Origin of the sequence: Natronosalvus halobius, from assembly GCF_024138145.1 — an archaeon.
Lineage (GTDB): Archaea > Halobacteriota > Halobacteria > Halobacteriales > Natrialbaceae > Natronosalvus > Natronosalvus halobius.
Genome location: NZ_CP099998.1, coordinates 1 through 230,686 on the forward strand (window position 1 = coordinate 1; position 230,686 = coordinate 230,686).

190 protein-coding genes and 16 pseudogenes are annotated in these 230,686 nt (G+C 56.1%); 92 read left to right on the forward strand and 114 right to left on the reverse strand.

Translation table 11 applies throughout. The features are described 5' to 3' along the window. Positions 1-408: 408 nt before the first annotated feature. From NGM15_RS16985 to NGM15_RS17000, 3 genes are all read left to right on the forward strand, one after another. The gene (locus NGM15_RS16985; RefSeq protein ID WP_253438668.1) at positions 409-1,320 is read left to right on the forward strand and encodes a ParA family protein; all 912 of its coding nucleotides are present in this window, start codon (positions 409-411) and stop codon (positions 1,318-1,320) included. Between the two features lie 14 nt (positions 1,321-1,334). Beyond that, on the forward strand, positions 1,335-1,766 hold the full coding sequence (locus NGM15_RS16990) for a DUF8160 family protein (protein WP_253438671.1): 432 nt from the start codon (positions 1,335-1,337) through the stop codon (positions 1,764-1,766). Between the two features lie 1,350 nt (positions 1,767-3,116). After that, complete coding sequence (locus NGM15_RS17000) at positions 3,117-5,066, forward strand: archaea-specific SMC-related protein (RefSeq protein ID WP_253438674.1); 1,950 nt, start codon at positions 3,117-3,119, stop codon at positions 5,064-5,066. Positions 5,067-5,104: 38 nt separating this feature from the next. On the opposite strand, the gene rdfA is transcribed toward NGM15_RS17000, so the two are convergent. After that, positions 5,105-5,776 carry a rod-determining factor RdfA gene (gene rdfA, locus NGM15_RS17005; RefSeq protein WP_253438677.1) on the reverse strand — a complete coding sequence of 224 codons (672 nt, stop codon included), beginning with the start codon at positions 5,774-5,776 and terminating at the stop codon, positions 5,105-5,107. Positions 5,777-6,259: 483 nt separating this feature from the next. Next, entirely contained in the window at positions 6,260-7,033 is a 774-nt protein-coding gene (locus NGM15_RS17010) for an enoyl-CoA hydratase/isomerase family protein (RefSeq protein WP_253438680.1), read from the reverse strand. Between the two features lie 156 nt (positions 7,034-7,189). On the opposite strand from NGM15_RS17010, the pseudogene NGM15_RS17015 reads away from it, so the two are divergent. The 4 genes and pseudogenes from NGM15_RS17015 to NGM15_RS17030 all read left to right on the forward strand — a co-directional run. Further along, positions 7,190-7,467: pseudogene (locus tag NGM15_RS17015) on the forward strand (7,8-didemethyl-8-hydroxy-5-deazariboflavin synthase subunit CofG); the annotation flags it as partial. 268 nt (positions 7,468-7,735) lie between these two features. Then, entirely contained in the window at positions 7,736-8,488 is a 753-nt protein-coding gene (locus NGM15_RS17020) for an IclR family transcriptional regulator (RefSeq protein ID WP_253438683.1), read from the forward strand. A 304-nt stretch (positions 8,489-8,792) separates the two neighbouring features. Then, positions 8,793-9,572 carry an SDR family NAD(P)-dependent oxidoreductase gene (locus tag NGM15_RS17025; protein ID WP_425494495.1) on the forward strand — a complete coding sequence of 260 codons (780 nt, stop codon included), beginning with the start codon at positions 8,793-8,795 and terminating at the stop codon, positions 9,570-9,572. Between the two features lie 81 nt (positions 9,573-9,653). Further along, on the forward strand, positions 9,654-10,061 hold the full coding sequence (locus NGM15_RS17030; RefSeq protein ID WP_253438688.1) for a RidA family protein: 408 nt from the start codon (positions 9,654-9,656) through the stop codon (positions 10,059-10,061). A 16-nt stretch (positions 10,062-10,077) separates the two neighbouring features. Here the strand turns inward: NGM15_RS17030 and cofH are convergent, their stop codons facing one another. Next, entirely contained in the window at positions 10,078-11,442 is a 1,365-nt protein-coding gene (gene cofH, locus NGM15_RS17035; RefSeq protein ID WP_253438691.1) for a 7,8-didemethyl-8-hydroxy-5-deazariboflavin synthase subunit CofH, read from the reverse strand. Positions 11,443-11,587: 145 nt separating this feature from the next. Then, positions 11,588-12,751 carry an acyl-CoA dehydrogenase family protein gene (locus NGM15_RS17040; RefSeq protein WP_253438694.1) on the reverse strand — a complete coding sequence of 388 codons (1,164 nt, stop codon included), beginning with the start codon at positions 12,749-12,751 and terminating at the stop codon, positions 11,588-11,590. A gap of 196 nt (positions 12,752-12,947) precedes the next feature. On the opposite strand from NGM15_RS17040, the gene NGM15_RS17045 reads away from it, so the two are divergent. Beyond that, positions 12,948-13,808, forward strand: coding sequence for an LLM class flavin-dependent oxidoreductase (locus tag NGM15_RS17045; RefSeq protein ID WP_253438697.1), 861 nt, complete (start codon positions 12,948-12,950; stop codon positions 13,806-13,808). Positions 13,809-13,830: 22 nt separating this feature from the next. Next, complete coding sequence (locus NGM15_RS17050) at positions 13,831-15,993, forward strand: oxidoreductase (RefSeq protein ID WP_253438699.1); 2,163 nt, start codon at positions 13,831-13,833, stop codon at positions 15,991-15,993. Positions 15,994-16,310: 317 nt separating this feature from the next. Here NGM15_RS17050 and NGM15_RS17055 read toward each other — a convergent pair whose 3' ends face one another. Further along, entirely contained in the window at positions 16,311-17,438 is a 1,128-nt protein-coding gene (locus tag NGM15_RS17055; protein ID WP_253438702.1) for a thiolase family protein, read from the reverse strand. 122 nt (positions 17,439-17,560) lie between these two features. Between NGM15_RS17055 and NGM15_RS17060 the strand changes: the two genes are divergently transcribed. Beyond that, on the forward strand, positions 17,561-18,697 hold the full coding sequence (locus NGM15_RS17060; RefSeq protein ID WP_253438705.1) for an acyl-CoA dehydrogenase family protein: 1,137 nt from the start codon (positions 17,561-17,563) through the stop codon (positions 18,695-18,697). Between the two features lie 309 nt (positions 18,698-19,006). Here NGM15_RS17060 and npdG read toward each other — a convergent pair whose 3' ends face one another. After that, the gene (npdG, locus tag NGM15_RS17065; protein ID WP_253438708.1) at positions 19,007-19,675 is read right to left on the reverse strand and encodes an NADPH-dependent F420 reductase; all 669 of its coding nucleotides are present in this window, start codon (positions 19,673-19,675) and stop codon (positions 19,007-19,009) included. Positions 19,676-19,798: 123 nt separating this feature from the next. On the opposite strand from npdG, the gene NGM15_RS17070 reads away from it, so the two are divergent. The 3 genes from NGM15_RS17070 to NGM15_RS17080 are packed head-to-tail and all read left to right on the forward strand — an operon-like array spanning position 19,799 to position 24,115. Beyond that, positions 19,799-21,883: a hydantoinase/oxoprolinase family protein gene (locus NGM15_RS17070; RefSeq protein ID WP_253438710.1), complete on the forward strand. Its 2,085-nt coding sequence runs from the start codon at positions 19,799-19,801 to the stop codon at positions 21,881-21,883. Position 21,884: 1 nt separating this feature from the next. Beyond that, positions 21,885-23,837, forward strand: coding sequence for a hydantoinase B/oxoprolinase family protein (locus tag NGM15_RS17075; RefSeq protein WP_253438713.1), 1,953 nt, complete (start codon positions 21,885-21,887; stop codon positions 23,835-23,837). After that, entirely contained in the window at positions 23,834-24,115 is a 282-nt protein-coding gene (locus NGM15_RS17080) for an acetone carboxylase subunit gamma (RefSeq protein ID WP_253438714.1), read from the forward strand. The genes NGM15_RS17075 and NGM15_RS17080 overlap by 4 nt, the downstream gene beginning before the upstream one ends. 27 nt (positions 24,116-24,142) lie before the next feature. On the opposite strand, the gene NGM15_RS17085 is transcribed toward NGM15_RS17080, so the two are convergent. From NGM15_RS17085 to NGM15_RS17105, 5 genes are all read right to left on the reverse strand, one after another. Beyond that, positions 24,143-25,570, reverse strand: coding sequence for an NAD(P)(+) transhydrogenase (Re/Si-specific) subunit beta (locus tag NGM15_RS17085; protein WP_253439030.1), 1,428 nt, complete (start codon positions 25,568-25,570; stop codon positions 24,143-24,145). Between the two features lie 17 nt (positions 25,571-25,587). Beyond that, complete coding sequence (locus tag NGM15_RS17090) at positions 25,588-25,875, reverse strand: NAD(P) transhydrogenase subunit alpha part 2 (RefSeq protein ID WP_253438717.1); 288 nt, start codon at positions 25,873-25,875, stop codon at positions 25,588-25,590. Between the two features lie 48 nt (positions 25,876-25,923). Beyond that, the gene (locus NGM15_RS17095) at positions 25,924-27,156 is read right to left on the reverse strand and encodes an NAD(P) transhydrogenase subunit alpha (protein WP_253438719.1); all 1,233 of its coding nucleotides are present in this window, start codon (positions 27,154-27,156) and stop codon (positions 25,924-25,926) included. Positions 27,157-27,438: 282 nt separating this feature from the next. Then, positions 27,439-28,428 (reverse strand): alpha-ketoacid dehydrogenase subunit beta, encoded by a 990-nt coding sequence (locus tag NGM15_RS17100; protein ID WP_253438722.1) that lies wholly within the window; start codon positions 28,426-28,428, stop codon positions 27,439-27,441. A gap of 6 nt (positions 28,429-28,434) precedes the next feature. Further along, a complete protein-coding gene (locus NGM15_RS17105) occupies positions 28,435-29,601 on the reverse strand; it encodes a thiamine pyrophosphate-dependent enzyme (protein ID WP_253438725.1) in 1,167 nt (388 codons plus the stop codon). 210 nt (positions 29,602-29,811) lie between these two features. Here NGM15_RS17105 and NGM15_RS17110 point away from each other — a divergent pair, with 210 nt between their 5' ends. After that, positions 29,812-30,276, forward strand: a complete 465-nt coding sequence (locus NGM15_RS17110; protein WP_253438728.1) for a MaoC/PaaZ C-terminal domain-containing protein — start codon at positions 29,812-29,814, stop codon at positions 30,274-30,276. A 45-nt stretch (positions 30,277-30,321) separates the two neighbouring features. Here the strand turns inward: NGM15_RS17110 and lpdA are convergent, their stop codons facing one another. Continuing rightward, on the reverse strand, positions 30,322-31,743 hold the full coding sequence (lpdA, locus tag NGM15_RS17115; RefSeq protein ID WP_305882012.1) for a dihydrolipoyl dehydrogenase: 1,422 nt from the start codon (positions 31,741-31,743) through the stop codon (positions 30,322-30,324). Beyond that, complete coding sequence (locus NGM15_RS17120) at positions 31,737-33,494, reverse strand: dihydrolipoamide acetyltransferase family protein (RefSeq protein WP_311136469.1); 1,758 nt, start codon at positions 33,492-33,494, stop codon at positions 31,737-31,739. The genes lpdA and NGM15_RS17120 overlap by 7 nt, the downstream gene beginning before the upstream one ends. 223 nt (positions 33,495-33,717) lie before the next feature. Here NGM15_RS17120 and NGM15_RS17125 point away from each other — a divergent pair, with 223 nt between their 5' ends. From NGM15_RS17125 to NGM15_RS17145, 5 genes are all read left to right on the forward strand, one after another. After that, complete coding sequence (locus NGM15_RS17125) at positions 33,718-34,554, forward strand: ABC transporter permease (protein WP_253438734.1); 837 nt, start codon at positions 33,718-33,720, stop codon at positions 34,552-34,554. Next, positions 34,551-35,351, forward strand: a complete 801-nt coding sequence (locus tag NGM15_RS17130) for an ABC transporter permease (RefSeq protein WP_253438737.1) — start codon at positions 34,551-34,553, stop codon at positions 35,349-35,351. The genes NGM15_RS17125 and NGM15_RS17130 overlap by 4 nt, the downstream gene beginning before the upstream one ends. A gap of 59 nt (positions 35,352-35,410) precedes the next feature. After that, positions 35,411-36,199, forward strand: a complete 789-nt coding sequence (locus NGM15_RS17135; protein WP_253438740.1) for an ABC transporter ATP-binding protein — start codon at positions 35,411-35,413, stop codon at positions 36,197-36,199. A 330-nt stretch (positions 36,200-36,529) separates the two neighbouring features. Next, entirely contained in the window at positions 36,530-37,402 is an 873-nt protein-coding gene (locus NGM15_RS17140; protein WP_253438742.1) for an ABC transporter substrate-binding protein, read from the forward strand. A gap of 180 nt (positions 37,403-37,582) precedes the next feature. Next, positions 37,583-38,905 carry an SLC13 family permease gene (locus tag NGM15_RS17145; protein ID WP_253438745.1) on the forward strand — a complete coding sequence of 441 codons (1,323 nt, stop codon included), beginning with the start codon at positions 37,583-37,585 and terminating at the stop codon, positions 38,903-38,905. 17 nt (positions 38,906-38,922) lie between these two features. On the opposite strand, the gene NGM15_RS17150 is transcribed toward NGM15_RS17145, so the two are convergent. From NGM15_RS17150 to NGM15_RS17160, 3 genes are all read right to left on the reverse strand, one after another. After that, complete coding sequence (locus tag NGM15_RS17150; RefSeq protein ID WP_253438748.1) at positions 38,923-39,315, reverse strand: universal stress protein; 393 nt, start codon at positions 39,313-39,315, stop codon at positions 38,923-38,925. A gap of 1,003 nt (positions 39,316-40,318) precedes the next feature. After that, a complete protein-coding gene (locus NGM15_RS17155; protein ID WP_311136470.1) occupies positions 40,319-41,917 on the reverse strand; it encodes an amidase in 1,599 nt (532 codons plus the stop codon). Between the two features lie 360 nt (positions 41,918-42,277). After that, positions 42,278-43,915 (reverse strand): acetate--CoA ligase, encoded by a 1,638-nt coding sequence (locus NGM15_RS17160; RefSeq protein WP_253438751.1) that lies wholly within the window; start codon positions 43,913-43,915, stop codon positions 42,278-42,280. Between the two features lie 20 nt (positions 43,916-43,935). On the opposite strand from NGM15_RS17160, the pseudogene NGM15_RS18970 reads away from it, so the two are divergent. The 6 genes and pseudogenes from NGM15_RS18970 (at position 43,936) to NGM15_RS17185 (ending at position 49,641) form a co-directional block, all read left to right on the forward strand. Further along, positions 43,936-44,513 (forward strand): annotated as a pseudogene (locus NGM15_RS18970) (NAD(P)(+) transhydrogenase (Re/Si-specific) subunit beta). Positions 44,514-44,675: 162 nt separating this feature from the next. Continuing rightward, complete coding sequence (locus NGM15_RS17165; RefSeq protein ID WP_253438754.1) at positions 44,676-45,533, forward strand: branched-chain amino acid ABC transporter permease; 858 nt, start codon at positions 44,676-44,678, stop codon at positions 45,531-45,533. After that, positions 45,530-46,570, forward strand: coding sequence for a branched-chain amino acid ABC transporter permease (locus NGM15_RS17170; RefSeq protein WP_253438757.1), 1,041 nt, complete (start codon positions 45,530-45,532; stop codon positions 46,568-46,570). Before NGM15_RS17165 ends, NGM15_RS17170 begins: the two co-directional genes overlap by 4 nt. Before the next feature lie 232 nt (positions 46,571-46,802). Continuing rightward, on the forward strand, positions 46,803-48,047 hold the full coding sequence (locus tag NGM15_RS17175) for an ABC transporter substrate-binding protein (RefSeq protein WP_253438760.1): 1,245 nt from the start codon (positions 46,803-46,805) through the stop codon (positions 48,045-48,047). A gap of 176 nt (positions 48,048-48,223) precedes the next feature. Continuing rightward, the gene (locus NGM15_RS17180) at positions 48,224-48,946 is read left to right on the forward strand and encodes an ABC transporter ATP-binding protein (protein ID WP_253438762.1); all 723 of its coding nucleotides are present in this window, start codon (positions 48,224-48,226) and stop codon (positions 48,944-48,946) included. Further along, positions 48,943-49,641 carry an ABC transporter ATP-binding protein gene (locus tag NGM15_RS17185; RefSeq protein WP_253438765.1) on the forward strand — a complete coding sequence of 233 codons (699 nt, stop codon included), beginning with the start codon at positions 48,943-48,945 and terminating at the stop codon, positions 49,639-49,641. The genes NGM15_RS17180 and NGM15_RS17185 overlap by 4 nt, the downstream gene beginning before the upstream one ends. A gap of 233 nt (positions 49,642-49,874) precedes the next feature. On the opposite strand, the gene NGM15_RS17190 is transcribed toward NGM15_RS17185, so the two are convergent. Further along, on the reverse strand, positions 49,875-50,735 hold the full coding sequence (locus tag NGM15_RS17190; RefSeq protein WP_253438768.1) for an alpha/beta hydrolase: 861 nt from the start codon (positions 50,733-50,735) through the stop codon (positions 49,875-49,877). Between the two features lie 138 nt (positions 50,736-50,873). Between NGM15_RS17190 and NGM15_RS17195 the strand changes: the two genes are divergently transcribed. Then, complete coding sequence (locus tag NGM15_RS17195) at positions 50,874-52,442, forward strand: class I adenylate-forming enzyme family protein (protein ID WP_253438771.1); 1,569 nt, start codon at positions 50,874-50,876, stop codon at positions 52,440-52,442. Between the two features lie 225 nt (positions 52,443-52,667). Continuing rightward, positions 52,668-53,822, forward strand: a complete 1,155-nt coding sequence (gene trpB, locus NGM15_RS17200; RefSeq protein WP_253438774.1) for a tryptophan synthase subunit beta — start codon at positions 52,668-52,670, stop codon at positions 53,820-53,822. A 53-nt stretch (positions 53,823-53,875) separates the two neighbouring features. Here trpB and NGM15_RS17205 read toward each other — a convergent pair whose 3' ends face one another. Next, complete coding sequence (locus NGM15_RS17205; RefSeq protein ID WP_253438777.1) at positions 53,876-54,820, reverse strand: alpha/beta hydrolase; 945 nt, start codon at positions 54,818-54,820, stop codon at positions 53,876-53,878. Between the two features lie 163 nt (positions 54,821-54,983). Between NGM15_RS17205 and kynU the strand changes: the two genes are divergently transcribed. After that, a complete protein-coding gene (kynU, locus tag NGM15_RS17210) occupies positions 54,984-56,309 on the forward strand; it encodes a kynureninase (protein ID WP_253438780.1) in 1,326 nt (441 codons plus the stop codon). 9 nt (positions 56,310-56,318) lie between these two features. Here kynU and NGM15_RS17215 read toward each other — a convergent pair whose 3' ends face one another. Beyond that, entirely contained in the window at positions 56,319-57,482 is a 1,164-nt protein-coding gene (locus tag NGM15_RS17215) for an indoleamine 2,3-dioxygenase (RefSeq protein WP_253438782.1), read from the reverse strand. A 140-nt stretch (positions 57,483-57,622) separates the two neighbouring features. Here NGM15_RS17215 and NGM15_RS17220 point away from each other — a divergent pair. After that, positions 57,623-58,229: pseudogene (locus NGM15_RS17220) on the forward strand (IS630 family transposase); the annotation flags it as partial. Between the two features lie 54 nt (positions 58,230-58,283). Here the strand turns inward: NGM15_RS17220 and NGM15_RS17225 are convergent. Further along, positions 58,284-59,486 (reverse strand): Cdc6/Cdc18 family protein, encoded by a 1,203-nt coding sequence (locus NGM15_RS17225; protein WP_253438784.1) that lies wholly within the window; start codon positions 59,484-59,486, stop codon positions 58,284-58,286. Positions 59,487-60,489: 1,003 nt separating this feature from the next. Next, positions 60,490-60,813, reverse strand: coding sequence for a DUF6788 family protein (locus tag NGM15_RS17230; protein ID WP_253438787.1), 324 nt, complete (start codon positions 60,811-60,813; stop codon positions 60,490-60,492). A 632-nt stretch (positions 60,814-61,445) separates the two neighbouring features. Here NGM15_RS17230 and NGM15_RS17235 point away from each other — a divergent pair. The 3 genes from NGM15_RS17235 to gcvPB all read left to right on the forward strand — a co-directional run bounded on the left by NGM15_RS17235 (position 61,446) and on the right by gcvPB (position 65,939). Further along, entirely contained in the window at positions 61,446-62,519 is a 1,074-nt protein-coding gene (locus NGM15_RS17235; RefSeq protein ID WP_253438789.1) for a M42 family metallopeptidase, read from the forward strand. Between the two features lie 367 nt (positions 62,520-62,886). Continuing rightward, the gene (gene gcvPA, locus NGM15_RS17240) at positions 62,887-64,293 is read left to right on the forward strand and encodes an aminomethyl-transferring glycine dehydrogenase subunit GcvPA (RefSeq protein ID WP_253438792.1); all 1,407 of its coding nucleotides are present in this window, start codon (positions 62,887-62,889) and stop codon (positions 64,291-64,293) included. Beyond that, positions 64,290-65,939 (forward strand): aminomethyl-transferring glycine dehydrogenase subunit GcvPB, encoded by a 1,650-nt coding sequence (gene gcvPB, locus NGM15_RS17245; protein WP_253438795.1) that lies wholly within the window; start codon positions 64,290-64,292, stop codon positions 65,937-65,939. Before gcvPA ends, gcvPB begins: the two co-directional genes overlap by 4 nt. 140 nt (positions 65,940-66,079) lie before the next feature. On the opposite strand, the gene NGM15_RS17250 is transcribed toward gcvPB, so the two are convergent. Both NGM15_RS17250 and NGM15_RS17255 read right to left on the reverse strand, forming a co-directional pair. Next, on the reverse strand, positions 66,080-67,114 hold the full coding sequence (locus NGM15_RS17250) for an aldo/keto reductase (protein ID WP_253438798.1): 1,035 nt from the start codon (positions 67,112-67,114) through the stop codon (positions 66,080-66,082). A 69-nt stretch (positions 67,115-67,183) separates the two neighbouring features. Beyond that, on the reverse strand, positions 67,184-67,522 hold the full coding sequence (locus NGM15_RS17255; protein WP_253438801.1) for a TIGR04076 family protein: 339 nt from the start codon (positions 67,520-67,522) through the stop codon (positions 67,184-67,186). A 315-nt stretch (positions 67,523-67,837) separates the two neighbouring features. On the opposite strand from NGM15_RS17255, the gene NGM15_RS17260 reads away from it, so the two are divergent. Further along, positions 67,838-69,463 carry a gamma-glutamyltransferase family protein gene (locus tag NGM15_RS17260; protein WP_253438804.1) on the forward strand — a complete coding sequence of 542 codons (1,626 nt, stop codon included), beginning with the start codon at positions 67,838-67,840 and terminating at the stop codon, positions 69,461-69,463. A gap of 38 nt (positions 69,464-69,501) precedes the next feature. Here NGM15_RS17260 and NGM15_RS17265 read toward each other — a convergent pair whose 3' ends face one another. The 5 genes from NGM15_RS17265 to NGM15_RS17285 all read right to left on the reverse strand — a co-directional run bounded on the left by NGM15_RS17265 (position 69,502) and on the right by NGM15_RS17285 (position 75,377). Further along, a complete protein-coding gene (locus NGM15_RS17265) occupies positions 69,502-70,545 on the reverse strand; it encodes an ABC transporter ATP-binding protein (protein WP_305882013.1) in 1,044 nt (347 codons plus the stop codon). 40 nt (positions 70,546-70,585) lie between these two features. Beyond that, on the reverse strand, positions 70,586-71,638 hold the full coding sequence (locus NGM15_RS17270; protein WP_253438806.1) for an ABC transporter ATP-binding protein: 1,053 nt from the start codon (positions 71,636-71,638) through the stop codon (positions 70,586-70,588). Next, entirely contained in the window at positions 71,638-72,531 is an 894-nt protein-coding gene (locus NGM15_RS17275; RefSeq protein WP_253438863.1) for an ABC transporter permease, read from the reverse strand. The genes NGM15_RS17270 and NGM15_RS17275 overlap by 1 nt, the downstream gene beginning before the upstream one ends. A 60-nt stretch (positions 72,532-72,591) precedes the next feature. Further along, positions 72,592-73,533, reverse strand: coding sequence for an ABC transporter permease (locus NGM15_RS17280; RefSeq protein WP_253438866.1), 942 nt, complete (start codon positions 73,531-73,533; stop codon positions 72,592-72,594). Between the two features lie 164 nt (positions 73,534-73,697). Continuing rightward, positions 73,698-75,377 (reverse strand): ABC transporter substrate-binding protein, encoded by a 1,680-nt coding sequence (locus tag NGM15_RS17285; RefSeq protein WP_253438869.1) that lies wholly within the window; start codon positions 75,375-75,377, stop codon positions 73,698-73,700. 348 nt (positions 75,378-75,725) lie between these two features. Between NGM15_RS17285 and NGM15_RS17290 the strand changes: the two genes are divergently transcribed. Further along, a complete protein-coding gene (locus tag NGM15_RS17290; protein WP_253438871.1) occupies positions 75,726-76,142 on the forward strand; it encodes a nuclear transport factor 2 family protein in 417 nt (138 codons plus the stop codon). 244 nt (positions 76,143-76,386) lie between these two features. After that, a complete protein-coding gene (locus NGM15_RS17295; RefSeq protein ID WP_253438873.1) occupies positions 76,387-77,577 on the forward strand; it encodes a M24 family metallopeptidase in 1,191 nt (396 codons plus the stop codon). 135 nt (positions 77,578-77,712) lie between these two features. Here the strand turns inward: NGM15_RS17295 and NGM15_RS17300 are convergent, their stop codons facing one another. The 3 genes from NGM15_RS17300 to NGM15_RS17310 all read right to left on the reverse strand — a co-directional run bounded on the left by NGM15_RS17300 (position 77,713) and on the right by NGM15_RS17310 (position 81,906). Beyond that, entirely contained in the window at positions 77,713-78,495 is a 783-nt protein-coding gene (locus NGM15_RS17300; protein ID WP_253438876.1) for an SDR family oxidoreductase, read from the reverse strand. Between the two features lie 629 nt (positions 78,496-79,124). Further along, positions 79,125-80,072: an aminopeptidase gene (locus tag NGM15_RS17305; RefSeq protein WP_253438879.1), complete on the reverse strand. Its 948-nt coding sequence runs from the start codon at positions 80,070-80,072 to the stop codon at positions 79,125-79,127. A gap of 1,042 nt (positions 80,073-81,114) precedes the next feature. Beyond that, positions 81,115-81,906 (reverse strand): IclR family transcriptional regulator, encoded by a 792-nt coding sequence (locus NGM15_RS17310; protein ID WP_253438883.1) that lies wholly within the window; start codon positions 81,904-81,906, stop codon positions 81,115-81,117. Between the two features lie 218 nt (positions 81,907-82,124). Between NGM15_RS17310 and NGM15_RS17315 the strand changes: the two genes are divergently transcribed. Both NGM15_RS17315 and NGM15_RS17320 read left to right on the forward strand, forming a co-directional pair. Next, complete coding sequence (locus NGM15_RS17315; RefSeq protein WP_253438886.1) at positions 82,125-83,147, forward strand: ornithine cyclodeaminase family protein; 1,023 nt, start codon at positions 82,125-82,127, stop codon at positions 83,145-83,147. Continuing rightward, on the forward strand, positions 83,140-84,087 hold the full coding sequence (locus NGM15_RS17320; RefSeq protein WP_253438889.1) for a dihydrodipicolinate synthase family protein: 948 nt from the start codon (positions 83,140-83,142) through the stop codon (positions 84,085-84,087). The genes NGM15_RS17315 and NGM15_RS17320 overlap by 8 nt, the downstream gene beginning before the upstream one ends. An 835-nt stretch (positions 84,088-84,922) precedes the next feature. Here NGM15_RS17320 and NGM15_RS17325 read toward each other — a convergent pair. Beyond that, positions 84,923-86,035: a M24 family metallopeptidase gene (locus NGM15_RS17325; protein WP_253438892.1), complete on the reverse strand. Its 1,113-nt coding sequence runs from the start codon at positions 86,033-86,035 to the stop codon at positions 84,923-84,925. A gap of 532 nt (positions 86,036-86,567) precedes the next feature. Here NGM15_RS17325 and NGM15_RS17330 point away from each other — a divergent pair. Then, the gene (locus NGM15_RS17330; protein ID WP_253438895.1) at positions 86,568-87,335 is read left to right on the forward strand and encodes an SDR family NAD(P)-dependent oxidoreductase; all 768 of its coding nucleotides are present in this window, start codon (positions 86,568-86,570) and stop codon (positions 87,333-87,335) included. A 205-nt stretch (positions 87,336-87,540) separates the two neighbouring features. Here the strand turns inward: NGM15_RS17330 and NGM15_RS17335 are convergent, their stop codons facing one another. Beyond that, positions 87,541-88,638, reverse strand: a complete 1,098-nt coding sequence (locus NGM15_RS17335) for an NADH:flavin oxidoreductase/NADH oxidase (protein WP_253438898.1) — start codon at positions 88,636-88,638, stop codon at positions 87,541-87,543. A 130-nt stretch (positions 88,639-88,768) separates the two neighbouring features. On the opposite strand from NGM15_RS17335, the gene NGM15_RS17340 reads away from it, so the two are divergent. Next, on the forward strand, positions 88,769-89,239 hold the full coding sequence (locus NGM15_RS17340; protein WP_425494496.1) for a RidA family protein: 471 nt from the start codon (positions 88,769-88,771) through the stop codon (positions 89,237-89,239). Between the two features lie 122 nt (positions 89,240-89,361). Here NGM15_RS17340 and NGM15_RS17345 read toward each other — a convergent pair whose 3' ends face one another. Then, positions 89,362-90,507: an NAD(P)/FAD-dependent oxidoreductase gene (locus NGM15_RS17345; RefSeq protein ID WP_253438901.1), complete on the reverse strand. Its 1,146-nt coding sequence runs from the start codon at positions 90,505-90,507 to the stop codon at positions 89,362-89,364. A 111-nt stretch (positions 90,508-90,618) separates the two neighbouring features. Here NGM15_RS17345 and NGM15_RS17350 point away from each other — a divergent pair, with 111 nt between their 5' ends. After that, positions 90,619-91,761, forward strand: a complete 1,143-nt coding sequence (locus tag NGM15_RS17350) for an aminotransferase class V-fold PLP-dependent enzyme (RefSeq protein ID WP_253438904.1) — start codon at positions 90,619-90,621, stop codon at positions 91,759-91,761. A gap of 88 nt (positions 91,762-91,849) precedes the next feature. Here NGM15_RS17350 and NGM15_RS17355 read toward each other — a convergent pair whose 3' ends face one another. The 3 genes from NGM15_RS17355 to NGM15_RS17365 all read right to left on the reverse strand — a co-directional run bounded on the left by NGM15_RS17355 (position 91,850) and on the right by NGM15_RS17365 (position 95,898). Beyond that, a complete protein-coding gene (locus NGM15_RS17355; RefSeq protein WP_253438907.1) occupies positions 91,850-93,352 on the reverse strand; it encodes a carboxypeptidase M32 in 1,503 nt (500 codons plus the stop codon). Positions 93,353-93,427: 75 nt separating this feature from the next. Continuing rightward, positions 93,428-94,600 (reverse strand): M24 family metallopeptidase, encoded by a 1,173-nt coding sequence (locus NGM15_RS17360; protein WP_253438910.1) that lies wholly within the window; start codon positions 94,598-94,600, stop codon positions 93,428-93,430. 110 nt (positions 94,601-94,710) lie between these two features. Beyond that, positions 94,711-95,898 (reverse strand): M24 family metallopeptidase, encoded by a 1,188-nt coding sequence (locus NGM15_RS17365; RefSeq protein WP_253438913.1) that lies wholly within the window; start codon positions 95,896-95,898, stop codon positions 94,711-94,713. Positions 95,899-95,997: 99 nt separating this feature from the next. Between NGM15_RS17365 and NGM15_RS17370 the strand changes: the two genes are divergently transcribed. From NGM15_RS17370 to NGM15_RS17395, 6 genes are all read left to right on the forward strand, one after another. After that, on the forward strand, positions 95,998-98,121 hold the full coding sequence (locus NGM15_RS17370; RefSeq protein WP_253438916.1) for a S9 family peptidase: 2,124 nt from the start codon (positions 95,998-96,000) through the stop codon (positions 98,119-98,121). A gap of 395 nt (positions 98,122-98,516) precedes the next feature. Beyond that, on the forward strand, positions 98,517-100,190 hold the full coding sequence (locus NGM15_RS17375; protein ID WP_253438919.1) for an ABC transporter substrate-binding protein: 1,674 nt from the start codon (positions 98,517-98,519) through the stop codon (positions 100,188-100,190). Positions 100,191-100,349: 159 nt separating this feature from the next. After that, positions 100,350-101,387, forward strand: a complete 1,038-nt coding sequence (locus tag NGM15_RS17380) for an ABC transporter permease (protein WP_253438922.1) — start codon at positions 100,350-100,352, stop codon at positions 101,385-101,387. 2 nt (positions 101,388-101,389) lie between these two features. Continuing rightward, the gene (locus NGM15_RS17385; RefSeq protein ID WP_253438925.1) at positions 101,390-102,358 is read left to right on the forward strand and encodes an ABC transporter permease; all 969 of its coding nucleotides are present in this window, start codon (positions 101,390-101,392) and stop codon (positions 102,356-102,358) included. Between the two features lie 5 nt (positions 102,359-102,363). Further along, positions 102,364-103,455: an ABC transporter ATP-binding protein gene (locus NGM15_RS17390; RefSeq protein ID WP_253438928.1), complete on the forward strand. Its 1,092-nt coding sequence runs from the start codon at positions 102,364-102,366 to the stop codon at positions 103,453-103,455. Then, complete coding sequence (locus NGM15_RS17395; RefSeq protein WP_253438931.1) at positions 103,452-104,735, forward strand: ABC transporter ATP-binding protein; 1,284 nt, start codon at positions 103,452-103,454, stop codon at positions 104,733-104,735. The genes NGM15_RS17390 and NGM15_RS17395 overlap by 4 nt, the downstream gene beginning before the upstream one ends. A 92-nt stretch (positions 104,736-104,827) precedes the next feature. Here the strand turns inward: NGM15_RS17395 and NGM15_RS19010 are convergent, their stop codons facing one another. Next, a complete protein-coding gene (locus tag NGM15_RS19010; RefSeq protein WP_484549595.1) occupies positions 104,828-105,346 on the reverse strand; it encodes a DUF7974 family protein in 519 nt (172 codons plus the stop codon). A gap of 107 nt (positions 105,347-105,453) precedes the next feature. Here NGM15_RS19010 and NGM15_RS17400 point away from each other — a divergent pair, with 107 nt between their 5' ends. After that, entirely contained in the window at positions 105,454-105,837 is a 384-nt protein-coding gene (locus NGM15_RS17400; RefSeq protein ID WP_253438934.1) for a cupin domain-containing protein, read from the forward strand. Positions 105,838-105,924: 87 nt separating this feature from the next. Here the strand turns inward: NGM15_RS17400 and NGM15_RS17405 are convergent, their stop codons facing one another. After that, positions 105,925-106,449 carry a cupin domain-containing protein gene (locus tag NGM15_RS17405; RefSeq protein WP_253438937.1) on the reverse strand — a complete coding sequence of 175 codons (525 nt, stop codon included), beginning with the start codon at positions 106,447-106,449 and terminating at the stop codon, positions 105,925-105,927. Between the two features lie 558 nt (positions 106,450-107,007). On the opposite strand from NGM15_RS17405, the gene NGM15_RS17410 reads away from it, so the two are divergent. The 4 genes from NGM15_RS17410 to NGM15_RS17425 all read left to right on the forward strand — a co-directional run bounded on the left by NGM15_RS17410 (position 107,008) and on the right by NGM15_RS17425 (position 111,056). Continuing rightward, a complete protein-coding gene (locus NGM15_RS17410; protein ID WP_253438940.1) occupies positions 107,008-108,165 on the forward strand; it encodes an ABC transporter substrate-binding protein in 1,158 nt (385 codons plus the stop codon). Between the two features lie 91 nt (positions 108,166-108,256). After that, entirely contained in the window at positions 108,257-109,300 is a 1,044-nt protein-coding gene (locus NGM15_RS17415; protein WP_253438943.1) for an ABC transporter ATP-binding protein, read from the forward strand. 2 nt (positions 109,301-109,302) lie between these two features. Beyond that, positions 109,303-110,223, forward strand: a complete 921-nt coding sequence (locus tag NGM15_RS17420) for an ABC transporter permease (RefSeq protein ID WP_253438946.1) — start codon at positions 109,303-109,305, stop codon at positions 110,221-110,223. Then, positions 110,220-111,056 carry an ABC transporter permease gene (locus NGM15_RS17425; protein WP_253438949.1) on the forward strand — a complete coding sequence of 279 codons (837 nt, stop codon included), beginning with the start codon at positions 110,220-110,222 and terminating at the stop codon, positions 111,054-111,056. Before NGM15_RS17420 ends, NGM15_RS17425 begins: the two co-directional genes overlap by 4 nt. Before the next feature lie 215 nt (positions 111,057-111,271). Here NGM15_RS17425 and NGM15_RS17430 read toward each other — a convergent pair whose 3' ends face one another. Next, positions 111,272-111,760: a VOC family protein gene (locus NGM15_RS17430; protein WP_253438951.1), complete on the reverse strand. Its 489-nt coding sequence runs from the start codon at positions 111,758-111,760 to the stop codon at positions 111,272-111,274. A gap of 169 nt (positions 111,761-111,929) precedes the next feature. On the opposite strand from NGM15_RS17430, the gene NGM15_RS17435 reads away from it, so the two are divergent. Next, positions 111,930-113,171, forward strand: coding sequence for an amidohydrolase family protein (locus NGM15_RS17435; protein ID WP_253438954.1), 1,242 nt, complete (start codon positions 111,930-111,932; stop codon positions 113,169-113,171). A 114-nt stretch (positions 113,172-113,285) separates the two neighbouring features. Here NGM15_RS17435 and NGM15_RS17440 read toward each other — a convergent pair whose 3' ends face one another. Further along, entirely contained in the window at positions 113,286-114,902 is a 1,617-nt protein-coding gene (locus tag NGM15_RS17440) for a DUF885 domain-containing protein (RefSeq protein ID WP_253438957.1), read from the reverse strand. A gap of 150 nt (positions 114,903-115,052) precedes the next feature. Here NGM15_RS17440 and NGM15_RS17445 point away from each other — a divergent pair, with 150 nt between their 5' ends. Further along, complete coding sequence (locus NGM15_RS17445; RefSeq protein WP_253438960.1) at positions 115,053-115,778, forward strand: SDR family NAD(P)-dependent oxidoreductase; 726 nt, start codon at positions 115,053-115,055, stop codon at positions 115,776-115,778. A 386-nt stretch (positions 115,779-116,164) separates the two neighbouring features. Here NGM15_RS17445 and NGM15_RS17450 read toward each other — a convergent pair whose 3' ends face one another. Continuing rightward, on the reverse strand, positions 116,165-117,097 hold the full coding sequence (locus NGM15_RS17450) for a TIGR03619 family F420-dependent LLM class oxidoreductase (protein ID WP_253438963.1): 933 nt from the start codon (positions 117,095-117,097) through the stop codon (positions 116,165-116,167). A gap of 419 nt (positions 117,098-117,516) precedes the next feature. Between NGM15_RS17450 and NGM15_RS17455 the strand changes: the two genes are divergently transcribed. Further along, on the forward strand, positions 117,517-118,770 hold the full coding sequence (locus NGM15_RS17455; protein ID WP_253438965.1) for an aspartate aminotransferase family protein: 1,254 nt from the start codon (positions 117,517-117,519) through the stop codon (positions 118,768-118,770). Positions 118,771-118,794: 24 nt separating this feature from the next. On the opposite strand, the gene NGM15_RS17460 is transcribed toward NGM15_RS17455, so the two are convergent. Then, complete coding sequence (locus tag NGM15_RS17460) at positions 118,795-118,953, reverse strand: hypothetical protein (protein WP_253438968.1); 159 nt, start codon at positions 118,951-118,953, stop codon at positions 118,795-118,797. 104 nt (positions 118,954-119,057) lie between these two features. Beyond that, positions 119,058-120,083, reverse strand: a complete 1,026-nt coding sequence (locus NGM15_RS17465) for an ornithine cyclodeaminase family protein (protein WP_253438970.1) — start codon at positions 120,081-120,083, stop codon at positions 119,058-119,060. 7 nt (positions 120,084-120,090) lie between these two features. On the opposite strand from NGM15_RS17465, the gene NGM15_RS17470 reads away from it, so the two are divergent. Continuing rightward, positions 120,091-121,308, forward strand: coding sequence for an ATP-NAD kinase family protein (locus NGM15_RS17470; RefSeq protein WP_253438973.1), 1,218 nt, complete (start codon positions 120,091-120,093; stop codon positions 121,306-121,308). 105 nt (positions 121,309-121,413) lie between these two features. Beyond that, positions 121,414-122,061 (forward strand): EthD domain-containing protein, encoded by a 648-nt coding sequence (locus NGM15_RS17475; RefSeq protein WP_253438977.1) that lies wholly within the window; start codon positions 121,414-121,416, stop codon positions 122,059-122,061. 222 nt (positions 122,062-122,283) lie between these two features. Here NGM15_RS17475 and NGM15_RS17480 read toward each other — a convergent pair whose 3' ends face one another. From NGM15_RS17480 to NGM15_RS17525, 10 genes and pseudogenes are all read right to left on the reverse strand, one after another. Then, a complete protein-coding gene (locus NGM15_RS17480) occupies positions 122,284-123,225 on the reverse strand; it encodes a dihydrodipicolinate synthase family protein (RefSeq protein WP_253438980.1) in 942 nt (313 codons plus the stop codon). A gap of 196 nt (positions 123,226-123,421) precedes the next feature. Beyond that, positions 123,422-124,201 (reverse strand): SDR family NAD(P)-dependent oxidoreductase, encoded by a 780-nt coding sequence (locus NGM15_RS17485; RefSeq protein ID WP_253438983.1) that lies wholly within the window; start codon positions 124,199-124,201, stop codon positions 123,422-123,424. Positions 124,202-125,760: 1,559 nt separating this feature from the next. After that, the gene (locus NGM15_RS17490; protein WP_253438986.1) at positions 125,761-126,534 is read right to left on the reverse strand and encodes an SDR family oxidoreductase; all 774 of its coding nucleotides are present in this window, start codon (positions 126,532-126,534) and stop codon (positions 125,761-125,763) included. Between the two features lie 250 nt (positions 126,535-126,784). Further along, positions 126,785-127,555: a CoA-transferase subunit beta gene (locus NGM15_RS17495; protein WP_253438988.1), complete on the reverse strand. Its 771-nt coding sequence runs from the start codon at positions 127,553-127,555 to the stop codon at positions 126,785-126,787. 2 nt (positions 127,556-127,557) lie between these two features. Next, complete coding sequence (locus tag NGM15_RS17500; RefSeq protein WP_253438991.1) at positions 127,558-128,475, reverse strand: CoA transferase subunit A; 918 nt, start codon at positions 128,473-128,475, stop codon at positions 127,558-127,560. 245 nt (positions 128,476-128,720) lie between these two features. Beyond that, positions 128,721-129,276: pseudogene (locus NGM15_RS17505) on the reverse strand (transposase domain-containing protein). 226 nt (positions 129,277-129,502) lie between these two features. Further along, positions 129,503-129,748 (reverse strand): annotated as a pseudogene (locus NGM15_RS17510) (DUF8013 domain-containing protein); the annotation flags it as partial. 88 nt (positions 129,749-129,836) lie between these two features. Next, a complete protein-coding gene (locus NGM15_RS17515; RefSeq protein WP_253438995.1) occupies positions 129,837-130,601 on the reverse strand; it encodes a pirin family protein in 765 nt (254 codons plus the stop codon). A gap of 370 nt (positions 130,602-130,971) precedes the next feature. Continuing rightward, a complete protein-coding gene (locus NGM15_RS17520; protein WP_253438998.1) occupies positions 130,972-132,090 on the reverse strand; it encodes an ABC transporter ATP-binding protein in 1,119 nt (372 codons plus the stop codon). Between the two features lie 39 nt (positions 132,091-132,129). Further along, positions 132,130-133,290 carry an ABC transporter substrate-binding protein gene (locus tag NGM15_RS17525; RefSeq protein ID WP_253439000.1) on the reverse strand — a complete coding sequence of 387 codons (1,161 nt, stop codon included), beginning with the start codon at positions 133,288-133,290 and terminating at the stop codon, positions 132,130-132,132. A 273-nt stretch (positions 133,291-133,563) separates the two neighbouring features. Here NGM15_RS17525 and NGM15_RS17530 point away from each other — a divergent pair, with 273 nt between their 5' ends. The 3 genes from NGM15_RS17530 to NGM15_RS17540 all read left to right on the forward strand — a co-directional run bounded on the left by NGM15_RS17530 (position 133,564) and on the right by NGM15_RS17540 (position 136,759). Continuing rightward, positions 133,564-134,460, forward strand: coding sequence for an ABC transporter permease (locus NGM15_RS17530; protein WP_253439003.1), 897 nt, complete (start codon positions 133,564-133,566; stop codon positions 134,458-134,460). Then, the gene (locus NGM15_RS17535) at positions 134,460-135,299 is read left to right on the forward strand and encodes an ABC transporter permease (RefSeq protein WP_253439006.1); all 840 of its coding nucleotides are present in this window, start codon (positions 134,460-134,462) and stop codon (positions 135,297-135,299) included. Before NGM15_RS17530 ends, NGM15_RS17535 begins: the two co-directional genes overlap by 1 nt. Positions 135,300-135,415: 116 nt before the next feature. Further along, the gene (locus tag NGM15_RS17540; protein WP_253439008.1) at positions 135,416-136,759 is read left to right on the forward strand and encodes an aspartate aminotransferase family protein; all 1,344 of its coding nucleotides are present in this window, start codon (positions 135,416-135,418) and stop codon (positions 136,757-136,759) included. Positions 136,760-136,910: 151 nt separating this feature from the next. On the opposite strand, the gene NGM15_RS17545 is transcribed toward NGM15_RS17540, so the two are convergent. Both NGM15_RS17545 and NGM15_RS17550 read right to left on the reverse strand, forming a co-directional pair. After that, positions 136,911-139,232, reverse strand: a complete 2,322-nt coding sequence (locus NGM15_RS17545; RefSeq protein WP_253439010.1) for an aminotransferase class III-fold pyridoxal phosphate-dependent enzyme — start codon at positions 139,230-139,232, stop codon at positions 136,911-136,913. A 394-nt stretch (positions 139,233-139,626) separates the two neighbouring features. Further along, positions 139,627-140,934, reverse strand: coding sequence for a glutamine synthetase family protein (locus NGM15_RS17550; protein WP_253439013.1), 1,308 nt, complete (start codon positions 140,932-140,934; stop codon positions 139,627-139,629). 170 nt (positions 140,935-141,104) lie between these two features. Here NGM15_RS17550 and NGM15_RS17555 point away from each other — a divergent pair, with 170 nt between their 5' ends. Then, entirely contained in the window at positions 141,105-141,734 is a 630-nt protein-coding gene (locus NGM15_RS17555) for a type 1 glutamine amidotransferase (RefSeq protein ID WP_253439016.1), read from the forward strand. 35 nt (positions 141,735-141,769) lie between these two features. Here the strand turns inward: NGM15_RS17555 and NGM15_RS17560 are convergent, their stop codons facing one another. Next, positions 141,770-143,095 (reverse strand): aminotransferase family protein, encoded by a 1,326-nt coding sequence (locus NGM15_RS17560; RefSeq protein WP_253439019.1) that lies wholly within the window; start codon positions 143,093-143,095, stop codon positions 141,770-141,772. A gap of 152 nt (positions 143,096-143,247) precedes the next feature. On the opposite strand from NGM15_RS17560, the gene NGM15_RS17565 reads away from it, so the two are divergent. Continuing rightward, positions 143,248-144,255: an ornithine cyclodeaminase family protein gene (locus NGM15_RS17565; protein ID WP_253439021.1), complete on the forward strand. Its 1,008-nt coding sequence runs from the start codon at positions 143,248-143,250 to the stop codon at positions 144,253-144,255. 487 nt (positions 144,256-144,742) lie between these two features. After that, complete coding sequence (locus NGM15_RS17570; RefSeq protein WP_253439024.1) at positions 144,743-145,246, forward strand: Lrp/AsnC family transcriptional regulator; 504 nt, start codon at positions 144,743-144,745, stop codon at positions 145,244-145,246. A 198-nt stretch (positions 145,247-145,444) separates the two neighbouring features. Here NGM15_RS17570 and NGM15_RS17575 read toward each other — a convergent pair. Next, a pseudogene (locus NGM15_RS17575) lies at positions 145,445-145,830 on the reverse strand (aminotransferase class III-fold pyridoxal phosphate-dependent enzyme); the annotation flags it as partial. A 182-nt stretch (positions 145,831-146,012) separates the two neighbouring features. Between NGM15_RS17575 and NGM15_RS17580 the strand changes: the two are divergent. The 4 genes and pseudogenes from NGM15_RS17580 to NGM15_RS17595 all read left to right on the forward strand — a co-directional run. Next, positions 146,013-147,692, forward strand: a complete 1,680-nt coding sequence (locus NGM15_RS17580; RefSeq protein WP_253439027.1) for an aldehyde ferredoxin oxidoreductase family protein — start codon at positions 146,013-146,015, stop codon at positions 147,690-147,692. Positions 147,693-147,812: 120 nt separating this feature from the next. Continuing rightward, the gene (speB, locus tag NGM15_RS17585) at positions 147,813-148,820 is read left to right on the forward strand and encodes an agmatinase (RefSeq protein ID WP_253438350.1); all 1,008 of its coding nucleotides are present in this window, start codon (positions 147,813-147,815) and stop codon (positions 148,818-148,820) included. 895 nt (positions 148,821-149,715) lie between these two features. Beyond that, on the forward strand, positions 149,716-150,225 hold the full coding sequence (locus NGM15_RS17590; protein ID WP_253438353.1) for an Lrp/AsnC family transcriptional regulator: 510 nt from the start codon (positions 149,716-149,718) through the stop codon (positions 150,223-150,225). A gap of 28 nt (positions 150,226-150,253) precedes the next feature. Then, positions 150,254-150,354, forward strand: a pseudogene (locus NGM15_RS17595) (IS5/IS1182 family transposase); the annotation flags it as partial. Between the two features lie 68 nt (positions 150,355-150,422). Here NGM15_RS17595 and NGM15_RS17600 read toward each other — a convergent pair. The 7 genes and pseudogenes from NGM15_RS17600 to NGM15_RS17630 form a co-directional block, all read right to left on the reverse strand. Then, positions 150,423-151,670, reverse strand: a complete 1,248-nt coding sequence (locus tag NGM15_RS17600) for a CaiB/BaiF CoA transferase family protein (RefSeq protein ID WP_253438356.1) — start codon at positions 151,668-151,670, stop codon at positions 150,423-150,425. 4 nt (positions 151,671-151,674) lie between these two features. After that, positions 151,675-152,181 (reverse strand): acyl-CoA dehydrogenase family protein, encoded by a 507-nt coding sequence (locus NGM15_RS17605; RefSeq protein WP_253438359.1) that lies wholly within the window; start codon positions 152,179-152,181, stop codon positions 151,675-151,677. Between the two features lie 106 nt (positions 152,182-152,287). Further along, positions 152,288-152,748: pseudogene (locus NGM15_RS17610) on the reverse strand (DDE-type integrase/transposase/recombinase); the annotation flags it as partial. A 70-nt stretch (positions 152,749-152,818) separates the two neighbouring features. Further along, complete coding sequence (locus NGM15_RS17615; RefSeq protein ID WP_253438362.1) at positions 152,819-157,315, reverse strand: PKD domain-containing protein; 4,497 nt, start codon at positions 157,313-157,315, stop codon at positions 152,819-152,821. Between the two features lie 180 nt (positions 157,316-157,495). After that, positions 157,496-158,470, reverse strand: coding sequence for a WD40/YVTN/BNR-like repeat-containing protein (locus NGM15_RS17620; protein ID WP_253438365.1), 975 nt, complete (start codon positions 158,468-158,470; stop codon positions 157,496-157,498). 8 nt (positions 158,471-158,478) lie between these two features. Then, positions 158,479-159,081, reverse strand: a complete 603-nt coding sequence (locus NGM15_RS17625) for an NADPH-dependent FMN reductase (protein WP_253438368.1) — start codon at positions 159,079-159,081, stop codon at positions 158,479-158,481. Beyond that, positions 159,078-159,536 carry a DUF6069 family protein gene (locus NGM15_RS17630; RefSeq protein ID WP_253438369.1) on the reverse strand — a complete coding sequence of 153 codons (459 nt, stop codon included), beginning with the start codon at positions 159,534-159,536 and terminating at the stop codon, positions 159,078-159,080. Before NGM15_RS17630 ends, NGM15_RS17625 begins: the two co-directional genes overlap by 4 nt. 128 nt (positions 159,537-159,664) lie before the next feature. Here NGM15_RS17630 and NGM15_RS17635 point away from each other — a divergent pair, with 128 nt between their 5' ends. Next, entirely contained in the window at positions 159,665-160,054 is a 390-nt protein-coding gene (locus tag NGM15_RS17635) for a winged helix-turn-helix transcriptional regulator (RefSeq protein ID WP_253438371.1), read from the forward strand. A gap of 85 nt (positions 160,055-160,139) precedes the next feature. Here the strand turns inward: NGM15_RS17635 and NGM15_RS17640 are convergent, their stop codons facing one another. From NGM15_RS17640 to NGM15_RS17655, 4 genes and pseudogenes are all read right to left on the reverse strand, one after another. Continuing rightward, complete coding sequence (locus tag NGM15_RS17640) at positions 160,140-160,739, reverse strand: hypothetical protein (RefSeq protein WP_253438373.1); 600 nt, start codon at positions 160,737-160,739, stop codon at positions 160,140-160,142. Between the two features lie 335 nt (positions 160,740-161,074). Beyond that, positions 161,075-161,283, reverse strand: a pseudogene (locus tag NGM15_RS17645) (sulfite exporter TauE/SafE family protein); the annotation flags it as partial. Between the two features lie 10 nt (positions 161,284-161,293). Beyond that, the gene (locus NGM15_RS17650) at positions 161,294-161,434 is read right to left on the reverse strand and encodes a DUF7512 family protein (protein WP_425494497.1); all 141 of its coding nucleotides are present in this window, start codon (positions 161,432-161,434) and stop codon (positions 161,294-161,296) included. A 92-nt stretch (positions 161,435-161,526) separates the two neighbouring features. Further along, positions 161,527-162,957, reverse strand: coding sequence for an FAD-binding oxidoreductase (locus NGM15_RS17655; protein ID WP_253438376.1), 1,431 nt, complete (start codon positions 162,955-162,957; stop codon positions 161,527-161,529). 149 nt (positions 162,958-163,106) lie between these two features. Between NGM15_RS17655 and NGM15_RS17660 the strand changes: the two genes are divergently transcribed. From NGM15_RS17660 to NGM15_RS17670, 3 genes are all read left to right on the forward strand, one after another. Then, positions 163,107-164,018, forward strand: a complete 912-nt coding sequence (locus NGM15_RS17660; protein ID WP_253438377.1) for a helix-turn-helix transcriptional regulator — start codon at positions 163,107-163,109, stop codon at positions 164,016-164,018. Between the two features lie 727 nt (positions 164,019-164,745). Beyond that, positions 164,746-166,242, forward strand: a complete 1,497-nt coding sequence (locus tag NGM15_RS17665; protein WP_253438379.1) for an AAA family ATPase — start codon at positions 164,746-164,748, stop codon at positions 166,240-166,242. 2 nt (positions 166,243-166,244) lie between these two features. After that, positions 166,245-167,588 carry a hypothetical protein gene (locus NGM15_RS17670; RefSeq protein WP_253438381.1) on the forward strand — a complete coding sequence of 448 codons (1,344 nt, stop codon included), beginning with the start codon at positions 166,245-166,247 and terminating at the stop codon, positions 167,586-167,588. A gap of 112 nt (positions 167,589-167,700) precedes the next feature. Here NGM15_RS17670 and NGM15_RS17675 read toward each other — a convergent pair whose 3' ends face one another. Next, positions 167,701-168,597: an endonuclease/exonuclease/phosphatase family protein gene (locus tag NGM15_RS17675; protein ID WP_253438382.1), complete on the reverse strand. Its 897-nt coding sequence runs from the start codon at positions 168,595-168,597 to the stop codon at positions 167,701-167,703. A 432-nt stretch (positions 168,598-169,029) separates the two neighbouring features. On the opposite strand from NGM15_RS17675, the gene NGM15_RS17680 reads away from it, so the two are divergent. Further along, complete coding sequence (locus NGM15_RS17680; RefSeq protein ID WP_253438384.1) at positions 169,030-169,353, forward strand: hypothetical protein; 324 nt, start codon at positions 169,030-169,032, stop codon at positions 169,351-169,353. 428 nt (positions 169,354-169,781) lie between these two features. Here NGM15_RS17680 and NGM15_RS18975 read toward each other — a convergent pair whose 3' ends face one another. After that, positions 169,782-169,853 (reverse strand): hypothetical protein, encoded by a 72-nt coding sequence (locus NGM15_RS18975; RefSeq protein WP_425494498.1) that lies wholly within the window; start codon positions 169,851-169,853, stop codon positions 169,782-169,784. A 315-nt stretch (positions 169,854-170,168) separates the two neighbouring features. Here NGM15_RS18975 and NGM15_RS17685 point away from each other — a divergent pair, with 315 nt between their 5' ends. Next, the gene (locus tag NGM15_RS17685) at positions 170,169-170,606 is read left to right on the forward strand and encodes a DUF6653 family protein (protein ID WP_253438386.1); all 438 of its coding nucleotides are present in this window, start codon (positions 170,169-170,171) and stop codon (positions 170,604-170,606) included. Positions 170,607-170,788: 182 nt separating this feature from the next. Here NGM15_RS17685 and NGM15_RS17690 read toward each other — a convergent pair whose 3' ends face one another. Beyond that, complete coding sequence (locus NGM15_RS17690; RefSeq protein ID WP_253438388.1) at positions 170,789-171,571, reverse strand: DUF8170 family protein; 783 nt, start codon at positions 171,569-171,571, stop codon at positions 170,789-170,791. Positions 171,572-171,686: 115 nt separating this feature from the next. Here NGM15_RS17690 and NGM15_RS17695 point away from each other — a divergent pair, with 115 nt between their 5' ends. Together NGM15_RS17695 and NGM15_RS17705 are read left to right on the forward strand one after the other, a co-directional pair. Next, complete coding sequence (locus tag NGM15_RS17695; protein WP_253438390.1) at positions 171,687-172,160, forward strand: ArsR family transcriptional regulator; 474 nt, start codon at positions 171,687-171,689, stop codon at positions 172,158-172,160. A gap of 398 nt (positions 172,161-172,558) precedes the next feature. Then, positions 172,559-172,939 (forward strand): annotated as a pseudogene (locus tag NGM15_RS17705) (helix-turn-helix domain-containing protein). Positions 172,940-173,013: 74 nt separating this feature from the next. Here NGM15_RS17705 and NGM15_RS17710 read toward each other — a convergent pair. The 4 genes from NGM15_RS17710 to NGM15_RS17725 form a co-directional block, all read right to left on the reverse strand. After that, positions 173,014-173,337 (reverse strand): DUF6788 family protein, encoded by a 324-nt coding sequence (locus tag NGM15_RS17710; RefSeq protein ID WP_253438391.1) that lies wholly within the window; start codon positions 173,335-173,337, stop codon positions 173,014-173,016. Between the two features lie 72 nt (positions 173,338-173,409). Further along, positions 173,410-174,339 carry an ImmA/IrrE family metallo-endopeptidase gene (locus NGM15_RS17715; RefSeq protein ID WP_253438393.1) on the reverse strand — a complete coding sequence of 310 codons (930 nt, stop codon included), beginning with the start codon at positions 174,337-174,339 and terminating at the stop codon, positions 173,410-173,412. Between the two features lie 123 nt (positions 174,340-174,462). Next, complete coding sequence (locus NGM15_RS17720) at positions 174,463-175,551, reverse strand: putative sulfate/molybdate transporter (protein ID WP_253438395.1); 1,089 nt, start codon at positions 175,549-175,551, stop codon at positions 174,463-174,465. A 121-nt stretch (positions 175,552-175,672) separates the two neighbouring features. Next, positions 175,673-176,071 carry an arsenate-mycothiol transferase ArsC gene (locus tag NGM15_RS17725; protein ID WP_253438396.1) on the reverse strand — a complete coding sequence of 133 codons (399 nt, stop codon included), beginning with the start codon at positions 176,069-176,071 and terminating at the stop codon, positions 175,673-175,675. 40 nt (positions 176,072-176,111) lie between these two features. Here NGM15_RS17725 and NGM15_RS18845 point away from each other — a divergent pair. Then, positions 176,112-176,321: pseudogene (locus NGM15_RS18845) on the forward strand (arsenic resistance protein); the annotation flags it as partial. Between the two features lie 38 nt (positions 176,322-176,359). Here the strand turns inward: NGM15_RS18845 and NGM15_RS17735 are convergent. The 7 genes and pseudogenes from NGM15_RS17735 to NGM15_RS17765 form a co-directional block, all read right to left on the reverse strand. Beyond that, on the reverse strand, positions 176,360-176,707 hold the full coding sequence (locus NGM15_RS17735) for a DUF8013 domain-containing protein (RefSeq protein WP_253438398.1): 348 nt from the start codon (positions 176,705-176,707) through the stop codon (positions 176,360-176,362). Between the two features lie 466 nt (positions 176,708-177,173). Then, entirely contained in the window at positions 177,174-178,163 is a 990-nt protein-coding gene (locus tag NGM15_RS17740) for a metallophosphoesterase family protein (RefSeq protein ID WP_253438400.1), read from the reverse strand. 797 nt (positions 178,164-178,960) lie between these two features. Continuing rightward, positions 178,961-179,887, reverse strand: a complete 927-nt coding sequence (locus tag NGM15_RS17745) for a transcription initiation factor IIB (protein ID WP_253438401.1) — start codon at positions 179,885-179,887, stop codon at positions 178,961-178,963. Positions 179,888-180,113: 226 nt separating this feature from the next. Beyond that, a pseudogene (locus NGM15_RS17750) lies at positions 180,114-180,221 on the reverse strand (DNA-binding protein); the annotation flags it as partial. 34 nt (positions 180,222-180,255) lie between these two features. Beyond that, complete coding sequence (locus NGM15_RS17755; RefSeq protein ID WP_253438403.1) at positions 180,256-180,783, reverse strand: RidA family protein; 528 nt, start codon at positions 180,781-180,783, stop codon at positions 180,256-180,258. Positions 180,784-181,150: 367 nt separating this feature from the next. Further along, positions 181,151-181,432, reverse strand: a complete 282-nt coding sequence (locus NGM15_RS17760; RefSeq protein WP_253438405.1) for a helix-turn-helix transcriptional regulator — start codon at positions 181,430-181,432, stop codon at positions 181,151-181,153. A 239-nt stretch (positions 181,433-181,671) separates the two neighbouring features. Continuing rightward, positions 181,672-182,568: a DNA-binding protein gene (locus NGM15_RS17765; RefSeq protein ID WP_253438406.1), complete on the reverse strand. Its 897-nt coding sequence runs from the start codon at positions 182,566-182,568 to the stop codon at positions 181,672-181,674. Between NGM15_RS17765 and NGM15_RS17770 the strand changes: the two genes are divergently transcribed. The 3 genes from NGM15_RS17770 to NGM15_RS17780 all read left to right on the forward strand — a co-directional run bounded on the left by NGM15_RS17770 (position 182,568) and on the right by NGM15_RS17780 (position 185,040). Beyond that, positions 182,568-182,780 (forward strand): hypothetical protein, encoded by a 213-nt coding sequence (locus tag NGM15_RS17770; protein ID WP_253438408.1) that lies wholly within the window; start codon positions 182,568-182,570, stop codon positions 182,778-182,780. The genes NGM15_RS17765 and NGM15_RS17770 overlap by 1 nt on opposite strands. 527 nt (positions 182,781-183,307) lie before the next feature. After that, complete coding sequence (locus NGM15_RS17775) at positions 183,308-184,231, forward strand: ArsR family transcriptional regulator (RefSeq protein ID WP_253438409.1); 924 nt, start codon at positions 183,308-183,310, stop codon at positions 184,229-184,231. Next, positions 184,228-185,040, forward strand: a complete 813-nt coding sequence (locus NGM15_RS17780) for a DUF6036 family nucleotidyltransferase (RefSeq protein WP_253438411.1) — start codon at positions 184,228-184,230, stop codon at positions 185,038-185,040. Before NGM15_RS17775 ends, NGM15_RS17780 begins: the two co-directional genes overlap by 4 nt. A 144-nt stretch (positions 185,041-185,184) precedes the next feature. Here NGM15_RS17780 and NGM15_RS17785 read toward each other — a convergent pair whose 3' ends face one another. The 10 genes from NGM15_RS17785 to NGM15_RS17830 form a co-directional block, all read right to left on the reverse strand. Next, the gene (locus tag NGM15_RS17785) at positions 185,185-185,352 is read right to left on the reverse strand and encodes a hypothetical protein (protein ID WP_253438413.1); all 168 of its coding nucleotides are present in this window, start codon (positions 185,350-185,352) and stop codon (positions 185,185-185,187) included. After that, positions 185,352-185,582 carry a DUF8150 family protein gene (locus NGM15_RS17790; protein ID WP_253438414.1) on the reverse strand — a complete coding sequence of 77 codons (231 nt, stop codon included), beginning with the start codon at positions 185,580-185,582 and terminating at the stop codon, positions 185,352-185,354. The genes NGM15_RS17785 and NGM15_RS17790 overlap by 1 nt, the downstream gene beginning before the upstream one ends. A 57-nt stretch (positions 185,583-185,639) precedes the next feature. Next, positions 185,640-186,941 (reverse strand): RNA-guided endonuclease InsQ/TnpB family protein, encoded by a 1,302-nt coding sequence (locus tag NGM15_RS17795; RefSeq protein ID WP_253438416.1) that lies wholly within the window; start codon positions 186,939-186,941, stop codon positions 185,640-185,642. Then, entirely contained in the window at positions 186,907-187,380 is a 474-nt protein-coding gene (locus tag NGM15_RS17800; protein WP_253438418.1) for a hypothetical protein, read from the reverse strand. The genes NGM15_RS17795 and NGM15_RS17800 overlap by 35 nt, the downstream gene beginning before the upstream one ends. Positions 187,381-187,672: 292 nt before the next feature. After that, positions 187,673-188,449 carry an endonuclease/exonuclease/phosphatase family protein gene (locus tag NGM15_RS17805; RefSeq protein ID WP_253438420.1) on the reverse strand — a complete coding sequence of 259 codons (777 nt, stop codon included), beginning with the start codon at positions 188,447-188,449 and terminating at the stop codon, positions 187,673-187,675. Positions 188,450-188,709: 260 nt separating this feature from the next. Beyond that, entirely contained in the window at positions 188,710-189,054 is a 345-nt protein-coding gene (locus NGM15_RS17810; protein ID WP_253438422.1) for a type II toxin-antitoxin system PemK/MazF family toxin, read from the reverse strand. Then, positions 189,051-189,416 (reverse strand): MarR family transcriptional regulator, encoded by a 366-nt coding sequence (locus NGM15_RS17815; protein ID WP_253438424.1) that lies wholly within the window; start codon positions 189,414-189,416, stop codon positions 189,051-189,053. The genes NGM15_RS17810 and NGM15_RS17815 overlap by 4 nt, the downstream gene beginning before the upstream one ends. 91 nt (positions 189,417-189,507) lie before the next feature. Then, on the reverse strand, positions 189,508-189,834 hold the full coding sequence (locus NGM15_RS17820; RefSeq protein ID WP_253438427.1) for a DUF7558 family protein: 327 nt from the start codon (positions 189,832-189,834) through the stop codon (positions 189,508-189,510). After that, positions 189,834-190,124, reverse strand: a complete 291-nt coding sequence (locus tag NGM15_RS17825; protein WP_253438430.1) for a DUF8069 family protein — start codon at positions 190,122-190,124, stop codon at positions 189,834-189,836. Before NGM15_RS17825 ends, NGM15_RS17820 begins: the two co-directional genes overlap by 1 nt. A gap of 825 nt (positions 190,125-190,949) precedes the next feature. Continuing rightward, positions 190,950-191,225 (reverse strand): PadR family transcriptional regulator, encoded by a 276-nt coding sequence (locus NGM15_RS17830; RefSeq protein WP_253438432.1) that lies wholly within the window; start codon positions 191,223-191,225, stop codon positions 190,950-190,952. A gap of 380 nt (positions 191,226-191,605) precedes the next feature. Here NGM15_RS17830 and NGM15_RS17835 point away from each other — a divergent pair, with 380 nt between their 5' ends. Together NGM15_RS17835 and NGM15_RS17840 are read left to right on the forward strand one after the other, a co-directional pair. Next, complete coding sequence (locus NGM15_RS17835) at positions 191,606-191,908, forward strand: HalOD1 output domain-containing protein (protein WP_253438435.1); 303 nt, start codon at positions 191,606-191,608, stop codon at positions 191,906-191,908. 350 nt (positions 191,909-192,258) lie between these two features. Then, positions 192,259-192,480, forward strand: a complete 222-nt coding sequence (locus NGM15_RS17840; protein WP_253438437.1) for a DUF7344 domain-containing protein — start codon at positions 192,259-192,261, stop codon at positions 192,478-192,480. A 711-nt stretch (positions 192,481-193,191) separates the two neighbouring features. On the opposite strand, the gene NGM15_RS17845 is transcribed toward NGM15_RS17840, so the two are convergent. After that, positions 193,192-193,599, reverse strand: coding sequence for a nuclear transport factor 2 family protein (locus NGM15_RS17845; RefSeq protein ID WP_253438440.1), 408 nt, complete (start codon positions 193,597-193,599; stop codon positions 193,192-193,194). A gap of 278 nt (positions 193,600-193,877) precedes the next feature. Next, positions 193,878-194,138 carry a hypothetical protein gene (locus NGM15_RS17850; RefSeq protein WP_253438442.1) on the reverse strand — a complete coding sequence of 87 codons (261 nt, stop codon included), beginning with the start codon at positions 194,136-194,138 and terminating at the stop codon, positions 193,878-193,880. A gap of 415 nt (positions 194,139-194,553) precedes the next feature. Between NGM15_RS17850 and NGM15_RS17855 the strand changes: the two genes are divergently transcribed. Beyond that, complete coding sequence (locus tag NGM15_RS17855; protein ID WP_253438445.1) at positions 194,554-195,438, forward strand: hypothetical protein; 885 nt, start codon at positions 194,554-194,556, stop codon at positions 195,436-195,438. After that, complete coding sequence (locus tag NGM15_RS17860) at positions 195,435-197,504, forward strand: MBL fold metallo-hydrolase (protein WP_253438447.1); 2,070 nt, start codon at positions 195,435-195,437, stop codon at positions 197,502-197,504. Before NGM15_RS17855 ends, NGM15_RS17860 begins: the two co-directional genes overlap by 4 nt. Positions 197,505-197,973: 469 nt before the next feature. Here the strand turns inward: NGM15_RS17860 and NGM15_RS17865 are convergent, their stop codons facing one another. Together NGM15_RS17865 and NGM15_RS17870 are read right to left on the reverse strand one after the other, a co-directional pair. Next, complete coding sequence (locus NGM15_RS17865; protein ID WP_253438450.1) at positions 197,974-198,501, reverse strand: DUF7342 family protein; 528 nt, start codon at positions 198,499-198,501, stop codon at positions 197,974-197,976. 72 nt (positions 198,502-198,573) lie between these two features. Continuing rightward, the gene (locus tag NGM15_RS17870; protein WP_253438453.1) at positions 198,574-199,134 is read right to left on the reverse strand and encodes a hypothetical protein; all 561 of its coding nucleotides are present in this window, start codon (positions 199,132-199,134) and stop codon (positions 198,574-198,576) included. A gap of 264 nt (positions 199,135-199,398) precedes the next feature. Here NGM15_RS17870 and NGM15_RS17875 point away from each other — a divergent pair, with 264 nt between their 5' ends. The 7 genes and pseudogenes from NGM15_RS17875 (at position 199,399) to NGM15_RS17910 (ending at position 204,767) form a co-directional block, all read left to right on the forward strand. Then, on the forward strand, positions 199,399-199,947 hold the full coding sequence (locus NGM15_RS17875) for a helix-turn-helix domain-containing protein (protein ID WP_253438456.1): 549 nt from the start codon (positions 199,399-199,401) through the stop codon (positions 199,945-199,947). Further along, positions 199,944-200,402 (forward strand): type II toxin-antitoxin system VapC family toxin, encoded by a 459-nt coding sequence (locus NGM15_RS17880; protein WP_253438459.1) that lies wholly within the window; start codon positions 199,944-199,946, stop codon positions 200,400-200,402. Before NGM15_RS17875 ends, NGM15_RS17880 begins: the two co-directional genes overlap by 4 nt. Before the next feature lie 362 nt (positions 200,403-200,764). Continuing rightward, a pseudogene (locus NGM15_RS17885) lies at positions 200,765-201,367 on the forward strand (DUF234 domain-containing protein); the annotation flags it as partial. Positions 201,368-202,006: 639 nt separating this feature from the next. Beyond that, entirely contained in the window at positions 202,007-203,209 is a 1,203-nt protein-coding gene (locus NGM15_RS17890) for a Cdc6/Cdc18 family protein (protein ID WP_253438462.1), read from the forward strand. Between the two features lie 310 nt (positions 203,210-203,519). Next, a pseudogene (locus NGM15_RS17895) lies at positions 203,520-203,778 on the forward strand (ParA family protein); the annotation flags it as partial. A 67-nt stretch (positions 203,779-203,845) separates the two neighbouring features. Next, positions 203,846-204,116, forward strand: a pseudogene (locus tag NGM15_RS17900) (DUF8160 family protein); the annotation flags it as partial. A 387-nt stretch (positions 204,117-204,503) separates the two neighbouring features. After that, positions 204,504-204,767: a hypothetical protein gene (locus NGM15_RS17910; RefSeq protein ID WP_253438464.1), complete on the forward strand. Its 264-nt coding sequence runs from the start codon at positions 204,504-204,506 to the stop codon at positions 204,765-204,767. Positions 204,768-204,826: 59 nt separating this feature from the next. Here the strand turns inward: NGM15_RS17910 and NGM15_RS17915 are convergent, their stop codons facing one another. Further along, complete coding sequence (locus NGM15_RS17915; protein WP_253438466.1) at positions 204,827-205,087, reverse strand: hypothetical protein; 261 nt, start codon at positions 205,085-205,087, stop codon at positions 204,827-204,829. 677 nt (positions 205,088-205,764) lie between these two features. Here NGM15_RS17915 and NGM15_RS17920 point away from each other — a divergent pair. After that, entirely contained in the window at positions 205,765-207,000 is a 1,236-nt protein-coding gene (locus NGM15_RS17920; protein ID WP_253438469.1) for an MFS transporter, read from the forward strand. A 182-nt stretch (positions 207,001-207,182) separates the two neighbouring features. Here the strand turns inward: NGM15_RS17920 and NGM15_RS17925 are convergent. Next, positions 207,183-207,700 (reverse strand): annotated as a pseudogene (locus NGM15_RS17925) (IS5 family transposase); the annotation flags it as partial. A gap of 228 nt (positions 207,701-207,928) precedes the next feature. Here NGM15_RS17925 and NGM15_RS17930 point away from each other — a divergent pair. Together NGM15_RS17930 and NGM15_RS17935 are read left to right on the forward strand one after the other, a co-directional pair. Beyond that, positions 207,929-208,522, forward strand: a complete 594-nt coding sequence (locus NGM15_RS17930; RefSeq protein ID WP_253438471.1) for a PH domain-containing protein — start codon at positions 207,929-207,931, stop codon at positions 208,520-208,522. Then, on the forward strand, positions 208,519-209,079 hold the full coding sequence (locus NGM15_RS17935; protein ID WP_253438474.1) for a PH domain-containing protein: 561 nt from the start codon (positions 208,519-208,521) through the stop codon (positions 209,077-209,079). Before NGM15_RS17930 ends, NGM15_RS17935 begins: the two co-directional genes overlap by 4 nt. A 774-nt stretch (positions 209,080-209,853) precedes the next feature. Here NGM15_RS17935 and NGM15_RS17940 read toward each other — a convergent pair. The 15 genes from NGM15_RS17940 to NGM15_RS18010 form a co-directional block, all read right to left on the reverse strand. Then, positions 209,854-210,576, reverse strand: a complete 723-nt coding sequence (locus NGM15_RS17940; protein WP_253438476.1) for a CPBP family intramembrane glutamic endopeptidase — start codon at positions 210,574-210,576, stop codon at positions 209,854-209,856. Positions 210,577-210,951: 375 nt separating this feature from the next. Further along, positions 210,952-211,386, reverse strand: coding sequence for a toxin-antitoxin system TumE family protein (locus NGM15_RS17945; protein ID WP_253438479.1), 435 nt, complete (start codon positions 211,384-211,386; stop codon positions 210,952-210,954). 8 nt (positions 211,387-211,394) lie between these two features. Beyond that, positions 211,395-211,928 carry a DUF7342 family protein gene (locus NGM15_RS17950; RefSeq protein WP_253438482.1) on the reverse strand — a complete coding sequence of 178 codons (534 nt, stop codon included), beginning with the start codon at positions 211,926-211,928 and terminating at the stop codon, positions 211,395-211,397. Positions 211,929-212,878: 950 nt separating this feature from the next. Further along, positions 212,879-214,384: a primase-associated protein gene (locus NGM15_RS17955; protein WP_253438484.1), complete on the reverse strand. Its 1,506-nt coding sequence runs from the start codon at positions 214,382-214,384 to the stop codon at positions 212,879-212,881. Next, a complete protein-coding gene (locus NGM15_RS17960; RefSeq protein WP_253438487.1) occupies positions 214,381-215,277 on the reverse strand; it encodes a bifunctional DNA primase/polymerase in 897 nt (298 codons plus the stop codon). The genes NGM15_RS17955 and NGM15_RS17960 overlap by 4 nt, the downstream gene beginning before the upstream one ends. Positions 215,278-215,279: 2 nt before the next feature. Beyond that, positions 215,280-219,473 (reverse strand): ATP-binding protein, encoded by a 4,194-nt coding sequence (locus tag NGM15_RS17965; protein ID WP_253438490.1) that lies wholly within the window; start codon positions 219,471-219,473, stop codon positions 215,280-215,282. Then, on the reverse strand, positions 219,466-221,703 hold the full coding sequence (locus tag NGM15_RS17970) for a VirB4 family type IV secretion system protein (protein ID WP_253438493.1): 2,238 nt from the start codon (positions 221,701-221,703) through the stop codon (positions 219,466-219,468). Before NGM15_RS17970 ends, NGM15_RS17965 begins: the two co-directional genes overlap by 8 nt. Continuing rightward, complete coding sequence (locus tag NGM15_RS17975) at positions 221,703-222,764, reverse strand: TraC-like domain-containing protein (protein ID WP_253438496.1); 1,062 nt, start codon at positions 222,762-222,764, stop codon at positions 221,703-221,705. The genes NGM15_RS17970 and NGM15_RS17975 overlap by 1 nt, the downstream gene beginning before the upstream one ends. A gap of 6 nt (positions 222,765-222,770) precedes the next feature. Next, entirely contained in the window at positions 222,771-223,157 is a 387-nt protein-coding gene (locus tag NGM15_RS17980) for a hypothetical protein (protein ID WP_253438499.1), read from the reverse strand. 76 nt (positions 223,158-223,233) lie between these two features. After that, positions 223,234-224,661, reverse strand: coding sequence for an ATP-binding protein (locus tag NGM15_RS17985; RefSeq protein WP_253438501.1), 1,428 nt, complete (start codon positions 224,659-224,661; stop codon positions 223,234-223,236). Positions 224,662-224,709: 48 nt separating this feature from the next. Then, positions 224,710-226,191, reverse strand: coding sequence for a hypothetical protein (locus NGM15_RS17990; RefSeq protein WP_253438504.1), 1,482 nt, complete (start codon positions 226,189-226,191; stop codon positions 224,710-224,712). A gap of 70 nt (positions 226,192-226,261) precedes the next feature. Then, positions 226,262-228,097, reverse strand: coding sequence for a DUF8186 domain-containing protein (locus NGM15_RS17995; RefSeq protein WP_253438507.1), 1,836 nt, complete (start codon positions 228,095-228,097; stop codon positions 226,262-226,264). Between the two features lie 58 nt (positions 228,098-228,155). Continuing rightward, positions 228,156-228,491, reverse strand: coding sequence for a hypothetical protein (locus tag NGM15_RS18000; RefSeq protein ID WP_253438509.1), 336 nt, complete (start codon positions 228,489-228,491; stop codon positions 228,156-228,158). A gap of 369 nt (positions 228,492-228,860) precedes the next feature. Continuing rightward, positions 228,861-229,412 carry a cupin domain-containing protein gene (locus NGM15_RS18005; RefSeq protein WP_253438512.1) on the reverse strand — a complete coding sequence of 184 codons (552 nt, stop codon included), beginning with the start codon at positions 229,410-229,412 and terminating at the stop codon, positions 228,861-228,863. A 160-nt stretch (positions 229,413-229,572) separates the two neighbouring features. Then, positions 229,573-230,403, reverse strand: coding sequence for an IS5 family transposase (locus NGM15_RS18010; protein ID WP_425494499.1), 831 nt, complete (start codon positions 230,401-230,403; stop codon positions 229,573-229,575). Positions 230,404-230,686 lie beyond the last annotated feature (283 nt).

A 230,686-nucleotide genomic window follows, 5' to 3' on the forward strand; every position in this document is an offset into this window, starting at 1 on the left:
CATGAGTCAGTGAATCAATGAAACAATGAGCCAATGAACCAATGAATCAAGCATTCCCAAATATATTGAATAACTGAATCACAGAGTATCTGACTCTAAGAGTCTAATAACTTTGTGTTGAACTTATTGATTCCATGAATCAGTGAAATTGTGAATCGAGAGAGGGGAGAGCAATAGACCGAAAGCTCAGCAACTCCCAGGAATGCAGATCAGGAACTGAATGAATACGTGATCCAATGAGTTCAGGAAGCCAGTATTCACTGAATCCATGAATCAGTGAGATTTGTTCAACCGTCGAATTTACGGCATACAGCGTACGTAGCCGCGATATTCGCCAGAAGAGGTAAAAGAGAAACGCAGCAAATTGTCTGACGAGGATTTATGAGTCATTGATTCAATGATCGAATCATGTCCGAATTACCTCGCGGATGGGGCGTTACGCCATCGACTGAAATCCCGTCGATTGCCTTCGGGAATCAGAAAGGTGGAACCGGAAAAACAACGGCGACAATTAACAGCGCAGCGGCGCTGGGCACTCGTGGCCACGATGTTCTAGCAATCGATATGGACCCACAGGCCGACATGACGAAGGGTCTTGGACTGGGACCAGGCGACGAAAACGACCCATCGAGCCCAAAGAACGACCTTCCAAACACACTTGTTACCGATGACGCGAACCTCCTGGACGTTCTCGTCGACAATCCGCGTACTCACGATACTCGGCTTTCGGAGATCGTGATTGAAGCCAACGAGTTCGACCACCTGAACTTTGATCTCGTTCCGAGCCACAAAGACATGGGCCTTGCTCGAGATTGGATGGACGATTCGAACGCCCGCCTCTCGTTGAAAATCGCCCTTGAGGGACTGGTTGAGGACGGATACGACTACGATTTCATCCTCATCGATTGCCCTCCTGATCTCTCGGTCTTGACAGATGCAGCGTTTATCGCAGCACAAAACGTCTTCCTGGCTGCACAAACCCAGGCAACATCACGCGATGCCCTGGACGACCTGTGGGATCAGCTGGAATCGATAGAGGACAACCAGCAAATAGAGATCGCAATCGTCGGGCTCCTGGCGAATATGTACCGAGACGACGGCCAGTCACAGAAATTCCTGGATGAATTCGACGAGTCGTTCGCATCGATGGCACCAATTTTCAAACTCCCGATGCGAGTGGCAATCCAGCGCGCTTGGGACAATGGACAAGATATTTTCGAATGGGAGGACGCGAACGACCAACAGGTGGAGCGCGACCTCTTCATAGAGGTTGCAGAGACCATGGAACAGGCATTCGACAAAACGCAGGTGGAGGTGTAAATATGCCTCGAGGAATGGACGAGCGATTCGAAGATCCGTCAGACGAAGATAGTGACGCTGTTACTGAGGAAGAGACCACGAGGACGCCGGAATCAGAAGGACAAGGTCGTGAGACAACTGCGGTACCCGAACAAGAATCAAAACCGCAGAGGGCCGCTACCACGGCCGATACAGATTCCTCAAGCAGGGAGGTAGAAGAAGCAGGCGACGAACCGCTGAACATCCGCAAGGATTGGGATTCAGCTACGATCTATGTTGAACCTGAGCAAAGTGAGGACGTCGAGATCACGTTTACCCGCCTGAAAAAGCAACTCAAGCGGGAAGACGTCACGTTGGAGAAGAACAAACACTTCTACCGCGGCGTCTTCGAGGTGGCATTCGGCGAGCACCGAGACGAAACGAAGGAAAAAATACGCGAACTCGCCAAGCAAGACACCGATCAGTGAATCAATGAATCAATGAGTTACTGAATTTTGACTGCTGCGATGCCGAAGCTTTGGTACAAGTTTCTCAGTGTTGTTATTTCTCGTTCCTTTGAACCCTATAAACCACCAGTCGCTATACCATTGAGTTATTCACAGGGGAAGGAAGACCAGCCCTCATAGTTGTTAGCAGTCTCATTGCTTCAATAATTGGACGGCTAGCCACGTATCGCTCAGAAGCTACGCCATACGTGGCTCACCGGAGAATCTCGGTTGATCGGTACAGACTACACTGACGCCCTTCACCCACTGTTTACCGAGCGATCTTGAAATCCATCTCGGTCGATTAGGTTAACTTCGGTGACGCTTCGTCGGAGCTTCGGAACTCGGTTTCGCTTTTTTATCGGCAGTCGACAGTTCGTGATTGAGTACTCGACAACGCAAGTGTTTCAAGAGATGTACGCACGGCCGTCAGGCGCCCCCTCACGTGCGATATTTCCGATCTCGGTGGTCGGCTTGTGGACTATTTGTTCAATTCTTGTTGTAACCCCCGGAGCTTGTATTCGCGGAATATTGCGTCGAGTTACGGTGAGGGGGCAACCAGACCGTGGTTCGATAATGTCACACGCACGGCGGTGTTCTAACCAGAGATTGACGGAGCGAGGCGCTGGAATTCGTGGGAGATATCCAAACTCGACCGCCTTAACGAATCTTGCACAGAAATTCAGTTAGGGTTCGTAAAGCAAGAAGCGACACCGCGTGAGCTAATGTACCTCAGTATCTAGCCCCATTTTCGTATATCGTCACTTTTGCATACTGTTTGTGTATTCGATTATTTTGGTGTCAAACGGGTTCGACCCACCGTTCACAACTGGGTGCCGAAGGTGGACGTACATCTTACATCCGGCATGTTACCGGACCACGTCACCGTCGACGAGATAGGGATCCAAGGCACGACCAGTGTTACTGGCTGTACGCCCCCGTCAATCCTGAATCAACAAATTCATTCATCCCAGATCTTCCCGGCGCAAATTACCGCTGTCAACTCGAGGGTCCTTGCCGAACTTTCCAAGAAATACGAATCTCCGATGCCGTATCTCTCGTCGATTCCCCACCGTGGCTACAGGCTACACTGCACAACCACGGCTTCCAATTTCGATACGAACGCCACAGAAATCGGCACGCCACCGAACGTGTCTTTTAGCAAGTATGACCACAAACATACTCGTTCAGAAACTATTTCAGAACTGCTGATTCAATAACCGCAGAAACATGGCTCCAGAGTTTTGCACATTGCTGGAATCAGCTTATCTGAACAACACCACACGAATCAACGATCAATTATTTATTCATCCCTCCAATACGTAGGGATATATGGCGAAGGCAGAGACGACAGATAAGACAGCAACTGTACACGCACGTAATATCGGAGGTATCGACGAAACAGCGGTCGATCTCACCTCGGGAATTTCGATTCTGACCGGCCGCAATGCGACGAACCGCACCTCGTTCTTGCAGACGATAATGGCTGCACTGGGGAGCGACAACGTCTCACTCAAGGGCGATGCCGACGAAGGAATGGTCGAGTTGACAATCGACGGAAACACCTATCAACGTACACTACGCCGGAAAAACGGGACAGTCGTCTTCAGTGGGGACCCCTATCTCGAGGACTCGACGACGGCTGACCTGTTCTCGTTTTTGTTGGAATCCAACGAGGCGCGCCAGGCCGTCGTCCGAAGTGATGACCTCCGTGACATCATCATGCGGCCTGTCGATATCGACGAAATCGAAGCTGAGATCGACCGACTCGAGAGTAAACGTACCGAGATAGACGATCAGCTCGAGGAACTCGACTCGTTAAAAAAGGATCTCCCAATGCTCGAGCAGCGGAAACAAGAGATTGAGTCCGAGATAGAGGAAAAGCGAGCCGAGTTGGCCGAAAATGAAGCGGAACTCGAGTCGATGGACGCTGACGTCAGCGAGACGCGAGCGGAAAAAGACGAACTCGAGTCCAGGTTAGCGGATCTGCGCGATCTTCGGTCCGATCTGGAATCCGTCCGATCAGATATCGGCATGCAAGAGGAGAGTATCGCATCGCTCCAACGCGAGCGAGCGGAAATCGAAGAGGAGCAGGACGAAATTCCTGAGACGCCGATGGAGGACCGCGCACATATCGATCAGCAGATCGAGACGCTGCGCGGGAACAAACGAGCCCTTGAAACCCAACTCAGCACCCTCCAGGACGTTATTCAGTTCAACGAGCAGATACTCGGGGGCGAAGAGTCGGCCGTTACGGAGGCTCTCGGAGGAGAGAACTCGGACCAGGGTGCTCTCACGGATCAGTTGGTTGAAGACGATTCGGTCGCCTGCTGGACATGCGGCAGTGAAGTCGACCCCGAACGAATCGATGAGACGGTCGATACGATCCGGTCCATCTGTCAGGACCAACTCGAAGAGATCCGCAAGATTGAGAACGAACTCGACGACCTTCGCGCGGAGAAACGCGAGCGGGAAAAGCAACAAAGGCGTCGCGAGTCTCTCGACAGAAAGCTGGCTGAAATCGAAGACGAAATCGATCACAGAGAATCACGGGTCGAGGAGTTGCGCGACCAGCGAGAGGAACACAGCCAGGCGGTCGAGACCGTCGAGGCGGAAGTTGAGGAGCTCGAATCGGAGGATTTCTCGAACGTCCTCGACCTGCACAAGGAGGCGAACCAGCTCGAATTCGAGTTGGGTCGGCTGGAATCGAAACGCGACGACGTCACCGACCGAATCTCATCCATTGAGAGCCGACTGGACGAAGAATCGATGCTTCAGGATCGTTGTGCGGAAATCCAGGACGAACTGGAACGCCAGCGAACGCGTATCGACCGGATCGAACAGACTGCTGTCGAGGAGTTCAATAAGCACATGGATGAAATCCTCGATATCCTGGGTTACGAAAATCTGGCGCGGATTTGGATCGAGCGCGTCCAGAAAACGGTTCGAGAGGGACGTCGAAAGGTTGAAAGATCGGTGTTCGAACTCCACGTCGTCCGTACCACGGACTCGGGAACGACCTATGAAGACACCATCGACCACCTATCGGAGAGCGAACGAGAAATTACCGGTCTCACGTTCGCGCTGGCAGGGTATCTGGTACACGACGTCCACGAGACAGTCCCGTTTATGCTCTTGGACTCCCTCGAGGCAATCGACGCCGACCGGCTCGCCGAACTCGTTCCGTATTTCGCTGACTATGTGCAGTACCTTGTCGTCGCGTTGCTGCCCGAAGACGCACAGGCGCTTCCAGACCGGCACGATAGAGTGACAGAGATTTAACTGCCAATTCGGGTGCCAGTTGTCAAACGCCTCGCTATTCATCCTTGATTGGAACCGTCGTCGGGACAGTTACAGCCCCCATTTCGGAGCAATTCGATGACGCCGTACTGGGTCTGACAATCCTCGCAAAGTACGTTGATTGTGATGAACAGACGAAACTCACCAAGCGTGATCTGGTTCGTATTGCGGAGCTGTTCGAGGCTGCTCTCGGTGACCGAGGTGGTCCGCGTTTTTAAGCGCTGCAGTGTTTCGGTGACGGTCTCGACGCGGGTGGTATCAGTATCGCGCGCGTACTCTACTTCGCGGTACTCTTTGAGATACGACCGTATCGCCTGGTAGGACACGAAATCGCGCTCTAACTCGTCGACGTCGACGCCTGCCTGTTCGAGCCGTTGTCGAGCCTCAGTTTGGTTCCCGCTGCTTACGTTGTCAGCTGTCAACAGACGATAGAAGTTGGTAATTTCACCGTCAACCGTCGACATACCGGCGGCGGTCATTGCTGCTTCGAGTAGGCGCTTGTTGAATCTGTCGGCGAGTGTGCGTAAACTCTCCCGTCGATCACCGTCTGCCGTCCAGAGGTCTGCTAACTTCTCTCCGTACGTCGGCCCTAACTGGTAGGTCTCGATGAGCCTCGCGACCTTGTTGTCGCGCGGTGTCGTAGATCTCTCGTCCGGAGTCGTCCGGTCCGTGTCCCCGTTCTCGCCTGACATTCTACTCAAAGGTAGACCCAGGCGGTTGATATAATTCCTGATTCTCTGGGTTCGATATGGAAGTCGAGAGTTGCTGTGCAGTCATGGACACTCGGAAAAATAACAACCATAGTCCTGTTATCGGTGGCTATCGAAACTATCACGACTGGACTGGTGACCCCTTGTGGCCAAGCTCCGAGATAGTCGGCGTGTTTTTACAAACACCCTGTTCTGAGCCTCGTTATCCGGTGATTCTCTCGTTCAAACCTCGACAGTGATTTCACCGATAATGAACAGCGGTTCAGGTTACAGGCATGTCCAGATCTGCGTATAGCTCCGCTTAGTTCCAACTATCGGGTGCCGCACCTCTATATCCACATATTGTCGCTCTGTCAAGTGTTTTGATCCTAGTAACGTGCCTGGGCAAGCAGCATGTCGCTACGGAGATACGGAGCTAAAAACAGGAGAGTGAGAAGAAGGCTGGAAAACGGCGGACATCGACGGTTACTCGACGACCCACTCCGGGTCGCGGTCATTGAGGTGGGCGTCGACGCCTTCACGATAGTCGGGGTCATTGCGTGCACTTTCGAGCGATATTCGCTCGAGGTGTCGCTCAGCGGCGTCCGGCGTCATGTTCGTGCTGGCGTAAATGCCGTCCTTGAGTTTCTTGATGATGCGTGGACTCTTGTTGACCAGCGTTTCGACGAGGCCGTCCACTTCTTCGTCCAATTGGTCGCGTGGCACACTACGGGTTACGAGGCCAATGTCGGCCGCCTCTGCACCTGAAATCGTCTCGCCCGTCATCAGTAGTTCGAACGTCTTTCGAAGTCCGACCTGCTGGAGCAACATCGGTGGCGAGAAGTGATTGACGATACCGAGGTCGACTTCTGGCTGACCAATGTGGGCGTTGTCCGCGGCGATAACGAAATCCGACCGTAATAGCAGATCGAACCCGCCGCCGAGTGTGATCCCGTCGACTTTGGCTATCGTCGGCATGCCGAGGTTTCGCATCGTCGTGAACAGCTCGTCCCAGCTCTCTGTGAAGTACTGCAAGGAGTAGTCGACTTCTGGAATTTCCTTTACGTCGCCACCGGCAGAGAACGCCTTGTCCCCGGCACTCTGCAGGACGACAGCCCTGACGGCGTCGTCCGTTTTGTACGCGTCCAGCTCGTCGATGATGGCGCGCTTGGTTTCTGAATCTACTGCGTTCAGTTTGTCTTCGCGTTCGATCGTGACGTAGGCTGCGTGGTTCTCAACCGTGAACGTCGCGTTCACCATACCCAGTATCACCCAACTTGAGCCTATAAAAGTACCCCTCCTTGCCCACGGTGGTTATTAGTAGGAGTCACTGCAAACAGCTGTGATCGCTCATGTGCACACCAGATACAGCTATGGGGGCTCCATGATGCCGACCAGAGAGCCGTCGAGTGACTACTGACGGTCGATCCAGGCAACGTCGACCCAGCGCCTGCACTCACCTATTTTCGAAACGTATTCGTGCCACTGAAGTCGGCCTGTCGGTAGACCTGTACGTACTGCACCTACTACGGCCCGCTCGGAGGCCGACCTTTTACAACCCGATGAGATTCGCAATATCGTCCGCCGTGGTGCCGACGCTGGTTGGCCTGAGGCGCTATTCACGTTCGGCGATGGCTCCTCGCCGATATACGGCGATTCACGAGTCACCAGCCGAAGGGCAGCAATGCTCTATAGCAAGTACTTCTGTGAATCAACCCGTCGTCGCTAACGAATAGCCGCCAATATTTTTCGGGCACCATCACTCCGGCACAGTAACGCGTTCGAGCGGGACGTTCTGTCGAATATTTCACCAGGATTCGCCAGTCGGAACCTAGAACACGAGTTGCAATGATTCATCAATGCTGAACGGATGTTCAGGCCACAGTATCGTGATGATCAGTCACAATCCTTAATATAGGGGGCATCTATAAACGATACAGAACCAATGGAGAATTGTGATGCATGAAGTACGAAGTGAAGGCGGGAACAAAACTGTTCACAATTATTGAAACGGTCCAGCGCCTCGACGAGCCCACCCTCTCTAAAATCGCGGCCGATCTGGATTTTCCGAAGAGTACGACGCATAACTACCTTAAAACGCTCGAGGAAAACGGATACCTGATCGACCACGACGGCGTGTACCAGCTCAGTCTCAAGTTTCTCGACCACGGCGTCCACGCCAAGCGGAAACTGAGGATCGCGCGTAAGGTGCCACCGGTTCTCGATCAGCTCTCGGCGGACACGAACGAGGCAGCATGGCTAATGGTCGAGGAACGGGGGTACTGCGTCGGAGTCGAGAAGGCGCTCGGTGAACGGGCGGTCCAGACCTCCGGCCGGATCGGTCGCCACACGCGGCTGCATTACCATGCCCCGGGGAAGGCTATACTTTCGAAATTTCCACAGGACCGCGTCGACGACATCCTGAACCAACAGGGTCTGCCACAGAAGACGGAGAACACGATTACGGATTACGACGAACTGATGTCAGAACTGGAGACCATCCGAGAACACGGTGTCGCGTTCGACGTCGGTGAGGCCATCTCGGGGATCCGCAGTGTTGCCGCGCCCGTCGTGTGTGAGGGGGTTGTCGAAGGAGCGGTTGCAGTCGTCGGGCCGAAGAACCGTCTCAAAGGCGAGCGATTCAGACAGGAGATCGCTGACCTGGTCTCCGGCGCCGCCAACGAACTCGAGCTACGACTGCTGTACGACGATTAGTAATCTCGCTGGTCGCGCCTGTCAGTGTGAATTGACCGGCGAATCCGCCCTTCATTCATTGGTATCGCTATCGTTGGTCGCTACTGTCCTCTCGTCTTCACGCAACTTCGCGTTCTCGGTATGTGTCTTGACTACCGACCGTCGGCAATAGATGTGGTTTCGTAGCGAGTCAAGACGTTAGAATTGAAAAACCGGACTGTTGCCCGTTGACCACGCTCCAGCTCGGACGCCGAACAGATACTTACCCAGATTGTTGTAAGCAGTATTATAAAAACGAATTAGATGGGGGGCGACGGTTACTGAGATGATGACCAAACCGAATACCACGATCGATCTCTCCGACAGTGTTGCTGTCGTCACGGGTGGGACGAGAGGTATCGGGCGCGCTATCGCCGAAACGCTGGCTGGGGCAGGGGCTGCAGTCGTCCCGACGTCGCGTACCCAAAGCGACGTCGACGACGCTGCGGCGCGAATACGTGAGCTGGGGAGCGAGTCGTTGGCCATCTCCACTGACATTACCGATGGGGCAGCGGTCGCTGCCCTGTTCGAGGAGACGGCCGACGAACTCGGCAGCGTCGACGTCGTCGTCAACAACGCGGGTATCAACCCGGTCTCGGCCATGGGCAGGCCAAATACGGTCGACCCCAAGGACTTTCGGTCGGCCATCGATGTGAACCTCCAGGGAGCGTTTACCTGCACCCACGAAGCAGGTGAGTACCTGCTGGAATCGGAGGGCGGGAGTGTCATTAACGTCGCATCAATTTCCGGCCTCGTCGGGACGAAACGCCAGCACGCCTACGTTGCCTCCAAGCACGGCCTCGTCGGCCTGACGAAGAGTGCGGCGCTGGACTGGGCGCCGGACGTGCGGGTCAACGCTATCGCACCGGGGTACGTTTCGACCGAACTCACCGAGGCTATCGAAGAAAACGAGGACCTCCACGAATCCATTCTGGCGGACATTCCGAACGGCCGCTTTGCTGACCCGCAGGAAATCGCGAACGCGACAGTGTTCCTCGCGAGTGACATGGCCTCGTATATAACTGGTGAGTGTCTTGCCGTCGACGGCGGGTGGACGGCGAAGTGACTGCGCCGATGCTGTTCGGGGCGCCACGTTTATTATCACTTCCTCGGTAGTCCGTACTGTCACACCGCACGAGTAACTCACATGGACAAAGAAATCATCAATCCCGATTCGCTCGCACCGCCACGTGGATTTAACCACGGCATCAAGGTCTCCGACGGCGACCTCCTCTTTCTCGCCGGGCAAGACGGTGCCGACGAGACCGAAACCATCGTCGCTCCGGACGACCTGGTTGGCCAGTTCGAACAGGCCCTCGAGAACCTCCAGACGGTCGTGCAGGAAGCCGGCGGCACGACAAACGACATCGTCAAACTCAACGTGTTCGTCGCGGATCGCGATGATTACGTGGACAAACTCGACCCGCTCGGGGAGGTGTTTGCTGCGTATTTCGACGAGTACCCCACCATGGCGCTGTTCGAGGTAAACAAGTTCTTCAAAGAAGACGCGCTGATCGAACTAGAAGGGTTCGCGGTCGTCGATTCCGAAGCCTGAAACGGCGATTCCCTGTTCATTCGATCATCGCAGACCGCTTTTCGGGCTCGACGAGCGGCGTGCCGTCGGCTTTCGGCCCGAGTATCGGTCCATGCGTCTTCGCAGACAGGTCGAGCCGTCGGCGCTGTCGGTAATCGGTCGATCGCTCGACCGGCACTCTGCCGATGGCCGTTATCATGTCCACGTACTCCGCGAAAGACCGAAACTCGCCGTGCGAGCCGCCGGCCCGCTTCGTTATCTCCTCCGACAGGATGGTTCCCATGAAATCATCGGCTCCGCAGTTCAGCATCTTCAGCCCCTGTGTGTCGCCGTATTTCACCCACGAAGACTGAATGTGATCGACGTTGTCCAGGTAGAGCCGCGAGACGGCAATCATCAGTTCGTCCTCGTCAGTACTGGCCCCGCCATCGACCATCCCCTTCTCGTACAGCGGCGTATCTGGGTAGACGAAAGAGAGCGGGACAAACTCGGTGATGGCACCGGTACGGTCCTGTAATTCGCGGACGACGTCTAAGTGCTCGACACGATGGGCGGCGTTCTCAACGTGACCGTACATGATGGTGGCCGTCATGTCGAGCCCCACCGACGCGGCGGCTTCCATTGCATTCACCCAACCACCCGTGTCGATCTTCCCGGGACAAATGACATCCCGGACTTCGTCGACGAGTATTTCCGCGGCAGTCCCCGGGACGCTGTCGAGACCGGCGTCTCGAAGCTGGCGGTACACATCCTCGTAGGACCAGTCGGTGCCACGTCGCGCGTGAGCGACCTCTTCGGGCGTCATCGAGTGGACGTGGACACCATCGACGCTCATCGCTTCGACGTGACGGACGTAGGTCTGTGGATCCGTCTCGTAGTGATCGGATGGCCTGTAGTTGATTTCTGCCCAATCGCTGGCTTCCAGAATATCGCGATGGTCCTCATTGAGAGCGAACGCGGGATGGAGGCCAGAAACGGACGTCACTTCGTAGATGCCGCGCTCGACGGCGTCGCGAACGATCTCGCGTGACTCCGTAGGTGTCTTCGTGAACCCGTTGTGGTCGATTTGGGTATTCGATTCGAACTCTCCGGCAGGGTCTTTGAAATTGCAGAATAGACACCCAGTGTTACAGGCGGTCGTGAGATTGTTGTTGAGATTGGCGACAAACGTCACCTCGCCGCCCACCACCTCGGCGCGGCGATGGTCAGCGGCTTGCAACACCTGCTCTTTCCGAGCCGGGTCAATACCCTCCGTGTCGGTCCCGGTCGTGATGAGTTCGATTCCGTCGGCGACCATCAACCGCTCGCCCGCCCGCGCTTTCTCCAGGGCGTTCTCAAAAGATTGGTCGGTCTCGGGGCGGGTCTCGAAGTGGTCGTCGTCGAGCCAATCGGTATCAGTCAAATGCCGTCGCTGTGTCATCCTATCACAACCCATCGAACCAGGCTATTTAAATTGTACTGTCACTGATCCGTCGTGTCTGGGCGCCACCAGCTCGTGGCCAAGATGTTGTGGACACGAAAACGGCTCGAAAACGGCTCGAAAACGGCTATTCGAAGGCGGGGATATCAGTCAAGTCGTGGCCCAGAATCAGGGTGTGGATATCGTGGGTGCCCTCGTAGGTGTAAACGGTCTCTATGTTGGCCATGTGGCGCATCGGCGGGTAGTCAGCGGTTATGCCGTTGCCGCCCAGCATCTCCCGGGCGATTCGTGACTGGTTGCGAGCCATCCGAACGTTGTTACGCTTGGCCATCGAGACGTGCTGCGGGCGGAGGTCGCCCCGTTCTTTGAGTTCGGCCAGCCGATAGGCTAACAGTTCGCTCGTGGTGATCTGGGTGGCCATCTCAGCGAGTTTTTCCTGCTGGAGCTGGAAGCCACCGATGGGTTTGCCGAACTGTTCGCGGTCGGTCGCGTACTGCTGCGCCGTCTCGAAGCAATCTTTCGCGGCGCCGACGACGCCCCAGGCGATCCCGTAGCGTGCCTGGGTGAGACAGGACAGTGGACCCTTCATGCCCTCGACATCCGGCAGAACGTTGTCTTCTGGAATGTGGACGTTGGTCAGGCCAATCTCACCCGTGATCGACGCTCGCAGTGAGAGTTTCTCGTCAATCTTGTTTGTGGTAACACCGTCGCGATCAGTCTCGACGAGAAAACCACGCACCGGATTGTCGTCGGCGGACCGATCTTTCGCCCAGACGATGGCGATGTCGCTAATCGGTGAGTTGGTAATCCAGGTCTTCGAGCCGTTGAGGACGTACTCGTCGCCGTCCTTTTCGGCATACGTTTCCATGGCCGACGGATCCGACCCATGCTCGGGTTCGGTCAGGCCGAAACACCCAACCTTCTCGCCGGCTCCGAGCGCGGGGAGCCACTCGTCTTTCTGCGCCTCGCTCCCGAACGCGTGAATCGGGTACATGACCAGCGCACCCTGGACTGATGCCATAGAACGCAGTCCGGAATCACCGGCTTCGAGTTCCATCATCAACAGCCCGTAAGCCGTCTCGCTCAGGTTCGGCAAGCCGTAGCCGTCGAGATTTGGGGCATAAAAGCCCATCTCTCCCATCTCAGGGATGAGATCTTTCGGGAACGTACCGTTGATCCAGTGCTCGCCGATATCAGGTTTCACCTCGTTTTCGACGAAATCGCGGGCCGTTTCCTGTACCAACTGTTCTTCGCTCGTCAAGTCTGTCTGGAGATCGACGTAGTCTATCATGGCCGGGCCGAGTATCCCACTCTGGGAGACAGAAAATAATAATTCTATGGGTTACCGCCTCGTCAGGCGGCCACGGTCGTTATCTCTGATAGCTTTCTATTACGAAAATAAACCGGTAGCAGTGCTGGCGAGTGTCGACACTCGAAAATCGTGGGGAAACGATTATATATAAACAACCGAAATGATCGGACCATAGATGCAGGTAGGCATTGGACTCCCCAACACACTGACTGGTGCCGACGCAGATTTGACGCTGTCGTGGGCAAAACGAGCCGAAGCCGGACCGTTCTCGAGCATCGGCGTCTTCGACCGCATCGTCTACGACAGTCTCGATCCGCTGTCGACGCTGGCCGTCTGTGCGGGTGCCACCGAAGACATCCGTCTGGCGACTTCCATCGTCGCGGGACCGGTTCGCAGCACAGGACTGCTCGCAAAGAAAGCGGCCACAGTGGACGTACTCTCGGATGGCCGACTAACTCTCGGCGTGGCACTCGGTGCCCGAAGGGAGGACTACGAGGCTGCCAACGCAGAATTCCGGGGTCGAGGTAGCCGCTTTACGAAACAACTCGACGAACTTCGGGATATCTGGCAGAGCGACGAGATCGGCCCGGACCCTGTCCAGGAGGGCGGCCCCGAACTGTTGATCGGCGGTTCGAGCGACCCAACGTACAAGCGAGTCGGCCGCTACGGCGACGGATACATTCATGGCGGCGGACCGCCGCGAGCGTTCGCGAAAGAGGCCGAGAAAGCACGGGGTGCCTGGAACGAGGAAGGCCGGCCGGGTGACCCGACGCTATGGGGCCACGGCTACTTCGCGCTCGGCGACGACGAGGCCGCCGAGAAGGGCCGCGAGTACCTGCTCGATTACTATGAGTTCACCGGCCCGTTCGCCGAACGCATTGCCGATGGCTTGCTGACGACGCCCCAGGAAGTCATCCAGTTCGTCCGTGGCTACGAGGAAGAAGGCTGTGACGAACTCCTGCTGTTCCCAACGGTGCCGGACATAGAACAGTACGAGCGACTCGAGACGGTCATCGAGAACGAATGGGACGCGTGAACGACTGGACATACGATCAACTATGGACATCAACGTAATCGGTGGCGGACCTGGCGGACTGTACGCAAGCCTGCTGTTACAAAAAGAACATCCCGACTGGGACATCACCGTCTACGAGCGCGACCCGAAGGACAACACCTACGGTTGGGGCATTGTGTTCTCCGATAGCACGCTGAGCGCACTTCGGGAGGCAGATTACAAGTCCCACGACCGCATTACGGAGAAATTCGCACTCTGGGACCCGATCGACATCCACTACGAGGGTGAACGCATTCGTTGTGGCGGGCATACCTTCTCCGGCATCATGCGCTCAGATCTCAAGGATATCCTCCGTGAGCGCTGTGCAGAGGTGGGCGTCGAGATGTACTGGGATCACAACGTCGATAACCCCGAGGAGTACCGCGACGACGCGGACCTGCTCATTGGAGCCGACGGGCTCAATAGCACCACGCGCGAGACCTGGGAGGACCAGTTCAAACCGCGGATGAAGATGGGCGATGCGAAGTTCGCCTGGTTTGGGACGGAGAAACCCTTCGACGTTTTCACGTTCATCTTTCGCGAGAACGAACACGGCCTCTGGCGCGTTCACGCCTATCCTGGACGCAAGAGCACGTTCATCGTCGAGTGTACCGAAGAGACCTGGGAGGCCGCGGGCCTCGACGAGAAAGACGAGGAAGAAGGGCTGGCGTACTTCGAAGACCTGTTTTCTGATCACCTCCAGGGGTACGAACTCGAATCCAAGCTCTACAGTTGGCGGCACTTCCCCATCGTCAAGAACCGGACCTGGTCACACGACAACGTCGTACTTCTGGGCGACGCGGCCCACACGGCCCACTTCTCGGTCGGTGCCGGGACGAAGATGGCGCTGGAAGACGCGATCGCCCTCTATGAGGGCTTCGAAGAGTACGGGACAGACAATATGCAGGGCGCGCTCAACTGGTACGAGAAAGAGCGCCGCCCGCGGGTCGAGGGGATCCAGGAGGCCGCCACCCAGAGCCGGAAATACTTCGAGCAGACAGAGCGTTACACGGACCTGCCTCCGGAACAGTTCGCGTTCAATCTCCTCACACGGAGTGGGAAGATTTCCTACGACGAACTGAAAATCCGCGACGGCGACTATACGGACAACTTCGACCGCTGGTACGCCCAGTACGCCGACGGCGGGAACGAATCTCAGGCGGTCGCCACGCCGCCCATGTTCCAGCCGTTCACGCTTGCGGACGTGACTCTGTCGAACCGCGCCGTGTTCGCGCCAGGACCGAGTTCCGTCGGTACGAGCGGACATCCGGCCAGCGAACAGATACAGCGACTCGCCGACATCGGGACCGACGGGGCTGGGCTGGCCATGACCGAGCCGGTGGCGGTCTCGGCACGCGGTCGCATTAGTCCCGGCACGCCTGGTATTTACGAGGAAGGTCACCTCGATGCGTGGGCGGATGCCGTTTCCGCCGTTCACGACGCTGGTGACACGAAGGTCGGCATCGAACTGTTCCATGCGGGCCAGCGAGCCGCGACCAAGCCTCGCGAATACGGTCTCGACCGGCCGCTTTCGGACGGCGATTCCTGGGACATCATCTCAGCGTCGGCGACACCGTACACCGGCCGGAGCCAGACGCCGACTCCGATGGACGACGACGACCTGGAGCGGGTTCGTGCACAGTTCGCCGACGCTGCCCAGCGGGCAGCGGACGCCGGCTTCGACGTCCTGCAACTGAACATGGCCCATGGATACCTGTTGTCGAGTTTCCTCTCGCCGCTCACCAACGAGCGCGACGACGAGTACGGCGGCTCCCTGGAGAATCGACTCCGCTACCCACTGGAAGTGTTCGAAGAGGTCAGAGCGGTCTGGCCGGACGACAAGCCGATCACGGTAAAAATTCCCGCAACTGACTGGCGGCCCAACGGGAACAACCTCGGTGACGCGTTCCAGATTGGCCGTCAACTCGACGAGTATGGCGTCGATCTGATGACCGTTGTCGCCGGACAGACGACCTCCAACGACCGACCCAGGTTCGACACGGACGTACTCGCGCGCCACAGCGAGCAGATTCGCAACGAACTGAACGTTCCGACCATGACGACCAACTACATCACCTCAACCGACGAGATCAACACCCAGGTCGGCAGCGGTACGGGCGACCTCTGTCACTGGTATCCTCCGAACACCGACATCAACTCGCTGTAACGTCGACTCACGAACCCGGGCAAACGGAACGTATGTCGGCTCTCCGACAGCGAATTACACTGCGATGAGCCATTCCGTACTCACCGTGGAAGGGCCAGCCACGCGGCGACGTGTCCATCCGCTGCCAGGGAAGCTCGTTCTCCTCGTTCTCGACCACTGTGGGTCGTTCATAGCGCTGGCGCTCGTGAAACAATGACCACACAAAACACGGTTTAGGACGCTTTCGCTCGTCCGTGCCGTGACAAGTCGACAGTTCCTCCGATCGAAAACGAACCGGCCACGAAAGGCAGTATGCGCTTGCCGCGGACGCGCCACCGTCAGTCGCGCACGAACTCGACTGCGGCACCCTGGCCGTAGCCGACGCACATCGTCGAGATACCACGGTCGACGTTCCGGCGGTTCATCTCGTGAATGAGCGTCACTGGGAGACGCGCCCCCGACGCACCCAGGGGGTGACCGATAGCAATCGCACCGCCGTTGACATTGAACACGTCGTCGTCGATGCCCAGTTCCCGCTGGCAGTACAGCGTTTGGCTAGCGAATGCCTCGTTGAGTTCGACCAGTCCGTAGTCGTCGATGCTCGTTCCGGCCCTGTCTATGAGATTCCGCACGGCAGGAACCGGCCCAATTCCCATGATTTCGGGGTCTACACCGGCGACCGAATGGTCCCCGACCGACGCCAGCACGTCGAGACCGTGGTCCTCGGCAAACACCCGGCTCGTGACCATGACTGCCGCCGCACCGTCGCTGATCTGGGAGGCGTTCCCCGGCGTAACCGTGCCATCCTCTTTGAAGACTGTCGGTAGTTTCGCCAGTTTCTCGGCGGTCGTTCCGGGTCTAAGGCCCTCGTCGTCGGTGATGACCTCCTCTCCAGTGTCGATAGGGACAATCTCGTCGTCGAACCGCCCTGCTTTGGTTGCCTCACAGGCCCGTTGTTGGCTGCGGGCGGCGTATTCGTCCTGGTCGTTCCGGGAGACATCGAACCGCTCGGCGACGGCTTCGGCGGTGTTTCCCATCCGGAACGCCTCGACGTCGTATTGCGCGGCCAACCCGGGCACTTCGCTGATATCGTTGGCGCGCTCGACACGGCTCATGCTCTCGACACCCCCGGCGATCAGACAGTTGCGCTGGCCCGCCCGAATCGCATCGGCCGCGGTCATGATCGCCTGCGCCGAGGAGGCACACTGGCGGTCGATGGTCGTTGCCGGGACTGATTCGCCCAGCTCGGAGAGAAGCGCGATAACCCGTGCCAGGTTGTTACCCTGCTCACCTTCCTGTTTGACACAGCCCCACAGCAGGTCCTCGACGTGGTCGCCGGTCAGTCCAGTCGTCTCGAGGAGTTCGTCGATAACTGGTATCGAAAGGTCTTCACTGCGGACGTCGGCGAACACGCCGTCTTCTTTCCCCTGCGGTGTCCGGTAGGCTGCGACGATTACTGGCTCCATGCTACTTGTTACCTCGTAGGCAGCCGAATTAAATTCCCTGGTCGTGCTGCCGAGAACCGGACCTATTGACCCTGGTCTGGACGTGAGTAATCGTTAAGTCGGTCCTGTCCGAGGGAGCGAACGTGATTACCGAGTTTGAACTGACGGCGGAGCATCGTTCTTACCGTGAAACCGTCAGGGAGTTCGTCGAGTCCGAAGTCGACCCCGTCATCGACGAGTACGAGGATGCTGGCGAGTTCCCCGAAGACCTGGTACGCCAGCTCGGGCAAGAGGGATTGAGCGGCGTCCCCTACCCCACAGAGTACGGCGGTGCGGGACTGGACTACCGGTCGTTCGCCATCACGAACGAGGAACTCTCTCGAAAGTGGAAGCTTCTGGCCGGGGCTGTCAACGTTATCGCGTCGCTCGTGGGCTACCCCATCTACACCGAAGGCGAGGAGTGGCAGCGTGAGGAGTGGCTGCAGCGTGCCTGCACGGGCGAGTGGATCGTTTCGCTCGGAATGACCGAACCCGGCGCAGGCAGCGACGCCGCCTCGATGGAAACGACTGCCGACCGCGACGACGACGAATTGGTCATCAACGGCCACAAGGTGTGGATGACAAACGGCCACGTCGCCGACTTCATGCTGCTCGTAACCAAGACAGAAGAGGGGCTCACGCTGGTCGGCCTCCCAGAACCCAGGAGGCACGACGGCGTCGAGTTCGTCCGCAACATTCCCTGTATGGAGGGTGACACAGCCATCGAGAGCGAGGTGCGGTTCCACGACGTGCGTGTGCCAGCGGAGAACATCGTCGGCGAGCCGGGCAGGGGACTCCGGTACGCCCTGGAGGGGCTGGACATCGGCCGCATCGGCACCGCGGCGCAGGCCGTCGGCGTCGCCCAGGGTGCAATGGAGGACAGCCGCGAGTTCGCCGACGAGCGCGAGCAGTTCGGCAAGCCCATCCGCGAGTTCCAGGGTGTCGGCTTCAAACTCGCCGACATGGCGATGGAAGTCGAGGCTGCTCGGCTCTTGACGCTGTCAGCGGCCGACCAGCGTGATCGAGGCGAGCGCGTCACTCAAGAGGCGGCGATGGCTAAAGCCTACGCAACCGACGCGGCGATGGACGTGACCACCGAGGCCGTTCAGGTCCATGGCTCGCGTGGCTACTCCAAGGATTACGACGTCGAGCGGCGCATGCGCGTTGCCAAAGGTATGCAGATCTACGAGGGTACCAACGAGATCAACCGCCACGTCATCAGCACGCGAATGTACGAGTAGTCCATCGGGCACCATTCAAGATTTTTTGAGGCGACAAATCCGAGCAAGTCCAGACCGTCGTGGACCTGTCGCTGGTCACGTATGGGCGCAGCATGATCCAGGTGACGGCCTTACTCACTAGACAATGGCCATGTTGGCGTTTGCACCTATAATGTAGTCAATGGGTTAAAAGTGAATAGCCGATCGAGCATCGTCGGTAATAGCGTGGTTGAGTGTACGCAACTCGCGCCCACCCTTCGGCCTCAGGACACGGGATTTTCCCGTTATTGAGGATAGACGTCCATGTGGGGAACGAGGCGCCAACGTGTTCTATTTGAACTCAACGCCCACATCGTGCATTCCGTCGTTGTACTTTGCGACATTGATAAGCAGTGGCGTGAGCGCTTCGATTTCCGAACTGTTGGCCAGCGGCCCGCCGTCGAGTGCACGAATCCCGTCGATAGATTCTGCCAGCGCCATCACCGTCGATTTGGCATCGGCATCTTCCCCGGTAACGAGCGTGTCGACGTCGAGTGACGCATCCAGGTTCGAGAGCCGTCCCGCAGCCAGGTTGTGGAATGCACCGACAACCGGTACGTCGGCGGGAGCGTGTTCGGCTGCCAGTTCAGTCACGCTCCCAACGCCCGGCGGATCGTAGTGGAAGCCTTCGTCGTCGACATCGATGCCGACTGCGGGACTCACCAGGATGGCCTCGTCGTCAAGTTCGGCCTCAACCGCGTCGATGGTGTCTGTCACGTAGTACGGCGGGACCGCCAGGATGACGGCGTGTGAGCCGGACACAGCGTCGGGATTGGCCTCGCCGTCGACTGAGGCATCGATCCTCGCGTCGGCCAGCGTGTCCTCGTATTCGTCCGCTTTGTCGGCTGCTTTGTCAGCATCTCGTGACCCGATGACGACCTCGTGGTCGCTGTCGGCTGCCAGTCGCAGTGCCAGTCCTGCACCGATGTCTCCGGTACCGCCGAGTAACGCAACTCGCATACGACAAAATCGCAAACGGCCTATAAAAAGATGCTGTTGATGGCACCTGCTGTGTCGACCAATGGAATGTCTTCTTTCTAACATGCAAAAAACAAATATGGGCCGTATGCGATATGCAAATGTATGCCACATGTCATCGGTGTTGATACAGGCGGAACATTCACAGACACCGTGATCGTCAACGAGGCTGGGGAGCGTGTGACAGGAAAATCGGGGACGACGCCCGCCGATCCGGCTACTGGAATCATGAACTCCTTGTCGGATGCCGCCCGTGCGCTTGATTCCAACCTGGAGACCGTCCTCGAGGAGACGGAGGTCCTGTTTCACGGGACGACGCTGACGACGAACACAGTACTGGAGCGGACCGGCGGCGATGTTGGACTCATCACCACGAAGGGCCATCGGGACGCCCTCCACATTGGGCGAACGAAGTCCCGAACCACGGGTCTCTCCGAGTACGAGATGCAACACTACGCTTCACAGAGCAAGCCCGAGCCGATCGTCCCGAAACAGCGCATTCAGGAACTCGACGAGCGGATCGACTACAAAGGTTCAGCGGTCGTCGGACTCGACGACGAGCAGGTCCGTGAAGCGGTTCGGGACATCGTAGACGAGGTCGACAGCCTGGCGGTAAACCTGCTCTGGAGTTTCGAGAACCCAGACCACGAGCAGCGCGTCGCCGAGATCGCCGCCGAGGAGGCACCCGACCTCCCAACGTACCTCTCACACGAGGTCACGGCACGGCTCGGCGAGTACGAACGGGGGGCGACGACGGCGGTCAACGCCTACACGGCACCGATCCTCGAAGCGTACGTCGAGGACCTAGTCGACGAACTGCGCGACGCCGGCCTCGACGCGCCGGTGTACATCATGAAGAGTACGGGCGGGGCGATGCCGGTTAGTGACGCATCGACGGAGGCGGTCGCAACGATCATGTCCGGGCCGACCGGGGGCGTCATCGGCTCGCAGTACGTTGGGACTGAAATCGGCACTGAGAACCTCATCTGTACGGACGTGGGTGGAACCAGTTTCGATGTGGGGCTGATCATCGACGGCGAGATCCAGACCCGGCCCACGACGTCGGTCCACCAGTACACCCTGTACCAACTGACCGTCGACATTGACTCCATCGGAAGTGGCGGCGGGTCGATCGCCTGGATCGACGAGGGCGGTGCGCTCCGCGTCGGTCCGGACTCGGCGGGTGCGGACCCCGGCCCGGCCTGCTACGGCCAAGGCGGGACGCGCCCGACCGTCACCGACGCCGACCTCCTGCTGGGCTACATCAGCCCCGATTACTTCCTCGGCGGCCGCCGGGACCTCGACGCGGACGCAGCCGAGACGGCCATGCGCGAACACGTCGCCGAGCCCCTCGACATGACCGTCGAGGAGGCCGCGGCGGGTGTCTTCGAGATCGTCAACGGGGCGATGGCCGACCTGCTCCGTCAGATGACCATCGAGCGCGGACACGACCCCCGCGAGTTCTCGGTACTGGCCTACGGCGGGGCCGGTCCGCTGCACGCATCGTTTTACGCCGACGACCTAGATGCCGAGTCGGTCGTCATCCCGCTCGGGGACACTGCCTCGGTGTTCTCGGCGTTCGGCATCGCCTCCTCAGACCTGAACTGGGTCGAGGAGGTCTCGAACCCGAGCCTCGCACCGTTCGACCCAGCCGACGTTACTGAAGCCTTTGAGGCCCTCGAATCGGCGGTGCGGAGTGATTTCGACGAACAGGGCGTCGACCACGAGAACGTTACCTTCTCCCGGGAGGTCGACCTCCGCTACAAGGGACAGGTCCACCAGGTTTCGGTCGACGCGCCGACAGGCGGCCTGACCGAGACGGACCTCGACGACGTGCTCGACCGCTGGGAAGCCAAATACGAGGGGCTGTACGGCAGCGGCTCGACGTACGCAGACGCGCAGGTCGAATTAGTCAACCAGCGCGTGCTGGCCAGCGCCGAGACGATGGATCCGACGCTGTCGGCCGACGACTCGATGTCCGAGGAACCACAGATCGGCACTCGAGATGTGTACTGGCCCGGCCCATCGGGGTTCGTTGAGACAGACATCTACGACGGGGAGCGCATCGTCCCAGACATGTCGATTGTGGGGCCGGCCATCGTACAGTTACCCGACACCACGGTCACGATCCGACCACACCAGGAAGCGACCGTCGACGACTACCGCAACATCGTTATCACGGAGGCCTAAGATGTCACAGATTCCAGGCGCAGACAAGTACACGGCAGCAGAATCGATCCAGGAAGACCGGATCGCGGACGACCTGACGTTCCACAAGCTCCCCGAAGACTTCGAACTCGACAAGGTCACCTTCGAGATCCTCCGGCACCGACTCGGGCAGATCAACGACGAACAGGGGACGACGCTGAAGAAAGTCAGCGGGTCACCCATCGTCACCGATGCGTACGACTTCAACGTCACCATCGGCGACGAGCGCGGCGAGACGGTGAGTTTCGGACCGTACGTGATGTATCACGCGAGCGTCACCGACCTCATCGTCAAGTGGATCATCAACCATCGCTCAGAAAACCCGGGCATCGAACCCGGAGACATGTACATCTGCAACGATCCCTGGATCGGCGCGGTCCACCAGAACGACACCGTCGTACTCGCACCGGTGTTCCACGACGGCAAGATCTTCTCCTGGGTGAGTTCGACGCTCCACCAAGTCGACGTGGGCGGAAACGAGATAGGCAGCTTCGCCATCGAGGACGACGACGCGTGGGCAGAGGCCGAACCGGTCCCGCCGACGAAACTCGTCAAAGGCGGCGAACTGCAGTCTGACATCGAGGACCTCTTTTTGCGGAAGAGCCGTGCCGCCCCGAACGTGGGCATGGACCTGCGATCACAAATTGCTGGGAACAACGTTGCCATCGACCGAATTCAGGCACTCATCGATGAGTACAGCCCGAACACGGTCAAGGCCGTCATGAAGGAGACGATGGACTACGCCGAGGAAAGTCTCCGCAGTCGACTGCGGGACATGCCTGACGGCATCTGGCGTCACGTCGGCTATCAGGACGTAGCCAAGGCCGGCGACCGCAGCGTCTACGAGACCAGCCTCGCGGTCGAGAAGCGCGACGACCACCTGGTATTCAAGGTGGACGGCGATGCACCGGCCGGCGTCATCAACACCACGTACGCCGGGATGCGCGGTGGCCTAGTCGCGCCGGTCCTTCCAATGCTCTGTCACGACATGCCGTGGGCGCTCGGCGGCATCTACCGTGCCATCGACATCGAGACCACGGACAACATCATGGTCAACGCCGCGTATCCGGCGGGGACCGGGATGGCAGCCGTCGCGGGCACCTGGCACACCGTCAACGTCTCGACGCAGTGCATCTCGAAGATGCTCTCGGCTAGTGAAGAGGAATCGGAACACCTCGTCGCCGGGTCGTCGGGGTCGTGGGTCACGATGAACGTCCTCGGGATGGATCAACGGGATGAATTCTTCGTAACGCAGTTTATGGACCCGATGGCAGGCGGTTGGGGCGCACGCAGCCATTCAGATGGCATCAACACTGCGGGCATCTTCGCCGCCCCCGGAGGAGCAGCCACAAACGTCGAATCGACGGAACTCTCTTTCCCAGTGTTGTACCTCTACCGGAAAGAGGAGACCGACTCGGCCGGAGCCGGGAAGTTCCGCGGCGGTGCGACCGCTAGTATGTGTTACGTCCCCCACGACACTGAAGGGATGGAACACCTTGGATCAACCTTCGGCATGGCAGTGCCCACTAGCCAGGGCATCAACGGCGGCCACCCCGCTAACACGGCCCGTTACGAGATGATTCGCGACTCGAATATCGAAGACTTGTTTGAAGCAGGAACCATCCCCGAAGATCGCTCAGACGTCGATGGCGACCTGGAGGTGTTGCCCCCCAAGTACAAAACCATGCAGGGACCGACCGACGTCTACTTCAGTATCTGGCAGGGTGGTGGCGGGTACGGCGACCCCATCGAGCGCAACCCCGAACGCGTCGCCGAAGACGTGCGCCAGGACTACGTTTCCCGCGAGGAGGCCCGCCGGACCTACGGCGTCATCCTTACCGAGGACGGTGGAGTCGACACTGAAGCCACCGAGGAGCGTCGCAAGGCGATCAGGAACGAGCGACTCGCTGCGACCAAGTGGGGTGATGACGAATGAAACAACTGGACCTGCACTTGGCGATCGACGACGGCCGGATCGTCTGTCGCAGCTGCGAGGCGGACATCTGTGCGGCCGACGAGAATTACAAACTGCACGCACTGTGTGACCGTAAACCGCTAACGGAGGCTGGGCCACTCATCAACGACCCGGCACAGTACGTCGACGACGACCTGGAGTTCCGGCAGTTCTACTGTCCGGGCTGTGGTACGTTGCTGGAAAACGAAGTAATCGACACCGACCACGAACCGGTTCACGACAAGCAGTTACTCGAGTAATCCCGAGAACAGGTTTCGTCGGGAACGTTAATTCGTCGCCTCCTTGTACTCGGTCACCAGTTCCTGCATGGTCCCTTTAGCGTCGCCGAACAACATGCTCGTGTTGTCTTCTGCGAACAACGGGTTCGGGACGCCCGAGAACCCGGTCGAAAGGCTCCGTTTGTTGACGATGACCATCTGTGCGTCCGAGACGTTCAGTATGGGCATGCCGGCGATGGGGCTCGAATCGTCTTCGTTCGCCAACGGGTTGACGACGTCGTTCGCTCCAGTGACGATCACTACGTCAGTCTGGGAGAAGGTGGGATTGACCTCCTCGAGTTCGCGCATCTTGTCGTACGGGACGTCGGCCTCGGCTAGGAGCGCGTTCATGTGGCCCGGCATCCGGCCGGCGACCGGATGGATGCCGAACTCGGCGTCGATGCCGTTCTCGTCGAGTAGTTCGACCAGTTCGGCAACGGCGTGCTGGGCCTGTGCGACGGCCATCCCGTAGCCGGGTACGACGACCACGCGACCGGCCGTCTCCAACAACATCGTCACCTCTTCGGGTGAGGTCTCGGTGATGTTCCCTTCGTACATGTCGTCGACGTCCTCGCTGTCACTGTCCGCGCCGAGGCCACCGAAGAAGACGTTCGTGAGCGAGCGGTTCATCGACTCGCACATGATGACCGTCAGAATTAGCCCCGACGCGCCGACGAGCGTCCCGGCAATGATCAGGACGGTGTTGTTCAGCACGAAGCCCGTCGTCGCAGCCGCTAGCCCCGAGTAGGAGTTCAGCAGCGCGATGACCACGGGCATGTCCGCCCCGCCGATCGGAACGACGAGGAAGATGCCCAGGAGTGACGCGGAGACTACCAGCACCCAGAACGAGGGGATCCACTCGGCCAGCGGCACCGACCCCAGCAGGGACGGCTGGACGACCAGGAACAGTCCGGCCGCGACGGCGACGAGAAAGAACAGTCCCTTGAGCGCGTGACCGACGTTCGTGCTGACCGGCGAGTCGCCGACTACGCCGTGGAGCTTGCCGGCTGCGACGAGGCTCCCCCAGAAAGTCACAGCGCCGATAAGACCCGCGAGTGCAGCCGACGCTGTCAGCCCCACGGGAAGCGTTGCAGATGTGCCTGTGGTGAACTGGTCGATCAGCTCCGCTCCGGCGACGAGTGCCGAGGCCCCACCGCCGAACCCGTTGAACAGACCGACGAGCTGGGGCATCTCCGTCGTCTCGACGGTCACGGCCAACCAGGTACCGATTGCACCGCCAACGACCAGTGCGGCGAGCAGGACGAGCGGCGAGAGGATCTCGAACCAGAGTGCCGTCACGAGGACGGCGATGAACATCCCCAGTGCCGAGATCTGGTTCCCGCGGGTCGCGGTCCTCGGGTGGGTCATGTCTCTGAGTCCCTGGATGAACAGCACCCCGGAGACGAGGTAGATGAATTGCAGGACCGACGCGGGCAGCCCACCGAGGACGCCCGTCATCGGTTCGACCCTCCCCTGCTGAACTGTTCGAGCATAAAGTGGCTCACCAGGTAGCCGCCGACGACGTTGATGGTTGCCATGACCACGGCCAGGAAGCCCAGCGCGGTCGCCAGCGTCGTCGATCCGGAGCCTGCGACAACGACCGACCCGAGGAGGGTGATCCCCGAGATGGCGTTCGCGCCGGACATCAGCGGCGTGTGCAGGTTCGTCGGGATCTTTGTGATGATTTCGTAGCCGACAAACGCCGCCAGTACGAACAGCGTCAGGTTCTCGACGAACGTCACGCCCATCCCTCCTCGGGTTCGCTGGCAGCGTGAGATTGGATCGTGGCGCTAATCATCGTCGTCCTCCGCGTCGACAGTTCGTTCGTCCGCTGCGCCGTCCGGTATTTCATCGTCTCCTGTGTCGTCGTCCGATTCGTCGTCTGCCGTCTTGTCTTCGATGTGTGGGTTGCGAATCGTGCCGTCATGGATGAGTAGCGTCGAGTCAATGATTTCGTCCTCCAGGTCGATGGCGAGCTCCCCGTCCTCAGTCAGGTTCTCGATGAAGTTCGCCAGGTTATTCGCGTACTGCTGGCTCGATGTATGGGTAATCTCCGCTGGAAGGTTCGTCGGACCGTGTACGGTCACGCCATCGACCTTTACCGTCTCGCCGGCGACCGTGGGCTCACAATTGCCGCCGGTCTCGGCAGCCAGGTCGACGACGACTGACCCCGGATCCATCTCCTCGATCATCTCCGTCGTGACAATCTCCGGTGCCGGCCGACCGGGGATGGCCGCCGTCGTGATGAGGACATCGGATTCGGGGACGACCCGTTGCATCTGCCGACGCTGTTCCTCGTAGAACGCTTCATCCATCTCCACGGCGTAGCCCTCCTCGTCGCCGGAGTCCTCGGTCGGCAAATTTAGTTCGACGAATTCGGCGCCGAGGCTCTCGACCTCCTGCTTGACCTCCAGGCGCACGTCGTGGCCCTTCGTGTTCGCGCCGAGGCGCTCGGCCGTGGCGATGGCCTTCAGCCCCGCGACGCCGGCCCCGATGACGAGTACCTCGGCCGGCTTGATCGTGCCTGCAGCGGTCATCTCCATCGGGAACATCTTCGGCAGTTCCTCGGCCGCCAGCAGACAGGCCTGATAGCCGCCCAGACTTGCCTGTGAGGACAGGACGTCCATGCTCTGGGCCCGACTGATCCGCGGCATGAGTTCGAGTGCGAACGCGCTCACGTCTCTGTCGGCCAGAGCCGCCAGGGTCGCGTCGTCACTTTCGTACGGGCCGAGCTGGCCGATGACAATCTGCCCGTCACTATAGGGGTCGGTTCTTGCATCCGGGTTGGCACCGAGCCCGCAAACCTGCAAGATTACGTCCGCGCGCTCGAAGATTGCATCGCGGTCGCCGAGAATTTCACACCCGACGGCTTCGTACTCCTCGTCAGCCCAATCTGCGCCCGCGCCGGCACCAGCAGCCACGAATATCTCGTGGCCCGCCTCGAGTAACTCCTCGGCAACTGGTGGAATCAGCGCCACGCGCGTCTCATCGGCTGCGGTTTCGGTGGGAACACCGATGATCACGGTGAACACCACCTCGCGGACCGGGTTGTGGCTGGTCGGTCGATGCTGTTGCTCGAGTCGTCGGTGTGCGTGTGTCGTTGCATTGTACGTTCCTCTTGCGTGCTAGTTACACAGATTAGTAGGATCGACAATAAAGGAACGGGATGTGATAACAAATGCCAGAAAATTTCGGCGATGGACGGGTGGGAACTGCCGATGTGTCCACGCCCCCGTGATGGAAATCAGCCGCCCAGTGGTGATCGAGCCGACGATGAAGGATCAGGGAACGGTCGCTACGAATGCTTAGACGCCACCCTCGAGGTCGAGCGCGCGTTTAATTCCCTCTTCGATGCGCGGTGGGTTCGGAAGGTAGTAGTCCTCCATGCCAAGCATCGGGATGGGGACGTCGAAGCCCGTCACGCGGTGGACCGGAGCTTCCAGGTGCATGAGCGCGTCCTCGTTAATGGTTGCGATGAGTTCAGCGGCGAACCCGCCGGATTTCGGTCCTTCGTGGACCACCACTGCTTTGCCTGTCTTCTTGACGGACTCAATGATCGTCTCCTTGTCGAGCGGTGAGATCGACCGCAGGTCGATAACTTCGGTAGAGACGCCGCGTTCTTCTTCGATGGTTTCAGCCGCCGCGAGCGTGTCGGGCATCGTCGATCCCCACGAGATGACGGTAATGTCCTCGCCTTCTTTTCGGACGGCCGCCTCTCCGAGCGGGACGGTGTACTCCTCGTCAGGAATCTCTTCACGGAACGATCGATAGAGCCGCTTGGGCTCGAGGAACAGCACGGGATCAGGTTCCTCGATTGCTGACAGGAGCATTCCCTTCGTGTCGTGGGGGGTGCTTGGGATGACGACCTGGAGACCTGGGACGTGTGCATAGGCCGCTTCAAGGCTCTCGGAGTGGTGTTCTAGCGCACGGACGCCACCGCCATAGGGCGCACGGATGACCATTGGCGCAGTCATCTCGCCGCGGGTCCGCCAACGAATGCGGCTGGCCATCGACACGAGCTGGTTGAACGTCGGCGGGATGAACCCAGAGAACTGGATTTCCGCGACCGGACGATAGCCGTACATAGCGAGCCCGACGGCAGACCCGGCGATGGCGATTTCAGTAATGGGCGTGTCAAGTACGCGGTCGTCCCCAAATTCGTCTTTAAGTCCCTGCGTAGCGCGGAAAACGCCACCGGTCTCGGCGACGTCCTCCCCGTAGACAACGACACGGTCGTTGCCGGCCATCGCAGTTTGTAGTGCATCGTTGACGGCTTCGACGAGTGTGGCATTCATGGCTGGTCACCCCTTGGGTCGGTGTTCGATGTGGTCATAGGCGTCCGGCCGCTCCTCTAAGAATTGTTCGAACGCCTCGAGTTGTCGTTCCAGCTCGGCGGGCATCTCGTCGTAGAGGTACTTGAACATCTCCTCGACGCCGCCCGAGTCGTACGCGTCGGCTGCTTCCTTCGCCTGGTCGAACTGCTCGTTGGCCTCTTCACGGACGGCTTCCTCGTCGATGTCGTCCCAGAGGCCGAACTCTTTGAGGAACGACTCGAATCGGCTGACGGGCTCTTTTTCTTCCCACTGGGCAACTTCTTCGTCGTCGCGATAGAGCGATGGATCGTCGTTCGTGGTGTGGGCATCAAGACGATAAGACACCGATTCAACGATAGTCGGATTGCCCTTGCTGACGTGTTCACGGGCGGTCCGCACCGCATCGTAAACGGCCAGGATGTCGTTGCCGTCGACGCGGATCCCGTCGAGACCGTAGGCGATGCCCTTCTGGGCGACCGTCTTCGCCCCGGTCTGTTGCTCGAAGGAAGCCGAGATGGAGTAGCCGTTGTTCTGGCAGTAAAACAGGGCTGGCGCGTCGATGACGCTGGCGAAGTTCATACCTGCCTGATACTCGCCGGTACTTGGATGGCCGTCACCGTGGTAGAGTGTCGTAATCGCGTCGCTGTTGTCGAGCGACATGCCCCACGAGAAACCGACGCCGACGGGAATGTGGGTCCCGATGGCGATGGCCGGCGGGAATACCTTGTTCTTCCGCTGTTTGTTGGCGTCCTCTACGCCACGCCAATACAACAACAAATCACGGAGCGGCATTCCCTGAATAAGCAGGGCCGTCGCTTCGCGTCCGTACGGGAACAACCAATCTTGATCCTCGAGCGCGTAGGCACAGCCAGCCATACTGGCTTCCTGGCCACGACCGGAGGCGTAGGTTCCCATCTCGCCACGGCGCTGGAGTTTCACCATCCGGACGTCAATCACTTGCTGAAGGACCATCCAGCGGTACAGTTCTTTCAGTTCTTCGTTGGAGAGCGGTGGGAGTGCATCCGGATCGTAATTGCCTTCATCGTCGACGATCCGGTATCGCTGTGGCGTTTTTTCCGGTTCGCTCAGCGTGCATTCCGCGATGGAGCCGCTTGGTGCCCCGAGTTCCAGGGACTGATCATCTAATTGACTCACATGTGTCACCTAATGTCACCTATACCATCTCTAAGCGCCCTATTGAGAGTTGGGATTATCACCGCCCTCAAATCCGCATGGTTCACTCACTACTCGGTCGGATCGAGGGGAGGTCCACCACCCGAATGGAGAATAGTGACTCGTTCGGACACAGATTTATTGATGTCCGAGCAGTTGGGTCGTCTGTCACACTGAACAGAGTATTACATAATGGAGGAGCACAAGAACCCACACATGGCGAAGATGTACTTCGAGGACTTCGAGGTCGGCCAATCGTATTCGATCGGACCACGAACAGTAACGCAGACCGAAATCGTCGAATTCGCGTCGCAGTACGATCCACAGTCGTTTCACGTTGACGAGGATGCTGCCGAAGACAGTATCTTCGGCGACCTTATCGCAAGCGGATGGCACACCGCGTCCGTGACGATGCGACTCCTCGTCGACGGGTTGTTCAAGGACGTCGTCGTGGTCGGCGCTGTCGGCGTCGACGAACTGCGCTGGCGCAAGCCGGTGTACGGCGGTGACGAACTCAGCATCACGACAACCGTCACCGAGACCGACGACTGGGACGACGACAAGGGCCTCGTTACATTCGACCTGAAAGCGACGAACCAAGACGACGAAACGGTGATGACGCGGACGGACCACGTCCTCATCGACCGCGCATCCTGATCGTCGACATCGAAAAACAACGCTCTTCTTCGTTCTGTGCGTGTCTCAATTCGTCGTGTGGATCGCGCACCCAAGCGCGTTCTCGACGGCTTCCTGGACTGCTTCCGAGAGCGTGGGGTGAGCATGGATCGTCCCGGCCACGTCAGTGAGCGTCGCTCCGAGTTCGACAGCGAGTCCGAGTTCGGCCACGAGTTCCGACGCCTCTGGTGCGACGAGTTGCGCACCCAGGATAGTTTCGTGATCGGCGTCGGCAACGATCCGGACGAACCCATCCGTGTCGTCTAGCGTGAGTGCGCGCCCGCTCGAACGCAGGGGCATTCGGCCGGTGACCGTCTCGAAGCCAGCGTTGGTGGCTTCCTCCTCGGTCATCCCTACAGTCGCGATTTCTGGGTCCGTAAACACGACTGCCGGGATCGCTCGAGCGTCACAGCCCGCGGGTTCGCCGGCGACCACCTCTGCGGCGACGCGGCCCTCGTACATCGCCTGGTGAGCTAGCATGGGTTCGCCCGCAACGTCGCCGATGGCGAAGATGTTGTCGACCGACGTTCGGCACTGCTCGTCAGTCACGATGAAACCGTCTACGTCAGTTTCGACGCCGGCGGCCTCGAGTTCGACGGTGTCGGTCACCGGCTCACGCCCGACTGCTACGAGTACCTCGGTAGCCGGGAGCTCAGCAGCACCCTCAGAATCGGTTTCGGTCTGAACGACAACACCATCCTCGTCGGGTTCGTAGCCCTGGGCGGTACAGTCAAAGTGGAACTCGATGCCCAGACTCTCGGCGCGCTGCTGAACGATACGGCTGACGTCCTGTCCGTATCCTGGAAGCACGTGATCTAGCATCTCGACGACTGTTACGTCGGCGCCCAGTTTCGCGAACGCCGTCGACAACTCCATTCCAATGTAGCCGGCTCCGATGACGACGAGTTCGTCGGGGACGGAGTCCAGTGCCAGCATCTGTTTTGAATCACGAACGTGCGTGTCGCCGAAGGAGAAACCTGGGATCTCGATAGGTCGGCTTCCAGTCGCGACTATAGCGTGGTCGAAGTCGATTGACTCTGAACCCTCGCCTTCGCCCTCGTGAATGAGCCTGGCCGTGGTCTCATCAGCGAAGATGGCTAGTCCCTCCATGAGATGGATGCCGTTCTGTTCACAGAGGGTTTCGACGCCGCCGGTCAGTTGGTCGACGATTCCGTCTTTCCAGTCGACCATCGTGTCAAGGTCAACGTCGATGTCCGCCGAAACGCCGATGTTCTTGGCGGTTCGGGCGTCCTCCGCCACGTTAGCACCTGTGATAAGCGCCTTTGAGGGAATGCAGCCGTGATTCAAACAGGTGCCCCCGACGGCGGTTCGCTCGACGAGCGTCACGTCGAGCCCCTTTTGTGCGGCGCGAATGGCGGCAACGTAGCCGCCAGGACCGGCACCGATGACCAGTACGTCCGTCTTCGTTGAGACGTCTCCCATTACCATAGTAACATCCTCTCTGGATTGCTCAGCGAGCGTTTTACGTCGTTCGTGAACGATGCGGCGATAGCTCCGTCGATAAGTCGGTGATCCACCGACAGAGAAAGAGGGAGCGTCGCCCGGGGCAAGACCTCGTCGTCGACCACGACTGGTCGGTCCTTGATTGTCCCTAACCCGAGGATAGCCGCCTCGGGGTAGTTGATAATCGGTGTCGCGTAATCGCCGCCGATGGCCCCAAAGTTCGTGATAGTGAAAGTCCCGCCTTGCAACTCTTTGGGGCTGATCTCACGGCTCCGTGCACGATGGACGACGTCGTCGATTTCACGAGCAAGTTGGGCCACGCCCTTCTGGTCGACGTCGCGAATAACCGGCACCATCAGTCCGGCCTCGGTCGCAGTCGCCACGCCGATGTTGTAGTAGTGTTTCTGGACGATTTCCTCGTTGTCTTCGTCCAACACAGCGTTCATTTCGGGATGATTCTGCAGCGCCGAAACCACTGACTTCATGACGAACGGGAGGTAAGTGAGCGAAACGTCGTCGTCAACCTCGTCGGCGAGGTCCCGCCGAATCGACGCCAGATTGGACACGTCCACTGAATCGTGATGAGCGACGTGCGGTGCGGTGTACTTCGCTTGCTCCATCCGGTTGCCGATAGTTCGACGAATGCCGCGATATGGGATACGTTCCTCACGCGCTGCGTCGGTGCCTGTATGGGTGGCGCTGGTGCCAGCTGGTGACGAGGGTTGTGACGTTCCGTCGCCGTCGTTGAACGTTTCGACGTCCGCCGGCGTGACGAACGCCTGGCCCTTCCGCTTTTCCGATGCCGGAACCGCATGGATGTCGACGCCGAGTTCCCGAGCCAATTGTCGCGTCGCCGGCGCCGCAAGGGTCTTCTCGCGATTAGCTGTCTCAGTCGGTGTCGTGACGCTTTCGGCCGTGGTGGCTTTTTCACCTGCGCCAGCACCGGCTGTGGACGGTTGTTGCGGTGCCGGTGATCGACTGTCCAATTGAGGAGTCGGGGCCAGTTCGGTCGCTGGGTCCCGTGCAGATACCGCCATCGACTGGGATTCCTGCCCGCCAGCTGCCCGAACATCAGCCTCCGCAACAGGTTTCCCGTCGGCTGCTCCTGGGAGCGCACCGATGGAAACGCCCAGCTCTCTGGCCAGGCGCTTGACCCGTGGTGGTGCAACGACCTGACTCGCCGGGGCAGCTGCTTCTTGATTGTCGATTGTCTGGTCGGCCGCTGTCGACGCATTATCGCTGTCGGTCTCAGCGGACGATGAGTCAGCTTCTGTGTTTGGCTGATCGCTACGTATCGTCTCGTCGGTGCTTGTCAACTTATCGTCCTCTGTGCTGGCATCAGCCTCGTCGACTGCGAAAGTGACGATAGCGCTCCCGACTTCGACGACTTCGCCTTCCTCGGCGTGGAGTGCTTCCACTGTCCCGTCAATGGGTGACGGTACCTCGACGATTGCTTTGTCGGTCTCTACCTCTGCTAGTGGCTGATCTTCGGTAACTTGGTCACCTGGGCCGACCAGCCACCTGACGATTTCACCTTCCGCGATCCCTTCTCCGACGTCAGGGAGTTCGAGTTGTCGTTGCATATCTCTGTATTCGTGTGTTTGGGCTGTCGCTCGATGGACCGCAGTGCTATCTGTCGGCGGACAGTTATTGCTCGCACCTTGTAGCGAGCCCTCGCTTTTACTCCTCAAAGCCCACGAATAAAGCACTTTCGTACCCTTGACATCCGCCGCCACGAACTAATTCAGGGGAATTGAATCCAACCTGGCAAATGCTTTCAGAAAATTTTTATACGCCAGATAGACCATGATTTCCTGTACCATGATATTGGCCGGCCATTCGAACGAGCTCCAATACGTTGCCATGTCGACGTTCTGGTTCATAGTGTTCGGCACGAGCCAGGACGGGAGTGTGGCCTCCAGCGGTTCATCGATCCTCAATGGAGGGGATCGATAAGCCATGCACTCAGCACGAGACCAGGCAACGAGCCCGCAGAACCTGCGGGCCAAACTCCGACGGTTCTACTACCACCACAGGGTTATTCGCTCGTTCACGAAGTTCGTCCCGATCCTCGTCCTCCTCGGGCTCTGGGAAGTCGGGTCCGGTACAGTCGTTACCTCGGACGTGCTTCCCCCGTTCTCTGCGACCGTTCCCGAAATCATCGCACTTACCCAATCACCGGAGTTTTTCACCCATCTGCTGGATACAATATTCCGAGGGCTCGCCGGGCTCTTTATTGCCATCGCCATTGCTGTTCCGACCGGGATGGCGATGGGACGTAGCGAACGCGTTTCCCGAACGCTAAACCCAGTGGTGAGTCTGACTTATCCCCTCCCAAAATCACCGTTGATTCCGCTACTGGTGTTCTGGCTAGGTATGGGGCATCTCTCCCGGATTATGCTTGCAGTTGTGGGCTCACTGTTGCCAATCCTCATCAGCGCGTACAATGGCGCCGAGAACATCCAAAAGGAATTGCTCTGGGTCTCGAAGTCGCTCGGCTTGTCGCCACTCGAGGAGACCTACAAGGTAATGATTCCAGCGGCGTTGCCGACCATTCTCACCGGGGTACGCATTGGGATGATCTTCTCATTCATCATCGTCATCTCTTCTGAGATGATCATGTCGAATACCGGTCTGGGCGTGTTGGTCGTCCAATTCGGACAGTACGGTCAATACGCGAGCGTGTTCGCGACCGTCTTCTGGATTACGGTCCTCGTAGCCGGTCTCGACCGTGTATATCTAGCCGTATCTAACTACCTGCTCCGCTGGAGTGACCAGGAGGTAGGCGGCATATGAGCGGCGGATTGCTGACCAGAAATGCGCCCCACGACGGCTGGCTCCGGGAACGACTCACGGAGTTCCGGCTATACGTGCAACCATTGGTGTTCTTGCTCGTCGTCTGGTGGGCCGTCTCCGGACTGGAACTGGTTCCACGACAGGCACTTCCCACACCGGTCAACGTCGGCGAGGCACTCGTAACGCTCATCACCGAACAGGAACTGCTTGGCGCGATTGGTACGACTATCACCCGGGTCGGCATGGCGTTCTCTATCGCCGTCGTCGTCGGTTTCTGCATCGGGATGGCGATGTCGCAGTTCCGGGTTGTCGAGTGGTTCTTCGACCCGATTATCTCGATTAGCTTTCCAATCCCGAAGGTAACGCTGGTGCCGATCTACGTCCTCTGGTTCGATTTCGGCACGGTATCGACAGTCGCGCTAGCCGCCACGTCCGCGCTGTTCCCCGTCGCCATCGCCACATACAACGGAACGAAGGCGGTCAACCGGGAACTCATCTGGTCCGCTCAGTCGATGGGATTGTCGCGCGTGAAAACGGCCATGAAGGTCGTGCTACCCGCTGCGCTGCCGGACATCCTCAACGGGGTGCAGATCTCCCTGTTCCTCTCGTTCGTAGTCGTGATCGTTGCGGAAATGGTGATGGCCGGCAGCGGTCTCGGCCGTGTCCTGATCGAATCAGTCCGGTTCTTCCAGACGCCGAACGCCATCGCGGTTGTCGTCGCTATCGCGGTATTCGGCCTCCTATTCGACAAGCTTCTCCGGATGGTACGGGCAAGGCTTCTCTGGTGGACAGAGTAACTTAGTCGAACGAAAATTTATTACCGTACGGTTTGCTATCGGGTAACAGAACACACCACATGTCTACAGTCACGCTTGGCGACATCACCCACATCTACAACAACGATGGCCCCGGTGATTCAGTCGTCGCAGTCGAGGACTTTTCGCTGACGGTTGAGCCTGGTGAATTCGTCTCAGTTGTCGGACCGAGTGGCTGTGGCAAGAGTACGCTACTCTATATCGCCGGTGGATTCATCGACCCGACCCATGGAGTTATCGAGGTCGACGGTCAACCGGTGAACGGTCCTGGTACGGATCGGGGCATTATTTTTCAAGAGTACGCACTCTTCCCGTGGATGTCGGTCCTCGAAAACGTCACATTCGGTCTCAAGCACGTCAGCGACGACTCCAGCGAAGAAATCGAAGCGACCGCACGCCGGTTCATCAATCGCGTCGGTCTCGATGGCCACGAGGACAAGTATCCGAAAGAACTCTCGGGCGGGATGAAACAACGCGTCGCCATCGCCCGCACACTCGCGTACGATCCGGACGTTCTCCTCATGGACGAACCGTTCGGTGCACTCGACGATCAGACCCGTGAGATCCTCCAGGACGACCTCCTCGATATCTGTGAGGGGACGAATAAGTCAATCATGTTCATCACACACGACATCGAGGAGGCCGCGTATCTCTCCGACCGTATCGTCGTTATGAGCGCCCATCCAGGCACCAACAAAGAAATCATTGACGTGGACATCGACCGCTCGATCGAACACGACGCCGTGTTCAAGACCGATGCGTTCCTCGAGGCCACCAGCAAAGTACGGTCGTCAGTTCACGAAGAGATGGTCATCGGCGGCCACAACTGACCCACTTTTTGTGCCTCTCCGGCACCGCCTCGGTGTACGAGCCACGCGTTGCGAGGCCAATAAGGCCAATATATAAATTCCAACCCGAGTATATCAGGTATTGATATAAAATGTTATATTTACTGGGGGAGAGGTCAGGTGTGTATGACAGTCCCACATGTGAATGTGGCGGGTAGACGCTCGTTTTTGAAAACAGTCGGTGTAGCGTCAACAGTCGGGTTGGCCGGGTGTATCGGTGGCGACGACGGTGATCTCCCGGTAATTCGGTACGCGGGTATTTCTGGTGCCGAGCTGAATGACTTCGTGTCAATGTTCCATCAGTCATCGCACATGCCGGACAACGTCCTCGAGAACGTCGGGGAGGAATACGAGTTCGAGTTCGTCGATGTCCAGAGCACGCCAGTGGTGATCAATTCACTCGGCAGTGACTCGGCCGACGTGGGCCTCCTGGCGTACTCGTCGCTGGCCAACGCGATCCAGAACGAAATGATTCCCGGCGGACAGAGCGTCATCGCGCCGTTGACGTACGACGGCCCCCGATACGCCGATACGTACAACAGTACCTCAGGTTCGAGTATCACTGATATCAACGGCCTCGATGGTAACACACTGGGCGTCAACGGCGTCGGGTCAGCTATCGACATCGCGGCACGGGTCGTACTGACGCGCAACGATATCGACCTGGACAATGTCGAATTCCGGGAAGTCTCGTTCGGTGCGATGCCGAGTACGCTCTCGGAGGGCCGCGTCGATGTGGGAACCTTCATCCAACCGTTCTTCGAGATGAACAGTGACGACCTGCAAACTGTCTTCGACACGACAGACGCATTCGGTTCGTTCTTGAAGATTTTCGTGACCGCTCGGGACGACTTTATTGACGAGAACGACGACGCAATCCGCGCATTCCTCGGAGACCTCTGGACCGGAATCGAGTGGTGGAAAGACGACGACAACAGCGAGACCCGCCTCGACATCGCTGAAGAAGTCGTCGAACTGCCGCGCGACCTACTCGAAGCGCTCGTCCAGACAGACCGCGGCTACTATCACGGCGAAGATGGGCTAGCGATCGATCCCGAGTGGTTGCAAAAACCCATCGACGGGATGGCTGAAGTAGGGTTCCTGGACGAAGAGATCGACATGTCCGAGTACGTTGACAACTCCTACCTGCCTGAGGAAGCCAACACAGAACCGACGATCGAGTAATCGCAGGCAAGGTCGACTTCGAACGACAGTCGCGCATCACGGTGCGCTGTCTTCAGTTCGGACGCCGGTATCCGATTACAATGAGGGAACCCGCAGTAACCGACGAGACAGATGGTTCAGTGTAACTGGCGAGACGTGTCGCTGTCGTGGCTCGCGGTCCCTGTAGGACTCGGTGGGGCAATGGCGATCCTCTACGGTGCGCCTGTGGACACGTCAACTGCGCAGTTACTCGCCATCACGGTGTTCTGTATCGCATTGTGGATTACAACGCCGATCCCGCCCGCGATGACTGGGTTAGTCTGTATCGGACTCATCGGCGTCGTCTTCTCCCCGGACCTCGCCCTAACAGGGTTTAGTTCTCCGACAGTCTGGCTCGTGATCTTCGGGCTGTTGCTCGGCGAGGCGACGCGCACGAGCGGCCTCGCTCACTGGGGCGGCCAGCAGGTAAAGGCCCTCGCATGGCCTACGGGGACAGCGACGCTTCCAGCACGGCGCGCTTACGGACGGTTACTGGCGGTATCCAGCGGGGCAGCGGTTGTATTCGCCTTTCTCGTTCCGTCGGCGCTCGTTCGAATCCTGACGATGGCTCCCATCCTGGTCACACTCGGGGCGACGTTCGAATCCGAACGCGCTCGTATCGGCATTTTTCTGGCACCGATCATGGCTACCTTTCACGTCGCGCCTGGCATCTACACCGCCGGTCTCCCGAACATCATTACGACGGGCATCGCGGAATCGCTCGGCGTGCCAACGGTCTCCTGGACCGCCTGGACGCTCCAGATGTTCCCTATCATGGGAGCGGGACGCGCTGCCCTTGCGGCGGCGGTTGTCTACATCTTGTTCCGCCCGACGGACTCGCAGTCGGTCGCTGCACCAACCGAGACCGACGACTTGTTGGGCACCGAAAAGCGGATGTTGGCGTTTCTGCTGATCGGTGTCCTCGTTTGGAGTACTGACGTGTTCCACGGCCTCCATCCCTTGTTTGGTGCCCTTGTCGTTGTCCTCCTTGCTTTATTGCCGGGAATCGGCGTCGTGTCGTTCGACGATCTAGCCGATGTGGACTTTTCCATCGTCTTCTTTCTCGGAGCTGTCTTTGCGATCGCGGCGGGACTGACGCAAACGGGGTTCACCGAGACCGCGGCTCGAACGCTGTTAGCGTACGTCCCGACTGATGGGGCACTGTGGCTGGTGCTCGCGTTAATTTTCGCCATCAGCATGGGGCTGACCTTCCTACTCGAAGGACTCGCTGTGACCTCCGTATTGACACCCATCGTCGTATCATACGCCCAGCGTACGGGATTGCCGATCGAGCCGATTCTGATGATCGAATCGGTCGGCGTGAGTACATACTTATTCCCGTATCAGTCGGTCGTTCTCGTCGCGATACTGGGCGAAGACGTCGTCGATGCAGTCACACTCATTCGGACCATGGCCTGGATCTCGGTGTTGTCAATCATCTTGCTCGTCCCGTTGCAGATCGCCCTTTTCACATTGTTATACTGACTGCCGGCCATCAATCTTCACTCTGTCACAACCAGTACCGGATAATCGCTATTGAGAATAACGCGTTGAGTCACGCTTCCGAACAGCGCTTTGCCCGTTGGCGTGCGTTTGCGACCGGCTACGACGATCAAATCGGCCGCTCGCTCAGCTGTCTCTTCGAGGAGAGCCGTCACGGGATTCCCGTCAGCTTCTACAATCGTCGTTTCGATACCCGCGTCTTCCAAAATTTGGGCTGCACGATGTACCGAGGCTACGTTCCTGGCAGACACCGCTGGATCCGCTTTGTCCTCGAAGACGTGCACTAACGTCACGTGAACGGTATCCGGATCCATTGGTATCGCAGCAATCTTCTTTGCTTGAGCTACTCCACGGTTCTCGTTGCTATCGATTCCAGCGATGATTTCGTACACGGTCTCGTCTCTGAGTATAGCCGCTCTCCGAATAAACATTGCTCCGAACAGTCTGCACCCCGAAGGGACGAGCCGGCTCAATTTGTTCACCATGAATGAAAATCACACATTCGTTTTTTATCAGCACTATTCGACCAATAACAGAGATTGTGACCCCAGATACACTATGAAAAACGATGTATCCAATCCGCCTGTGAAGAAAGGTAGTGAAAAGGAGTGGTTCATGTCATTGAATGATTGCTCGTGTTCACTATCGTCAAACTTTATGGCGACTCGATCTCCCAAAATCTGGGTGTCCGGTGACAACCTATTCGTTTGTAAATAACAAGAGTATGTCTGTTATTGTCGGTCCTGTCCTTCGCTGGGCTGGTCCTCTCCTGAGAGAGTAAAATATGGACCCGAGGAGAACGAAGTTACTGCAAGCCGTAACAGAAGAATATTAGAATGCTCGGGCGTTTTCGAGCAAGGTTCGGTTCTCGAAATGCTTCAGGTGATTTTCGCCTTCTCGCCCACCTAGTTCAACGATGGTGAACTCTTGTTCACACACAATTCTTCAAGCAGGGGTGTGATTGGGCAACTGGGGGTAGCGTCACTCCAGCTCAATTGTTTCGTCACTCGAATTTTACCGGACGTGATTCACTCTACTATGGGAGGTTATCAAGGCCAACGTTCGTCAAGATGCATTTGAAGAAATCCTTTGTGATCAGAGGACGCTGCCTGAAAGCGTCGTTTCGGTTATCAAACACACGATCTGCGATACTGTGCGCTCCTGTAGTGAACCGCCTCGGAATCAAGCCCCGAGGCACTCGGCCTGCTTTTCCTGTAGAGTCGAAACACGTACCACCGACGTTTGCACCTATCCGAACATCATACCAATACAGGTTTCGTGCAGCCTTAATAATGTGAGTAGTGTTACCAATCACAAAGGGGAATAATATTATTCTACATGAATGGTCGTCACGGTTCGACCAATATTGTTGAAGTCGAGGACTGACTGACCTCGTCAGCCGTCGAGGTCCACGTCGACCGACTGTTCGAAGGCCTGTGCTGCTCTGAGGACAGTCGCGTCGTCAAAGTGCTCACCGACGAACATGAGCCCGACCGGAAGCCCGTCGTCCGTTCCACAGGGGACTGACACTGCGGGATGGCCGGTCACATCGAACGGAGAACTGTTTTTGGTTCTGACGCCGGTCTGGGCCCGCTCGATTATCTCGTCGGATCTGTGAAGCGGTTCGCCAAGCTCGTACGCGGTTGTCGGCGACGTCGGGAGCGCGAGCACGTCCACGTCCGCGAGCGCCGAGTCGTAGGCGTCGGTGAGTTCGTCGAGGAGGTTTTGTGCCTTCGCATAGAACCGGCTGTGGTGTTCTTCGGCGAGATACTGTCCGAGCAACACGAGGAACTTGTACGTCGGCGGGAAGTCGTTCGCGCGTGCCCGCTTGGCGTTCGCGAACTGCTCAAGGAACTGGGTGTCGTAGAAGCCGTCCACGTAGTGCCCGACACCCTCGTCGCGGTGCAGAGCCGCGATCGATTCCGGTACGATTCCCCGCCAGATGAGCGTGCCCTCCTCGTGCCAGGGGATCGATACGGTCTCCACTGTCGCCCCTTGAGCGGCGAAGGCATCGCAGGCGTCTCGGACTGTCTCGTCGAGCGACGGCTGCTCGCCTACGAACCCTTCTTCGATGACGCCGACGGTGATGTCGTCGGGCTCGCTAGTGAGCGAGTTGGCGTAGTCATGGGTTTGTACGTACTTCTGGCGCGGGTCATCCGAATCATAACCCGCTAGCACGTCTAACGCGAGGGCTGCATCCGCGACGGAGTTGGTGATTGGGCCGATGTGGTCGAAGGTGTACCCCATCCCAAGCGCGCCCGTATACGGGACAAGTCCGTGAGTCGGTTTGTGTCCGACACAACCGCTCCAAGCAGCGGGAACACGGATCGAGCCCGCCTGGTCCGTGCTTAGAGCGATGTCTACACTCCCCTCGACGACGGCGGCCGCCGACCCGCTCGATGATCCTCCTGCGAGGTATTCGGAGTTGCGGGGGTTCAATACCGGGCCGGTCGCGGAGAGTTCGCCGGTACCCGAAACTGCCATGTCGCTCATGTTGGTCTTGCCGACGATGTCCCCGCCGGCGTCAAGCAGGCGTCGAACGGCCGTCGCATCGCGCGCGGGTAGGTAGCCGTCGAACACGTTCGAGCCGCAGGTCATCTCCACGCCACGAACAGCGATATTATCTTTCACCCCGATGTCATAGCCAGACAGGGGACCGTCGTCGGCCCCCTTAACGTAACACCTGGTCACGAAGGCATTGTTCGGGTCCTCGTCGGTATCCGGTCGGTATCCCGGCTCGCGAGTGGTGTGACGCTGTTCCCGTCGGGGTTCCGGAATCGAACCGATTCGCTCGTAGGTGTCGAGCGTGCCGTCGATTAAATTGATGAACGCCTCGACTTCCTGGTCGCTGAGTTCCATCTCATGTGTCGCCGCTAGGTCCCTGAGTTCGCCGGGAGTCGGCGCTCGCAGGGACTGGTGATGTGGCCTGACCATACTCCCAAATTCCGAAGGTATTATAATAAATTTCGGGTCGCAGTGAATATCACCTACCACACACGGGCAGTGCGCTCGAAGCCCTACAACCGTTCGCCTGTCAGGCGTGCAGCCTGGACCGTTCTGCCGTCGACGACCTACCCGTCCCGAGCGTGTCCGTTACCAAAACGCGTTACGAAGCAAACCTGTTCGGCGGCGCACTCGCCAGTGCGGGCGGTGCAGCGCTCTCGGAGTGTTCGCTCAGTGGCTCCCTCTTCGGTGGTCGCTGACGCTATCTGCTCGAATATCTGGACGGCTATCGAATGACTACGGAAGCAGGCGACAGCGGATGACAAACGACTACCGCCGCTCAGAACTGTTCATTGACCCAGAGCACCCCTCCCGTCAAAATTCGTTGCGAGGAGGACCCCCTGGGATCTGTTATTGACGCCCGCGTTCGCGAAGCTTAGCTCGCCGGATCTTGCCGGTTTCCGTCTTGGGAAGTTCGGAGACGTATTCGATTTGTCGCGGGTATTTGTACGGTGCGATGCGGTCTTTTACGAAGTCCTGGAGCGTGTCGGTGAGTTCGTCGCTCGCCTCGACTCCCTCCGAGAGAACGACGAACGCCCTTACAATCTGGCCGCGCTCTTCGTCGGGACTACCGACGACCGCCGACTCGTAGACGGTCTCGTGGTCTTCGAGGACGTTCTCCACTTCGGGACCAGGAACGTTGTAACCGCTCGTAATGATAAGGTCATCCCGGCGGGATTTGTACTCGAAGCGTCCATCCTCCCGGTGGATGAAGATATCTCCCGGTACAGACCAACCATCCCGGACTGTCTCGTTTTGCTTTTCCGGGCGGTCCCAATAGGTGATACCGGTCGGTCCGCGGACTTCCAGCAAGCCAGGTTCGCCGCGGTCAAGCTCCTCACCCGTCTCCGGATCGGCGACGCGACACTCGTATCCTGGGACTGGGAACCCTGTCGCTGTCGGGGAAATCTCGTCGTCGTGTTGGTGGCTGATGAAAATGTGGAGCATCTCGGTGGTTCCAATCCCATCGAGGAGGTCAATCTCGAATAACTCCTTGGCTTGTTCGTACGTGCTCGGTGGAAGCGGTTCGCCGGCGCTGACGCCAATTCGAAGCGACGAGAGGTCATACTCCGAGGTGATCTTCTCTGCCTGTGAGAACAGCTGATTGTACGCCGTCGGAATCGATCCCAGAACCGTAACGCCGTACTCGTCGACCGCTCTTACGAGGTCTTCGGGCTCTGCATCCTCTATCAGGACCGTGCTTGCACCGAACCGCAGCGGGAACGCAACCTCCATCCCGTACCCAAATGTGAACGCGATGGGCGCATTGCTGCAAAAGACATCATCCTGTCTCGGGTCCAGACAGTAGTTAGCGTATCCGTCGGCGATCGCGAGCATCTGCCGGTGAGTGTGTAGCGTCCCCTTCGGTTGCCCTGTCGTTCCGCTCGTGTACGCGAGCATCACGGCATCGTCGCGGGACGTCTCGGCCGTTGACAGCGAGTCAGATTCGTCGGCGATGATTTCCTCGTACCTGTGGTAACCGTGATCACCATCGGTCCGTTCGCTGACGACGATTTCGTCGAGGACTCCCCCCTCTATCTCGTCGGCCTCAAGGACTTCCTCGAGGAGGGTTTCGTCAACGATGGCCAGCCTCGGCTCGGCGTCACTGAGCACATAGGAGATCTCGTTGGCACGGAGAAGTTTCATCGACGGGACCGGTACGGCGCCAATTTTCTGCGCCGCGAGACAAGAGACAACGTATTCTGGCCGGTTCGGGAAGCGGACGAACACTCTCTCGCCTGGTTCGATACCGAGGTTGAGCAGGGCATTGCCGAGCTTATTGACCCGCCGTTTGAGGACTTCGTAAGTGATTTCGTCTCCCTCGAAGTAGATGGCGACGTCATTGCCGCGTCCCGCTTCGACGTGGACATCGGTCATCTCGACCGCTGCATTGATCTGTTTTGGGTAGTGGAGTTCCGGTAGGCCGTTAGATAAGTCCGGCAAGGAATCTACCGATGGGAGCTTCTCGTTCGGGATGTTCTCTTGCATACATCACGACTGTAACGTTAATGGGTGAAAATAGTATCGCCGCACCGACTACGCTTTGCAGTCGAATCACGAGTTCCTCACAGCGAGTTGACGTCGACGTTCGAGAAATACTACTAACAGAGGTCGCCGGTCTCGCTGCCAACCTGGATGTTCACTTCGTGAGGGGGTTGCCCGGTCACATAAACGCGCTACTGGCGGAGGCTGACGTGCCTTACGACAAGATATGCGAACTCGAGGAAGTCAATCCGACGTTATCCCAGACTAACATTGTCATCGTCACGGGCGCACCGGCGTCGTCGACCGGCGCGTCAACGAAGACGGCTCCAGACCCATCGCGGGCATACCAGTCCTGGACGTTACGGACGGCGATACCGTCATCGTCGACAGGCACAGCCTCAATCCAGGCTTCTCAGGTATTCCTAACCCGCTGTTCACAGACGACAAGACGAGACAAGACCGGCGTGTTCTCCGACAATGTGACGAAAACTATGCAGGAATTGGTGAATCAGTACAAAGAGTCTCAGTCTTAGAGGATGTGGGGATAGGCATACATAACTCACATGTAGGGAGTTATGATCGCCTACAATGCCGTTTCTAACACGTGAAATGAGAAGACTTCGGCAATAATATTACAAAAGTTTTGATTTCAAGACCATATCATCGCCAGATTTGAATCTTCATTGTCGTGAGAACCCCAATATTTAATACATCCCACCTAAAAAAGGTCAAAGACGAATCCCAGACAGCATGGGGGTAATTGATGGACATATCAACAATTATAGAGATTACGATAGACGGATTCGCACGCGGAATGCTATATGCATTACTCGGAGCAGGTATTACTCTGGTATTTGGTCTCGGAAGCGTACTCAATCTCTCACTGGGAATGTTCGCTGTCATCGCAGTCGTCGCAGGGGTGGTCGCGCTACCGATCGTTTCACACCCATTACTCGCAGCCCTCGTCGGGGTGGGCGTCGTCGGCGCGATGAGTCTCGTCGTTGACCAAACCCTTCTTACGAGCGTCTACAAGTCCGAAGGCGAGGAACGAATCACACTCGGTATTTTCACGACGCTGGGTCTCGAGATCGCGCTCGCTGGCCTCCTCTATGTCTACTACCCCCAGACGTATGCGATTCCGTATGAGAGTTTTCTAATTCCTATCGAGGGAGTCGCCATCCGGAGTTCGACGCTTCTCGTAATCGCAATTGCAGGCTGTTTACTCGTGTTGCTCTTTCTATTCCTTCGTCGGACCTATCTCGGCAAAGCAACGCGAACCGTGTTTCAGGACGAGACAGGTGCGTTGCTTTGTGGGATCAATCCGAGAGCGATTCGTACGATAATCTTCGTGCTTAGCGCTATCATCGCAGCGATTGCAGGCATTCTCTGGAGTTTGCAATCAACAGTGAACGTCGAGTCGGCCTTCCAGCTCACGATATTCGGCATTCTCGTCTCTATTGTCGGTGGTGTGCGGAATATCAAGGGCACTATCGCCGCTGGAATCTTTCTGGGACTCATCGTCACGTACGCTAACTATCTGATCGGATCGTACTTTTCGATGGTAATACTGTTCTCGGTAGCGGTTGGTGTCCTCGTCGCACGACCGGAGGAGATAGCATGAGTGACCAAACCACGAGAAGCGGAATACTTCCCGACGCAGTCGTAGAGTTCAAAGATATCGCAGTGGTTATCGGTGTTCTCGCCGTATTACCGATTATATTTGACACCACTGGAACGTACCAGTTACGGCTGTTGAATCAGTTCCTGGTCTTTGCAGCCTTCGCTGTCGCACTAAACATTGCATTCGGCCACACGGACCAACTATTCCTGTTCGTCGGCGCTGTCGCCGGGGTCGGTGCGTACACCACAGCGATACTTGCAGACATTCTCGGCTTGACACCGTGGATAACCTTTCCACTCGCGGGTGTCGCAGCCGGCATAATCGGGTTGATTGTGAGCTACGTCGCTGCACGCCGTAAGATGACGGTGATCGTCATTGCCATCCTCACTTTGAGCATCCAGATGGCCATCAGCGAAATTTTCGTCGGAGCAGGTGATATCACTGGCGGGACGACTGGAATGCCCTTCAACGGACTGGAAATTCCAATTCTCGTAGATGCGATTGGAATTAGCCCACAGATGGCGACATATTACTTATTGGCAGCGTTCCTCACAATCGTCTTTCTACTGTACAAGTGGATGATGAACTCAAAGTATGGGTTAGCGTTCAAGGCTATCCGACAAGACGAGATAGCTTCTGAGGCCGTCGGAATTAACGTCATCAAATACAAGGTTGTCGCTGGAGTCACAGCTGCGGTGATTATCGGACTGGTCGGTCCCCTCTACGCACAAACAGAGCGATACATATTCCCAGCAATGTTTTCGTTCCAGGCCGTCGACGTTCTCGTCCTAATCATGTTAGTACTCGGCGGAATCCGAACCTTCTATGGTCCGTTATTCGGCGCTGCGCTTATCATATATATTAATCATTTACTCGAAGATGCCGGCCAGTGGCGAACAGCGGTTCTCGGTGCGCTATTGATCGTGCTGTTCATCTACTTCCGCGAAGGCATGGTTCCAAAGGTAGAGTCATTCTGGGAAACCAAATCGGTACAACGAATTGTGTCAAGTATCAGCAAGCGTTTCCCGAATCAGTAACGCTCTATTTTCCTGGCATTGAAGCGCATCAATACCGGCCAGAAGAGTTGAAACATTTCCCCCGGTGAGATTTTAGCTCGAATATCCCACGAAGCAAAACGGTAGTTTGGCGTTTGAAGCGAAGTAGTAGATAGGTCACCAGAATCACAACCTGCAACGAAAACCCTCGAAATTTTTTTATACCGGATACACAATATGGGAAGTGATGACTCATAGCAAACGGGGTGGTCAGGTGGTTGATAGTGAGACAAAACCGTCGAAGAGAAGGTTCGGTCGACGGCGAATGCTCAATACTCTCGGTGGTTCAAGTGTCGCGATGCTCGCTGGTTGTATCGGTGGTGGGGACGGAGGAGACGATGATACGATCACGATAGGTTCGCTCCAGCCGCTCTCGGGGAACTTCGCGCCATGGGGGAGCGCCCATTCGGCTGGTCTCGAGTTCGCAATCGACGCGGTCAACGAGAACGGTGGGGTTCTCGATCGTGAAGTAGAAATCGTCGAGGCAGATACCGAAAGCAATCCCGGAGAAGGCGATTCGATCTTCAGGCGGTTCGCCGAACAGGAAGGGGCTGTCGCGATGACGGGCCCCGTTTCGAGTGATCTTGGTATCCGGACTGCGCAGACAGCCGAAGAAATGGAAATCCCCATCGTTTTCCACATGGCGGGCACCCACGAGGCTCTCAAAAAGAGTTCTCGATACACGTTCCGCGTTGGAAGCCTGACGGCCATGATGGACATACAAAATCAGGTCGAACTCATCGAAGAGCGTGGGTTTGAGAACGTAGGGGCGATCATGGGCGACTACGCGTGGGGCCAATCAGTCGACGAGCAATTCGAAGAGCGGATACCCGACAGTCTCAATTTCCACAAAACGTTCGCTCCACTGGGTGAGAGTAGTTTCGAGACGTTCATCCGGGACATGCCTGAGGATCTCGAGATGATGATTGCGTCAGGACATCCGCCCGGACAGATTTCGATCCACAACCAATTGCTCGATCTCGGATACGATCCCGAGATAACAACCGGCGCCGGCTATCCCCCGTCGGTTATTCACGGAGGGCTGGGTTCGGGGAAAGCTGAAACCTTCGGCCACATCCATATTGTAGATGTTTATGGGGATGAGTTCCAGGACGTGGCAACGCAGTTCGCCGAACAGCGGGACGAACGGATGGATACTCACGTCGGGCTAGGCTACGTGGCCGGTGAGCTAATAACAACTGCAATCGAGCAGGCCGACTCTACCGATCCGGTCGATATCGCGACAGAGATACGGAATATCGAACTCGAGACCATTCTCGCAGCCCCACTCAAGTACACGGAATGGGGAGAAATCGACGACGTCGTTACGATGTTCAGCACTTTCGAGAGTGAAGCACCCGACTATTATCCAGATGGGGAGTACAAGTTAAATGAGTACCATCGAAGCGAACCCCTGAGTGCTGACATCGTAGAGCCGTACATCGAAGAAGATTGGTGATGAATTTGTCAATAGAACGCAAAGGATTTGCCCTGTGTGGTTCAGTTTAGAAATTTCACAATTGGGGGTCACATATTAGCGTATTTCAATTAATATCACCTAGTACATAAAATTCGAGAACGATACTGGTCTGCGGAGTCGAAAATTATAAACCAAATAAGTTCGATATATGTCGTATGCTTGAAGTCGATGGTTTAAGTAAGTCATTTGGAGGGTTGACTGCGGTTAACGACGTGAGCTTCGATATCGACTCTGGAGAAATAGTCGGATTGATTGGACCGAACGGTGCTGGAAAGACTACTATGTTCAATATGATATCAGGTGTGTACAAACCAAATAGCGGAGAGGTGTATCTCGATTCTGATTCGATTACTGGAAAGCGGCCGAACGAAATTTGTAATCGGGGTGTCGTGCGCACATTCCAAATCGTTCGGACGTTCGACGAATCGACTGTTTTGGAAAACGTATTGACAGGTGCGGTCTTCGGTTCCAATAAATCCCGATCAATGGAGGAAGCCCGTGAAATCGCCCATAAGTACATCTCCTTCGTGGGAATCGATGGAAGAGAGGACACGGAAACCAGTGAACTGACAATTGCCGACCGAAAGCACGTGGAGCTGGCACGGGGATTAGCGTGTGAGCCCAAGTTAATGATGCTTGACGAGATCGGATCCGGATTGACACCCGCAGAACTTAATGAACTCACAGAGACAATCGAACGGATCCGAGATGAACTCGGTGTATCCGTGTTCTGGATAGAACACATCATGGATGCTATATTAGGTAGTACAGACCGTGTCCTCGTTCTCAATGAGGGGCAGTTGATTGCAGAAGGAAAACCAGAAGAGATTAAAAACGACGAGAAAGTCGCGAAAGCGTACCTGGGAGGCACTGCATGATACACATCGACGAAGTCAACGTCTCCTATGGAGACCTTCAAGTACTGTGGGACGTTTCGATGAGGATAACCTCTGAGGATCAGATCGTCGCACTCGTCGGACCAAATGGAGCCGGGAAGACGACCCTGTTGAAAACAATGTCCGGACTTCTGGAGATTGGCAGCGGTTCTATCGAGATGTTTGGTCAAAATATATCAACGCTTAATCCCGACGACATCGTCGATTTAGGCTTCGTTCACGTCTCCGAAGACCGGAATCTGTTTCACGAAATGTCGGTCATTGAAAACCTAGAGATGGGGGCGTATCTTCACCGGGACCAATTCGAGGAAACACTCGACGACGTATTCGAACTTTTCCCGGTTCTCGAAGAGCGCAGTCAACAACAGGCAGGTACTCTGAGTGGTGGCGAACAGCAAATGCTCGCGATAGGTCGCGGTCTGATGGCCCAACCCAAGGTCCTCGCATTAGACGAACTGTCCGTCGGTCTGGCCCCGCAAATTGCCCGTCGGGTGTTCGACAAGGTCGAAGGGATAAGCGAGGACATCACAGTGCTGCTAACCGAGCAACACGTTCACGAAGCGTTGGGTCTCGCCGACCGCGCGTATGTGCTTGAGAACGGTCGCATCGCCGTCGAAGATTCAGCGGAAGAACTACTCAACAGCGACCGCGTGAAGCAATCGTATCTTCGTGAATGAGATGTTACGTCAATCCAAAGAATCCTCTATTCTTATATCAGTGATACAGCACAGTGATGGCATCACACGGATTGGGGACGAAGAGAGTCTAATTCAGAGCAAATAATGGATAAACTGGAAAGCAATCGATGTGAGTTCTTAGCATCGACCGGTATGGATCCTGGACCATAGATATCGTCGACACAATCAGTTAGTGAGTACTGTATTGATATGGGAAACGCAAATGTAGTCACTTATTTCACTTCCATCATTTCCAGAATAGCATTGCAGAGCGGACTATTCGGCTCGAGAAAATCCTCGATAGCGGTATAATGATTCTTGTTTGGTTGGCAAAATATATCTCCATCCAGTCCATTCTGCTTCCATTCTTCGAAGTATTCCTCAGACTGGCGATGGATTTCTGACGTTTCGCTTTCCCCATAGGTGATAATCAATGGCGGGGCACTGTCAGGAACGTGTCGGATCGGACTGTTTCGGCGAACTTGCCCCCACGTTAGTTGCAACTTTGGCTGGAGATACGTGTACGGAAACGGTTCCAAATCGAACAATCCACTGATAGCACACCCTCCAAGTATCTCCTCTGAGGATATTCCATACTTTTCTTCCCACTCTGTACTCAACACCATGGCCGTCAGATGCCCGCCTGCTGAATGGCCGGCAACAAAAACACTGGAACTGTCACCACCATACTCGTCTGCATTTTCGAGTAACCAGGCGACGGCGGCTCGAGATTGCCGTACGATCTCGTCGATAGTCACGTCTGGGCAGAGCGCGTAATTCAAGACGGCAGTCGTGACGCCCGCTTTGACCAACCCCTTCGCTACGAAGCTGAACTCTTTGCTACTGAGGCTGTGCCAGTACCCGCCGTGGATGAAGAGGACAACAGGAGCGTCTGATCGCTTGGCAGGAAAAATATCGAGGTGTTCAGCATGTGTCTGTCCATACGAGACGTCAAGATGGCACTCTAATCGTTCACGGGCATCTTCGCTCTCTTCGACATAAAAATCTGCATAAGACTGGAAATCATCGACAGTCTCTCGAAGGTTATATTGCGCGTCTAGTTCCTCTTGCGAGGAGAATTCACGGTACATCATGGTACTATATTATCAGAAGGCGCCTTAAAAGGTGTGACAATTCAACATCCCCTAGTTATTTGTCAATATTTAATAAATATATCATATGTTTTCAACTTTAGCTATAGGAATTAATACCGTGGCACATGAATCGCTCGTATGGCTTTCCCTATTATTAGCGATATTCTCACTCAAGCAGCGGAGAGACATCCCGAACGGACCGCAGTTCGTGATCCTCAGCGAGGAGAAAAACGCTCGTTCGCGGAGCTAGATGAACGCGCCCGGGAACTTGCAGCAGGGCTGAATGAGGCTGGCCTCAACCCCGGAGACCATCTGACAGTTATGCTCGTCGACTCGATTGAGTTCCTCGAATGCATGTTTGCGAGCGCACATGCAGGTCTCGTCTTTAATCCCATCTCCTACCGAATGGCGCCCGAGCGACTCGCATATGTTCTTGAGCACGCCGAGTCAACGGCGTTGGTGTTTGACACTCACTGTATCGATACCGTTACCAAACTGAACGCCACCGATCGGCCAGCGGTCGAGATTGGCGTCCGAATTGATGAACCCCTCGCTAACCGCTCGTACGAGTTGCTACTTGAGGAGAGTCCTGGACGGTTTGTAGATGATTCACCAGTCGCCATTAACGAATCTGATCCCGCATTGTTACTGTATACATCTGGAACAACAGGTCGTCCCAAGGGGGTTCTCCACTCCCACCGGAGCGCTATCGAGGCTGCCCTCGCTCCTATGCCGTTCAGTCGGTTCCGACCGACAGACGTCACCCTCGCACTGGGACCAATGTACCACGTTGGCCCGCTGCTCTGTAATATCCTCCCGGGACTCGTGGTGGGTGCGTCGGTGATTATCCAGCGAGAGTTCGATCCGCGTCGCACTCTCGAATGGGTCGAGTCCGAAGCGATCACCGCAATTTGGGGCGTCCCAACTCACTATCGGGCGCTCATTGATGAAGAATCAATCGATGATCGTGACGTAACGCATCTTCGGATGCTCCAGTACTCGGGTTCGGCAATGCCCGAGCCAGTAGCACGGCGCTGTCGGGAGTACATTCCGGAGTGTGATTTTGTCAACGCGTATGGTACGACGGAGATCGTTTTTGGGACCGTATTGTTCCCGGAGTACCACGATAAGAAGCTCGGCAGCATCGGTCAGGCGGTACCAAAGGCGACAGTCCGCGTCGTCGATCCTGAGAATCCAGCCCCGGATACGACTGTTCCCACGGGCGAGGTTGGTGAACTCCTCGTACAGACACCGACTTGCATGCTTGAGTACTGGAACGATCCTGAGAAGACTGACGAAGCAATCATCGAGGGCTGGTACAGGACTGGTGATCTTGGGCGGCAAGATGAGGACGGGTTCCTCTACTTTGTCGATCGAAAAGACGATATGATTGTCAGCGGCGGCGAGAACATCTATCCTGCAGAGGTTGAGAATGTCCTGCATGACCACCCTGACGTGACCGCCGGGATAGTCGTTGGGATCCCTGACGAGCAGTGGGGTGAGATCGTAACAGCGTTCGTAGTTCCCACAGACAACTCGTTAACTGAAGACGACCTCGAGGATTACTTCACTAATTCGGGCGTGCTAGAAGATTACAAACGCCCGCGTCAGTACGAATTCCGTGACGAATTGCCAATGACTCAAAGCGACAAGATTGATCGACAGACCCTGCTCGAGTCTATCGTTGACGATAAATCCTCTATGTGACATCCTCCGCGCCCTTCGGGGCGCGGCTTCCCGTACCGAAGGTGTGATATTTGCCGGTCTACGACACGACCTGTCCTCTGATTCACCAACAAGTCCTTCTCAAGAACAAAGTTTAAAATGTTACACTCCGCACCGAATTCGCCCCTCGATGTACGGTACTATGCATCATGTCATGTGCTCACGGGATACACATTTATTTGGTGGGACGAAAATGTTTACGTGAGTATGGGTACAGATAACTTCGGCGAATACGGCGGTCGCCACGTCCCCGAACCGCTCCACGAACCGCTCGAGCAGCTCGCGAACGCGTACGACGAAATCGGCACGAGCAAGGAGTTCCAGGCGGAGTTCCGGCGCCATCTCGAGGAGTACGCCGGTCGACCGACGCCGCTGTACTACGCCGGCAATCTAAGCGATCGATACGACGCCGACATCTACCTCAAACGAGAGGATCTGCTCCACGGCGGCGCACACAAGATTAACAACTGTCTAGGCCAGGCGCTGCTCGCGAAGAAGGCCGGAAAAGACCGGCTGATCGCGGAGACGGGCGCCGGCCAGCACGGCACCGCGACGGCGATGGTCGGCGCGCTGTTCGACCTCAAGACGGAGATCTACATGGGGAAGAAAGACGTTGAGCGCCAGAAGATGAACGTCTTCCGGATGCGCCTGATGGGAGCCGAGGTCAACGAGGTCACGCAAGGTGGAGAAGGGCTCGCGGACGCCGTCGACGCCGCGCTCGAGGACCTCGTCGAGAACGTCGAGCACACTCACTACCTCGTTGGCAGCGTCGTCGGGCCGGACCCGTTCCCGCGGATGGTTCGGGACTTCCAGAGCACCATCGGCGACGAGGCCCGCGAACAGTTCCTCGAGCGAACGGGCGACCTGCCGGACGCCGCGGTCGCGTGCGTTGGCGGCGGCTCCAACGCCATGGGGCTGTTCCACGCGTTCCGTGACGACGACGTCGAATTCTACGGTGCCGAAGGCGGCGGAGAGGGTGCCGACTCGACGAGACACGCCGCTCCGCTCGCGAAGGGGAAAGACGAGGTCATCCACGGCATGAAGACGAGAGTCATCGACGACGATGTCGAGGTCCACTCCGTTTCGGCTGGTCTGGACTACCCCGGCGTCGGCCCGGAACACGCCATGTTCCGCGAGGTCGGCCGCTGCGAGTACACCGCCATCACCGACGACGAGGCTCTCGCCGCCTTCCGCGAACTCAGCGAAACCGAGGGGATCATCCCGGCGCTCGAGTCGAGCCACGGCGTCGCTCGAGCGATCCAGTTGGCTGAAGAGGGCGACCACGAGACGATCCTCGTGAACCTCTCCGGGCGCGGCGACAAGGACATGGAGACCGCGGCGGAGAAGTTCGACTTCGACTGATTACGCGGGCCTGTTTCGGTCGATTCGCACCCGAGCGCATCCTCTCGAACCCTTCACGCGAGCCTCGACCGAACGTTCTCGGCGAGCGCGCCCATCGCCTCGTCGGCCCGTTCGACGTCGTCGGTCATGCTGAAGAAACCGTGCGTAAGCGTCGGGTAGTGGTCGTGTTCGGTCGGGACGCCGTGGTCGGACAGTTTCTCGGCGTAGGCGGCACCCTCGTCCCGAAGCACGTCGTGTCCCGCCGTCACGACCGTCGTAGGGGCCACACCCGAGAGATCCGGCGCGCGCAACACCGTTGCGAACGGGTTGCGTTCGTCGACCGGACTCCGGAGGTACTGGTCCCAGAACCAGCGCACGCCGTTTTCCGTGAGCAATGGTCCGTCGCCGTGCTCGCGATAGGAGTCGCGATCGAACGAGCGATCGGTCATCGGGTACAGCAGAAACTGGCCGTCGAGGTCCGGTCCGTTGGCTCCGCTATCGCGCGCCCGCAGCGCCGTCGCCGCGGCGAGGTTTCCGCCGGCGCTCGTCCCCGCCACGCCCAGCCGATCCGGATCGCCGCTGAGCGAGTCGGCGTAGTTGGCCGCCCACTCGAGGGCGGCGTAGGCGTCGTCGACCGCCGCTGGGAAAGGGTGTTCAGGTGCGAGGCGGTAGTCGACCGAGAGAACGAGACACTCCGCACGGGCAGCCAGTTCTCGGCAGATGTCGTCCGCAGAGTCGAGCGTCCCCAGCGTCCAGCCGCCGCCGTGGTAGAACACCAGCGTCGACGGACGCTCGGCGGGTGGACGATAGACTCTGATCGGCAGATCGCCGCCGGGACCGTCGATCCGCAGATCCCGGACCGACCGCATCTCGGGACCGCTGCCGGCCGAGAACACCTCGTCCTCGAGCCGGCGGGCGCTCTCGACCGACAGCGAGTACCAGGGCGGGATGCCGGCCGTCTGAATCTCGTCGATGACGCCCTCGAGTTCGGGGTCCAGTTCGTCGCTCGCGTCATTCATGTCCCGAATGAGGACCGAGTGAACGTTTAATCTTTTTCGTATCGTGGATCAACGTCGGACGGGAGCAGCGATAAACGAACGACGACCGTTCGTCCGCCGACGGGATCCCGAATCGTCACAAAACGTCGAAACGTTCCTGTAGGTTCCTCTCGAGAGTGAACACATGGACTCGAACGCGGACGACGACGCGCCCGCCGAACGCCACACCAGTGACCATCGAACCGGCCACGAGTACGCTCACAAGCGCGACGACACCGCCCCGCTCGCAACGCTCCGGGATCGCTTCGACATCCCCGACGAGCTCTACATGGACGGCAACTCGCTTGGCCCGATCTCAGAAGATGCCAAGCGAACCCTGGACCGGGCGATCGACCAGTGGCGCGAACTGGGCATCCAGGGCTGGACCGAGGCCGAGCCGCCGTGGTTCTGGTACGGCGAACGCCTGGGCGATGAGCTCGCACCGCTGCTGGGCGCCCGCGAGGAGGAAGTGGTCGTCGGAAACTCGACGACCGTCAACATCCACACGCTGATCGGCACGTTCCTCGATCACTTGGGGCCGGACGTCCCCCGCGGCGTGCTGGTCAACGAACTCGACTTCCCCACCGACCACTACGCGATCCGCGCCCAGCTCCGCCAGCGGGGGCTCGACCCGGACGAGCATCTCCACGTGGTCGAGAGTCGCGACGGACGGACGGTCGAGACCGAAGACGTCGTCGCCGCGATGGACGAACACGACGTCGGCATCGCCTTCATGCCCTCCGTCCTCTACCGCAGTGGACAGCTGTTCGACCTCGAGCGGATCACCGAAGCGGCCCACGAGCGTGGAATCCTCGCGGGGTTCGATCTCGCACACTCGATCGGCGTCGTTCCCCACAAACTCTCTGATATCGACGTCGACTTCGCGGTCTGGTGTAGCTACAAGTACCTCAACGCGGGGCCGGGAGCGATCGCCGGACTCTACGTCGACGAGCGCCACTTCGACGTGACGCCCGCGCTCTCGGGCTGGTGGGGGCACGACAAGGAGACGCAGTTCGAGCTGAATCTCGAGTTCACGCCGGCTGACGGCGCCGGCGCCTGGCAGATCGGTACGGTCCCCGTCTTCAGCGCGGCGCCGTTGTTCGGCTCGATCGAACTGGTCAGGGAGGCCGGCATCGAGGCGATTCGCGAGAAGTCGCTCGCGCTTACGTCGTACCTCCTCTTCCTCGCCGATGAGCGCCTCGCCGAACGCGGCTTCGCGGTCGGAACGCCACGAGATCCCGACCGACGTGGCGGCCACGTCGCGCTCGAGCACTCCGAGGCCGAGCGGATCAGCCAGGCCCTACGGAATCGCGGCATCATCGTGGACTTCCGGCCTCCCAACGTCATCCGCGTCTGTCCGGCGCCGCTGTACGTCGGATTCGAGGACGTCCTCGATGTCGTCGACGAACTGTGCGAGATCGTCGACGAGAAAGCGTACGAACAGTACGAGACGAAGAGCGAAGTGACGTAACGAACCCGTTCAGATCTTCTGGGATTCAGTCTCTTTTTTCAACTTCGGGAGGAAGTCCATGTAATCGGTCCCGCCGGTTCCGGTGGTATCGCCAGTTACTTCGTTGATGTACTGAGCGACCTGGCTGAAGTGGACCCGTCGGAAGTCGCCGAGTTCGTCCATACAGCGGTTGTACTCGGCACGGAGGTCCTCGCGATCGCTATCGGCCACGAAGGGGCCCACGTCGGGTCCCTCGTCGAACGCCGCGATGACGGATCGGTGAGTCTCCGGCATGTAGCTTCGCATGTCAATCAGTTTCTCGATCAGGTCCGTGGCGGCGTGGTCGACCCCGAGCACAGCGTCGATCGACGGCAGGACCGAACTCTGGGCGCCCGAACCACCCCGCATCGTCTGGGGCGTTCCCTCGAGTTCGTCGACCCCTTCGTAGACGACCTCGTCGAACCCGTTGTAGTAGGGTCGATAGTTTCGGGCGAACGCCTCGGGATCGTTGTTCTCGGTCATTCGAGCCATGATCGTGGTTTGCTCCTCGAGCGCGTCACCAATCGTCTCGAGGGCCGGGAGTAGTGCGTCGGGATCGTTGTCGCGGACAGCTTGCTGAGCGCGCGCACAGGCGGTCAGCGCGGGCCCAGCCCTAGCTTCGATCGCGACGTGGATCACGACGAACCACCGCTCGTCGGACAGCGACGTGAACTGCTGAACGGTGTCCAGGTTTTCAACGTCGAAGCCGGTGTCTCGGTCGCATTGCTGCCAGTTGTGCAGACAGAGCATGTCGTACGAAAGGATCGGCTTTCGACCGAACCGCTGCGAGGTTCGATACAGCGGCACGGCCGCGCCGGCTGGAAGCCGATCGACGGGATCGGCACCGATATCGTTGACATACGCGCTCGCGAAGAAACCGCTGAGCAGACACAGCCGGACCGTTTCGCGCTCGGAGAGCGCCTCGAACAGTCCGTCCGGTGGCGGTTCGAGATCGCGGACGGCCGGCCGAAGGGATCCGTCCTCGAGTCGGCCGGGAAGTTCGGCCCCGACCCGGTCGAACTCGCGAAGGTAGCTCGCGATTGGCCGGTCGTGTACGTCGATCTCGAATGAGCGCAGGGGGTCCGATTCGGGAAGGAACCCGCGTCCGGCGGTGATATCGTATTCCTCGAGAACCTCCGTCGCAGGTTGAACCATCTTATAACTGCTACACTCTCGAGTACTATGAAAATTTGTCCGCATACAGACACATTGATGTGCAGATATGGTGGCTGGCTCGAGTTCCCGGTGAAAAATGTGCTGGTCCGGGGGTCGGTTCTCATTCCCCTTCGCACTGGATCGACACTGACGGATCGCTCGAACAGGCCGAGACTAATAATCATTGAACTGGAAGAAAACGAAAGCTCTCAGAAACACAGCATCAGGAATTCGAAGCAACTGTTCACGAATCACCGGAAGAAGTTGGGGTCGACGCGCCGGCGTGGACGCCGGCGCTCGTCCAGCAGTATCTCGACGAAACGTACGACATCGAGTACTCCCTCTCGAGTTGTCGGCGGTTGCTGAAAGAGGCGGAATTGACCTACCAGAAACCACACCGTACAGCCGCCGAGGCTGACGAAGACGAGCAAGAGGCGTTCCACGACAAACTCAACAAAAGCGGCGGGTGCTGGACGCTACCGATGTCTGGATCGATCAACTCAAGCAATCCATTCAGGTCGAACCGCGTGCCGCGTGATTTCCGCGCTGCACGCGGCCAGCTGTCGAAGTCTCTGCCCAACGCGACTGGACGTGTCTGTTGGGCGCGATCACCGACTACGGTGATCATTTTTCTTTCGGGTCGAAGCGTACGGTACCGACCACAACGTAAAACATATCGTTCTCATATTATGTAAAGTATTCAAAGATGATTTACTCGTCATGCTGGATGGAGCGCCGTATTTTCAGAATTGAGGGATTGTGAAAACGTGAAAGGACTGAGTCTGCTCGCTCAGCGTTTATCTAACGGCTCGACTCTTCACAGGCTGCGATAATCACATCTGGATCGTCAACGAGACGGTTTTCCATGTAGTTCCCCTTGCCTTTCCCGGCCCACTTGCGCTCTTGCTCGATAATTGAGAGAAACTCGAGTTCCGAGAGGATGTCGCGGACACGTCGGAGTTTCAAATGCGAGGAGTCATCGCGTTCACACAAACGTTTGTAGAGGTCGTAGACTTCCGTCGTCTGCACTGCGTCGTCGGTTCGGTCGGGTTGTTTGACAAGCAAAGCCATCGCCTCGAGGACGAGCTTCGCATGGCTGGGCGATTTTGAAATTAACTCTGCTAGTCGACTCGTCTCCTCACGCTCGTGTGCGAGGTTGACACAGGTTTCAGTAACGGTCTCAAGATGCTGTTCCTCAGCTATTTCGCCGGCAAATCGAAGGATGTCAATCGCTTTACGTGCGTCACCGTGTTCTCGTGCAGCTAACGCAGCAACTCGAGGAACAACACCGTCTTCCAGGACGCCGTCATGGAACGCATCGGATCGCGAATGAAGGATCTCCTGGATCTGAGTTGCATCGTACGGAGGAAAGACGTACTCGCGTTCACAGAGACTCGATTTGATGCGTTCGTCAAGCGATTCTTTGTATCGAATCTTGTTCGAGATGCCAATCGTTCCGATAGTGCTGGAGGAGAGCTTTCCGGATTCGACCGCTCGAGAGAGTTGCATGAGAATGTCGTCTGATTCCATTTTGTCGACTTCGTCGAGGATAACGAGTGCGGCATCGAACTGTTGGTCGATTATCTGCCACAGGCGGCGGTAGTATTCCGATGTGCTCAAACCAGAGTGGGGAATCGAGATACCAGTTGTATCTTTGTCGTTGAGCTGATGACCGAGTGACTGGACAGCCTGTGTCTCGGTCGATTCCTGGAGACAGTCGACGTAGGCTACACCGATTGTAACACCATTATCCGCTGCTCGGGAAATTGCCTGGTTCGTGATGAACTTCGAGCAAAGGGACTTTCCAGTACCTGTTTTTCCGTACACGAGTACGTTGTTCGGTGTATTTCCGGTAAGCGCAGGCTGAATTGCGCCGGCAAGATTCGTGAGTTCCTGTTCGCGGCCAATGATTCGGTCTCCATCGGGAAGGTGAGACACCTGTAAGAGATCTTTGTTCCGGAAGATCTCGTTTTCTCGAGTGAAGTAGTCGCGGGATTCAGGCATTCTCTTGCGGATGCATTCTCAGAGAGGGGCTTAACTCTTTCCACCAGATTGCCGCTGTATGGGAAGGATATCGACCACACAGGGGCTCAGAAAGAAGATACTCACACCAGAATGCCGCTGTAAGCAACGATACTCACCCCTCGTTTCCGCTGTATAGCCTAGTGAATTGAATGAGAATATAATGAACGGTAGAAGGTGACTCACACGCATAGTGCAGGTCCACCCCTCATTGCCGCTGTATGCCAGATGTCAGACGGACCCGCTCCATGCACCCAGGACACCACATTGCTGCTGTATAGAGGAGAAAACCCCGAAAGAAACGGGGAGAAGTGGATGAAAGACCCCGGAGTGCCGCTGTAACAGAACACACACACCCCACGTTGCCGCTGTATAGATTTCGAGAGAGCCTCCAGGAGAAACGAGACGAGAAGGATATTTACACGAGACGATTTTCGCCGCTAGACGTCGAAACCCTCTGGAAGGAGTGGAGTTGTTCTAAGCTGAATTGATAGCGATCTCTGGTGGAAAGAAAAATCGTTCGATAGAAATCGAACTTCTTGTTCGATATACCTAGTGGACTATTCTCACCCGCCCCACTTATAGTTACCGGGAGTAGGATTTGGGACAACGAGTTGGTTTGGGAACATCATCGGACTCCCACTCTGAAACTTACCGATTCATTCTTTCTCACCCCACCTTTGGATCTATACAGCGGCAATGAGGGGTGTGTCTCTTCCCAACTCCGCTTTAGAACGTTCCACTCCAGAACAACTGGCCTATGGCTCCGTCTCGGGCAGCGAATCTCTAACGTTCGATATCGACCGACGTTTCCAGTATACTCGTTAAGAACATGAATCAGCAGACTGCAGAATTTCCAGTATACTCGTTGAGAACATAGATCAGCAGACTGCAGAAGGGATACGTAAACGAGGATGTCGGAACACCCCCTCCCCACCATTTCCAGTGAAGCAGTATCTTCCAGTCCCACTGATACAAACGAAGACTAGTTCCCTGAGTTGACTGGACCTTTATACTTCGACTTTATTTTTTCGCCCGCTCTCCACTGCCAGTAGTAGTAGCTATTGTCGTTGATCTCCTTCACTGTGATCGTCGCCTTCGAGGGAACGTCATCCGGAAGGTCCTCCGGTCTCTCTTTGACGTCGTTGTTCTCCTCATCTTCCGCTAGTCGTACCTCTCGCTCACGGTATTCGGCGAGCTCCTCAGTGTACCTGGCGATGTCTCGAAGAAGATCGGGCGAGTAATCGTCGAATGTGTTGACTATGTCGGTAGGGAGTTTCTGTGGGGGTGTCGGTGGTTCGTAGGACATGGTGATTCAACCCGTGTTAACCAACATGAATGTCAAAGACATAGTTCTGTTGGTTAAGACTGTTCTCCACTGCTTTCCGTCAACTCTACCTCTCCCCTGCTGTCACGGACCTCGTTGAGAAAGCCCTTTGACGTACTCTATCGTCTTGACCAGCCACGATCCGTCACTGTCGTAGCCAAACGAAACGACTCTCATGTGTTGTGATCGTGGAGTGTGCGACCTGGACATGGTGTTCTGTCTCTTACTCTGCTTGCTAGAACGGTAATGAGTGACCGATCAGCAATGGGTAGGTGGAGATTGGAATGCGCCTCCGCCCTTCAGCGGGCGATGAAAGACTTAACCAACGTGCCGATCCTCTTTGCCGGACTGTTGGTTAATACGGTTTCGGTTTAGCCTCGATCGAACCTAATACTCCATTATCACTCCTTACCTATGGAAAACCCTGCTCCGAATCATCTGTATCTCGATATCGACGACCTTTGTATCCGCAATCAGGACAATCAAACCACAATCAAGACAATCAAACCAACTTTACAACTCGCTCGCTTGCTGACCATCTCGTCGATCTCCGAACCCGGTGATTTTCTCACACAATACGTACCTTTACTATGTGTGTGATGAGCGTATAGGGCATGCTGGACGAATTCGATTTTGAACTATTCCAAGAATTGACGGCAGCTACCGGCCCCGTGGGATACGAAGATGCAGTCCGAGACATCGTCGAACGAGAACTACGAGAATCGACCGACGAAGTCCGCAGGGATGCGATGGGGAACGTCGTTGGAACGATCAACGGCGAGTCCGATTATCGTGTGACCGTCGCCGCCCACACGGATGAGTGGGGATGGATAGTCGAACGAGTAACCGACGATGGGTTCCTTAAACTGAAGATTCTCGGCGGTACGAATCCCAGCACCGCCCGATCCCAGCGAGTTACCGTCAAAACACAAACGGAGGAGCTGATGGGGATTATCGGAGCGGTGCCGCCGCACATGCTCGAAGAAGAGGATCTCGATATGACCCCGGACAAACGACGCCAGGACGTCTGGGACGTTGAAGACGTCTACGTAGATCTCGGCCGATCGGTCCAGGAAGTTCGCGATCGCGTTTCGCCTGGTGACGTAGTCACGCTCAAGCAGGAAACGGTTAAAATGGGGGACTACGTCACTGGTAAAGCGTTCGACAACCGTGCACTGGTCTTCGCGATGCTCGAAGCGGCTCGCCGAATCGAAGATCCTGCGGTGACGATCGACTTTGCGGCGACCGTCCAGGAGGAAGTCGGACTTCGGGGGGCGGAGGCTCTTGCATCTGATCTTGATCCGGACCTGGCGATTGCACTTGATATCACCCTCGCAACCGATCAACCTGAGTACGATGAAGACGATCACATTAGCGAAACCGGGGCTGGAACGGCAATCAAAGTGATGGACCGACGGACACTGACGAATCCGAAGGTCTATCGCCGCATGCAACGCGTTGCCGAAGCAGCGTCTATCCCCTACCAACTAGAACTCCACTCGTCTGGCGGAACGGATGCAGGCGCGTTCCAGAACGGACAGGGAGCGACACCAGTTGGGGCAATCTTACTCCCAACTCGAAATATACACTCGGACACAGCTAGTGCCCATATAGACGACGTCTCGGCGACGATCGATTTGCTGACGGAGTTTTTGGCTACCGAGGAGGGTGACGAATACATTCTGTAATTGAAATCCGCGAACGGTTTGTCAGAGTCGCGATCCAACGGGGGTCCACAGGGTGTTCTGCCCCGTACCGTCGAAACCTCGAAGGCTCGTTTACGCTCATCCGAGGATCTTGCTACCAGATGATAATTCGGATCAGAGTTGGTAACCTCCTTTTGGTTCCTGATTCCCTCACAGGTTTCGACGGCTGCTGGGGCAACCAAATGTTGCAGGTAGATCATGGGTTGGTCGTTATTCCGTCGACCCATCTCCCATACGCACAGTATTCTTTGGCGTTACTCACCGGGAATACGTTTTTGAGTTGATTATGGCCACCTCTACCTGGATGGTTGAGTAAAAACTATGTGGTGAGAGAACTCTTTCCAAATGTATGTCAAAGGGTAGCCATCCATATATGCCAAATTCCTCTGAGGAAATAAAAGAGGAGATGCTGAACACGATTGGGGCTGAGACTATTGAAGAATTGTATGAGCAAATCCCAACTGAACTCCAGTTCCATGGCGATTTCGACCTCCCGTCCGCAAAAGGCGAACTCGAACTAAAAAGACAGGTCGAAGAAATCCTCTCGGAGAACAAATCGTGCGACGAAAACCTCAATTTCAGGGGCGCAGGCTGCTGGCAACATCACGTTCCGGCCGTCTGCGATGAAATCTCCGAGCGACGAGAGTTCCTGACCTCCGAGTGGGGATCGCCCGAATCCGATCAAGGGAGGAACCAAGCCTGGTTCGAGTTTTGCAGTCAGCTCGGCGAACTTCTGGAACTCGACGCGGTTGGGATGCCAGTCTACAGTTGGGGGAATGCGGCCGGCTTCGCGATTCGTATGGCCCACCGATTGAACGGCCGAACTCAAGTCCTCGTTCCGGAGACGATCGGTCCAGAGCGACTCGAGGTCATCGAAAATTACCGACGGCTCGCAGGGAGCGACGATGATCTTACGATCGAAACGGTCGCATATGATCGTGAAACGGGCCGGATGAATGTTGACGAGTTATCAGAGAAGTGCTCGACGGAAACGACGGCTGTCTACTATGAGACACCGACGTATCTTGGGACGATCGAGTCACAGGCGAGCGAAATAGCGGCGATTGCTCACGAAAACGGCGCGGAGTGTATTGCCGGCGTTGATCCGATCACTCTCGGAATTCTCGATACACCGGCAAACCACGGCGCCGACATCGTGGTCGGGACCACGCAGCCACTGGGTGTGCACATGAACGCCGGAGGGGGCTGCAGCGGGTTCCTCGCGACCCGAGACGAAGAAGCGTACGTCGTCGAGTATCCGACGCTCTTGTTGAGCGCCACTGAGACGTCCCGCGAGGGTGAACTCGGGTTCGCATTTATGCCGGAGCAGATCGGCCGATCGTCATACGGTGAACGAGAAGAAGGAAACGATTACACCGGCACTTCAGTCTTCCTTTGGACCATCCGGAACGCGGTCTATCTATCGCTGATGGGTCCGAAAGGGTTCAAGGAGGTAGGCGGTCTCATGATCGAACGCGCTCACTATGCTGCAGACAAGTTGTCCGCTATCGATGGAGTGACTATCGAGCTATCTTCTGAATTTTTCAAGGAGTTTCTGGTCAACTTTGATGATACCCAGCAGACTGCCGAGGAAGTAAATGCGGCACTCCGTGATCGCGGTATCTTCGGCGGACACGTGGTCTCTGACGAGTTCCCGGAATTGGGCGATAGCGCACTCTACTGTGTCACTGAAGTGCATACCAAGGAGGATATCGATCAACTGACGACTGCGATGCGTGAGGTGATCTCGACATGAGTCAACAAAAAGACGAACCTGAAATGGGCGACGAAGAGACCCCCGAGTGGGCGCAACTTAGCGAACTCAAGGGAGCACGAGAAGGCCAACGCGGTGGTCTCGTTCGAGAGTATCAAGCGCAGACGTGGGACGAGCCGCTTATCTTCAACATGGGTCGAGAGGGTCGTCGAGGGATCGTTTTTCCCGAGTCGGAACCCGAAGTAACGGATACGGTTGGTGAATCAACTTCGTACGTTCCTGACGCCGTCCGCCGAGAGTCAGAACCAGAGCTGCCGGAAGTTTCGAAGCCGTGGGTACTTCGCCACTATCTTCATCTTTCACAGGAGACGCTCGGGTTCACGAACCTCAGCCCCTGGGGCACCTGTACGATGAAATATGCGTCGAAGTTGGGCGAACAGATAGAAAGTCAGCAACTCGCGGATTTACATCCGTTGCAGGACGAAGAGACGCTACAAGGTGTGCTGGAGATCGTCTACGAACTCGAACAGTACCTGAAGGAACTCACTGGAATGGACCGGTTCTCCTTCCAGGCGGCGAGTGGAACACAGTCCGCGTTCGTGTTTACGTCCCTCCTTCGAGCGTACCTCGAAGACAGGGGCGAATTTGAACAACGAAACGAGGTGATAACGACGCTGTATACACACGCCTGCAGCCCTGCGACAGCCAACGTGTCAGGGTTTGACGTCATTACGCTCCAGCCAGGCGATAACGGATACCCACCGACCGAAGCCCTCAAAGAGGCGGTATCCGATCGAACGGCCGCACTGATGGTCGTAAACCCCAACGACCTCGGAATCTACAACCCAAACATGAAAGAGTGGGTTGACATTGTTCACGATGCCGGTGGACTATGCTTCTACGACCAGGCGAACTTCAATAGTACGATGGGAATTTCGAGAGCCGCGGACATCGGGTTCGACGCATCACAGTACATGCTCCACAAGACCTTTGGAAACCCGAAAGGCGGTCTCGGCCCTGCAGCTGGCGCGTTCGGCTGTACGGAAGAACTGAGTGAGTTCCTTCCGAGCCCCGTCGTCACCTACGACGGCGAGACGTACCTGCTCGACGAGGATCGTCCGAAGAGCATAGGAAAGGTGCGTGAATTTTGGGGGAACATTCCTCTCCTGGTGAAGGCTTATATGTGGATTCACGCGATGGGTGGCGACGGGATCATCGAGGGTAGCCACCTGTCGGTTCTTGGGAACAATTATCTCGACACGCTCCTTGAGGACGTTCCGGGTCTCTCGAAATCCGTCGAAGACCTGTCACAGCACCGCATGGAAATGACTCGGCATTCGTGGGGGAAGCTTCACGAGGACACGGGCGTCAGCACCATTGACATCCGACGGCGATTGACCGACTTCGGAATCGACGCCTATTGGATGAGTCACGAGCCGTGGACCTATCCCGAGCCGTTTACGCCCGAGATGGGAGAGATGCACTCAAAGGAGAACATCAAAACGTACGCGGAGGCAATCAGGCGAATTGCCCTGGAGGCCTATTCGGAGCCCGAGAAGGTCAAAAACGCCCCACACAACCAGTCGAAACGACGAGTGGACGAAGCACGGATCAACGATCCCGATCAGTGGGCCCTCACGTGGCGAGCTTTCAAGAAAAAGTTCCCAGAATGGGGTGAATCGAACTAATCTCCGACTGAGAGCTTGGTCCACGATGACGTCGATTAGGGCACGACCATCGATTGCGGATGGACATTGACGGCACCATCCCAGTCCTGGCTGGTCATATGATCGTCGAACGCGAATCGTTATACACGGCCGGTCGAAGCTCAATCATTTTCGTTGAGGTTGTATTTCATAATCCGGGCGTGACGCTCCGAATTCCGTTCGAGTCCGTATACCGGTCCAGACAGAACATCGGCCCCCGAAATCGCCTGCTCGATCGCTCGATAGTCCGCATCGGTCAACGAGAAATCGAGCGTTCGACGAATATCAGCGAGGTGTGTGGTGTCGCGCGCACCGACGATTATCGAACACACCCGTTCTCGTTCGAGGACGAACCGATTCGCCACGTTCGCGATCGAAACCCCGCGGCGCTCTGCGATTTCGGAAAGCGTCTCCAGCAACGCCTGAAACCCTTCCCATTCGACCGAATCGTCGATGATGAGTTTGTATTTCGTAAGCGACCGATTCTCGAGGGGGACGTTGGGCACCTCCATCCCGAGATAACGGTCAGTTAAAAAACCACCAGCCAGCGTGCCATAACACAGTAGTTCGATATCGTATTTGTGGCAGAAATCGACCATCGAATCGGCCGGCCGGCGATCGAGAAGCGAGTACTGAACCTGGTTACTGACGATGGGTATCCCAGCTGCCATGAGTTCCTCCAGATGTGGCGTATCGAAGTTCGTGACGCCTATATGTCGAATTTTCCCCTCCTCACGGAGGTCATCGAGAATCGATGCGGTTTCGACGTAATTATCGACGCTATAATCCCACCAATGAAACTGTACGAGATCGAGTGTATCGACGCCAAGACGGGCTCTCGATCGGTCGATAATCTGCTCGACATCGTCCCGAGAAACAGTATCCAGCGCGTTTCGATCGGGAACGTACTTTGTATGGACTTGAACGGGCGGAGCTTCGTTTCGTCTTCGCCGGTACTCATCACGAAACTCGCCGATTAGTTCTTCGACGCCGGTATAAATGTCCGCACAATCGAACGTCGTGATTCCGGCGTCGACAAATTCGAACATATCTTCGACCGGCGTTGAACTAGTATTGTCGCTGTGGCTCTCCGCGAGCTGCCATCCGCCCTTGAGAACTGGTGAAATTGAATACCCTTTGGTCAACTCATGTTTCATGAAGTGGAGTTCATTCCGAACGCACTTACCTATATTGTCCGTGTAGCGGCTTCATTGCACGACGGGTGACTACGTACGGTTCGTTCCGGAAACGTCACTGTGGCTAAACGTTCGCTCTCGGGTTCGCGTAATTTCGAACCGGCCACCGACGTTGGGATCGGGGCCTGAAACGATCGTATCCGTCGTCATCCAATCGTTGTCGTGCGTTTTACGTTGTTTGGCGGGTAGCAGTGGGAGCAACGATGAGAGCGCATACAGCGAGAAGGATTGTCCCTCCGGGAAAACGAGTTCTTCCCCGTGGACTTCGAAATAATCACCAACCTCGTAGCTCGCTACGTCCTGACCACGAATTTCAACGCACTCAACGCGAAGATCGTACAGCGTGAATTCATCATCTCGTTCCGTCATTATTTGCTCTGTGGCGTGTATGACCACCGAGGATAAAGAGTATGGGTTTGATCGTCCGCTGGTGATTCTGAACCAGAGTTCGGCGATGCCATGCAATCCTCGTCAGAAGACCGTGAGACAGGATGCCTCTATTTGCCATCATCCTAAGCGCTACACTCACCCGATCCCCTTCGTTCTTTCTTGATAGCACGGAACGACGAAGCAAATATGTCTTCGTGCATCACCTGACCTGTAGTTCAGATCGTACCCTCGTTATATGGTATCCGTTGAACTGCGTTCCGCGTCACTTATCCATCATCGTTTAGAGTGAATTGTATGGATATCGGCCACGACCTCGATACGTTCGAATCCCGTCGTTCGACAGTTTACGCACCAAATGGTGTCGTCGCGACGAGCCAGCCCCTCGCCGCAAGCGCTGGCCTAGCGGCACTCCGAAACGGCGGCAACGCATTCGACGCCGCGATTTCGGCAGCAGCCGCTCTCAATGTCGTTGAACCGACGAGTACGGGCATCGGCGGGGATGCCTTCGCGTTGTATCGGACGGCCGATGGTACTGTCGGCGGGATTCGTAGTTGTGGTCACGCCCCAGCCGACGCGACAATCGAGACCGTCCGAACTCGTTTGGCTGTCGAAACGAACACGGAGACCGACTCGGTGACGATGCCTGAACGAGGGCCTCACACTGTTACTGTCCCAGGAACGGCACGCGGATGGGAGCTCATGGTCGAGCGGTTCGGTCGTTTGTCGCTCTCAACAGTGCTCGAACCTGCCATCGAGTACGCTTTCGGAGGCTATCCCGTCTCGGAGACGATCGCCAGCTACTGGACTGGCGCTGAAGAACTGTTCGAGGACGCGAACGCTCGCAAGGCATACTTATTCGACGGACAGGCTCCGAAACCGGGTGAAGTCGTCCGTCTCGAAGCGCTTGGACGAACGCTTCAAACGATTGCCGAGGAGGGGGCGGATGCCGTTTACGAAGGAGAAATCGCCGATGCTATCGTAGATGCAATTCAGTCACGGGGCGGACTGCTATCGAAGTCGGACCTGGCTTCCTTCAGCCCGGAACTGATCGATCCAATCAGCACGTCCTATGGCGGTGTCGACGTGTTCCAACTCCCGCCAAGCAACCAGGGAACAATCGCACTCGAGGCGTTGAACATCGCCTCAGCGATCGACGCCGGCGATGCCGCCTACGAAACGCCCGATCGAATCCACCTGTTCGCCGAGGCGACGAAACGAGCTTTCGAGGACGGCCATCAATACATCGCCGATCCTGAGTACGAGGAGATCCCACCGCTAAATTCGCCATCGTACGCTCGACAGCGGGCCCGATCTATTCGTCCCAAGGAGGCGACAGATGTCTCATTCGGCATTCCGGACTCGAACGCAGAAGATGCCGATACGGTACTCGTCTGTGCTGCGGACGTGGCTGGAAACGTCGTTTCGTTCATCAATTCGCGCTTCATGGGATTCGGTAGCGGGATCGTTGCCGGTGACACCGGGATTGCGTTGCAAAACCGCGGCGCATCGTTCTCGCTTGATCCTGCGGATCCAAACCGACTCGAACCAGGAAAGCGACCCTTCCACACGCTCATGCCGAGTGTCGTGAAGTTCGCCCGCGACGATTGGGCTGCTTTTGGGGTAGTCGGTGGATACATGCAACCTCAGGGGCAAGTGCAGATTCTTTCGAATCTAATCGACTACGGGATGGACCTTCAGCCGGCCCTCGATGCGCCGCGATGGCGCTATCGCGTGGACGGATCACTCGGGCTCGAAGCCCGAACGTCTGCTCCCCTACAGTCCAAGCTAGTTCGGTGGGGCCACGACGTCCGCGTCGAGATTCCGGCGATGTTTGGAGGCGCACAAATTGCCCGGGTCTCCGACGACGTGCTATCGGGCGCCAGCGAACCCCGAACTGACGGGATGGCCATCGGCTACTGAGGCACGTTGATCGAGAATCGATACGCCGACTACCCGTCTCAGTCGATGTAGTGATGGCAGGCGCAGGTGTGCTTGTCTTCGGTCGCGACGAGTTCCGGTTCGGTTTCCTCGCAGACAGGACCGATGTATTCCTGACATCGGGTGTGGTACCGACACCCGCTCGGCGGATCTTGTGGACTCGGAATATCTCCCTCGAGTATGATCCGATCGTCCAGTACCTCCGCATTGGCCCGCGGAATTGATGACAGTAGTGCGCGAGTATACGGGTGTTGAGGATTCTCGAATAACCGTTCCGTCGGGGCGAGTTCTGCAAACTTTCCCAGGTACATCACGGCAATTCGCTCTGAGATGTGACGCACGACGCTGAGATCGTGACTGATGAACAGATAGGTCAGGTCGTACCTGTCCTGGAGCCGCTGTAGTAGATTGAGGATATCAGCCTGCACGCTCACGTCAAGGGCACTCGTCGGTTCGTCACAGACGACAAACGTTGGATTGACGCTGAGGGCGCGAGCGATCGCAATGCGCTGTTGTTGACCGCCTGAAAATTCGTGCGGTGCACGCGACAGGTGTTCTTCACTCAGTCCAACTTCTTCGATCAACTCCATCACACGCGATTTTCGTTTTTCCTTCGACCAATCTGTGAGGAACCGCATCGGCTCGGTAATCGTCTTTTCGATAGTCATCCGTGGGTTTAGACTCGATGCCGGGTCTTGAAAGATAATCTGAATGTCTTTTCTTCGCTTTCGCAGCTCCGCTTTCGACAGGTTTGCAAGATCTGTTCCCTGGTAATAGACAGATCCGCCCGTGGGCTCCTGGAGGTTCACGAGCGTTCGACCGAGCGTACTTTTCCCACACCCGGATTCTCCGACCAGCCCGAGCGTCTCTCCTTCGCCGATCTCAAAGGAAACACCGTCAACCGCTTTCACGTGCCCGACGGTCCGGTTGAGGATTCCCCCCTTGACCGGATAGTGCGTCTTCAGATCCTGGACGGAAATGAGTGTGTTCGAACCAGTTGATCGGCCCGTTTCGTCGATTTGCTCGTTGGCTGTCGCGGTATTAGGCGAATTATCCATACTCATCAGTCCATCCCATGTTTCGTGCGTTGACTGCTCGTGTTTCTCATGATTGTGCCTCTGTCTCGTCGTTATGATACGTTTCGACGTCGTCTTCCCACGGTGGATCCTCACTGCCGATTTCAGTGTATAGGTGGCAGGCGACATCGTGATCCAACTCACTCGTTGGAGCCCGTAACTCTGGGTCGTAGGTATCGCATTCTGAACCAAGGTACTGTGGGCAGCGGGGAGCAAATCGGCACCCGGACGGTGGATTGATCAAGCTCGGGACCGATCCCTCGATGGCCGGAAGGACGCCGGCCGTTTCGTCGACATCGGGGATACTCTCCGTCAGGCGCCGTGTATACGGATGAAGCGCGTTTTCGAATAGGTCTTTGAGCGGACAGGTCTCGACGACATTGCCGGCGTACATGACCGCGATTCGATCGGCGAGTTCACTGACGACCGGCAGGTCGTGCGTGATGAACAACATGCTCATACCCTTTTGTTCTTGCAAATCGCGGAGGACGTCAAGAATTTTGGCCTGGACCGTCACGTCGAGCGCCGTCGTTGGCTCGTCGGCGATCAGTAACTTTGGCTCGTTAATCAGCGCCATTGCGATGACGACCCGTTGGCGCATGCCCCCAGACAGCGAGTGCGGATACGAATCCATCACCCGTTCGGGGTCTGCAATTTCACATGCTTTGAGCATCGCGACCGCACGGGTACGTGCTTCGGCCTTGTCGACGTCGTAATGAGCGTGGATCGGTTCGCGGATTTGATAGCCGATCTTCAATACCGGATTTAGCGATGTCATCGGATCTTGATACACCATCGCAATCTCATCGCCACGAATATCGTCGATTTCAGCACGGCCCATCGATAGCAAGTCGCGCCCTTCGAACGAGATTGTGCCTGAAACTACCTCTGCCGGTGGCGATTGAAGGAGCCGCATGATCGATAGCACGGTCACTGTCTTCCCGCATCCACTTTCACCGATTATTCCGAGGACCTCGTCACGATCGAGTGTGAGGTTTACCCCATCAATCGCTTTGACGACACCGTCCTCGGTGTTGAAGTTGATGCGAAGGTCGTCGATTTCGAGTAGTGGGTCAGTCATTATTGTTCTTGTTTTGGGTCGAGTGCGTCTCGCAAGGCGTCGCCAACGACGTTGAATCCGATCACCGTTAGCATGATGGCGAATCCCGGGAACGTCGCGATCCACCACGCCGTGTCAATACGGTTGCGGCCGTCTGCGATCAGGGCTCCCCACTCCGGGGTCGGCGGTTGCACTCCCATGCCGAGGAATGAGAGACCTGCGCTCCAGAGGACGACAGTCGGTAGCGTCAGCGTTGCGTAGACGATGATACTGGATGACGCGTTTGGAAACACATATCGAGTTATAATGTGGAAATCGGAGGCGCCCGATGCTCGCGCAGCATCGATATATTCTTCTTCCATCACACTTTTCACGTCCCCACGCACGAGCCTCGCAAATCCGCGCCACCCGACGAGCGTAAGCGCGATAATCAATGGCCAGAGTCCGCCGCCGAGCATGCCTGCGATCGCGAGGGCGAGTACAACGCCAGGCATAGATAACGCGATGTCGACGATTCGCATAATAACCGACTCCGTTACACCGCCGTAATACCCTGCAATCAGTCCGAGTGAGACGCCGATCACCATCTGAAGGCCGACAACGACCACACCGAGGAACAGCGCATATTGGGAACCATAGAGGGTCCGGGAGAATACGTCACGTCCGAGGTTGTCCGTCCCAAATGGATGTTCTATACTTGGCGGTTCTTCGATACTGTCGTACTGTTGTTTCGTTGGATCGTGGGGGGCGATAATCGGTGCGAACACGGCTACGAAGACCAGACCAAAGACAATAATTAGCCCGACGATCGCGAGTTTGTTTTTCAGTATCCGTCGGAGGATCTTCGTGCGACGGTTGGCCGTAATCGCTGGGCTCGAACTCTCTGGCGTGTCCGGCGTATTATCGATCGACATGAGTCATCCTCCTGCGATAGATCGAGTCATCGGCGATTATTGTGTCGTTCTTGAACATCTTCAATCGTACTGAATCCGCGGGTCGAAGTAGCTGTACAACAGGTCGACAATGAGGTTGGCGATCATCACCAGGATGGCATACATGAGAACGACACCCTGGACAACTGGATAATCTCGCTGGAAGACGGCGTCGACGAGAAGTCGACCCATCCCCGGCCAGGCGAACACAATTTCGATAATTACTGAGGCCGAGACGAGCGTCGGAACCTGAAGGCCGATGATCGTGATCACTGGAATCATCGCGTTCTTCATCGCGTGTGTATAGATTACCCCCTTCTCTCCAATTCCCTTACCCCGCGCAGTCCTGATGTAATCTTCGTTGAGTACTTCGAGCATCGCCCCGCGAGTCATGCGGGTGAGGATGCCGGCCCGTCTCGCACCGTTTGCGATGGCTGGCAGGGCGAGGAATGACAGCGCGGTTAACGAGAGCACCCCCCCACTTCGTCCCGATATCGGGAATATTCCCCACCTAACCGAGAATAGCATGATTAGTATCAAACCCAGCCAGAACGAGGGCATAGAGATCCAAAACAACGCAAATAACATTGATGCGTTATCGACCCATGAGTACTGTTTGACCGCGCTGAGCACGCCCAATGGCAGCGCAACGACGAGCATGATGGCCATCGAAGAGAGCACCAACTCAAGCGTTGCCGGGGCGCGACTCAGCATGAGGTCTGTAACCGATCGTCCGTTTTGCAATGACTCGCCGAAATCTCCGTGAACAGCGCTCTCAAGCCAGTAGAAGTAGCGAATGTACACCGGTTGATGCAATCCCATCTCGCGTTCCAACTGCTGGACGGCCTGTGCGTCCGCTCCCTGGCCGAGCGCAAGCTGCGCGGGATTACCCGGTGAAAAGTAAATCAGACTCGAAATGACGATCGTCACCCCGAACAACACGGGGATCATGATCAATAGCCGTCGGATCGTGTACTTTAGCATAGCTGCCCTAACTCACCACACGTCGATAGTTGTTGGACGTCGTCGTTATTGCACATCAGTTCAGTCATCGGTATATCTGTCTCGCGTTGTCCGTGCGGTTTGTTCGAGTTATTCTGCCCTCTATTGCGAAATCGACAACTCGCTCGGTCACCACTCTGTATCCATTACAGATCGACGTGGAGGTGGTGGCTCCAGTATTGGGTTGGCCACCACTGGTGCTCTGTAAAGGTATCGGTACCGCTGACATACTCTTTATGAGCGTATGTTCTATTGACAGTCATTACGGGCGCCCATATGGCATCTTCCATCGCAATTTCTCCCGCGTTACGGAGCGCGGCGTGGCGCTCTTCGGCGTCTGGGTGGTTGTTACCACGTTCGATGAGTTCGTCCACTTCAGGATTCGAATATCTGGCGAGGTTGAATCCACCTTCCTCCGCGAAATTCCGCGAGTGGAGACACCGCATTAGGAAGTCGGCTGCGTATTCGGCGCCGGTGCCAGCGGTGGCCGTGTGATACTCCTGATTTTCGAGCCGGTCGTAGAAGGTGCCGCCCTCGACGGCGGAGAGTTCCACATTCACCCCAATTTCACCCCACTGGGCCTGGGCCACTTCTCCCTGTGGTTGCCACTGTGGCAAGTCAAATGCGAGCATTTCGATTTCGAGCGGTTGCCCATCCTTCTCGCGAGTTTCGCCCTGACTCGAGTTCGTCCAGCCGGCTTCATCGAGAAGTTCGCGAGCACGCTCTTGGTCGAACTCATATCCTACCTCGGTCGCTTGATCTTCCGGAATCCCACCGACTGACGTTGGGGGCGACAGCGCATGGATATTCTCTCCATGCCCATCGAGCGCAGCGGTGATAGTGTCTTCGCTGTTAAGTCCGTGAATGAGCGCCTGTCGGACCCGGATATCATCAGTTGGCTCGCGATCTAAGTTGAACGGGTGCCATGCGGGATACGGATACGGGTTTTCGTGCAGTTTCACGCTTGAGGCGTCGTCAAATCGACTCGCGTCTGTGAGCTCCACATAGCTTGTCCCATCCAAATATCCATCCTGAAGTTCCGAATTCAGTGTTGCTTGCTCGGGAATAATGTTGAATTCGATCGCTTCGACGTTAGCTGGCCCCTGATTTTTGATGAATTCCGGCCCCCATTCATAATCCTCAAACCGCGTTAATCGAATGTACTCCGCGTCAGCCCATTCCTCAAACCTGAACGGGCCCGTCCCAACGGCGACGTCCGTGCCGTAGTCATCGCCGGCATCCTCGAAGGCGTCTCGAGAGATCATTCCCAGCGGGAACTCACAAAGATTGTATAATAGACGAGGATTTGGTTCATTATACTCAATTGTGACTTCATGATCGCCCGTCGCTTCGAGCGTATCAATCATTTCCATGTCTATCATGAAGGAGAGACGACCGTTTGCGTCGGCAAACCGCTCGAGATTCCACGCGACACTCTCGCCGTTTAGGTTCGTACCGTCGTGGAACGTAATTCCCTCCTCAATTTGAAAGACGTATTGTGTCGCGTCGTCATTGACCTCGTAGTCTGTAACGAGATGCGGCACTGGTTCCAGATCGTAGTTCAAACGGAAGAGTTGATCGTGTATCGCGTTACCCACGATTTGTTCAGGAACCCGGCCCGTCGCATGTATGTCTAGTGTATCAATTTCGGTCGCCAACGCGAAATTAAATTGACTATCGTCAGTCTCTCCCCCATCCGACTCGCCTTCATCTCCGGCGATACAGCCTGCAAGTCCAATCGTACCAGCACCACCGATGAGTGACAGAAATTGGCGTCGACGCTGTTCAATAGGCGCTGCTTTCGTAGTCCCTTCCTTTCGAATCATGTGTGTGCTACTCTCACAAACATGTTCTCCTCTCCATATATGAAAATATCTTAAAATATTTGCCACAATTCCCCTTGGTAATTCGAGCAATCAATCGATCCATCTCTATAGGAACGTACTTTATATATAGATATGCTCATTCACTGATTTCTATAATTTATATACGATACGTTGAACCACATGGTTGTGCTATTCTAACGACTCAGTGTCTGTATCGGTAACAAGAAATATGCGAATTACTGATCATTGGCGTTGGGTCACGGTACTCAATACTGTCGTCGTTGCTACCTTCACTATTGGTTTCGTCGCAACGGATAGTATAAGGGACTGGCGGAGACATACGAACGTATGGAATCGAGTACTGCATGGGATGAGTTACAGAACTGGCACCGTATCTGCCAGCTAAAATTCAGATACTGTTACAGTATCGACGACAAACGCTGTAATGATTTTGTCGACCTCTTCACAGACGACGCGATAATTGATTACGCCACTCGCGAAACCTACCGTGGAAGAACGGAAATCCAGGGATTTATTGAAACGCATGTGACTGAATTTGAGCAGACGACACATACGGTACTCAATCCGGTGATCGAAATTGACGGCGATTCGGCAACTGGGAAATGGTATGGTATCGTTTTCCTCCAATCTGATGGCACAACCCGATTCGGTCAGGTTAGGTACGACGAAACGTACCGGCGAGGAGATGATGGGTGGAAATTCGCCTCGTTAAAGACGGAATCTCGGCTATACACAGAGATATAATCCTCTCAGAAACTATAGTCGATCAATGCTCAGGTGTACGGCGACGGCAGCACGAAAATATTAGGAGAAAAGTCAGAATAGCGCCTGCCGAGAGGTGCTGATCCGGAAACCCGTATCTCACCTCGGAAATCATTTTTCTCTTTTTCGTGCTTCCGACATCATCAGTTGGGAATACGGATGCATTAGCGAGCCGGACGAACCGGATCCAAACGTTTACGTCTTCACCGCGAATCGACGGTATCATATGACGGATGTAACGATCGTTAGCGAGAAACTCGAACAGGCTGGCGCCGTGTTAGCAGATTACGATGTCGACGCGTGGATAACCTTTGGCCGCGAAACCAGTGACATAGCTGAACCAGTTCTTCCACTCCTCCTCGGGGAGGATTTTGTCTGGCCAGGGATGGTACTCATTACACAGGACGACGAGCGAATCGTCCTCTGTGAGACACACGATGCCGACACGATCCGAAGTGTTGGTCTCCACGAGGTATTCTCCTACGAGAACTCGCTGGAGCGAGTATTTCGGGAGGTGATTGAATCGATTGATCCCGATACCATTGCGATTAACTATTCGAAAAGTAACAACACCGCCGATGGACTAAGTCTCGGTCTGTATCGACTCTTAGAAGAGTACGTCGACGGTGCGTCGGTTGAGGCTACGTTTGAAAGCAGCGAGCCGATCATAAACCGAGTTCGAGGGACAAAATCCGACACGGAACTGAAACGAATACAATGTTCGGTTGACATCTCTCTCGAGATACTGGAGACAATGCGAAATGCCTGGCGACCCGACTGGAGTGAGGCCGACGTAGCGGAGTTCGTGCATGAAGAGGTCGAATCACGCGGTCTTTCCACGGCATGGCACGCTGACGTTTGTCCCGCGGTCGACGCCGGTAGCCAAGCGGAATGGGGTCACGCTAAACCGAGTGCGTTGCGGCTTCCGGAGGGGGAAGTTCTACACCTCGATTTCGGAGTCGTTTACGAAGGCTACGCATCGGACATGCAACGGCTTTACTATCGACCGGTCGATGGTAATTCAACAATCCCGACCGGGCTTCAGTCGGCGTTCGAGGACGTTAGGGCCGCAATCCAGGCTGGATTCGAAACACTTCGTCCTGGTATTCAAGGCCACGAGGTGGACACTGCGGCGCGTGAGACGCTGACCGACCGCGGCTGGCCAGAGTTTCAGCACGGATTCGGCCATCAAGTCGGCCGTAATGTCCACGACGGCGGAACGTATCTCGGTCCGCGCTGGGAGCGATACGGTGATACGCCCACGAAGGACGTATTAGAGGGGCAGGTATTCACGCTCGAGTTGGGGATCGAAACCGAATGGGGGTACCTTGGTCAGGAGGAAATGGTGGTCGTGCGTGCTGACGGAGCCGAGTATCTCACGGCTCCGCAAACGTCGATCGAGCTACTCGAAGAGTGAGATACCGGTTCTGACACTGCAACGCCCGCATCGAACTCAAACCTATTGTCTCACCTATAGCGACAATTCGACGCCAAGTCGGCTTCCACCACGATCTCATCTGGCTCGAAGTGGTCGTGTTCGATGGAAATCTACCTAGCTAATGTTCACTTCGCCGCCGTCGACAGGAATCGAGACGCCGGTCACATAGTCGGATAATTCGCTTGCGAGAAATACAGCGACGTTTCCAATATCTGTTGGATGGCCAAGTCGGCGAAGGGCGACCGAACGTTTGACTTGGTTTTCTGATTCGGTACCAAGGAGCTCTATGTCCTCACGATTCATCTGCGTTTCAATAGTCCCTGGATGAATGGCGTTCACTCTGATCCCATCCGGACCAAGTTCGTCGGCGAGGGCGTATGTCATCGAACGAACGGCACCTTTCGAGGCGACATAAGCGACGTACTTTCCCGACCCTCGAATTCCAAGTACACTTGAGAGATTAATTATTGCTCCGCCACGTTCGTTTTCTCGCATACGTTTGGCTGCAATCTGTGATCCAAAGAACACACCTTTCACATTGATATCCATGAGTCGGTCATATTCGGATTCGGTCATCTCTTCGAACGAGGTATTTGAGAGGATTCCCGCGTTGTTTACGAGGATATCGATGCCCCCGAACTGCTCGGCTGCGTCGATAGCGTCACGTAACTGGTCGGTCGATGTAACATCGCACGTGACGTGCGCCGCTTCGCCGTCAGTTTCGTCGGTAACTACGGTAACGGTCGATGGGCCGCCTTCTCGAGGGCGGCGTTGGACATCGGCCACGACTACATTCGCTCCCTCTTCGGCGAATCGGATCGCAATCCCTCGGCCGACACCACTGGCTGCACCCGTTATCACTGCCGTTCTGTTTTCGAGCAAACTCATAATACTCATACAGGGTTCACCAACAAATGGATTCGGATACTGGAGTGAATCTGGATCGGTCTACCACTGACAGTTCACCGTGTAATTTCGAGTTTCATAGGGTGAATGTGTCATGCTTTATCATCACTATTAGCACAATTCAGTTTGGTCTGCTTGTAATCCATGCTCGTCAAAAACCTGCGGAATATCCTCTTGTTCATCAGTTTCTCCCTGATTGGGCCCGCTCCAGCTGTCGCAGCTGATGATGCGGCTATCAAATAATGTAAATTCCCATCGCTTTATCGCAGGCCTCCCGTTACTCCGGTCCCAATATGACGTCTATCTCTATCATGAATGGGTGATAAATTGGGTAATATATCCACATATAGTGGACGACCTGCTATAGAATAATTCATATGTGGATATTCTCTCTATTCAGGGTATTTCATACCATGAAACGCCCTCTCAGGATTTGGGTTCATAGAACGCATTTTTGCGCCAGGAATTACAAAACTATGGCTGTAATACCATCGCTTCTTGGTATGGAGCCCAGTTGCTATTCAGAAATTTGATCGAGGACCGATAAACAATGTCCTGTGAGCGTTCGTTATTTACATACCTAATCCTGTACCAGGATCCGTATTACCCACTCAAAGTCTTTATTGTGGTGTGGGTAGCGTAACCTTCTCTCCATCCGCATATACCGTTGGATCACGGATTACCCCATCGAGGTGAATTGGTGCTTCGGTATCACCCCCCATCCCAACGTCATCGCCAATAGCAATGTGGACCGTACCGGCAGCCTTCTCATCGAGTAAGACAGATCCAGTTAATTCATTGACAGCAACGTTTGCTCCGATACCTAATTCTGCAATGTTGTATGCCGCTTTTCCGACTGATTCAGCGGCCGTATCGATCGTTTTTTGAAGGCGATCATCAGACATACCCTCAACGAATCCATCTACCACCTCAAAAGTGAGCGTTTCATTTTTCAGCAAGCCGTGAGGCATCATCGTTCCGTCGACGACGAACGTTCCGTCCGCACTGGTGGGTCCCACGGCTACTTCTCCCGCCGGCAAGTTCGACATTTGGCCAGATTCGTGAACGATACCTGTATCCGACATAAATTCCCTATCACCGATGGTAAATGTGATGTCGGTCCCGAGATCAGTTTTGACACGAACCGTTTCTGCTTCGTCAACCTGGTCTCGAAGATTCTGACAATGCTCCGCAATCGTATTGTAATTTACGTCAAGCCCCTCAGTGAATATCTGTTCCGTGATGCCTGGTAAGGTCGCTACTCTCGCTCCCTTCTCCGTTGCCTTCGTTCGTGCACGTGTGTGCGTTAAACTCTTCGTTGTCGGTGCCAATACGACGTCGCTCTTGGCCATCGCTGCTGCAACGCTCGCTGGCGGTTCGGCTCCGTTTGTCTGTCCTGGAGGATAACTGACGATGGTGGTCTCCGCCGTTATCTCATTCGCCACATCGAACAACGCCTTGCCGATCGGATAGCGTTCCGCATCGGTAACGATTACGCATGATTCGTCAGGCTTGAGATTCATACATTGCTTGATCGCCGTTTCAGCTGCCGTTTTCATATTGAGCATGCAGTTGAAGGCCTTTGGACCGAAATATATCTTCCTATATTCGCACATTTTTCCCACACGACGCTGAATCTCGGCAAACGGACAACCTCCCATAATGTTTCATAATAGTGAAAATGGCCATGATTCGCAACTGAACCCTCCCCCAGTATGTCGTCTGTTCAAGCATCCCCGTTATTTAAACGACTTGCTTATTCCACAAATTCCGGCCGTATATAATCTATGCTGCCCTGTAATCAACAGTGCAACAACAACCATTACGAGCATATGCATGTAACATTGTCTCAACTCACATTATGAAACGAGTATATCTTCACCGAAACTTGGCTTATACAATAGCCAACTCGAACGAACTGCTCGTGAACAATGCGTTTACTGACGGACGAACTGACGCTCGACGTTGTACTCTCTATCCCAAGCAAATCATGAGAGATCCGGTGGCGGATCGACAGAGGGTTCTCGCTCCGTAGTGTTGAACACCACTCGTTTCACATCATGAAACGAGTGGGTGGGGTGCAACAGAGTGTCCGACCCATACGGTATGCGATGAACACGTTTCATCTGTCTCTGAATAGGACTTCTTCATACGCTACCATCTCAAAGTTGATGAGCGCACCACTACGTTTGCCTGGCCGTCGGTTTTCGTGCAACATCTCACCTAAGACATCTAGAAAATCCACAACATTGTGGGATGCGATGCTACTATTTGGCTACACAATATCTCTCCTTGTGCTCCGTCCTATCTGTGATGGCCTTCGCTCTGGTCATAGGACAGAAGGCTCCTTGTTGTCCGTCGCTACCGCTTCATCGACAGACTTGCAGCCTAAGCCGATCGATTCAGTTACCATTAACGGGACCCCTCAAACTCGAGCAATCAAACTGTAGTTTGGAACCCCGCCGCATTATAGACCACGTACAGTTGGTATTCAGCGTGTTTGCCGCCCAGTGTACAACAGACGGGGCGAGAAGGCCGTTTCACTCTACCGCAGTAGGGAGTCGAGTTTGCTAATATGATATACAAGCAGCATGGTAATTGTGGGCGAATTTACGAGTATGTGAGGTTGAGCTCAATTTCATTCACGAAACTCAGGAGTATTTCGGCGGTTTGGTCAATATTATCACCCCCTCGCATGCGATGTGATGGTCCTGAAATGGAACAGGCGCCGATTAGTCTATTGTTGGACGTCCGGATCGGCGCGGCGAGAGCGTACAATCCTTTCGTGCTCTCTGCGTCATTAATTGCGTAGTTTCGTTGTCGAATCTCTTCCAGTTCCTCAAGTAGCGTTTCCCGGTCGGTGATCGTATTTTCAGTCGCGGGCTCCAGGCCATGCGTCTCGATGATCTCATCCACTCGCTCCTGTGGCATATGTGCTAACATAGCCTTTCCGGAGGCCACCTGGTAGAGGGGTAAGTGTCTCCCGACTCGCGTTCGGGTTGAAACCCCTTGCTGACCGGACTCACGGTAAATGATGACCGCTTTTCCATTGTTCTCTACCGAAAACTGGGCTACCTCTCCAGTTTCGATAGCTAGCTCGAGTACCTTCGGCTTAATTACACGTGATTCAGGAAGGTTCTCCCGAACGAACCCACCAAGGTCGAGATATCGGAGACCAAGTTCGTAGCCGTTTTCGGTTTTTGTGACGAAGTTGTGCTTTGCTAATGTGTTGAGATGTTTACTAACGTTTCCTTTTGAACTCCCAGTTGCCTCTGCGATCTCGCCTACTCGCGCTGTATTTCTCTGTTTGAGTGATTCGATAATAGAAATCGATGTCTCAACGGATTTGATGACGTTATCTGAACTTTTCCCGCCGCCGTGGGCTGATTTCTTCTTGGACATTGTTATCTATTGGTATGGGTCCAATACACTTAGTGTTTTCCATTAGTGTGGATATGGCCTATCCATTTCATAATGGAGTACAAGATTTCGTGAAGTGAAATAATTCGTGATACGTATTTCTGGTGCGTAGGTGGGCATTCATATATGCCTACGAAAGTCACGGAGCAGACTGAGAGAGTGCGAAATTATAAGTACTGACTACAGTGAGTACACAGTGTATGCCAGAGGACTATCCTACACCGGGCGAGATGTTATTTCTCTCTCGAGGGGACATTGATTCCGTGATTAATGCAGAAGACTGCATCGACAGGGTCGAAGACACGTTCCGATGGGTCGGCGAGGGTAAGGTTGAACAGGTTAACCCTGTGGAGCTGTGGCTTTCGCGCCCCGAAGACGAATACGGCTATGGAAACGTCTCGAGTTATCCGGCACATATCAAACCGCTTGAGGTTGCGGGCAACAAGTGGCTCGGCGTGTTCCACCGGAACGCACAACGTAACCTTCCAACGCTAAGCGCAGTGAATATCCTCAACGATGCCAATACTGCGATGCCGTTTGCGATGCTTGACGGTCAGATCGTGACCGCGCTACGAACGGCAGGCCACGCGGCCGTCGGGGCTCGATATCTAGCCCGTGAAGATTCATCGGTTGTGACGATCGTTGGATGCGGTGATGAGGGGCGGACACACCTTCGAGTGATGGACGCACTCTTCGATATAGAGGCGGTGAATGCCTGTGATATCGACGATACTGCGCGTGAGTCCTTTATCGCTGATATGGAATCACAGGTTGATGCCGAACTAACCGGGTATACGGATGCCCGTGAAGCGGTGAAAGGGGCTGACATCATCTGTACGGTAACGACGGCTGATTCACCCATCGTCATGGAAGAGTGGATCGAACCCGGTACACACGTCGCTGCCACGAACGGGTTCTTGGACCTCGATCCGAACTTCACCCGAACGGCGGATAAGTGGGTACTTGGATTGAAAAAACGTGATCTCCTGTGGATCGACGGCGACCAGGTCGGCATTACCGGTCCCGAAGGGCTATCCAGAGATAACGTTCACGGTGATTTGACGGAGCTACTCTCTGGCGACTGTACCGGACGAGAGTCAGCCGACGAACGGACTGTCATGTCACACATGGGGATGCCAGCCCTCGACGTCGCCACGTCTCATCTAGTATATGAAAAAGCTCAAGAGGCTGGAATTGGAAGTACCTTTAGATTACATGAGTGATAATATGCTAGAATTTGATAGAAAACCGCTCGAAGGCGTCCTCGCGCTTTCCCCGCTCTGTTTGAACGACGATTACAGCATCGATTACGATGGCATCCGGTCGAACATCGAATGGTTGGAACGGCAAGGGGCCCACGGGTTCATTCAATTCGCAACGATGGGTCAATCGATGGCCCCGTCGGAAGCGGAGTTCAACGAAGTAACCGATCTGTGCGTCGACGCTGCTGGCGACATAACGTGTGTGATTGGCAGCTCGGCATCGAATCAACAGGAGGCTATTCGCCGGGCAGTATACGCAGAAGAAGCTGGCGCAGACGGCACCTTGCTAGAACTTCCCTACATGATCCCGTTGCAGGAGGATTGGGTTGGTGATTTCTATAGCGACGTCGATGCTGAATTGGACGAATTGGGGATCATCGCGTACAATTACCCGCCGGCAACTGGCGTCAACATCTCACCAGAGACGTGGCACGACGAACTCCTCGATATCGACTCGGTGAAGGCAGTAAAGGACTCGAACTATGCCACCGATCACTATGATCGAATGCTCAATCTCACTGAAGAACTCAACGTGATCTCACCCTACGATTGTCACTTCTGGCACGACTCTCAGCTCGGCGGTGCCGGTTTCATCGGCATTCTAACCTGGGTCGCGCCAAAAACCATGCTACGGTTTTACGAGGAGTGTAAGGCGGGCAATCACCATGATGAGTGGGTTCGTAACGTGAACAGCACGTTAGCCGAAGTCTGGGGCGGCGTCTCGTCCTTGCCGGACCGTCCCATAGTATCGAACTCTCCGGCGATTCTCAATGAACTCGCAGAAATGAGTGGCTGTGAGGGCGGACCGGTGCGAAAGCCATATCGTCGACTCCATGACGAAGCCCGAATCGCACTTGAAGAAGCGGTTGCACCGTTGATCGAGATCGAGCAAGCGCTGTAAAACTCCGGCGTTTTTTGTGTCGAACTGGTGACCCTCGGCAGTGTTGGGTCGAAACTGACGGGGAGTATTATAGCGTGGACCAGGACGTACGCGCTCTATTCCATGACGTGAGGGTCGCAATCCACCGAATCGCAATAACTTATTGAGGGTCTTCGCCACAGCCCACCGAACGTATCGAACGGGACCCCCTTTCACGTTTTGCGCAACGGCCGGTCGCCGACTGAGACGACTGTCCCTTTATCAGAATACTCGCAGGTCTTGAGCGCCCGATTCTCGATAGCTCGTGCGATGTTCTTGCCGGCCTCTTCGGCTCCTTGCCAGGCGGCCTGTGCTGTCGGAGGGGCGGGCTGTCCACCCTGATCGACAATCGCTGACTCTCTGATTGCAAACACGCGTTCGTTCGAGGTCTGGAAATTGGCTTTCGTATTCACGCGGTTGTGCTGGGCATCGAGACTGGCTCCACAGAGGGGTTTCCGTAGGGCCCGCTGGACCCCTGGGTCATTGCCCGGAAAAATCTCTTCGAGTGCCCCAACAAGGTGGCTCTCGATGTGCACCTAATTGTCATACGGAATCCTACGACTTCTCCCGCGGTCTGAATACCAAACAACCCGGTGTCACCGATAACGAACTTCGCAGGATTCTCCCGAGTGGCACTAGTAGCCGCTTCCTCGATAGCGTCGTGAAGTTCGAGGGAATCAGCGAGACATTTCAACGTCAACGAGTACGTGATGGATCACCCTCCCACGAATACCGTCAGAAACGAAGTCGACTATTCACGTATACATTGTAGCCGCTCACTCAAAAGCGGTTTCGGCGAAAGAGTGTGTAGCTGCGGTTAGACCGTGACGATATCGTGAGTGTAATCCAACAGATTCTCACACCCATCTTCGGTGACCAGAACCGGGTCCTCGATATGTATCGGGACGTCTAGGTCGTGACCACTAACGAAGATACCGGGGTCGATTACAATCACCATCCCTTCCTCGAGCTCTTGGTGATTGTTCTCCTGGACCTGTGGTGCCTCGTGTCCGCTCATCAATCCGATTCCGTGCCCGATCTTCCATGGCTGATCGTAGCCTGCATCGGCCATGTATTCTTCCGCAAATGTGTGCACCTCATGGGCCGTTATACCGGGTTCCACGATATCCATCGTCGCGTAGATACACTCTGAACAGACCTCGTATGCTCGTCTGTCTTCTTCGGCGGGATCACCGACGAAGACATTTCGTGCACAATCAGTGGCGTAGTGATTGAACTGTGGCCCCATGTCGACGTCGACGATGTCTCCTTGCTGGAACGGACGATCGGTGAGTTCGCGGAAGACGCCACCCAGGCCCATCGTTTGAGAGCCTGCTTCGAGCATCGCACTGTTGACATCTTGGGCGACCTCGTATTGCGGACGTCCTTCCTCGATTGCCTCGACGGAAGCTGCGTGAGCCTCCGCTGCAATTTCGTTCGCTTTGCGGATGTTTTCGATTTCCGTCTCGTCTTTTCTCATCCGGAGATAGTCGAGTATCTCCTGGGCGCTCACAAGTTCGGCGTCCGGAACGACGTCGTTCAGCAGTTGACTATCGCCGAACCAGGCATCATCTTCGAGTCCGATGGTTGCATGCTCGAGATCTCTCTCTTCGAGAATTGACTTGAGAAGCTGTGGCGAATCCTCACCATCGCGGTAGGTAGTAACAGCGTCGACCGGGATCGACGTTTCGGCATGTTTCATGATGTCTCGGTGCATCTCCGAGAGGATGAATGCGGGTTCACCCTCAAGAGGCAGGACGTATGCAGAGAGCCAGATAGGCCATCCACCCTCATAGGCGCTGAAGCCAGTGAAATAAAATTGATTTGCACCGGCACCAACGTATAGTGCGTCGATTTCGTTCTCTTTCATTAACTCTTTTGCTCGGTCGATTCGAGACCCCCAGTCATATCTCACAGTGGCTTTTGACATTCGTCTAGTTCACCGTGTGAATGAGAATGACGAGCACTATTAAATCTACGTATTCTGGAAATCGTCGTGGGTCTCATTTCACTATCCCACTGACCTCACTCTTGGCAGCGACACCATCGCTCATAGTTGATTGCTCCCTCGTAATTGCGAGCCATGCTGGTACGAACAGCGGGCGGGCAACCGCTGACCGCAGTTGCTAATTTGCAGTGTGCTGACCTCTTGGATTGTCTGCTCTAAAAAAACGCATCCACATCTATCTCAATGAAGTTCAATGAACAGGTCACTCGTTGTACTGATCTTGCTGCATCGCCGACTGTTGGCATCCTCCATGTACTATTCGTCTACGGGTTGGCATAGATGGCCGTTGGTCATCTCACCGTTCCGTTGATCCCCAGAAGTAGGTATTGCAGCAATGTCGATCGACTCCGGACTGGTCTTGATCATCTACTCCTACGTGGTTTTCCATTCCGCTTAGACTGACCTCATCTTCTGGTACATAACGTTTATATTCTCCGTTCGCAGTGTTGCACTTGTGCCAGTACTTGAACAATTCGACCTCGAGGGTAAGCGTGCAATCGTTACGGGCGGTAGTAGCGGAATTGGAAACGCCATCGCGACCGCGCTTGCCGAGGCGGGTGCAACAGTTATCATCGCAAATCGGTCGGCCGACGCTGGGAAACAGGCCGCAAGAGAGATCACTGAGCAGACTGCGGGGGAGGCATTGGCAATCTCAGCCGACGTTTGCGACGAGCAGTCGGTTACAAACCTGATGGATCAGACTGTCGAAGCGTGTGGAGGGATCGACATTCTTGTCAATAACGCTGGTATTGCTATCTCAGAGCCCGCCGAGGAGAAGGAACTCGAAAATTGGGAACAAACGCTCAAAACGAACCTAACCGGTGTGTTCCTCTGTGCGAAACACGCAGGTAAGGTGATGATCGACGGAGACGGGGGCTCGATACTCAACATCTCCTCGATAAACGCGTTTGTCGCCGAAGAGCATGTCCCCCACGTCGACTATCACGCAACAAAAGGCGGTGTTGAGGCATTCACCCGCCAACTCGCTTCAGAATGGGGACAGTACGATATTCGAGTTAATACGCTCGCACCGGGGTTCGTTCGCACAGAATTATCGTCCGACGATTCACAGGTCAACGAGGAACGACGATCTCGGATTCCGCTCGGAAAAATAGCTCGGCCCGAGGACCTTGTCGGTGCAGCAGTGTTTCTTTCGTCAGATGCAGCAAGCTACGTCAGCGGCACCACGCTCCTGGTCGACGGCGGCTACGTCGCTCGCTGACGTCCAAAAATGTCGGCGAATTACCTTCATACGATTTCCAACGGCGGAGTGTTGACGTCAAACCCCGGCGAGACTGCGCCCCGGCCCTGAGACAAATCTGTGATCACGTTCTGGCGAATCCAACTGACGCGATCTATCGCGTTGTCGAATACGCAAGGTTCCTATTAGTTTCCGGCTGACATCTGGCTTTGCAGGCCGATTCATCTCATTCTCGAATACTCCGCTCGTATTGTGGTGGCCAGTATACAGAATCGCGTTGATTCAGTTTCCGGGCCGCATTCAATCCGAGGTACGGCTCTCGGAGGAACTGTCGAGCGACGGCAACGAAATCTGCGCGGTTGTTTCGAATCAGTGCATCGGCCTGTTCTGGGGTTTTGACACCACCGACAGCACAGACGCCAACGTCTGCTTCGTCTCTAATAGCTTCGGCGAGCGGCACCTGATTGTTCGGACCCGTATGGGGTTGGTCCTGGTCGAGGTGAATCCCGCCGGAACTCACGTCGATGACGTCGACGCCAAGAGGACCGAGTTTCTGTGCGAGCCTAATCGAATCATCGACCGTCCACGAATCGCGGTCATCGAGCCAGTCACTCGCCGAAATTCGAAGCCACAACGGCTTTTCCCAGACATCACGTACTGCAGACACGATCTCGCAAACGATTCGAGTTCGGTTATCGAAGCTCCCGCCGTATTCGTCATCTCGGGTGTTCGAAACGGGTGAGAGGAACTCGTGGAGCAGATAGCCGTGAGCTGCGTGAATTTCAGCGATCTCGAAGCCGCCGTCGGCTGCGAGCGAGGCGGCGGTTGCGAAGTGATCGATGATATCTTCGATTTCGTCGGTCTCCAGAACGTGCAGCGGCGGTGAGTCGCCGTATGGCGTCCAGGGGATGTCGCTTGGGGCGACTACTTCCCAACCGCCGTCTTCGGGTTGCACTGGCCGTGCACCGTCAGCTTCCCATGGAACACTGGTACTCGCCTTACGACCCGCATGACTCAACTGGATCCCCGGGACGCTGTTCTGTGATTTGATAAAGTCGGTTATTCGCTTCCACGCGGTGGCATGGGCGTCGCTCCAGATGCCGGTATCTGCCGGTGAGATACGCCCGTCCGGCTCTACGGCTGTGGCTTCTGCCATCACGACCCCTGCTCCACCAACCGCACGACTTCCCAGATGAACGAGGTGCCAGTCTCGTGGAATCCCATCGTGTTCCGAGACGGAGTACTGACACATCGGCGAGACAACCAACCGATTCGGTATGGAGATGTCTCCGAGGTCGATCGAACTGAAGAGATGCGAGTCCATACAGTGGGCTGGTTACGCAACCCTAATAAACGTCTCCTTCGTCCCAGAGTGATACGAACTCGATGTACTCGACCGATCCAGGATGCGGTGTCATCGGCGTTCGGCTGGAACTCCGTCGCAACGGCTGGTGATGATTCGACCCGATCCGAACGAACACCAGCCTGCCGCACCGAAAGCCGAAGGAATCAAGATGCTATCCGCTCAGGTCTTTTCCATGGAACGTCGTGAAGTCTCGACAGGCACGGACTGGGAAGCGGAATTTGGCTATTCGCGAGCGGTTCGGGTTGGTGACGTGATACGTGTATCGGGCACGGCGGCGGTCGAGGATGGCGAGGTCGTTGGTGTTGGCGATGCATACGCGCAGACGGCCCACATCCTCGAAACGATCGAAGCGTCGTTGGCCGAACTCGACGTCGGCCGAGAAGCAGTGGTGTCGACGACGATATACGTAACTGATTTCGATGATTGGCAAGAGATCGGCGATGCATACAAAGCGTTCTTTGACGGTGTCCGACCCGCTACCACGCTCCTTGAAGTTTCGAATCTTCCAAATTCGGATCTCAAGTTGGAGATAGAAGCGACGGCAGCAGCCGTCGATTGAATCTGATGCGAGCGGGGTTTGTGCGTGGCTCAGACCCTTTGGACGTGAACGAACCGTATCGCTCCCTCCCGAAAACGAGTCTCTATCAGCCCCTTCCGGAACTCGGATTCACCCTGGAACGGCTAAATGACGCTCTGTTCGTCTATTGCACTCGTATCATCGAACCGATCGCTCGTGAGTGATGAAATATCGACGCTCGATGCTTCACCGTCCATAATAAGTTCGGTGACGACTTGGCCAACCGCTGGTGCGTGCATAAACCCGTGGCCGGAAAACCCGATTACATTGACGAAGCCGGGGCACGTTTCTTCGATAATCGGGTTTGAATCAGGTGTAGTCGCGTAGAGGCCAGTCATCGTATTCACCAACTCGGTTTCCGGGCCAAAGCGATCCGAAATAGCGGCCACTCCTTCGAGCGCCGCCTCGATCCAGTCCAGCGAGGCTTCTTGGGGGAACGAATCGGGATCACACCGTGGATGCGAGCCCGTGTGACCGCCGACCGATACACCCTCTTCACCTTCCGGTCTGAAGACGGCGCCGCCGTCAAGGTCGATCGTCAACGGGACAGTCTCCGGAAGCGCCGTCTCGGGGAGCACGTACGCGAGCCGATGGAGCTCCGGTTTGATCGGGAGGCTCAAATCGGCCATCGCTGTGACGCGTCCAGCCCACGGTCCTGCCGTGTTTACGACCGTATCGAACGACGAAGTTCCGTTTTCGGTTTGTACACCGATCCCCGTCGAACAACCGATGTGTACATCCGTCACTTCAGTGTGTCGCTCAATCGTCACTCCACTGGATTCAACCTGATCGACGAGCGCCATCGTGACGAGATGCGGATCGACGAATTCGTCCTGCGGCGAATAGGACGCACCGGTGAACGCCGAGACATACAACCCGGGGCAGTGAGCCGCTGCTTCGTTTGGTTCGAGATATTCGCTCGGGACGCCGTATTCGTTTTGCATCTTCACGTCCTTTTCGAGCTGTCTCGCAGTCGGCTCGTCACGTGCAAGGAATAGATACCCGACGCGGCGTCGCCGAATATCAGTCTCGAATTCGTCTTCGAACGCGTCCCAGTGGGGGCGACTGGTCGTGGATAGTTCAACATTAACAGGGGTCGAAAACTGACTTCGAATCCCACCGCCGGACCGACCAGTACTCCCGGATCCGGGTGTTGACTTTTCAAAGATTGTCACATCTACTTCCCGCTGTAAGAGGAAGTGGGCGGTATACAGGCCGATGATCCCACCGCCGATGATTCCAACTCGCATTCACATGACCAATCGTACTTCTCGGTAAAGGCGTTCCCGGTTCATGTCGCACACGCCGTACCAGTTCCTCGGATCGAGCAAATTTATAACCGGCCTTCGAAAATACATGGTATGTCTGTGAATGAGTGGCGTGAACAGTTTCCAGCCATCACCGATGCGGGACGAATTCCACTGAACAACTGTTCTGCATCGCCGATTCCACAACGTGCACTCGAGGCACGGGCGGAATGCGAGCAAGTGTGGATCGAAGCGGGTAACCCATGGCCTACTTGGCTTGCTGCCGTTGAAGCGGCGAAAGAGCAGTTTGCCGCCCTCATCAACGCGTCTCCCGCTGAGATCGCGATCGTTTCTTCGGCGACCGATGGGCTTGCACGGTTCGCGAGCGCACTCTCGTATGACGATCGAGCCGACATCGTCGTCGGTGATCTCGAGTTTCCGACGGTCCCGCAATTTTGGTACGCACAGCAAAAGCGGGGCGCGCGTCTTCGAGTTGCTTCGTCACCCGATGGAATTCGCGTTCCGGAAACCGCGTACCGGAAAGAGATTTCTACGGATACGCTACTGGTCTGTACATCGCACGTTTGTTCGTTTACCGGCGGAATGGTAGACGTTAGCCGCCTCGCCAATTTGGTCCACGACGTTGGTGGCTATTTCTTCCTTGACGCCTATCAGTCGATAGGAACGATTCCGATCGACGTGAAGCAACAGAATATCGACGCCCTGGTCTCCGGGACACTCAAGTTCCTCCTGGGTGGGCCGGGAATCGCTTTTCTATACGTAGCGAAAGACCTTGCACGGACGCTCGAACCGACAAATATGGGCTGGTTCGGTGTGGATGATATTTTTGGATTTGAGACCGAGTCCCCAACGTTCGCGCCTAACACTCGACGGTTTGAATTAGGAACCCCTCCGGCGACTGTCGCCTATCAGGCGAGCGCCGGTATGGAACTGATTGCCGAAATTGGTGTGGAACGAATTCGTGAGCGGACACGCGAACATACGAATACACTGATCGAGGGCGCGCTGGACCGTGGTTTCGAGGTTCGAACACCGATTGAATCGTCGTACAGGGGATCGATCGTAAATGTACAAGTCGAAAACGCTGAAGAAGCCGTCGAGACGATGATCGATCGCGGGATCAACGTGAGCGCACGTGGGGGTGGAATCCGATTATCACCGCATTATTTCAACACGACCGAAGATTTGCTCGAGAGCTTAGCGGTGATCGACGACGTCGCCGTACCGACCAGATGACCTCGGACCGATAACCGATGCGATCGATCCGACAATAATCGGGTCAATGGCTCGCTTGGGAATTATTCAGCTTCGGTTTCGATGTCATTCACAGATCGTAGATACTGCTGTATTTCTTGGTGACGTGCTCGATGAAGTATTCCGCAGTGAGTTCTTCGCCGGTTGCTTCGACGATCAGCTCGTCCGTCGTGTGCAACCGACCGCACTGGTGGACGTTGGTAGTGAGCCAATCACGGATGTCACTGAATTCACCCCGAGCGATTTTATTTTCAACGTCATCAATTTCTTCGCACATCGTTGCATCCAATTGCGCGGCGAGCACACTACCCAGCGTATAATTTTGGAAGTTCACAATAGCACCCATACTCCAGTGAATATCTTGCAGCGGCCCCTGGCCCGTAGATTCGGGAACAACACCGAGGTACTCTTCGAGTTTTTCGCTCCAGACAGACGGCACCTCGCTCACCGATAGCTCCTCGGTTAGCAATGCGCGTTCAATCTCGAACCGAAGGATAATATGCATATGATACGTCAATTCATCTGCTTCGGTGCGGAGGGGGTTATCTTCGTACACCGTGTTCGCACTTTTGTAGGCGTCTTCGGGCGTCACATCGTCGAACCCATCGAAGTGGTCACGGATCAACGGCAAGACGAGTTCCCAGAACGGTCGCGATCGACTCACGTGGTTCTCCCAGAAGCGTGACTGTGACTCGTGGACGGCATGATGCTGTGCGAGTCCAACCGGCGAATCATACCGATCCCGTGGCAACCCAAGCGAGTACAGCGCGTGGCCGAATTCGTGTAACGTCGTCGGGATTGCGGAGAGGAGATTCGATTCATCAAATTTAGTCGTTATGCGCGAATCGTATGGCGTCCCGCCGGCAAACGGGTGTGGGGCAGTGTCGAGTCGGCCATGCTCCCAGTCGTAGCCCACCGTATCGAGAATGTCGTGAGCGAGCGCATACTGCTTCTCTTCGGGAAACGAGCCGGTAAACAATTCCTGGTCGACCTCAACGTCACTCGCCTGAATGTCTTCGATCAGAGGGACGAGTTCCGTACGTAGTTCGGCCAGGATCTCCTCCATCCGTTCAAAGCTGAAATGTGGCTCGGTCTCCCGGAACAGCGCTTCAACCCGATCTGCATTCGGCTCGACGTGATCGGCGTACCGCTTTGAGACGTCGAAGATTTGTTCGAGTGAGTCCTCGAACTGTGAAAAATCATCCTCTGCTTTGGCTTTTCGCCATACAGGTTGTGCTTCTGATGTAACGGTGGCGCGTTCAGTTACGATTTCGTCTGGAACTCGACTCGCTCGGTCGTGTTCCCATTGAAGCTCGCGGACAAGTGCAGCGTCGACTGGATCCAGTTCGTTCTCGGAGGCTGTCTCCAGTAATTCGGCGGTTCGTTCGTCGGCCAACCGTTCGTGTTTCAACGACGAGATAGTCGATTTCTGCTTCGATCGCGCCGGTGTGCCTCCTTCCGGCATCATCACCTGTTCGTCCCAGTATAATCGTTCATTGACGTGTTCGAGTGTCACTACTGTCTCTCCGATGGATTTGAGTTCCTCGAGCGCTGCTGTGGTTTCGATCGACATTCAACACAGTCATTCCGCCACCAGATAATAAATTCCCACCCATCTACCGCTATAGACCGTCTCTGATCTACGGCCTCAATCGATTACAAACTGTTTGTGGTAATCGGTCATCGGCCGATACCCATTCTCGGTAATTTCTATTACGTCCTCAATCCTTACGCCGCCGATATCTGGGTAATACAGGCCTGGCTCCAGAGTGATTACGTTCCCTGCTTCGAGTTCCTTTCCTCCGGGAAGACACACGGGTAATTCGTGGACGTCAAGGCCAACGCCATGGCCGATGTAGTGCAGTGCACCGGCTTCGATATCCGTGTCCTTTCGCCGAGACTGGTGGCCGTTTTCTTCGAAGAAGGTGAAAACACGGTCGTTGACCTCGTCGCCGGTCACTCCCGCCTGCACCGTTTCTAGTGCAATCTCTAGCGCCTCGTACACTTCATCGTAGAGGGTCTGGAGCTGGTCACTTGGCGCACCTTTGACGAACGTTCTAGTCATATCCGAATGGTACCCGGTTTCGAGATCTTTCGGAAAAATATCGATCACAATGCTTTCGTTCGGTCGGAGGGGGCCGCTCGTTTTCCCATGTGGATTCGCAGCGTCTTCACCACATGAAACGAGTGTATCGTGGAGCGCCGCCCCGTGTTCCAGCAAAGTTACTTCTATCTCGCTTTTTACGGACTTTCCCGTCAACGGCTGCTCATCTCGCATGAGAACACCGTCAGCAACGTCTGCTTCGGCAAGAAGCGTTTCTGCTCGCTTCATTGCTGCCTCAGTCGCCTGCTGCGCCGATTCGATAGCCGCAACCTCTTCGCGGGTTTTTACTGCTCGCACTGTCTCGAGCGTATCGTCGTCGTCGATTATAACGTCGATCTCGTTGCTGCGGAGCCCACGTGCGGTTCCATGTGGAAATCGGTCCGGAACGAGAACAGATTCGATGTTTCGTTCGCCGAGGAACGCCGAAAGGGCGTCGGATTTGGCCATTTTCGGATCTTCTTTTTGTTTCGTTTCGTAATCGTACGCTGCTAACCGTGCGACATCAGTTGCGTTACTCTCAGCTTTTGCTCGAGTGTAATCCGTTCCACCGATTAGCAGGTGAACCGTACCCGGCGTATACAGCGTAATGAAGGGATCGTGTCCGTTCAATCCCGAGAGGTAGCGCTGATCGCCGTTAGACGAATCCGCATCCAGCAGGTATCCATCGGCATTCACGTTCATGAGTGCTGCATCTACTCGCTCAATTGGAAGATTCATACGATACACCTGCGAGTCGATCACGATAAGTGTACAGGACGGCGCGTCCGGCTGGGTGAGAGATGGGGGCCACGACAGGCGTCCGCCGATTGCCGTTAGCTTCGTCGTTCCTACGGTTCGAGGATGCGGAATTCGGTTTGTGGCTCAACGAAATACTCCACACCATCCGACGTGACTTCGACCATCTCCTCCTGGCCGAGGTATCCCCACTCGGTTTCGACACCGAGTTCGAGCGTGTAGATCTCTCCTTCGCGGACAATCCCGTCCGGTGAGGTGCCGTATCGATCCCATTTTGGACCAAGTAGCGTACCGCCGTCGTGGGCGTTCCGACCGACGTTGTGTCCGACCGCGTGTTTGAATTCCGACCACCCACGCTCTGTGATCTCTTTACGTGCGGCATCGTCCACTTCATGTCCCGTAACTCCTGGGGCCATCACATCGAACGCGGCGTCAATAGCGGCCCTTACATCGCTATAGGCCTGGGCCAGTTCTTCCGGCGGTTCGTCGCCGTTCTCAGGGTAGTAGTAAAGGCGCTGAATGTCGGTTGCGTACCCTTTGTATTTGACGCCGAAGTCCGTGTGGAGAACTTCACCCTGAGGGAGCTTGAGGTCGCCGGCCATCGTATGCCCGAGTTCTGACGCTCCACCCGCGTGAACAGTTGGGCAGTAATCCCAACTCCACGCGCTGTCGAGCCCACGCTCGGTCATGTGATCGTGAATGAAGTCGGCGACGTCAGCTTCTGACCAGTCCGGTTCCCACGACTCGGACATCTTCGAAAACAGCTCTTCGGTAATTTCGGCGGCACGTACCATCCGATCCCGCTCGATAGGTGATTTCTCGCTCCGAAGGCGGGAAACGAGATCAGACGAACTCACAAGGTGGTCCTCGTATCCGGTCCCCTCTAATGCATCGGTGAGAAGCAGATAGAGTCCGTGCGTAAGGCCATCTGCGATGTTGTTGTCCCGTGAATAGTTTACCGCAATTTCGTCAGGATCGATGTCCTCCAGGAGTTCTACGAATACTGGCTCGAACGACTCGTCGTACGCGTGAACGTCGTAGATGTCGAGATCTCTAGCGTTAGGCGCGTCGTGTCTTCCGATAATGACGTGTTTTTCCCCTGTCTTCGTCAGAAGAACCATCGTCGGCCAAACGATGTCGAACCCGAGCAGCAACGGCAAACACGGCTCGTCAATCTCAGTCGTTTCGCGCCCGAATGTTATCCAGAGGTCGGTGTCCGTCTCCTGGAGGAGGTCGGTACTCTGTGCTACTTTCTCCTTGACCAGTTCTTGGTCTGACATCAGGCTGACTATCGTACGATGTCATCATAATCTTTCCCTTGTGAGCAGCGACATTTCCTTGGGGGAAGCTATTACTCCTCTCCCGAGTGAGAAGGGAGCGTGTCAGAACCAATCACGTTCGATATAGAAGATGCGCTCGATCTCGAATCTGTGGCGAATCCGCAATGGAACACCACTGGATCATACGTCGGGTATCTACGAACCGCACACGGAGAAACGGACTTTGCCTCGCTGCCGGTCAGTGACATTTCGGAAACGGCAGTATCACTCCACGATGGAGTCGATGAGCCCACTCATAGAACGAATGATGGGGGTGTTTCGACGTTTGAGTGGCGGCCTGAATACCCGTTTGAAGCCGCTCTTGTCGTCGACGGTGACATCGATATATACGACGTCGAAACCGGTGAAACGCGATCGCTCGTTCACAGCGATGAACCCTGTAGCGGGATCACGTGGGGACCCGACGGCGAAACGTTAGCCTATATGAGTGACGGAACGCTCTGGTTACACGAACAGGGGAGCCTTCACGCGTGTGACTTTGCAAACGATGTCTCGGTAGCATCGTTTTTGAGCGGACCGACCCTCCACTGGGACCCGAGTGGTCGGTACCTCGGCGTGGTAACCGAAGGAACCCATGAAGCACTCGGGCTCACAGTATACGATACCCTGGACAAAGCGGTGGTCTGGTCGACTGTTCCGGATGAGGATGAATCGTGTATGCGAGCCTCGTTCGATTGGGTCGACGACGGACATCTCGTGTATGCCGAAGATACGATGGACGGGACAACGAGAGTGTACCGATCGGTACGAATCGGTATCGATGATGACGTTGGACAGCCCATCGCTTCTGAGTCTGTCGATGGGTTACTGCTCCCCCACGAACCCGTCGGTAGCGGTACCGGTTGGCTTGCGGTTATTTCTGCGCGGACGGGCTATCGACACATCTACGCCATCGATGTCCAGACTCGCAGACGAGTTGTCGAAAGCGATCAACCGGGACTTGAGGGTACTGGAATCATACAGGTAACCAACGGGGCGTTCGAGGCTCGTGGCGATGCATCCGACGTTCCTTCCTGGAGTGAAAGTGGAGACCAATTAGCGTACGTCACAAACCGCGTCGACCCCGGTGAACGACACCTACACATCGCTTCGATCGATCAGACCGGATGTACTGAACACACCAAATTTACCGACATCCGTGGCAATGCAATGGCACCAACGTGGTTCGGCGACAATAGGATCGTGTTTCTCAGAGCCGGACGCTTTTCCCCTGCAGATGTGCACGTTGCCGACGTACAGAACGAAACGATGCGACGGCTATCGGCATCACACCCCCATCCCGATCGTCTCGAAACGTTGCCAGAACCGGAACCAATCGAGTTCGAAGCGAGTGATGGTGCGACGGTGTACGGCTATCTCTACACCCCTCCAGAAGCAAGTTCTGGGGACGATATTCCTGCTATCGTGCTCTGTCACGGCGGACCCATTAGCCAGATGCGACGCGGTTTCCATCCTGGGAAGACGTACTGTTACTTCCATGGCTTCGACCAAGCACTCGTTTCGCAGGGGTATGCGGTTCTGGAGTTAAACTTCAGAAGTGGCATTGGATACGGTCGGGACTTCGAGCAGGCTATCCATCGGCGTGTCGGCGTTGACGAGGTGCAGGACTGTGTCGACGCAGCGGCGTTCTTGCGGTCAGACGAACGCATTGGCGACGCCGTCGGGATGTGGGGACGAAGCTACGGCGGGTTCCTCGCGAACATACTCGCCACGAAAACCGACGCCTACGACTGCGCAGTTAACGTGGCGGGTATCTGGGATTGGCGAACGTGGGAAGAATGGGCGATTGAGGAAGGTCGGTCGACATGGGGACCTGGCGAAGCTAGTTGGTTCCACAATCGGTTCGGTGGCCCACCGTTTAGTGACGAGCCAGTGGTGAAGGAACGGTATCGGATTGCCTCCCCGAACACATACGTTGAGGATATGGATACGCCGTTGCTGGCCATCCATGGATCGGCGGATAAGAACGTAACTGTCGAGGAACTCCATCGACTTATCGTCGAGTGCGTCGAAGCCGGTGTCGAGTTTGACTCGGTGTATTATCCCGACGAAGAACACATGTTTGAACGGCCGGAAACGTGGCGCGACGCGTTCCCGCGAATTGTCGACTTCTTCGATGCTCACCTTCGGTCGAGTACCGAACGCTCTGGTACACATCGATAGCCTTCGTCAAATTCCCAGATCGCCCGCGCCGCTCGAAGCACAGATTCAATCGGCAGAGTATTGCTTCTTTTCTGGACGTAACATCTCCGGGAACGTTTCCGTGAGAACCTCAATAATATATATGGTGAAGTTACACGATTTAAATATGCCTTTCGTACCTGTTATCACGCTATTCCAACAGTGAATACTGGTGAGGATATGTGGGTCAAATATATGCCGATAACAACTGTTGGAAGACTAATGAGATATCACATTTGATGTTACTGAATATATTTACTTTGCAGTGTGAGAAAACCAATCCGTAAGTTTATGGTCTATCTCTCTAATTACCATTCATCGTTCGCGAAATGGTAGCGAGTGTATCGATCTACCAATCGCAACGGTGGTGAAACTTCATGGACAAGCCAAACAAATCAGGACTTGACCGCCGAACCTTCGTTAAGGGGTCAGCTGCAACTGCTGGACTTATCGGCGTTGCCGGTTGTCTCGGTGGGGAGGACGATGGTAACGGCGGAAACGGTGGCAACGGCGGAAACGGCGGCAATGGTGACAACGATGGATCGGATGACGCGCCAGACGACGTCTCACGTGACGAAAAATTATATATCGGTCAATCGAAGGCGCCCGTCCATTTCGATACCATCGAAATGATGGACGTTGATTCGCAGTACATCGGCGACCGAATCTATACCGCCTTATATACTTACGACCAGGGAATCGGGCTGCAGCCGAGTGAACTTACGACTGGTCTACCGGAGGAGGAACGCGATGGCCAGCGGTTTATCGTTGAAATCGTGGATTATGCAGAGTACCACAACGGCGATCCCGTCACCGCTGAAGATATCGTCTACATGGTCGAACAACCGGTTGAGGAAGGAACTCGAATGGCTAGTTCCTTCAGTATGGTCGAAGAGTCAACCATCATCGATGAAACGACGGTTCAGTTTGACCTCGAAGCTCCGCACGGGTTATTCCCGATCAATCTCTCGCACTTCGTCGCACCAAAATCGGTTCGCGAAGAAGACCCGGAAGCCTTCCCGCAAAATCCAGTCGGTTCCGGACCGTTCAAATTCGTCGACTGGAGCGAAGGCGAGTACGTACAAATCGAGCGTTGGGACGACTACTGGGGCGACCACGATCCAAATATCGCCGAGGTTGAGTACATTCCGATCGAGGAGGATACCACCCGAGTCACCAATCTCCAGACCGGCGAAGTCGATATGATCGATCATATCCCGCCGAGTCTCTGGGATACGACTCAGGACATACAGGACGGGTTCGTCTCCGAAGCACAGGGGCTGAACTATTATTACTTCTCGTTCAACTGTAACGAAGGTCCGACGGCGGATCAACAAGTTCGGGAGGCGATTGATCACTGTTTCAACGCCGACCAGGCGGTCAGTAACTTCGTCGAACCGGCGGGCGCTAGGCAATACAGCCCTGCGGGTCCCGCGTTTATCGAAGAGTGGGATTTCCCGGAGGACCGCTGGCAGGATTACGCCAACGAACGTGATATCGACCAGGCACAACAACTGTTCGAGGAGGCTGGCGTCCCGGATGGGTACGAATTCCGAATCATCACGCCGCCGGACGACATGCGCGAAGAAATTGCCATCAGCGTTGGCAACGGGATTCAAGAGGCAGGGTATGAAGCGCAAGTAGAGCGGCTCGGTTGGGGAACCTACATTGACGTATTCACCACCGGGAACGAGGATGACTACAACCTGTACGTCCTTGGCCAGGGAGCGGACCCGAACCTGCCAGAACTGCTTCACCAGATGTACCACGACGAAAACGCTGGGGTGAACAATGGCCTCCACTTCGACCCCGATCACGAACTCCACGACATGCTCGAGAATGTCATGTCTGCACCCAACCGTGAAGATCAGCGGCAACTTCAGATCGACATTATCGATACGGTTCTGGAGAATAAACTCCACATCCCTGTATATGGGCTGATCAACACATGGGCTGCGAAGGACTTCGTCAAAGACTTCGAAACCCACCCCATCTCACAGGTCAACCCGCGACTCGTGACGGACTACAACAACGTGTGGATAGACCGCTAACTGACGGTCCCCAGAGGCTGCATCGCCTCGTCCCTTCACCCGACATAGTTAAGTACCAGGAAGATACATAAAACGTATCAAGGTATGGTGAAGCGTATCAAATGGAGAATATGAATTTGCCTTCAAAAATAGACAACGTTCGTCACGCTATTCGATAATATGTCGCTTGGAAGATATATACTCAATCGCTTACTCCAGTCGGTACCTGTTGTGATCGGAATTATCACGATCACGTTTATCCTAATCAACCTGATGCCTGGGGACCCGATTCGGATAATGATCGTCGAAGGTGGGGCGGATCCGGAAGTTATACGGAAACTCGAGTCCCGCTATGGATTAGACCAACCGCTTCACGAACGGTACTTCAACTATCTGTTGGGTGTTTTTCAGGGTGATCTTGGTGAGAGTATCCACTATGGCGTCCCAGTCGTGGAGAAGATTTTCGAACGACTACCAGCGACACTTCTGCTCGTCGTGTCGGCGTTCACCTTCGCTATTTCAATGGCAGTCCCGCTCGGTGTGCTTGCAGCGCATCGAAAGAACAAACCGACGGATCATCTCTCCCGTATCGTCGCACTGATTGGAGTGAGCACACCGTCGTTCTGGATTGGTCTCTTGCTCATCATCCTCTTCGCCTTCCACCTACAGTGGTTGCCATCGTCGGGACTCATCTACCCGTGGGCAGATCCTGATTCGGTTAGATTTCTTGAAGGGGGACTCCTTGGATCGACGCTTGTATCGATCCACCCACGGCTTGCCGTCTTGTATCAGGCTGCTCGCCATTTGCTACTTCCAACAATAGCGTTGGGTACGCTTCAAATGGCGGCAATTATGCGCATCGAACGGGCGGAGATGCTCGAAACCTTGCAGGCAGATTACGTCGAACTCGCTCGTGCATACGGCGTATCAGAGAGGACGATCCTCCGCCGACATGCGTTCCGGGTAGCGCAATTGCCCGTCGTCACCATCGTCGGATTGAATTTAACTTCAGCGCTCGGTGGGGCGGTCCTGATTGAAACCGTTTTCAACATCAACGGCCTCGGAAGATTGATAATTGAGGCGATCCAGAACCTGGATTACCCACTTGTGATGGGTACAACGATCTTCTTTGGATTGGTGTTTGTCATTGGGGTTATCATAACCGACGTGTCCTACGCGTACATCGACCCACGAGTGAGTTACGGGGAGCGTGAATAGTCATGGCTACGAGTAAAACACAACCGAACGAAAAGGTGGGCGTAGAGAGTGAATCGATAGACAGTACCGGAGACGTCGCCGTTGGCTGGCGGTACTCGTTAAAAAAGGTAAAACAGGATACGACGGCGCGATTGGGACTCTATGTGATTGCGGTGATGACCGCAATGGCCGTGGTCGTCTCAATCGATTACTACCTGTTGGACTACTACATAGCCGAAACCTTCTGGTATCACCCTGCGAAAGATCCCGACCAGATTAACCAACTCCAACCACCTGCGTTCACAAGCGAGGGCTCCTGGTCACATCCGTTGGGAACGGACTCTCGAGGCCGTGACGTCCTCGCGCGCCTTATCTACGGATCTCGAATCTCGATGACTGTCGGCCTTGCTGCTACGTTCCTCGGTCTCGTTGGCGGTACCATCGTCGGCTCCGTTGCCGGATACTATGGTGGCTGGGTCGACGATATACTGATGCGTATCGTCGAGACTATCTATTCCATCCCCTTCCTCGTCCTCATCATCGCGTTTATGGCGGCGATCGGGACTCGTGACGTCATGTATGCCACCATCGGCGTTGGGATCGCCATTATACCCGTGTTCGCTCGCCTAATCCGTTCGCGCGTACTGAGCGTCCGGGAGGAAGAGTACGTCGAGGCTGCTCGAGCAGCCGGGGTGAAAGACCGGAAAATAATCGTCCGGCACATCATCCCCAACAGCTTTGCGCCCGTAATGGTGCAAGCGACTCTCCAAATAGGGATCTGCATTCTCATCGTCGCTGGGCTCTCGTTCCTTGGCTACGGGGCCCAGCCACCGACTCCTGATTGGGGCCAAATGCTAGCATCGTCGCGAAACTTCATGATCCCGAACCCATGGCTTAGCATCTGGCCAGGGCTGGCAATCCTCATTACCGTAATGGGGTTCAACCTTCTCGGTGACGGGTTACAAGATGCGCTTGACCCACGCTCTCGGTGATATAAATGACTGATAACACACTACTTTCAGTACGGAATCTCAAAACCCACTTCTTCACCGAAGGGGGCGTCGTACGGGCAGTTGACGAAATTTCGTTCGATGTAACCGAAGGCGAGATCGTTGGACTAGTTGGCGAGTCAGGCGCTGGCAAAAGTGTTGCTTCGAAGAGTCTGATGCGGCTCATCCACTCACCTGGGGAGATCGTCGCCGGCGAAATAATCTACAAGGGAGAAACGATTTTCGCCCTTGAGGAAGGCTCTGATGAAGAACTGCGGCCGAGAGATGATATGCTCTCAAACGAAGAAGTCCGCAAACGGATCCGTGGAAACGAGATTGCGATGATCTTCCAGGATCCGATGGAAAGCCTCAATCCGGTACTCACCGTCGGTAATCAACTACAAGAATTTATCGAATTAAATACGGATCTCGATAAAGGTGCGGCTCGAGAACGCGCGATCGAGATGCTCGCCGAGGTCGGGATCCCCAAGCCAGCTGAGCGATACAGCGACTACCCACACCAATTCTCAGGCGGCATGCGCCAACGAGTTCTGATAGCGATGGCACTCGCGTGTGAACCAAGCCTAATCATCGCCGACGAACCGACGACGGCGCTCGACGTCACCATTGAAGGACAGATTATCGAACTCGTCAAAGATCTCCAAAAGGAGTACGGAACGAGTTTCATTTGGGTTACCCACGACATGGGCGTGGTTGCAGAAATTTGTGATCGAGTGAACGTGATGTATCTCGGCCAGATCGTGGAGCAAGCGGAGGTCAACGATCTGTTTCACGAGACGAAGCACCCGTACACGCAGGCCCTACTCGACTCGATTCCGCGTCCGGACCAATCAATCGAACGAGTCGAGCCAATTAAAGGCGAAATTCCATCGGCGATTAGCCCGCCGAGAGGCTGTCGCTTCCATACGCGGTGTCCGTATGCGAGGGAAGCGTGTATGGAGGTCATCCCGGCGCTAGAAGACTTTAGTGAGCCGCAATCTCACCCCCATCGGGCAGCCTGCATCAAACATGACAACGAACTTTACAGTTCTACTGAACCAATAAGGAATGCTGCACGAAATATAGGTGAGACCCAATGAGCGAATCATCACTTAACACGCAGCACACGAGTACTGAAAGTGAGTCGATACTGCAACTTGAAGGAGTATCGAAACACTTCGACGTCGACTCAGGACTTCTCGAAGGGATACGTCATAGATTAACAAACGCCGATCAAGAAACGGTCAGAGCGGTTGAAGACGTTAGTTTTGACGTTAAAAAAGGGGAGACGTTCGGCCTCGTCGGCGAATCCGGATGCGGAAAGAGTACGCTCGCTCGTGCGATATTGCAACTTATCCGGCCTACTGGCGGCCGCGTCTACTTCCAGGGTGAGGACCTCTGCGAGCTATCTCAGCGAGAGATCCGCTCGAAGCGACGAGATATGCAGATGGTCTTTCAAGATCCACAATCTTCTCTCAACCCCCGACTCAAAGTTGGCCAAATCATCGAAGAACCGATGGAGGCTCACGGAATCCTTGACGAGGCGGGAAGGGAGGAAAAAGCCCGAGAACTTCTTTCGAAAGTTGGCCTTTCACAGGACCACTACGACAGATATCCCCATGCATTCTCCGGCGGGCAGCGACAGCGCATCAATCTTGCTCGTGCATTGAGTGTCGAACCGGATCTAGTCGTTTGTGACGAACCGGTCTCGGCACTGGACGTGTCGGTCCAGGCTCAGGTACTTAACCTAATGGCAGACTTGCAGGACGAGTTCGATCTCACGTATATTATCATCAGCCATGACCTGAGCGTGATTCGATACATCTGTGACCGCGTCGCAGTCATGTATCTTGGTCACATCGTCGAATTGGCGGAGAGCAATTTGATTTTCGACGATCCAAAACATCCCTACACACGGGCGTTGCTGGGGTCAATACCCGTTCCGGATCCGCAAAAGTCTGAAGTCAGAAGCGTTATTCGCGGAGAAGTTCCGAGCCCGATCAATCCCCCCAGTGGCTGCCGGTTTCGAACCCGATGTCAGTCTATCATTCCGGCTGAGCAGTACGACTTCTCCGACGAAGCGTGGCAGACGACCCTGGACTACATTCGATCGGTCAAGTATCGCGAAATATCATCCAGCACGTTCGAAGCAACCTATGAGGAGATCTTCGGTGGCGTTCAACTAGACCCAGATGCCGAACGAATAATCCGTTCTACGCTTGAAGATGTTCACGCCAACAAGTGGGAGCAAGCAACAGAGACGCTGACCGAGACGTTCATAAAGACGAGTATCTGCGCTCAAGAACGGCCTATCTATCGAATCAAGAATAGCGAGGGATCGCGGTACGTGGAGTGTCACCTCTACCGAAACCAGCAATAACGGTCCTTGTTCGTTCTAATGACGAGGAGTATTGCCTCAGGTGGAGCCCACTAGCGAGACACTGCTCTCTCGGCCGACCGCGTGGACACCCGTCACTCGATTGTAATCGTCGTCGAAGCGGACGGACGTGAACGGCCATACCGAGCATCAACGAAGGCCGTAATTTCGTACTCGCCGCTTGGCGCAGGGACCCATCTCGTTGGGGAGTCATTTCGTTTGAACTGGCCGTCCCAGACTCGCCGAATTCGCTTCGTTTCTCCTGCACGAAAAGATAGCTTGTTAGGTTGACGACGTCGATACTCGGGTTCATTACTTGCTGCTAACTCTCCATCGACGGTCCATCCCCACTGTCGGGCGGTCGGCGTTTCAATGCTGATCGGCGCTGGCAACCGATTTTTAAATATAATATCGATCGTGACTGGTTCCGTTACTCGATACGTCGTCTTGTCCGTGCTGATCGAGACGGCGAGCGATAGGACGGCGAGTCGCTGCGGGACCAGTGGCTCTAGAAGCGCCGAGAGATAGTTCTTCGTTTCGTCGAACCCGTACTGATCGCCGCTCTGGCGTTGACGTCGGCCGGACGGTGGATCTGCAGGTGGTGATGGAACCATGCACTGATTTGTTTCTATTCGAGAGCGGACAGCTATATAAACGTGACTAACGGGCGGTTAGTACCTGTTTCGGCACACTCTTGTGCCCGCTGTCGTAAATACGAGTCATGGGCTATCACACGGTCTCGATAGACGACATTCCCTCTCACCCCAAACACGAATGCGATCGACGGACGCTTTCGGCGATACTCGAGCTTGAACACGTCGGATTGAGCGTCTATACGGTAAATCCTGGGGAACAGGTTCCACAGCATTATCATCTTCATGAAACACAAGAAGAACTCTTCTACGTTCTCGATGGAGAAATGAAGGTTGAGACGCCAGCTACGGAATACACCGTCAATAGCGACGAGATATTCGTCGTTGAGCCAGGAAATTACCACCGGGCGTTCAACAGTGAAACGGCCGAGGAGACGCTCCGTGTTATCGCAATCGGGGGACCGAACGTTCGCGACGGAAAAATCCATGACGAAGATGAACAGACCAGCTAATCTGACGATAAATATGGTGTGAGGTGGCTAATCTGATACCCAATTGTGAACGTATCTGTCGAACACAGGTATTGCCTTCGTGCCGACTTACTCCGTTTCTCCAGTCCAGTAATCGACGGCATCCGATTGCTCAAAATACCGGTTGAGTGGTTCACCATCTATGGTTGCCGATGCTGACCCGGCAAAGGCGCCAACCTTGTTTGAATCCGGATAGATCGAAATTTCGGGTTCATTCATCGTCGAGAAGCAGAGGTATCGTAGCGGTGCATCGGAGTCGTTGATAACGCGGCGAGCATATTCTTCACCAACGGGAAATGTAAGATAGTCTCCCGATGTGATGGTTGCAGTACCGCGCCTCGCCCGCAGGGTCCCCCTCCCTTCTAGCACATATATCGCTTCTTCGTTAGCGGTGTGGTAATGGTACGGCCACGATTTTCCCCCAGGCGGTAGTTCGTATAGACTACATCCAAGTTGTTCGCCACCTGCCTCCTCAGCCAATTTCTTACGTTTGATGTCGAATCCCGTTTGGTGGGACTTCTGTATCCACTCAACATCGTTTTCGTTAACGTGTCGTGATCGTGCGTCCTCACCAGACTCGTCGTTTTGTGCCATGTCTCACTTCTCTTAGCCGCAGTCGCATAAACAGATGCGATTTCTGGGGAAATCACGAGGCTATGCTGACCACTCGCGCGGCTAAACCGGTGCCAGCAGATGATCTCTGCTTAGTAGTGCTCGCGCCCAACAAAGACTCCACGCATCGCTTGATGTCGTTTCCCACCTCCCGCTTGATAGGGTTCATTGATCACTCCATTGTGATCCATCATCCGGGATCAATTAACCCGTCTCAGTAACTCGTTTTCTTGACCGATGGGAGGTTGCGTATCTCAGAGTGTCTTACATGGCTTCGCAATGTCGTCCACAGTCTACGCGCGGGCAACCGCACAGGAGGTCGGCCGTGATCGATGTTTTGTGTATGTCTGTTGATTACCATTTGGATCAGTATTGCTACGTCTATGTGTTTGAGCGGTTAAATGTCGATCGGCTCGACTGACTCCCATCAACCTACGGTCCATACGCTGTATCTGTTTTCAACACGTGCCGGTCCGAAAATACCAGCTAATTCTCAATTTATCCGAAACCTTTATAAAAGTGTGCTAGTGTTTCTCTACTATGGTTAGCGACAACCACCCCCGGAGCAAATCAGTTGACAAGCTGACAGATGCCGGCAGTACGATCACCCGCCGTCGATGGATCCAAAGTAGTGTCGCGACAGCGACGGTCGCGGGCTTGGCAGGGTGCCTCGGCGGCGACGATACGGACGATACCTCGATAACCTTTCACGGATTCGGCACGCACGTCGACCCAATCGAGAATATGGCCGAGGACTTCGAGGAAGAAACAGGGATCAGCGTCAACGTCTCGCCTTTTCAGGACGACTGGCAGGTGCTTGCGAGGCAACGGGCTGGTGGCGGCGACCTCGACCTGTTCCAGATGTCGATGCGTGCGGTCCCGAGCGCACGCGAGGAGGAACTCATTCAACCGATCCGTCCCGAAAATGTACCGAATTTAGAGAATATTAATGACAGGTACAGTGCGGAGAATGCACCCTGGGAATCGGACGGAGACACGTGGTCAGCTGTTGCGTGTCACTTCGGCTCCAATTCATTGGCCTGGAATACCGAGGAATGGCCATTGGAGGACGAACCGACAAGCTGGAGGGACCTCCTGGACCCCGAACTTGAGGGAGACGTCGCATACTCGCAGCGACCAAATTATGCCGTATGTACCACGTATCTCCAGTACTGGCCCGATGAGCCACGGGAGTTTGAGGCAAATTACGACGAACGTATTCAACAGGTCTGGGACAGCATGGAGAACGACTGGAAACCGCAGGTTGGCGTCTGGCTCGAGGGCGGGCCACAGGCGAACCAGGCGTTCGCAAATGCGAACGTGATTGCCGGCCACCAGTTCCCGGTGATCGTGAAGACGCTTCAGAACGAAGGCCACCCCATCAAGGACGTAATTCCAGAAGAGGGTGCCTTCATGTACTTCGATGGTATGGCTATCCCGGCTGGGGTCGAAGATCCGAAACGAGAAGCCGCCGAACAATTCATTAATTACTTTATTGACCCCGAGAACCGGCAAGAGTACTTGGAGTCGGTCCCGACGGGCACGACGTTCGACATCCCTGAGGAGTATCAGTCCGAGGGTTACAAGAACAACACGGCTGTGATGTACGAAGATCGGCTCTCGATATTCGATCCCGTATTCGTCGGATCGAAAGCCGACGAGTGGACATCGGAGATTCAGGAGATCCTCCGTTCGTAGAAGAAACCGTACCAGCAGGAATATTAGTTACAGTGAATATATCGCCATACGACCAAACATGACTAATGTAATACTATCGGCGCACAATTTGGTGAAGACGTTCGGAACGGAAGTCGCTGTAGACGACGTCTCTTTCGAGGTCGAACGCGGAGAATTCTTTTCGTTTCTCGGCCCGAGCGGATGCGGGAAAACCACTACGCTTCGTATGATCGCTGGATTCGAAGAGCCCACCTCCGGATCGATTGATATCAACAATGAAAGCCAGATCGGCCGTCTTCCGCACGAACGCGACGTTAGTATGGTATTTCAGAATTTCGCCCTCTTCCCGAACAAGACAGTAGGGGAGAACGTCGCATTTGGATTGAAAATGGAGGGCGTATCGAAGGCCAAGCGCCGAGAACGCGCCACTGAGTACCTGGAATTGGTCGACATGGGCGGATTCGAGGATCGGAAACCGGCAAACCTCTCCGGCGGCCAACAACAGCGCGTCGCTCTCGCTCGGGCGTTGATCACGGAACCATCTATCCTCCTGCTCGACGAGCCACTTTCTAGCCTCGATTTAAAACTTCGGAAGAACATGCGGTTCGAACTGAAACGTATTCAAGAAGAACTCAACACGACCTTCATCTACGTAACCCACGACCAAGAAGAAGCGCTTTCAATGAGCGACCGCATCATGCTACTGAACGACGGTCAACGTGTGCAGGTCGGGTCCCCATCGGAACTGTACGGCGAACCGGTGAACGAGTTCGCTGCTGATTTTATCGGCGATACAAACTTCTTCGACGGACGTGTCGCACGCACCCACAATGGAAGCGTTGACGTCTCGATCGATAAACTCGACGTGACGCTGTCGAATATGTCCAATTCCATCAACGCGGAGGAGGGGGATCGAGTTGTCCTCAGCCTTCGGCCCGAGAATATTGAACTAAAGAATGGCGATGCCCCCGATAGCATTCGGGGCGAAGTGTCTGCCGTTACCTTCTACGGGAAGCTGAGCCGATTTTTGGTTGACGCTGGTGGCCAGGAAGTGTTGGTCGAGGTCGCCGGAAAAGAAAACCGCCTTCGGTTTACCGAAGGCGATACGATCTCGCTTCATTTCAACACGGATGACGCGACCCTGGTCGAGGGGTAAATATGAGTATTAAAGACAAAACCGAAGCCGCTCGTTCGTTTCTAGCCCCGTTTGAGGAAGGGATCAATCGCTTCCTTCCGGATCCGCGGCTGATTCCTGGATTGGCCTGGATCGTCGTTGTACTCGGCGGCTCACTCACCACCGTATTTCTTTATAGCTTCATGAACGACCCGCTTGCTGGTGATTTCGGGATTACCTTCGAGCACTACCGGCGGTTTCTGGGAAGTTCGCTCTACCAGTCGATCATGGTCGACTCGATTTTGATCGCCATCAAGACGACAATTGGGGCGCTTCTCATCGGGTATCCCCTCGCATACTACATCGCTATGCAGAGCAACCGACGAAACCTCTTGCTCTTAGTAGTTATCGCGCCGATCTGGATCAACGAAGTCATTCGATACTTCGCCTGGATCCTCATTCTGGATCGAAACGGCGTTGTCAACTGGCTGCTGGTGGACGCGATTGGGGTCATCAGTGATCCGCTTCGACTGATTTACACGGAAAACGCAGTGGTTATCAGCCTCGTTCATCCGCTTTTACCGTACATGGTAATTCCGATCGTCGCGAGTCTCATACAGATCGATTATTCGGAGATTGAGGCGGCGAAAAATCTCGGTGCGACTCGCCTACAGGCGTTCTGGGAGGTTTCGCTGCCTCAAACGAAGTCCGGAATCGTCGCCGGCTCGACGTTCGTGTTCGTCCTTTCTTCGGGTGCGTACCTCGCGCCGGTTCTTCTGGGCGGGAATCAGAACCAGATGATTGCAAACTTTATCGGTGTGATGTTCGCCGAGGGGCAAAACTGGAACTTCGGCGCCGTGCTGGCCATGGTATACAGTTTCCTGATTATTCTCCTCTTCGTTTTCGTCGGTAAATTCATGGACGTCGAGCTGTCTGGGACGTCTTCCGTGGAGGACGATTCATGACGCTATCGTTCAGTGCGCTCCTCGGAAAAATCGAAGTCAATGATGCGACTGCCGGGCGAGTGCAGAAACTGGCCGCCGCAGTAATCCTGCTGTTTCTGTACGCACCGATCGTGATCGTTATCATGTTGTCGTTCACTCCTACGTCGACGCCGACGTTTCCGATGGAGGGAGTCTCGCTCCAGTGGTACGAGGCGTTGATCCAGGATACTGCGATGATGAACGCGCTACAATTCAGCGCCCAACTCGCATTCGTTAGCGCAATCTGTTCGGGCGTGATTGGCATTTTAGCAGCGTTCGGTATCGTTCGGAGCGATTTCGGCAACTCGATTCTGGATGAGGGGAAGCTTCGTCTTCTGTTCAGCCTCCCGCTCATTATTCCGTGGATCATCACCGGCATCGGAGGGCTCGTATTCTTCAACGTGATCGGACTCTTCGGCTCGTTCTGGTCGTATCTCATCGGTCACATCCTCATCACACTCCCGTTTACCACGCTTGTCGTCGCAGCCGGACTCGACGGATTCGACATCTCCCTTGAGGAGGCCGCGAGAAATCTCGGCGCGACAAGATGGCGTGCGTATTTCGAAGTAACTCTTCCGATGATCATGCCGAGTATCATCGCCGCACTACTGTTTGCGTTTATCCTATCTTTCAACAACTTTATCCACACGTTCTTCTGGTTGAGCTTCTCGGATCAGACGCTCCCGGTGTACATCTTCGGTCTCATCCGCCGGACGTACGATCCAACCCTCAACGCCATTGGGACGATTTTGATCGTGTTCTCGCTTGCGGTAACTATCACGGCTGAGCGGCTCTCGAGACGACTTCTCACCTGAGAGGCTTTGTTACCTGTTTTAGTTACGTACTGGCACGATCCGCTCATCTGATGTTCATTCGGCTCCATAAAATGAGCGTGGCCGCGTACGTAACGGACGCAAGTCGGTATGGATTGTGTGGTCTGTAAAGCGATCCCAGGTTCCTTCTACCGACGGTCGGTGAACAAGATAGCCTTTGTGACCGAACGGTGCTATCTCCTGTTCAGGTGGTGCACCTACTCCCGATTACTGTAGATGCGCTCGTTACTGTGTGAAAACACCTCGATGAGGTTGCCCCACGGATCCTTACAGTAGGCGAGTTTGTAGTCGTCGTCTTCGCTGTTGACGCCCCAGACATCGGAGTAGGCGTCACCGCCGTTTTCGTCGATTACGGTCGCAAGTTCTTCGACTTCCGGATCGATGATCGAGAGGTGAAAGAGGCCGGGTGAAAACGGATCGGGGTCGTTTTTACCAGTTGTGTCGTCAAACTCGAACAATTCGATCCCGACCTGATTCCCGGTGCTCAGGTGAGCAATCTTCATCTCTTCAAAGTCCCCGAGTAAGTCGCTTACTTGCCTCCCGAAGAACCCCTCGTTTTCGATGGTGGCTGGGCCGAGTACGAGGTTGAATCCAAACACGTCTCGGTACCATTCAACCGCTTCGTCGATATTGGACACTGTGAGTCCAACGTGGGCTAGACCACGTGGATACGTACGTTCAGACATACAGTATTCACACGTTATCGACAAAACAAATAAATTCCGATTATTGTTCGTCAACAAACAGGATGCTTGCTCAACCGGCTTGTGACTTGCTTACCACTACGGACCACTGAGGCGTTTCTAGAGGAAAAGGTAATGATCCAGGGCTAGGATGTATTACAGAGAAGCACTAATGAAGGCGATAGACTGCGGTACCCTTATCGATGGGATCAGCGAGGAACCGCTTTCCGACGGGCGAATCGTGATCGAGGACGGCAGGATAACCGCTGTCGGCACTCGATCGGAGGTATCAGTACCGGGCGACGCGGAACGTATCGATCACTCAAACGAGACTGTACTGCCCGGCCTAATTGACGCGCACCTCCACATTAACGGATGGCGGTCGCTGCAGCCCTTCGACATGACGACGCTGGATATTGTGACACAAACCGCTCGCGCGACCGAGGATCTGAAGGTTTTGCTCAGAGGCGGATTCACGAGCGTTCGTGATTGCGGGGGTCCGACTGGACTCGGCCTTCGTGAGGCTGTGGAGGAAGGGTCCATTGCTGGTCCGCGAATATACACGTCCTGGAAATCGTTTTCACAAACAGCGGGACATGCAGATGCTCACTTCCTTCCATACGAATGGGTGACCGGTGGAGGGAGTGGCGATGCGATCCGCGGAAAGTCACAGGGGAACGTACTCGCCGACGGCGTGAGTGAGTGCCGGAAAGAGGTGCGAAAACACCTCCGGGAAGGCGTTGATCTAATCAAGATTATGACGAGCGGTGGTATGCTATCGGAGAAAGACCACCCAGACCAACCCCATTACAGTGAGGAAGAAATCGCTGTCTTCACCGAGGAAGCCCATCGCTGGGGAATTCCCGTTGCGTCCCACGCGGAAGGAACAGAGGGAATCAACCGAGCGTTACGGAACGGCGTCGATACGATCGAACACGGAATTGGTATCGACGACGAGTCGATCGATCTATTTCAGGAGACAGGGGCGATTCTCGTGCCGACGCTACAGGCGATCTACCGCAACGCGATCGCCGGTCCAGACAGTGACGTACCAGAGTGGAGCATCCAGAAGTCGAAATCTGCGCACGAAGAGCACATCGAGTCGGCGAAACGAGCCTACGACAACGGAGTACCAATTGCCCATGCCTCCGATTGCGGTGGAACGGAGAACCATCCGCTGGGGACGCACCTCGAGTTCACACTCCTGGTGGAGGAGGTCGGACTTTCAGAGATGGAGGCAATTAAATCCGCAACGAGCATCGCTGCCAAGGCGTTGGCTGACGACTCCATCGGTGCGATCGAGCCCGGACGATACGCCGACTTGGTCGCCATCAGCGGTGATCCGCTCTCGGAGATCCAACAACTGTCCGAGATCCACACGGTCTACAAGAGCGGCGACACCGTCGACGTGTAGCAGCCGATATACGGACTATCTCCGATTGACTGGGGCACCCCACTACGTTTCAACACCGGAAACCGGTTAGTGGTCCGGATTCTGAAGTATCCAATCGATCGTCGCCGGTTCTCTCTAGAGCAATTCCTCTTCTACCATACTCAACGGGAGTGCACTGTAGTCCATGAGCGCATCGTGAAAATCCCGAAGCGAAAACTCGTTGCCTGTTTCCATCCGATACTTCTCTCGAATATCAATCAGTTGTGACAAACCCACCAGGTACGACGACGGGTACGTCGGTCGCATCGTGTACCGTTGTACTTCACTCTCCGCCCACCGCGGTTCGAGACGGGCACGATCTACGAGTAACTCGATGGCTTCTTCGGGTGTCATTCCTCGCGTGTGTAGGCCAGTGTCGATCACGATACGAACGGCACGCCAGAGGCTGTTCCGAAGTTGCATCAGCCGGAGGGCCGGTTCGTCCAGGAGGCCGGTTTCGTAGAATAATTCCTCCGTGTAGAGCCCCCATCCTTCGAGGTAGACTGGGCTGGTGAACTGGAGTCGAAGTGGCGAGGCGATCTGCTTGTGAATCGCAAGATGCAGATGGTGACCGGGATACATCTCGTGCTGGGCGATTCCACGGATCCAGGCCCAGCTGTTGTCACGCAAATGCTGTTCCTGTTCCTCTGCTGACGCCTCTGTATCGACGGGAGTAATATACCACTTTCCGGAGAGTCCGTCCTCGAACGGCGGCGACACCCAGGGCTTCGCGATCGGATACGCGTCCCTCATGAACTCCGGCATCCACTCAATATCGACCGTTTCGCCGACAGGGAAGCTTATGAGATCGTGTTCGAGGCAGTGATCGCGTGCGAGCATCGTTTCGTCTTCGTAGGCCCTTCGCAGGTTCTCGCTCGTCGGGTGATCGTCTTTCACAGAATCGAGTACGTCCACCCAACTGCTGTTGGGGTCGATTTGCTCGGCCAGTTCATCCATCTTCCGTTCGTAGCGATCGATCCGTTCACGGCCGAACTCATACAGTTCGTTTCCGTCCATGTTGAGCATATGGTACTTCTGCAAGAGACGATCGAATCGCTCTGGTCCGGCAGCGAAGTCCCCATCGGCACGGTCTTCGATGCTCCGAACGAAGCCCTCGAATGCCGCTACGGCGTCATCGGCTGCCTCAGCGGCAGCGATGATATCGTCTTCCAGTGATGGAACCCGCTCGGCCGCGTCCAGGATCCCGCCTCTGAGAAACTGTTCGACGTCACTGGCCACGCGTAGACTGGAATCAATCCAGATCGGCGGTACCGCCTCGGGATCAATGTTTTCCTTCGCTGCTTCGAGAAACCTTGGGACAGCGCGCAGTCTCGTAAGCAAGGCCCTGAAGCGTTTCTCGTCCTGTGTCGGCTCGCTGAGAAGCAGGTCGTGCAGCCCAGTCCCGATCCAATCGAGATAGAGCTTCGGTGCGCGTTCCCAGAACCGGCGCTCATGATCTATACGCAATTTTGTGAGCACGGCTAGCGCCCAGCGTCTGTCGAGTGCTTCCTCATGAGGCAGACTCGCCGCGTCAAACGCCTCAAACCTCGACTTAAAATCACGAAGCGTTTCTCCCCAAGCCAAAGCAACGTCGGGGCCTCGCTCTGGCAATTGATCATCGTAGCGATGGACACCAACGTGCGTTGCCTCCACCGGATTGTATTGCCAGTATTCGTTCAACAAGTCGTCAACCGTCTGCTGGAACTCCGTCATCGGATGAAAAAATAGGCCCAACGATCATAAACATGCGCGCGGCCAATCCGAATTGCGCGTTCTTGTTCGTCAGTTCGGGCACAATATCGATCCGGTGGTGAGACCGGCTATCAATATTGATTTACCATCGAGGGACATATTCCCACAGGTATGCCAGCTGCAATCGTTACCGGGTCGTCTCGGGGGATTGGGAGTGCGATCGCGAAGCGATTCGCCAAGGACGGATATAACGTGGTCGTCAACTACCGTCGTAGCGCCGAGGCTGCCGAACGGACGGCAGCGGAAATACGCGATGGTACGGACGCCGAGGCGCTTGTCGTTCAGGCGGACGTTTCGAACCCTAACGACGTAAAACGCCTCATCGATCGAACCATCGACGCCTTCGGCGGCGTCGATCACGTTGTCAACAACGCTGGCATCGAGGAGTCCTGTCCGACGCTGGAACTCGATGTGGGTGACTTCGATCGGGTAATGGACACGAATGTCAACAGCGCCTTCGCCGTGAGCCAGCGTGCTGCTCCCCACCTTGCCGAGTCTGCGGAACCCGCTCCCTCGATCACGAATCTCTCGACGTTCCTCGCCCTCAGGGGATATCCGAACGAACCACACTACGTCTCGTCGAAGGCGGCGATTCTTGGCCTGACCGGAAGTCTGGCGCTTGATTTCGCACCAGACATTCGTGTGAATGCGATCGCACCGGGGCATGTAGAGACGGATATGACAGACCGCTCGAAGATGGAAGAGAACAGAGCATCGATCCCGCTCGGTCGATACGGTCAGGTCGACGAAATTGCCGATGCAGCTGCCTACCTCCGTGACGCATCGTACGTCACGGGCGAGACGCTCCGCATAGACGGCGGTGCATCGCTCCAGTAGTCACGTAGACGGTTCTCGAAACGCGTATTATGTACCTTCCCGAGCAGATAGCCTGTGTTGGGAACTGTGTCCGACGTATGCATGGTCGAATCGGACGCGGAAACGACGTCCTTCAGCCACCACGTCAACCGTAAGCGGACGTCTGACCATATCTGTTCGACGCCGTGTGCGGAACCGCCGTTGTCGAATCGGGCGGCAAGCGTCTATTCTATCTCCAATCTGGGCGCGTCGACTAATCGATGCTTGTGTCTCCGATGGCCAGAACGAACCTGGGGCATTACAGACCGGCATTCGGAACTGCCCTTGACGGGAGCGATGGTCCAACAATGCTATTTCAACCGGCAGTGTGGAATTTGGACCGGAATTGAAACGGATTTTTATTCCGACTACTCGAAGGCAGGAATGATTTCGTCGCCGATCCGGTGAATCTGTTCGATTTCCGCTTCGAGCGAGTCGGTCATCGTCCCGACGATAAAGTGGGTCGTCCCCGCGTCAGCGTACGCCTCGACGTCGTTAACGATCGATTCCGGATCACCGATGGTGGCGACGTCCGGGGCGTCACCATTCCAGTCACCCACGTGCACGCGACAGCGGGCAGATATCTCCGGAACACCATCCCGATCGTAATCAGTCCATGCATTCATCAATCGATCGCGAGTGTTCGCTACCGCCGCCGCGTCTCGTTCAACGACTGTCCACCCGTCACCGAATTCCGCGGTACGTCGGAGTGCTGCGCCAGACGTCCCTCCCACCCAGATCTTCGGCTTCTTGTCCGGGAGAGGGTGAAACCCGGTCTTCCTGAAGTTTATGTGTTCCCCGTCGAATCCCGTCTCTCCGTCGTTCTCGAATATGCGTTCGAACATCTCTAGGAACTCGTCCGTGTGGGGTCCGCGGGTCTTGAACGGCGCGTCGAGCACCTCAAATTCGGATCGAAGCCAGCCGCTTCCCACGCCAAGCTCGAACCGGCCGTCCGAGAGGGCCGAGACAGTGAGTGCCTGCTTGGCCAACAGGATGGGGTTACGCAGCGGCACGATACAGATATTCGTCGCCATATGGATCTCGTCGGTCACCGCTGAGATGTAGGAGAATTTCCCAAAGACGTCGAGGCTGGGATTCGAAATGTCGGCCCAGTCAGGGACGCCGAACTGGTACTCGTCGTAGTCGAGCTCTGCTGGGATTGTGATGTGGTCTCCGGTCCATAGCGTCTCGAAGCCGGCTGCTTCGGCGGCCTGGACGATGTCCTTCCATGCCTCTGGTCGTTCATACGTTCCGAATCCCGGTAATGCGTACCCAAAACTGATGGGGCTGTCGTCATTCATGTGCGTATGGAAGGTATGAGTGGGAGCCGTGATAATTGTTTGGAGAGTCGAACGATCGATTACCCAGCCCGTTTGCTAGCGACGTGGTCGACGGGGATTTTGATTTAGGATACATATCACAGGGACAAGGGCTCCCAAACCCGTTCGAACTTCGTCTTTCGGACGACTAGCTGTGCGAATCGAGTCGACCATCTTCAGACCCCGTCGGCACTGGTAGCTTTGCTGGATTCAGAGTTTGAGTCTGTGCCATCCCGTGACGACCAAAATAAGTCCTGAGATCGGATATTAACTATGGATCCGCCCACGGATCGATCATCTGATGTGAAAAAGATATAAATAAGTGAGATGGAAACCATTCGGTAGTGGAAATGAAAAATACTGACAGAAACGAGATCAAACGAGCGACCGACGAGCATTTGATGCCCGCAGTGTATGGCCAGCAGGACCTTGTGCTCGACCACGGCGAGGGCGTCCGATTGTGGGACGTCGATGGAAACGAGTTCCTCGATGCCGTGGCGGGGATCGCCGTCGTCAATACGGGCCATTCCCACCCAAAAGTCGTCGACGCGGTACAGGAACAGGTCGCGAATTACGTTCAGTCATCGTACTATTTCTACCACGAACCGATGGCCGACTTGCTCCAGACACTTACAGAGCAATCTCCCGGCGATTTGAAAAACACGTTCTTCGGTAACTCCGGTACAGAGGCGGTCGAGGGAGCGATCAAACTCGCGAAGAAGGCCACCGGCTCGAGCGAGTTCATTAGTCTCAGAGGCTCGTTCCACGGGCGAACGCCTGGTTCGATGGCGCTGACGGGACAGAACAAGTACACCCATACGTTCCACCCGCACATGCCCGGCGCTTACAAAATCCCGTCCCCCAACTACTACCGGTACGGTGATCGGTTCGAAGACGAGAACGAATTTTCGAAGTGGGCCGCTGAACAGGTCCGTGAAGTCATCAAATACGACTCGAATGACGATATCGCAGCCGTCGTCGTTGAACCGATTCAAGGCGAGGGTGGTGTCATAGTCCCGCCGGAGAACTACCTCCCATATCTCAAAGAAATCTGCGAGGAGGAAGATATCCTCTTCGTAGCCGACGAAGTCCAGACTGGTATGGGCCGGACCGGAGAGCTATTTGCCGTCGATCACTGGGACGTCGAACCCGACATCATGACGGTGGCAAAAGGAATCGCTAGCGGCGTCCCATTCGGACTGTTCATGGGGACCGAGGAGGTGAGTTCGACGATGGATCCTGCCGACCACTACACCACCTACGGCGGGAACCCTCTCGCGTGCGCCGCCGCCAACGCAACCTTCGACGTGATCGACGAGGAAGACCTGGTAGAGAATGCCGCCTCAGTCGGACGAGACGCGCTCGACCGCCTGGAAGGTATGGAAGCGGACTACGACATCATCGGTGACGTCCGCGGAAAGGGCCTTCTCATCGGCGTCGAGATCGTCTCCGACAGTGACAGCCATGAACCCGCCGAGGAAATCGCCAAGACGGTCCGTACACAAGCACACGAACAGAATCTCCTCGTCTCGCGGTGCGGAACGCACGGTAACGTGATTCGACTCTCTCCACCGTTAACAGTGTCCGACGAAGAAATGGGCGAGATGCTCGATCGACTCGAAGATGCCCTCTCGATCGCTACGAAGGGGCAGTAGTTGGCGCCGGGGACCCAGGCAGTTTCAGTGAGGTTGCATCTTCTTTCTCAGCCAGCGGACAACGGATTGTGCTGCCCCGGTTGGAGGAACGTCTGCCGTCTCCCCGTTTGATGCCTCCTTCTCGGAACCCCCAACGACGAGTCGGTACGCCTCCTGGAGATGATCTGAAGCGCTCTTTGTCATCGAAATTCTCGATGTACCAGTGCCAGATAGACGTTACGATGGGGACAGGTCGTGGACAGCCCGATTTGCGGGGGGGGGGGAGGCCGACGATCAATGAAGACTTCTCAGAAGAGACTGATCTCCGTCCCCAACCCCTCCTCGACTGCGCGTTCGTGGACGAGCTCCATCGTCGCCGTGTCGAGCGCCGGCATCCCCTTGTGGGTCATGACGGTTCGCTCGTTGGGTGACTCTCGTCCGGGGCGCTCATCGTTCATCACCTCAATGAGGTCGGCGTGGATGTCGTTCTCGTCCACCTTGTACCCCTCGGCCGTCCAATTATCCTCTTGCTCACCCTCGATCCAGTTCAAGTCGCGGTCGTAGTAGCCGACGACCCACTTGTCAGCCTCGCTGCTGAGCGTGGGTTCAAGGTCGTAGAACCCGGCCGTGGCGGCGACGTGTGTCCCGGGCTCGATCCAGGCTTCCTCGACGATCGGTCGGGTTGCCGACGTGACCGTACAGATAATATCGGCACCCGAAACCGCCTCCTCAGCGTCAGGCACTCCGACCACGTCGGCATCGACATGTTCGGACATCTCTTCGATGAACGCGTTCCTGATTTCGTCGTCGATATCACACGCGCGGACCTCCTCGAGATCGAATAGCTCCGCCATCATCAGGAGGTGCGTTCGGCCCTGATCACCACAACCGACGATCGTGACCGTCGACGCGTCCTCGCGGGCAAGATACTTCGCCCCGACAGCGGCGTGACCGGCCGTCCGCATGGCTGTCACAGACTGTCCTTCCATGATTGCGACTGGGAGTGACGTCTCCGCGTCGCTGAGAATGTCGATCGCGTTGATCGTCGGAAGTCCCCGCTCCATGTTCCGCTCGATGTACCCCAGCCACTTATGGCCAGCAGCGTCGATCGGTTCGACGTACGATGGGAACGACTGGACCATCCCGAGGCCGTACTCATCGTCGGCGGTCGAGACGTCGAGGTCGAAGGGGTTCGATTGTTGGACAACGCCGTCACCGACCCATTCGAACGTCTGCTCGACGCGTTCGAGACACGCAGCGGGTTCAAGTGCTTCGTTGACATCATCACGGTTCAGGAATCGTAACTCTCCGGGGTCGGTCGTATGTTTCACCATGTATGTGATGACTGATGGGTCCCATTTATCTCTTTCTTTGAACGCCGCCACCCCAATCCCGACGTTTTTGATACCTCGCGACGGACTACCAGTAATGACGACTGAAATCGGATTTCTTGTCAATCCGATCGCTGGCATGGGAGGACGAGTCGGACTGAAAGGAACGGACTCCGAGGAGGTCCTCAATCAGGTCCGCGAGTTAGGTGCCGAACCGGTCTCGCCGGGACGGGCCGCAACTGCCCTCCGGGAACTCAGGGACTCACTCGAGGATGAATCACTGAATCCGATACTACTCACTGGTCCGAACCGCATCGGTGAAGCCGTCGCCGAGGAATGCGGATTCCGCCCTATCGTGGTGGGTGATATCGACGGCGAATCGACGACTCCAGCGGATACGAAGGCGATCGCTTCGGAATTCCTGGAGCGCGAGGTCGATGTGATCTTGTTCGCCGGCGGTGACGGTACGGCGAGAGACATCCTCGACGCCGTTGGAAATGCCGTTCCCGTGGTTGGTATCCCTGCTGGCGTCAAGATATACTCTGCTGTCTTCAGTCCGACCCCCAAGGCCGCCGGGAAACTCGTTGCGTCCTTCTTGGACGGCGAAACCGCAGGGACCCAACTCCGAGAAGTGATGGATATCGACGAAGATGCGTACCGGGATGACCAACTCTCAGCGACTCTCTACGGATATCTTGCGGTCCCGCAGGCAGATCGACTCGTCCAGAACCCCAAGTCTGCAGGCTCGAGCGACGAGACGGTGAGCAAACGTGCGATCGCTCGAGAAATCGTCGACTCCATGGACGAAGAGACGACATACGTTATCGGGCCTGGGACGACGACCAAGGAGATACTCGATCACTTAGGGTTGGACTTCACGCTCCTCGGCGTCGATGCCGTGCGTAACGGTGAACTCGTCGGCAGCGACCTGAACGAACGCGAATTGTTGGAACTCGCCGATGGAGTTCCTGCTCACATCGTCGTCGGCGTTATCGGCGGGCAGGGATTCATCTTTGGACGAGGTAACCAACAATTGAGCCCACGGGTCATCAAGGCCATCGGCGTTGCCAACATCACAGTCGTTGCGACAGAGACGAAACTCCTCTCACTCGGAGACGGCGTGCTACGCGTCGATACCGGCGATGAATCGCTCAACGAGAGTCTCTCCGGCTATAGACGCGTTGTGACCGGCAATGCTTCGCAGATGGTTATTCGGGTTGCGCAGTGACCGAGGTGAGATATCGCGCAATCAACGCCGTTTGATCATGGCAGGCCTGGCAGACACGGGCCCTGTCGGAGATAGATTTACGTCCGTGTCGCTCAATTACCTGCTATGATTAAACTCCAGTCGTTCATCGTCAGGAGTGACGAGCTAACCCGGAGCGAGTTTTACGACTACTGGTTGAACGAACACGTTCCACTGGCAAAGGACCTCGCTGGACTTCGTCGATATCGAACTGCACTCCCGGTGGAACCATTTATGAGTCGGTATGATGGTGTCGCAGAACTGTACTTCGACACCATCGAGGCATTCGAGTCCGCGCTGGGCCCCGAGAGTAACACGCCAGCAATCAACGATGTGGATAATTTCGAGAACCGGACGGATCGATGTCTGGTCACGGAGACCGTCAGATACGATGAACGCACCGAGGGATCCCCGGTAAAACTCGTCGCGGTCCTCTCGCGACGAGACAATGTTCGCCACAATGCCTTCGTGGACGGTTGCTTCAACGATGAAACTTTCGAGCAAGTTCCCGGCCTCCGTAAGTTCACAACCGCAGTTCCTGTGGCCGCAGACGTGTCGTATGACGGTGTTATTGAATGCTACTTTGATGGAGTCGACGAATTGCACGCCGCGATGATTCCGGACGACGCTGATTCAACCCTGGAAGCAATCGACTTGCCGTTCGACACATCGCTTGTCGGAAGTGTGGACTCGCATGTCGTTCGGGAAACCGTCCAGCTCGACAATATAGCGTGAACGCGGTTATTGCCAACTGTTCTGAGCACCCCGTTCAATCTCAGTGTCACTAACAGGTTTTTCGATCTGCGAGGGCCTCGGTCAGATTCGCCAGACGAGCCTCAAACGAGTCAATCCCACCAGTACACTGGATTTCATCGCAAACGAATGGGATCTATCTCCAGTAAGTCGGGTAGCGTCTCGATGAAAGTTGTAGATGAACGTGACACCGAGGACGCAGTCTTATAGCTCGGCTTCCATTTCGAGGAGTGGTTCAACTGCGCTTTCGAGTGCGGCGCGCGATTCCTCGCTGAGGGGTCGATACGGCTTCCGTGGTGGACCTCCGTTTTGTCCGCCGATTTCGGCTAGTTCGTTGAGTACGGCAAACTCGTGTGACATGATCGGTGCCCCTTCGAGTCGGTTCATGTCGCCGAACGCGCGCACGATACGGTTGTGGGCCTCTCGTACCCACGGGTCGTCGTTATTACCGTCTCGGCACTCTTCGTAGTACCTGAGAAAGAGATTCGGTGCCACCCACGTGAGGATACCGACGAATCCCTTGCCGCCACGCATCGAGTCGTACCAGAACGGCGCGTCGTACGGTGAGATGAAATTGATCTCGTCGGCGACAGTAGCGATTACCTCGTCACGGTGACCAACGGCCATGTTCGACTCCTTGAGGGCTTTGACACTGTCGATGTCGAGAAGCTCGTCTCGCCAGACCTCGGGCGTGATATTGCAGTCAGTGACGGGCGGGAAGTTATACACCATGATCGCTATCTCGCCCGTGATAGCGTCGTCGACGTCGCGGAAGAACGGCCCGATCCACTCTTCCTCGACGGGAAGCATGTATGGAAGTTCGACCATCGTCCCGTCGGCACCGGCCTGTTCCGCATAGGTGACCCGTTGAATGACCTCTTGCTGACTGGTCCCGGATCCGCCGACGACGCAAGTAATGTCGCCCGCTTCGTCAACGCAGACGTCGGTCAGTTGTTCGAACTCGTCTTCAGAAGGCGCGTTGATCTGACCCATGCTCGAGAGTTGAACAAAACCGTGGATGCCCTGTTCCTCGAGATACGAGATGTTTGAGCGGATAGCATCGTAGTCGATCGACTGGTCTTCGTTGAGACACAGCGGCGAGAGTGCGACGATACCTTCGATAGGATTGCGGCTGAATGATGGCATTCTTGTACTCACCAAGTAACGTCACTCACATTCGATGCAACTACCTTTAGCTTTGCTATCCCGTCGAACAGGACCTCCTACACGAGTCGGTGTTTCCCGCTGCTTCTGTCGACTACTGCGTCTGTCGAGTAGAACGTACCCGGCGTCGCGTGTCGCCCTTCGCTAGACACAATTGCGACCGACACAAACCAATCGCTCAGTACATCACTTTCCCGGCAGTAATATTGAGGTCCTGCCCAGTCATCTGGGTAGACTGTGAAGAACAAAGGAAATCGACGACGTCGGCCACGCTATCGGGTTTGACGAGTTCGCCACGAGCACTCTTTTCCATCTCGCTTCGTTTGACCGATTCTTCATCTGTGCCGCGTGCCTTCGCGTATCGCTTGAAGACGCGTTCGATCCGATCCCCCTCGACCGATCCTGGACAGACTGCGTTTACGTTGATGTTATACTCTCCGACCTCACTTGCTATTGATCGGGTGAACCCGACGAGTCCCAATTTCGTAGCGGCGTAGGGTGACCGTTGTGAGACGGGACGTTTCCCAGTGACAGAACTTATATTTATGATACGGCCATACTCCTGTGCTTTCATCGTCGGAATTACTTCACGAGTCATGAGAAAGACACCACGAAGATTCACAGCGATAGTATTGTCCCATTCATCGATAGAAATCTCTTCACATGGGAGATTCGGTCCAGCGATACCGGCATTGTTGATGAGAATGTCGATAGCCCCGAACTCGTCAAGTGCCGCCTCCACGGTATCGCTCACGTCATCCTCTTCCCGCAAATCCATCTGGACGGTCATTGCTGATTGTCCATGATCGTGTACCATCCGCTTCGTCTTGCCCATCTCCTCCGGGTTAAGATCAGCAATGACAATGTCCTTCCCAGAATCCGCCAGTTTGAGCGCGATCTGCCGACCGAGACCTCGGCCTCCACCAGTTACTAGAGCTGTCTGCTGCTTTCCGTCCATGCATTTGGCTTCTGTCGTCATATCATATATCTTTTTCCTACTTTAGCCTCCGATATCCGGTGTCATTTTCATATTTGCCAACCGGCGACAAAATAGTTACGTTGTCGCAGGTGAATGTGGTAGTTTCAGGACCAATCGGCGAGCTCCAGGTGTGTATGATCCCTCCGCAAACAGATCCTTTTGCGAGTCGATTATCTCTATTCCCTATAGGATTCCTTCTCCCAATAGTCGTTTTAGCATTCGCCGATACGAAATGACACAAAAATAAACATGATGGTGTGAGACCAGAGATATTGGCTCAACGGCCTGTTCTGCCACCGCATTCAACGATTCTAAGGGAATCTGCTTATTTTATTAGGGCATGTCACTATTCACCACACGGCTTATCGCAGTAATCGTTCCTCTCGAATCAATTCTCACGTATTCTTCCTGCTTTGTCCGCTTTCTCACCGAGTACTGAAAATAGTACCACTAGCTCTGGATATGGTGTGTGATATCGTGACCCAACTCCGTTTCATATGAGTGAACACAGCTTTTCGCCACTTGAAAAACGAGATTACAGCTGTAATCGCCCGGATGCGGCTCAATTGATCGATTTCACGATCCGCTGATTACCGACATGAGCGCATGAATTACATTTAATACAATTAATAGACTCTATTTATGGCATAAGTATAAGTCAGAGAATAATTGACCTGCGTTACTAATTGATTATTGGTTGTGGATTGATGAAAATGAAAATAACTGAAATACGTCCCTCTTATTTCAAAGCAATTTTCTCTTCACGCGTTTACATCACTTGCTGATCAATAGACTACAAATATAGATTCGATTAGATGCTGCTAATGTTACAGCATTATGTTTGTAAACGTCACTAGTATTATCTATTCTAGTTGTATTGTAGGTGCATTTAGTGGCTAGGACGATGGTAGGGAAGCAATCAAATCGACCGAAGGAGATCGTCGGTTTTTCACCTTAATTACTGTAGGGTATGTGAACATACTTCAGAACCTCCAACGAACACCAATTCACTAATGTGAAATGTACATCGGGTCCCGTATCATGTACATTCTCTGCCGATCACTATTGATCGTGGGATGATTTGGCTGCCCCATCATACGATGATTTTCCGTCGACGGGTGCAGCGGACAGCCCGTAGCCGCTGGCCAATTTTAGATTAGTGTGAGACAATCCTGCCCTACCTTTACCTGGACGAGGCGAGACACCGCACGTTCTGATAGCAGTACGCAAAATACACCGATGTCCCAAGAGATCACGATCGAATCGCCGGGGAGAAGAACGTTATGTCTTTGCACCGATTACGAACGATAAAGCCTGGAGAACGCGCGATACGCTTCGTTCATGACGCGATGGATTCGATGGGTCTACTGGGGAGCCCCGTCCAACCTGTGCTTGCGTGCGGGCACGTACGTTCGCCCGCTTCGACTGGAATCTTCACGGATTTCGCCGAAATATCGATTGGCGGGTAAGTTATTCGGAGCGTTCGCCATTTCTCTTCGAGACAACAAAATAATCCCCATCCGACGTAATCGCGCTAATTAGTGTATTCCCTGCAGAATACCGCCGTCGACGACAAGGGATTCGCCAGTGACGTACGCGGCGAGATCGCTCGCAAGATACACGGCGGCATTTCCGATATCCTCCGGTTTCCCGAACCGTCGGAGTGGGATGGATTGTTGCTGCCGTTCACCGTCTTCAGTGCCGACAATCTCGATATCCTCGGTTACCATCTGTGTTTCTGTCGTTCCGGGATGGATAGCGTTGACCCGAATCTGTGGGCCGAGCTCGGCGGCAAGCGAGTACGTAAGGAGGCGTACAGCACCTTTCGACGCGCAGTAAATACTGTTTTCGGGGATACCGACCATCCCGGCCGTACTGGAGATGTTGATGATATTTCCTCCGTTTGCTTCCAGCATGCGCTCTGTGGCGGCTTTACAGCCGAGGAAGGTACCTTTCGCGTTGACGTCCATAACCGCGTCGTATGTTTTCTCCGTAACTTCGGTTATGCCTCCCGTTTTCAGGATACCGGCGTTGTTCACCATGATATCGATGCCACCGTACGCTTCGGCAGCGTCAACCGCGGCGCGTAGATCCGATAGCTCGGTCACATCACACTGAACGAACGTAGCTTCTTGCCCGGTCTCCGCTTCGATCTTATGGTGCGTCGGAATCCCGGACTCGCGTGGTTCCGATCGAACGTCTGCAACGACGACACTCGCGCCATGTTCAGCGAACCGCATCGCGATCGCTCGCCCGTTTCCGCTTGACGCACCGGTGATCACGGCGGTCTTATTTTTTAAAATCTCGGACATACACTGAATATTTGTTAGAATAACCATCACTGTTTTGGTCGACTCTTGATGGGCACACGTATCTACGCATTTTAGGAACGATCTGCTAACAGTCCTGGTGGCCCAACCATGACGGGATCAGAGACAAAAAACGAGGTCAAAGGACGCTACGAGAACCGTCCCGCAGTAATGAACCTTCACCATCACAGCTATCGCCTCAAAGAAGAGTACGTCATTGAACCATCATTTCAATATCGTAATAATTCCTGTGTTATCCGCTACTGTCTCCGGTATAGATGCCGTTGGGATCGAGTTCAGTTCGGATGAGATTAATCTCATGGTCGGTTGGCGGTGTCGTTTCCGCAACGTCCTCGGCGAACTGGATGTCCCAGCCCGTCGCGTCCAGGACGGCCGCTGTCGTTACGTTGGGGTGGAGCGATTCGACGATCATCTCGCCGTCGTCGTCGAAACCCATGACCGCCTTGTCGGTAATGACGGCTGCGGGCCCGCCGCGCAGTCCGAGTTGCTTGCGACCTTCGCGTCCGCCGACGTAGCCCGGACTGGTCACGAAATCAACCTCCTCAGGGAAGCGTCGCTGGCTGTGGGGCATGATGACGACAGTCCGATGGGTGTTACTTGCGATCTCGCAGGCACCGCCGCTACCGGGGAGTCTGACGGTGGGGTCTTCGTAGTCGCCGATCACGGTCGAGTTGAGACTGCCCCAGCGGTCGATCTGGGCGCCGCCCAGAAATCCGACATCGATACGGCCCGCTTGAAGGTAGTATTCGAAGCTCTCGATCATCGGGACAACGCTGCGTGCGCCCGTTGCGAGGACAGGATCGCCGATGGAGAGAGGCAATTTCGATGGGTTCGATCCAATCGTCCCCGACTCGTAGATCATCTCTAGGTCTGGTGCGTGGGTTCGTTTCGCCAGATTGCAGGCGATGTTCGGCACTCCAACGCCGACGAGCGTTATATCGCCGTCCTCGAGTTCCTTTGCCGCCCTCACGATCATCAGTTCGGTATCGGTGTAGTCGGTCATATTCAGTAGGCACCCATGTCGATAGTGGTCGCGAAACCCGTCCCTGGTTGCAGGTTGAGGAACCGACCGGTATCGAGTTTTTCGAGGTATTCAGTCCGATTGGCAACGCTGTAGACCCACTCGTCCAACCAATCTCGGGTCGACTCATGACTCTGGCTGATCTTGTCCCACTCAAGGTAGGCCTCGTTGTCGCGGTCGTAGTAGCCTTGAGCGTAGGAGGGATGCGAGCCGTAGGGCTCCTCGACGACGTAGTCGACGACGGTGCCCGGGATTCGAGTCCGGTTGGGGTCGCTTCGGATGACGTTCCGATCGACGACCTCCTCTACGACCAGGACGACCGTCTCCGCCGCAAAGGCTGCCTCAACGACCTCGCCGGTGATCCCCCAGAGGTGAGCGTTGCCCTCCGCATCGGCCCGCTGGGCGCGGACGATTGCCACGTCGGGTGAGAGCGCCGGCACGACCGCGAGCTCGTTGGGACCCTCGTCGTAGGGGTTCTCGATTGTACGGATCGACTCGTTGTGTTCGAGGTAACTCGAGCCCCGGTAACTCTGTAGCGGCGCGAAGGGGAGGCCCTTTGCTCCAGCGGCCAGCCGCGAGACGAGCCCGAAATGTGAGTACTCTTCGATCGCGATCTCATGCGGGACACCGTCCTCGACCGCTCGTCGGAATCCACGAAGGCTACCAACGCCTGGATTACCGGCGTAAGAGAACGTTAGCTTGCTCGCACAACCGGCGGCAATCAGTTGATCGAAGATCAGATCGGGCGTGGTTCGCACGACCTCGAGGTCCTTTTGCCCCTGGCGGATGATCTCGTGACCCGCCGCGAATGGGATTAGGTGGGTGAAGCCGCCGAAGTAGACCTGCTCTCCGTCACTAACGGCCTTAGAGATGGCTTCATCCATCTCATATCGCTTCGTCATCGACTCCTCACTGCCGCAATCGCAATGCTATCTGTACCGTTGGCAAACACCATAACCGATGCTTGCCAGCCAATTATAATAAAGATCGGGTATGGCGCCTACTGTCCAGAACTCAGTGTATTTATTTAATTATGGTATCGTAAACAAGATAGATCCTCCGCTTTCGAGGAGTGCGGCTTGCTGGGGTCGTCATCCCATCATTCCACCGGTACCTGGGCCAATATTCAGATTATCCGATTGCAGCATTACGTAGGGTTCTGGAGCCATGTTTTGGCAGTTATGTGATCAGTGTTTCTGAAACTGTTTCTAAACAAGGTAGTTCGTCGTTTTACTTGTTAGAAGATAAGTTCAATGGCGTATCAGTTATCATGTCGTTCCTATCGAAATGTGAGCCCTCGTCGATGGAAGGCAGCAAGTAACCACGGTGCCGGATCGATGAGAAACAAGAAGTCTTCGACGCCGTATTTCTCAGTGAATTCAGAAAAAATATCGATATAACTTCAGTAGTTTGCGTCGTAAAGAGCCGTGCGTGGAGGAATCCATTGGTTTGTGGATCGGCTGTAGCGGACAGCCAGTAGCGATAGTCGGTGAGTTAAATCACCGTCTCGTCGACGGCGACGTGATTCGAGACTCGCCGTCTGTGGGCTGTAGATTTGCCTCTGCACCCAGCTGTGAACGGTGGGTCGAGCCTGTTCAGCACCGAATATCTCTATTCCAATAACAATATTTGAAAGTGATACTTCCCGTAGATGGGGCTGAATACTAAGGCACATGAACTCAACACGGTGTCACCTTTCGCACTACAAACCCTAACTGAACTCATGTGCTAGATCCGTCCAGGCTGGTGGATACGGGCATATCTACCACGAACGCCACCGTCTCACTCCGTCAATCTCTATTCTGAACAGCGCCGTATCGGCCAAATACTCCGATCCATTGGTTAAAGAACAGCTCTCGGAATGCGGCACCTGTTGGTCACCGACGCCGATATCGACCGTTGCCTACGACGACCCCTGTTTGATGCTTGTCGTGCCCACTCGATGGCCCACTGAGAAACGGGATCTACTCCGCCCTTGCCATGGATGTACCACCAGCGAGCCGCCTTCAGGACAACCAGTGGATTCGTCGGTGGCTGCTCATTGGCGAGCTCACGTGTGATCGATTCAATCTCGTCGGGCACATCGACGAGATTGACCACTTCTGATTGGATGTTCGCGATATCGACCGGAATGGCGTCGATTGAGACGTTGTTGGTACTTCGTTGTCGAATCACAGTAAGTCGCCTACTTTTGAGGACCTTCGATAGAGCCCTCTCCAGGATTGCGAAAAAACGGCTACCGAAGAACCGGCTCGCCGCTGTCTCAGCGGCCGATCGTACCCTGTCGAGTGATCGGAGCGTCGGGGTTAATGGCAAACGCGACGATGGTCGAGTTGTCGGTTGCGGTGACGGATACGTCGCTCTCGCCCGTCACGAGTGCGGTCTCGGTGTAGCCGACTGACTCTTCGCCGATGTCGATTGCTCCCTCGAAGACATAGCAGTAGGTGTCCCAGCCTGACCGAGACGGGAGCGTGGTCGTGGCGTCGGCGTCGAGTCGGCAGTCGTAGCAGTGGACGTCGTTGCGGACGGACAGCGGGGCGTCGCTTTCCGTGGGGCCGAACAGGTGGCGCCACTCGTTGGGGACCGGGTCCGGGATCGGCTCGTGTTGAATGCCGGGCTCGAGATCGAGACTGTGCGGGCGGACGAAGATCTGGAGCATCCGCAGCGGTGGGTCGTCCACGAGTGTCTCCTCGGCGTGCCAGAAGCCGCTGCCGGCGTTCATCACCATCAGGTGTTCGGCATCCGTGACGAGATTGTTGCCCTCGCGGTCGTCGTGGCGCATCACACCGTCAGGCACCCAGGAAACGATCTCTTCGTCGCGGTGCTGGTGCATCCGGATCAGCGTCCCCGGGTCCATGAACGACTCAACGACCGTCGCCAGTGGGCCGTAACCGTGGTCGTCGTGGCCCGGCACGGCCTGGCCGGGAAAGTTAAAGTGGATCCTGAATTTTCCCTGATTTTGGGAAATTTCCGTTCGTGGAGCAGTATATATTCGTGACTGTGTCTGTGCTGAAGAGGAGTCTTCCATTGGCTCTCGATAGGCTCTCAAGCACTATATGGGTTCTGCGCGGTGGGTCCTTGAATAGATAGGTAGGTGGTCCTGAACAGCGACCGGTGATTACTATAGTTATCAGCCGTTGTCACCCTGATCTTTCATCCATGCGTGGGGGCCTGGCAGGCTTTGATCCCAGCAGTGTCGTTCGCGGCGGATTCCCGATCGGTGGACTCGTGTTGATCGGTTGGGGCCGGCTCTCACGCAGGTTCGATGATCCGGGTTCCGATGCATCTCAGTGTCCTGCGGTCTGCACGCGCGGGCGAAACCGGAAGAGAACGGTCGAACCGTGGCGAATGAACGTGTCCTGGCCGACCGACGTCACGGCTCGAGAGGTGGAAAGTCCTCAGTCCGCGATTACCTGTCCGACGGTCGAGGGAAACCCGATCGTCACTCGATCGCCGACGTCGAAGTCGTCGGTTTTATTGTTCGACTGACATTCGACTTCGAGCGATCGGGAACCAATATCTACCTGGTAGTTCTTCAGCGATCCCTTGTAGATGGCTTCGGTGACGGTTCCTTCCCACTCGTTTTGATAGCCGAAGTGTCCATCAGAATCGGCCACCGCGATTTCCTCGGGACGGACCGAGAGAACGGCCTGTGCTCCGCCGTGGGCCCCCCGTCCGTCTACGTTGATGGTGTAATCATCGGACTGAAGGGTCGTCCCGTCGGACGAGACCATCCCCTCGAAGAGATTCGTCTCACCGAGGAACGTCGCAACGAACTTCGTCTCGGGTGTCTTGTACAGTTCGTTCGGCGGCCCGACCTGCTCGATCTGTCCCTCGTTGACGACAGCAATTCGGTCGGACATCGTCAGCGCCTCCTCCTGATCGTGTGTGACGTAGATGAACGTAATCCCCAGTTCTTCCTGGATCTTTTTGAGTTCGACCTGCATGTGCTGGCGCAGTTTGCGGTCGAGACTCGCCAGGGGTTCGTCGAGCAACAGGACATCGGGTTCACAGACGATGGCTCGGGCCATCGCTACCCGCTGTTTCTGTCCTCCTGACAATTCGGTCGCCTTTCGGTCGTGGTATCCCGGGAGTTCGACCAGTTCCAACGCCTCGGAGACGCGGTCGGCCCGCTCGTCGGCGGGGACGCCGTCCATCTCGAGTCCGAACGAGATGTTCTCTTCGACGGTCATGTGCGGGAACAGTGCCCACTCCTGGAACACCATGCTCGTGTCGCGCTTGTTCGCGGCCGCGCTCGTGATCCGCTCGCCGCTGATGTACACATCGCCAGCCGTAGGCGTTTCGAGACCGCTTATCATCCGCAGGGTGGTCGATTTGCCACAGCCAGAGGGGCCGAGAAGCGTGAGAAACTCGCCCGACTCGATCCGGAGACTGAGGCCGTCAACGGCGGTAATCTCCCCGAACTCCTTTTGAAGCCCATCGAGTTCCACGGTTCCGGCACTCGACTTGGTGCGTTCGCTTCGTCTACTGACGTCGGCATCTACGATTTCGTTCATGTGTCACGTGTCTATCGAAGTGGTCATAGTGTTACCCATCTAGATTCCGCCGTCGGCTTTGGCCTCTTCCCACATCTCCGTCCACAGCTCGGTGTCTTCCGCGAACTCGTACGGCGTAGTCTGCTGAGAGATGGTTTCCGCGGCGTCGAACCCGTCTTCGTGGAACATCAGAGCTTCTTGTTGGTCCGCGTCGAACAGATCGAAGGATTCGGTGTTCACCGGTGGGCTCTTCGCTGCCGGATCCCACGCGACACTGTGCTGTCCCTCGGGAGAGATGATGCGGTTCATAAATTCGATCGCGAGCTCCCGGTTGGACGGATCTTCGACTAGACACATGCCCTCCGTCCACTGCATTCCACCCTGTTCGGGGAGGACGACATTGACCCAGTCGTGGCCCTCCGCGCGAAGTTCGGACATCGTGAAGTTCCCGACCGGCGAAATGACGATGTCCTCCTGAAGGAACGCCTGCCGAATCGCGCTGGTACCGCTGTAGATCGAACCCATGTTCTCGAACATCCTGATGAGGTGATCCTGGATGTCGTCCAGTTCCTCCTCAGTCTGTTTGAACGGGTCGTAGCCAAGCGACTGTGCAATCTTCGGGATGTTCCACGTTGGCCAGTCCATGATGCCCATCTTGCCCTTGTACTGACCGTCTGGGCCGCCAGTCCAGAGTACCTCGTACGACTCGTAGTGTTCTTCTGGAACCTCGTCCGTGTTCACCGTCAGCGTGTCCCACCCCCATCGCGTCGGCAGCGCGTACATCTCGTCGTCGTAGGCGAACGAGTCGAACGGCCACTGGAACTGCTCGAGGAAGTTATCCATCTCCGGGAAGTCATCCGGATCGAGTGGTTCGATCGTTCCTGCTTCGGCGTGACGGGCTGCCCACGTGTTGTTCAGTGTGAGCAGGTCGTAGTCGGACGTCCCACCGCTCTGGAGCATGTTGAACCCCTCCGAGTCGCTCGAGAGGAGGCTGATATTGACGGTCGCGTCGTGTTCCGATTCGAACTCGTCGATGATCGTATCGGTGCCGTACCCTTCCCAGGTGAGGACGTTGATCGTGGATCCGCCTTCAGATCCGCCGAGACAGCCCGCCAACGCTGCCGTTCCGGCGAGTCCTACTGACTGTACGAATCGACGCCGCGAAGAACCGCTGCGGTCTCCGCGACTGGAAGCGAGTACACCGTCGGTAAACTTACTCATTGTAGTTCATGCTACATTGTCCCACGACTCTATATAATATTTTCCCTATCCAATATCCTGCGGGAGATTTCAACATGGTCCGGGATCATTCAAAATATTGGAATCCTATTTCAACCTCAGAGTTGTTCTCGGGCGAGATCCGACGAATCTCGTCCCTGTGTGGATCAGACGACCGTTGAGTACCGATCGATCCTCCAATCGACGCGAAATCGCTGTGTCCATCGACTTCAAGGAAGCACAAGCTATATTGCGCCGCGTTTGAACATAGCAGGTATGCCGGCAGATCCAAACAAAAACGAGAGTAAATCTCGGACTATAATCAATCGGGTGAGACGATCGGATGGATTCCTGGCGACAGGGGGACCGATTCTGTTGCTTGAGTTGCTCTTCTTCGTCGGTCCGCTTCTCATTATGTTCTTCATCGCGACGATGCGGATGGAGAACCTGGCGCTCGAACCAGCGTACACGCTCGAAAATTATGTAGGAGTGTTTACGGGCTCGGCGAACCGACTTGCGTTCGTCAATACGACGATGATCGCCGTGTTGACGACGGTGACGGCGGTGGTCGTCGCCTACCCGTTCGCCTACTACATCGCCCGGTTTGGGGGGCAGTATCAGAACCTGCTATTGATTCTGGTCATGATCCCGTTCTGGACGAACTACATCGTTCGGATCTACGGGTGGCAGATCATTCTCGGTTCGAGAGGCGTCCTGAACAGCGCGCTCATCTGGATGGGTGTGATAAACGAACCGATCTCGTGGCTCATCAATACGAAATTCTCTATCTGGCTCGGTTTGACTTATCTGTGGCTTCCGTTTATGGTACTCCCGCTATACTCCAGCCTCGAAAAGATCGACGAAGATCTGATTGAGGCTGCCTACGACCTCGGCGCGTCGCGTCTGGCGGTGTTTCGCCGCATCGTCCTTCCGCTGTCGATTCCCGGTCTCGTCGGCGGAATCATTTTCGTCTTCATCTTCAGTATGGGTGCGTACATCGTGCCGGCGATGATCGGCGGGGGCGAGTTGTTCGTCGGGACGCGAATCGAGTACACGTTCGGTATCGGTGGCAACTGGCCGATGGGGGCGGCCCTCGGCAGCGTCCTTATGCTGATTGTCGCCGGCGTCCTGTGGACGCTCATGGGATACACTAACGTGGAGGAGATGTTCTAATGAGTACCGAAACGACGAGCGACACCTCGAACGTTGAGGGCGAGACGGGGATTCGTCTCGATTCGGTTCTGACCGTCGCGGAACGCTACTGGCTACCAGTCTGGACGGGTCTCGTATTCCTGTTCCTCTATGCGCCTATCGCCGTGCTGATCGTCTTCTCGTTCGAGCAGGGGACGTTCTCGTCGCTTCCGTGGGACGGATTTACGACGCAGTGGTACGCGGAGATGGCGAACGATACGCGCCTCATTCGGGCGACGATGAACAGTCTGCGCGTTGGAGTCGTCGTGACGATCGGTGCGACGATCCTCGGTACCCTCGGTGCGATCGCGCTCGTCCGATCTGATTTCCGCGGACAGGGGTTGTTCCGCGGTCTCATAATCGCGCCGATGACCATCCCGGGACTCATCCTCGGTATCGCACTGTTGCTCTGGTTCAACATTCTGAACATCAATACGTCGCTGCAGACGGTAATGATCGGACAGCTCGTCTTCGTGACGCCGTTCGTCGTCATCACTGTGAGCGCGCGACTCCGTGGCTTCGATCCCCAGCTGGAGGAGGCAGCCCGCGATCTTGGCGCGAGCAAGTGGCAAACCTACCGTCGCGTAACGTTACCTATCCTGATGCCCGGGATCATCAGCGGCGCACTGTTCGCGTTCACCCTCTCGTTCGACGACTTCCTGATCGCGTTCTTCACCAGCGGCGTCCAGAACACGCTCCCGATCTACATCTGGTCGAAGATTCAGCACGGCACCGATCCCGTCATCAACGCGATCAGTACGATGGTGTTGCTGTTCAGCATCGCACTCATCGTTGCGAGTGAACTCATCCGGAGACGATAGCGTCGAGCGTCTCCGACCTACGACAACCGACCGTATTCTTGGACTGAATTCTATCGAAGGGATCGTATTTGAACACAGTATAAATATTTATATTGGCTGGTGCGAACGTGTTTCTCATGGAGATTTGGGATAGCCTCGAATCAGCGTACGTCGATCGAACGCCACGGAGCAAGGAATGCTACGAAGAGATCCGAAACCACGTCCCGGCCGGCGTGGCTAGTACGTACCGCGCCTGGGATCCGCACCCATTCATCGTCGATCGTGCGGAGGGCGTTCACCTCCACGACGTAGATGGTAACAGCTATCTCGACTTCGACATGAACAACGGCGCGGGGATGGTTGGGCACACCCACCCGGACGTCAACGCGGCAGTCGCGGAGCAACTTGATGAGGGCACCTTGTTCACGCACCCCCACGACCTCCTCGCGGAGGCTGCGAAGGAACTCAAAAAGCGGTGGGATCCTGTCGATCTGGTCCGGTTCACCAACAGCGGGACGGAGAGTACGATGCACGCGATCCGTATTGCGCGAGCCTACACGGGGAAGGATAAACTCCTGAAGATCGAAGGCTCCTACCACGGTGCTCACGACGCCGTGTTGATCAGCAAGTCGACGCCGGAAGGAAAGCTCGGCCACCCGGAGCGGCCGCCGAAGCTGATCGAAAGCGAGGGGATTCCCGAGGCGGTCGCCGAGACGGTCGAGGTCGCTCCGTGGAACGATCTCGATGCCGTCGAGGGGATCATGCGCGAGCACATGAACGAGATCGGCGCGCTCATCGTCGAACCGATCGTAATGAACGTCGGCGTCACGCAGCCGTACGGAGAATTCCTACAGGGTCTCCGTGAACTCTGTGACGAGTACGGCATCACCTACATCTTCGACGAGGTGAAGACGGGAGTCAAAGTCGCCCCGGGCGGCGCCGCGGAGTACTACGGCATCGAACCCGATCTGGTCACGATGGCCAAGAGTATCGGGGGCAACTTCCCCGTCGGAGCCTTCGGCGGTCGAGAGGAGGTTATGCGGACGATCGAAGACGGCGCGGCCCACTACGGAACCTACAACGGTAATCCGCTCGTCCTCAGGGCGGTCACGACTGTCCTCCGTGACGTGCTGACTGACGACGCTTACGACCACGTCGATGGGCTCGGTGAGCGACTCGTCGCCGGTTACGAGGACGTCATGGCCGACGCTGGGATCGCTGGCCATGTCGAACACGTCAACTCACAGGGAATCGTCCACTTCACCGACGAACATATCGAGAACTACCGTGACTTCGTCGAACACATCGACGTCGAGTTCCACGAGAACTACTGGTTCGCGATGCTCGAACAGGGCGTCCTACCGCACCCTCACGACGCCTCCCAGCAGTGGACGATCAGCGTCCAGCACGAGGAAGAACACATCGAGCAACACCTGGAGGCGTTCAAGACGGTCGCCCCGCAACTCGCGGAGAAGCAGTAAGGAATACCGTCTATTTCACCCGTTCGACCGAACTCAAATACCAGGGCGTTGTGCCGTCTTGTTCTCGTTCTCACTCCATGACGTGGTCACGGAAGGCGTCCAGTTCGCGGCGTTTCGCCGCTACGTACACCTGTCTACTCTCCGATTCCAGCTACTCCCCGAGGACGTCGTTTAGCCCCTCCAGGAGGCGGTCTGCGTGCTCTTTTTCGAACACCAGCGGCGGTCGGATCTTCAGCACGTTACTGTACTGGCCGGTCGAACCAATGAGAATTCGACGCTGACGGAGTCCGTTGACTATCGCCGTCGCCTCATTCGGTGCCGGCTCCCAGGTCTCCTGGTCTCTGACGAGTTCGACACCGATCATCAGCCCTCGTTGACGAACCTCGCCGATGAGTTCGTATTCGACTGCCAGTTCTCGTAGCCCGTCACTCAGGTACTTGCCGACTTCGCCAACCTGAGTCAACAGGTCTCTCTCCTGGATTTCGTCCAGCACCGCTAACGCAGCCGTACAAGACACGGGATTCCCGCCGAACGTACTGAAAAAACCCGTCTGATCGTACAGCGTTGACGCGATATCTGACCGCGTCACAACGGCTGCGACGGGATGTCCATTGCCCATCGGCTTGCCTAGGGTAACGATGTCGGGGACGACGCCTGCGCTCTGGAACCCCCACAAGTTCGAACCGCACCGTCCGTACCCGGTTTGTACCTCGTCCGCGACGACGATTCCCCCTGCCTCACGGACGCGATCGATCATCAACTCTAATTGCTCTTCCGCAGGCGGGTGGATACCGTCGCTGGTGAACAGCGAGTCGAATATGAATGCCGCAGTTCCCGACCCTTGATTCTCGAGGGTTGCCAGCGACTCGGTCATGCTTTCGACCGGGTCTCGGTCTGCGTGCGTTCGGTGAGGGGATTCATCGATCGGTGGCTGGACCGTCTCGATGTGATCTGGACAGAAACCTTCGGGCCAGATTGCGGGCGATTGCGCCGTTGTCGCCTCGGTAATGCCGTGATAGGCGTTCCCCGAAACGATTGCGCCGTTGTTTCCGGTGGCGGCCGTGGCCAACCGCCAGGCGGTGTCAGTCGCCTCGCTTCCGGAGTTGACGAACAGGATTCGGTCCAGTTCCTCGGGCATCGTCGCTAGGATACGTTCGGCCAGCGTGACTGGCGCTTCGTGCAGGTACCGAGTGTTGGTAGCCAGTTTGGATGCCTGCCCCTCGATGGCGTCCGTGACTGCGGGGTTTGCGTGACCCACAACCTGGACGTTGTTGTACGCGTCGAGGTAGCGCCGGCCGGCGGAGTCATACAACCATACATCCTCGCCGGCGACGGTATGGACGGGGTCGTCGTACGAGAGTGGCGACGATCCGAGAACCTGGCGTCGCCGAGAGACCAATTCGGACGTCTCCAGTCGGGGATATGGAAGGTCACCGCCAAGCGCAGCGGTTCGCAAACGCCGACCGACGACATCCAGTCCCCATTCGTCGAGCGATCGCAATAGTTCCCATCCGTCGTCGACGCCGGCGACGCTGTGCTCGTCGATCTTTTCAGGATGTTCGTCGGCCCGCCACGCGACCGTGACTCCCCAGGTGAGATGCCGTGCCGCGACGAGATCTACCAGTAGGCTAGCCTCCTCGTCTTCGAGTGGCGTAACGCTAACATAGCCCCGGATCACCGCCTGGGCTGCCTCGATCGGATCTTCACGGCGATACATTACGCTCGCGACAGCCATCACGAGGTCGCTCACGAGGGCCGTATGGGTGAGATCGCCGAAATCTACGATTCCGCTGACCTGATTTCGCTCATCCAGCAGCACGTTGTCGAGCGTGAGATCGTTGTGGATTACTTGTGCACGGAGTACATCGAAAACCGGTTCGACCCGATCCTCGAACCGATCGAGGATGCGGCTGGCGAGCTCGTGTCGTTCTTCGTCGGTAACGTACTCAAGTACAGATCGAAGTTCGGAGGCGTGTCGCAGATCCCACAGTATCTCGTAGTCCGCATCTGGATGGAAAAAGCCACGGAGCGATCTCCCAAGTCTCGCCACTACCGCCCCGTACTCGTACAGGGCGTCCTCGTCGAGCTCCTCTCCCGAAACAGTTCGCCCCGAAACGTGTGTGAACATCCGCACGAAGTACGTCTCACCGTCATCGACGGACGTCCAGGACGATCCATCAACCGTCGGAACGGGCTCCATCACTGGGAGGTCAGGATCGATCCGATGCACGTGGCGCAGGGCCTCGGTCTGCAGGTCGAGTGACGAGACGTCATCGGCCGGGCTGGAGATTTTCAGTACGTACGCCTCGCCGTCGCCGACATCGATTCGAAAGTTCTGGTCCCGCTCTCCACCGAGTTCTGTCACCGTCCCTTGCTTACCAAACTCGTGTTCGGCGATTCGTGCCGCTTGCTGTTCCTCTAACGTCGGGGGCTGTACGATAAACGGTTCTAACAACGTGGACGCGTCTGTCATCGGTGGTTCTTCGTCCGATCGTAGATGGTTATATTCAATAAAGTTTCGCTAATATGTTATCGAAGCTTCACCCCTGCTTTCGTGGGTAGTGTTTCGTCAGTAGGCTCGGCCAGCGAGCGATGTTTGGGGCCATGAGTTGGCCGCTCTTGGTTCGATGTGACTGCACTAGTTCAAAACCGAGTTTGCGGAGCCACTGGAAGTCGATGCGTACCCGATCGAACGACGGTTATGCAATCTATGGGTAAACCGTTTACAGTTGTTGCCATAGTAGCCGTCATCGATGAGGGGGACGATTGCCACAATAGATCAACGAGCCCTTCTCTCACTTTATTTCAGATATTTCACCAGACCTGATCGCCACAACCCTCTGTGACCGCGCTTCCGATACGAACTCTTAGACCGTCTTCACGTACTGGTCGCGTTCCCAGTCGGTGACGTGATCTCGGAACGCCTGCAGCTCACGCCGCTTCGAGGCTGCGAACATGCGCACGACGTCCTCTCCGAGGAGTTCGACGAGCCTGTCGTCTGTCTCAAGCGCGCGGAGGGCGAGATCTGGCGAGCGCGGGAGTTCAGGTCGGTCGCCGGTCGGGTCACCTTCGGTCGGCGCCGGCGGTTCCAGTTCGCGTCGGAGCCCGTCGAGGCCCGCAGCAATCGTCCCGGCCATGACTAGATAGGGATTGGCGTCGGCGCTGGCAATCCGCGCTTCCAGACGGGGCTCTCCCAACGGGACGCGGACCGCGGTCATTCGGTTGTCGTACCCCCACGAGGCGCTGTAGGGGACGAACGAACTCGGCTCGAATCGCTTGAACCCGTTGATGTTCGGTGTGCCAAGCGCGGTCAGCGCGTCGGCGTGTTCCATCAGGCCACCGACGAAGTACCGGCCCCGCTCGGAGAGTGTGCCGTCCGTGTCGGCCTCGAAGGCGTTCTCCCCGTCGTCGAACGCGCTCACGTGGAGGTGATAGCCACTGCCCGGTCGGTCGGCGAAGGGCTTGGCCATAAATGTCGGCCACTGATCGAAGCTCCGGCCGACCTGCTTGACGAGTCGCTTGAAGTCGAAGGTTGTGTCCGCCTGTTCGAGCGGTTGGCCGTAGTCGAACAGCACCTCGAGCTGGCCGGCTCCGTGTTCGTGGTGGAGCGCGGTCAGATCGATTCCGTAGTCGCCAGCCCACTCGACGAGTTGGTCGTAGAAGCCGGCGACCTCTTCGGTTGCCCACGAGACACACTCGTGGTTGCCGCCGGTCGCGGGGATGTACTCGTCCTCAGGCCCCTCCTCGAGGAGGTAGAACTCGAGTTCGCTTCCGGCGTAGAAGTCGAACCCAAAGTCGTTGGCCGCGAGTACCGACTCCAGGGCCGCACGCGGCGAACTCGCCAGCTGCTTGCCTTCATGAGTGAACGTACACAGCACCCGGACGGCGTTCTCGCGCCAGGGGAGGCGTGTCGTCGTCTCCGGGATCGGATGGACGATCCCATCACCGTGCCCAATCTCCGCGCCGAGTCCGGATCCCTCCGGGACGTGATTGCGTGGCGTCTGGGCCAACAGCACGAGGTTCATCGTGAACCCGTCCGCCCACTTCTCCAGGAAGGTGTCGGCAGTGAGCTGTTTCGACCGAGAGATCCCGTTGACGTCTGCGAACTCGATGAAGACGTGGTCGACCGCCGGGTCCTCGATCAGCTCGACCATTCGGTTGGTCGCGTCGGTCATTCGGGTAATCCCTCCTCGCGGATCCGCCTCCTGCGGTTCGCCCCCTCACAGGGTACCCCCTCACGGATCGACTGCTGTGTGGTGGATAGTCTCATTGAGTATATGGCACTGTCTGAAGATTGCGACTGAGGTACTATAATTTATTGTTTCCCACTCGGTACGGGCTATTGATGATACTCGTCCTCGACGACGAAGTCAGACCGGAGTATCGCTATCTCGGCCCGGAGATTGCCCACTTCATCTCCACGAGCGACTACCACGTCTACGCAGAAGACCGCGATCACCCTCCGCTGGAGGAGTATGACGGAGTCGTCATCAGCGGGAGTACGGCCAGCGTCTATGAGGAGGGATATCCCTGGTTCGAAACGCAGATGGATCTTGTCCGAACATGTCTCGATCGGGGCGTGCCGCTGCTGGGCGTCTGCTTCGGACACCAGCTCGTCAACAGCGCGCTCGGCGGAACCGTCGTCGAGGACCGTCGCCGAGCGACGTTCGTCGAGATGACGGCCGTCGATTCGACCGATCCGATCCTCGATGGAGTCGAACCGGTCGTCCCCGTCTTGCACTCGGATCTCGTCGTCGAACCGGGCGAGGGGATGGAGGTCATCGCTGAAACGGCCTACAATGAGTACTTCTGTACGCGCCACGCCGACGCACCGGTCTGGACGGTGCAATTTCACCCCGAGTTCACCGAACGCGTCCGCGACCGGCCGAGCGACTGGTCGGACGGTGAGTACTCGTTCGAGGAGTGTAACGCGACGGCCGTTCTCGAGAACTTCGAGGCGTACTGCCTGCAGTAGACCCGTTCTTTCGCGATTTGAACGACCGTTCGTGACTACGCGAAGACGGTCGCGAACGCGTCGTCAAGGATCTCGATCGCGTCGGCGACATCGGTTTCGTCGATACACAGCGGCGGCGAGATCATCAGCTGGTAGTCGGGACGGCCGAGACCGATCAGTAGTCCGTTCTCCTTTGCCGTCTCGACGACGTCGGCGACGGGATTCTCCTCGTCGTCGTCCACCCACGAGTTGGCGAACGGTTCGCCGGTGTCCGGATCTTCGACGACGACCCCCCAGAGGAAGCCGCGGCCGCGAACGTCGGCAATCACGTCGTGATCCTCCGCGAGCATCTCGAGTTCGTCCTGGAGGAGTGGCGCAATCGATTGAACGTTGTCGATGAGACCGTCCTCGTACTCGCGGATCGCGGCGCGTCCGGCGGCACACGCCACTGGGTGGCCGGCAAACGTCTGCCCGACATCCGTCCCGCCGTCGCGGACGGCGTCCGCAATTTCTTCGCGCATGATGACCCCACCGAGGGGCACGTAGGAACTCGTCACTCCCTTCGCGAACGTGATCATATCGGGATCGACACCCTCCGTCTGCATCGCAAACATCTCGCCGCAGCGGCCGAACCCGGTGATCACTTCGTCGGCGATGAAGAGAATATCGTAGTCGTCGCAGATCTCCCGGACGCGTTCGAAGTATCCCGGCGGTGCCGGGTATCCCCCGCTCGATCCGGCGACGGGTTCGAGGACGATCGCCGCGATCGAGTTGGGACCTTCGTTCTTGACGACGAACTCGAGATGATCGGCGGCCTTTTCGGCGAGTTCCTCCCCTTCTGCATCGAATGCCTCGGGTAACGGAGGGAGGAACTTCGCGCCGCCCGTCATCGACGCGTGGGACTGGACTGCGTTTCGCGTGGACGGATCGCCGGTCAGGTTCGCCGCGCCGTACGTACTGCCGTGGTACGATCGCCACCGCGTGAGGATCTTCGAGGCATCCGTGGTTTCGCGGGCGATCTGGATCGCCAGTTCGTTCGCTTCGCTCCCGGAGACGGAGAAGGTGACGTCCGTGAGCGGTTCGGGAGCCACCGACGCAAGTTCGGCGGCCAGTTTCGATCGCGTATCGTTTTCTTTTGCCGACGAGACGTACGGGATCCGCGCGAGCTGGTCGGTGATCGCCTCGACGATCCGATCGTTGTCGTGGCCCGCGTTGACGCAGTACAACGAGGCAACGAAGTCCAGGTAGGTGGTGCCGTCGGCGTCCGTCACCGTCGCGCCCGCCCCCTCGGTAATCGCCACGCCGTCGCTCTCCGGATCGTACCAGTGCGGGATCGTCCTCGTCTCCTGATCCAATTCCGGACCAGAACTGTTGGATTTCATTCTATATATGTCGTTATCGTTGGTAATATATATTAGTACCGGTGTGCGAACCCGTATATTGGACAGAATTTAGATAAACGGGCTGAAATAGAATACGAGACAATATTGCCGGCACAATCTGAACTATAATGTTCTGATACTCGATTCGGTGTATGGAGACGTTACTACTTTCGAGCGAGGACGTTCGAGAGAACGCGACGATGGACGACGTAATTCCGGCCGTTCGAGACGCCTTCGCCGCGTACGAACGAGGGACAGCGCTGATGCCGCCGAAGTCGTACGTCGATCTCGATCAGTACAACGGAGATTTCCGCGCCATGCCCGCGTACCTGGATGCCGGTGACTGGGAGGCCGCTGGGATCAAGTGGGTCAACGTCCACCCGGACAATCCGACGGACCACGACTTGCCGACAGTGATGGGGACGATGATCTACTCCGATCCCGAGACTGCGCTGCCCTTGAGCATTATGGACGGAACTGAACTGACCATGAAACGTACCGGCGCGGCCGCGGCGGTCGCGACCGACGAGCTCGCCGTTGAGGACGCCTCGACGCTCGGCATCGTCGGTGCGGGAATCCAGTCATACACGCAGGTTGAGGCGATCGCTGCCGTCCGACCGATCCGGGAAATCGTCGTCAGCGACCTCGACGATGATCGTGTCCGGCGGTTCATCGACCACTTTGACGATCGATTCGACGTCCGCTCGGGAGCCGTCGCCGACGCCGCGTCGTGTGACGTCCTGTCGACGGTCACACCGGTCAGGGAACCTATCGTCGATCTGGACGACCTTGGCGAACACACGCACGTCAACGCGATGGGTGCCGACGCGGAGGGGAAACAGGAACTAACCGCTGACGTGATCCGCGAAGCAAAACTTGCGATCGACGATCATGCCCAGACGACCCACTCCGGAGAGATCAACGTCCCGTACACGACAGGCGCGATTACGGACGACGATATTTACGCTGACATTGGCGAGATCGTGGTCGGCGCCGCGGAGGGGCGAACGAGCGACGATGGCATTACGGTCTTCGATAGCACCGGGCTGGCAATCCAGGACGTCGCAACCGCACACATTGCCTACCACGCAGCGACGGCACACGGAAACGGAACCGAATTCGATCTCCTCGGACTCGGTGAACCGCGTTCCGCGCGGTAAGTTGCTCGGACGCACAGTTCGGACGCCAGTCTCACGGAATCATATTTCGTCCGGCAGGCTCCAGGAAATCGATTTCACACGATGGATCCCCCGGATTCAGCCGATTTGGGCGTGCTTTTTGTTCGGTATCAGCCACCATTACTGCTGGCGCTCGATTGCTCGACAGGGGGAGTCCTGCGGCCGGTGACCTTGTTTAACTGACGTTAGCTGGACCCAGTCCAAAAACTATTTAGAATCTTGGCTCATGTTCTAATCATGGGCGGTGAATGCATGCATTTACATCTGTACACTTGTAATATTCAGCGACCGTCGCGTCGGATGCGACTGCGCGGCAGTCGGCTGGGCACTTGGTTCGTCACCAGCATTGTGGGTAGCGTAGGGCGACGTTCCTCCCACGGTGCGACCGGCGCCGTCGTGAGCGTATCCAACAGTACAGTAAAGTAGATAGAATTCGATAGGCAAATTAGCTCACATAGCGTACTCAGTCATGGACACCAAAGACATTCGAATCCTCAAATCGATCGCAAAACTAGAAACGGGGAGTGCGGAGCAAATCGCGGCTGAAACCGACATTCCGAAGTCCACCGTCCATTATCGACTGGATAGCCTTCGGGAGGAGGGAATGGTGACGAACGATCTGTTCGACCTCGACCTCGAAAAACTCGGACTGGACATCACGGTGATCACCGAGGTCTGGGCCGACTACGACGAGGAGTATCACGATCAGGTCGGTGAGAAATTACGGGAGATCGAGGGCGTCAATCAGGTGTACTTCACGATGGGCGACACTGACTTCGTGTTGATCTCGCGGCTTCCCAGCCGTGATATGATCGAACGCGTCGTCAGACAGTTTGAAGCGATCGACGAGGTCAACCGGACCAGTTCGATATTCACGATCAAAACGATCAAAGACGAAAACCGCCCGCTCAACGACTTCGCGCTCGAGACGTTACTTCGCGAACTCCAACTGCCGCTGGAGCCGTCCGGATAGTGGAAGCGTTTATACTGGATACCCAGCGAGTTGATCACGAACCGGGTACCGTCTCGACGGGTCGACGATCGCCCCATTAGGGACACGAGGACGGTCGGTTTCCTGCTCTGATCGTCCCCCGCCGTACTTGGAACTCCCGAACGTCGAGAGGTGGTCTTCGGGCTCGAACGCGTTTGCGATCTCTTCGAAAGCGGTGAATGCACCGAGCGTCCGTCCGTGAAACCCCATCTCGAGGGCGACGACCTCCGTCGATCCGGTACACTTCCGCGCAAGCGTGATGGCACCCTCGACGGCTTCGGTTCCGGAGTCACAGAAGAACGATTCCGGAGTAAACCCGGCGTTACGTCGCCGACGGTCTCGGCGAGGGTGTTCACCCGCTCGTTCGGGTGGACGTACGAACACCCGTGAACGAACGTTTCCACCTGTTCTGTCGCGGCTTCGACGACGTCGTCGTTCCCGTGACTAACGTTCGTCACCGAAATCCCCGAGAAAACGTCGATGTACTCGCTACTGTCGAAGGCCTCGAGCATACAACCCGATGCTCGTTCGATCGGCACGTCCAGTGACTTTCAGATGGGCCTCAGATAATCGTCGTAGCCGGTTTCGAGAGACGAGTTCGCTGCCTATTCAGACATGATCATCAATACTAAATCATGTTCTATTAAAACGACCTATCTAAGATACCGTTCGTTGATGAGGGCTGTATCGAAACTAGAGTCAATTCCGTGTGCTAACCTTTAATATCGATCGGCGACGCTTTTCGTACATGCTCCATAGTCGAGGCCCGTTACTGACGATTGACGTCAGCGATCAATCGACGACGGCGACTGACATCGAACCGATCTCCCGGCGGTACGTTGGGGGACGCGGGGTCGGGACGCGTCTTGCACACGAGCGCATCCCGTTCGACGCGGATCCCTTCGGCCCGGAGAACCGTCTCGTGTTCACTACTGGACCAATGCAGGTCTCGAACATGAGTTTTACCGGTCGGATGAACTGCACCAGCCTTTCCCCGTTGACCGACGGCCTGCTCTCGAGCAACGCGGGGGGATTCATGTCCCGAAACTTCGCCGACACGGGCTACGGGGCCGTCGAACTGACCGGTGCGAGCGACGAACTCGTCGTCGTCCACATTCGCGACGACGAAGTGGAGTTCGAATCCGTGCCGGAACTCGAAGGGGCGACCGTGCCGGAGACGACGTCGTACCTCGAATCCGAACGTGAAATCACGGTAGATCAGACGGCCGTCGTCGGACCAGCGGGCGAAAACCGGGTTCGATTCGCGTCGATTATGACGTCCGAGGAGCGGGCGTTTGGACGTGGTGGACTCGGCGCGGTGCTGGGCTCGAAGAACGTCAAAGCCGTCACCTTCGGCGGCGAGTCGACTCCCGACGTCGAGATTCCGGCGACGCAAATGGAGATCCACCGCGAGGCCGCGACCGACGACCACATCATGAAACGCCAGGGGACGGTCTCGGTGATGGACCTGGCGAACGAGATGGAGGGGCTTCCTTCGTATTACTTCTCTGAGCGCCAGTTCGAGGGAGCAGACGGGATTAACGGAGCCGCCGTCGAAGAGAAGAAGTACAAGAAGGGGACCTGCTCGGCGTGCGCGTTTGCCTGCAAACTGCCGACCCGGGACGAGGAGTCGGGAGTCGAAACGGAGGGCCCGGAGTTCGAGGTCGCGATGGCCTTTGGCTCGAACTCCGGAATCGACGACATCGTTGACGTGATGAAGAGCAACGAACTGTGCGATCGCTACGGACTCGACGCCATCTCTGCGGGGAATACGGTCGCGGCGTATCTCGCCGCCGAAGACGAGTTCGGCAACGAGGAGTTGATCCACGACCTCGTCGAGAAGATTGCCCTCCGCGAGGGGGTCGGCGACGACCTGGCGGAGGGGATCGATCGCGTTCACGCCGATCTGGGCGTCGAGAACTGGTCGGTCAAGGGGATGGACTTCGCCGCCCATGAAGGGCGGATCCTCCACGGACAGGGGCTGTCGTACGCAGTGGCAAACCGCGGGGCCGACCATATGTACGCCACCTTCTATTCGGTTGAGTATCCGCTCGTTCCCGAGGACGAGGCCCTGGAACCCACAGGGACGGTCGGCAAAGCAGAACGACTCGTCCGCCGGGAGAACCTCATGGCGTTCAACGACGCCGGAATCGTCTGCAAGTTTTCCAGGGACTACATGAGTCCGGAGCGATACGAAGCGCTGTTCGGTGTGCCGTTCGACGAGTTGCTCGCCGTCGGCGATCGAATCGTGACGCTCGAACGCCACTTCAACAACCAGCGCGGCTTTGATCGCTCTGACGACGTCCTCCCGTACGAACTGCCTGATTTCGATCGGGCACTCGACGAGTACTACGACGCTCGTGGGTGGCATGACGGCGTCGTCCCCGACGAAACGCTCTCGGACGTCGACGAGACGATTGCCGCGTGAGTGACCGCACTGGATGTCACAGCGGTCGAGTTGCCGTAATCAGAACATGGATGATAACTCCCGATCAAACGTGACGGACGCGCATGAACGCACGACCTGCCCATCCGGAGGTGCCAGACGGTGACTGACGATCAATCGCCCGCCAGTTCGTTCCTGGAGCGACACGAGGGAACCAACGCCGAACTCGCCTACGCCGGCCGGCAGACGTTTCTCAAGGGGGAGTCGCGCGACATTGAGGATATAGACGACGCCGACGTCGTGGTGTACGGCGCCCCCTTCGACGCAGCTGCCAGCAACAGACCTGGTGCCCGCTACGGTCCGAACGCCGTTCGCGAGGCGAGTACCTGGTGGGCGTACCTCTCGGGCTACAAGGGCGGGCTGACGAACATGAACACCCGGGCCCAGGTGGATTTCGGTAACGTGACTGTCGCCGACTGCGGTGACGTCCCAGTCTTTCCGCAGGATATAGGGGCGACCACCGAGAGTATCACTGCTCACGCCGCGACGATCGCTGAACGGGCGTTTCCGCTGTTGATTGGTGGCGATCATTACTGTACGTATCCGGCGTTCCGGGGCTTTGCTGAGGGGATCGACGCTGATCGTGTCGGTCTCGTCCAGATTGACGCTCACACCGACACCGCCAACGGGAGTCCGATTTTCGGCGAACGCTTTCACGGGTCGTCGACGCGGCTGATCGCGGAGTCCGAGTACGGCGACTACGAAAACGTCAGCCAGATCGGCATCCGAGGTTACGAGTCGCCGGACTTCTTCGAGTTCGTCGACGAGAGCGGGCTGAATCTCTACACAATGCGCGACGTGACCGAACGTGGAATCAGCGACGTCCTCACCGACGCGATCGATCGCGCGGCCGAGGGCACAGACGCCGTCTACGTAACCTTCGATATTGATGCCGTCGATCCGAGCGTCGCACCTGGTACAGGGACGCCCGAACCAGCGGGACTCACCAGTCAGCAGGCACTCAGGATCGTTGAATTGCTCGGAACGCACGAAGAAGTCGGTGCCGCCGACCTGATGGAGGTCGCCCCCGAGTACGATCCGACCCGATCGACCCAAACGCTGGCGGCGTACCTCCTCGTCACCCTGATCGAACGCATGTTCGCCGAGTGATCCGAACCGGCTATCGGGTTCCGATCACTGACATGGGTACTGGTCAGAAATACCGAATAGTTGTTTATTATACAGGTTAGGCGAGAAAACCCACGACTTCAGTCGTGGGATGAATCGCCGCACAGTTTGCAAACGCCGAAACCGGAAGGCTTGAGTGCCCCACGCGCGTATATTCGATTGTCGACGGAACGGTTTCCCGTTTCGGTTTGACACCCCGAAAACTGGCAGTTGACTCGGTGTTTGCCTCATCAAAACGTAAGCCCTCGAGGACGCAGACCGACACAAAACAACCAGGTACCTCCGAATCCCTCGCGGGATAGGAGTAACGGGGGCGTGGCACTCCCACCAGTTCGTCGGACTGGAAAGCCGAAGAGACCAACGAACCGCCCGTTGGCGGGCGTGGGAAGCCCACGACTTCAGTCGTGGGAGCATGTCACGGAAATCACAATAGCTGATCGACAATGTACCGAAGCACACGCCCGATCAGCGTTCGAGAGCCCGCCGTCCGTTCGGCATTCGTGAGCTAGGGTGTTTTGATCGGTGAACGGTTGCAAACCGGAGCTGCTGTCGCAACTATGCTTCGTTCCGTCCGTGGGTGTCTCGTGGCAGCAGTTGATACGATGATTGTCTGGGAGGAAGTCGATACCTGCAGATCCCACCTCACCAGGATGGTCTCGCTCCGACGTGATACACACGAAGTCAGAACACTGTCAGACGTATAATATACCTGTTTGAAAGACATACTTGTCAGGTTCAACCCATTCTCGGGCAGCCGGAACCGAGACCCCTGAAACAGTGATGCCGGGTAACATAAACACCTGAAACTGGTTTCACCGAACGATTCCATCGACGGAACCACTACACTCAAATATACGCGACGGAATACCTGTAAGCAATGACTCAACTCCTGGACGAGCGGGATTTCGAGATCCTATTCGCCATCGCAGAGTGTGAGACGGCTAGTAACGAGGAGGTACACGAAGCGACGGGGATTCCGAAATCGACGGTCCACTACCGAATCCAGAGCATGCGGGAAAACGGCGTAATCAAGAACGATCTGTTCGAACTCGATCGAGAGGGGATCGGGCTCAAGATCACCGTTATCTCGGAAGTTTGGGCCGAATTCGAGGAGGGCTACCACGAGACGGTTGGTCGCAAACTCTCCGACATTGAGGGGGTCAACCAGGTGTATTTCACGATGGGCGATACGGACTTCATCGTGATCTCGCGACTAACCTCGCGGGACATGGTCGAGCGGCTGGTTTCAGAGTACGAATCGATCGACGAAATTCGACGGACGAGTTCCAAATTCGCGATCTCGGTGATCAAGGAGAACGTCGATATCGGTATTCTCCGGGACTACGACGAGGAGACGCTGCACTCGGGTCTCGGCCTCACGGAGTGACTATCACCGACTCCTGGATCGGAACTGCCCCTCACACGGCGGCGGGTTCGCCGACTATGCCGTTGTTTCGCTTCACTGTCTGCGGATTCCCTGGAGAAATCCTACCGCGAAGCGCTTGATCTCCTGAGTTGAATATCCGTCACGTGCGTCCGACTGAATCGACACCGGAGTCGTCTTGCCCAACGATCACTTCATATCTATGACCTTTCTGATAGTGGTGCGATGGCGTCGGCCGCAACAAGTTGATCTATCTCGGCGCGAGAGTAGCCAAACTCGCCGAGTACTTCGGCCGTGTGCTCGCCGAGCAGCGGCGGATGCTGACGGACATCCGTTGGGGTCCGTGAGAAGTGCATCGGACTGCCAGGCATCTTAATCTCGCCAGCCGTCGGATGGTTGATCGACGTCCGCATGCCCCGGGCCTCTACCTGCGGGCTGTCGAACACCTCGGCCATGTTGCGGACCGTACTTGCGGGAACGTCGTGATTGCGAAGGATTTCGATGACCTCGTCGGTCTCGTACGCCGCGAACTCGTCGGCGAGGAGCGCGTCCAGTTCGTCTCTGTTGGTCACCCGATCAGTATTCGTCTCGAAACGGGTGTCGTCGACGAGGTCCCCTCGGTCGAGCGCCCGGCAGAAGTTCGGCCAGATGTTCTCGGACGCCACCGCAACGGCGACGTAGCCGTCGCTCGTCTCGAACGCTTGGTACGGGACGATCGTAGGATGTTTGCTCCCCATTCGAACTGGTGAGTCGCCGGTCGCAAAGTAGTTCGAGGCCATGTAGGTCATCCAGGCGACTTGGCTGTCGAGCAGGCTCACGTCGATTTTCTGGCCCGTTCCATCGCCGAGTTCACGTTCCAGCAACGCCGCGAGGATGGCCTGCGTCGCGTACATCCCCGCGCTGATATCGGCAAGCGCGACCCCGACCCGGACCGGCATTCCATCCTCCTCACCAGTGATACTCATCAGTCCACCCTCGGCCTGTATGATGATATCATATGCTGGCCGATCCTTTTCCGGTCCCCACTCTCCGTACCCTGACAGCGAGCAGTAGACGAGGTCGGGATTGTGCTTGCGGAGGTTGTCGTAGCCGAGGCCCCACTCGTCCATTTTCCCAACGCGGAAGTTCTCGACGAGGACGTCGGCCTCGGCTGCCAGCTCGCGGAACACGCTCTGGCCCTCCTTGGAAGCGAGGTTGAGCGCGATCGAGCGCTTGTTCCGGTTGATACTCACGTAGTAGGCACTCTCATCGCTGTCACCATACGTCGGTGGGTGCCAGTGGCGGGTCTGGTCGCCACCGCTCGGCCGCTCGACCTTGATGACGTCGGCGCCTAGGTCGCCGAGTTGCATGGTACAGAACGGGCCGACCAGGACCCGCGAGGCGTCAAGGACAGTCACATTATCGAGCGGCCCCGATTCACTCTCGGGATCGCGTGCTTCTCCCGTCATCGTCTCACTGGTAGGCCGTGATTCCCGTTAGATCTTCCCCGAGAATCAGGGTGTGAATCTCGTGGGTGCCCTCGGAGGTGTAGGCGGTCTCCAGGACCGTTGGGTTCGGGCCACACTCAGGTTCAGTGAGGCCGAAGCAGCCAACGGCCTGTCCAGAACCCAACTTCCGTGGCCGGCGGTCCTTCTGACCTTCAGAACCGAAAGCATAGATGGGATACGTTTTGAACGCGTCCTGGACGGAGGCGATTAACCGCAGACCCGAGTCACACGCCTCAAGGTCCTGCATCAGCAGGCCGTGGGCAGTTTCCGAGATGTTCGGTGAGCCGTGCCCATCGAGGTTCGGCGCGTAGAAACCCATCTCGCCCGGTTCCGAGATTATGTCGGTGAAATTCCCCTCAATCCAGTGTTCGTCGATGTACTCAAACTCGCCAGTTTCGAACTTGCGGACCGACTCTAGCACGAGTCTGTCCTCCTCGGACAACGACGCCTCCTGCTTCACAAAATCTACCATCAGACGAATCATTGCGTACAACAGGTAATAACGATACGGTCACTGCCTGGTTTAACACTTTCTCTGACGTCTGTCCGTTGAGTGACTGGGGTGGTCGTTGTGTGTTTCAGTATTGTGAAAACTAATCAATACACACTACGACGCTCGCCCGACTTCTCACACACGAATCGAGAAAGCTGTCAACCCGCATATTCAATGTGTGAAACCAATTTTTGACTAGGTGTCACTTGAGGAAGTCGAACTGGCCGATCAACTCTATAATCGAGAGAGTGCAACCAGATACCCGTAGCCATCAACGAGAAACACGACGTCGGAGAGTTCGTGTTTCTTGATCAATCGATGCAGAAACGCAGCGGCTGGATCGGTACCTCGTCGACCAAAGACTGCGACATCTAGGAACAAGCGAGAGTCGAGTTCTATTGCAGAGAAACCCCACTACCAGTCGCCGCTTATTTTGATAGCGGTCTCATCAACCGCGACCCTCGAGGACTCCACCCACGGAGGGTCCAGAACGCTGTCAGCCAGCCAACGCACCCACTGACAGATCGCCTGGTGAGACCGTTCAACGGGCCGCTTTTCGTACAGTTGAGGTGAAAACCCTGAGAGGGATTTATGACACGGCCAGGGATGCCGACGGCTATTCGACCGCGATAGTGACGGTGTCGGTCGTTTTCGCTCCCGTGTTGTCGGTTGCGGTCAGTGTCACGGTGTACTCGCCGGGTTCGTCGTAGCGGTGGGCGTTCCACCAGCCCTCAGCTGTCGTTCCGTCGCCGAAGGACCACGCCAGGGAGTCGATCCAGCGCTCGTTACCCGACGTGTCCTCGACCTGGAACGTAACGCGCTCATCGACAGACGCGTCGGTCGTGCTTGGGGCGAGACGTGCGATCGGCTCCGTCAGATCCTCGACGGTAACCGTGATGGTATCAGTGGTCTCTGTTCCCGTATTATCGGTGGCGGTCAGGGTCACGGTGTACTCGCCGGGGTCGTCGTAGCGGTGGTCCGTCCACCATCCCGTCGCGGTGGTGCCGTCGCCCAGGTCCCATTCTAAGGAATCGATCCACCGTTCGTTGCCCGACGTATCCTCGACGCCGAAGCTGAGCCGTTCGCCAATCGTGACCTCGGTCGTGTCGGGGTTGATACGTGCAATCGGCGGTTCGTCCGGGGGCGTCTCCGTCTCGTTGAGGTTGGTCGTTACCGGAATCGATGGCTCATCATTGAGGTTTGACTCGGTGTCGGTGACCGATCCTGCGCCGAGCCGCAGATCGGAGCCTATCCCTGCAGCAATGTCGTCGAGGTACTCGCGTTGGGCGGCGGGTGCGTTCGCACTCCCCATGAGGACAACCGTGCCGCCTGCCACCGCGAACGACGCGACGGCAGCGAGTTCGTCTTCGGTGAACGCCGTCGCGGGGGTCGTGACGACGAGTGCGCGCGCGTCGGCCAGTCGATCGGCGGAGGCCGCCGTCGTCACGTCGTTCACCTGTTCGAAGAGGATGCCCTGGCCTTCGAGGTAGCGCTGGTAGTACGCCGCGTCCTCGTTCGATAGCGAGTAGCCCAGGTTGAACTGGCCGTGGCCACCCTCGATCAGAATCGGGCCGTCCTCACGATCGCTCAGGTCGTTGACGAGTTCGGTCACGAACGCGAAGTTATCGTAGCCCGACGTGTCGACCGGGTACCCCTCGGCAGCTTCGTAGGTCTCGTCTACGATCGGTGCGCCGAGATACGCTAACCGGGCGTCGTAGTCGACGCCGGCCAGGGGAACGTCGCCTTCGTAGGTCGTCTCGACGCCGCTTCGTCCCGCGGTCGGGGCCGCAAACGCCGGGACGCGATTCGAGGCGAGGGGGCCCGACTCGGTGACGATAGCTGCCGGGTTCGGGAAGAACAGTTCCTCGACGGGTCGGTCTCGAATCGGTGAGGAGGCGAAGGGGTCGCTTTCGGACCAGACCGCAAGACCAGCGTCGCGGGCCGCGAACTCCGCGGCGAGGAACTCGTCGTGGCGAGCGAATCCGGAGCCGTATACCCGGGCGTGGCCCGCCTCGACGACCCGGCGGTTGTACAGAGTATCGCGGCTGCCGTCGCCGGAGGCATCGTAGGTGAGGTAGCCGAGGATGCGTCCGTACTGGTCGCGGACGGGTTCGATTGCGTCGAAAGTGAGATCGACCGTGTCGCCCGGCGAGAGCTCTCCCTGGGCGAACGCGGTCGCGGCTTCGCCGGCCGCTTCGAGGTAGCTGTAGGAGTCGATGCCCTCCCACTCTTCGGCGCGTTCGGTGCTTGTCGCGCTCCCTGTCTCGGGCGTGTCGAAGCCGAGCGTGCGGATGGATCGCTCCCGGCCGTCCTCGAACGCCACGTCGATGGTGTCGCCGTCGGTGACCGAGACAATCTCGACCTGGTAGGTTTCGTCGCGATCGAGTTCGAGGCCGAGACCCTCGCGCTCGTGGAAGTACTCGAAGTTGTCGTTGAAGTTCTCGGTCGTCGGAACGAAGTCCGCGTAGGCGTTGTTCTGGTCGTCGTAGACCTGATCGTCGTTGAACCGGAACGGCGCGTCGATCGCCGTCGCGATTTCGTTCAGGTTCGCGGTCTCGTCGTAGTCGCCGTAGTCCGACTGGTCGAACAGGAAAACCGCGCCACCCGAATCGACGAACGAGGAGAGCGAGTCGAGTTCAGCACCCGAAAACGCGACGGTCGGCGAGGCGACGACGAGGCCATCGGCGTCCGAAAGCGCCGGCGAGCCGAGGCCGTCGAAGACGGAGAATGCCTCGTTGACGTTCGACGTTGTCGGGACGTATGGGGCGCCAGCGTTGTTCTCTTGATCCTCGACCTGGTCCGCGTTGAACCGGAAGGAGAGATCGAGGCTCTCGGCGATCGCGTTCAGGTTCGCGGTCTCCTCGTTCGTGAACTCGGACTCGTCGAACAGGAACACGTTCCCGCCGTCGGCTATGTGATCGGTAACGGCAGCGAGTTCGGCGTCCGTGTATGGCTCTGCCGGCGAGGGGATCGCGAGGAGGTCCACGCCCTCGAGCGGAGAGTCACCGGCGCCCGGGTCCGAACCGTCGCTCCCGAAGAAGCCGAACGAGTCGTTGAAGTTCGTCGTCCGGAGAACGAAGGGAGCCCAGGTGCTGTGTTCCTCGTCGACGACCTGGTCCGAGTTGAACCGGAACTCTGCCTCGAGCGCAGCCGTAATCTCGTTTAGCTCCGCCGTCGAGTGACCGCCGTAGTCGGCTTCGTCGTGGACGAAGATGACGCCGCCGGAGTCGACAAACTCGGAAAGCGCGTCGAGATCAGCACTCGAAAACGGCTCGCCGGGCGTCGTCACCATCGCGAGGTCGGCCTCCGAGAGGTCGGCCGCGAGGTCGCCGCTCGCGGTCACGTCGAACCCGCGTCCCTCGGCGTGGGAGACGAGTTCGGAGTAGTCGCTGAGCGAGAGCGCCTGGCCGTGGCTCTCGTCGAAGACCACCGACCCGCTCTCGCCGAGTCGGTCGGTCCACGCGTTGACGAGGAACTCCCGGTTCGCATCGAGGTCGCTGTCGTCGGTCGCCAGGTCGGCACCGATGCCGACCACGCCGCCGTCTGCGGCGACCAGCGGGATGTCGACGTCCGCGGGGTAGGAGACGAGGCCGTCGCCGCCTTCGTCGACGTTCTCTGCGGTCGACTCGGCCCACACCGCGACGACCGAGTCGTCGATGAGGGGGGTCTCGTCGGCACTGACGAGACTCGCCGTCGAGAAGAACTCCAGTTCGTCGATCGCGGGGCCGGTCGGGGCGCTACTCTCGTCGCCGACTGCCAAATCGGCCTCGACCGTGACAGGTTCGGCGTCACCGGCGAGGGTGATCGTCGCGACCTCGCTCGCCGTGGGGTTCTCGACGCCGTCGATCTCGACGACGACGGGACCCGCGACGTCGGTCTGGTATCGCCCGGAGAGGTCGAACGTCGCCGACGATCCGCCGTAGCTCCCCTGGTTGACGCTAATCTCGCTTTCGTCCGCGCCGCCCGAAAGAGTTCGAGTCATCGTCACCGTGACGTCGTCCTGGCTCAGCCCGTCGAGGCTCGCCGACTCGTACGCGACGGTGATCGTATCGACCTCGTCGCCGTCGGCGCCCGACTTGCCGAAGGAAACGTCCTCGAGCGTCCAGGTGTGGACCGAGGGCTCGCCTGCAGTCGCTGGATCGGCCGAAAGCACGCCCCCGTCGGTGTCGGGGTTCTCGCCCGACCCCGCGACGAGCGACTCGGTGGTCGCCTCGAACTCGTAGCCCTCGCTCTCGACGATGTCCGCGAACGAGGCGAACCTCGAGGAGTTGTAGTAGGTGTCGTGAGCGTCGTCCCAGAGGACTGTCCCGCCGTCGTCGATCGTCTCTGTGAGAAGCGAGAGCGCGAACTCATTGTTGGTACCGTCTAGCTCGCCGTCAGCGATCAGCTCCGGCGTCCCGAAGCCGACGACGTCGCCGTCGGTCGAGACCAGCGGAATCTCCTCGTCGTCGCCGTAGATGTAGGACGCCGCGTCGCCGGCGTTGTCCACGTTCGCTGCCGTGGGCTCAGCCCGGACCATGACCGTCGAGGGGTCGGTCAACGCCCCGCCGTCGGGGGCGACCTGGCTTGCCGTCGAGGGAAACGTAAGCGAAGCCCCGCCGAGGAGGTCAGTCGTCGCCTGGAGGTCGTATCCCGCGTTCTCGGCGTACTGCTCGAACGAGCTGTGATTCGAGAGTGTAAGCTCGTGGAACTGGCCGTGACCCTCGTCCCAGAGGACAATCCCCTCCCCGTCCAGCTTCGCGTCCAGGACGTTGAGGAGGAACTCCTCGTTCCCAGCATTGAAATCGGCATCGTTCTGTGCCATCGGCGCGCCGAACCCGACGAGGGTTCCCGTGGTCGCGACGAGCGGAATCGAGGTCTCCTCGGGGTAGGAGACGGCGTCGCCGTTTCCGTCCTCGTCGCCGTTGTAGGCCGTCGATTCGGCCCACACCGCGACGAGCGAGTCGTCGATCAGTGGTTCGCCCTCGGCGTTGAGGATGCTCGCCGTCGAGTCGAACGCCAGCGGCTGAATCGTCTCTCTGCCATCGGAGGTTTCCGCCGCGGTTATGGCTGTTCCGGAGAGTGCCGCGCCACCCGCAATTCCCAATCTAGTTAGGAAGGTTCGTCGATGCATGCATCTCTTACTCTTGAGGTTGAGTACAAAACACTTGTTCCAAACCAGTACTTATGCTAAAATTGATCACTGTTCGTTTTCGATATCTCGTAAGAGAGTGGACGAATCGCTTCAGTAGGTGTGGATCGTCTGGTAGAATTGGTTGGCGGCATCCATCAGCGGTCTTTACTTGCTTCGCTATCACTCCCCCGAGCCGTGTGAAAGCGACCGAATCCAGTTCGGAACATAGCCGAGCGAGGTCCAGGTGCCGTCGTCACGAATGATCACTCGTCCCTCTGTGGTCCCAGCGAGTACCCGACCGTCGACTGCTGTCCAGGCGCAAATGAACTCGTCTGGTGCACCAGGGTACGACTTGGCCTCGAACGTGTCTCCACCGTCCGTGGATTCGAACAGTGCAGCGTCCACGTCCTGTTTCCGGTACCTGCTTCCTGCCGGCAGGGTTGGTGGGAGCGTCTGAGCAGCAGCGTACAACGTCCCCCGATGGGCAAACGCCTCCTGGAAGTACGATTGGTTCAGTCCGGTGTCCAGGCGCGTCCACGAGTACCCGGTATCGCGGGTTCGATAAAGGCCGCCACCACACGATGCGACGTACTCGTCGCTGGAGACGACGAGTAGATGGTGGACATCGTACTGAAGATCGTCTTCTCGCGCGGTCTGGAGATCGTCGCGTCGTTCGGTCCACGTCTCGCCGTTGTCATCGCTGACGTGGACGCCGCCGACTTCAACGCCAGCGACCACGCGATTCGGAGCGTCGGAGGAGACACCGAGGCTTCGGACGTGGGATTCCCCCCGATGACGAGGCGTGTGCCAGCGATCGCGGGAGGGAAGCTCTTGAAACCCGTCTAGCTCGGTCCACGTGCTCCCTTCATCTGTCGAGACGTAGAGGTGGGCCGGATGTGTGCCCGCGTACAGCCGGGTACCGTCGGGGCTGACTGTAACGGCGTACACCTCGGGTCGTGGTACATCCAGCCGGTCCCAGGTACTCCCACTAGCTGTAGAGCGGTACAGGCCAGTTTTCGATGTAACGAACGTTCCGTGTTCGTCGAACGACTGCACGCCGAGTGTGACCCCTGAATCGAGCACCCGTTCAACGTCGTCGAGATCACCGCGTTGCGAACGGTAGACGCCGTCCTGTGTGGCAATATGCAGTGTCATGGCTCGGATCACACCTCTCGACACGAGATTTCTGGGACCCGTCCCGGTTCGATTGTGGCATACTCGACAGCGCATTTACCAAGTGTCCGAACACGATCTCGGAGATCATCGTCGGTGAATCCGCTCTCGTCGAACACGGTACGTGCCCGCGGGAGCGCTGCCTGATGCGGGAGCACCCAGGCGTTCAGCGACCTGCAAACGGCGCGAAGATGACCGAACGCTGGCGTGGGAAATGGTCCACCGGAAACGACGAGCAAGCCAATGGTCGCGTCTTCGAACTCGTCGAATCCGCAGTAGTCGAGGGCGTTCTTCAATACACCCGAATACGAGCCGTGATACATAGACGTCCCCAGGATGACTGCATCAGCCTCACGGATCGTCCGTCTCACTGTTTCGCTGTCTCTCGGTGGATCCGTACTCGGGCCGAGCGGAGGGAGCTGTAAGTCTGCCAGGTCTAGCAACTCAGTTGTTCCGCCAGCTGCTTCACTTCCGAACAGTGCCTCCCTGAGCGCTCTTCGGGTATAACTCCCGGCGCGTCGACTGCCAGACACGGCAACGACGTGTGGCCGGGTCTTGCCTCTGGACCGGTTGGATGGACCGATCGGCGTCATCGGGATGCGACCTCCTGGTTCGTGGTGCGGGTCAGCACGCCGATAATGATAGCTGCGGCGGCCACGTGCATGACGACGAGCGTGGCAAACACGCTCCAGGGTGCGTCAGCGAGGCCGGGTGGCGGAGACAGGTATGCGTTCACTGGGCCGGCAAACGAGAGGACGAGCACGATTACGGCGATGAGCGTGAAGGTCCGGTTCGGTCGGCTCGAAAGTCGAGTCAGAACACCGTACACGAGGGTTGCTCCGATCGCCCCGGCCATTGAGGCGATGAGGACTGGCTCCCACCAGAGCGCGAAGACGTTCGGGACATCGAACACGGTGACCGCGAGGATACGAATGAGTCCGTTGACGAAACTGGTGAGGACGATCGCCAGTAGTCCGTAGACGGCAATCCGAGTCAGACTGATCGACGGTTCGATGGCTGGGTTGTCGGTGACTTCCATTGAGGCCATACCTGAAACTACACCGGATGAAGTAATATACTACCAAGTTCGAAGTCATGAAGTAGCTTACCCAATGCTACGTTACTTAGGGACTTCGAAGGAACAAGTTATACGGCTTCATCTGGTATAGTCGTGGCATGGTCGAACCATCGCATGCCGAAGAGTTTCTCGAGACGATCCTCTCCAACGAGCAGGCACGGCCTCCCGGCTCCGAACGGGCAGCGGTGGACAATCAGACGATGTCTGCACTCCTGAACCTGCTGGGGAAGAAACACACCATCGTGATCCTTCACCAGTTTGCAACCGGGGCGGGGCCGTTACGATTCAGTGATCTGGAGGAAGTAGTCGATATCGCGCCGAACACGCTCTCGAATCGGCTCGAAGAACTGACAGAGATTGGGTTGCTGACGCGGAAAGCGTACAATGAGATCCCGCCCCGCGTCGAATACAATGCCACGGAGAAAGCACAGGATCTTGCTCCAGTATTCTGGTATCTCGGTGTGTGGACCGAACGTCATGAGCTTTAACCGATTTCCGCCGCTGAAGCGACTGACGTGAGCTTTTTGTGGGCGGAGTAGTTCACGTCCCAGGAATCGAGGGGAGGCTGGCTGTTCAATCGACCCGTGGGTTTGTAGGGTTGAACACACCAGCCGGGTTTCCTCGGTGGACCCAGACGTGTAACGCCGACAGGGGTGTACCAGGGATCGGTCCCCAGCCAGCTTCTTCCGGCACTTTGAGGGTTCGGCTAGCGGTCTCATCAGAGAAGATGTTGCCGGCGACACCTGTTTCCCCGTGAGCGAACTCGACTGCGCCGAGCCGTAACTCGGCATCACGGTCGGGATCGTGGACCGCTCCCGGTCCAGGGCTGTAGTTCCCGGTGGTGTAATAGACGAGAATCGGTGGTTCGGAGAGAGAAACCGGGGTGCTTGCATCGGCGGCCACGAGAGCGGGATTCACGAAGTGAAAACCCATATTCGGGACGTACGGTGACACTTCCGTCGCGTATCCATCTTCCCGTGCAGTTGCAACATCACGGTAGACCTGCGTCGCGCTGCGTACTTCGTTCAGTTCTTGCGCTAATTCGTTGCTCTGTGCACTGACACTCGCTGTTGAGCCGAGCAGGGCAGCCCCGCTTAGCCCAAGGCCAACCGTCTTTAACAGTGATCGTCGGTCGATACCAGGTGTTGTCACTATCGAGGTGGTAGGGGTCATACGTACCCGGACGTGCTCAGGCGTGGAAATCGAATAATGGTTCCTACTGTCTTTTCCAGAAATCTGTGAACTACTGGCGGAGATTATAATTATTGGGCGAACGTCGGTAGGTGAAACCGAGAAGAACTCGGTCCGGCGGGGGACGCTGTATCCGCCGCCTGTTCGTGCCATTCCTTCGATTTGTGCTCGCTGAGAAAGGGGCTTTGCGCCTACTTTCACGTAAAGAACAATCGAAGCCATGTAAGTCGTTAGCGGGCCTGTCGCGACCCACGGTGTCGATTCTTCTTGAGCCGATCGAGCGATGCGTGGACGATCGTACCACTGACCAGAACTGCACGGTGCCGAAGCACACCGATGACACTGATGCCGAAGACGAACGCGAGTCCGCTCCCGACAGCGATTGACGCCGGATATCCAAGTACCAACAGCGCGGGGTCACGAGAAACGATCCACTCGTCCCGAAGAAGCCGAAGAGGATACCGGTGAGCAGGCCAAATCCGACGAAGAAACCGGCCATCACGAGACGAAGGCCGAGGAACTCCATGATCAGGTATTCACGAGTTTTCGCTGATGGCCGGACTAGCAACCCGCACCAGTGCTCCGTATCCGACGTATAGCACGAGCGCTTCCGCCAGAACGAAACCAACCGTGGCGCCAGCCTGCCCGAACTCGTCGAAAGCCGAGGCGACCAGCAGGACGGCCAGTGGCGCTACCAGTATACTCATCGGTCTACCACGACCTGTCGATACCCGCCACTAGGCTGCCATACATTCGGTGTCTCGATCACTCATGAAGTGCTCCCATCGCCGGCTCGAGCGCGTCCGGACGGTGTGATATTCTGGTTAAGGCTGAAGAAATTCGTCGGATCGTACTCGTTCTTGAGCGAGACCAACCGCTCGTATGTCGGTCCGAACGTGGACCGCATCATGTCCTCACCTTCTTCGAGGAATCCCGGGAAGTTCAGGTATACCGACCCCTCTGAGAACTGGCGCATATCGTCGAGACAGTCGCGCACCCATTCGAGGTTGGCATCGTCGTCCTCCGGGCGTTCCCAGTTCGCTTCGACGCCCAGCAGGAACGGAGCGTGACGCCCTGCAAACGCACTCTCCTCCACACCCACCTGGGCAATCGCGCCCCCTAACTGCCAGACATCGACCGTCGACAGCGGTGACGGCGCCACGTCGGACCAGTAGGTGATTCGATCGATAGCGGACGTCGACAGGCCGTCGAGGTACAGCGACTTCCAGTAGTAGCGCATTCCATCGGGGTAGTCCGCATCGAAGAGTTGCTGGTATTCTACGTACGGCATCGGTCCGCTGAAGTCGGCGATCGGTTCGGCAATCTCCCGCAGGGGCGCGAGCGCACGCTCACCGTCCGCGGCTGACCCCCCGTAACAGCCCGTGATGGCGATTTTGGTTTCGTCCACTGCGTCCGCCGGGAAGAGTTCCTCGTCGGGCATCACGCCCACTAACGCGAGTATGCTGACTTCTGCGGGCGCCGACGCGACGTACTCGCGGTACGCCCGCAGACACTCGCCCAGTCGGTCCCTCGAATAGAACACGAGACAAGTCGCTACCTCGGGTCCGACCGGGTGGAGGTCGAACTCGAAGCCGGTGACCACCCCGAAGTTCCCGCCGCCACCGCGGAGTCCCCAGAAGAGGGCTGGGTTCTCGTCTTCGCTCGCAGTCACGAACGTGCCGTCCGCGGTGACCAGGTCGACTGACCGGAGGTTGTCACAGCTGAGTCCGTGCTTACAGCGAAGATGCCCGATGCCACCGCCGAGAGTGAGCCCTGCGACACCCGTCTTCGAGACGACCCCGCCTGGCGTTGCGAGACCGAAAGCCTGGGTCTCGTGATCGACATCTGCCCACGTGGCACCAGCCTGGACCCACGCTGTCTGCGCGTCAGGGTCCACCCACACACCTCTCATCTCCGAGAGATCAATGACGAGCCCGTCGTCGCAGACCGCGGTCCCGGCGACGTTGTGCCCGCCGCCACGCACTGCCACGAGCAGGTCGTGCTCACGGGCAAAGTCCACCGCGCTGATGACGTCTCCGGCGCCACGACACCGGGCAATCAGTGCCGGCTGTTTGTCGATCATCCCGTTCCACACTGCCCGCGAGCTATCGTAGTCAGCATCGCCGGGACGAATCAAGTCCCCGTGGAGTTCTGCTTCGAACTGTTCACTCTGTACGTCGGGAATGGAGTGTTGTGCCATGCAAAGCCGAACGATAGCATGGACGTTGGCCTCACCTATCGAACAGCGTTCGACGTCGAGAGCATGGTTTCAGCCCGTGAGACGAGTTTCGAAGCTTGGATGGGATAGAGTTACTATCTGTGATAGGCTCTGTCTAGTGAGGGAATCACATGAATCCTGATCAGGACGGCCGAGTGAACGATGATAGCCGTCCACCACCTGGCTCACCGGTCTTCGAGGCAATCATGGAAAACGAACGGAATCGTCGCTACCTCGGCGAGCGTATGGACACCATAGGCGACCGCATCGATACAGAACTCCTCGGAGATATCGTCCGCCACGGCCCCGTTCTCGAAGCGTTGCTGAGAGAACCGCTCGATCGCCGAGAAATCGAAGCGCGACTCGAGGTCTCGCGCGCGACGAGCCACCGCTACACGCAGTGGCTCGACGAGCAGGGATTCGTCGAGAAGGTCGATGGCCGATTCCAGCTGACCTGGCGCGGCGAAGTTGTCGTTGAGGAGGTCCTCCGGTTCGAGGCGAACGTGCGGACGGCACACAGACTTACACCGCTTCTCGAGGTCATCTGTGAGGATCACCGAGAGTTTGTCGTCGAACCATTCGTGGACGCGACGGTCACCGTCGCCGAACCCAACGATCCCTACAGTCCAGTCGAGCGGTTCATCGCCCTCGTCAACGAATCAGAGACTTTCCGAGGATTCAACACGACGCACATGGCTCCGCTGATCCTCGGTGAGTTCCACCAGCAAGTGTTCGAGGAAACTGACACTGAGATCATCTACCACCCGCACATCGTGGAGAAACTTTTCGAGACGTATCCCGACCGCGCACAAGAAGCGATCGATAGTGGGCACCTGGCCCTCCGGACGCGTGATGAACTGCCGTACGGTCTCGCTCTCTTTGACGACCGCGTCGGGATCGGAGGCTACGACGAAACCACCGGTCTAATGCAGGTGTTCGTCGATACGGATGCGCCGATTGCATGCGAGTGGGCCGAGCGCGTTTACGCGTCAGTGAGAGCCGATTCCAGCCCACTCGACATGAAGCCAGAATTGAGCCGGTGATACACGTGATGTATCGGAGAGTTTGTCAAGCAGAGGTTCGCCGATGGGGCTGGTGGTTCGTAGGACATCGATTCTTCCGTGTTAACCAACGCGGACTCTCATCCCATAGTGTTGTTGGTTAAAAATGATTGTCGGTCCTCCGTCTCCGCAGGTAGAGTGGGTTACGGCGGGAGATGACGGTCGTAGATATTTCGCCGATTCCCGACCGCCTCAGTGATGAGGACATCCTCTTTTCCGGCGTCGCCCCACTCAAACCCTGACGGACTCTGACATACGAGATCGAGGCTTCGATCGGGTAAGAGGCGCTCATGTCCGGTGAGCTTTAGCACGATCAGGAGCAAGCGGGACGGGATCTCGCGTGGTCGCGGAATGTCGAGCGGCCGGGGGCTTTCAGGGGAGGACACCCGATAGGACATCAAACAACCGAATAGTTACATGTGAGGATCTGGTGTCCTGGAGTATGGAACACGAACCGCGAGAGGAAATTCTCGAACTCTGGGATGCTTTTGCCGACGCAGACTATGAATACGTCGACAAAGATGGTGAGCGCGGAAAATATAGCGCGGTAGAGTACTCCCGACGAGAGCGACTCCCTAAGATTTCGGCCTTTATCGACTCGTTTCTTGAGAGTGACATCGATCTGCTTCAATTCCGGGATGAAGCTGATAGCGAGGGAAAACAACACTCGTTGTGGGGATTCCGTGGGACCAGCCAGATGTTTTTCAATATGCTCTGTAACTCTGCGACCCGCCAGGATCGCGTCGGCGAGGTCGCTCGCGAACTCAGAACAGTGTTGCCCGCCCCCGAGTCGAAAGAGGATGCCGAAGCGGCGATCCGACAACTCGAAGCCCTCGTCAATGATCTGAAAGCGAACGCAGAAAACAAACGAAAGGCCCCCCAGGCAGGGTATATTCCAGCGTTTCTCTCCTACTTCTGGCATATCCGAGAATCCGATCGAATTCCAATCTACCATCAGTCCAGTCGGAGTGCATACAAGAAACTCGGCATTTGGTCACCAGTCGACAGCCTCGATGCAGCCTATCGAATATTTTGGGAAACGACCGATGAGATACGACAGCTCATCGATGAAAACCGAGACGAGACACCCCATCTCTGGGAAGTCGAATTCGCGATACTGAACTACGATACGCGACCGCACGGTCCAGGAGAGATCGAAGACGACGAAGAACAGTCGAACACCGATGTGGCGGACGAGGAGACGCTCGAGACGTACGCAGCCTACGAGGATACAGGGACGACGCTTCCAGATGACTTTGCAGTGGACGTCACGGATCTCTATTTCCCCGAAATCGACGAATTACGGCAGCGCATCCAGACCGCACTGCAAAATGGGAAACACGTTCTCCTGGTCGGCCCCCCTGGCACTGGGAAAACGAAACTCGCCAAAGAAATCTGCCGAAGTGCAGTCGAGGACGAGTTCAAGATGGCGACTGCAACCGCTGACTGGTCCACGTTCGATACGATCGGTGGCTACCAACCTGATCGAGAAGATAACCTGGTGTTCAAACCAGGAGTGTTCCTTGATCGCTTCCAGAACGACGAGGCACAGCCACAGAATCAGTGGCTGATCGTCGACGAAATCAATCGGGCGGATATCGACAAGGCGTTTGGTTCGCTGTTCACGGCACTCACCGGGGAGGACGTCGTCCTTCCGTTCACTGACGAGGACGGCAACCAGATCGAGATTCTCGGATCGAGTGAGAGTCGAACCCGAGACGTTTCGTCCAACCTGTATTATGTGCCTGACGGATGGCGGATGGTGGCCACGATGAATACGCTCGACAAGACCTCGCTCTACGAGATGAGCTATGCGTTCATGCGGCGGTGGGCCTTCGTTCACGTCCCCGTTCCAGACGACATAGATGGCGAACTCGTCGAACAATACGTCCGCCTCTGGTCAGGCGTTGAGGTTGATAACGATCGGTGCGATGTGGTCGCCGACACGTGGGAGATAATTAATCAATCTCGTGAGATTGGACCGGCGATTGTCGAAGATCTCTACCGATATCTCGAGTCAACGGCTGATAGTGATTATGCATCCCCGATCGCCCTCTACGTGGTTCCACAACTCGAAGGGCTCCGTGAGGATGAACTCGTCCGGTTCGTCCGTCGGCTGAGTAACGACACACCTGTCGTTCGAGACAAACTGACCGAGTTCGTCGCTGAATTCTTTGGCATGCCCGAATCGAAATTTGAGGAGTGACCATGGGAAAGACGAGCGCTCGTAAACTGGTCGAAGCCATCGCCGATGACTTCAATACGTACGTCGACAAAGGCGTTCGACTCGACCCGGTGTTGCGTGACTTTGATCCAGATCTGAACGTCGACGACCTCGACCGGCTGCTCCGCATTCACTTCGTGCTCACTGAACGGGACGGAGATCGTCCCGGCGTCATTGATTTCGTACGTACTCTTCCGGACCGTGTTCGAAGACTCAAGACGACTAATTCACATCGCCTCGTTACACGGGAGGGAGAGATTCGTGGCCGTGTTGCGTGGGACGAGACGATCAAACGCCGGTATCGCGAGGGTGGGGGTCGACGGAATCAGTACGTCTGTCGTGAGACGCGAGAGAACTACGATATCGAGGAGAACATCGTATTGAAATCGCTATTAGCTCGGATTCACGAAATTGTCTTCGGTGATCTCGAACATGCGCTCGAATCGCCGGCGGACTACGGCTGGCTCGCCGAATGGGTCGATGCCGAGAATCAGTTCGCCAACGAGTTTGACGATATTTTCCGTGACAACATCTATCTCCGCCGGATTGAGTCAGCGGACCACGAGGTAACGAATCGAATGCTTCGGTCGGTAAAGCAGTCACGGAACCCACTGTATTCAGAGGCGGCCCAGCTGCTCGACAGGTATCGGCGATTGATGAACTACGACCTGGATGCAACTGAAGCGACATCCCTCCTCGAGAACACCTTCATTCGGCCGGAACAGACCGAGACGCTGTTTGAACTCTACTGGGTGTTTCGCATTCTCGACTGTTATGACTCGGTTCAATTTGAACTCCTTGATGGTGGATCGGACATCGTGGCGTCCTGGGAAACAAACGCCTCTCGATATCTGCTCTATCACAACTCGACAGGCAGTTCGACGCTCTCTTTCAGCGAGCAACTCGCTGAAATTGATCGTCCGACCGAAGACGGCTATGTATACCGGACCATCAACGTCCTTGATCGATGGCAACAGCTCGCTGACGACCTCTTCGATATTACTGGGCGCGATTCCCTGTGGGGCGGCCGCCCCGATATCATCCTCGAACGCTATGACGAGGACACCACCAGTCCAGATGCTGTTTTCGTCGGTGAGGTGAAGTACACCACGAATTCCTCGTATGCAGCACAAGGGTTGCGCGAACTCCTCGAGTATATGGCCTATGTGCGAAAGGATGGAGAATACATGGAATATCAAGACGATGTGCTTGACTCGAAGCAGGTCACGGGGATGCTATTCGTCGATCACGTGAACTTTGACTCAGAACGCACTGAATCAGATATCACACTCCGTCAATTTGGGGATCCAATTTCAAAACCGCTGTGACGTCGATGTCCTCTGTCGGTCGTGAGTTCTTCGAAAGAGACAGCGTGCGAGATATAGAGAACGTATTCAGCACAAACAAAGCGTGGTTCAGCTGTTCTGAGGTACCATCAGGTCACAGTTTGAACTCCGCGAGTAGTGGGGCATGGTCGCTGTAGCGAAACCCCTCGACGTCGTAAAAGGAGTTACACAGATGCAACTCAGTCGATGCAAAGATGTGGTCGAACCTCACTCCACTCACTTCCCCTGCCGGAACATCTAATGGGTCGTCCGTGCGAGTTGCATGGCTCACGTCCAACACATCGAGTTCACCGAACCCGTTGATTGCTCGAAACGTATCGATCATCCCGGCGTGGCCCAATCCCTTGAGAATATTCAACTCGGCATTACGCCACCGATGGCGAATCCTTGGGTCTTTGTCCTGGATATGCGTGATCGCCTGTCCGTCACACAATTCCTCATCGGGAGTATTGAAATCACCCGCGAGTAGTCGAAGCCGTTCTTCTGAATCGACAATCCGTTGGAAAACTGTTTCGAGAATTTTGATTTTCTCTTCGCCTTTCATACTTCCGGGAACTGCTCTGACGTTCCAGCACTCAATTGTTTGGCCCCCGATCTCGTAGTCAGTTACCAGGATTTTCTCTGGATAATGTGTGTTCAGATTCTTCACATCCACGTTATCGAAGTCCTCTCCGAGGATATCAAGCGGTTTACGGGTAAGCTCAGCTTTGCCTCGAACGGCGGTCAAATTCCCATTAGTGTGTGAAATATCTTGATGGGGTTGTACGGTACTATCACCCAGTTCCGAGGCCCAATCGAGCGTGTCTTCGATTGTATGATAGCCAACCTCAGCGAGGTAGTCGCGGATCTCGGTGCGATATTTGCTGACTTCCTGAAAGAACAGAATATCGGGTTGGTCGTCGTATTCAGCAATGAAATCGATTTGATTCCGAACCCGCTCTCTGGGAGCTCCCGGCCACGCACCCTGGATATTCCAGGAAAGGGCGATCATAAGTGGTATGTTAAAAATCAGCGATAATCAAGATTGACCCGGCAGTCTATAAACCGTTAATAAAAATCGCAGCGTGCTTGCATCTCTGCCTCCTCCAAGGAATCGCCCTCTATGACTACCCACGGCAGGGCCTCCTCGAGGCCACGGAGACGGATATCAACGCCGCTGATGGACCGGATGAGTTGCCTCGAGGCCAACCGCGACGAGCTGGAGTGGATTCGTCCTGGCGGTACCTGCGTGGGCACAAGGTTGAAGCTATATGCTCGTGGGAGTGGTGCTACCCTCACCATGTCCACAGCGAAACCTTGGGTGCGAGAAATCTCGACACCAGGACCAGACTGTGACGACAACGCCCGTTCGGCATTATCGATGTTATCGGTCAGATTTGCTCGACCACCATCAAGGCCACCGTGGGTGACGAGGCGGTGAGCAATGGAGATAAACCGCGGCGAGCTCCATTATCAGAACACCGCCGATAGCCGTCTGAAGGATTGCCTCGATCGATTTGAGGATGCCTCCACATTTTGCGAGGGCATCAGCTCGGACATGGAGGTTGTCCACTCGTTACCGATCGAAGAGATTCTCGAGGCTCTCGTCGCGGCGGAAATGGACCTCAATGGGGGGCTCATCTACGGGCCACGTGACCCCGAGGCCTGTGGGAATTGCGGGGAAGTCGTTTCCCAAGACGAGATGTACATCATGCCTGACGGATCGATTGCTGCGTGTGTCTACTGTGTTGACCAGATTGAGTGGTGAGGCCGTGTTTAGACGCCGAAGAGAACGACTTACTCCGGTGAACTAGCTGCCCTCTGAATCAACCCGAGGAGTGTGCACGCTCGTCTCCCGCGCTACACAAACTGTCTCGTAACACTGGCGAAACGAATTGTCTCTGGCGACCCCTCATCAGCGACCGAGAAAGTGACGGCGACTACGCTGACTGAGTAATCCTGTCTCGAGGTCGCGTTAGTCAAACGAGGGCATGTCTGGCGCTCCAAGTTCTTCCGCATCAAAAAATTCCATCTCTTTTCCACACACCGAGCAATCAGGTGTTTCGGATTTGAGATAGTCTCGGTCCGTTTGGAGAGTGGTTTTCTCACAGTCCCAGCAGACGTAGCTCTCATTCAACATTCCCATACGCTACTCTACTCTCAATTCATCATACATATTCCGGTCAATTAGAGACGTTACTGCACTTCCTCTATCTCGTCAGTTTTCACCCCCTCGAGATGCTCCTGGACGGCACAGTCGACACAGATCTGGTGGGTGACCCGCTCGTCTGTCCCTCACGTATACGTCATGCCTGCCTCGAACCCGAGTACTGCCTCACAAGGCACACCCGGAGAACGTCTGCTGCATTACACGAAGTCAAGGAGAAAGCCCACGACTTCAGTCGTGGGTGGATGTCAATGTCGTGTGCTGAGTCGGCAACAATTCCTCTCAGATGGCTCTGTTGAAACCCTCTTCTTTAGAGACTTATTCACGTGAATCTACTGCACACTACACGTGCTTACTGAACGCTGTGGCGGAATGTTAATGTGACAGTGGAACGTCTCACTTTCGAGATAGTCGATATGCTCAAAGAGTTGATGGAGATAGAGAATATGTGGGCCAGACACTCCAATCCGAAGAGCGGGTGGAGTCGAATAGCAGCAGGGTTCGTGGCCGTGGGCGCACTTTACCATCGGAAATGGAAGTTGTTGGGGCTCACTCTCCTGTTCTTAATCATCAATCCGGTGCTATTCCGCGAACCAAGTGAAGAGTTGGATGACTGGATGTATAAGGTCGTACGTGCTGAAGAACGCTGGACTAACGACGGGCACCGCCTCATCGGTCTCGACTACCCACAGATCCTAAACGCCGTGAGTATCCCAATCGGGCTCTATGGTCTCTACGCGGCGTACAAACGCAAACCTGTCTCAACGTTGGTTTTCACGCTCACATCACAAGGACTCAACCAGTGGTGTATGAAGGAGATTATCGAGTATTACGAAGAAGTCGATTCGCAGTAAGAATAGATCCTATATTGATCCTCCGTCCAGAACGATGCCTGCGTCACCTGTACTGACCGATCACCGATCTTCGCGGATCCCCCTCAGACTGGTGCCACATCCGCGCTCTGGATTCAGCATGGTCGTTGAAGCCTATCACCCCTTGATGATTTCAACAAAACCAATTACTTTTAAAACTAGCCTTATTGCTGTTCCCACCCTGGTCTCGGTGACCCTGGAAGATCACCTGTAGCGTCGAGTAGCTCTTCCTCAGTCGTCCAGGGATAACATCGCCCGTGGAGTTCGAAGAGACGGAAGTCGTTCAGATGCACCCAGCTGTACGACGGAACATCGATATCGTGTTCCTCAAGCGTGGTCCTCACCGTATCGACCGAGATGTCGATCCCAGATTGGTTTGCTCGTTCGATGAGGGCCTCGAGTACTGCAATCTCTGTCTCGTCATCGATGTCGGTGGCAGCGCTGATCTGCGCAGCAGCAGCGACTACATCACGTTCGTCAGTGAGGTGATCTTCCGTTTCCCACTGGTAGGCACGGGGGAAGGCGTACGCCTTTTCGAAGTACTCGGTTTCGCCCAGTTTGCCGAGTTCATTGATCTCCCCACCCGCGCCTTGCTCGAATACGACAGCCACGTAATCACAGAGTGTCGCCGTGATATGGAACTTCACACGAAACTCCGGAAGTCGGGGGAGCTTAATGTCTGAAAGGTCTCCGATGAGAAAAGCATACGTTCCGTATCGGCGGTTCAGCCGATCACTCACTGCCCGTACTCGGCGGAGATACGGATCACGATAGCTCCCGAGGACGAGATACGCGGTTTGATCACGGTCGTAGATTGCCGGCGTCTCATTGTTTGCCCACGAGAGGATTCGCACGGCCTCCGTCGACCCGACGTCGAGTCCGCGTATGGCCTGCTGCACAGCCTTCATGATCTCGCCCGAGTTTGGGGGGACGGATGGAGCACTCATAAGCCGGAACAGTACTGGCTGAGTAAAAGGCATTTCTAACTGACTCAGTGTTTTAGTGATTCTATTGACTCGTTCAGCCCAAACCATTATGCAGTCGAGTCCACTACTCTACAGTATGAGCGATACGGCCCCCGAAGGGTTCGAGGATTCCTTCGCAGAGCAACAGCGGATGCGTGAGCTACTCTCCCAGGAGACACGCCACCTCATTTTGCAGTTGGTCCTCGGTCACCCAGCACACCTCGCGTCGTTGGCCGAACTCGACTACATGATTCCGAAGAACGAGGCGGCCATCCTCGACCAGCTCGAGACGCTCCAAGAAGCAGGAATCCTTGACGTCTTCGTGCACGAACCCAACGTGTCGACGCGCGATCTCCCGTCAAAGTTCTGGGGACCGACCGAGCGCGGGGTTGAGATCCTCTACGAGCATAACTTCCTGCGGGGCGTCCCTGTTGCACGCGCGGTCTACGAGGAAACGAAAAAATCCGAGCGGGTGCAGCGCCACGAGGACGCACCGCGACCCACGCTTCCCAAAGCCGTAGGAGAGGCACTCGAATTCGACGAACCGGATGTGACATCCTCCCCGCCGTAAACGGCAGGGCTTCCGACACGGTGAGAATGTCAGTTCGTCGTCGCTGGCAGTGGGTTTCGACTCTTGAAGCGCCGTGAGCGTCAGCTGCGAGGGTGTCTCGCTCTCCTCACGGTGTCGTTCGAGAGACGCAAAGCGTCTCTCGTGACCCCGAGACGGCTTTGCCGTCTCGGACGGAGTCGTGGCCGTGTCACTACGGCTCCCGTCCTGTGGCGAGTCATCGCCTGCCTGTTTCCACGGCAGGCTCTCTCCCCACTGCGCTCGGACGTTGACCAGACCTTCGAGGAGTTTCGCCAAGCCGCCCAGCACGTCTCGGACTATGGATGGAACGACGACCCCGACCATCTCGTCAAAGCCAAAAACACACTCCACAAAGCCACGTACACCGACGTTCAGGCGACCTGGAGTCCGTTCGGGAGCGGCTCAACGTCGTCACCCAGGAGACGCGATTCGCACTCCTCCAGGACATCCTCGGGCATCCGTCGGAACTGACGACGCTGAAGGAACTCGACTACGTCAACCCGAGCAAGAGCCAGACGACGATTCGTCAGCACCTCCAGCACCTCGTCGACGCCGGCATCGTCGAGGAAGTCCTCTTGTCGGAGGACCGTCGATAGAACGATCTCCCGTACAAGTTCTACGGGGTCAGTGAGAGTGGTCGGCAGTTCCTCGAGGAGCACAAGCTCCTCCGAGCGCAGGAACCCCTCCGAGAGATCTACGATCGAGTGGAGAAGACCGACGACATCAAACGATACGAGACCGCTCCGCGACCCGAGCGATAACTGCTTCTGTCTTTCACTTCGCATACGGGGTGCCCTCCGAATAACTGGTTCTCCGATTGGGGGTACTAGTTCGGCTACTCGTCTGAATTCACTGGAGATTTGTACTTTGACTTGATGCGATCTCCATCCCGCCACTGCCAGTAGTAGTAGCGGTTGTCGTTGATCTCCTTGATCGTGAGTGTCGCTTTCGAGGGGACGTCATCGGGAAGTTCGTCAGAGCGCTCGTTGAGCTCGTCTTCCTCGTCCGCTTCGGCAAGGCGGGCCTCGCGCTCGCGATACTCGGCGAGTTCATCGGCATAGCGGGCAACGCGCCGGAGTTGCTCGAGCGAGTAGTCGTTGAGTGTGTCGATGACGTTGGTGGGGAGATCCGCAGGGGGCGTCGGTGGCTCGTAGGACATGGGCCGATCTGTGTTAACCAACATAGACGCAAAGAGCATAGTTTTGTTGGTTAACTGGGGGAGACGGTGTCTTCAGCCCTCGGCGATCGTCTCGATTATCTCCTGGGCGGTCAAACTAATCCGCCCGAGTCGATCCTGGATCACCTCAGGGTCGTCGCCGTGCCAGGCAGCAAGATAGAACGCCGAGCCGCTCGTATCCAAGCCGCAATACCGACCAACGATGTACGCGACGGCCTCCGCTTCGACCTCGCGTTTCGACCGTTCGTCCTCATCGTCGACGTCGAAATGGAGCAACACGTGAGCGTACTCGTGAATCAACGTGACCGCGAGGTCGGCCTGGTTCGGACGGGCTTTCGCCGCCACGATCGGCGTGAAATCATGGATATCCCGTTGTTTACAGACGCCTTTCGCGTCGCCGTGCACCCACTCGTCAGCGTTGACGATGTGAACCGTCACGCCGAGATCATCCGCTGCCTCTCTGAGTACAGGCACGAGGTCCTCGGCGTCGCCCGTCACCTCCGTCTCTAGCTCGGGAAGGGCTTCGCCCTCGGTCTGCGAGATATCGAAGACAGCGGCCGGTTTGAATCCCACGACCCCTTTCGACCACTCCTCGGGTGGCCTCTCGTCGTAGTCACAGTCGCTGTCCTCGTGGTAGCTCGGCGAGTTCTCGCATGCTGGGCACTGCTTCGTGATGATCGGCGCCCAGATCCAGATCGCCTGTTCGCCCTCCTGGACGTGCCGGTCGAACTCGTTCCGCCAGGTGTTGAAGCCGGCGACCTTCGTCGCCTCGGGACACTGGAGGTTGATGAGCAGTGTGTTCCGATGGGAGTAATCGTGGAAACGACTCTGGACGTCGAGCCACTCCTGAAACTCATCACTGGCCTGCGCCGCATCAACGTCGTTAACGAGGTCGTCGATCCACTGTTCGATCGTACTGTGCATCTCGTCTTTTCGTGTGTCGGTCTCCTCGAAGGAGGCCGACGAATCACTGGTCGTAGCCATTGTGTACTCTGAATCGAGTTCACGGCGACTGCGTCGATTCAGGACGCGCCGCACCCCTCAGGGGCGTATAAAAACGTTGGAGAGTTCGAGCGAACAGCAATCGGTAGCAGCCTGGACGTACCGCTACTGGAGTCGTTGGAGGAGTAGGTACCCGAGTGCTCCGAGGACAAAGGCGATTCCGACGTTGGCCACCAGCCCGACGAGTCCGATTCCAATCGTAAGCGCCAGGTGATCGGTCTTGAGTCCTGCTCGTCCGAGTTCAACGGCGATCAGGGCGAGGACCACGCCGAGCATGGACAGGGGGAACGCGGCAACGATCCCGACAGCGATCACGGCGGCAATCGCATAGATCACCCCCAGAATGAGGTTCGACCCGGCGGTGCGTGCACCGAACGCATACTTTCCGGCCACGCCTCCGCTCCCGTGGCACATCGGCATCGCCCCGAGCGGGATTGCAACCAGGTTCATTACACCCATACTGGATGCGAGTTCGTCAGCTGAGACGTCTGCATCGTAGAAATCTGAGAGGAGCAGTGAGGTCGCGACGGCCGCGTTCCCAACCGTCATTGCAAGCTGGGCGATCGTCCCTTCTACAGCTGCGATCGAGAGTGCCTGTGTATTTGGAAGGTCGACTGCGACGGTCGGATATACCGGTGTTGGAAGGCCTGTCTGAGCAACGGTGATACCAACACCGACGCAGAGGACAACGAGTGCGCTCGCTCGGTGATACCCAGCGAGGATGACAATACCGGCGATAGCAACCGCGATGAGTGCGAACGGAACACTGTTGAGACTGAGTTGAATGCCTGTCTCGAGGAGGATAAGCGCGACCGCGACTTGGACACCGCGAATCACGGGCTGACCGATGTACTGGGTAATCCGGCCGAGCGTTCCGGTCCATCCGACGACGAGAAGAATACCTCCGGCGAGGAGGCCTGCGACCGCGAGCTCGCCTGCGGTAAGTGACCCAGCGATCACCAGCGCAGCGAGGGCCTTCATCGGTTCGACGGACATCGGTAACCCGTAGTAGAGTCCCCACACGACCTGGAATACCGCGAATCCCAGAAGGAGGTGGGTGAGCGAGAGGTCGGTCAGCGCACCGATAGCGACGACAATGGGAAAGACTGTAACCGAATCTCCTAACGCGCCAGTAAACTCACCGACTGAAAAATCGATGGCGGGTGTCTGTTCGTAATCGCTCGAATGAGCCACTATCTGGGGATGAGGGCTCTGAACTTATGAATTCATTCAGTAACGAGATTCGGTGACCAGTAATCTCTTCATAACTAGAATTGGTTACTTCCCCAGTTTGCCCACACCCGACGCTGATTCACTACTGCTCTTCTTCGCTGAGGTTGTCGAAGAATCGGGAAACCCGGCGTTTGAATTCTTCTAACTGTGCTCCGGTATCGGATGCATCGAGGTCCCAGACTTCACTCTCTCCCGACCAACCGTCTGGCTGGAACTGCTCGACCGAACAGCCCATCGTCACGACGTGCGTCGCGTCTTCGATGTCTGCGGGAGTGATCTCACGGGGCTTGCGATCACTGATGTCGATTCCTTCCTCCTGGAGGGCTTCAATAACGTCGTCGTGGACGGAGTCGGCGGGATCCACGCCGCCGGTGACAATCTCGATATCGAGCGCTCGGGTGTCTCGCTCGCGTTCTGCAAGTGCTGTCGCCATCTGACTCCGCCCAGCGTTTCCGACACAGACGAACGCGATTTTTGTCATCAGGTCTACTACGTCCTAGACGCATATGAACTCAGTTCCAGTGTTCACCTCCGCAACGCGAAACTCACTGGTTATCCTCCCACTGGCGCTCGCGCTCCCGTCGGGCAACGCGCTCGCACCGGCGGTTGTCTTCATTCAGATGCTCGTTGAACTGGTTAGAACGGTTATTCTCGCATGAGTCATCCCGGCCTGGTTGGTCTTGGAGTCGTCTGATCAGATCCTCGATTTCGACGTTGGACGGAGTAGTTGAGTCACTCCCAAGGCGTCAATTCTGAACGCAGATGTGGGTCACCGGAGTTCGTGTGTTTCCTCAGCGAAGCCGACCGTAACCAGGTACTCGAGGAACGCGTCAAACCGCTCGACGTCGCTGGGTGTGTCGGCCGCAAGGTGTCGCGCCCATTCGATGGCCCACCGGAAGGCGGGATCCGTTCCGCCCTTGCCATGGACGTACCACCACCGAGCAGCTTTCAGCACGACCAGCGGATTCGTCGGCGGATGCTGACCAGCAAGCCCACGGGTGATCGACTCGATTTCGTCGAGGACATCGGCGGGGTCGACGTCATCTGATTGGGCGTTCGCGATATCGACTGGAATGGCGTCAATTGAGACGTTGTTGGCACTCTGTTGTTGACTCACAGGAAGTCACCTCTGGGTGAGAACCTTCGATAGAGCTCTCGCTCTTTCCGGGGCACAAAAACAGCTACCGGAGAACCGACTCGCTGCTAACTTAGCGGCCGGTCGCAACTTATAGAATTATCTGAGTGTAAGGGGTGATGGCAAAAGCGACGGTGGTCGGGTTCTCAGTTGCGATGATAGGTACGACACTCTTGTCCGTCACGAGCGTGCTCCCAGTGTAGCCGGCTGTAGCCAATCCCTCGCCCGCTTCGATTGCATCGGGAAGACTTTCATTTGTACGAGTTCTGGAGAACGCTCAGTACCCATTCGAATGGCGATACACCTGCACAACACAGTCGAAATAATCTGTTTTAACGGTCTCTTTGACTCGTTGGACGAATCGTAGTTGGCTCTGTGTCGTCATCAATACCCTCCAGTGCGTGTGCACCGGCACTCATTGCCGGCGCAGCCAGACTACACCTAATCCTCAGAGAGGGTGTCGTGTGATACCGTCGATCCCGTCTTCAGTCACGCGAAGTAGCCACGTTGACGGGTTATTGTTTTCTTTTCTGTTATTGATCGGTGTTGGTGCTCCGGTAACAAGAACGGGCGTTTGGAATTCATCAAGTGTGCCCTGTTGGCCGACGTGCATATGTCCGGAAACGATGAGGTCAATGTCCACAGAGGTTTGTTTAACCGCCACTCGAAAATCTGCTCCTCTCTTTTGATACATGAGGTGGCCTTTTCCATTTTGAACAGGGTATGGAGTATCGTGGACGACCAATACGTTCGCGTTTGTTAGTACTGATTGAGCCGATGTTTTGAGCGGTTGGCCTGGGAAGTTATCGTAACTGTAGTCGATACCGAATAGTGTGACATCCATTTCCCCCACTGATTCTCCAACTGTGGAGAGGCGTTCAATTCCCGATACATCCTCAGTTGCACCATCAACCGTCCGACGGCTCGCCGGTTCGTCGTGATTCCCATAGATGTAGTAGAACGGTATGTTGAATTCTGACTTGAGATTGTTAATCACAAAGGATCGGTCTGATCCAATGGCAACGTGATCGAAAATGTCCCCGGCGTGAATAACGCCATCAGCGTCTAGGGTATTGGCTTGGTTCATCACAGCCCGGAAGCGATCACGAGCGTCAAGCTCTCGAGCACCCTTTGCTTTCTTGTCACGGCGACGATGCCGATAACCGACGTGGGTGTCCCCGACAATCAAGAGCCGTGTGGCGTTGTCACCGGGCGGTCCAAGTTCAGTCACCGTCAGATCCTTCGTACTGTCGAGCTGGTAATGTCGAGTTCCACCCTGTGACCAATATCTTCCACGGACATTTTCGAGCTCATACTGGTGGCCTTCCGTAAGTGAAAGGGAGAGAGAATGTGTGGACCATACCTTCAGCGAAATCGTGTGACCGGCTGCATCTTCGACTGTAACTTCAAAATCGAGTTTGTTGTTGCTGGAGGTCACTACCTCTCGAACAAGGACTGTGATGGGGTCTGAAAGCCGGTCGTTTCGAGGAAGGTCGTCGCGAGTGAACAGATAGTTAACAAGAAGGAAACAGAACGAGTATTTAATCGATACGAGATTGTTGCCTCCATGGCCGATTTGACCCTTTCGACAATACCTTCATTGCTATGGAGTGAGATTCCTCAATATTATCGGATGTACTCAGCAAAGATCTCGAGACGGGTGAATGTCCGCCTGAGAGAATCGAGGCACACAACACAATTCACATCTCGATCACTATTTCATTTCCGCTATCTGAATCAAACAATAAATCAAATGATGGATGCTTGAACAGCACCTCATCACAGGACTTGCATTTAGTGAACAGAGGTTGTTTTGCACTCCAGTAATCTGTCCGCTCAATTATTGCTTTCCCGAATTTTCCGAAATGCCCACCAGTGGTTTCGAAGTGATCAAATTCATGACTTCCGCACTCCGGGCATGGTTCGTGAGACAGAACCGGCACCTGGTCTGGCTGGCAGGAATTGACACGCCACAGGAAGCACACTCGCTCGCTGTTGCGTCTGAGTCGTCTGGATATCCCACGAGCGTCTCCGCGGTTCGATCTCTGGATGGCTCGCGCCGACTGTCTCTGGCGAGTTCCTCGTCGGGAATCTGCGTCGCCTCGTCAACCGGTCGGAGTTCCTCGAGGTCAGCGTAACGGTCGGTCATGGGGACGTCTACCAGCACGTTCCTTCGTCTTCACTTTTAAACATCAACCCCGACCTGTACAGACTGAAGGTTTTAGATCAGCCGCTTCAGAGTGCCAATTCAGCCAGTGTGTCTTGATGCGACCGGATGGTCGGAGTAGTGACGTTCGCAGCCTCCGCGACTTCCGTCTGCGTCAGCCAACGCCCTTCTTCGTGCCCAGCTTTGTAGAGACAGGCCGCTGCAAATCCTGATGGCCGGACGCCCGTTGTAGCACTTGTTGATTCAGCTTCTTCGGCCAACCGTCGAGCTCGCTGACGAATGGCGTCAGAGACATCGAGTTCCGACGCGATACTGGGGATGAACTCGCTTGGACGAACGGGCTGGGCCGGGAGGCCGAGTTCTCTGTTCACCGTCTTGTAGGCACTTTTGACTCTCGACTGCTCGACCCGTGCCGCATCGACGATACCCTCGAGCGTTCGTGAGAGACCGTTACAGCGACAGGCACCGTAGACGCTTGCTGCCGCCATTGCCTCGATTGATCGGCCTCGAAGCAGGTCTTCAGTTTGAGCACTCCGGAACAGCTGACACGCCTGGTCGCGAACCGATTCTGTGAACTCGAGAGCGCTCGCGATTCTTCGGATTTCACCCAGGCCCTGTGCGAGATTTCGCTCGGCTTTCGACTGGAACCGCCCACGAGATTGCTCACGCCGCATTCGGGCTAGCCGCTGGCGTTTTTGTTTGGAGAGCTCGTTTCCGTTTGCATCGATCCTGCGACCGATCTCCGTCGACAGTCCGCGGTCATGACGTGCCGCAGTCAGTGGAGCCCCTGTTCGTTTTCGCTGGTCCTGATCGTGAGGTCTCCATTCCGGACCGTGATCGATCCGTTGCTCATCAATGACGAGCCCACAGTCCTCACAGATAGTTTCGATAGCGTTTGTGGTGACCCAACCGTTGCACTCGGGGCATTGGTTCGATTCAGTCTCAGTCTGGACGTCTTCGTCGAACGTCGTTTCATAAATCTCTCTAGTTGCCATGGTGCTCACGAGGGGGCGATGCGTTGCTCGGGATGCCCCTCAGCCACTCAGGGGCAAACAAACACCGCACGATACGGCGACGTTACGGACCTATAGGGTGGGCGAAAGCCCGGCAGCGAAACGGCCATTGGCCGTGAGCGGCCCGGAACGTGGAGGTGGTGGGAGGTGGCGGTGACTGCGTACACATCAGCAAAAAAGGGGCGTCGCCCCGGCTATTCCCATCACCGACTGCACTCATCAGGTCGTTCCCACCGACTACGGCTTCGGCCAACCGCCGACCGGTCGCCGCTCGCGACCAGCCATCCGGCTTCTCCGCCAACCGCATCGACATCCGCTCTCGATTTCAAGAGCGAGTGACTATTTCTACTTTAGTCCTCAACCGGAACTTCGACCTCGAGTTCGACGAGTAACCCGTCCTGTGCGAGCTGCTGTGGTCCAAGGAGCGTGAGACATGGATACGGTGGATCGGCAAATACGTCGTTCCACACCTCGAAGAACGCGTCCCGATTCGTTTGTAGCTTGACGACGTGTGCAGTCACTTTCGTCACGTCATTCAACGATCGATCGATGTCTTCGAGGAGTATCTCGACATTTTCGAACGCTTTGAGCGTCTGGCTTGTAATATCTTCCCCCGCGAGTTCGAATTCTTCGTTCCAACCGACTTGTCCCGACATAAAGAAGGTACCGTCTACGACGATGCCATGACTGTAGCCGATGCTCGAGGCGTCGATAAGCCCGTCTGGAGCGATCTGTTTCCGTGCCATGACATGGCAGTCAGTGTGGAACTCGAAGTAGATGGCGGTCGATGTACCGTCGATCGTTTCGGAAACGTAGGGAACGTCGGCGGCAGCGCTCGCGGGCGTGACGTACTTCGTTTTGGTGCCGCGATCGATCACCAGGGCCCCGTCGGTCTCCAGTCGCGAGTCCGGATAGATGAGAGAAGGGTCCGAGGTGGGTGCCTCTGGCTTGTCTGGGAAGGTTGGACCCGTTTCAGTCTTTTCCTGTTGAGATACTGAATAGACCGGTTCCCTCCATATTTCGCGTTCGAGAGCGTCCTCGTGACCCTCTTTGGACTATTCGAGACGGCCGTGAAGCGGCTCATCTAGTTTGTGAACGTCGAATCTATGCCATCGGTGTCGCCGAAGAACAGGAGAAGACCGCTGGCCATCAGTGAGTTTCACAAAATAACTGCACGGTCAGCGTTGAGATGGCGGATAGGTAATGAGATGACTCGGTAGCTTTGTCGAACGGACTCCACTAAGGTTATAGAATGTCTCCAATGTACTGGTCTTCCCACTGTCCCCGATCTTCGATCTCACGACGTCCGCGGCGCGTCACGGAATAGACGTTCGTCCGACGATCGGCCTCACCTTTCTCGATCAACCCCTTGTCGACGAGAGTGTCAAGGTTCGGATAGAGACGGCCATGGTGGATTTCTTTCTCGTAGTAGTTCTCGAGTTCGTCTTTGATCGCGAGTCCATGCGGTTCGTCTAGTCCGGCGGCCACATACAAGAGATCACGCTGGAATCCAGTCAGGTCGTACATTGTCGATACTTTGTAAGAAACCCAATTAAAGGCATGGGATGCTGAACGTATTTGCCAATGACAGGCTTAGCGAAAGCCCGGGAGCATGGTTCGAAAATCAGAGATTTTCGTCATCACGAAAGAGCGAAGCTCTTTCGAACGAAAACGGCGCCTTGAGCGCCGTGATCAGCCCGGAACGTGGAGGAGGTGGGAGGTGGCGGTGATTGCTACACATCAGCAAAAAAGGGGCGCTACCCCGGCTATTCCCACCACCGACCGCGCTCTGGGAACATAACGGTGCTCCACCCGGTCAGGGCCACGGAGACGCGCCCGTTGTACCAGTTCTTCGCCGCCCCGTGAATGCGAACGCGCTCGCCTTCTTCGATCCAGGGTTGGTCGCTCGCAACCCACGACGTCAGCTTCGTACGCCCGCTCTCGTCTTCGATGAGCCCCACCTGGGAAATGGCTGCACTTGACGGCTCCCACAGCTGCGTCACCGTCCCTTCGATGCTCACCTCTTTGCAACCAATCTCCTCGAGTTTCCCAATGGGAACCACCTGCCCTGACGCCGTCTCCAGCTCCTCGTACACCCCGACGACTGCGCTCATCAGATCTTTTCCATCGACGACGACCTCAGCCAGCCGCCGGCTAATCGCCGCTCGCGACCAGCCATCCAGCTTTTCCGTCAGCCGCATCGACTGTCTGTTCACTGCCGCCAACTGCTCCTGGGTGAGTTCTGCACGAGGATCGTCTCGCTCCGGGTCCGCCATCGGATCCACGCTCGCCGCTCGCTTCTGGAACGCAGCACGCCGCTCAGCGCTTCGCTTCGCCGCGACCGTTCGCGTCCGCTCTTCCCGACCGTTCTGCGTCCCCAGTTCGGCCTGGGCACTGATTCGCTCCAGTTCGGCCTCTCGCGCCCGAATGCGCTCTTCCTGTTCGAGGGTCGCACCGTGAATCCGCTCGTCACTGGTATCGACCATCCCGTCCGGGTGGTTGGCATCGACCTTCGCCTGGATCTCCATCTGCACCGTTGCCTGGAATTTCGGCGTCTCGTCAACGACCTCAAAGTCATCTTCATCGACTTCTGCTTCGTCCGCTTTTTCGAATGCCTGTTCATCGACCGAAACTACATTACTGGTACCGTTGTTACTTGACATTGGAACTCATCTCAGTTCCGAAGGCGCTCACGCGCCGCCACCGCGATGCTACAACATCGTGGTTTTCCGACGACACCGACCGACAGACACATCTGCGCGCTCTCGCTCGCGCCTTCGCGAGCGCCCCCTGGGGCGCGAGCGAGAGCGCGCCTGAGGCGGACAATCATCCAGCACCGCGCGTCGACCCGCCCGGAGCGAGCGGCCAGCTTTAAGCCGTTTCTCGTGTCCGGCCCGGACTGCGGGTCCGTGTCCAGGGCGACGGTCGTGAGCACGGCGAGTCGTGGGGTGACTCGCCGCGCGGAACGGCCCAAAGCGCTGGAACGCGAAAGCCCGCGAGTGGCGCAACCGAAAACGCGCTTAATGCTGGCGCGGAGGCCAGATTCATTTTAGCCCGGAACGGGCGCGGGCGGTGCGGAGAGCGCCCGCACGCCCGGAATGGTCGGTCGCGAGCGACGCGGAGGGCGGCAGCGGCGAGCGGGGCGGGCCGTAGAGAAACACCGTTCAACCGGGCCTGACGCTCAGTGATACAGCCGCTATCCTGGTGGACTCAGAAAGGGCGAGGCCGGCTCGGTCGTCCCCCGACCCCGTAAGCACCGCAGGCACGAGGAGCGCAGCGGTGGTCGCGGGATGCCGAGCGGCCGAGGGCTTTCATCCGTTATGTCCACGTTCTCGACTGGGTCAGTCGGGTGTTGCAAAATACCGAAGTCATTTATATATTGGTTCGCTAGTATGCGACAGTATGCTCACAGAAGGCGAGGTTCGCGCCCTTACTGCCCTCCACGGTGAGCAGACGGTCTCTGAACTCGCAACGAATCTCGATCGGAGTCTCAGCTACACCTCAGAACTCGTCGAACGGCTCGAAACAGCTGGCTTCGTCGAGACACACCGACAGGGAAAAACAAAGCAGATTCGACTGTCGGACGCAAAGGCACTCGAGTTACTCACGGGCCTCACGCAGCAGTATTCACACATCGACTGGCCTGAGCTGTTGTCAGGGGCAGCCATCCGTGTTTGCTACTACCTCGATACCCCACGGACCGCAATCGATCTCGCACGCCATGCCGACGTCCACAGAAGTACCGTCCACCGTGCACTTGCCCCACTTCAGCATCGTGGAATTGTCTACCAAACCGACGACGGTGCGTACGCACTGAATGACGGCTTCGAACAGCTGAGTGCATTCGCTCGTGAGCTTGCCCATCACGTCCACCGCCAGACTGTCGAAGCACAGACCGACACGTACACGATTATGTGGGAATCCCTCGACGAGTTCCTTGTCCAGACGACTACTGAGATCATTGAGGAACACTTCGTTCCGACAGGGCCAGACCAATTCCAGCGATATGGTCTCCCGCTGTTGGCACGTGACCGTCGATACTACCTCTATTCGGAGACGACGAGTGATCTCACCCCAGAGACACTGTGCTGCCACATGCTCGTGATCGATTCGGGTGCACGGACTCAATCATACTGCCTGCTCCTGCTCAGCCACGTCGACATCGACCGCGACGAACTTCGAACCCAATCTGTCACGTACGGAGTTGACGACGTCGTCGACGAGCTTTGCACATATCTCGACACCAGCGGTGACCAGCGGACGTCGCGACTCCCTGAGTGGAAGGACTTCCAGGAACTGGCTGAGGAGTACGAGGTGACGCTATGAGGGCGCGGTTCGATAGCGCATACATTCGCTCAGAACTCGAGCGCATCGGTCAGCAGCTGGACACCCCACTCACCGCCTTCTTAATTGGCGGTGGATCGATGGCGTTTCGCGGGCTCAAAGAGACGACCAAAGATATCGACCTCATCGTCTCCGGAGGAGACGATCTGAGTCAGTTACAAGCGGTGCTCCTCGAACTGAGATATGATATCGTCCAGGAGCCGGACGAAGAGTACGAAGAACTCGGTGCCCAACGAATCCTCGAGAACGATGATGGATGTCGAATCGACGTTTTCAACCAGCAGGTGATTGGCAAACTGATTCTGTCTCCAGGCATTCGTGAGCGGAGCGAACGGTATCTCAATCCTGGGCATCTCGTGGTCGACCTCGTGAGTCCAGAAGACACCTTCCTGTTCAAAGCCGTCGCCGGTCGAGTGGACGACATTGAGGATATGTTTTCGTTGATGCAGACCGGCCTCGAGTTCGACGTCATCGAAGACGAACTCACCGCGCAGATTGAACTCCTAGAGCAAGAACTGTTCGTGACCTACGTGAACGAGGCGTTGACTGATCTCACCGAACAACACAACGTAACGACGCCGTTGCATGGTCCAGTTGCAGAGATTACCGAGCGCGTCTACGAGGAACTCGAAGTGCTTCACGCCCTTGATGAATCGAAACCGATGGCTGACCTGCAACAGGAACTTGACCGTCCTGCAACGGACATACAGGAGATTGTGAGACGTCTCGAAGAGAAAGACGCCCTCGTAGTAACCGATGGTCGCGTAGAACGTCGCTCAACAACAATCTGACTGCGATGCTGGGTCTGGTGGGAGGTGAAGCTGAGTGGCTGAGGGCTTTCTCGGTAACGTGTCCTACGGGCATGGGGCAGTAGCGGCGGGAGAACAGATTCAGACACCGTATCCATGGCACTCTCTGTAGAGACACTAGGGGAGTCACTCGTTTTCGAGTGCTGCGTAGATCTCGGCGCGGCGGCGTCCGTCGAGTTTCCCCATCTCGAGGGCGATCTGGTGGCGTTCCTCGTCGCTCTCGGCCGCCTGATAGCGCTCGTACAGCTGGCGGACTTCATCGTCGACTGACTTCGAATGGGTAGTGTCGGACATCACCGATCGCGCAGCCGGTCTCGAGCAGCCGTAAACTGAACGTGATCCGTATCGCCAGCAGCAGCCATCTCATTGGCGGACTGGAGCTGGGAGTCGATAAGGCGATTCTGCTGGCGTGACCACTCGCGATCGTCGTGCGTCCGAACGTACTCCGCCCAGCGCTTGATCATCGCGCGGCGTTGCTCCGTATTCCGGCGTTGATCGTCCTCAAACTCCTGTGAGTTCAGCATAGTAGTCTTCCACTCCAAGCTCTTTGACGTACGTTTCGAGCTGCTCCGTGGTGAAGTTTACCCCGCGTGCGGTGACGCGGGGCGTCCTGCGTTTCGCGACGGCAGGCTTCCTGTTTCTACGACGCGACTTGCAGATACCTCACGGGTATCCACAGCGGTTGCAGTCTCCGCAGGCGTTGATTCGGACTCTCCCAGCCCTAACAGGACGTCAAGAGAATAGTCGACCCCCAACTCCTTCAACCCCAACTTCTGCACTTCAAACGCCGCGTTCCTATCGCGGTCGGCCTCGAATCCGCACGCTGGGCACGAGTGTTCACGTACCCACAGTGGCTTCGCGGTCTCCACGCTACACTTTGCACAGCGCTTCGTCGTCCCCTCAGGAGGCACAGTGATAACGTGACAGCCGTTCTTTCGGCCGTGGCGTTTGAACGTTTGAATCGTCTCATACCATGACATCAATGCGATGTTTCGCCCGTTCGATGACAAGCGGAGTAATCCTCGGGTATTCAGGTCTTCGAGAAACACGGCGTCGAAATCGCGGGTGTATGCCCGAGCGAGTTTCTCGCGGAAGTCCTTGAACTTGTTTCGCAAGTCTTCGTATGCTTCGGCGAGTCGCCGCCGCGCTTTCTCCCAGTTGTTCGACCCGTGGTCTTTGCCTGAGAGTTCGCGGTGGCGCTTGTCAATGCGTTTGATGTCCTCGCTGAACTCTGGCGGCGTCACAGCGATTCCGTCCGAGTCGTGCGTGAACGCGAGGATGCCAAGGTCGATGCCCACCGTGTCCTCGACGTCAATGGTCGAGGGCTCGGGTGGCTCTGGATACTCTGGTTCCGTATCGAGGACGATACTGACAAACCATTTTCCCGATTTCTCCTGCTTGAGAATGACCTGTTTGATGTTGGCGTCGTCGGGAAGTGGACGGTGATATTCGATGTCGAAGGTGCCGATTTTCGAGAGTTCCAGCGTCGCATGTCCATCCCGGCCCGTGTTACTATCCACGTCAAATCCGGATTGGTTGTACGTGACACTACGGAAATCGTGTGGCCGCTTCCACGTCAAGCCACCCACGTTATGCCCTCGCGTTTCGAGTTCGTCGAGTGCGTCTCTCGCCCAGTAGATGCGCCGCACTGCCATTTGCAGGGCTTTCGAATGCGCTTCGACCCACTTGGGGAATTCGCCCTTCCACTCAGGAAGCTTGTTTTGTAGGGTTGTGTACGTTGGTTTGTCGTGTTCGGGAGCCGGGTTGTAGTACTGGGTGAGCGCATGGTTGTAGACTTCCCGGTTGAGATTAATTTGATAGAGTGCTGACTCTTTGTCTTCCTCAGTTTCAGGGTGCGCTCGGTACTTGACCGTCGGCTCCACTGTACGCAGTACTTCGGTTTGATGTGTCTAAATGCTGTTGGTCGAGGATGCTCTCGCATTCATCCCCGGATACGGTGACCCGGGGAATTCTGCTGTTAGATTCTTTAAATCGTTCCTCGAAAGTAAAGTACAAGTGAAGTGCATCTTCGAAATCCTTCCCACTGAGACTGTCTGAAGCTTGTGCGAGCCGGAGTTTGTATGCAATTTGGAGTTCGAGCGGACTGATCTCGATCTGTCCTTCGTCGGAAGTAATCGTGAGGGCCTCGCGCTTAACATCGGTTGAGACGAACCATATCTCGAAGTTTGGATACATCTCTCCTTCTTCGGCAATCCAGATTCGGTTGCCTTCGCTCAACATCGAATACATCTCATCGAGCGGCATCGCCATCCTCCAATACCCATGGTTTTTGAGTTCAGTAACTGACTTCTGAGTCTCCATTTCGGATAACGGCTCCAGAATGACGTCGATGTCCTCTGTCGATCGGGATCGCCTTGTAAGGATCGCGACGCTTCCACCGACGATAGCGTAGTCAACCTCGCAAGTGTCGAGTATAGAGGGCGCATGTAGCACAGACGAAGCATGATTCAGCCGTTCCGATGAACCACCAGGTTACAATTCGAACTCTGCGAGGAGCGGGGCATGGTCGCTGTAGCGAAACCCCTCGACATCGTAAAAGGCGTCGCATAGATCCAAATCAGTCGATGCGAAGATGTGGTCGAACCTCACTCCACTAACTTCCCCCCTCTGGAACATCTAATGGGTCGTCCGTACGAGTCGCGTGGCTCACGTCCAACACATCGAGTTCACCGAACCCATGGATGGCTCGAAACGTATCGATTATTCCAGCGTGGCCCAATCCCTTGAGAATATTCAACTCGGCATTGCGCCACCGATGGCGAATTCTTGGGTCTTTGTCCTGGATATGCGTAATCGCCTGCCCGTCGCATAGTTCCTCGTCAGGAGTATTGAAATCACCCGCGAGTAGTCGAAGTCGTTCTTCGGAATCGACAATCCGTTGGAAGACTGTTTCGAGAATCTTGATCTTTTCTTCACCTTTCATACTCCCGGGAACGGCTCTGACGTTCCAGCACTCGATCGTCTGACCCTCGACCTCGTAGTCAGTTACTAGAATTTTCTCTGGATAATGTGTGTTCAGATTCTTCACATCCACGTCATCGAAGTCCTCCCCAAGGATATCAAGCGGTTTCCAAGTGAGCCCAGCTTCGCCTCGAACGGCGGTCAGATTGCCATTTGTATGCGAGATATCCTGGTGGGGTTGGACAGTACTGTCGCCCAGTTCCGATGCCCAATCGAGCGTGTCTTCGATTGTATGATAGCCAATCTCAGCGAGGTATTCGCGGATCTCGGTGCGATATCTGCTGACTTCCTGGAAGAACAGGATATCGGGTTGATCGTCGTATTCAGCAATGAAATCAATTTGATTCCGAACCCGCTCTCTGGGAGCACCCGGCCACGCACCCTGGATATTCCAGAAGAGGGCGATCATAAGTGGTATGTTAAAAAACCAGTGATAATCAAGATTGGTCCGGCATTCTATGAATCGTTGACAATAAGTCGTGGTGTACTTGCATCTCTGACCCCTCTCCAAGAAATCGCCGTCTATGGCCTCCCACGACAGAGCTTCCTCGATCCACGGGGACGAATAACAACGCCGCTGATGGACCGGACGAACGGCTCGAGGGCAACTGTGACGGGATGGAGCGGATTTACCCGAACTTGCGGTAACTGGTGGTCACGAGGTTGAAGCTAGCGAGCGTCGGCTGGCGGGTCGAGATACGTCTCCAGCTCGTCGATGACGGTCTGGACGAACGATTCATCGAGACGACCCTGTCGACGGATGAGTGCAGCGTGCTTCGGTGACGCAACCGACCAGGGCGAGGCGTAGCTCTGGCGTGGCATTCCACCTTCCACCCAGTCAGAACCCTCGATTGGGACCGTTTCGTCGTGGGGAGTGGTCGTCAGCGTGACCGTCATATACTGTTCGTCGCCGAACGGGTGCGTGTCGTTGTTCAGGATCAGCCACGGACGCGGGTTCTCACCCGACTTGAACGGATCCGGCCCCCAGACGACGTCCCCACGCTGATAGCTCATTCAGTCGCCTCGTCCTCGTCGTCGACTGCGTGCTCCAACCACTCGTCCATGTCTTCCTCGCCGAAGCGGTCATTGGCCGCCCGCGTACTCTCGAGCAAACTGATGTGCGCCGCGACGTCGTCATCCTCACCGAGCGCCCAGTAGGTGCCCTTATGCCGGACGAGTCCCCGATCCTCGAGCCGAGAGAGGACGACGCTGATGCTCCCCGCTTTGACGTCGGTCGCATCCCGAATTTCGCTTTGGGTGAACGCCTGATCGGGATGGGCAGCGAGAAACTGCATGACGCGATCGGCGTTCGTCTCCCCGGAGTGCTGGAGGCGGTCCTCGGGGGAAGATTCGAACGTCTCGATGTCGATGGGCATATGTATTGATTGTCCCTGTATGTATTAGATGTATCGACGTATTCCTGAGCCAATTCGGGCTCGCTGATTTACTGGGAGTGGGCTGGTCGGGCTATTCATCGACGACATGTGTTTCGAGGTCCCGTGTCCAATACGTCACGGGGCCAGTAGGGCTACAGCGAACACACAGCTGCAAGGGCCCTTCGAGATGCCCGAGTTCAACACGAAATCGCGTGAGTGCAGTGAGCGTGTCGACGACGAGGCCACAGCTATCACAGGCGTGGTGATCACGCTCGCCGAGATTGGGATGCTCCTGGTCGGCACAGTCGACGCAGATGGGATGCGAAACTTGCTCATCTTTACCCCAGGTAATGGCGATGCCACGCTCCGACCCGGGAAGCGCATCGCAGAACGCACATCCCGAAAGCGTCTGCTGCATTACGACGTCTCCTCGTCGGCATCACGGCCAGCTGTCCACCCACGATGGAAGACAGCCAACTGCTGAATTGAGTCGAAGGCTTCGCCGCTTGGCTCATGGACCAGCACTCGTTGTTCGGCGACCGCCGTCACGACGCCGACGTCGACGAGGTCACTGACGAGGTGCCGCGCGGTCATCTCGTCGACGTCCGCTGTCGACACCCGGGCCGTATCCCGGTCCTGTGTGAAAAGTTTGGTTTCGAATCGTTCGTGATCGTCTGATCTGTCGTCAAGGATGTCTGGATCAGTCATGGAACTCACATCTCGGCACGCTCTCGAGCGCGCCTCGCGCCTCGCGGCGCCGACAGACTCATCGTCGGGAACAGGTGAGGAGAATGAAGCAGGACTCTGAACTCGAGAGATTAACCAACGGTTTGGGATCCTCTCGCGGGAATTGTTGGTTAAACCAGTCGCCCGTCTGCAGTACTGAAGAAGAGAACACAAACCCCGAAAGAAAGGCTCTGTTGAAACCCTCAGTGAGTGATAGGATTGAACCGCTGTGCTGAATATAGAGGATTAGTGCAGCACGACAACTCTGTTTGTTTCACCTCGAAAGCAGTGAACCATCCACTCACAATACGTGCGCAGGAATCGGTACTTCAATACCCGGGATGTCGGCAATCCTGCATGCTTTGGAACCGGTTATATGATTTGGTAATACTCATAGGCACGCGGTTGAAGGGTGAATGGCCTTTAAAAACGACGCACCACTGCCACCTCCCATTCGAGGGACAACCACGCCCTTCACTTCCTCATACGAGAATGGTGACAATAAAATCAGTTATTACTCCGGTGAGTCTTTCGGCCTGAGAGGATTCCACCAGAGTACTGCTTACTGACTGTCCTTAATCTCGACAAACGATCGGCTGCCGCATCGACAATGGGGATAGTTCCCGACGCGTTTTATGTCCCCCTCAGGGAACCGGATGGCTGGATAGACGGCTTCACAGTTAGTACAGATCGCAACTATCTCTTCACCAATCCGCTTCTCTTTCATTGAAGGACGTGGCACAACAGCCCAAATACTGTTTGTGTCTCTCTACGATTCCTGACCTGATACCTATATCACCAGTACTGTCACAAATCAACGTACTGAGCTTCCCATTCGTGGCGTTCCTGAATCTGTTGTATTCCGGCGTCGGCCAGCGCATAGTAATTTGTTCGTCGATCACGTTGCCCTTTCTCGACTAGTTCCCTGTTGACCAGCGTGTCGAGATTCGGGTAGAGCCGCCCATGATTGATCTCGGTGCTGTAATACTGTCCCACTTCTTCTTTTACCATCGTTCCGGAGGGCTGGTCGGCACCGGCGATCACGTACAACAGGTCTCGCTGAAATCCTGTGAGGTCGTGCATGATACCGAATTCCGCCACTTACCAACTAATTGTAATACCGGGCATACACACCCGATTGCACGGGTATCGAAGCGTCTAACCGATTGTACGAGGAGATGAATAATGGTCGGTATCGCTCTGTGTGCCACTCCAATCCGTTGAATTCGTCGTCGCCTTCACTGAAACTGCTACTCCACAGAGCCGTCGAAGCACAGATCGTGGGCGAGGAAGCGTTCGGGTTTCTGGCTGCAAGAATCAGTTCCGACTTCGCTTCTTGACCACTCGAAGCAGTCCGTGAAATCGGCATTCAACTGGGTAGCGGTACGTTTGAGACAAATACCTAACCATTTGGGACACAGGTTCAAATACAGCGGTGCTGACAGCCACTGTAGTGCATTCCGATGACCCCAGGGTATGAGGAATTCGACTACGATTCATCCACCGTGGTCGAACACAGATGTGGTGAATCGACCCCGGCTAGTATCGCCGTCGTCCAGGCAATTGGGGCGATTGAAGGGGTTGATCCAACAGAGGCACCGGAAGAGCTTGGCTTCACCCTCTACGACCACGTAGATCCCGAAGCCCTCGATGCGATGGTCGAAGATGGAAGTCGCACGGGTGGAGTCACCATTGAATTCTCACTCGAAGGCCATCGTGTCTTGATCACGGACACCGGTCTCATCCGGGTGCAACCAACGGAGTAACTAGGGGTCAAAGCCAGACAGTTCCATCCTCACAAGAGACATCTCTCAGCAGCACTATCTTACATTAAGATGGTCTAGAACGGTACACCCCCTCGTTTTCGTCTTGCCGTGATCGTGTGGTCGAGTAATGGAGCAGGAGTGGATTGTTAATAGGTACCAGACGACAATTATAATTAAGACAACACTTATGTGGCAGACGCACGTCAGACACGATATCTCATCGGGGGGATAGAAGAATGGGAAATCAACACTCAATCCAGTCCGCTAGAGCAGACGAATTGCTACTAGTAGTCGCCAACCACTACTGCCGTAGCCTCCTGTTTACCCTCCTCAATTCGTCTGAGTCAGTCATGTCACTTGATGCCCTTGCAATCACGCTTGGTCAGGGGAGTCACGAAAGCGAAGAACACATCGCCGTTCAATTACGCCATTCAACGCTCCCCCGCCTCAGCGAGAGCGGACTCATTGAGTATGACGCGAGGAGTCAAACGATTCGATACTGGGGGAACCCGATGGTTGAGGAGGTGTTAGAGACGATTTCAGAATTCCCCACACAGCACGTCGAGATCTAACCATTTTAGCACTTTCGGGAGAGGAACGCAGTTACTTGCTACGAACTCTATTGACCGGCAACAGGAAGTTCCTCCTGTGAAGTGTTCTCTGTTGGTTTCTGAAGATGAGCGAACTACCCGACTCCTCTCAGAAGTGACGTGACCGAAGATGCAGTGAATCACCGCTGTTTCTTCTATCAAGTTAGTGCTGAATCATCCGACCAGGTGACCTGCGCATGGAACGCTATTAGAAGATGGGTGGGAGTTTTATGGACTCTGTTCGAGTATTAAACACAATGGCTCTTCAGGAGGTTTTGGGACCGGACTCCCTCAATCAAATTGTCTACGTTATTCTTTTGTGGGCTATCATCGTGTTCGCGTCTACTTTCATCTTCGACGAGCAAATTGTGCGGTTAGAGACGGTCATTGGAACAGCGGTCCTCCTTGTATGGGTCGTGTGGGGCGTTTATTATCGCCTTGAGCAGGTACAACAGGAGCGATATCGACGAAAAAGAAACCGTTGACCATACCTTATGGTGACCTCCATGAGCAAACTGTTCTGAGCGATCACCAACTTCGCAAATTCGGCTGGATCTCGTGCCGCATTCGCGCTATGAGTTCAGCAGTCGCTGAACAAACAATCCGATTCCTGCCAGAAAGGACGTGACCAACTCAGAGATTGTCTGTCCTCAGTTCGGTCAGGAATGACGCAACACCGATGTTCGTGGTAGTTCACGCTTCGAGCGCGGCGTTGAACAACGCGGTGTCAGCGTATGATCTCCACTGAATGATCTTCCCCTCCTCGAAATCGAAGACGTGCGCGTTCGGGTATTCGACTGACTTTCCCGTCTTGGTAGACGTACCACTCCAAGTGAGAAGTACAACAACGGTATCATCGTCCTCAACGTACCGCTCTGGGGCGACCGAAACATCCTCCCACTCAGTTCCTACCCTGGAAAAGACGTTCTCAACAATCTCGTCGAATCCGTGGTGTGTTCCCCCGCCAGCAATCCCCTTTGGTTCGTGTAACTCCACATCTGGATCCATGATGTTTCGTATGGCCTCGAAATCACCCTTGCCAAACGAATCGTATAGTTCCTGTACTCTCTCGGTATTGGGCTTCTCTGTCTCTCCAGGCATATCACCATAGACGATAGCCGAACCTATAGCCTCATGGTGGGCATGCCATCATGCGCATCGACCCAGTAATTGGTGGGAACATTGACCGAGTTAACACTGTTACCAACACAGATTAGACAGGGAAGCACACCGAGAGGATCCCTGCGATCACTGTCTATATCATTTTTTGACGATTCGCTCCGGCCGACCCTCGATGCTGCATATGCGCTCTGTATTCAGCACGCAGTTCTTATTAGGATTGAAGAATTTCAACAAAACCGAAAGACAGGGATCTGCCTCTATCGAGCGACTGCACTGAGTACGATGGTTAGCCGTCGCATTTCGGCACTCAGTTCGGTCGAACGCAGGGACGCCTGTGGTCCAAGATTCGCTCCAGTTGGACCTGCGACCGCTTTCGCCTGCTCGAGTTCGTGGCGTTCTCGCTGGGCCTGTCGTTCGAGGACAGCTGCCCGTCGACGACGATCGATTCTCCGTTCGTCGTCGACGTCGTCGTCTTCGATCGTGAAGCGCTTGCCACGGTGGTCGATCTGGTCGAGCATCAGTACGCATCCTCCGGAACTGCGTCTCGAGCGTCCGCCTGCAGGTGCTCGTAGCGGACTTCACAGCTATCCGAACAGAACCGGCCAGCGTATCCGGCTCGATCTCGGGTACGTCTCGTACAGGTCGGTACTCGACACTCAGTACACCTGGTCATGTGGCGATCCCTCGCTTCAGGAACCGGGTCGTTGCAGCGTCTGGCGACGCTGGTGCTACGTTGCTTGATCGCATGGATGTCTGCGAGCGGCTTCAGTCGGGCCCCCGCACCCCTCCCGGGGCGGATAAACTATCTCGAGCGGACGACCTGGTCACCTCTCAGTCACCGGTTGAACGTCCCATTAAATCGCACACTCTCTAACAACCCCCTCACGTAGAAAGAATTATAAGAGATAAATAATACAATTATTTACGCTAAATATGGGAATACAAGAGACAAGCGGCGATACAGAACGCACTGCTACTGCGATCCTTCGAGTCCTTGACCCTATCGAAATCATCGACTCACTTCCTCCAACCGTCTTCCCGGTCAGCGCGAAAATCCAGCTTGATCGTACCAGTCGCGAAGATCATGCCTATCAAGAGTATCGGCCACCAGACTACCCCGTTGAAGTCCGTGTCCCCGCCGAAGCGCCCTATATCCCGGAAACAACGGTCCATTTTAGCAATCCTGCAGAGCGGCCGCCCAAAAATGCACAGCCTGTGAGCACTGCTGAATTCGTCGACGGCCTTGAGGAGATAGCTGATCATCTCGAAGAAGAGACTGCTACTGATCCTCAGCGTCTATATCTTACTGGGATCTGCGTTGTCGAAGTCCCCTCTCAATATCTTACCGTTGATGATGGTATACACGCTGTGAAACCTGCACTGTATGAGGAAAACGCCGAGATGACGATCGCGTATTTCCAAAAGGATAATTCGCTCAGTGCCCACAATGTTCGTGAAGATCTTGATGAGGCACTTCCTGGCGAGACTCGAACACCGCTCGAACTCATCCGTCTCGATGAGGTTACTGCTAAACCGTCACGCCTTGGAAGAGGGACTACGCGTCGAGCAGGCCGTGCCCAATACTTTACTGAAAAAGAAGCTGAAAAAGCTGGCTCAATCGATGCAACACCTGCGATTTGGCAGGTAAAGCGTCTTCGTCGCCCCGGAGATGGTACCCGCCCTCTCGAAACCGTACTTGATGAATACTACCAGTTTTTACCTAGACTTGCTGAGACCGACCTTATTCGCGAGCTCACTTTTGTTGGCCAGACCCGGACTGTCGAACGATTCTACGCCGAACAAGTTCTGAGCCGATGAGTCATCAACGGACACTCAAACAGCCAGAAGAGGGAAGTACAGCTTCCAATGATGGTAGCCTCGTTGACCAACCTCTTGTGGTTACTCCATTGGGTGGGGCTAGAGAAGTCGGTCGATCTTGTTATCATGTCCAAACGCCGGAGTTGGATCTCCTTGTTGACTGTGGACTCAATCAGGGCTCCGGTGGTCAGTTTCCAAAACTGAGGGAGATCGACGAAGGACAGATTGACGCCGTATTTCTCACGCATGCCCATATCGATCACTCAGGAGGACTTCCAGTACTGGAGCATCGCGACCTTCTCGCAGCTGATGCCCCTCTTATCACGACACGACCGACAACGGCACTTTGCCATACTCTTCTCCACGATTCAATTAACATTCATGAGGAACAGGCCCGCCAACAGGGCCGAAAGCAACAATTCACCAGAGATGACGTCCATGACGTTCTTGAGCGGTTTAAACCACATCGCTACGGAACCCATACCCTCTCTCGAGATCTCCCTCGAATCGATACCCTCGCTGATTTCGAATACAAACTCGGTGGAGCAGGCCATCTGCTTGGTAGTGCTTGGCTCGCCATTGAATACGGTGGCCGTCGCGTTGTGTTCTCTGGTGATATTGGGGGTCGATCAGCTCATCTTCCTGATTGGGAGGCGCCTCCATCTGCAGATACGCTCTTCTTGGAGAGTACTTATGGGGACCGCCAGCAACACCGCTCGTTAAAATCAGCACGGAACCAACTCTATCAAGAATCCTTGGACGCTGTGAAGAACGGTATTCCGGTTCTCATTCCAACCTTCGCTGTGGGACGAGCCCAAGAAGTGATGCAGATATTCCGCGAACGCTTTCCGCACGAGCCAGATGATATCCAGGAGAAACTGGAGGTTATCTACGATGGGATGGCACGAGACGCCACTGCTGCCTATCATGCCTATTCTATTGGGGAATTCGTCAATGAAAAGATCAATAACTGGCGGATGAACGCTCAAGACAACGAGCCCTTTCTTCCGGACTGTGCATGGTACCCAGAAAATAATTCTGAGCGTGCCCCAATCCTCGATGGTGACAACGCCCCGATTATCGTCGCACCTTCTGGAATGCTTACTGGGGGCACCTCACCGCTGTATCTTACTGCACTTGCGGAAAAATATGATGAGGCACGTGTTTTCTTAATTGGTCACCAGGCGGAGGGGACACCAGGAAAAGTCCTGCAAGATGCTTCAGGGACCCACGTAGAAGTATCTCTCCCAGTAACACCATTCACTGATCTGGATCTTGAGGCCGACGACAGCGGCAATACCACAGTAACGATCCCAACGTCTTGGATCCAAACCATCTCTGGTTTTAGCGGACACTGCGCTCGTCAAGTTCTGTCTGAGTTCGCTCAGGATGTCGACGCAAAGCATGTCGCACTTGTCCACGGACCAAGTGCTGCTCAGAAAGAGTGCAGAAACTACCTTGATAAGAAGCTCAACGCAGATGTCGTAAGTCGGGCTATAATGGGAACGCCAATTCCCGTTTATGGTGCTACTTCAGGGAAACTCACCAATGTTGATCTAAGTGATGGGGCTGCCACTGCTGCAACCGTCCGCCCCCAAAGTGAGGTTGATACAGACCATGTTACAGATACGCTTGTCGATGACGATGAATCGAGTAGCGAATTTGAGACCGAGAACCTAGAGACAGAGCAGGAGGTAGAGCTGAGTGTTGGAGAGCGCATTGACGTATTGGAGGAGAAAATAAAGCAACTTGAAGCAGAATTGGTGGCTGCCCGTCACGAGGGCCGATGGACTGAGGGCGAACTTCGACGGCTTATTCGCTCGGAACTAGATAGCGGGTCTACGATCCCCGGGAGTGTCAGTGACCCTCCATTTAAGGAACACACGCTTGATGCTCTCTTAGAAATCGACGGGATAGGGACAAATATCCTCGAGAATCTCAATGAGAACGGGTATCAGTCAATAGCTGGTATCAAGAGTGCTTCTATATCAGATCTAACTAACGTTGATGGGATAGGCAAAAAGATCGCCACTAGGATGTTGGAACAAACGCGTAGAGAGTCCTGAACGATATTTTGGAAACTACTCGAAAGACAGTTCAGCAAGCTTCTCTGGCAGGCTTTGTAGACGAGTTTCGAAGACTGATAGCGGGTGGGCATCCAGAAACACAGCCTTTTCTCGATCCACTGAACCATTCGGATAATCGATCTGAAAGTGGCAATGGCCTAAGTCTGTGTGAGTATTATCCTGACGCCATCCGCAGGAAAAGCCACGTTCTGGTTCGACCCACTGAATCCAGTAGCGGTTCCAATCCTGACGGAATATGAATTCAATTTCGACTCGAGCAGTTGTTGACCGATACGAGTGATCAAGAAACCGTTCAACGTCGACAACGGCGTGAATCTCGCGAGGGCGGTTTCGAGACGGAAGATACTGGACGTCGGAAAACTCCGGTTGCGTACTCAGTCGCTGGTGAATTCGTTGATAAACACGTGGCTTGTCGTACGGGTTTCCACCGCTAGTGAACCGTCCCATCTCAGTCGGCGTGTTGAGGTTGGCTGGGGTCTGAACCGTGGTCTTGTGCCGAAAGATCGTCGTATAGCCCAAGTGCGTTGGTGAGTAGCTGGCGATGGTGCTCGTTTTCCTCCCAGTAAGAGATCACCTTTCGTCGATCCTGGACCTCTTCTGGAGGGAGCTCATCTCCAAGCGATGCCTCGAGCTCTTGCAGTGAATCAACATCGTATTCGCGCTTCCACTCTGCAATTTCTGAGGCGATTGCCTCCAGTTCGTCTCGAAGCTCGTCTTTCGTATTCTCAACGACAAGCTCTTGGATATGATCGAGGTACGCCCGCATTGGATCGATCTTGTAGCGTATATCGCCGTCAATCTCGACGGTCGTAAGCTGGCCTGCATCAGTAAGATACTCGAGTTGAGATTTCGTTGTCTCCCAGGATCCAACCTCTGCTTGCTCTTTGATCCAGTTGACCGACCTCGGCTCGCGGAGTGTGAGGGCAACAGCTTCGATCCGGTCTCGAGCAGTCATCGTTTCAGTCCAGTCATCCATGGTCTTGGAAGCAGATATGGGCCCCATACACTTATAGATTGAGAGCGGTTCGCCATATTCGAGATATAGAGGTTAGCGAATGAACGTCCCATCTGGGGATGGGACCAGTCCAGTCCGAATCTCGAGGTCGACGCGTCTGAGGTGTTTACAGCCACCGGCAGGCTCGCGTTGTTCACAATCCGGACAGGTGCACGTTTCCACCTCGACATCGACCGTGTAGGTGTTTCCACTCTCGCTGACGACCTCGTAGGTTGGGCCCACGCTGGCGAAGCGAACGTCCATATTCTCACTCAGTGCGCGACGGGTTCGTGGTTCGTCGGTCGAGTACCCGCCTGCCTCGAGTGGAGTCGGTGGCTGTGGATCTGCACAGGGGCTGGTGAATTTGTTGCGGCGGTTGCGTTCTTGCCCGCATTTTCTGCAGCGCCAGTAGCGTGTGCGGTATTCGGAACCCTCTGTGAGGTCGATTTCATACATCGATGGCTCAGTTCCGGGAAGCCACTCGTCGATTGCGACGAGTTCGTGTCCGTTGAGGCGGGCAACGTCACCTGGATAGCTTCGGTCCCGGCTGCTCGTGTCCGTCTTGGATTGGTCGTCTCGATGCGATTCGCTCTGGAGTTGCTGATCTGTACTCATTAGTGATCTCGAGACACACTGAGTTGCGCCTCACGCCTATTGGCGCACAAAAAATGGGTTGTAGCGTCTGTTGTCGAAATTCAGTTTCGAAGAGATCGGGGGTTTCTGAGCAGATTCAGAATTACCCTACGAAACCTATTCTACAAAATTTGTTCTTTCATTGAGAAGGAAATCACCACCATCTCGAAAAAGAGTGAAACTAGATGCCCCGTGAACTACTGACGTACCCTCAATTAAAGAGAACTGCTGTACGCCGTTCACCGTGTGCATCTCATATCCTCGACACATTTCGCCACCACGCCGCCGACCTCCCGGAACGCGTTGAGGACGTCGGCCTTTGAGTGGACTGTCTCTACCATACACTTTGTAGTGTATCCGTCCCTTCTCCCCATACACTTTGTGGTGCGCAGACTTATATCGGTTCACTACGTAGTGAAGGGTATGAGCCGAAATGACCGAGGTGAGTATTCACCGACGGTAACGGACGAGGAGATCCTCGCGTTCATCGCTCGCGAGGATCGCCCAATTCAGACAGCGCAGTCAGTCGGTGATCAGTTCGGTATTGATCGCTCGCAGGCCTATCGACGGCTCCAACGCCTCGCCGATGACGGCACACTCGAGAAATCAAAAGTCGGGGGGAGAGCTGTCGTGTGGTGGCTCTCCACCGGGAGCAAGCGGGCGAGCGAAGCAACGATCAGCGACGTCAACCCAGACGACCCGATATTTGATCGCGAAACCTTCGAAGCGGGGGAGCCGGCCAACACCTCTGAGAACATCGACGATATCCTCTATAGTGACGCCGAGTCGGCATGAGTCAGGGCACACCCATTCCGTTATTCGTCGACACGGGCGGTTTCTACGCGGCGTATGTCGAGGACGATGCCAACCATACTCGAGCTTCAGCTGTGTTCGACGCGATTCGGGCCGGTGAGTACGGACCGATTTTCACGAGCCGGTACGTGCTCGCCGAGCTCGCAACCGTGATCCTTTACCGGAAGAGCCACCACCACGCTGTCTCGACACTCAAGGAGATCCGAGCTTCAGAGACGATCAATGTGGTCCCCGTGACTGGTGCCATGTTCGACGCAGCATACGAACGCTTCGTCAAGTACGATGACCAAGAGATTGCGTTCTTCGAGCACCTTGGCGGTGCACTCGCTCGCGAATATGAGATTGAGTACGTATTCACGTTCGACCCGAGCGATTTCCACACGATGGGACTCACTGTTGTTCCAGACGATCCAGGAGAAGGACCTCGTCACGAATGATGCTCAAGTGTATGCAATGGGTACCCTCGTCTCGAGTTCTCCACCAGAGATGTCTGGGCTTTCCTGTGGTATTCACTGAAGCGACTCAAGCCTACGAGCGAACTACCCCTCCCTACTCGCTCACGGTTTGTATCGCTCGTTCGTTGAGGGCAGGGAGGGAGTCACTCGTCCCAGAAAGCTTTGATTCGGTCATCAAGACAGGTAACCACATCTCATCCTGTGGCTGAGTAATTAGGGATCCCTGAAATGACTGGAGTAGAGTCGACTTCAAATAACGTACTCTAAAGTACGATACTCTGAGGTATGATTATAGCAAGTATTATATTTGGTTCTACAATATCAGAGAATATTTGGTTCTACATATCGATTACAATCAACTTTCAAAATACATAAACCGCCTCTCTCGGCTGCGACTGGTCGATCAACACGTTCCAATTACCGAACGAAAGGAGCGAACCAAGCGAAGTCGCTATCGTATCCGTGATCAGTTCTTCCGATTTTGGTTCCATTTCGTCTATGGGAGCGGTGACAGATACGAGGACTTTGGAGATGAAGCATACGAGACGCTCATCGAGCCGGAACTCGCAGACTTCGTAAGCGACTCGTTCGAGGATCTCTGTGGTTCCGCTCTTCGAACGCTCTATCCCGAGTATATGATCACGGACGTCGGACAATGGTGGTATCAGGACCACGAGGTTGACGTTGTGGGTCTAACAAACGAGGACGCGCTGGTCACTGGCGAGTGCAAATTTCAGCGATCACCGTTGGATTACGATGCGTTCTCGAAGCTTCAAACTCACGTCAATGAGCTTCAATGGACGCCATCCGGAGGGGGAGAGCGGAAGCACGAATACGCGTTGTTCTCTCGAAGCGGATTTACACAGGCCGTAGAGAACGCTGCCGAGAAACGGGATGATTTGCGACTGTTTACCGTTGAGGACGTCTTGACAGCGCTGAAATCGTGAATCGCCTCGAGTTCCATAAGCAAGGGTATCCTTTCGAACCTCGAAAAGACTTGACCAGGATGAACTCAAGGACTCAGAACAGGATGTTGATCAGCGGATTATTGAATGATAAGAAAGTATTGATCGTTTGCAGTATAGGAATCTAACCAGAATTCTTTTGGTGAATAATTGGCTGCAGTCCATACCCCCCACTTTTCACGAGTGTTTTGATCACATTGTGAAGACAGACAATCACTCGGACCCCCCACATTTCATGAGTGTTTGGAAGAGTATGTCTATCGGCCAAATTGGCTGAGGTTAGAGATCAAGGAGATTAGGGAAATAGCACCCCCACCCCCCACTTTTCACGAGTGTTTGGGGCAGAAGTGAATACGGAAACAATGTCTGACGTTCCGCTAGAAGATCAATGGTGTGAATAGAACGTCTCTAGCTCCATTGCGGATTTTGTTATGGCTAGAGTGACTTATAGTTTCCCCAGCTAGTAGTCTCCGTCAGAGATCCCCACCCACCTCTTCTCAAAAACTCTCGTGAAATATGGGGGGAGGGGGTTCTGTTCTATTAGATACTGAGGAATCTTATGAAACCCGTGAAACTCGTGAACTAGTGGTTTTATGACCCATTGGTTGAATGTGACTTGCAATGGGGTTGGAACCGTTTACCAAAGACTCGACGATCTTTCGTGACGAGAACGTCCTTCGGGATAGTCACACTCCAAAGACACTGATCGAACGGGATGAGGAGTTGACGGCCTATCAATCCGCCCTTCGTCCCGTGGTAAATGGTGCACAGCCAAAGAACCTCTTTTTGTACGGTCAGACAGGTGTTGGAAAAACGCTGGCGACCAAATTAGTCCTTGAACGGCTCTCTACTGACCTCGAGCCGATGGCCGACGTCGATCTTCACACTGTTTTCCTGAACTGCAAATCGCTCTCCTCGAGTTATCAGGTGGCAGCCAACCTCGTCAACGAGTTTCGCGAGCCTGACAACCAGATCAAGACCACTGGCTACCCATCTGGAATGATCAACCAAATGCTCTGGGACCATTTGAACGACCTCGAGGCCTCTCACTGTCTCATCGTGCTTGACGAAGTTGATTCGATTGGGAACGACGATGACATTCTCTACCAGGTTCCTCGATCGAACGATAACGGTCTTGTCGATGGCACTCAAGTTGGAGTGATCGGCATCTCCAACGATTTTACGTTCCGGGATAACCTCTCCGCCCGAGTCAAAGATTCACTCTGCGATGAGGAGATCCTGTTTTCGCCGTATGACGCAAACCAACTTCGACGGATCCTCGAACAGCGTGCTGAACAGGCGTTTCATGATGATGTCCTCGATGACAATGTGATCCCACTAGCGGCGGCCTTTGCAGGCCAAAGTAGCGGGTCTGCACGGCAAGCCCTTCGTCGGTTATACAAGGCAGGCGACATCGCTCGAGATCAGGGTGCAACTCTCGTCACTGAAGGGCATATTCGTCTCGCTGATCGTGCGGTTGAACGCGATAAAGTATGGGAGGAGTTACTTCGGGTGCCTTCGCATTCGAAGCTCACCCTGTATGCGTTGTTGATGCTTGAAGCCGAGGGGGAACTCCCAGCTAAACGGTCGGCAATCTACAAGCGATATCGTATTGCTGCTAATCGCATTGATATCGATCCGCGGACGGATCGAACGGTACATGACCGGTTATCTCAGCTCACGCTCAAGGGATTCCTTGACGTTGAAGAGAAAAACAAAGGCCCAAAGGGCGGCTCTTACTACCAGTATCAGTTCTCGATTCGGCCCGAACTCGTTACTGAGGCACTCTCTGAAGACTCTCGAGTAGGCGAGTTATTTGATTGATTCCCCAAGTTGAGGTTCTTGTTAACTCCTGTTTTAACTGCAAAAGTTGCGGCGGAAATTACGGCTCCATTCGTTCGCTCTTGACCGACACCCCCCACATTTCACGAGTGTTGTAAGCATACAACTAATGAATATGGCTTTGTTTAAGTATAGGCTGGTGCGCTGATTGGTCAATTGCTGGGAGCGCATGATATTGTGAGATCTGAAGTACAGAAAGCGATACTGGAGGTTGTGAAAAGCGGTCCTGGAGGATCGTAACGGGTTTTTCTAACTCTATACAGCGGCATTTAGGGGGCCCTGCTCACAATGTATGTATCGCGACGACGGTCAGTCGCAAAATTTCCTCAATGCATTCGATGAGTCCTTCGCATCGATGGCCCCAATTTCAAACTCTCGATGCGAGTGCCAATCCAGCGTGCCTGTGACAATGGGCAAGATATTTTCGAACAGGAAGATGCGAACGGTCAGCAAATAGAGCGCGCGATATCTTCCTCGAGATTGCAGAGACGATGGGAGGGGCGTTCGACAAAAAGCAGGTGGAGTGTACGTATGTCTCGAGGAATGGATGAAAGATTCAAGGATTCTTCAGACGAGAGGGAAGAGGAGGACGCGGTCATAGACGAGGACACCATGTAAATGTTGGTAGAATCAGAAGGACAGGGGCGTGAAACTGCGGCGGCGACCGAAAATCGATCAGACCAGTCGAGGACCGCATCCACGTCCGATACTGATTCACTAACCAGTGAGGCAGGAGAGGTAGATGACGAAACGTTACACATCCGTAAGGATTGGGATTCAGCCACGATATACGTTGAGTCAAGCAAAGCGAGGACATCGAGATCACGTTTACCCGTCTGAAAAAGCAGCTCAAACGAGAGGATATCCCGCTGGAGGAAACAAGCACTTCAACTGTTCTGTGACGAGTTCAACCGATTAGCGTGGTGCACGCATCACTGGCGGATACATGCCTCGTGACGACACCGACCGTCCTCACAGCGCTTGTCCGAAACGACGTACTCTCCCCAGACGTTGCCGAGGAATTTCTGGACGATGTGAGCAACGCCCGTAGTTGGCCAGCGAATACCTACGTTACGCGGGCGAAATCCACGCTTCAACAGCAACGAAAAGACGAGTGAGACGACCCGTAGCCGCACGTCTCAGAAGGCATTAACGGGATTCTACTCCACATTCACTCTGAGTACTCGTTCATCCGTCCTCGCCTGTGAACCCGGCTTTACCCCCAAGGAGGTATCCTTAAGCGACTCGATACGAAAGAGACAGGTACGAAGACGAGATGAACGACAGCACCGATCCACGACCGCCGCTTTCGGAGTGGATTCTTGATGCGTACGACGTCCTTTGCACGCACAGTCTCAATTCGGACGATGAGGAAGATGTGCAGTCGGTCCCCAGAGAGCAAGCGCTCGAGTTCCTTCTTGGAACCGATGAACTGGCCCTTGGACCTGAAGACGCAAACTATGCGCTCGCCCGGCTACTCGAGCGAGGCTACTTCTACGAAGTCGACGATGAACTTCGTGTGACGACGCCGGAAAACTGACTTTAGGGTTGCGGTCTGAGACGTACCGCTCACGACATGTACTAATTGACCGCTGAAAATTAGCTGATCGCTTGGAGAAATTCATCTAACGTATCGGTGAGTTCATCGACCTGTTCTCCATTGATTTCAGCGGAGTAGCGGACGATGAACACGTTCTTCTCATTGGTGTGACGAGCCTTGTCTACTTGTTCGACTCCTTTCCAAATTCCCGTGACTTTGACCTGGCCGTGTTCAGCGTGGTCGTAGGATTCACCTCGCTCGATAGCCAGATCAGACTTAGGGCCCGGTAAATCGTCAGAATCGTCCATATTACCGCTCATAATGTCCCTCGACCCTTGTCTCTGTTGGTGGGGGCGGTATCTACTTCCCCTGTCTTGACCGACCTGTTCTATCTGATCGACCATCAACGCCTGCCACATTCCGTCCTGTATTCAACAGACCGTGATCAAACTACCGAGGCGCTGTCAAAAGTGACATACAAGATACGGGGGAGAAGTTCATCACGACAGGTTCGTTTGTGGAACGCGATTCCGCTGAGTTCTGCCGCTCAGTACCCGCATTTACTGTTCGCTGAATGCAGAACTCTGAGTGCAGGCGTGGCAATAATGGACACGGCGGTATAGCTTTATACGAATTCGGGCCGGTATCATCACCCGTCCTGGAGACTTACCGTGGCATCCTGCATACGACCCAACGGCTCTCCAGTGACGTACTCAGCCATCGCCGGCAAAACCCTGTCTTACGCCAGGGTTTTTCGATCGGCTGGAAATGTGCAGAGTGATCAATAACCATCCTGTACTGAGCGATGCGTGCTTGCCCTGTATTGATATTTTTTAGTGTCTGAAGAAATCACAAGCGACCGGTTTCCCGTCACCCTCAATGCTGTGGCAGTCGTTCGAGCGGGGACCTCTCGTGTCTGGCACCAACTGCTTGACTGTCTAGGGGATCGATTCTGGTATGGAAATACTCATGGGACTCAGGAACGGTCGTCCCGAATGTGAGAATTCGGCTTCGTGGGGCGAAAGACGAGGGAAGGTTCGTTCTCGGAGCGGTCATCGTCAGTACGTTTTTCATTGGCTTCGGCGGCGGCGTGATTTTCCCCATCCTGCCAAATCTCGGTGCTGTTCTCGGAATCTCTCCGTTTCTCGTCGGTATTATCCTGAGTGCGAACCGGTTTTCACGGCTATTTGCGAACGCACCGGCTGGGAGCCTCGTGGACCGGTTCGGGACGAGGAAACCATTCGTCATTGGGATGTTCATCCAGGGTCTCTCCACGTCCGGCTACGTTATCGCCATGATCGCACCACTTCCCGAAGTGTGGTTCATGGCTGCGCGCCTCTTCTGGGGTGTCGGGAGTGCGCTCGTCTTTGCGACTGCGTACACGATCGCGGACGATATCAGCGACGGTGGATCGCGGGGTTCGAATATGGGGCTCATCAGAGGCGGCGTCCTTTTCGGGTTCCCGACGGGGGTAGTCCTCGGTGGGCTCGTCAGTGAATTCGCCGGAAATGTCGTCGCGTTCACCGTCGCTACTGGTTTCGCGTTCTTTGCCAGTGCCGTCGCGTACCTGACGGTGCCCGAAACACACGTCGAAGGAGGAGCGAATCAGTCAGTCAAACCGTGGGACATCAATACGAGTCTCCCCGCGGTCACGGTTGGCCTGGTGAACTTTGCCGTGTTGTTCGTCTACATCGGTGCGTTGTTCGCAACGTTAGTCGTGTTTCTCGACCAGAACCAACTCAGCGTCTTCGGCTTCGATGCTCAGGGCTCCTCGGGGCTGTTCATGGGGCTCACCGTCATCGCTGCGGGTCTATCGATGTATGTCGGTGGGTACGTCAGCGATCGGAACCAGTCGCGTGTCCCGGTTTTACTCGTATTCCTGGTCGTTACGTCGATCGGGTTCGTACTGCTCGCGCTCGCGAATTCGGTACCGACGCTGGCGATCGCCTGCCTGTGTATCGGACTCGGGCAAGGCGGAACCAGCGGGCCACTGATGGCACTGTTAGGTGACCTCGTCGCCGATGGCGAGATGGGCCGTGCTGTGGGGACGAACAACGTGTTCGGGGATATCGGCGGTGGGTTCGGCCCCATTGTCACGCTCCCAGTCGTCGATATCGTCGGATTTTGGCCAGTTTATCTCTGCTGTGCGGCCATGCCGCTCGTCGCAGCCTCGATCCTCTTGGGCGGTGTCCGACGCGAAACTGGGGACTTCCTCCCGAGCGTCGGGTCCTAACGTGGTGTCCGCTGTGGCTTCCATAGCAATTTCTTGAGACGAGGCTCCCGATCACGAAACGTGCACACGACAGTTCCTCTATATCTCGCACGACGTTCTTGACAGATGCCGAGTGAATCAATGGGCTAATCGGTACGTGAGTCCCCTTTACTGATCGATACCTGCACCACCTGTATTGATCGTTAGATGGTTCGGTCGAGATTATGGGCGATACACGCGGGCGAGTTCACGACACTGCTTCCACCAGCGTCGTGAACGGACGAACGCACCGTATTTTCGCTTGAGTCGAGAGTTCACCGTTTCGATCTGACTCCACTAGCCGTAAAGTTCGGCATCTAGCCGACCATTCCACGCTTTCTGCAGTGATGAGAACTCACGGTGTTTGATGAGCGGACGAATCCGTTCTCGTGGGCCATTCTCGAATCTGCTGGTCGTCGTACCCTTTGTCTCCAAGCAACACTCGGACTTTAGATGCGTTGCGGTTGATGAGCGATGGCACGATCCGTGTGTCGTGTTTCAGAGTCGTTGTGACGTGAAAATCAAGGATCGCGTTTACTCTCGTATCGACTAAAAGCGTGATTTTCAGCTGTTGAATCGTCAGCTTCGCCCGTTTCGTGTAGTGCTTTGAGGCGTGAGTTCGGTCGAAGCCCGAAGCGTCGATCCCCGCAACACCGTTAGTTGGAAGCAGTGAAACAGAGAGATTGGGTTCTGTTTAAATCCTATTTGCCAGATACTATTTGCGGTGAAACAGCCGGTAGGTAGGGTGCAATCTTCGGTCTCAGAGGGACGTATCTTGGTCGCATGGGTGAGTAAACCGTAGTATCTCTTGTTACGTTTCGCCTCGATCTAAGGGATAGAGAACTCATAGGGTTATGGGTCACAGGGACGGATGCCAACAATAATCAATGGCGGATGACGACCTTCATTAATGTCAGAACCATTCCCATGGTTATCACTTGATACCGATGAGGAGGTCGTGTGGTCTGGGCGTCCTCGCCTTCACGTTGTCGGCTGGCTCGCCGTTCCCGCTCTCGCTATTCCGGCTTTGCTCGTGGTTGTATGGCCGTCATTGTTGAGTGCAGTTGTCGGCGTCCTCGCCTGGGCTGTTATTAGTTATCTCGGTTACGTGTACGTGACAAACATCGACTACGTCATCTCGACAAAATACGTCTACACAAAATTCGGGATACTCGGACGTTCCGTCACGCAAATTGGCCTCCACAATATTCAGGACACTACACTCAGCCAGGGGATCTTCGGGACGCATTCGAACTATGGAACGATTTCGTTCAGCACCGCTGGTGGGGAAGGCGCGACGCTTTCGTTTTACTTGGTCGATGAGCCGTCAACAGTAAAGTCGACGATTGACCGGCAGATCACGAGAGCACGTAAAGGGACGAAAGACAGAGAAGAACACTCGAACGAGAGGAATCTCGATGACCTTCTTACGGAGCTTCGTGCGACACGAAAAGCCGCTCAGCGAATTGACCAACTGTTTGAGCATGGAGGGAACCGACCATGAGTGTCAACGATTACGAATGGCTGGTACTCGAATCGGACGAAGAAATACTCTGGTCCGGCGAGCCGGAGTTGTTCGGATATGCTTGGCTGTTTGCCATGGGAATCGTGTTGATCCCGATGTTTGGAATCGGGTTCGTGATTATCGCCTTGACCTACCTGAGCCTGAAAAACACCGCATATGTGATCACGACCGAGAGTGTTTTTAAAAAGACGGGAATACTCTCTCGGAAGATCACCGACATTGGCCACGAGAACATCCAAGACACCGGGTACAAACAGGGAATTGTTGGCCGATACTATGAATTTGGAACCGTTCAAATCAGCACGGCTGGCGGCAGCGGCGTGGAAATGTCGCTCGCGTACGTACCTGATCCGTTGAACGTCCAATCACAACTCGATGCAGTGGCAACCAGGAGATCGTCCGCGGAGGATACCAGCGCTCCGGATGCACACGAGCGGGTTGAGATAATGGGTGCCACGCTCGACGAACTCATCACAGAAATGCGGGCGACGCGAGAGGCACTGGAGTCAATCGAAGAGCGGTTGAGCGAGGACTGATCCAACGTTGAGACTAGAGGCCCTGATTCGAACATAGCCTCGTACAGATACGGTATTGCAGCACAGACGGTGTCTCTGGCACGAACAATTTTAGGACTCGTGGGAGTCGTCATGGTATTGGTTCCTGAACGGGGTCTGGAAACCGTTGAGCAACTTGCGCTCGAAAACCCTGACGACTGTACCATACGGAAGTCATCCACCCCCAGAATTCGAGCGGAAGGCGCTCTGTTCGCACTCACAAGTCTCATTGGCGGGAAGGCTCATGCACGGGTCAGCCGAATTACCTCCAGAGAAATCACGCTCGACTCTCGTAGATCACCTCTCTATCTTTCACCCCCTACCAGCAAGCTCATGACTTGAGATGCGGTTTCTGACTACACAGCGTGTGTCACGTATGCCAGAGAGTTACCATTAGGTTCCCTACAGAATCGGGTCGTCCACTGATGCTGGACGAATGCCAACTGAATCGCCAGCATAGTGTACTGGGCACAACGCACAATTGTAAAGTGTTTCATGCCTGTGCAACGCAGTCGAACAGAATACTAAGGGGGTTCCTGATTATATATCAGGTCGTGGACGACTGGCGTTCTGTTCGTCCTGTTTCGATCGACTCGCGCTAATCGACCTGAAGGCTCGGTTGAAATGCAAGTCTTCAGATGTGTTCCTGAACATGGAAGCTGTACCCATCAAGGAGGTCGCCTCTACCGGCTAACTCAACATTCCAAACTACGGTGTACCTGGTGACATCGCCGCTACCGGCAGTTCGAGGAAAACTCACGATTCGTTCTGTTCCCCTGCTCTGTAGGAGAGACGGCCTCCGGTAAAAACAACGAGGAGTACTGCGATTATGGAAAAAACGAGAGCACCTAATACACCACCATCGATGACGGTGGCAGACCAACCACCGTAGGGTAACTCATCGAAGAGACCTCCGAGAAGCGAACTACTTGCGTTCCCAGCAGCGTGAAGGAGAATAACGATTAGCAGGCTCCCACCACTCCCGTTGAACACCCATGTGTAGATAAACGAGGCCCCAATGGCAGTCATCATGAACGCGCCGAATTCTCCGACCGTGACTGGACCAAGGATGGGCGTGAAAAATGCTGGTATGTGATAGAGGCCGACAAGCGTTCCCAGAACGAGTGTCCCCCAGACTGGCCCGTAGCGCTCTTCTAACCGTGGGAGTGCAAAGCCCCGCCAACCAGGTTCTTCACCAATCGATGGGATGAGAATCCCCGCCAGTACAAGAGGGAGGAAGACGGTGAAGAACTGGGTCCAGTTCTCGACGAGCGCTGTGAGCGGGTCAGCCCCGAGAACAGCGAAATAGCCGAGAATCCATGCAAACAGGAACCCAAACAGAGCGACGACGTACCAGCGAAGGCCCACTCGCCACTGTTTGATCCGCCCCAACAATCGACGTACGCCCGCCCGCCCCTCTACCACAGAAGTCACGAGAATAGCTGCGAGTGCGGGTCCTAGTGTTGCAAATACGAACATCACGACCCCAATAGCATCCGGCAACGTATACGGTAACAAGCCCAGGCCAATGGGAGTCTCACTGACCGACCACGGAAGAATCAACAGCCACGAAATAGCGTACGCTAACCCAAAGAATGCCCACAGTGGTGAGGAGCGGACCGAGGACGCTACCGTTCGTCTCGCTCTTCCTTGGCCTTCCTCTGGTGTTGCCATGCAGTACCGATGAGGAGAAAACAAATAAAACACGGATAGTCTCGCCATCTCAAGCACAGCATATGAAATCTCTACGGCAATTCAGAGCAAATGTGATACATACTCACCTCTACTGAGAAAAGTGATGGAGGCACACATCGACGGCCTCATCTGGAAAGACTAGGATTCCAACGGCGCTTCTTACTTGTACCACAGCTCCGTAATCCGGTCTTCAATCTCGTCGAGGGCAAGCGCAACTACGTCGCGATGATCGACTGGCCACGATGCGTCCTCGCCGGGCGTCGGGGCGGTCGGTGGGGGATGAAAATGGTCTCGCGTATTATGGGGGTTCGGGTGGCGGTCCCACCGGCACTCCCAGGCGCTTTCGGGATGCACCTCTCGATAGTGGATTTTGAAATCGTCGTTCGTGTACCAGCGGACAGTCAGGGTCGCCTCAGTGACGGTCGCTGGATAGTACGGCGATGCGAACGAGACATGAAGTTCGAGATGGCCGCTGGCGTCTGTGATGGTTGCTTGTTCGACCTGGTTCGTAGCCTGGAAACGTGTCTGTAGAAACTCGAGGATTGGACGGTCGATAGGGGCAGGGCTGCTCCCATCGCCTGCTGGCGGCACCATCGCTGGTCTTACCCGGAGGCTTGTTCGCCGTCGGCGCCGACACATTGCTGGCGGGCGCGTTCGTAGCGCTCGCGCTCCTTGCGGGCGGTCGTCCAATCGGCGAGGTCGCTGTACACGTCGTCGATTGTCCGCTCGTCGCTGCCCTCCGCGGCGGCGACGGCGTCGACTGCGGCCGGTGACGCGGCGTCGTACGTCGCCTCGTACTCGGTGATGCGCGTCGTCAGCTCACGAACGCGTTCCTGCAGGTCCTCGACGGAATGGTCGGCTGCGAGCTGGTTGATGCGTCGCCACTCAAAATACGCGTCATTCCGTTCGTAGGTGGCCGGATGGCCATCGTGCCGGGTGACGATCCCCAGATCATCGAACCATCCCAGATACTTCCGGGCCGTCTTGGGATCACAGTTGGCGGTGTCGGCGATCGCACTCGCTGTCGTTGGCTCACGGGTTTGGAGGATGGTGCCGTAGATGCGCTGTTCGACGTCGTCGCTGGCGAACACGTCCTCGAATGGGGGAGGTCCATCGGTGGCGTCTGTTTCGGACATACTTGGAGTTGCAGCGCGAAGGATTTAATTCTTCCTTCGGGGAATAGTTTCCTGTGCCGATGTGTTCAGGCCACGACCGCTACAGACGTTAACCAACAACCGGGACTGTGTACCCCAATGTTGGTTAATTCCGTCTACCCCTCGTGGGGGTGACAGACATCTCGTCGTCGAGATAAACTCTCAGAGAACACAGCAGACCCACAAGCCATGATACAATGCTGATAAGAGTCGACGAGGGAACGCAGTCCTGGTGCCAGCACCAGCCGTCATCACCGCAACTCACGTTTGTGGCCACCACCGATCAGAATGGCGCAGAGACCAAGCACGTACAACTCACCTATCGGAATGGTGGTATAAATCTCAATGGAAAGACGTCGGCTGTATGTCGCTCGTGTCCGGCTGCCATTTCCTCTGCACTTCTTTGGATTTCGCCTCCCCTACCACCTACAGTCCAGCTTCACATCTCGTCGCTTCAGTTTAGATACGGCTACTGATAGGTCTGTGATTTCAGTCGCCGCCACCTGGTTGATTCGTACTCCTTGCACACACCATCCATTCCACCCCCTGTACCCCACCTTTTCTTTGGACGATTTTCGAGGTGCAGGTGGAGTGATGGCGGGCGTAGAATACTGAAGACGTGCTTAGAGCTGTTCTCTCCTCCTCAAATCGTGTTTGCAAACGGCTTCGAACCACGGAATGGTATATGCACCGTATTCAACGCTCTCGCCGGGAGATTGTGGAGTTGCGGTCAGATGTTCGAATCATGTGCCAATCGTATATGAAAATCATTACTCATCCTATATGAAAACGGAGGGTGGTGAACGGCTCATGTTGCTATTATCACCGGATAGAACGTCTAAATCGTGTTTGCAAAACGGGTGACCCGGGTAGCAAACTAGCTAGTAGTAGCGTGAGTTTGAATTGTGATAGATAGGGTGGTTCCGCTCCGGCTACTGCGGCGAGTGTTTCGACTGAGCGTCGATCTGCTCGTACATCTCTTCTGGGAACGGAAGGCTCCCATATATCGAGTAGGGGCACTGGTCGCGCCCGATGCAGTACCGCTGAATATCATCATTCGCACAATTCATTGGGAGGGGGATTTCACCGCCGATGTCGTTGTCGAGCTCGTAGCGAATCTGGTACTGGGTCACCTCCTCGTCATACCAGGGCCACCGCGAGAACAGGTCTTTCACGTCGCTGATGAATTCGTCTTTACTTGTGTCTCGATACTGGGGAAGCCACCATGCCATGCGTACCAGATTGAACAGATCCTTTCGGACGGGCTTCTTCTCCTGGAGGCGGTCGTCCATTGCCGCCATACAGGGCAGTTCGAACAGATTCTCGAGAGTGTCGACGTGTATAGGGCGTGCCCCATCGCTGTACTCGGTGAGTGTATAGCGATTCTCCCACTTGTGTTCGACAGAGACACTCTCGTGATTCTGCATCGCAGTCAGGGTGTTCCCCAGACTCCGTGGCGTTAAAAAGGAGTCACAGGCACGCTGTTCCCACGTCCGGTTAGGCTCGTACGCCTCCAGCGCCTCGTATAAATCTCGGGCTGTCTGAGGCTCATCAAGCTGTGCAGTGTCGGCGTCCGTGGCTTTGACGGCGTTAATGATCGTCCGGATATCACGCTTCTGCCGACTCCAATTCTCCCACACGCGGTGGGTCTGTCCGGCCTGGAAAAAGCGGTCAATGCGCTCCGTAATCGCGGATTCGTTCACGATGAGCCAGCTCCGCTGTTCCGCCGTCAACGCCTCTTCTTGAACCGCGAGCAGACGTCCGAACGCGTCCTCTGCGTACTCACGGTACTTTGCCATGAAATCCGAGACGGGAACGTATAGATTGTTGTCCGCGACATGGGCCTGGATTTCGCCCTGCTTCCCCTCGTCGCTATCCGTACGTGCCAGACATTTCCGTGAGGCGGCGACGAGTGGGATTTCGAGACAGTACCCCTCGCCAAACTCGGGACGAGTCGTGATGTCCGTACAGACACGTCCTGGGTGGACACCGTCCTCGCCGGGCGCTTTCGCGTAGAGCGTTTCGGCGATCTCCTGGTGGAGCGACCAGTCCTCGTACTCGCGAACGAGCGACCCGATATTGTTGACGTAGAGTTCGCGAAGATCACCGAGGAGAGCGAGATGACGGGGCGGGGTATCCTCGAGTTTCGGATGGTCCATGATACAGACCGCTCCGAGCGTTGTGAGGACAGCCAGCACTCCCGGATCGTCAACATAGGGGCGTTCGGTTGCCTCCTCTCGCGTGCTCGGTGCGAACGCTTCGGTGGTGAACCGCTCGATATCTGCAAGCATCTTCTCTGTTTTCTGCTCGCCATCGACTGTCCACCGCTGATACCCACACTCGAATAGCTGTGTGAGTTGGAACTCGCCTTCCTCCCGGGGGAGTGCCGCGACTCGATACGCCGTGTACTCGTCGTCTGTGGGTGTGTCTCGGCTCATGAGTCAAGGAAGTCGGGCGTCGCCTCGGTTCGGAAGTCGAACGCCGGGCTGTCAATGGGCTGGACGATTCGCGAGACATCAGCGTGTAGTGAGTACGGCAACCGTATCACGCGACGCCGGTCAGCGGTGACCACCGGGTCAATGGGGATCTCATATTCGTTGAGGAGCAGGTCGTTGATGACCTCGCGGCTTTGCTCGTCGTAGTGGTGTTCGCGATCCGTATCGAGCAGATAGACGTGACAGCCCTGTCCCGAGTAGACGACCATCGTCTCTTCAGCTGCGAAGTCGTCCTCGAAGATCTCCTGAACTATAAAGCCGTACTCGAGGGCCTGCTCGATATCGTCGAACGCGTAGGGATAGCCCTCAGGCGGACTGTCGAGAATCCCGGCGGTTCGAAGCGGCTCAGTCTCGACATCGTCGGTCGGTTCACCAGCGGTGGTTTCACGGGAAGCGCGCTGTGCGGCGATGTCTTTCGCATCGATATCGACTGCGAGCACCCACGGTCGCTTCCAGTGATCGAGCGCATAGTAGACTGCGTCGGGGCGTGGCTCCGGACGATTCAGGAGGTTCGGATCAGCGAGTGCGTAGGCACTTCCCTGAGCGGGGTCGTGCCGTGCGGGGTACTGGATGAACTCGACGAGGTCCTCAATCACTTCGAACTGCTGTACTGTCCGGTCGCCTGATCCACTCGTGTGCCACGTATCGCGACGGATGAACGACCGATCGGGAGCGTTCTGTTTCCGAGTTGGGTAGGCCTCACGAAACGCGATGGCGTACTGCTTCGGCCCATCGACGGTAACGAATGACGGCAGTGCGTCGACGTACTCGGGAAACGTCTCCGTGTAGTAGGTATGCAGTTCCTCTCGTGTTGTCTCTCGCCAAGAGAGGGTCATCGTTACTCCGACACCTCCGCTTCGAGACTTCGGAACGTGTGGAGGGCCATCATCCCTGGGTCGTCATACTCGCCGATTGCTGCACGAAGTGAGCTAATCGTCCGCCGCTGGGTCGAACTCAGCGAGAAATCGACTTTCCCGGCGTCGGTGAGTATCTCGATCGCGTCCAGAATGAATGCCTTATCTTCACAGGCCCAGACAGCAGCCGCGTCGACGTTCGCAAGCTTCTCGTAGTCTGCGAGCAGCGCCTCGGGATTATTGCTCGGGGTTTCCACTTCGCCAACCCAGGTGAGGTTGTCTGTGGTATCGAAGCCAGCGACGTCGAAGACTGTGTCGTCCCTATGCTGATAGTAGATCTCCGTTCGACCGACGTCGTCCTGTTGGGTGAGCCAGGCTTCAAGGAAGACGACGCCAGCTTTGTGTGGGGTTTTCTCACCGAGATCGCCGACGCCCGGATTGGCCTCAAGCGAGCGATCCAGAAACTCACGGCCAGCCGGTAACACAGTGTAGTACTTCTGGCGGAACGAGCGGTGTTCTTCGAGGAACCCTTTCTGTGTGAGCGTCTCGACGTCAAGATTGGAGAAGGGCTCTTCGAGCACAGTCATACTCTCCGTGAGCGAATACTCCTCGAGCCGGTGGTTCATCGCATCCAGCACGAGACCGAGGAATGCCGCCTCATCACGTGTGACACCTTCCTCGCGGAGCGTCTCATCCGGAATGGTCGCCGTTGCCTCTTGAAACCGAGTCGAGGGTGAGTTGTCGGGGATCGGGTCCTGCTCTGGTTCAGGTGATGCTTCTGTCCCGCTGTTGGGTGCTGTGGCAGCCTCGTCACCGGATGCATCTAACGACGCGAAGTCCTGGATCGTCACCTCGATACCGTACGTCTCGGCATGTTCGGTGATATTCCCAAGTCGTGTGAACAGTTCGCTGGAGCTTTCGGCGGTGGACCGTGCTCGGCGGGCTGCGATGAAGACGTCGTCTTTTGACGCAAACTGACAGCACGCGCTGGCCTTCCGGTCCTCCGACGAGGTATACTCGGCTCCACAGAGGTCACAGACGTAGCAATCGGCATCCGCATCATGGTGTACGTGCTCGGGCAGTGACGCCCCACCCGATGCTTCCGTCGTTTCCGACGTATCCGCTGTATTGTCGTTCCGTTTTTCTTGAGTCGCCATACCTGCCGGCTCTGGAGTCGAAGACTGTGGGCCTGCCTCGACATCCTGTGACTCGTCGGCAGCTGCGCCGAACATGGGTGCGCTACCGATGGTTCGCTCCTCATTCGATGGCGTTTGGGCCTCGTTCATTGTGGCCGTTGTCTCGCGGTCCGCAGACGCGCCTGAATCGCCGCTTGTGCTACTTGCACCGAAGAAGGTGGTCTCCAATGAGTTGCCACCGGCAGCCGCTTCAGCGGCGGCTGTGCTTCCGCTCGCCGTCGCAGGCTCTCCGTCGACGTCATCGCCCACCTCGTCTAACGTATCCCGAACCTCCTCGCGAGCAAACTGACTTGTCCGGCCCGGCAGACTACACTCCTCTTGCGTTCGCCGCATCACCTGGGGAATTTGCTGTTCCTCGAAGAGGTGCCGGTCGTCGCCCGACAGTGGGGTCTCGCTCTCTGGGTGCCCCTCTGGAATTGGCAGCGACGCGAGCGAGAACGGCGCCGGGCCCGTCTGTCCAAATCGGGGGCTCGGTAGCTGGGCGATCCACTCACCGGCTGGCAGACGACTCACACGATTGCGGAACTCGGACGGGCTCAAATTTTCGTGAGCCATCGACTCCGCGAGCTTCGCATCGGTCGCGATATTCCCGATGAGCTTCGTCTTGACGTTATTCAGAATCTCCGTGTACGGCCGGTCGGACGTGCTGTACTGCGCCACCTGTTCGGGGTACTGGAGAACCAGGCCGAGACTTACGCCGAACGCTCGCCCCTGTGGGATGAACTGCTCGTAGACCAGCGAAGACGTCGCGATCGCTGCGGCCTCCTCGATGATCATGTTCACAATTGTGTCGTCGTCGTCACTCTCGCGCTGACGACTACCGCCATTCAACGATCGCCCACCGCCACGGCGACCTTGCACGGCGTCCCAGAGATTGCTCAACAGGATCATCGTCAGGGCGTGCTGGGATTCGGCGCGGAACTCACCCAGATCGAGTAAGATGACGGCGTCCTTGTCGAGGAACTCGCGAAAGTCGAACGCGTTTCCGACGTACGCCTCAGCTTCATCGTCCCACCGAGGGACGTGAGTGAATATTTGGTAGAGGTGCTCGTGCTCGACGAGTTTGTCGAGGCGATTCGCCGCCGCACCCATCGTCTGCTGGAACTGGCGCTCGTCGACCTGGCACTTCTGGATCAGTGACTGCTCGATGTGCGCGTTCGCGTCGCAGAGTTCGGGCACTGTCTTATCCCGGCTCATTCGGAAGACCGCCTGAATCAGGTCCTCGAGGCTGAACGCGTCCTGGCCGTACTCCTGGTCGAACAGCGCCTTGATGAGAAAGGTGAGGATTTCGTTGGCGACGTATGCCTGCTCGTGGCGTTCTTCGCCGAGAATCAGTCGCATAATCTCGTGGAAGTGCTCGACCTTATCCTGGACGGCGTCCTCGCGAGGTCGCCCCATCGCGATTGCAGGGCGAATATCGAAAAAGGAGACGGCCGGCAGCATCTCCGGCGCGTTGAAGTAGTAGACCTCGTCCAGACGCCCGTATTTCGCGTAGTGGGCGCGGAGATAGTTCTCGGCCATCCCGTCACCCTTCCCGTCGAGGAGAACAGTCGGGCCGTCGACGTGCTCGTGAAGGGAGAGCATCTCAGCTTGAACTGCGGTAGATTTCCCACTCCCCGTCGACGCTGCCCGAATGTAGCTCGTGGTCAAGAGATCCGGTGGAATACGAACCGGCTCGTCTAGGGGTTCGCTCCGATTCCGGAGGGGCTTCCCGACCGCCATGCCTGCCCCCGAAAACGCCTCGAGGAGATCTGGATCGGGCAATGGAAGCGGCTGGCGGAGTCGTTCCTTGCCACGGGCGCCTCGCGATCCCTCAGTGGTCAGCGTCTGGCCGCTCGGCACCGCCACAAAATTCGCGAGTTCGTCCGCGTTCAACACGAGCTGGGGACGGCGTTTCCCCATCCAGGACTGGTTGAACGACCGAGTCAGCAGTCGGGTCAATTCCTTCCGAGCTGGGTCGCGAATGTTCGTCAGGCTCTTCGAGACATAGCTGCCGTCGAGGTGATAGAAGTAGCCGTCGAGGTGGTTGAAGGCGTTCGCGAGCGTCTTGATATTGTTCGAAGCCTGTGCCCTATCTACATCTTCGGGCTCCTCGGGAAGGACGGAAACAGCGCGGAGGTTCACAAGAAACGTCTGTGAGGGGCCTTTCTGGTCGATGAGCGCCTGTCTGGATGCGACCTCCCCACTGGCTGCACTCGACGTCTGCTGGGTACTCTCACCGACATGAGGTGGGTCACGACCACGTCGACGATCGCGAATACGCTCCTGATCGGCGCCGTAGACCATATCGGCGAGACTCGTTCGAGCAGACTGGAGGGCACCATCGTGTTTGGTCTCGATCTGCTTTTTCCGGGCTTCAGCCGCTCGCTGCCAGCTGCTATACCGGGTAAACAAGACCTGCAACGCGGTGGGTGCTGTGGCCTCTGTGAGCCGTTCGACGGCCGCCGCAAGTGGTGCCCGTGCCGGGTTGCCCGACTGAGTGGCCTCCTCCTGGGCATGCGAATACTGCTTGATCGGTGTCATCCAGTCGCGGCTTCGCTCGCCGACGCCGTTCCAGCGGGCAGCGAGCGGCGTTCGATCGAAGAGTGAGACGTCACCTCCATCGTCGACAGCCGTCTCTCCTCCCTCAGCATTCATGCTCGAGTCGTTCTCAGTGCCGCGACCCTCGTAGTTGGCGAGTTCGGTTCGGAGATCGACGGCTTCCTCGTAGATATCGTAGCTCGCTGGATAGGCGGTCTGCAGCTCGGACTCGAGCGTGGGGAGCAGTTCCTCGTCTTCGACGCCGAGATAGAACCGGACCGGCGCGTCGTTCCCCTGCGTGAGCACCAGAAATTCGAACGCCGGTGGACTCTTCCGGGGGTCGTATTTGATTTTCCATCCCGTTCGAAGCTTCCGCAAGCCAGCCAGTCGGGAGACGATATCAGATGGGTCGACGCGTTCCCGCGACGGCTCAATGCGAATATAGCGACGTTGCTCAGTCATCGGCCTCTTGTGGTGCTGTTGATATACCGGCCTCCTCGAGCAGCGAGTCCGGGATCTCGTAGTCGTCGACACGCCCTTCCTGGGCGAGATACTCGACATCGCCGGCGTCGATATAGCGCTGATCGACGAGATACTCCCACGGGTCGAGGCCGTCGTCCAGCACGTGAATCTCGTAGTCGTTCACGTGGAGAGCGAGCGACTTCGTCCAGTCGTTGACGGCGAGCAGACACTCCGAGTAGCCGCCGTCCTCGCCGGTTTGGGCGGTCGCAATGAAGTTCTGCTCGGAGGGCGTGAGGCCATGGAAGTCGATCATAGCGTTGCTGACCGACTCGTGGTGGAAGATCTGCTTGATGTCACAGAGATTGTAGACGTTTCGTGCCTTCTCGACGGCCTCCTCGGACTTCTTATCGGACTTCGCGATGAACTCGTCGATCGTCTGTGAGATGAGTGTAATCGCCGTGTTGAAGTGGCGACTGTGGCGGATGAACAGGTCGATCATGTCCGTCGTCGCCGCCCGCCGTAGCAGGTAGTGGGCTTCGTCAATGGTGACCTGCGTTCGTCGGTCGCTGCTCTGGGCGCGTTGATAGATCCAGTCGAACATCACATGCATGAACAGCGGCGCCTGCCCCGTGTCGGCGAACATCGACATGTCGATGGCGACCAGCCGATTGTCGAGTTCGACGTTGGTTCGCCCGTTCAGATTGTCGTTCTCGCCGCCGTGCTGGAATGCCTCGAGCCCGAGGAGGAGCTGGTAGGCATACTTCTCGTCGGCTTCTCTGAACCGCGTCTCGAGCTGTTCGATCTCAGGCCGAACGCGCTCCTCGTCCGCATCCTCGTGAAGCTCGAGGAACTCCGACGGCTGGTCACCGTCTGTGAGTGCGTGCAGGATCTCGAGGACGTCCTGTATCGTCGGACTCGTATTCTCGTGGGTCGACGGGTTAGGGGTAATTCCGTATTTGAGATAGGCAAGCCGAACTGCCCGCCGAAGGATGCCCTCCTGTTCCTTGCTCAGCGATTGGTCGGCGACTGCCGAAAAGTGAGTTCGAAATAGCTCCATCACCGACCGGAACTTCTTCTTGAACGGGTCGTCCGCGACGTCGTCGATGCCGCGCCGGATTTCGAGAGGATTGACCGTGTTCTGCCCGCCAAAGCGGATGACCTGTCCACCGAGGTCGTTCGCGAAGTCGACGAAGTCCCCGAGCGGATCGAGGACGAGCATTTCGATCTCGGGATCCATCATCAGGCGATGGTACATCTCGTGCTTCTCCGCGAACGTCTTCCCCGATCCCATCTTCCCCGCAATCGCTTTCGAATACGACGAGAGCCGGTAGCGGTCCAACAGAACGGGTGTGTTCGTGCCGTCGAAGCCGTAAAAGACACCCTCCGGGTCAGCCACAGCGGGCTCGATGAACGGGAACATCGTCCCGACGGCCGTCTCCTGCATAAGTTGAGTCGCCTTGATCGGGTCGTCGCCCAGTGGGGCTAGCGCGTCCTGAGATTCGATCTGGCGTTTCTCCAGCGTGACGGCTTTGGCATTTGCGGCACCCACCGTTTCGATGACGCGTTCGGTCGCATCATCGAGCTCCTGCTTGGTATCCGCAATGACCTCGATGTAGATCGCGAAGTCGAAGAGTTTCGTCTCACCGAGGATAATGTCCCAGATGAGCTCTTTGACCATGTCGCGGTCAGCCTCGGCTTCGTGAGTGTTGGTCTGATTCTTCTCGTATTTCTTGTGCAGTCGGGCTCGCAGCTGCGTGAGGCGTTTCTGGAGCTTGCGGAGGACTGACCCCGTATCGCGGGGGCTGATATGCTGGGTGACGCGGACGTGGTCGTTGGTCGTGTACAGATCCTCGAGCCAGCCCAGTGGCACGCGTTCAGGATAGCCGTGGATGGTCAGGGTGCGGACGAACTGGTCGTTGCGAACCATGTAGCCCGACTCGAAGAGGTTCGAGACTTCCTGAAGCTGTCGTGGGGCGATGACGTCACGGTCGGCCAGCGTCTGTTCGGTCTCGTCCTGGATGACGCCAAGCCGGAGTTCTCCGTCGTCGACGTCCTCGACTTCGAGCAAGTACCCGGCCTGCTTGCGGATGTTCTCCTTCGTGAGGTCATCGCCGTTCGCCTCGAGAATCTCCGCAGCGCGGTCGAACGTCTCGTCGTCGATATCATCGATGCTGGGTTCGCTACTCCCTACGGGCAGCCACGACCGGAGGCGGTCGAATCGGCCTGCCATCAGTACTCGTCCTCCGTTTTCGTCGCGTGCGAAAATTTCTCGAACTTCGGATCGACGTGGTTGTAGTAGTGATAGAGAATCTCCATCGTCTCCTGGCGGTCGGTGACTCGTTCGATGGAGACGTCAGTCCGACCGAGTGTGTTCGTGATCCGACGTTGGCGCTGCCGGACCTCGCGGATACAGAGTTCGGTTCGAACCTCCGCATGAGAGCCGCCCAGTGGTGTTCGATTGACGATTCCCGAACAGACCCTACCGATGATCGGAAGCGTCCTGAGCTGACTCAACACGCTTCCTGTATCGAGATCCTTGTGGACCTGGTCGGCCTTAACGCGCGTCACGATGTAGAAATCGCGCTGTTTGAGGTCCTCGTCTTCGATGTTGGTGTTGGCCCACTGGATGTAGAATTTGCGTCCGTACTGGAGGATTGGCGTCTGGCCGCGTGAAGCTCTGCTCGCGCCGGCTGTATAGAACCGCTCGAGATGACCAGTCAGATCGAACGTCTTTGGATAGCAGGGGACGGCAACGCTGGACTCGAGCGACATGAGGAACGACACGTACGCACTCATCGTGTCGCGTTTCGCCTGGTCACTGAGCGAGAGCCAGTTTTGGGGATGAACTTTCAGCAGGCCGATGTAGCTGTTCCCGTCGACAGCGATTCCATCATCACGGACGTAATCGAAGCCGAGTTTCGCCTGAGTGGTCGTGGGCTCGCCGAGTCGATTCTCGAGGTCGAAGTGGTCGCGAGCCCGAGCCCGTTCGCGAGCGGTCGGGAGATCGGTGTCGATATCGTCGAGGAATCTATTGAGTGCCCGAAGAACTTCGAGGTCGGACTCGGGTGCTGTCGACGATGCTCCGTTACGGGTCGCAGCAGTCGGATGGTCACCGTTCTGTAACTCAGAATCCGGCCTCGAGTGTGACTCGGTCGCTGACATGCTCGTCGTCGATTGTCCGGCTGAAGTATCGGGTGAAGAGTTCTCGTTGGCTGTCTCGTCAATTTCGTGTTCCCCATCGCTGCCGGCGACGGTCCCATCAGTAGTCTCGTCGGAGGAGGCAGATCCCATACGCGGTTACCTCGATTCGGTCTCCTGGTCAGCTTCGATCGTCTCGATGTCGAGGCCCTCTTGCCGGACGCCGACGACGTCCTGGACAACAGCCGTCTCTGCCTTGGTTCGAGTGCGGCGGTTATAGTACGAGTTCGACGAGAGATAGTAGTCAGCGGCGGCACGGGCGTAACTGATCGGTCGCTGGCCAGCGGGCGCAACGAGGAGGATGAGGATTCCGAGTGTGAGACCGATGCCGCCTGCAATCAGGAAGAGCGTGCCGGTGAACCCGAGGCTCTGGGCGATACCGAGGGCGAGAAACGGGATGACGAGAACCTCGCCGGCTTCGCGGGCGGTGAGACCGAATAGCAACTTCGTGTTGATGATCCGGCCTGCGATAGGGAAGGTCTCCATGTAATCATTACCTTACAAAGATAGATAGTTAATCGTTTCTCTACTATGTCGGTTTTTCCATAGCATTCACGATTTGTTAGGTATCTTTGCCCGTAGAGCGGTCTGGGAACGCCTCGTGAATATCCTCGAGCGTGATTGCCTCAGCATCGCGCTCAGCTGCGTGCATTGCGGCGTCGTCGACGATTCCCACGACGTCAGCACTGCTGAGCCCTTCAGAGCGCTCGGCTAACTCGTGATAATCGTCTTCGTCAAGAGCGGTCGGAAGTTCCCGGAGTCGTACGCGGAAGATCGCCTCACGAGCGTCGTCGTCAGGGAGGCCGATTTCGTACTGCTGGTCAAACCGTCCTCGGCGTGTGGCTGCCTCATCGAGGAGATCAGCTCGATTCGTCGCTGCGATGACGAGGTAATTCGGGTTCTCGTCATCTAAGTGTGTGAGGAACTCATTGACGACCTGGGCGTGCTCTCGGTGGAGGTCGTTACCGCGACCAGCGAGGAGGGCGTCGATTTCGTCGATGAAGATGACGCACCGGTCGAACTGTTCAGCTTCGGCGAAGAGCTGGTTGACCTGCTCGGTTGACTCGTTGATCCACCGGGATTTGATATCGCCCGCAGATAACTCGAGATACGGATGGCCGAGTTCGCCGGCGATTGCTCGAGCGAACAGGGTCTTCCCGGTTCCGGGTGGGCCGTAAAGGAGAATTCCATTCGGTGGTGAGACGTTGAACCGCTCGTAGGCTTCGTCAATCCGGGTAAGTGGTCGAAGGACGGATCTCTCGATATTTGTTTTCAGCGACTCCATCCCACCAATATCTGCAAACCACGTCTCTGGTGCAGGCTCCCATTGATACCTGCGATTTCTCTGCAAATCATCGTTCTGTAGCGCCTTTCTGTCCTGACCATCCGTTCCATTCATGGATGTAGGTGAATTCACAGACTGTGTACCTGACTGGCTGCGCTGCTCCTCCTTTGTTTGCGAGCTATAGCTATCTGGGCTAGTGTCCGTGAGCCCGGAAAGATTAGCATACGTCATCATCGGCACGCTAACGAGCCAACTCAAGCCTACAAGCAAAGTGTCATCAAACAGGGCAGCAATTCGTAATGGCTGAAAGATTCTTCCGAACGATGGCCAGAGACCCTCTAAAAGCGGAAGGAGCCAGACAGCAGTTAACATGACGGACCCAACGATTATTCCTAAAAACCATCCTCTCTCCACATCCTCGTCGTCCTGCCCAACTACGAACTCTATCATTGTAGTCGCGACTATGGCAATAACACTCGGTACGAACCAAATAGCAGGCACACTAAGGATTGTTGCAATCCACCCGATTGAGGTAGGCATCTTGGCTGCTACCCAAATTACGCCTAACGGCACCAGAAGGTAACACGCAGACAGTACAATAGCTGAGAAAAGAGAGGTGAAAATGGTCTTGAATATCTCATCGAAGTTCCGCTGACTATTGGTCCCCTCCTCTTTTGTGGACGTAGTGTGTTCTTGTTCGTCCATTATTATCCTTAAGCTACGGAATTCCGTTGTATATGCATTCGGTCAACCCTACTTTGACTGGCCCTTGTTAGAAGAGGTGTCAGACCAGTCGTTCAGTTCATGTTGTTTCGGCCCGGAATCATCTGACGTATCGACAACCGGGTTTTCTCGGTAGCGCTCAAGGCCTGCCTCAGCCCAGTCGACCGGAGATTGGTGGAGATTCCGCGTAGCATAGTCCGCACCTGCATGTGCATCGTTGATCACTCGTTTCCCACCTTTCTTTCCGGAGTGTCCGATTCGCTTCCCCTTCTCAACCTTTTCTTCGGAAACAACGCTCGTAGCAACGTTCCCAATCGTACTTTTTGTTCGTCCTGCAGCAGAGCCTGCCTTCCCAACAGCGGTGCTACCCACTCCTTTAGTTCGTTTATCGATCCCTCGCAGCCCCTTCGACGTCCCATGCCTCGCCTGTTCGACCAGAGCAGTACGAGTCGACTTTCCGCTGGACTGGTTTGCCGACGAGCTCTGAGAACTCGACTTACTCTTCGCACCCTGTCGACCGGAGATCCGCCGCGGTGACAGTCCGGCCATCGCCGCTGATTTGATGCCAACGAGTGCGGGAGCGACGAGTCCGATCAACCAGAAGAGGTACGCCTCGAGGACTTCCCCGAATCCGGGATCACTCGCTTGCTGACTCTGGGCAGCGGTCGCCCCCTGACCGGCCATGTCCGCGTATGCCCCGGCGGCTGCAGCACCAGTCTGTAGGAGGCCAGCCATCACAATTCCGGCGAGGAGCATGTACGCGGTCGCTCGAAGGACGGTTTTCGAAATCTCCGACGCGTAGCGAAGCGGCCCGAAGTCCAGGAACAACATTGCTCCGAGCACAGGTAGGAGGATGAACGTCGCATTGAACAAGAACTCCCGCAGGATGAAGACACCAAGCGCGAGGAGGATGCCTGCCACGGACACCATACTCAGGATGAGTCCACCGATGATCGCACCAGCGCTCGACGCCGCAGCTCCGTCGAGGCCTGATTGCAAGACCTCCGGGCCGAATGCAGCGCCGTAGTCGGCAGTGAAGATATGGCGAATAAGCGCGTTCGTCAACAGCAGACTGAAGTGCATGATCTGCCGGGCCACGGCGACGAAGATAATCACCTTCAGCGCTTTCCACACCAGCATGAAGTTCGTCACTTCGATCTGGTCGGCGAACGGCTTCGTCGCAACACCCGCCATGAACATGATCACGAGCAGCTGCGGGAAGATATCCAGATTGTGCTGGAAGGCTGCCTGCATCCCAGGATCTGAGTAGGGACTATCGAAGATGATGAACGTGAGTATCCCGTTGGCGACGAGTTCACCAATGAACCCGAGAATCCCGGTCAAGATGTAGGTGAAAAAGTCGGCAATCCAGTCGGAGAACACGGCGGCGGGTGAAACTATGGGTGCGTCAGGCAACAGAATCGCAATGCTGTGCAGACTGGCCGATAGTATTTCGGGACCGATGCTGTCATGAGTGACGTCGGTTGGGACGTGGTATTTCGAGCCAATCATTGTGTTTTCTGAGGTTGTTGTGGGGCTGTTGTGTGCGTGTTAGAGTCACCACTCGAGCGTCTCATAGGCTCTATCCCCCCTCCTTTCGCATGTACGCGAACGGTGCGAAAAAGATGACAAACGCGATCACCGAAACCAGCGCACCCGCGAGGCTGGTCAGGAGTTGATAGATGTCGAACGGATCCGGCTGGAACGCGACTCGAGCCTGTACTGGCCCGTAGTAGACGTTTTCGGAGGCGTCAGCCATACCTGCAAAGGAGGCGGTGACGTAGAGGTCTCGCCGCTCGACGACGATGGCGCCGTCAGCGTTGGTCGTCTCTCGCCCTTGGGCTGCCCCTCGAAGCCAGAGCGTTTGGTTCGTCAGCGGTTGACTAGTGGCCGTGTCCGTAAGCTGGATTTTGGCATGGGTCTCGTTGAGAACCGTGGTGGAGAGGCTCGTGTTCTGCTCGCGAACGGTTTGGGTCGTCAGTGGAATCGAATCATTATGGATATCGCGAACCTCCGTGATCGGCTGGTCGACGTTCGTAATGACGATCGTCGTATAGCCACGAGGGGGCACCGAGGTGAGATTGACATGGCGGTCGAGCGGAGCCGCGCTACCGGACAGATTACTGCCATCCAGGTGCGTGATCTCTGGACCAGATGTGGCGTCCGTCTGTTGGGTCCACTCGAGCGTTGGCTGCCGACGGTTCGCGATAAGCTGGACCTCGAGGACGTTCGGGAACGCGACGGTCTGCTGTCGGGTCTGTGCAGTTTCGAACTGCTCGGTAAGCGTCTGGGCGAGACGTGTCTCGTTTCGGGGTGATACTGAGGGGATGGTGTACGATTCCGGAAACAGACGGTGGCCACGTGTCGCGTTCACGTACTGGCGCTGTGAGTAGACGCCCCAGACGTTCTGGATGCGTCCCTCTGCGTCGTCGAACTGCGCATAGCTCCAGAGTCGACGCTCAGAGAGGGATTGTGACCCTTCGAACGTGAGGACGATTCGGTCGATATCCTCCTCAGTGCGAACGATCGTCTGGGTGACGCTGAGGTCCTGGTTCGTCGTGACAGTGATACGCTCACTGTCCTGGACTGTGTGCGAGAGTCGAAGCGTTTCATCGGTTGCATTCGATAACTGCCAGCTGCCGCCGTCACGGACGTAGGTACTCGTCGTGACGGCAACTGTCGAGTTGATCGTCGCACGAACCTGCATCATCGTTGGCTCGCTCGCGTTCGCGCCGTCGTACTCGAGTTGTCCTGGTGACTCCGAATCACTGGCCCAGGTCTGTTCCCCAATTCGAACGCTCCGATCGACCTCCTGATCGAGGAGGTCGTAGGAGAGACAGGTCCTGGTGTCGCCGGTGACAGTGCATGTCTGATTCGGGAGGCGGGTCGAGTAATCGAGGTGAGTCAGGACGGTCCCGTTTCGGGGGATGAGTAGCCGCTCGCTTTGGTTTGCAGTGCGGGTTTCCTCACCGGCACCGATGCGAGTACGCGCTCCGTCCGCTGTACCGAGAATCGTGATATGGGCGTCTTTGATGACGGTTCCGTTCGAGCGCTGTGAGTCGGACAGCCAGAGACTCGTCGAGTCGTTGCGCTGGATGGATTCCAACTGGGCAAGCCGATACTCGCTGAGTGTCTGTTGGTCCGGCCCAACACGATAGGGTGGCTGTGTTGTCGTGTAGGTAAAATCGCGCGTCCGGCTGATGTTTGCCAGGGAGGAGTTCTCCTCGCGGACGACGTCGTCAATGGTGGGAAGCACGAACGGAGGAAGCGATCCGGAATCTGGATCTCGATCATCGGAGAGAAACGCTCGTGTTGCGTTGTCCGGCGCGATACTGGCTGGTGTTGTGACTGCACTCACGACGGGGAGCGTGAGGAGGGCGACAAGCACCAGACCGGTGAGGGGACGACTGGCCGTCATAGATCAGTGTAATGGGGTGGAGCGGCGGCCCACTCTTGGTTCACCTCAAGTGGACTGCTCAGGGGATGACTGGAACGATCATCCCCGGGGCGAGGTTCTCGAAAAGACTGACGAACACGTTGTAGCTCACCGAGAGGATGATCATCCCGGCGCCACCCCACATGCCGCGCCAGCCCCATTGGGCGCGATCGGCGCTGCGCCTGGAGACAAACCAGACAGCGGCGCCGACGAGGAAGACGATCACGCCGATTTGACCGAGGGTTGTGGCGACGAACTCCTCAATCTGCGTGAGTGAGTTGTTGATTTCGTTTTGTTGGGCGGCAGCGACGCCTGTACTTGCGGTGAACACGATCAGAACGACCAGGGTTCGTGCGATACCTTGTCGATAGTGCATGATTCATCCATCTTACCGACGGTACTAATAACCTTAGATTATCTTATTGAAGTATTTCCCTTGGATGCTAGATAGCGATTTTAATACATAGAAATAGTAAGGAGATTGTATTCAGCCGAGTATTAACGCCGCGAGGAGATTGTTTTCATCACTCTAATTCGCTGGAAAGCCCTGACACAATGACTCTAACAGCTATGCTGAAATTCTTGACCAATGATAAGTGTCTGTGACCGTGCTGAATACACAGCGCGTATCTCGCAATAAAAGGGCGTTCAAATCGAACACTCCCGGTTCGCTCAATACAGGCGGTTCACCGGGCGTCCAGATGCGAATTGAACAGGTCTGGTGGACCACTGAGAGACTCGGATGCTACTTTGAAACGTAGTTCTCATCGAGAGCGACGACTTCGTTCCGTTTCCGATCGACGAAGAGCGCATCCTGCCATTCAGTCTCGTCGGTATCCGTCGCATCCGTGTCCGTAACGTCTTCAAGAGCTTCGAGTCGGGCGACGTTATCGAATTTGGCCGCAGAGAGTGATTCGTGACACTGCTCGCCGATTGCCTCGATTTTGTGCCGAGCTCCACCCGGCACGTAGACGAACTCCATCGGCCCGATTTCGAGCGTTTGATGGCTCCCATCTTCCCGTTCGAGGGTATACCTGGCCCGCCCATCAAGACACATATTTACCTCGTCGAGACCCGGGACGTGTGTATGCCAATCGATCTTTTTGGAGGGCTCCATCTCGAAGTAGAGCAATCTGAACTCGTTTGTTCTGATAACCAGTGGAGTACTCCTAACACCTTCGGAATCCGTATCCTCGGGATTCTCGGTCCCAATCTTGTACATCGTTTGGTCGGGAAGGTGAGTACGGGCAAGTTCCTCGGGGGTCAGTTCTGATTTAGGAACCTCGTCCTTTGTCATAACTGGCCATTATGAAGAATGACCTTATACTTATACATACAGAAGAAAAATGATATAGTGTTTGCAGAGTCTGCGAACATATAATCTACGCCGTGCCAACGAGAGACAAAGGAACCGACTTGCTGCATAGAGCCTCTGGGCGTTGTTTAGACGCCTGAATTTACTGGTTTGACCCCTCGATTGCGCGTTCGATGTTTCGCACCGCTGATTTCATGACAAGTTCGCGGAATTGACCGAACCACGTTCTAGCCCACAGCGTCTCACCGTATCGCTGCCGCAATCCGAAAAACACTGATTCAGCATTCGAACGCTGGTTATACGCCCGATCGTGGATGAGTAAGTTTCTCGCCCATCCTCGGAAACCTGGGCCGCGTTGCGGAATCAGCGGTGTGATACTTTCAGCACGTAACCTCGTGCGAAGTGCTTCCCAGTCGTATCCTTTATCCGCCGCCACAGCCGTCAAATCGTCGAGATTCCGCACCAATACTTGCCAACCAACCTGTGTATCGTGCGGTTGTTTCATCGAACAGTGTATATCTAGAATCGCACTCGTTTCACAATCGACTAGCAGCGTGGTTTTCACTGCCTCGAACGTGTAATCCGTCCGTTTCGCATAGTGCTGGCTCGCTTGGACACGATCCACGCCAGTTGCGTCGATTGCTTGTACATCTCCGAGTTCGTACAGTTCGATCGATGCGTCGAGCATTGCTCGCCACCGCTTCATCGGAATCGCTTGCTTCCGCGCACAGATCGTGGAGAAATGAGGGAGCGTTTCAACGGTTAAATCGAGTGATTCTGTAACTCTCGGCATTTCTCGCAGAACATCCATCAGCTTCCTGTAATCGTGATTGAGATACTCTTTGAACCCCTGAACGGCGAGAATTACCCAGTCGGCATACCCGTCTTTTCCGGGTCGGTATGCCGGAGCTGGCTCGCCAGCGACGGCTTTTTGGGCGAGCGATACAACCTTCTCTGTGAAGCGGGAGGTCATCGTGTGCACAACGAACCCGTCCCGCTTCACTTCCTAGTAAATTTGGTATTTTCTCCGAGCTACTAGCACGACGATATGAGTTCGATCGGTTCTACACTGCCAACGTTTGAGCGTCTAAACAAGGCCTATTCTCTGTATTCAGCAGCCCCGAACTGACAGTGTCACGGTAGTCTGCTAGGCTGGTGCTGCATACACAGCGCGAATGTTGCACGGGACGAAGGCCGATCTACAAGAGTCGATGATCGTTCAGTACAGTAGTTAGACGGACCCCATCGGCTCCCAA

What these genes read in the sequence shown, in the direction of transcription:
- NGM15_RS16985 (WP_253438668.1), top strand. Translation starts at nt 409, where the DNA reads ATGTCCGAATTACCTCGCGGATGGGGCGTTACGCCATCGACTGAAATC.
- NGM15_RS16990 (WP_253438671.1), top strand. Translation starts at nt 1,335, where the DNA reads ATGGACGAGCGATTCGAAGATCCGTCAGACGAAGATAGTGACGCTGTT.
- NGM15_RS17000 (WP_253438674.1), top strand. Translation starts at nt 3,117, where the DNA reads ATGGCGAAGGCAGAGACGACAGATAAGACAGCAACTGTACACGCACGT.
- rdfA (WP_253438677.1), bottom strand. Translation starts at nt 5,776, where the DNA reads ATGTCAGGCGAGAACGGGGACACGGACCGGACGACTCCGGACGAGAGA.
- NGM15_RS17010 (WP_253438680.1), bottom strand. Translation starts at nt 7,033, where the DNA reads ATGGTGAACGCGACGTTCACGGTTGAGAACCACGCAGCCTACGTCACG.
- NGM15_RS17020 (WP_253438683.1), top strand. Translation starts at nt 7,736, where the DNA reads ATGAAGTACGAAGTGAAGGCGGGAACAAAACTGTTCACAATTATTGAA.
- NGM15_RS17025 (WP_425494495.1), top strand. Translation starts at nt 8,793, where the DNA reads ATGATGACCAAACCGAATACCACGATCGATCTCTCCGACAGTGTTGCT.
- NGM15_RS17030 (WP_253438688.1), top strand. Translation starts at nt 9,654, where the DNA reads ATGGACAAAGAAATCATCAATCCCGATTCGCTCGCACCGCCACGTGGA.
- NGM15_RS17040 (WP_253438694.1), bottom strand. Translation starts at nt 12,751, where the DNA reads ATGATAGACTACGTCGATCTCCAGACAGACTTGACGAGCGAAGAACAG.
- NGM15_RS17045 (WP_253438697.1), top strand. Translation starts at nt 12,948, where the DNA reads ATGCAGGTAGGCATTGGACTCCCCAACACACTGACTGGTGCCGACGCA.
- NGM15_RS17050 (WP_253438699.1), top strand. Translation starts at nt 13,831, where the DNA reads ATGGACATCAACGTAATCGGTGGCGGACCTGGCGGACTGTACGCAAGC.
- NGM15_RS17055 (WP_253438702.1), bottom strand. Translation starts at nt 17,438, where the DNA reads ATGGAGCCAGTAATCGTCGCAGCCTACCGGACACCGCAGGGGAAAGAA.
- npdG (WP_253438708.1), bottom strand. Translation starts at nt 19,675, where the DNA reads ATGCGAGTTGCGTTACTCGGCGGTACCGGAGACATCGGTGCAGGACTG.
- NGM15_RS17070 (WP_253438710.1), top strand. Translation starts at nt 19,799, where the DNA reads ATGCCACATGTCATCGGTGTTGATACAGGCGGAACATTCACAGACACC.
- NGM15_RS17075 (WP_253438713.1), top strand. Translation starts at nt 21,885, where the DNA reads ATGTCACAGATTCCAGGCGCAGACAAGTACACGGCAGCAGAATCGATC.
- NGM15_RS17080 (WP_253438714.1), top strand. Translation starts at nt 23,834, where the DNA reads ATGAAACAACTGGACCTGCACTTGGCGATCGACGACGGCCGGATCGTC.
- NGM15_RS17100 (WP_253438722.1), bottom strand. Translation starts at nt 28,428, where the DNA reads ATGAATGCCACACTCGTCGAAGCCGTCAACGATGCACTACAAACTGCG.
- NGM15_RS17110 (WP_253438728.1), top strand. Translation starts at nt 29,812, where the DNA reads ATGGAGGAGCACAAGAACCCACACATGGCGAAGATGTACTTCGAGGAC.
- lpdA (WP_305882012.1), bottom strand. Translation starts at nt 31,743, where the DNA reads ATGGTAATGGGAGACGTCTCAACGAAGACGGACGTACTGGTCATCGGT.
- NGM15_RS17125 (WP_253438734.1), top strand. Translation starts at nt 33,718, where the DNA reads ATGCACTCAGCACGAGACCAGGCAACGAGCCCGCAGAACCTGCGGGCC.
- NGM15_RS17130 (WP_253438737.1), top strand. Translation starts at nt 34,551, where the DNA reads ATGAGCGGCGGATTGCTGACCAGAAATGCGCCCCACGACGGCTGGCTC.
- NGM15_RS17135 (WP_253438740.1), top strand. Translation starts at nt 35,411, where the DNA reads ATGTCTACAGTCACGCTTGGCGACATCACCCACATCTACAACAACGAT.
- NGM15_RS17140 (WP_253438742.1), top strand. Translation starts at nt 36,530, where the DNA reads ATGCCGGACAACGTCCTCGAGAACGTCGGGGAGGAATACGAGTTCGAG.
- NGM15_RS17145 (WP_253438745.1), top strand. Translation starts at nt 37,583, where the DNA reads ATGGCGATCCTCTACGGTGCGCCTGTGGACACGTCAACTGCGCAGTTA.
- NGM15_RS17160 (WP_253438751.1), bottom strand. Translation starts at nt 43,915, where the DNA reads ATGCAAGAGAACATCCCGAACGAGAAGCTCCCATCGGTAGATTCCTTG.
- NGM15_RS17165 (WP_253438754.1), top strand. Translation starts at nt 44,676, where the DNA reads ATGGACATATCAACAATTATAGAGATTACGATAGACGGATTCGCACGC.
- NGM15_RS17170 (WP_253438757.1), top strand. Translation starts at nt 45,530, where the DNA reads ATGAGTGACCAAACCACGAGAAGCGGAATACTTCCCGACGCAGTCGTA.
- NGM15_RS17180 (WP_253438762.1), top strand. Translation starts at nt 48,224, where the DNA reads ATGCTTGAAGTCGATGGTTTAAGTAAGTCATTTGGAGGGTTGACTGCG.
- NGM15_RS17185 (WP_253438765.1), top strand. Translation starts at nt 48,943, where the DNA reads ATGATACACATCGACGAAGTCAACGTCTCCTATGGAGACCTTCAAGTA.
- NGM15_RS17190 (WP_253438768.1), bottom strand. Translation starts at nt 50,735, where the DNA reads ATGATGTACCGTGAATTCTCCTCGCAAGAGGAACTAGACGCGCAATAT.
- NGM15_RS17195 (WP_253438771.1), top strand. Translation starts at nt 50,874, where the DNA reads ATGGCTTTCCCTATTATTAGCGATATTCTCACTCAAGCAGCGGAGAGA.
- trpB (WP_253438774.1), top strand. Translation starts at nt 52,668, where the DNA reads ATGGGTACAGATAACTTCGGCGAATACGGCGGTCGCCACGTCCCCGAA.
- NGM15_RS17205 (WP_253438777.1), bottom strand. Translation starts at nt 54,820, where the DNA reads ATGAATGACGCGAGCGACGAACTGGACCCCGAACTCGAGGGCGTCATC.
- kynU (WP_253438780.1), top strand. Translation starts at nt 54,984, where the DNA reads ATGGACTCGAACGCGGACGACGACGCGCCCGCCGAACGCCACACCAGT.
- NGM15_RS17215 (WP_253438782.1), bottom strand. Translation starts at nt 57,482, where the DNA reads ATGGTTCAACCTGCGACGGAGGTTCTCGAGGAATACGATATCACCGCC.
- NGM15_RS17225 (WP_253438784.1), bottom strand. Translation starts at nt 59,486, where the DNA reads ATGCCTGAATCCCGCGACTACTTCACTCGAGAAAACGAGATCTTCCGG.
- NGM15_RS17230 (WP_253438787.1), bottom strand. Translation starts at nt 60,813, where the DNA reads ATGTCCTACGAACCACCGACACCCCCACAGAAACTCCCTACCGACATA.
- NGM15_RS17235 (WP_253438789.1), top strand. Translation starts at nt 61,446, where the DNA reads ATGCTGGACGAATTCGATTTTGAACTATTCCAAGAATTGACGGCAGCT.
- gcvPA (WP_253438792.1), top strand. Translation starts at nt 62,887, where the DNA reads ATGTCAAAGGGTAGCCATCCATATATGCCAAATTCCTCTGAGGAAATA.
- gcvPB (WP_253438795.1), top strand. Translation starts at nt 64,290, where the DNA reads ATGAGTCAACAAAAAGACGAACCTGAAATGGGCGACGAAGAGACCCCC.
- NGM15_RS17250 (WP_253438798.1), bottom strand. Translation starts at nt 67,114, where the DNA reads ATGAAACATGAGTTGACCAAAGGGTATTCAATTTCACCAGTTCTCAAG.
- NGM15_RS17255 (WP_253438801.1), bottom strand. Translation starts at nt 67,522, where the DNA reads ATGACGGAACGAGATGATGAATTCACGCTGTACGATCTTCGCGTTGAG.
- NGM15_RS17260 (WP_253438804.1), top strand. Translation starts at nt 67,838, where the DNA reads ATGGATATCGGCCACGACCTCGATACGTTCGAATCCCGTCGTTCGACA.
- NGM15_RS17265 (WP_305882013.1), bottom strand. Translation starts at nt 70,545, where the DNA reads ATGAGTATGGATAATTCGCCTAATACCGCGACAGCCAACGAGCAAATC.
- NGM15_RS17270 (WP_253438806.1), bottom strand. Translation starts at nt 71,638, where the DNA reads ATGACTGACCCACTACTCGAAATCGACGACCTTCGCATCAACTTCAAC.
- NGM15_RS17275 (WP_253438863.1), bottom strand. Translation starts at nt 72,531, where the DNA reads ATGTCGATCGATAATACGCCGGACACGCCAGAGAGTTCGAGCCCAGCG.
- NGM15_RS17280 (WP_253438866.1), bottom strand. Translation starts at nt 73,533, where the DNA reads ATGCTAAAGTACACGATCCGACGGCTATTGATCATGATCCCCGTGTTG.
- NGM15_RS17285 (WP_253438869.1), bottom strand. Translation starts at nt 75,377, where the DNA reads ATGATTCGAAAGGAAGGGACTACGAAAGCAGCGCCTATTGAACAGCGT.
- NGM15_RS17290 (WP_253438871.1), top strand. Translation starts at nt 75,726, where the DNA reads ATGGAATCGAGTACTGCATGGGATGAGTTACAGAACTGGCACCGTATC.
- NGM15_RS17295 (WP_253438873.1), top strand. Translation starts at nt 76,387, where the DNA reads ATGACGGATGTAACGATCGTTAGCGAGAAACTCGAACAGGCTGGCGCC.
- NGM15_RS17300 (WP_253438876.1), bottom strand. Translation starts at nt 78,495, where the DNA reads ATGAGTATTATGAGTTTGCTCGAAAACAGAACGGCAGTGATAACGGGT.
- NGM15_RS17305 (WP_253438879.1), bottom strand. Translation starts at nt 80,072, where the DNA reads ATGCTCAATATGAAAACGGCAGCTGAAACGGCGATCAAGCAATGTATG.
- NGM15_RS17310 (WP_253438883.1), bottom strand. Translation starts at nt 81,906, where the DNA reads ATGTCCAAGAAGAAATCAGCCCACGGCGGCGGGAAAAGTTCAGATAAC.
- NGM15_RS17315 (WP_253438886.1), top strand. Translation starts at nt 82,125, where the DNA reads ATGCCAGAGGACTATCCTACACCGGGCGAGATGTTATTTCTCTCTCGA.
- NGM15_RS17320 (WP_253438889.1), top strand. Translation starts at nt 83,140, where the DNA reads ATGAGTGATAATATGCTAGAATTTGATAGAAAACCGCTCGAAGGCGTC.
- NGM15_RS17325 (WP_253438892.1), bottom strand. Translation starts at nt 86,035, where the DNA reads ATGTCAAAAGCCACTGTGAGATATGACTGGGGGTCTCGAATCGACCGA.
- NGM15_RS17335 (WP_253438898.1), bottom strand. Translation starts at nt 88,638, where the DNA reads ATGGACTCGCATCTCTTCAGTTCGATCGACCTCGGAGACATCTCCATA.
- NGM15_RS17340 (WP_425494496.1), top strand. Translation starts at nt 88,769, where the DNA reads ATGATTCGACCCGATCCGAACGAACACCAGCCTGCCGCACCGAAAGCC.
- NGM15_RS17345 (WP_253438901.1), bottom strand. Translation starts at nt 90,507, where the DNA reads ATGCGAGTTGGAATCATCGGCGGTGGGATCATCGGCCTGTATACCGCC.
- NGM15_RS17350 (WP_253438904.1), top strand. Translation starts at nt 90,619, where the DNA reads ATGTCTGTGAATGAGTGGCGTGAACAGTTTCCAGCCATCACCGATGCG.
- NGM15_RS17355 (WP_253438907.1), bottom strand. Translation starts at nt 93,352, where the DNA reads ATGTCGATCGAAACCACAGCAGCGCTCGAGGAACTCAAATCCATCGGA.
- NGM15_RS17360 (WP_253438910.1), bottom strand. Translation starts at nt 94,600, where the DNA reads ATGAATCTTCCAATTGAGCGAGTAGATGCAGCACTCATGAACGTGAAT.
- NGM15_RS17365 (WP_253438913.1), bottom strand. Translation starts at nt 95,898, where the DNA reads ATGTCAGACCAAGAACTGGTCAAGGAGAAAGTAGCACAGAGTACCGAC.
- NGM15_RS17375 (WP_253438919.1), top strand. Translation starts at nt 98,517, where the DNA reads ATGGACAAGCCAAACAAATCAGGACTTGACCGCCGAACCTTCGTTAAG.
- NGM15_RS17380 (WP_253438922.1), top strand. Translation starts at nt 100,350, where the DNA reads ATGTCGCTTGGAAGATATATACTCAATCGCTTACTCCAGTCGGTACCT.
- NGM15_RS17385 (WP_253438925.1), top strand. Translation starts at nt 101,390, where the DNA reads ATGGCTACGAGTAAAACACAACCGAACGAAAAGGTGGGCGTAGAGAGT.
- NGM15_RS17390 (WP_253438928.1), top strand. Translation starts at nt 102,364, where the DNA reads ATGACTGATAACACACTACTTTCAGTACGGAATCTCAAAACCCACTTC.
- NGM15_RS17395 (WP_253438931.1), top strand. Translation starts at nt 103,452, where the DNA reads ATGAGCGAATCATCACTTAACACGCAGCACACGAGTACTGAAAGTGAG.
- NGM15_RS19010 (WP_484549595.1), bottom strand. Translation starts at nt 105,346, where the DNA reads ATGGTTCCATCACCACCTGCAGATCCACCGTCCGGCCGACGTCAACGC.
- NGM15_RS17400 (WP_253438934.1), top strand. Translation starts at nt 105,454, where the DNA reads ATGGGCTATCACACGGTCTCGATAGACGACATTCCCTCTCACCCCAAA.
- NGM15_RS17405 (WP_253438937.1), bottom strand. Translation starts at nt 106,449, where the DNA reads ATGGCACAAAACGACGAGTCTGGTGAGGACGCACGATCACGACACGTT.
- NGM15_RS17410 (WP_253438940.1), top strand. Translation starts at nt 107,008, where the DNA reads ATGGTTAGCGACAACCACCCCCGGAGCAAATCAGTTGACAAGCTGACA.
- NGM15_RS17420 (WP_253438946.1), top strand. Translation starts at nt 109,303, where the DNA reads ATGAGTATTAAAGACAAAACCGAAGCCGCTCGTTCGTTTCTAGCCCCG.
- NGM15_RS17425 (WP_253438949.1), top strand. Translation starts at nt 110,220, where the DNA reads ATGACGCTATCGTTCAGTGCGCTCCTCGGAAAAATCGAAGTCAATGAT.
- NGM15_RS17430 (WP_253438951.1), bottom strand. Translation starts at nt 111,760, where the DNA reads ATGTCTGAACGTACGTATCCACGTGGTCTAGCCCACGTTGGACTCACA.
- NGM15_RS17435 (WP_253438954.1), top strand. Translation starts at nt 111,930, where the DNA reads ATGAAGGCGATAGACTGCGGTACCCTTATCGATGGGATCAGCGAGGAA.
- NGM15_RS17440 (WP_253438957.1), bottom strand. Translation starts at nt 114,902, where the DNA reads ATGACGGAGTTCCAGCAGACGGTTGACGACTTGTTGAACGAATACTGG.
- NGM15_RS17445 (WP_253438960.1), top strand. Translation starts at nt 115,053, where the DNA reads ATGCCAGCTGCAATCGTTACCGGGTCGTCTCGGGGGATTGGGAGTGCG.
- NGM15_RS17450 (WP_253438963.1), bottom strand. Translation starts at nt 117,097, where the DNA reads ATGAATGACGACAGCCCCATCAGTTTTGGGTACGCATTACCGGGATTC.
- NGM15_RS17455 (WP_253438965.1), top strand. Translation starts at nt 117,517, where the DNA reads ATGCCCGCAGTGTATGGCCAGCAGGACCTTGTGCTCGACCACGGCGAG.
- NGM15_RS17460 (WP_253438968.1), bottom strand. Translation starts at nt 118,953, where the DNA reads ATGACAAAGAGCGCTTCAGATCATCTCCAGGAGGCGTACCGACTCGTC.
- NGM15_RS17465 (WP_253438970.1), bottom strand. Translation starts at nt 120,083, where the DNA reads ATGGTGAAACATACGACCGACCCCGGAGAGTTACGATTCCTGAACCGT.
- NGM15_RS17470 (WP_253438973.1), top strand. Translation starts at nt 120,091, where the DNA reads ATGACTGATGGGTCCCATTTATCTCTTTCTTTGAACGCCGCCACCCCA.
- NGM15_RS17475 (WP_253438977.1), top strand. Translation starts at nt 121,414, where the DNA reads ATGATTAAACTCCAGTCGTTCATCGTCAGGAGTGACGAGCTAACCCGG.
- NGM15_RS17480 (WP_253438980.1), bottom strand. Translation starts at nt 123,225, where the DNA reads ATGCCATCATTCAGCCGCAATCCTATCGAAGGTATCGTCGCACTCTCG.
- NGM15_RS17485 (WP_253438983.1), bottom strand. Translation starts at nt 124,201, where the DNA reads ATGGACGGAAAGCAGCAGACAGCTCTAGTAACTGGTGGAGGCCGAGGT.
- NGM15_RS17490 (WP_253438986.1), bottom strand. Translation starts at nt 126,534, where the DNA reads ATGTCCGAGATTTTAAAAAATAAGACCGCCGTGATCACCGGTGCGTCA.
- NGM15_RS17495 (WP_253438988.1), bottom strand. Translation starts at nt 127,555, where the DNA reads ATGACCGACTACACCGATACCGAACTGATGATCGTGAGGGCGGCAAAG.
- NGM15_RS17500 (WP_253438991.1), bottom strand. Translation starts at nt 128,475, where the DNA reads ATGACGAAGCGATATGAGATGGATGAAGCCATCTCTAAGGCCGTTAGT.
- NGM15_RS17515 (WP_253438995.1), bottom strand. Translation starts at nt 130,601, where the DNA reads ATGGAAGACTCCTCTTCAGCACAGACACAGTCACGAATATATACTGCT.
- NGM15_RS17520 (WP_253438998.1), bottom strand. Translation starts at nt 132,090, where the DNA reads ATGAACGAAATCGTAGATGCCGACGTCAGTAGACGAAGCGAACGCACC.
- NGM15_RS17525 (WP_253439000.1), bottom strand. Translation starts at nt 133,290, where the DNA reads ATGAGTAAGTTTACCGACGGTGTACTCGCTTCCAGTCGCGGAGACCGC.
- NGM15_RS17530 (WP_253439003.1), top strand. Translation starts at nt 133,564, where the DNA reads ATGCCGGCAGATCCAAACAAAAACGAGAGTAAATCTCGGACTATAATC.
- NGM15_RS17535 (WP_253439006.1), top strand. Translation starts at nt 134,460, where the DNA reads ATGAGTACCGAAACGACGAGCGACACCTCGAACGTTGAGGGCGAGACG.
- NGM15_RS17540 (WP_253439008.1), top strand. Translation starts at nt 135,416, where the DNA reads ATGGAGATTTGGGATAGCCTCGAATCAGCGTACGTCGATCGAACGCCA.
- NGM15_RS17545 (WP_253439010.1), bottom strand. Translation starts at nt 139,232, where the DNA reads ATGACAGACGCGTCCACGTTGTTAGAACCGTTTATCGTACAGCCCCCG.
- NGM15_RS17550 (WP_253439013.1), bottom strand. Translation starts at nt 140,934, where the DNA reads ATGACCGACGCGACCAACCGAATGGTCGAGCTGATCGAGGACCCGGCG.
- NGM15_RS17555 (WP_253439016.1), top strand. Translation starts at nt 141,105, where the DNA reads ATGATACTCGTCCTCGACGACGAAGTCAGACCGGAGTATCGCTATCTC.
- NGM15_RS17560 (WP_253439019.1), bottom strand. Translation starts at nt 143,095, where the DNA reads ATGAAATCCAACAGTTCTGGTCCGGAATTGGATCAGGAGACGAGGACG.
- NGM15_RS17565 (WP_253439021.1), top strand. Translation starts at nt 143,248, where the DNA reads ATGGAGACGTTACTACTTTCGAGCGAGGACGTTCGAGAGAACGCGACG.
- NGM15_RS17570 (WP_253439024.1), top strand. Translation starts at nt 144,743, where the DNA reads ATGGACACCAAAGACATTCGAATCCTCAAATCGATCGCAAAACTAGAA.
- NGM15_RS17580 (WP_253439027.1), top strand. Translation starts at nt 146,013, where the DNA reads ATGCTCCATAGTCGAGGCCCGTTACTGACGATTGACGTCAGCGATCAA.
- NGM15_RS17590 (WP_253438353.1), top strand. Translation starts at nt 149,716, where the DNA reads ATGACTCAACTCCTGGACGAGCGGGATTTCGAGATCCTATTCGCCATC.
- NGM15_RS17600 (WP_253438356.1), bottom strand. Translation starts at nt 151,670, where the DNA reads ATGACGGGAGAAGCACGCGATCCCGAGAGTGAATCGGGGCCGCTCGAT.
- NGM15_RS17605 (WP_253438359.1), bottom strand. Translation starts at nt 152,181, where the DNA reads ATGGTAGATTTTGTGAAGCAGGAGGCGTCGTTGTCCGAGGAGGACAGA.
- NGM15_RS17615 (WP_253438362.1), bottom strand. Translation starts at nt 157,315, where the DNA reads ATGCATCGACGAACCTTCCTAACTAGATTGGGAATTGCGGGTGGCGCG.
- NGM15_RS17620 (WP_253438365.1), bottom strand. Translation starts at nt 158,470, where the DNA reads ATGACACTGCATATTGCCACACAGGACGGCGTCTACCGTTCGCAACGC.
- NGM15_RS17625 (WP_253438368.1), bottom strand. Translation starts at nt 159,081, where the DNA reads ATGACGCCGATCGGTCCATCCAACCGGTCCAGAGGCAAGACCCGGCCA.
- NGM15_RS17630 (WP_253438369.1), bottom strand. Translation starts at nt 159,536, where the DNA reads ATGGCCTCAATGGAAGTCACCGACAACCCAGCCATCGAACCGTCGATC.
- NGM15_RS17635 (WP_253438371.1), top strand. Translation starts at nt 159,665, where the DNA reads ATGGTCGAACCATCGCATGCCGAAGAGTTTCTCGAGACGATCCTCTCC.
- NGM15_RS17640 (WP_253438373.1), bottom strand. Translation starts at nt 160,739, where the DNA reads ATGACCCCTACCACCTCGATAGTGACAACACCTGGTATCGACCGACGA.
- NGM15_RS17655 (WP_253438376.1), bottom strand. Translation starts at nt 162,957, where the DNA reads ATGGCACAACACTCCATTCCCGACGTACAGAGTGAACAGTTCGAAGCA.
- NGM15_RS17660 (WP_253438377.1), top strand. Translation starts at nt 163,107, where the DNA reads ATGAATCCTGATCAGGACGGCCGAGTGAACGATGATAGCCGTCCACCA.
- NGM15_RS17665 (WP_253438379.1), top strand. Translation starts at nt 164,746, where the DNA reads ATGCTCTGTAACTCTGCGACCCGCCAGGATCGCGTCGGCGAGGTCGCT.
- NGM15_RS17670 (WP_253438381.1), top strand. Translation starts at nt 166,245, where the DNA reads ATGGGAAAGACGAGCGCTCGTAAACTGGTCGAAGCCATCGCCGATGAC.
- NGM15_RS17675 (WP_253438382.1), bottom strand. Translation starts at nt 168,597, where the DNA reads ATGATCGCCCTTTCCTGGAATATCCAGGGTGCGTGGCCGGGAGCTCCC.
- NGM15_RS17680 (WP_253438384.1), top strand. Translation starts at nt 169,030, where the DNA reads ATGGAGATAAACCGCGGCGAGCTCCATTATCAGAACACCGCCGATAGC.
- NGM15_RS17685 (WP_253438386.1), top strand. Translation starts at nt 170,169, where the DNA reads ATGCTCAAAGAGTTGATGGAGATAGAGAATATGTGGGCCAGACACTCC.
- NGM15_RS17690 (WP_253438388.1), bottom strand. Translation starts at nt 171,571, where the DNA reads ATGAGTGCTCCATCCGTCCCCCCAAACTCGGGCGAGATCATGAAGGCT.
- NGM15_RS17695 (WP_253438390.1), top strand. Translation starts at nt 171,687, where the DNA reads ATGAGCGATACGGCCCCCGAAGGGTTCGAGGATTCCTTCGCAGAGCAA.
- NGM15_RS17710 (WP_253438391.1), bottom strand. Translation starts at nt 173,337, where the DNA reads ATGTCCTACGAGCCACCGACGCCCCCTGCGGATCTCCCCACCAACGTC.
- NGM15_RS17715 (WP_253438393.1), bottom strand. Translation starts at nt 174,339, where the DNA reads ATGGCTACGACCAGTGATTCGTCGGCCTCCTTCGAGGAGACCGACACA.
- NGM15_RS17725 (WP_253438396.1), bottom strand. Translation starts at nt 176,071, where the DNA reads ATGACAAAAATCGCGTTCGTCTGTGTCGGAAACGCTGGGCGGAGTCAG.
- NGM15_RS17745 (WP_253438401.1), bottom strand. Translation starts at nt 179,887, where the DNA reads ATGGCAACTAGAGAGATTTATGAAACGACGTTCGACGAAGACGTCCAG.
- NGM15_RS17760 (WP_253438405.1), bottom strand. Translation starts at nt 181,432, where the DNA reads ATGTACGACCTGACTGGATTCCAGCGTGATCTCTTGTATGTGGCCGCC.
- NGM15_RS17765 (WP_253438406.1), bottom strand. Translation starts at nt 182,568, where the DNA reads ATGTCAAGTAACAACGGTACCAGTAATGTAGTTTCGGTCGATGAACAG.
- NGM15_RS17775 (WP_253438409.1), top strand. Translation starts at nt 183,308, where the DNA reads ATGCTCACAGAAGGCGAGGTTCGCGCCCTTACTGCCCTCCACGGTGAG.
- NGM15_RS17780 (WP_253438411.1), top strand. Translation starts at nt 184,228, where the DNA reads ATGAGGGCGCGGTTCGATAGCGCATACATTCGCTCAGAACTCGAGCGC.
- NGM15_RS17785 (WP_253438413.1), bottom strand. Translation starts at nt 185,352, where the DNA reads ATGTCCGACACTACCCATTCGAAGTCAGTCGACGATGAAGTCCGCCAG.
- NGM15_RS17790 (WP_253438414.1), bottom strand. Translation starts at nt 185,582, where the DNA reads ATGCTGAACTCACAGGAGTTTGAGGACGATCAACGCCGGAATACGGAG.
- NGM15_RS17800 (WP_253438418.1), bottom strand. Translation starts at nt 187,380, where the DNA reads ATGGAGACTCAGAAGTCAGTTACTGAACTCAAAAACCATGGGTATTGG.
- NGM15_RS17805 (WP_253438420.1), bottom strand. Translation starts at nt 188,449, where the DNA reads ATGATCGCCCTCTTCTGGAATATCCAGGGTGCGTGGCCGGGTGCTCCC.
- NGM15_RS17810 (WP_253438422.1), bottom strand. Translation starts at nt 189,054, where the DNA reads ATGAGCTATCAGCGTGGGGACGTCGTCTGGGGGCCGGATCCGTTCAAG.
- NGM15_RS17815 (WP_253438424.1), bottom strand. Translation starts at nt 189,416, where the DNA reads ATGCCCATCGACATCGAGACGTTCGAATCTTCCCCCGAGGACCGCCTC.
- NGM15_RS17820 (WP_253438427.1), bottom strand. Translation starts at nt 189,834, where the DNA reads ATGCAGCAGACGCTTTCGGGATGTGCGTTCTGCGATGCGCTTCCCGGG.
- NGM15_RS17825 (WP_253438430.1), bottom strand. Translation starts at nt 190,124, where the DNA reads ATGACTGATCCAGACATCCTTGACGACAGATCAGACGATCACGAACGA.
- NGM15_RS17830 (WP_253438432.1), bottom strand. Translation starts at nt 191,225, where the DNA reads ATGCACGACCTCACAGGATTTCAGCGAGACCTGTTGTACGTGATCGCC.
- NGM15_RS17835 (WP_253438435.1), top strand. Translation starts at nt 191,606, where the DNA reads ATGACCCCAGGGTATGAGGAATTCGACTACGATTCATCCACCGTGGTC.
- NGM15_RS17840 (WP_253438437.1), top strand. Translation starts at nt 192,259, where the DNA reads ATGTCACTTGATGCCCTTGCAATCACGCTTGGTCAGGGGAGTCACGAA.
- NGM15_RS17845 (WP_253438440.1), bottom strand. Translation starts at nt 193,599, where the DNA reads ATGCCTGGAGAGACAGAGAAGCCCAATACCGAGAGAGTACAGGAACTA.
- NGM15_RS17850 (WP_253438442.1), bottom strand. Translation starts at nt 194,138, where the DNA reads ATGCTCGACCAGATCGACCACCGTGGCAAGCGCTTCACGATCGAAGAC.
- NGM15_RS17855 (WP_253438445.1), top strand. Translation starts at nt 194,554, where the DNA reads ATGGGAATACAAGAGACAAGCGGCGATACAGAACGCACTGCTACTGCG.
- NGM15_RS17860 (WP_253438447.1), top strand. Translation starts at nt 195,435, where the DNA reads ATGAGTCATCAACGGACACTCAAACAGCCAGAAGAGGGAAGTACAGCT.
- NGM15_RS17865 (WP_253438450.1), bottom strand. Translation starts at nt 198,501, where the DNA reads ATGGATGACTGGACTGAAACGATGACTGCTCGAGACCGGATCGAAGCT.
- NGM15_RS17870 (WP_253438453.1), bottom strand. Translation starts at nt 199,134, where the DNA reads ATGAGTACAGATCAGCAACTCCAGAGCGAATCGCATCGAGACGACCAA.
- NGM15_RS17880 (WP_253438459.1), top strand. Translation starts at nt 199,944, where the DNA reads ATGAGTCAGGGCACACCCATTCCGTTATTCGTCGACACGGGCGGTTTC.
- NGM15_RS17890 (WP_253438462.1), top strand. Translation starts at nt 202,007, where the DNA reads ATGGGGTTGGAACCGTTTACCAAAGACTCGACGATCTTTCGTGACGAG.
- NGM15_RS17910 (WP_253438464.1), top strand. Translation starts at nt 204,504, where the DNA reads ATGAACGACAGCACCGATCCACGACCGCCGCTTTCGGAGTGGATTCTT.
- NGM15_RS17915 (WP_253438466.1), bottom strand. Translation starts at nt 205,087, where the DNA reads ATGAGCGGTAATATGGACGATTCTGACGATTTACCGGGCCCTAAGTCT.
- NGM15_RS17930 (WP_253438471.1), top strand. Translation starts at nt 207,929, where the DNA reads ATGTCAGAACCATTCCCATGGTTATCACTTGATACCGATGAGGAGGTC.
- NGM15_RS17935 (WP_253438474.1), top strand. Translation starts at nt 208,519, where the DNA reads ATGAGTGTCAACGATTACGAATGGCTGGTACTCGAATCGGACGAAGAA.
- NGM15_RS17940 (WP_253438476.1), bottom strand. Translation starts at nt 210,576, where the DNA reads ATGTTCGTATTTGCAACACTAGGACCCGCACTCGCAGCTATTCTCGTG.
- NGM15_RS17945 (WP_253438479.1), bottom strand. Translation starts at nt 211,386, where the DNA reads ATGGTGCCGCCAGCAGGCGATGGGAGCAGCCCTGCCCCTATCGACCGT.
- NGM15_RS17950 (WP_253438482.1), bottom strand. Translation starts at nt 211,928, where the DNA reads ATGTCCGAAACAGACGCCACCGATGGACCTCCCCCATTCGAGGACGTG.
- NGM15_RS17955 (WP_253438484.1), bottom strand. Translation starts at nt 214,384, where the DNA reads ATGAGCCGAGACACACCCACAGACGACGAGTACACGGCGTATCGAGTC.
- NGM15_RS17960 (WP_253438487.1), bottom strand. Translation starts at nt 215,277, where the DNA reads ATGACCCTCTCTTGGCGAGAGACAACACGAGAGGAACTGCATACCTAC.
- NGM15_RS17965 (WP_253438490.1), bottom strand. Translation starts at nt 219,473, where the DNA reads ATGACTGAGCAACGTCGCTATATTCGCATTGAGCCGTCGCGGGAACGC.
- NGM15_RS17970 (WP_253438493.1), bottom strand. Translation starts at nt 221,703, where the DNA reads ATGGCAGGCCGATTCGACCGCCTCCGGTCGTGGCTGCCCGTAGGGAGT.
- NGM15_RS17975 (WP_253438496.1), bottom strand. Translation starts at nt 222,764, where the DNA reads ATGGGATCTGCCTCCTCCGACGAGACTACTGATGGGACCGTCGCCGGC.
- NGM15_RS17980 (WP_253438499.1), bottom strand. Translation starts at nt 223,157, where the DNA reads ATGGAGACCTTCCCTATCGCAGGCCGGATCATCAACACGAAGTTGCTA.
- NGM15_RS17985 (WP_253438501.1), bottom strand. Translation starts at nt 224,661, where the DNA reads ATGGACGAACAAGAACACACTACGTCCACAAAAGAGGAGGGGACCAAT.
- NGM15_RS17990 (WP_253438504.1), bottom strand. Translation starts at nt 226,191, where the DNA reads ATGATTGGCTCGAAATACCACGTCCCAACCGACGTCACTCATGACAGC.
- NGM15_RS17995 (WP_253438507.1), bottom strand. Translation starts at nt 228,097, where the DNA reads ATGACGGCCAGTCGTCCCCTCACCGGTCTGGTGCTTGTCGCCCTCCTC.
- NGM15_RS18000 (WP_253438509.1), bottom strand. Translation starts at nt 228,491, where the DNA reads ATGCACTATCGACAAGGTATCGCACGAACCCTGGTCGTTCTGATCGTG.
- NGM15_RS18005 (WP_253438512.1), bottom strand. Translation starts at nt 229,412, where the DNA reads ATGACAAAGGACGAGGTTCCTAAATCAGAACTGACCCCCGAGGAACTT.
- NGM15_RS18010 (WP_425494499.1), bottom strand. Translation starts at nt 230,403, where the DNA reads ATGACCTCCCGCTTCACAGAGAAGGTTGTATCGCTCGCCCAAAAAGCC.